General features: G+C 51.1%; 210 protein-coding genes, 2 tRNA genes, 1 other RNA gene, 2 pseudogenes and 1 other annotated feature (2 of these 216 only partly in view). Of the genes and pseudogenes, 152 read left to right on the forward strand and 63 right to left on the reverse strand.

The features are described from left to right. The 3 genes in view from htpG to BN3911_RS09975 are tightly spaced (at most 40 nt apart) and all read left to right on the forward strand, a layout consistent with a single transcriptional unit that may run on beyond the window. A protein-coding gene (htpG, locus tag BN3911_RS09965; protein WP_066864937.1) for a molecular chaperone HtpG crosses the window boundary here: on the forward strand, positions 1–811 show its final stretch. Its footprint begins 1,082 nt before the window's first position; 811 of the gene's 1,893 nt are visible here — the last part of the coding sequence; its start codon lies beyond the left edge, outside the window; its stop codon occupies positions 809–811. A gap of 27 nt (positions 812–838) precedes the next feature. Beyond that, positions 839–2,131: a CPBP family intramembrane glutamic endopeptidase gene (locus BN3911_RS09970; protein WP_066864940.1), complete on the forward strand. Its 1,293-nt coding sequence runs from the start codon at positions 839–841 to the stop codon at positions 2,129–2,131. A gap of 40 nt (positions 2,132–2,171) precedes the next feature. Then, a complete protein-coding gene (locus BN3911_RS09975; protein ID WP_242871108.1) occupies positions 2,172–2,600 on the forward strand; it encodes a nucleoside deaminase in 429 nt (142 codons plus the stop codon). A gap of 177 nt (positions 2,601–2,777) precedes the next feature. On the opposite strand, the gene gdhA is transcribed toward BN3911_RS09975, so the two are convergent. Continuing rightward, positions 2,778–4,109: an NADP-specific glutamate dehydrogenase gene (gene gdhA / locus BN3911_RS09980; protein ID WP_066864945.1), complete on the reverse strand. Its 1,332-nt coding sequence runs from the start codon at positions 4,107–4,109 to the stop codon at positions 2,778–2,780. Between the two features lie 398 nt (positions 4,110–4,507). Between gdhA and purC the strand changes: the two genes are divergently transcribed. The 5 genes from purC to glmS all read left to right on the forward strand — a co-directional run bounded on the left by purC (position 4,508) and on the right by glmS (position 10,172). Beyond that, the gene (gene purC, locus BN3911_RS09985; protein ID WP_066864947.1) at positions 4,508–5,218 is read left to right on the forward strand and encodes a phosphoribosylaminoimidazolesuccinocarboxamide synthase; all 711 of its coding nucleotides are present in this window, start codon (positions 4,508–4,510) and stop codon (positions 5,216–5,218) included. A gap of 106 nt (positions 5,219–5,324) precedes the next feature. Further along, positions 5,325–6,758: an adenylosuccinate lyase gene (gene purB / locus BN3911_RS09990; protein WP_066864950.1), complete on the forward strand. Its 1,434-nt coding sequence runs from the start codon at positions 5,325–5,327 to the stop codon at positions 6,756–6,758. Further along, the gene (locus tag BN3911_RS09995) at positions 6,751–6,966 is read left to right on the forward strand and encodes a hypothetical protein (RefSeq protein WP_066864952.1); all 216 of its coding nucleotides are present in this window, start codon (positions 6,751–6,753) and stop codon (positions 6,964–6,966) included. The genes purB and BN3911_RS09995 overlap by 8 nt, the downstream gene beginning before the upstream one ends. Continuing rightward, positions 6,960–8,243 (forward strand): adenylosuccinate synthase, encoded by a 1,284-nt coding sequence (locus tag BN3911_RS10000; protein ID WP_066864955.1) that lies wholly within the window; start codon positions 6,960–6,962, stop codon positions 8,241–8,243. Before BN3911_RS09995 ends, BN3911_RS10000 begins: the two co-directional genes overlap by 7 nt. Positions 8,244–8,342: 99 nt before the next feature. Then, a complete protein-coding gene (glmS, locus tag BN3911_RS10005; protein ID WP_066867742.1) occupies positions 8,343–10,172 on the forward strand; it encodes a glutamine--fructose-6-phosphate transaminase (isomerizing) in 1,830 nt (609 codons plus the stop codon). 178 nt (positions 10,173–10,350) lie between these two features. On the opposite strand, the gene BN3911_RS10010 is transcribed toward glmS, so the two are convergent. The 5 genes from BN3911_RS10010 to BN3911_RS10030 are packed head-to-tail and all read right to left on the reverse strand — an operon-like array spanning position 10,351 to position 13,800. Beyond that, complete coding sequence (locus BN3911_RS10010) at positions 10,351–10,914, reverse strand: TlpA family protein disulfide reductase (RefSeq protein WP_066864958.1); 564 nt, start codon at positions 10,912–10,914, stop codon at positions 10,351–10,353. A gap of 1 nt (position 10,915) precedes the next feature. Continuing rightward, a complete protein-coding gene (locus BN3911_RS10015; RefSeq protein ID WP_066864961.1) occupies positions 10,916–11,416 on the reverse strand; it encodes an FtsX-like permease family protein in 501 nt (166 codons plus the stop codon). 4 nt (positions 11,417–11,420) lie between these two features. Then, positions 11,421–12,608, reverse strand: a complete 1,188-nt coding sequence (locus tag BN3911_RS10020; protein WP_066864963.1) for an ABC transporter permease — start codon at positions 12,606–12,608, stop codon at positions 11,421–11,423. Between the two features lie 9 nt (positions 12,609–12,617). Beyond that, the gene (locus tag BN3911_RS10025; RefSeq protein ID WP_187127724.1) at positions 12,618–13,280 is read right to left on the reverse strand and encodes an ABC transporter ATP-binding protein; all 663 of its coding nucleotides are present in this window, start codon (positions 13,278–13,280) and stop codon (positions 12,618–12,620) included. A gap of 1 nt (position 13,281) precedes the next feature. Beyond that, positions 13,282–13,800, reverse strand: a complete 519-nt coding sequence (locus tag BN3911_RS10030; protein ID WP_066864968.1) for a PadR family transcriptional regulator — start codon at positions 13,798–13,800, stop codon at positions 13,282–13,284. Positions 13,801–14,129: 329 nt separating this feature from the next. Between BN3911_RS10030 and guaA the strand changes: the two genes are divergently transcribed. Next, positions 14,130–15,668 (forward strand): glutamine-hydrolyzing GMP synthase, encoded by a 1,539-nt coding sequence (guaA, locus tag BN3911_RS10035; protein WP_066864971.1) that lies wholly within the window; start codon positions 14,130–14,132, stop codon positions 15,666–15,668. An 82-nt stretch (positions 15,669–15,750) separates the two neighbouring features. Here the strand turns inward: guaA and BN3911_RS10040 are convergent, their stop codons facing one another. From BN3911_RS10040 to BN3911_RS10075, 8 genes are all read right to left on the reverse strand, one after another. Then, positions 15,751–16,800 carry a site-specific integrase gene (locus BN3911_RS10040; protein ID WP_066864974.1) on the reverse strand — a complete coding sequence of 350 codons (1,050 nt, stop codon included), beginning with the start codon at positions 16,798–16,800 and terminating at the stop codon, positions 15,751–15,753. 166 nt (positions 16,801–16,966) lie between these two features. Next, positions 16,967–17,482: a terminase small subunit gene (locus BN3911_RS10045; protein WP_066864977.1), complete on the reverse strand. Its 516-nt coding sequence runs from the start codon at positions 17,480–17,482 to the stop codon at positions 16,967–16,969. Next, entirely contained in the window at positions 17,479–17,796 is a 318-nt protein-coding gene (locus BN3911_RS10050; RefSeq protein WP_066864980.1) for a hypothetical protein, read from the reverse strand. The genes BN3911_RS10045 and BN3911_RS10050 overlap by 4 nt, the downstream gene beginning before the upstream one ends. A 32-nt stretch (positions 17,797–17,828) precedes the next feature. After that, entirely contained in the window at positions 17,829–18,437 is a 609-nt protein-coding gene (locus BN3911_RS10055) for a hypothetical protein (RefSeq protein ID WP_066864983.1), read from the reverse strand. Further along, positions 18,427–18,813, reverse strand: coding sequence for a hypothetical protein (locus tag BN3911_RS10060; protein ID WP_066864986.1), 387 nt, complete (start codon positions 18,811–18,813; stop codon positions 18,427–18,429). The genes BN3911_RS10055 and BN3911_RS10060 overlap by 11 nt, the downstream gene beginning before the upstream one ends. Next, positions 18,810–19,442 carry a helix-turn-helix domain-containing protein gene (locus tag BN3911_RS10065; RefSeq protein WP_066864988.1) on the reverse strand — a complete coding sequence of 211 codons (633 nt, stop codon included), beginning with the start codon at positions 19,440–19,442 and terminating at the stop codon, positions 18,810–18,812. The genes BN3911_RS10060 and BN3911_RS10065 overlap by 4 nt, the downstream gene beginning before the upstream one ends. A 185-nt stretch (positions 19,443–19,627) precedes the next feature. Beyond that, entirely contained in the window at positions 19,628–19,822 is a 195-nt protein-coding gene (locus BN3911_RS10070; RefSeq protein WP_066864991.1) for a helix-turn-helix domain-containing protein, read from the reverse strand. 4 nt (positions 19,823–19,826) lie between these two features. After that, positions 19,827–22,208 (reverse strand): virulence-associated E family protein, encoded by a 2,382-nt coding sequence (locus BN3911_RS10075; protein ID WP_066864993.1) that lies wholly within the window; start codon positions 22,206–22,208, stop codon positions 19,827–19,829. Positions 22,209–22,736: 528 nt separating this feature from the next. On the opposite strand from BN3911_RS10075, the gene BN3911_RS10080 reads away from it, so the two are divergent. Beyond that, positions 22,737–23,105: a hypothetical protein gene (locus tag BN3911_RS10080; protein ID WP_066864996.1), complete on the forward strand. Its 369-nt coding sequence runs from the start codon at positions 22,737–22,739 to the stop codon at positions 23,103–23,105. Positions 23,106–23,233: 128 nt separating this feature from the next. Here BN3911_RS10080 and BN3911_RS10085 read toward each other — a convergent pair whose 3' ends face one another. Then, positions 23,234–24,811 carry a right-handed parallel beta-helix repeat-containing protein gene (locus BN3911_RS10085; RefSeq protein WP_066864999.1) on the reverse strand — a complete coding sequence of 526 codons (1,578 nt, stop codon included), beginning with the start codon at positions 24,809–24,811 and terminating at the stop codon, positions 23,234–23,236. 55 nt (positions 24,812–24,866) lie between these two features. Beyond that, complete coding sequence (locus BN3911_RS10090) at positions 24,867–25,145, reverse strand: helix-turn-helix domain-containing protein (RefSeq protein WP_066865002.1); 279 nt, start codon at positions 25,143–25,145, stop codon at positions 24,867–24,869. Between the two features lie 156 nt (positions 25,146–25,301). On the opposite strand from BN3911_RS10090, the gene BN3911_RS10095 reads away from it, so the two are divergent. Together BN3911_RS10095 and BN3911_RS10100 are read left to right on the forward strand one after the other, a co-directional pair. Then, positions 25,302–25,781 carry an SHOCT domain-containing protein gene (locus tag BN3911_RS10095; protein WP_066865005.1) on the forward strand — a complete coding sequence of 160 codons (480 nt, stop codon included), beginning with the start codon at positions 25,302–25,304 and terminating at the stop codon, positions 25,779–25,781. Between the two features lie 28 nt (positions 25,782–25,809). After that, positions 25,810–26,553: an HNH endonuclease gene (locus BN3911_RS10100; protein ID WP_066865008.1), complete on the forward strand. Its 744-nt coding sequence runs from the start codon at positions 25,810–25,812 to the stop codon at positions 26,551–26,553. Here BN3911_RS10100 and BN3911_RS17695 read toward each other — a convergent pair. The 5 genes from BN3911_RS17695 to BN3911_RS10125 all read right to left on the reverse strand — a co-directional run bounded on the left by BN3911_RS17695 (position 26,550) and on the right by BN3911_RS10125 (position 32,016). Further along, a complete protein-coding gene (locus BN3911_RS17695) occupies positions 26,550–26,684 on the reverse strand; it encodes a hypothetical protein (protein ID WP_256366518.1) in 135 nt (44 codons plus the stop codon). The genes BN3911_RS10100 and BN3911_RS17695 overlap by 4 nt on opposite strands. A gap of 313 nt (positions 26,685–26,997) precedes the next feature. Further along, on the reverse strand, positions 26,998–27,501 hold the full coding sequence (locus BN3911_RS10105; RefSeq protein ID WP_066865010.1) for a hypothetical protein: 504 nt from the start codon (positions 27,499–27,501) through the stop codon (positions 26,998–27,000). Between the two features lie 348 nt (positions 27,502–27,849). Beyond that, positions 27,850–29,307 carry an MBOAT family O-acyltransferase gene (locus BN3911_RS10115; RefSeq protein WP_066865013.1) on the reverse strand — a complete coding sequence of 486 codons (1,458 nt, stop codon included), beginning with the start codon at positions 29,305–29,307 and terminating at the stop codon, positions 27,850–27,852. A gap of 37 nt (positions 29,308–29,344) precedes the next feature. Then, positions 29,345–30,352 (reverse strand): hypothetical protein, encoded by a 1,008-nt coding sequence (locus BN3911_RS10120; protein ID WP_066865016.1) that lies wholly within the window; start codon positions 30,350–30,352, stop codon positions 29,345–29,347. Between the two features lie 275 nt (positions 30,353–30,627). Beyond that, positions 30,628–32,016: an MATE family efflux transporter gene (locus BN3911_RS10125; RefSeq protein ID WP_242871109.1), complete on the reverse strand. Its 1,389-nt coding sequence runs from the start codon at positions 32,014–32,016 to the stop codon at positions 30,628–30,630. A 560-nt stretch (positions 32,017–32,576) separates the two neighbouring features. Between BN3911_RS10125 and glgB the strand changes: the two genes are divergently transcribed. From glgB to BN3911_RS10160, 6 genes are all read left to right on the forward strand, one after another. Then, positions 32,577–34,595 (forward strand): 1,4-alpha-glucan branching protein GlgB, encoded by a 2,019-nt coding sequence (gene glgB, locus BN3911_RS10130; RefSeq protein ID WP_066865018.1) that lies wholly within the window; start codon positions 32,577–32,579, stop codon positions 34,593–34,595. Between the two features lie 173 nt (positions 34,596–34,768). Next, positions 34,769–35,977 carry a glucose-1-phosphate adenylyltransferase gene (locus tag BN3911_RS10135; protein WP_066865021.1) on the forward strand — a complete coding sequence of 403 codons (1,209 nt, stop codon included), beginning with the start codon at positions 34,769–34,771 and terminating at the stop codon, positions 35,975–35,977. Continuing rightward, positions 35,974–37,095: a glucose-1-phosphate adenylyltransferase subunit GlgD gene (gene glgD, locus BN3911_RS10140; protein ID WP_242871110.1), complete on the forward strand. Its 1,122-nt coding sequence runs from the start codon at positions 35,974–35,976 to the stop codon at positions 37,093–37,095. The genes BN3911_RS10135 and glgD overlap by 4 nt, the downstream gene beginning before the upstream one ends. 82 nt (positions 37,096–37,177) lie before the next feature. Beyond that, positions 37,178–38,605: a glycogen synthase GlgA gene (gene glgA / locus BN3911_RS10145; protein WP_066865024.1), complete on the forward strand. Its 1,428-nt coding sequence runs from the start codon at positions 37,178–37,180 to the stop codon at positions 38,603–38,605. A gap of 427 nt (positions 38,606–39,032) precedes the next feature. Then, positions 39,033–40,541 (forward strand): O-antigen ligase family protein, encoded by a 1,509-nt coding sequence (locus BN3911_RS10155; RefSeq protein WP_066865030.1) that lies wholly within the window; start codon positions 39,033–39,035, stop codon positions 40,539–40,541. Between the two features lie 63 nt (positions 40,542–40,604). Beyond that, entirely contained in the window at positions 40,605–42,215 is a 1,611-nt protein-coding gene (locus tag BN3911_RS10160) for an O-antigen ligase family protein (protein WP_066865032.1), read from the forward strand. A 143-nt stretch (positions 42,216–42,358) separates the two neighbouring features. Here the strand turns inward: BN3911_RS10160 and BN3911_RS10165 are convergent, their stop codons facing one another. Further along, the gene (locus BN3911_RS10165) at positions 42,359–43,414 is read right to left on the reverse strand and encodes a LacI family DNA-binding transcriptional regulator (RefSeq protein ID WP_066865034.1); all 1,056 of its coding nucleotides are present in this window, start codon (positions 43,412–43,414) and stop codon (positions 42,359–42,361) included. Positions 43,415–43,897: 483 nt separating this feature from the next. Here BN3911_RS10165 and BN3911_RS10170 point away from each other — a divergent pair, with 483 nt between their 5' ends. The 3 genes and pseudogenes from BN3911_RS10170 to BN3911_RS17600 all read left to right on the forward strand — a co-directional run bounded on the left by BN3911_RS10170 (position 43,898) and on the right by BN3911_RS17600 (position 44,979). Next, positions 43,898–44,503 (forward strand): energy-coupled thiamine transporter ThiT, encoded by a 606-nt coding sequence (locus BN3911_RS10170; protein WP_066867751.1) that lies wholly within the window; start codon positions 43,898–43,900, stop codon positions 44,501–44,503. 146 nt (positions 44,504–44,649) lie between these two features. Further along, a pseudogene (locus tag BN3911_RS17845) lies at positions 44,650–44,763 on the forward strand (DUF1540 domain-containing protein); the annotation flags it as partial. Positions 44,764–44,793: 30 nt separating this feature from the next. Then, positions 44,794–44,979: a hypothetical protein gene (locus tag BN3911_RS17600; protein ID WP_242871111.1), complete on the forward strand. Its 186-nt coding sequence runs from the start codon at positions 44,794–44,796 to the stop codon at positions 44,977–44,979. Between the two features lie 60 nt (positions 44,980–45,039). Here the strand turns inward: BN3911_RS17600 and BN3911_RS10180 are convergent, their stop codons facing one another. After that, the gene (locus BN3911_RS10180) at positions 45,040–45,645 is read right to left on the reverse strand and encodes an ECF transporter S component (protein ID WP_187127725.1); all 606 of its coding nucleotides are present in this window, start codon (positions 45,643–45,645) and stop codon (positions 45,040–45,042) included. A 217-nt stretch (positions 45,646–45,862) separates the two neighbouring features. Between BN3911_RS10180 and BN3911_RS10185 the strand changes: the two genes are divergently transcribed. Continuing rightward, positions 45,863–46,693 (forward strand): HAD family hydrolase, encoded by an 831-nt coding sequence (locus tag BN3911_RS10185; RefSeq protein ID WP_187127726.1) that lies wholly within the window; start codon positions 45,863–45,865, stop codon positions 46,691–46,693. A 95-nt stretch (positions 46,694–46,788) separates the two neighbouring features. Here BN3911_RS10185 and gltA read toward each other — a convergent pair whose 3' ends face one another. The 6 genes from gltA to BN3911_RS17605 form a co-directional block, all read right to left on the reverse strand. Continuing rightward, a complete protein-coding gene (gene gltA, locus BN3911_RS10190; protein WP_066865047.1) occupies positions 46,789–48,183 on the reverse strand; it encodes an NADPH-dependent glutamate synthase in 1,395 nt (464 codons plus the stop codon). Between the two features lies 1 nt (position 48,184). Next, complete coding sequence (locus BN3911_RS10195) at positions 48,185–49,027, reverse strand: sulfide/dihydroorotate dehydrogenase-like FAD/NAD-binding protein (protein WP_066867754.1); 843 nt, start codon at positions 49,025–49,027, stop codon at positions 48,185–48,187. Positions 49,028–49,174: 147 nt separating this feature from the next. Next, complete coding sequence (locus BN3911_RS10200; protein ID WP_066865050.1) at positions 49,175–50,350, reverse strand: iron-containing alcohol dehydrogenase; 1,176 nt, start codon at positions 50,348–50,350, stop codon at positions 49,175–49,177. A gap of 167 nt (positions 50,351–50,517) precedes the next feature. Continuing rightward, positions 50,518–51,117, reverse strand: coding sequence for a manganese catalase family protein (locus BN3911_RS10205; RefSeq protein WP_066865054.1), 600 nt, complete (start codon positions 51,115–51,117; stop codon positions 50,518–50,520). A gap of 3 nt (positions 51,118–51,120) precedes the next feature. Then, complete coding sequence (locus BN3911_RS10210; protein ID WP_066865057.1) at positions 51,121–51,372, reverse strand: spore coat protein CotJB; 252 nt, start codon at positions 51,370–51,372, stop codon at positions 51,121–51,123. Beyond that, positions 51,369–51,572 (reverse strand): spore coat associated protein CotJA, encoded by a 204-nt coding sequence (locus tag BN3911_RS17605; protein WP_066865060.1) that lies wholly within the window; start codon positions 51,570–51,572, stop codon positions 51,369–51,371. The genes BN3911_RS10210 and BN3911_RS17605 overlap by 4 nt, the downstream gene beginning before the upstream one ends. 323 nt (positions 51,573–51,895) lie before the next feature. On the opposite strand from BN3911_RS17605, the gene BN3911_RS10220 reads away from it, so the two are divergent. The 20 genes from BN3911_RS10220 (at position 51,896) to BN3911_RS10330 (ending at position 82,835) form a co-directional block, all read left to right on the forward strand. Further along, a complete protein-coding gene (locus BN3911_RS10220; protein WP_074039133.1) occupies positions 51,896–59,158 on the forward strand; it encodes a type IV pilin protein in 7,263 nt (2,420 codons plus the stop codon). An 81-nt stretch (positions 59,159–59,239) separates the two neighbouring features. Continuing rightward, positions 59,240–62,515, forward strand: coding sequence for a type II secretion system F family protein (locus tag BN3911_RS10225; RefSeq protein WP_066865065.1), 3,276 nt, complete (start codon positions 59,240–59,242; stop codon positions 62,513–62,515). 82 nt (positions 62,516–62,597) lie between these two features. After that, positions 62,598–64,115: a type IV pilus biogenesis protein PilM gene (locus tag BN3911_RS10230; protein WP_187127727.1), complete on the forward strand. Its 1,518-nt coding sequence runs from the start codon at positions 62,598–62,600 to the stop codon at positions 64,113–64,115. Between the two features lie 16 nt (positions 64,116–64,131). Further along, on the forward strand, positions 64,132–64,758 hold the full coding sequence (locus BN3911_RS10235; RefSeq protein ID WP_066865071.1) for a hypothetical protein: 627 nt from the start codon (positions 64,132–64,134) through the stop codon (positions 64,756–64,758). A gap of 4 nt (positions 64,759–64,762) precedes the next feature. Then, positions 64,763–66,439: a GspE/PulE family protein gene (locus BN3911_RS10240; RefSeq protein ID WP_066865074.1), complete on the forward strand. Its 1,677-nt coding sequence runs from the start codon at positions 64,763–64,765 to the stop codon at positions 66,437–66,439. 451 nt (positions 66,440–66,890) lie between these two features. After that, positions 66,891–67,979: a type IV pilus twitching motility protein PilT gene (locus tag BN3911_RS10250; protein ID WP_341440970.1), complete on the forward strand. Its 1,089-nt coding sequence runs from the start codon at positions 66,891–66,893 to the stop codon at positions 67,977–67,979. Between the two features lie 232 nt (positions 67,980–68,211). After that, positions 68,212–68,574, forward strand: coding sequence for an ArsR/SmtB family transcription factor (locus tag BN3911_RS10255; protein ID WP_066865080.1), 363 nt, complete (start codon positions 68,212–68,214; stop codon positions 68,572–68,574). Positions 68,575–68,622: 48 nt separating this feature from the next. After that, positions 68,623–68,844, forward strand: a complete 222-nt coding sequence (locus BN3911_RS10260) for a cation transporter (RefSeq protein ID WP_066865083.1) — start codon at positions 68,623–68,625, stop codon at positions 68,842–68,844. Between the two features lie 82 nt (positions 68,845–68,926). Beyond that, a complete protein-coding gene (locus BN3911_RS10265) occupies positions 68,927–70,789 on the forward strand; it encodes a heavy metal translocating P-type ATPase (RefSeq protein ID WP_066865086.1) in 1,863 nt (620 codons plus the stop codon). A 19-nt stretch (positions 70,790–70,808) separates the two neighbouring features. Continuing rightward, on the forward strand, positions 70,809–71,537 hold the full coding sequence (locus BN3911_RS10270; RefSeq protein ID WP_066865088.1) for an ABC transporter ATP-binding protein: 729 nt from the start codon (positions 70,809–70,811) through the stop codon (positions 71,535–71,537). Position 71,538: 1 nt separating this feature from the next. After that, entirely contained in the window at positions 71,539–72,459 is a 921-nt protein-coding gene (locus tag BN3911_RS10275) for a SufB/SufD family protein (RefSeq protein ID WP_066865091.1), read from the forward strand. Between the two features lie 372 nt (positions 72,460–72,831). Then, positions 72,832–73,851 carry a heat-inducible transcriptional repressor HrcA gene (hrcA, locus tag BN3911_RS10285; RefSeq protein WP_242871112.1) on the forward strand — a complete coding sequence of 340 codons (1,020 nt, stop codon included), beginning with the start codon at positions 72,832–72,834 and terminating at the stop codon, positions 73,849–73,851. A gap of 124 nt (positions 73,852–73,975) precedes the next feature. Further along, on the forward strand, positions 73,976–74,554 hold the full coding sequence (gene grpE / locus BN3911_RS10290) for a nucleotide exchange factor GrpE (RefSeq protein ID WP_066865100.1): 579 nt from the start codon (positions 73,976–73,978) through the stop codon (positions 74,552–74,554). A 90-nt stretch (positions 74,555–74,644) separates the two neighbouring features. After that, complete coding sequence (gene dnaK, locus BN3911_RS10295; RefSeq protein ID WP_066865104.1) at positions 74,645–76,501, forward strand: molecular chaperone DnaK; 1,857 nt, start codon at positions 74,645–74,647, stop codon at positions 76,499–76,501. A gap of 159 nt (positions 76,502–76,660) precedes the next feature. Beyond that, positions 76,661–77,806, forward strand: a complete 1,146-nt coding sequence (gene dnaJ, locus BN3911_RS10300; protein WP_066865107.1) for a molecular chaperone DnaJ — start codon at positions 76,661–76,663, stop codon at positions 77,804–77,806. A gap of 231 nt (positions 77,807–78,037) precedes the next feature. Continuing rightward, on the forward strand, positions 78,038–79,156 hold the full coding sequence (locus tag BN3911_RS10305) for a DUF3048 domain-containing protein (RefSeq protein WP_066865110.1): 1,119 nt from the start codon (positions 78,038–78,040) through the stop codon (positions 79,154–79,156). Positions 79,157–79,278: 122 nt separating this feature from the next. Next, a complete protein-coding gene (locus BN3911_RS10310) occupies positions 79,279–80,631 on the forward strand; it encodes an MATE family efflux transporter (RefSeq protein ID WP_066865113.1) in 1,353 nt (450 codons plus the stop codon). Positions 80,632–80,663: 32 nt separating this feature from the next. Beyond that, positions 80,664–81,437, forward strand: a complete 774-nt coding sequence (locus BN3911_RS10315; RefSeq protein ID WP_066865116.1) for a methyltransferase domain-containing protein — start codon at positions 80,664–80,666, stop codon at positions 81,435–81,437. A gap of 172 nt (positions 81,438–81,609) precedes the next feature. Next, the gene (locus BN3911_RS10320; RefSeq protein ID WP_066865119.1) at positions 81,610–82,389 is read left to right on the forward strand and encodes an endonuclease/exonuclease/phosphatase family protein; all 780 of its coding nucleotides are present in this window, start codon (positions 81,610–81,612) and stop codon (positions 82,387–82,389) included. Between the two features lie 254 nt (positions 82,390–82,643). Then, positions 82,644–82,835: an alpha/beta-type small acid-soluble spore protein gene (locus BN3911_RS10330; protein ID WP_066867759.1), complete on the forward strand. Its 192-nt coding sequence runs from the start codon at positions 82,644–82,646 to the stop codon at positions 82,833–82,835. A 114-nt stretch (positions 82,836–82,949) separates the two neighbouring features. On the opposite strand, the gene BN3911_RS10335 is transcribed toward BN3911_RS10330, so the two are convergent. Further along, positions 82,950–84,842, reverse strand: a complete 1,893-nt coding sequence (locus BN3911_RS10335) for a glycerophosphodiester phosphodiesterase (protein ID WP_187127728.1) — start codon at positions 84,840–84,842, stop codon at positions 82,950–82,952. Positions 84,843–85,206: 364 nt separating this feature from the next. On the opposite strand from BN3911_RS10335, the gene BN3911_RS10340 reads away from it, so the two are divergent. The 5 genes from BN3911_RS10340 to BN3911_RS10360 all read left to right on the forward strand — a co-directional run bounded on the left by BN3911_RS10340 (position 85,207) and on the right by BN3911_RS10360 (position 88,302). Then, positions 85,207–85,899: a cell wall hydrolase gene (locus BN3911_RS10340; protein ID WP_066865127.1), complete on the forward strand. Its 693-nt coding sequence runs from the start codon at positions 85,207–85,209 to the stop codon at positions 85,897–85,899. Positions 85,900–85,997: 98 nt separating this feature from the next. Continuing rightward, on the forward strand, positions 85,998–86,900 hold the full coding sequence (locus BN3911_RS10345) for a helix-turn-helix transcriptional regulator (RefSeq protein ID WP_066865130.1): 903 nt from the start codon (positions 85,998–86,000) through the stop codon (positions 86,898–86,900). Positions 86,901–87,056: 156 nt separating this feature from the next. Beyond that, complete coding sequence (locus tag BN3911_RS10350; RefSeq protein ID WP_066865133.1) at positions 87,057–87,506, forward strand: GyrI-like domain-containing protein; 450 nt, start codon at positions 87,057–87,059, stop codon at positions 87,504–87,506. Between the two features lie 145 nt (positions 87,507–87,651). Further along, positions 87,652–88,098: a GNAT family N-acetyltransferase gene (locus tag BN3911_RS10355; RefSeq protein WP_066865136.1), complete on the forward strand. Its 447-nt coding sequence runs from the start codon at positions 87,652–87,654 to the stop codon at positions 88,096–88,098. Between the two features lie 120 nt (positions 88,099–88,218). Continuing rightward, positions 88,219–88,302, forward strand: a tRNA-Leu gene (locus BN3911_RS10360). Positions 88,303–88,664: 362 nt separating this feature from the next. Here BN3911_RS10360 and BN3911_RS10365 read toward each other — a convergent pair. Continuing rightward, the gene (locus tag BN3911_RS10365) at positions 88,665–89,318 is read right to left on the reverse strand and encodes a gamma-glutamyl-gamma-aminobutyrate hydrolase family protein (protein ID WP_066865138.1); all 654 of its coding nucleotides are present in this window, start codon (positions 89,316–89,318) and stop codon (positions 88,665–88,667) included. A gap of 151 nt (positions 89,319–89,469) precedes the next feature. Between BN3911_RS10365 and BN3911_RS10370 the strand changes: the two genes are divergently transcribed. The 24 genes and pseudogenes from BN3911_RS10370 to BN3911_RS10475 all read left to right on the forward strand — a co-directional run bounded on the left by BN3911_RS10370 (position 89,470) and on the right by BN3911_RS10475 (position 114,932). Then, positions 89,470–90,270, forward strand: a complete 801-nt coding sequence (locus BN3911_RS10370; RefSeq protein ID WP_066865141.1) for a M15 family metallopeptidase — start codon at positions 89,470–89,472, stop codon at positions 90,268–90,270. Between the two features lie 89 nt (positions 90,271–90,359). Further along, positions 90,360–91,805, forward strand: a complete 1,446-nt coding sequence (gene gltX / locus BN3911_RS10375) for a glutamate--tRNA ligase (RefSeq protein ID WP_066865144.1) — start codon at positions 90,360–90,362, stop codon at positions 91,803–91,805. 26 nt (positions 91,806–91,831) lie between these two features. Further along, positions 91,832–93,514, forward strand: coding sequence for a glutamine--tRNA ligase/YqeY domain fusion protein (locus BN3911_RS10380; protein ID WP_066865147.1), 1,683 nt, complete (start codon positions 91,832–91,834; stop codon positions 93,512–93,514). A 208-nt stretch (positions 93,515–93,722) separates the two neighbouring features. Beyond that, positions 93,723–94,427 (forward strand): UMP kinase, encoded by a 705-nt coding sequence (gene pyrH, locus BN3911_RS10385; protein ID WP_066865150.1) that lies wholly within the window; start codon positions 93,723–93,725, stop codon positions 94,425–94,427. Positions 94,428–94,508: 81 nt separating this feature from the next. Then, positions 94,509–95,063, forward strand: a complete 555-nt coding sequence (gene frr, locus BN3911_RS10390; RefSeq protein WP_066867762.1) for a ribosome recycling factor — start codon at positions 94,509–94,511, stop codon at positions 95,061–95,063. 26 nt (positions 95,064–95,089) lie between these two features. Continuing rightward, positions 95,090–95,821 carry an isoprenyl transferase gene (locus BN3911_RS10395; protein ID WP_256294299.1) on the forward strand — a complete coding sequence of 244 codons (732 nt, stop codon included), beginning with the start codon at positions 95,090–95,092 and terminating at the stop codon, positions 95,819–95,821. A 242-nt stretch (positions 95,822–96,063) separates the two neighbouring features. Further along, the gene (locus tag BN3911_RS10400) at positions 96,064–96,885 is read left to right on the forward strand and encodes a phosphatidate cytidylyltransferase (protein ID WP_066865152.1); all 822 of its coding nucleotides are present in this window, start codon (positions 96,064–96,066) and stop codon (positions 96,883–96,885) included. A gap of 147 nt (positions 96,886–97,032) precedes the next feature. Then, complete coding sequence (locus tag BN3911_RS10405; RefSeq protein ID WP_066865156.1) at positions 97,033–98,193, forward strand: 1-deoxy-D-xylulose-5-phosphate reductoisomerase; 1,161 nt, start codon at positions 97,033–97,035, stop codon at positions 98,191–98,193. Positions 98,194–98,233: 40 nt separating this feature from the next. Continuing rightward, positions 98,234–99,301 (forward strand): M50 family metallopeptidase, encoded by a 1,068-nt coding sequence (locus tag BN3911_RS10410; protein ID WP_066865159.1) that lies wholly within the window; start codon positions 98,234–98,236, stop codon positions 99,299–99,301. 69 nt (positions 99,302–99,370) lie between these two features. After that, positions 99,371–100,411 carry a flavodoxin-dependent (E)-4-hydroxy-3-methylbut-2-enyl-diphosphate synthase gene (gene ispG / locus BN3911_RS10415; protein ID WP_066867770.1) on the forward strand — a complete coding sequence of 347 codons (1,041 nt, stop codon included), beginning with the start codon at positions 99,371–99,373 and terminating at the stop codon, positions 100,409–100,411. Positions 100,412–100,508: 97 nt separating this feature from the next. After that, positions 100,509–104,858, forward strand: coding sequence for a PolC-type DNA polymerase III (locus BN3911_RS10420; RefSeq protein ID WP_242871113.1), 4,350 nt, complete (start codon positions 100,509–100,511; stop codon positions 104,856–104,858). 75 nt (positions 104,859–104,933) lie between these two features. Next, positions 104,934–106,121 (forward strand): ATP phosphoribosyltransferase regulatory subunit, encoded by a 1,188-nt coding sequence (hisZ, locus tag BN3911_RS10425; protein WP_066865162.1) that lies wholly within the window; start codon positions 104,934–104,936, stop codon positions 106,119–106,121. Continuing rightward, on the forward strand, positions 106,118–106,756 hold the full coding sequence (gene hisG, locus BN3911_RS10430) for an ATP phosphoribosyltransferase (RefSeq protein WP_066865165.1): 639 nt from the start codon (positions 106,118–106,120) through the stop codon (positions 106,754–106,756). The genes hisZ and hisG overlap by 4 nt, the downstream gene beginning before the upstream one ends. A 1-nt stretch (position 106,757) precedes the next feature. Next, a complete protein-coding gene (gene hisD, locus BN3911_RS10435) occupies positions 106,758–108,047 on the forward strand; it encodes a histidinol dehydrogenase (RefSeq protein ID WP_066865168.1) in 1,290 nt (429 codons plus the stop codon). A 258-nt stretch (positions 108,048–108,305) separates the two neighbouring features. After that, positions 108,306–109,367 (forward strand): pyridoxal phosphate-dependent aminotransferase, encoded by a 1,062-nt coding sequence (locus tag BN3911_RS10440; protein WP_066865171.1) that lies wholly within the window; start codon positions 108,306–108,308, stop codon positions 109,365–109,367. A gap of 2 nt (positions 109,368–109,369) precedes the next feature. Beyond that, complete coding sequence (hisB, locus tag BN3911_RS10445; protein WP_066865174.1) at positions 109,370–109,951, forward strand: imidazoleglycerol-phosphate dehydratase HisB; 582 nt, start codon at positions 109,370–109,372, stop codon at positions 109,949–109,951. Positions 109,952–109,992: 41 nt separating this feature from the next. Further along, positions 109,993–110,703, forward strand: a pseudogene (gene hisA, locus BN3911_RS10450) (1-(5-phosphoribosyl)-5-[(5-phosphoribosylamino)methylideneamino]imidazole-4-carboxamide isomerase); the annotation flags it as partial. Between the two features lie 36 nt (positions 110,704–110,739). Further along, positions 110,740–111,069, forward strand: coding sequence for a phosphoribosyl-AMP cyclohydrolase (gene hisI / locus BN3911_RS17610; RefSeq protein WP_242871158.1), 330 nt, complete (start codon positions 110,740–110,742; stop codon positions 111,067–111,069). Positions 111,070–111,139: 70 nt separating this feature from the next. Next, on the forward strand, positions 111,140–111,463 hold the full coding sequence (gene hisE / locus BN3911_RS10455) for a phosphoribosyl-ATP diphosphatase (protein ID WP_066865180.1): 324 nt from the start codon (positions 111,140–111,142) through the stop codon (positions 111,461–111,463). Beyond that, positions 111,460–112,260: a class I SAM-dependent methyltransferase gene (locus BN3911_RS10460; protein WP_066865183.1), complete on the forward strand. Its 801-nt coding sequence runs from the start codon at positions 111,460–111,462 to the stop codon at positions 112,258–112,260. The genes hisE and BN3911_RS10460 overlap by 4 nt, the downstream gene beginning before the upstream one ends. A gap of 1 nt (position 112,261) precedes the next feature. Beyond that, a complete protein-coding gene (locus BN3911_RS10465) occupies positions 112,262–112,960 on the forward strand; it encodes a 5'-methylthioadenosine/adenosylhomocysteine nucleosidase (RefSeq protein WP_066865186.1) in 699 nt (232 codons plus the stop codon). A 157-nt stretch (positions 112,961–113,117) separates the two neighbouring features. Then, positions 113,118–113,279, forward strand: coding sequence for a hypothetical protein (locus BN3911_RS17200; RefSeq protein WP_154669701.1), 162 nt, complete (start codon positions 113,118–113,120; stop codon positions 113,277–113,279). Between the two features lie 286 nt (positions 113,280–113,565). Then, a complete protein-coding gene (locus BN3911_RS10470; protein WP_066865189.1) occupies positions 113,566–114,693 on the forward strand; it encodes a sodium ion-translocating decarboxylase subunit beta in 1,128 nt (375 codons plus the stop codon). A 101-nt stretch (positions 114,694–114,794) separates the two neighbouring features. After that, positions 114,795–114,932: a sodium pump decarboxylase gamma subunit gene (locus BN3911_RS10475; RefSeq protein WP_066865192.1), complete on the forward strand. Its 138-nt coding sequence runs from the start codon at positions 114,795–114,797 to the stop codon at positions 114,930–114,932. A gap of 132 nt (positions 114,933–115,064) precedes the next feature. Here BN3911_RS10475 and ytaF read toward each other — a convergent pair whose 3' ends face one another. The 3 genes from ytaF to BN3911_RS10490 all read right to left on the reverse strand — a co-directional run bounded on the left by ytaF (position 115,065) and on the right by BN3911_RS10490 (position 118,014). Then, on the reverse strand, positions 115,065–115,706 hold the full coding sequence (gene ytaF / locus BN3911_RS10480; protein WP_082942236.1) for a sporulation membrane protein YtaF: 642 nt from the start codon (positions 115,704–115,706) through the stop codon (positions 115,065–115,067). A 156-nt stretch (positions 115,707–115,862) separates the two neighbouring features. Continuing rightward, the gene (locus BN3911_RS10485) at positions 115,863–117,041 is read right to left on the reverse strand and encodes an iron-containing alcohol dehydrogenase (RefSeq protein WP_066865195.1); all 1,179 of its coding nucleotides are present in this window, start codon (positions 117,039–117,041) and stop codon (positions 115,863–115,865) included. Continuing rightward, positions 117,034–118,014, reverse strand: coding sequence for a D-2-hydroxyacid dehydrogenase (locus BN3911_RS10490; RefSeq protein ID WP_066865198.1), 981 nt, complete (start codon positions 118,012–118,014; stop codon positions 117,034–117,036). Before BN3911_RS10490 ends, BN3911_RS10485 begins: the two co-directional genes overlap by 8 nt. Before the next feature lie 226 nt (positions 118,015–118,240). Between BN3911_RS10490 and BN3911_RS10495 the strand changes: the two genes are divergently transcribed. The 5 genes from BN3911_RS10495 to nagA all read left to right on the forward strand — a co-directional run bounded on the left by BN3911_RS10495 (position 118,241) and on the right by nagA (position 125,110). Continuing rightward, positions 118,241–120,019, forward strand: coding sequence for an ABC transporter ATP-binding protein (locus BN3911_RS10495; RefSeq protein WP_066865201.1), 1,779 nt, complete (start codon positions 118,241–118,243; stop codon positions 120,017–120,019). A gap of 72 nt (positions 120,020–120,091) precedes the next feature. Beyond that, positions 120,092–121,423, forward strand: coding sequence for a UDP-N-acetylmuramoyl-L-alanine--D-glutamate ligase (gene murD / locus BN3911_RS10500; RefSeq protein WP_308211526.1), 1,332 nt, complete (start codon positions 120,092–120,094; stop codon positions 121,421–121,423). 30 nt (positions 121,424–121,453) lie between these two features. Continuing rightward, complete coding sequence (gene rnr / locus BN3911_RS10505; protein WP_082942237.1) at positions 121,454–123,670, forward strand: ribonuclease R; 2,217 nt, start codon at positions 121,454–121,456, stop codon at positions 123,668–123,670. A 52-nt stretch (positions 123,671–123,722) separates the two neighbouring features. Beyond that, positions 123,723–123,896: a pro-sigmaK processing inhibitor BofA family protein gene (locus BN3911_RS16840; protein WP_242871115.1), complete on the forward strand. Its 174-nt coding sequence runs from the start codon at positions 123,723–123,725 to the stop codon at positions 123,894–123,896. 92 nt (positions 123,897–123,988) lie between these two features. Then, on the forward strand, positions 123,989–125,110 hold the full coding sequence (gene nagA, locus BN3911_RS10510) for an N-acetylglucosamine-6-phosphate deacetylase (protein ID WP_066865207.1): 1,122 nt from the start codon (positions 123,989–123,991) through the stop codon (positions 125,108–125,110). Between the two features lie 84 nt (positions 125,111–125,194). Here nagA and BN3911_RS10515 read toward each other — a convergent pair whose 3' ends face one another. Both BN3911_RS10515 and BN3911_RS10520 read right to left on the reverse strand, forming a co-directional pair. Then, entirely contained in the window at positions 125,195–125,989 is a 795-nt protein-coding gene (locus BN3911_RS10515; protein ID WP_066865210.1) for a phosphodiester glycosidase family protein, read from the reverse strand. A 15-nt stretch (positions 125,990–126,004) separates the two neighbouring features. Continuing rightward, the gene (locus BN3911_RS10520) at positions 126,005–126,406 is read right to left on the reverse strand and encodes an S-layer homology domain-containing protein (RefSeq protein ID WP_066865213.1); all 402 of its coding nucleotides are present in this window, start codon (positions 126,404–126,406) and stop codon (positions 126,005–126,007) included. A gap of 342 nt (positions 126,407–126,748) precedes the next feature. On the opposite strand from BN3911_RS10520, the gene BN3911_RS10525 reads away from it, so the two are divergent. Then, on the forward strand, positions 126,749–127,921 hold the full coding sequence (locus BN3911_RS10525; RefSeq protein WP_147578578.1) for a V-type ATP synthase subunit I domain-containing protein: 1,173 nt from the start codon (positions 126,749–126,751) through the stop codon (positions 127,919–127,921). Between the two features lie 144 nt (positions 127,922–128,065). Here BN3911_RS10525 and BN3911_RS10530 read toward each other — a convergent pair whose 3' ends face one another. Together BN3911_RS10530 and serC are read right to left on the reverse strand one after the other, a co-directional pair. Continuing rightward, complete coding sequence (locus BN3911_RS10530; protein ID WP_066865218.1) at positions 128,066–129,232, reverse strand: phosphoglycerate dehydrogenase; 1,167 nt, start codon at positions 129,230–129,232, stop codon at positions 128,066–128,068. Positions 129,233–129,299: 67 nt separating this feature from the next. Further along, on the reverse strand, positions 129,300–130,385 hold the full coding sequence (gene serC, locus BN3911_RS10535) for a 3-phosphoserine/phosphohydroxythreonine transaminase (RefSeq protein ID WP_066865221.1): 1,086 nt from the start codon (positions 130,383–130,385) through the stop codon (positions 129,300–129,302). Between the two features lie 292 nt (positions 130,386–130,677). Here serC and BN3911_RS10540 point away from each other — a divergent pair, with 292 nt between their 5' ends. From BN3911_RS10540 to BN3911_RS10595, 12 genes are all read left to right on the forward strand, one after another. After that, on the forward strand, positions 130,678–131,028 hold the full coding sequence (locus BN3911_RS10540; RefSeq protein WP_066865224.1) for a DRTGG domain-containing protein: 351 nt from the start codon (positions 130,678–130,680) through the stop codon (positions 131,026–131,028). After that, complete coding sequence (locus BN3911_RS10545) at positions 131,025–131,456, forward strand: ATP-binding protein (protein WP_066865227.1); 432 nt, start codon at positions 131,025–131,027, stop codon at positions 131,454–131,456. The genes BN3911_RS10540 and BN3911_RS10545 overlap by 4 nt, the downstream gene beginning before the upstream one ends. Positions 131,457–131,555: 99 nt before the next feature. Then, a complete protein-coding gene (locus BN3911_RS10550) occupies positions 131,556–132,863 on the forward strand; it encodes a [Fe-Fe] hydrogenase large subunit C-terminal domain-containing protein (protein ID WP_242871116.1) in 1,308 nt (435 codons plus the stop codon). Between the two features lie 17 nt (positions 132,864–132,880). Then, positions 132,881–133,216 (forward strand): DRTGG domain-containing protein, encoded by a 336-nt coding sequence (locus BN3911_RS10555; protein WP_066865230.1) that lies wholly within the window; start codon positions 132,881–132,883, stop codon positions 133,214–133,216. After that, positions 133,197–133,934, forward strand: a complete 738-nt coding sequence (locus BN3911_RS10560; protein ID WP_066865235.1) for a PHP domain-containing protein — start codon at positions 133,197–133,199, stop codon at positions 133,932–133,934. Before BN3911_RS10555 ends, BN3911_RS10560 begins: the two co-directional genes overlap by 20 nt. Positions 133,935–134,097: 163 nt before the next feature. Next, on the forward strand, positions 134,098–134,280 hold the full coding sequence (locus tag BN3911_RS10565) for a hypothetical protein (protein ID WP_066865238.1): 183 nt from the start codon (positions 134,098–134,100) through the stop codon (positions 134,278–134,280). A gap of 38 nt (positions 134,281–134,318) precedes the next feature. Further along, positions 134,319–134,816, forward strand: a complete 498-nt coding sequence (gene nuoE, locus BN3911_RS10570) for an NADH-quinone oxidoreductase subunit NuoE (RefSeq protein ID WP_066865241.1) — start codon at positions 134,319–134,321, stop codon at positions 134,814–134,816. A gap of 27 nt (positions 134,817–134,843) precedes the next feature. Further along, positions 134,844–135,392, forward strand: a complete 549-nt coding sequence (locus BN3911_RS10575) for an ATP-binding protein (RefSeq protein WP_242871117.1) — start codon at positions 134,844–134,846, stop codon at positions 135,390–135,392. A gap of 27 nt (positions 135,393–135,419) precedes the next feature. Then, positions 135,420–135,800: a (2Fe-2S) ferredoxin domain-containing protein gene (locus BN3911_RS10580; protein ID WP_066865248.1), complete on the forward strand. Its 381-nt coding sequence runs from the start codon at positions 135,420–135,422 to the stop codon at positions 135,798–135,800. Between the two features lie 15 nt (positions 135,801–135,815). Further along, positions 135,816–137,606, forward strand: coding sequence for an NADH-quinone oxidoreductase subunit NuoF (gene nuoF, locus BN3911_RS10585; protein ID WP_066865251.1), 1,791 nt, complete (start codon positions 135,816–135,818; stop codon positions 137,604–137,606). An 18-nt stretch (positions 137,607–137,624) separates the two neighbouring features. After that, a complete protein-coding gene (locus tag BN3911_RS10590) occupies positions 137,625–139,364 on the forward strand; it encodes an NADH-dependent [FeFe] hydrogenase, group A6 (protein WP_066865254.1) in 1,740 nt (579 codons plus the stop codon). A gap of 41 nt (positions 139,365–139,405) precedes the next feature. Then, on the forward strand, positions 139,406–140,353 hold the full coding sequence (locus BN3911_RS10595) for a DUF4349 domain-containing protein (RefSeq protein WP_066865257.1): 948 nt from the start codon (positions 139,406–139,408) through the stop codon (positions 140,351–140,353). 128 nt (positions 140,354–140,481) lie between these two features. Here the strand turns inward: BN3911_RS10595 and BN3911_RS10600 are convergent, their stop codons facing one another. After that, positions 140,482–142,236 (reverse strand): aminoglycoside phosphotransferase family protein, encoded by a 1,755-nt coding sequence (locus BN3911_RS10600; RefSeq protein ID WP_066865259.1) that lies wholly within the window; start codon positions 142,234–142,236, stop codon positions 140,482–140,484. A 168-nt stretch (positions 142,237–142,404) separates the two neighbouring features. On the opposite strand from BN3911_RS10600, the gene BN3911_RS10605 reads away from it, so the two are divergent. The 12 genes from BN3911_RS10605 to BN3911_RS10660 all read left to right on the forward strand — a co-directional run bounded on the left by BN3911_RS10605 (position 142,405) and on the right by BN3911_RS10660 (position 153,557). Beyond that, the gene (locus BN3911_RS10605; protein WP_082942241.1) at positions 142,405–143,175 is read left to right on the forward strand and encodes a YdcF family protein; all 771 of its coding nucleotides are present in this window, start codon (positions 142,405–142,407) and stop codon (positions 143,173–143,175) included. Positions 143,176–143,190: 15 nt separating this feature from the next. Then, the gene (locus BN3911_RS10610) at positions 143,191–144,471 is read left to right on the forward strand and encodes a dihydroorotase (RefSeq protein WP_242871118.1); all 1,281 of its coding nucleotides are present in this window, start codon (positions 143,191–143,193) and stop codon (positions 144,469–144,471) included. A gap of 61 nt (positions 144,472–144,532) precedes the next feature. Then, entirely contained in the window at positions 144,533–145,063 is a 531-nt protein-coding gene (locus BN3911_RS10615) for a GNAT family N-acetyltransferase (protein ID WP_066865267.1), read from the forward strand. Positions 145,064–145,079: 16 nt separating this feature from the next. Continuing rightward, entirely contained in the window at positions 145,080–146,018 is a 939-nt protein-coding gene (gene pyrF, locus BN3911_RS10620; RefSeq protein WP_066867784.1) for an orotidine-5'-phosphate decarboxylase, read from the forward strand. A gap of 24 nt (positions 146,019–146,042) precedes the next feature. Continuing rightward, positions 146,043–146,807 carry a dihydroorotate dehydrogenase electron transfer subunit gene (locus BN3911_RS10625; RefSeq protein ID WP_066865270.1) on the forward strand — a complete coding sequence of 255 codons (765 nt, stop codon included), beginning with the start codon at positions 146,043–146,045 and terminating at the stop codon, positions 146,805–146,807. A 14-nt stretch (positions 146,808–146,821) separates the two neighbouring features. Continuing rightward, entirely contained in the window at positions 146,822–147,733 is a 912-nt protein-coding gene (locus BN3911_RS10630; RefSeq protein ID WP_066865273.1) for a dihydroorotate dehydrogenase, read from the forward strand. Further along, a complete protein-coding gene (locus BN3911_RS10635; protein WP_082942242.1) occupies positions 147,727–148,392 on the forward strand; it encodes a histidine phosphatase family protein in 666 nt (221 codons plus the stop codon). Before BN3911_RS10630 ends, BN3911_RS10635 begins: the two co-directional genes overlap by 7 nt. After that, positions 148,389–148,814, forward strand: coding sequence for a Holliday junction resolvase RuvX (ruvX, locus tag BN3911_RS10640; protein WP_066865276.1), 426 nt, complete (start codon positions 148,389–148,391; stop codon positions 148,812–148,814). Before BN3911_RS10635 ends, ruvX begins: the two co-directional genes overlap by 4 nt. 73 nt (positions 148,815–148,887) lie before the next feature. Then, entirely contained in the window at positions 148,888–149,757 is an 870-nt protein-coding gene (locus BN3911_RS10645) for a DegV family protein (RefSeq protein ID WP_066865279.1), read from the forward strand. 82 nt (positions 149,758–149,839) lie between these two features. Then, complete coding sequence (locus BN3911_RS10650; RefSeq protein WP_066867790.1) at positions 149,840–150,703, forward strand: GNAT family N-acetyltransferase; 864 nt, start codon at positions 149,840–149,842, stop codon at positions 150,701–150,703. A 433-nt stretch (positions 150,704–151,136) separates the two neighbouring features. Then, on the forward strand, positions 151,137–152,471 hold the full coding sequence (mgtE, locus tag BN3911_RS10655; protein WP_066865283.1) for a magnesium transporter: 1,335 nt from the start codon (positions 151,137–151,139) through the stop codon (positions 152,469–152,471). A gap of 39 nt (positions 152,472–152,510) precedes the next feature. After that, the gene (locus BN3911_RS10660) at positions 152,511–153,557 is read left to right on the forward strand and encodes a Gfo/Idh/MocA family protein (RefSeq protein WP_066865286.1); all 1,047 of its coding nucleotides are present in this window, start codon (positions 152,511–152,513) and stop codon (positions 153,555–153,557) included. A 113-nt stretch (positions 153,558–153,670) separates the two neighbouring features. Here the strand turns inward: BN3911_RS10660 and ssrS are convergent. Then, positions 153,671–153,874, reverse strand: a non-coding RNA gene (gene ssrS / locus BN3911_RS10665) — 6S RNA. A 5-nt stretch (positions 153,875–153,879) separates the two neighbouring features. Continuing rightward, a complete protein-coding gene (locus BN3911_RS10670) occupies positions 153,880–154,179 on the reverse strand; it encodes a DUF1292 domain-containing protein (protein WP_066865288.1) in 300 nt (99 codons plus the stop codon). Between the two features lie 1,421 nt (positions 154,180–155,600). Between BN3911_RS10670 and BN3911_RS10680 the strand changes: the two genes are divergently transcribed. The 9 genes from BN3911_RS10680 to BN3911_RS10720 all read left to right on the forward strand — a co-directional run bounded on the left by BN3911_RS10680 (position 155,601) and on the right by BN3911_RS10720 (position 163,785). Beyond that, on the forward strand, positions 155,601–156,161 hold the full coding sequence (locus BN3911_RS10680) for an HD domain-containing protein (RefSeq protein WP_066865294.1): 561 nt from the start codon (positions 155,601–155,603) through the stop codon (positions 156,159–156,161). Positions 156,162–156,312: 151 nt separating this feature from the next. Continuing rightward, complete coding sequence (locus BN3911_RS10685) at positions 156,313–156,747, forward strand: GtrA family protein (RefSeq protein ID WP_066865297.1); 435 nt, start codon at positions 156,313–156,315, stop codon at positions 156,745–156,747. 48 nt (positions 156,748–156,795) lie between these two features. After that, the gene (locus BN3911_RS10690; RefSeq protein ID WP_066865300.1) at positions 156,796–157,992 is read left to right on the forward strand and encodes an LCP family protein; all 1,197 of its coding nucleotides are present in this window, start codon (positions 156,796–156,798) and stop codon (positions 157,990–157,992) included. Positions 157,993–158,072: 80 nt separating this feature from the next. After that, complete coding sequence (locus BN3911_RS10695) at positions 158,073–159,281, forward strand: LCP family protein (RefSeq protein WP_066865303.1); 1,209 nt, start codon at positions 158,073–158,075, stop codon at positions 159,279–159,281. A gap of 24 nt (positions 159,282–159,305) precedes the next feature. After that, positions 159,306–160,223, forward strand: coding sequence for a sugar phosphate nucleotidyltransferase (locus BN3911_RS10700; protein WP_066865306.1), 918 nt, complete (start codon positions 159,306–159,308; stop codon positions 160,221–160,223). A gap of 434 nt (positions 160,224–160,657) precedes the next feature. Continuing rightward, positions 160,658–160,744 (forward strand) — tRNA-Leu (locus tag BN3911_RS10705). Positions 160,745–161,124: 380 nt separating this feature from the next. Further along, the gene (locus BN3911_RS10710) at positions 161,125–162,084 is read left to right on the forward strand and encodes an ROK family protein (RefSeq protein WP_066865309.1); all 960 of its coding nucleotides are present in this window, start codon (positions 161,125–161,127) and stop codon (positions 162,082–162,084) included. Positions 162,085–162,088: 4 nt separating this feature from the next. Further along, entirely contained in the window at positions 162,089–163,135 is a 1,047-nt protein-coding gene (locus tag BN3911_RS10715; protein ID WP_066865312.1) for an aldose epimerase family protein, read from the forward strand. Positions 163,136–163,377: 242 nt separating this feature from the next. After that, complete coding sequence (locus BN3911_RS10720; RefSeq protein WP_066865315.1) at positions 163,378–163,785, forward strand: bis(5'-nucleosyl)-tetraphosphatase; 408 nt, start codon at positions 163,378–163,380, stop codon at positions 163,783–163,785. A 71-nt stretch (positions 163,786–163,856) separates the two neighbouring features. Here the strand turns inward: BN3911_RS10720 and BN3911_RS10725 are convergent, their stop codons facing one another. Continuing rightward, positions 163,857–165,452, reverse strand: coding sequence for a peptide chain release factor 3 (locus BN3911_RS10725; protein WP_066865318.1), 1,596 nt, complete (start codon positions 165,450–165,452; stop codon positions 163,857–163,859). A gap of 321 nt (positions 165,453–165,773) precedes the next feature. Here BN3911_RS10725 and BN3911_RS10730 point away from each other — a divergent pair, with 321 nt between their 5' ends. The 4 genes from BN3911_RS10730 to BN3911_RS17390 all read left to right on the forward strand — a co-directional run bounded on the left by BN3911_RS10730 (position 165,774) and on the right by BN3911_RS17390 (position 169,446). Continuing rightward, the gene (locus BN3911_RS10730; protein ID WP_066865321.1) at positions 165,774–167,840 is read left to right on the forward strand and encodes a vWA domain-containing protein; all 2,067 of its coding nucleotides are present in this window, start codon (positions 165,774–165,776) and stop codon (positions 167,838–167,840) included. After that, positions 167,806–168,339, forward strand: a complete 534-nt coding sequence (locus tag BN3911_RS10735; RefSeq protein WP_082942245.1) for a signal peptidase I — start codon at positions 167,806–167,808, stop codon at positions 168,337–168,339. The genes BN3911_RS10730 and BN3911_RS10735 overlap by 35 nt, the downstream gene beginning before the upstream one ends. 45 nt (positions 168,340–168,384) lie before the next feature. Then, positions 168,385–169,020 carry a hypothetical protein gene (locus BN3911_RS10740; protein WP_187127729.1) on the forward strand — a complete coding sequence of 212 codons (636 nt, stop codon included), beginning with the start codon at positions 168,385–168,387 and terminating at the stop codon, positions 169,018–169,020. Positions 169,021–169,293: 273 nt separating this feature from the next. Next, a complete protein-coding gene (locus tag BN3911_RS17390; protein WP_187127730.1) occupies positions 169,294–169,446 on the forward strand; it encodes a hypothetical protein in 153 nt (50 codons plus the stop codon). A 57-nt stretch (positions 169,447–169,503) separates the two neighbouring features. Here the strand turns inward: BN3911_RS17390 and BN3911_RS10750 are convergent, their stop codons facing one another. Continuing rightward, positions 169,504–169,977: a divergent PAP2 family protein gene (locus BN3911_RS10750; protein WP_066865333.1), complete on the reverse strand. Its 474-nt coding sequence runs from the start codon at positions 169,975–169,977 to the stop codon at positions 169,504–169,506. A gap of 245 nt (positions 169,978–170,222) precedes the next feature. Here BN3911_RS10750 and secG point away from each other — a divergent pair, with 245 nt between their 5' ends. From secG to BN3911_RS10765, 3 genes are all read left to right on the forward strand, one after another. Continuing rightward, positions 170,223–170,474, forward strand: coding sequence for a preprotein translocase subunit SecG (secG, locus tag BN3911_RS10755; protein WP_066865336.1), 252 nt, complete (start codon positions 170,223–170,225; stop codon positions 170,472–170,474). 101 nt (positions 170,475–170,575) lie between these two features. After that, on the forward strand, positions 170,576–171,310 hold the full coding sequence (locus BN3911_RS10760; protein WP_066865339.1) for a GNAT family N-acetyltransferase: 735 nt from the start codon (positions 170,576–170,578) through the stop codon (positions 171,308–171,310). Between the two features lie 26 nt (positions 171,311–171,336). Continuing rightward, a complete protein-coding gene (locus BN3911_RS10765; RefSeq protein ID WP_066865342.1) occupies positions 171,337–172,602 on the forward strand; it encodes a methionine gamma-lyase family protein in 1,266 nt (421 codons plus the stop codon). A gap of 86 nt (positions 172,603–172,688) precedes the next feature. Here the strand turns inward: BN3911_RS10765 and BN3911_RS10770 are convergent, their stop codons facing one another. Genes BN3911_RS10770 through BN3911_RS10780 form a run of 3 tightly spaced genes read right to left on the reverse strand, consistent with a single transcriptional unit; the run spans position 172,689 to position 175,231 of the window. Next, positions 172,689–172,895, reverse strand: a complete 207-nt coding sequence (locus BN3911_RS10770; protein WP_066865345.1) for a FeoB-associated Cys-rich membrane protein — start codon at positions 172,893–172,895, stop codon at positions 172,689–172,691. A 12-nt stretch (positions 172,896–172,907) separates the two neighbouring features. Next, on the reverse strand, positions 172,908–175,007 hold the full coding sequence (gene feoB, locus BN3911_RS10775; protein WP_066867793.1) for a ferrous iron transport protein B: 2,100 nt from the start codon (positions 175,005–175,007) through the stop codon (positions 172,908–172,910). Continuing rightward, complete coding sequence (locus BN3911_RS10780) at positions 175,007–175,231, reverse strand: FeoA family protein (RefSeq protein WP_066865348.1); 225 nt, start codon at positions 175,229–175,231, stop codon at positions 175,007–175,009. Before BN3911_RS10780 ends, feoB begins: the two co-directional genes overlap by 1 nt. A 170-nt stretch (positions 175,232–175,401) precedes the next feature. On the opposite strand from BN3911_RS10780, the gene add reads away from it, so the two are divergent. Together add and BN3911_RS10790 are read left to right on the forward strand one after the other, a co-directional pair. Next, on the forward strand, positions 175,402–176,388 hold the full coding sequence (add, locus tag BN3911_RS10785; RefSeq protein WP_066865351.1) for an adenosine deaminase: 987 nt from the start codon (positions 175,402–175,404) through the stop codon (positions 176,386–176,388). Between the two features lie 51 nt (positions 176,389–176,439). Beyond that, on the forward strand, positions 176,440–177,660 hold the full coding sequence (locus tag BN3911_RS10790; RefSeq protein ID WP_066865354.1) for a murein hydrolase activator EnvC family protein: 1,221 nt from the start codon (positions 176,440–176,442) through the stop codon (positions 177,658–177,660). 58 nt (positions 177,661–177,718) lie between these two features. On the opposite strand, the gene BN3911_RS10795 is transcribed toward BN3911_RS10790, so the two are convergent. Genes BN3911_RS10795 through BN3911_RS10810 form a run of 4 tightly spaced genes read right to left on the reverse strand, consistent with a single transcriptional unit; the run spans position 177,719 to position 181,389 of the window. Then, on the reverse strand, positions 177,719–178,630 hold the full coding sequence (locus BN3911_RS10795) for a sugar phosphate isomerase/epimerase family protein (protein ID WP_066865357.1): 912 nt from the start codon (positions 178,628–178,630) through the stop codon (positions 177,719–177,721). A gap of 17 nt (positions 178,631–178,647) precedes the next feature. Continuing rightward, positions 178,648–179,853 (reverse strand): amidohydrolase family protein, encoded by a 1,206-nt coding sequence (locus BN3911_RS10800; protein WP_066865360.1) that lies wholly within the window; start codon positions 179,851–179,853, stop codon positions 178,648–178,650. Beyond that, positions 179,850–180,341: a GNAT family N-acetyltransferase gene (locus BN3911_RS10805; protein ID WP_066865363.1), complete on the reverse strand. Its 492-nt coding sequence runs from the start codon at positions 180,339–180,341 to the stop codon at positions 179,850–179,852. Before BN3911_RS10805 ends, BN3911_RS10800 begins: the two co-directional genes overlap by 4 nt. Then, complete coding sequence (locus BN3911_RS10810) at positions 180,334–181,389, reverse strand: mannonate dehydratase (protein WP_066865365.1); 1,056 nt, start codon at positions 181,387–181,389, stop codon at positions 180,334–180,336. The genes BN3911_RS10805 and BN3911_RS10810 overlap by 8 nt, the downstream gene beginning before the upstream one ends. Positions 181,390–181,609: 220 nt before the next feature. Here BN3911_RS10810 and rd point away from each other — a divergent pair, with 220 nt between their 5' ends. Then, positions 181,610–181,768, forward strand: a complete 159-nt coding sequence (rd, locus tag BN3911_RS10815; RefSeq protein WP_066865368.1) for a rubredoxin — start codon at positions 181,610–181,612, stop codon at positions 181,766–181,768. A 36-nt stretch (positions 181,769–181,804) separates the two neighbouring features. Here the strand turns inward: rd and coaW are convergent, their stop codons facing one another. The 11 genes from coaW to BN3911_RS10875 all read right to left on the reverse strand — a co-directional run bounded on the left by coaW (position 181,805) and on the right by BN3911_RS10875 (position 193,109). Continuing rightward, positions 181,805–182,656, reverse strand: coding sequence for a type II pantothenate kinase (gene coaW, locus BN3911_RS10820; protein WP_066865370.1), 852 nt, complete (start codon positions 182,654–182,656; stop codon positions 181,805–181,807). A 56-nt stretch (positions 182,657–182,712) separates the two neighbouring features. Next, positions 182,713–184,077 (reverse strand): transglutaminase-like domain-containing protein, encoded by a 1,365-nt coding sequence (locus tag BN3911_RS10825; RefSeq protein WP_066865374.1) that lies wholly within the window; start codon positions 184,075–184,077, stop codon positions 182,713–182,715. 161 nt (positions 184,078–184,238) lie between these two features. Next, positions 184,239–184,907: a V-type ATP synthase subunit D gene (locus BN3911_RS10835; protein WP_256191480.1), complete on the reverse strand. Its 669-nt coding sequence runs from the start codon at positions 184,905–184,907 to the stop codon at positions 184,239–184,241. Between the two features lie 6 nt (positions 184,908–184,913). Further along, positions 184,914–186,287 carry a V-type ATP synthase subunit B gene (locus BN3911_RS10840; protein WP_066865380.1) on the reverse strand — a complete coding sequence of 458 codons (1,374 nt, stop codon included), beginning with the start codon at positions 186,285–186,287 and terminating at the stop codon, positions 184,914–184,916. After that, on the reverse strand, positions 186,287–188,059 hold the full coding sequence (locus BN3911_RS10845) for a V-type ATP synthase subunit A (RefSeq protein WP_066865383.1): 1,773 nt from the start codon (positions 188,057–188,059) through the stop codon (positions 186,287–186,289). The genes BN3911_RS10840 and BN3911_RS10845 overlap by 1 nt, the downstream gene beginning before the upstream one ends. Before the next feature lie 122 nt (positions 188,060–188,181). After that, positions 188,182–188,502 (reverse strand): V-type ATP synthase subunit F, encoded by a 321-nt coding sequence (locus tag BN3911_RS10850; RefSeq protein WP_066865386.1) that lies wholly within the window; start codon positions 188,500–188,502, stop codon positions 188,182–188,184. Further along, on the reverse strand, positions 188,495–189,460 hold the full coding sequence (locus tag BN3911_RS10855; protein ID WP_066865389.1) for a V-type ATPase subunit: 966 nt from the start codon (positions 189,458–189,460) through the stop codon (positions 188,495–188,497). The genes BN3911_RS10850 and BN3911_RS10855 overlap by 8 nt, the downstream gene beginning before the upstream one ends. 152 nt (positions 189,461–189,612) lie before the next feature. Beyond that, positions 189,613–190,206 carry a V-type ATP synthase subunit E gene (locus tag BN3911_RS10860; protein WP_066865392.1) on the reverse strand — a complete coding sequence of 198 codons (594 nt, stop codon included), beginning with the start codon at positions 190,204–190,206 and terminating at the stop codon, positions 189,613–189,615. Between the two features lie 40 nt (positions 190,207–190,246). Continuing rightward, positions 190,247–190,762 carry a V-type ATP synthase subunit K gene (locus tag BN3911_RS10865; RefSeq protein WP_066865395.1) on the reverse strand — a complete coding sequence of 172 codons (516 nt, stop codon included), beginning with the start codon at positions 190,760–190,762 and terminating at the stop codon, positions 190,247–190,249. Then, positions 190,763–192,778 (reverse strand): V-type ATP synthase subunit I, encoded by a 2,016-nt coding sequence (locus BN3911_RS10870; protein WP_066865399.1) that lies wholly within the window; start codon positions 192,776–192,778, stop codon positions 190,763–190,765. Between the two features lie 13 nt (positions 192,779–192,791). Next, the gene (locus BN3911_RS10875; RefSeq protein WP_147578581.1) at positions 192,792–193,109 is read right to left on the reverse strand and encodes an ATP synthase F0 subunit B; all 318 of its coding nucleotides are present in this window, start codon (positions 193,107–193,109) and stop codon (positions 192,792–192,794) included. A 476-nt stretch (positions 193,110–193,585) separates the two neighbouring features. Between BN3911_RS10875 and BN3911_RS10880 the strand changes: the two genes are divergently transcribed. From BN3911_RS10880 to BN3911_RS11030, 31 genes are all read left to right on the forward strand, one after another. Beyond that, entirely contained in the window at positions 193,586–195,262 is a 1,677-nt protein-coding gene (locus tag BN3911_RS10880; RefSeq protein WP_066865405.1) for a formate--tetrahydrofolate ligase, read from the forward strand. Then, entirely contained in the window at positions 195,262–195,699 is a 438-nt protein-coding gene (gene tsaE / locus BN3911_RS10885) for a tRNA (adenosine(37)-N6)-threonylcarbamoyltransferase complex ATPase subunit type 1 TsaE (RefSeq protein WP_066865408.1), read from the forward strand. The genes BN3911_RS10880 and tsaE overlap by 1 nt, the downstream gene beginning before the upstream one ends. Positions 195,700–195,703: 4 nt before the next feature. Continuing rightward, positions 195,704–196,414 carry a tRNA (adenosine(37)-N6)-threonylcarbamoyltransferase complex dimerization subunit type 1 TsaB gene (gene tsaB, locus BN3911_RS10890; protein ID WP_066865411.1) on the forward strand — a complete coding sequence of 237 codons (711 nt, stop codon included), beginning with the start codon at positions 195,704–195,706 and terminating at the stop codon, positions 196,412–196,414. After that, on the forward strand, positions 196,411–196,860 hold the full coding sequence (gene rpiB, locus BN3911_RS10895) for a ribose 5-phosphate isomerase B (RefSeq protein ID WP_066865414.1): 450 nt from the start codon (positions 196,411–196,413) through the stop codon (positions 196,858–196,860). The genes tsaB and rpiB overlap by 4 nt, the downstream gene beginning before the upstream one ends. A gap of 27 nt (positions 196,861–196,887) precedes the next feature. Further along, complete coding sequence (gene upp, locus BN3911_RS10900; RefSeq protein ID WP_066865417.1) at positions 196,888–197,526, forward strand: uracil phosphoribosyltransferase; 639 nt, start codon at positions 196,888–196,890, stop codon at positions 197,524–197,526. Positions 197,527–197,711: 185 nt separating this feature from the next. Continuing rightward, entirely contained in the window at positions 197,712–198,974 is a 1,263-nt protein-coding gene (gene yfmF / locus BN3911_RS10905; RefSeq protein WP_066865420.1) for an EF-P 5-aminopentanol modification-associated protein YfmF, read from the forward strand. After that, positions 198,974–200,251 (forward strand): EF-P 5-aminopentanol modification-associated protein YfmH, encoded by a 1,278-nt coding sequence (yfmH, locus tag BN3911_RS10910; protein WP_066865423.1) that lies wholly within the window; start codon positions 198,974–198,976, stop codon positions 200,249–200,251. The genes yfmF and yfmH overlap by 1 nt, the downstream gene beginning before the upstream one ends. Positions 200,252–200,288: 37 nt before the next feature. After that, entirely contained in the window at positions 200,289–201,311 is a 1,023-nt protein-coding gene (gene lgt / locus BN3911_RS10915; protein ID WP_066865427.1) for a prolipoprotein diacylglyceryl transferase, read from the forward strand. A 15-nt stretch (positions 201,312–201,326) separates the two neighbouring features. Beyond that, positions 201,327–202,181, forward strand: a complete 855-nt coding sequence (gene folD, locus BN3911_RS10920; RefSeq protein WP_066865430.1) for a bifunctional methylenetetrahydrofolate dehydrogenase/methenyltetrahydrofolate cyclohydrolase FolD — start codon at positions 201,327–201,329, stop codon at positions 202,179–202,181. Positions 202,182–202,197: 16 nt separating this feature from the next. Continuing rightward, on the forward strand, positions 202,198–204,087 hold the full coding sequence (gene dxs, locus BN3911_RS10925) for a 1-deoxy-D-xylulose-5-phosphate synthase (RefSeq protein ID WP_066865433.1): 1,890 nt from the start codon (positions 202,198–202,200) through the stop codon (positions 204,085–204,087). Beyond that, positions 204,071–204,880 (forward strand): TlyA family RNA methyltransferase, encoded by an 810-nt coding sequence (locus tag BN3911_RS10930; RefSeq protein WP_242871159.1) that lies wholly within the window; start codon positions 204,071–204,073, stop codon positions 204,878–204,880. The genes dxs and BN3911_RS10930 overlap by 17 nt, the downstream gene beginning before the upstream one ends. Before the next feature lie 25 nt (positions 204,881–204,905). After that, the gene (locus tag BN3911_RS10935; protein WP_066865436.1) at positions 204,906–205,745 is read left to right on the forward strand and encodes an NAD(+)/NADH kinase; all 840 of its coding nucleotides are present in this window, start codon (positions 204,906–204,908) and stop codon (positions 205,743–205,745) included. A 111-nt stretch (positions 205,746–205,856) separates the two neighbouring features. Then, positions 205,857–206,309, forward strand: coding sequence for an arginine repressor (locus BN3911_RS10940; RefSeq protein WP_066865439.1), 453 nt, complete (start codon positions 205,857–205,859; stop codon positions 206,307–206,309). A 6-nt stretch (positions 206,310–206,315) separates the two neighbouring features. Then, a complete protein-coding gene (gene recN / locus BN3911_RS10945; protein WP_066867802.1) occupies positions 206,316–207,974 on the forward strand; it encodes a DNA repair protein RecN in 1,659 nt (552 codons plus the stop codon). 30 nt (positions 207,975–208,004) lie between these two features. Further along, positions 208,005–208,252, forward strand: a binding site (T-box leader). A 62-nt stretch (positions 208,253–208,314) separates the two neighbouring features. Further along, entirely contained in the window at positions 208,315–208,734 is a 420-nt protein-coding gene (locus tag BN3911_RS10950; protein ID WP_242871119.1) for a GNAT family N-acetyltransferase, read from the forward strand. A 60-nt stretch (positions 208,735–208,794) separates the two neighbouring features. After that, on the forward strand, positions 208,795–210,018 hold the full coding sequence (tyrS, locus tag BN3911_RS10955; protein ID WP_066865442.1) for a tyrosine--tRNA ligase: 1,224 nt from the start codon (positions 208,795–208,797) through the stop codon (positions 210,016–210,018). A gap of 227 nt (positions 210,019–210,245) precedes the next feature. Further along, the gene (locus BN3911_RS10960; protein WP_066865444.1) at positions 210,246–210,572 is read left to right on the forward strand and encodes a tautomerase family protein; all 327 of its coding nucleotides are present in this window, start codon (positions 210,246–210,248) and stop codon (positions 210,570–210,572) included. Between the two features lie 184 nt (positions 210,573–210,756). Continuing rightward, entirely contained in the window at positions 210,757–211,257 is a 501-nt protein-coding gene (gene purE, locus BN3911_RS10965; RefSeq protein ID WP_066865447.1) for a 5-(carboxyamino)imidazole ribonucleotide mutase, read from the forward strand. 49 nt (positions 211,258–211,306) lie between these two features. Next, the gene (locus BN3911_RS10970) at positions 211,307–212,536 is read left to right on the forward strand and encodes an aminopeptidase (protein WP_066867805.1); all 1,230 of its coding nucleotides are present in this window, start codon (positions 211,307–211,309) and stop codon (positions 212,534–212,536) included. Between the two features lie 182 nt (positions 212,537–212,718). Then, positions 212,719–213,753, forward strand: coding sequence for a phosphoribosylformylglycinamidine cyclo-ligase (gene purM, locus BN3911_RS10975; RefSeq protein WP_066865449.1), 1,035 nt, complete (start codon positions 212,719–212,721; stop codon positions 213,751–213,753). After that, positions 213,747–214,385, forward strand: a complete 639-nt coding sequence (gene purN, locus BN3911_RS10980) for a phosphoribosylglycinamide formyltransferase (protein ID WP_066865452.1) — start codon at positions 213,747–213,749, stop codon at positions 214,383–214,385. Before purM ends, purN begins: the two co-directional genes overlap by 7 nt. A gap of 13 nt (positions 214,386–214,398) precedes the next feature. Next, the gene (locus BN3911_RS10985) at positions 214,399–215,109 is read left to right on the forward strand and encodes an IMP cyclohydrolase (RefSeq protein ID WP_066865455.1); all 711 of its coding nucleotides are present in this window, start codon (positions 214,399–214,401) and stop codon (positions 215,107–215,109) included. Between the two features lie 26 nt (positions 215,110–215,135). Next, positions 215,136–216,314, forward strand: coding sequence for a phosphoribosylaminoimidazolecarboxamide formyltransferase (locus BN3911_RS10990; protein WP_066867808.1), 1,179 nt, complete (start codon positions 215,136–215,138; stop codon positions 216,312–216,314). Beyond that, positions 216,314–216,991: an HAD family hydrolase gene (locus BN3911_RS10995; protein WP_066865459.1), complete on the forward strand. Its 678-nt coding sequence runs from the start codon at positions 216,314–216,316 to the stop codon at positions 216,989–216,991. Before BN3911_RS10990 ends, BN3911_RS10995 begins: the two co-directional genes overlap by 1 nt. Positions 216,992–217,093: 102 nt before the next feature. Continuing rightward, entirely contained in the window at positions 217,094–218,383 is a 1,290-nt protein-coding gene (purD, locus tag BN3911_RS11000) for a phosphoribosylamine--glycine ligase (RefSeq protein ID WP_066865462.1), read from the forward strand. A 25-nt stretch (positions 218,384–218,408) separates the two neighbouring features. Further along, positions 218,409–219,332 carry a CPBP family intramembrane glutamic endopeptidase gene (locus tag BN3911_RS11005; RefSeq protein ID WP_066865465.1) on the forward strand — a complete coding sequence of 308 codons (924 nt, stop codon included), beginning with the start codon at positions 218,409–218,411 and terminating at the stop codon, positions 219,330–219,332. A gap of 146 nt (positions 219,333–219,478) precedes the next feature. Beyond that, the gene (locus BN3911_RS11010) at positions 219,479–221,950 is read left to right on the forward strand and encodes an AMP-binding protein (RefSeq protein ID WP_306286821.1); all 2,472 of its coding nucleotides are present in this window, start codon (positions 219,479–219,481) and stop codon (positions 221,948–221,950) included. A gap of 36 nt (positions 221,951–221,986) precedes the next feature. Then, the gene (locus tag BN3911_RS11015) at positions 221,987–223,276 is read left to right on the forward strand and encodes a Gfo/Idh/MocA family protein (RefSeq protein ID WP_066865470.1); all 1,290 of its coding nucleotides are present in this window, start codon (positions 221,987–221,989) and stop codon (positions 223,274–223,276) included. Between the two features lie 365 nt (positions 223,277–223,641). Beyond that, positions 223,642–224,730 (forward strand): ligand-gated ion channel, encoded by a 1,089-nt coding sequence (locus BN3911_RS11020; RefSeq protein ID WP_066865473.1) that lies wholly within the window; start codon positions 223,642–223,644, stop codon positions 224,728–224,730. A 66-nt stretch (positions 224,731–224,796) separates the two neighbouring features. Next, a complete protein-coding gene (locus BN3911_RS11025; RefSeq protein ID WP_066865476.1) occupies positions 224,797–225,603 on the forward strand; it encodes an ion transporter in 807 nt (268 codons plus the stop codon). Next, the gene (locus tag BN3911_RS11030; RefSeq protein WP_066865479.1) at positions 225,596–226,168 is read left to right on the forward strand and encodes a hypothetical protein; all 573 of its coding nucleotides are present in this window, start codon (positions 225,596–225,598) and stop codon (positions 226,166–226,168) included. Before BN3911_RS11025 ends, BN3911_RS11030 begins: the two co-directional genes overlap by 8 nt. 27 nt (positions 226,169–226,195) lie before the next feature. On the opposite strand, the gene BN3911_RS11035 is transcribed toward BN3911_RS11030, so the two are convergent. Together BN3911_RS11035 and BN3911_RS11040 are read right to left on the reverse strand one after the other, a co-directional pair. Then, on the reverse strand, positions 226,196–227,560 hold the full coding sequence (locus BN3911_RS11035) for an MATE family efflux transporter (protein WP_066865482.1): 1,365 nt from the start codon (positions 227,558–227,560) through the stop codon (positions 226,196–226,198). Between the two features lie 7 nt (positions 227,561–227,567). Next, a complete protein-coding gene (locus BN3911_RS11040) occupies positions 227,568–228,575 on the reverse strand; it encodes an ROK family protein (protein ID WP_066865485.1) in 1,008 nt (335 codons plus the stop codon). 536 nt (positions 228,576–229,111) lie between these two features. Between BN3911_RS11040 and ileS the strand changes: the two genes are divergently transcribed. Next, positions 229,112–230,686, forward strand: the 5' portion of a protein-coding gene (gene ileS, locus BN3911_RS11045; RefSeq protein WP_066867811.1) for an isoleucine--tRNA ligase. It continues 1,539 nt past the right edge of the window; the window shows 1,575 of its 3,114 coding nt (coding positions 1–1,575); the start codon lies at positions 229,112–229,114; its stop codon lies off the right edge, out of view.

The following is a 230,686-nucleotide window of genomic DNA, read 5'->3' on the forward strand; positions in this document are numbered from 1 at the left end:
GCTGGAAAAGAAAATAGCCTCTGAATTGTCCGTCCTGCTGCAGAACGACAGGGAAAAGTATGAGGAATTTTTCAAGAGTTTTGGCCTGCAGCTCAAATATGGCATGTATGACAATTATGGGGCCAAAAAGGAAGAATTGAAGGACCTTGTATTGTTTTATTCTTCCACTGAGAAAAAGCCGGTTACTTTAAAGGAATATGTTTCCAGAATGAAGGAAGACCAGAAGTTCATCTACTACGGCTGTGGAGAGACCACAGAGCGAATCCTTCAGCTTCCTCAGGCGGACGCTATCGCGGAAAAAGGCTATGAGATGCTGTGCCTGACGGACAATGTGGATGAATTTGCCCTGAAAATTTTGGAGAAGTATGAGGATAAGGAATTCCGCAACATTTCTTCCGATGATTTGCAGCTTCAGAGTGAGGAAGAAAAGAAGGCCTCAGAGCAACTGGAGGAAGACAATAAAGAGCTGCTTACCTGCATGAAGGAATCGCTGGAGGGCAAGGTAAAGGACGTGAAGATCTCCGGCAGGCTGAAAAAGCATCCGGTCTGCATTTCCACGGACGGCATGATCTCCACAGAGATGGAAAAAGTGCTCAATGCTATGCCTGCCCAGGAAAAGGTGAAGGCCCAAAGAGTGCTGGAGCTTAACGCTGAACATCCTGTCTTTGAAAAACTCCGTTCCCTTTATCCTCATGATAAAGACAGGCTGAAAACTTATGCAGAGCTCCTTTATGACCAGGCACTGCTTATTGAGGGAATTGCCATTGAGGATCCGGTGGCCTTCTCCCAGAAGCTCTGCGAAATCATGTGACGGAAAACTCAGGAAAGAAGGAAACCGATGAATTACGGTACCCAGCCTCCCTATAGCGTGCCGGGACAGGTCCCACCTCCGCCTCAGGCCGCACCGCAGGCCTATCCGCCCATTGCCGGATATTCTGCGTCTGAAACGCCGCCGGCAGGATATTCATATCCGGTACCTCCGGCCGCTCCGCAAGCGGTTCCATACCCTGCTCAGCCTATGCAGCAGGCGCAGGGCAGCGTCCCGGTACAGCCTTATCTGGGATACTCTCAGGCTGCGCCGGTCATGCCCTTCTATCAGGCGGCGTCCGCACCCATGCCGGCTTCTTATGCTGTACCGCCTGCTTATCCGGCTCCTCTCTATGCTCCGGCTCCCAGCTATGCCATAAAGGCAGGAAGGGATCCGCGGTTGAAGGGGGCTACCAGAAGTCTGAACCGCCTAGGACTCGTTGTGCTGGGACAGACAGGCTTAGCCATGCTTTGGGGGGCTCTGTTTGGAGTACTGATGGTACTCTGCGGCGTCAACGCTTTGTTGGACAGTTCCGCTCAACTCTGGCTGTCAGCAGTAGCGGTACCGCTTTCCACTGCGCTGCCTTTTGTAATCTATCTGTTTGCCATTCATGCTGATCTCAGCGACTATCTGAAGTTTGAGAAGGTAGGTTTTGTCAGCAGCCTGCTATGTGTTTTGGCGGGGCTCTCCATCTGTTTCTTGGGAAATTATCCTGCGATGGCTGTACAGAGATTTTTTGGCATGTTTGGTTATGAAGCCGCCGGGTCCCTGACCAATGTGACCACTTGGCAGGAGTTTGCTTTGGAATTCTTTTCAACAGCAATTGTTGTGCCTGTTATGGAAGAGTTTGCTTTCCGGGGAGTTTTATTTTCCGGGCTGAAAAAACATGGAACGGCTTTTGCTGTGGTGGCCTCTGCACTCGTTTTCAGTTTTCTCCATTTGGATTTTTCCAATGTACTGTTTGCACTGATTGCAGGTCTGGTCTTTGGTTTTCTGTATGCCAAGACCAAGAATCTTTGGCTCACTATTCTCATCCATGCGCTGAATAACGGTTACGCAGTTTTTTCCAGTCACGCTGACTTCTTTGGAGACAGGGGAGGCATGGTGTTGGAAATCGTTTTCTGGGCATTGATTGTTCTGGGGCTGGTAGCTCTGGTTCTATTGCTGACTGTCAAGCGGAAGGAGCTTTTTTCCGGCAGTCAGGAAAGTTATTCCGTACAGCCCCTGCGGGTCGGAGAGTGTGTTTCCTGCATCGTGCGTTCCGCTATGTTCTGGGTGCTTTTCAGTATCATGGCAGTCTATACGGCGACATTGTTCTTTTAGCTCTATGGAAAAACTTGCTTTTTTACCAAAAAAGAAGTGGATGCTTCGTGCATTGGAGCTGGCGAGAGAAGCAGCTGCGGCGGGAGAGGTTCCTGTAGGCGCTGTTGTGGTGCGGGGGGAAGATTTGCTGGGTGAAGGCCGGAACTGCCGCGAGGCGGAGGCTGACGCCCTCTGTCATGCAGAGCTGCTGGCAATTTCCCAGGCTTGCCGGAAGCTTCATTCCTGGAGGCTTACTGGTTGCGAGCTGTATGTGACGCTGGAGCCGTGTCCTATGTGTACAGGCGCGTTGATCAATGCTCATATTGATACAGTGGTATATGGCGCGGAAGATGAACGTGCAGGCTGCTGTGGGACTGCAGCAGATCTATTTACTTTGCCATACAGTCATCGTCCCGAGGTTTACCGGGGATTTCTGGAGGAGGAAGCCAAGGCGTTGCTGCGGGAGTTTTTTAACGGTTTAAGGCATTGAATAAGCCTAACAAACAGAAAGACAGGCTTGCTTTTAGCAAGCCTGTCTTTCTGTTTGTTAGGCCCAACGGGTGGTTATAAAATGATGGAGAAGAACAGAGACGCTATTCAGTCCTTTTTGCAGTTGACGTGGGCCTCCGTTTTCTGTTGTTTCATATCTCCGCCTGGGAGATTAATATCAGATAACTCCCTGGGCGAGCATGGCGTCGGCTACCTTGACGAAGCCTGCTATATTGGCGCCTACAACATAGTTCTTTGCATGGCCATACTTTTCCGCTGCTTCGTCGGCATTTTTGAAGATGTTTTCCATGATACCCTTGAGTTTGGCATCCACTTCCTCGAAGGACCAGGAGAGGCGTTCGCTGTTTTGGCTCATCTCCAGCGCGGAAGTGGCCACGCCGCCCGCATTGGCAGCTTTGCCGGGGGCGAACAGCACACCGGCGTCCTGCAGGATTTTAGTCGCTTCAATGGTGGTGGGCATATTAGCGCCTTCTGCCACGGCTATGACGCCGTTTGCCACCAAAGCTTTTGCATCCTCCTCCAGCAATTCGTTCTGGGTGGCGCAGGGAAGGGCTACGTCGCACTTAATGCTCCATACGCCCCGGCCCTCATGATATTCCGAATTGGGACGGTATGCTTTGTAAGCGGTGAGACGGTCACGTTTGACTTCCTTGATTTCCTTGATAGCAGCAAGATCAATGCCGTCCGGATCGTACACCCAGCCGGTGGAATCGGACATAGTGACCACCTTTGCGCCCAACTCCATGGCCTTTTCTGCGGCGTAAATAGCCACGTTGCCTGCCCCGGAGATGACCACGGTCTTGCCCTTGAGTTCGATGCCATTCTTTCTAAGCATAGCGTTTGTAAAATACAGCAGGCCGTACCCTGTAGCCTGGGTGCGGGCCAGGGAGCCGCCGTAGGTGAGACCCTTGCCGGTGAGCACACCCTCGAAAGCGTTGCGAATGCGCTTATACTGGCCGAACATATAACCGATTTCCCGGGCGCCCGTACCGATATCACCTGCAGGCACATCGGTATCGGGACCGATATGGCGGTAGAGCTCCGTCATGAAGCTCTGACAGAAAGCCATGATTTCCCGGTCGGATTTGCCCTTGGGGTCGAAGTCGGAGCCGCCCTTGCCGCCGCCAATGGGTAACCCGGTGAGAGAATTTTTGAAAATCTGCTCAAAGCCCAGGAATTTGATAATGCCCAAATTAACAGAGGGATGCAGCCGCAAACCGCCCTTATAGGGTCCAATGGCAGAGTTGAACTGAACGCGATAGCCGCGGTTGACCTGTACTTTACCCTGGTCATCCACCCAGGAAACACGGAACATAATCTGGCGTTCCGGCTCTGTGATACGCTCCAGAATACCGTTCTCCTCATATTGGGGATTGGCCTGGATCACAGGCTCCAGGGAGGTGAGCACCTCAGTGGCGGCCTGGATGAATTCCGGTTCGTTGGGATTCTTTTTCTTCAGAAGCTCAAGCTGCGTGCTGACATAAGACATAATCGGTTCCCTCCAAGTTGCAAGTTGAATGTTTGAATCCTGCAAAATTACCTATATATTTTACCATGGGCGGCTGAAAATGACAAGAAAAATTTTCGAAAATTCGTTTTAACTGAAATACTAGCACTGTGCTTTTCTCTTTCTGGAACTATTGACAAAAAATCTGGTTCTATCGCCGGGGAAAATTCTTTCAAAGACAAAGATCGGGCAAAGAAAACGGGAACACTGGATTCTATGCACATAAACCCGCAGGCATCTTTTTTTTTGAAGTAATTGACAGCGGGCAGGGCAGTGTAATAGAATAAACGCGTGTTGGGCCTGGAGGTATGGATGGGCTCGCTGGAAAATGGAAGATATGGCACAAAGAGTTGCTTCGGTGAATGGAGGGTTCTCAAATCATGCAGAAGAAAGAGTTGCTTTATGAGGGAAAGGCCAAAAAGGTATACAGAACCGATGACCCAGGACTGTACATTGTGTCCTACAAAGATGATGCCACTGCCTTTAATGGTCTAAAGAAGGGCACTATTGTGGGAAAGGGCGTTGTAAACAATCAGATGTCCAACTATATGTTCCGTCTGCTGGAAAAACAGGGGATTCCCACCCATTATGTGGAAGAACTCAACGAACGGGAGACCGCCGTCAAAAGGGTATCCATTATTCCGCTGGAGGTTATCGTGCGCAATAAGGCAGCAGGCAGCCTGTCGAAGCGTCTGGGGCTGCCTGAAGGCACCGGGCTGAAGTCTCCGGTGCTGGAGTTCAGCTACAAAAATGATGAGCTGGGTGATCCTATGGTAAACGACTACCATATTTTGGCAGTTGAACTAGCTACCCGGGAGGAATTGGATCAAATTGCGGAAATGAGCCTCAACATTAACCGACTGATGGTGGATTTTTTTAAAACAGTCGATGTGGATCTGATTGATTTTAAGCTGGAATTCGGCAAGACCTCTGACGGCGAAATTATTTTGGCAGATGAAATTTCTCCGGATACCTGCCGCTTTTGGGATGGAACCACGGGAGAAAAGCTGGATAAGGACCGTTTCCGTCGAGATATGGGCGGTGTAGAAGAGGCTTATGCAGAGATGATGAGAAGGCTTGGTCTGAAATGAGCGGGGGAGGAAGGCGCCCGCTTCCTTCAGCAGCACCAATTGGGCGTACTGTGTGCGCCCAATTTCTGCTTTTTCCAAAATTTACAGGGAAAGGATCGTTAGCAACATGACAAGAAACATATACGACTCTCCGTTATCTGCCCGTTATGCAGGCAGCAAAATGAAATACTTGTTTTCTCCGGACATGAAATTCAAAACTTGGAGGAAATTATGGATCGCCCTGGCGGAAACGGAACTGGAGCTGGGGCTGCCCGTCACCCGGGAACAGGTAGAGGAACTGAAAGCTCATGCGGAGGACATCAACTACGAAGTGGCGGAGGAGCGGGAAAAGCAGGTCCGCCACGATGTGATGAGTCATGTGTATGCTTATGGACAACAGTGCCCGAAAGCTGCGGGAATCATCCATCTGGGCGCAACTTCCTGCTATGTAGGGGATAATACCGACATTATCGTGATGACGGAAGCCCTGCGGCTGGTGAGGGATAAGCTGGTTGCCGTTATCCGGGTATTGGCTAAATTTGCAGAGGACTATAAAGAATTGCCCACTTTGGCTTTCACTCATTTCCAGGCCGCTCAGCCCACTACGGTAGGAAAGCGTGCGACCTTGTGGATTCAGGATCTGCTCATGGATCTGGAAGATGTGGAATATCAGCTCTCGAAGGCAAAGCTGTTGGGGTGTAAAGGCACTACAGGCACGCAGGCAAGTTTTCTGGAGCTGTTTGAGGGTGATCAGGAAAAGTGCCGTGAGTTGGACCGAAAGATTGCGGAAAAGCTGGGCTACACGCAATGTTTTGCTGTTTCAGGGCAGACTTATTCCAGAAAGCTTGACAGTCAGATATTGTCTCTGCTTTCCGGTATTGCGCAGAGTGCGGCCAAGTTTTCCAACGATATCCGCCTGCTGCAGCACCTGAAAGAGGTGGAGGAGCCCTTTGAGAAAAACCAGATCGGATCCAGTGCCATGGCCTATAAGCGTAATCCGATGCGCAGCGAACGCATCGCTTCGCTGGCCCGTTATGTCATCGCCGATGCGGTTAATCCGGCTATGACGATGTCCTCCCAGTGGTTTGAGCGAACCCTTGACGATTCTGCCAACAAGCGCATCAGCATACCGGAGGCATTCCTTGCAGTGGACGGTATCCTAAACCTATATGCCAATGTGGCGGATGGGCTGGTGGTTTACCCGAAGGTGATTGGGCAACATCTACTTCGGGAATTACCCTTTATGGCAACAGAAAATATTATGATGGATGCAGCAAAACGCGGAGCCAACCGTCAGGAACTGCACGAACATATCCGCTTACACTCCATGGAAGCAGCCAGGGTGGTGAAGGAACAGGGCGGAGAAAATGACCTGCTGGCCAGGATCGCAGATGACCCCATTTTTGGCGTGACGTTGGAAGAATTAAACGAGATTGTAAAACCTGAAAAATATGTGGGACGGGCCCCTGTACAGACAGAGGATTTTCTGCGGGATTCAGTCGCACCGATACTGGAAAAATACAGCTTTGTCGGGGAGGAAAGCGCGGAGATCAATGTCTGAACAAGCAGCAGCCGGATCGAAAAATTCAGTGGCAGCTTCTTTACCCGCATTCCCATTCATATTTATTGACACAGGCCGGCGTGTACCGGCTGGAACTGGGCGGGAAATGAAAACGGAAAAATCAGGTTACATTCCTGAAAGGATAGAAATATCCGGCCATTTTTACGGTTATTGGGCGGACAAAAGAAAGGATAAATCATCATGGTGAAAGCAATTGTAGGCGCCTGCTGGGGCGACGAAGGAAAGGGAAAGATCACGGACGTGCTGGCGGAGAATTCTGACCTGGTGGTACGTTTTCAGGGAGGAAGCAATGCCGGGCATACTATTATCAATGAGTACGGAAAATTTGCCCTGCACCAGCTGCCCAGCGGTGTATTCCGTCAGAATATAATAAATGTGATTGGCAACGGCGTAGCCCTTTCGGTAGAGAATTTTACAAACGAACTCAGCACGCTCTTGGAGCGCGGCGTCCCCCGGCCGAGGCTTCTGGTTTCTGACCGCTGCCAGGTGGTCATGCCCTATCATAAGGAGCAGGACGGTTTGGAAGAAGCCCGGCTTGCGGCAAAATCCTTTGGTTCCACAAAGTCGGGGATAGCGCCCTTCTATTCGGACAAATATGCGAAAATCGGGTTTCAGGTCAGCGATCTGTTTGATGCCAAAGATGCTCTCATGGAGCGTATCGACCATGTAACCGGCCTGAAGAATGTGCTGTATACCGAGCTTTATCACAGAGAGCCGCTGGACCGGAATGAAATTTATGCCAAACTTATGGAGTATCGGGAGCAGCTTGCGCCCTATGTAACGGATACCGCCACACTTCTGTATGACGCGGTCAGGAAGGGAAAGACCATTCTGTTGGAGGGACAGCTGGGGTCTTTGAAGGATCCGGACCTGGGAATTTATCCGATGGTCACCTCTTCCTCTCCTCTTGCTGGCTACGGAGCAGTGGGAGCCGGCGGAATTCCGCCCTATGCCATCCAGCAGATCATCACGGTGGTGAAAGCCTATTCCAGCGCCGTGGGCGCGGGAGAATTTGTCTCTGAAATTTTTGGAGAGGAAGCGGAGGAGCTGCGCAAACGGGGCGGTGACGGCGGCGAGTACGGCGCTACTACAGGCCGGCCCAGAAGGATGGGCTGGTTGGACCTGGTGGCGGCGAGGTATGGCTGTATGGTACAGGGGGCTACAGATGTAGCTTTTACTGTGTTGGACGCTTTGGGATATCTGGATGAGATCCCGGTTTGCGTAGCCTATGAGTTGGATGGTAAACGGATCGATACCTTCCCGCCCACCGCCCAGCTTAAGCGCTGCAAGCCCATTTTGGAGGTCCTGCCCGGCTGGAAGTGCGATATCGGCGGTATCAAGAACTATGAGGAACTGCCGGCGGACGCGAAAAACTACGTGGAATTCGCGGAAAAGCATCTGGGAGTGCCGATTACCATAGTGTCGAACGGCCCCGCCCGGGAGGATATCATCTACCGGAAGTGATCGGCGGGAAGAGTTGTTGATTTGGGAAGGAAAGCGGAATATTGGCTGCCGGGACGGCGAGAGGTAGTGTTCCCGGAAAGAAAGGAGAGCGAAGTTGCTATGTGTGGAATTGTAGGATATATCGGAATGGAGGAGGCCGCCCCGTTTCTTCTTCACGGCTTGCAGAGGCTGGAGTACAGAGGGTATGATTCAGCCGGTGTGGCTGTGTATAACGAGACCGGCCTGCATGTGGTGAAGTCCAAGGGACGTCTCAGCGTTTTAGAAGGGATTTTGGAAGGCGGCGCTAAGCTGCCCGGCAGTGTGGGGATCGGTCATACCAGATGGGCCACTCACGGCGCTCCGTCAGACGTGAATTCCCATCCGCAGGTGAGCGACGGCGGAAAATTTGCTGTGGTTCATAACGGTATTATCGAAAATTACCTGGAGCTGAAGAATCATCTTCTGCGCCGGGGTGTGGAATTCGTTTCGGATACGGATACTGAAGTGGTAGCGCAGATGCTGGAATATTATTATCATGACGATGTGCTTGCCGCCATTCAAAAGGTGATAGACAGAGTGGAAGGCAGCTATGCTTTGGGCATCATCTGTGCAGATTGTCCGGAAAAGATTTTCGCTGTGCGCAAGGACAGCCCTTTAATTGTGGGCGTGGGCAGGGGAGAAAATTTTATAGCCTCCGATATTCCGGCTATTCTCTCTAAAACCAGAGATATTTACCGCCTGAAGGACCAGGAAATTGCCGTGCTGACCAGGAATTCTATCGAGTTTTGGAACTCGGACCGGGAAAGGATTGAGAAGCAGTCAGAGCACATTGAATGGGATATTTCTGCAGCGGAAAAGGGCGGCTACGAGCACTTTATGATGAAGGAAATCTGCGAACAGCCGGAGGCGCTGCGAAAGACGATCTCCCCCAGAATCCGGGACGGACATATCGTGCTGGACGATATTGAGCTGACGGCGGAGCAAATCCGGAATATTGATAAGGTGTTCATTGTAGCCTGCGGTACAGCCTATCATGTAGGAGTAGTGGCAAAATATGCCTTTGAGAAGCTGCTGAAAATCCCGATGGAGGTGGATGTGGCCTCTGAATTCCGCTATCGCAGCCCCATTATCAATGACAGAACGCTGGTGATTATCATCAGCCAGTCTGGCGAAACGGCGGATACCCTAGCGGCGCTGCGGGAGTCAAAAAAGCGGGGCGCCCGCGTGCTCTCCATCGTCAATGTGGTGGGCAGTACCATCGCCAATGAATCGGACGATGTGCTCTATACCTGGGCGGGGCCGGAAATTGCAGTGGCCTCCACAAAGGCATACAGCACGCAGCTTGCGGTGATCTATATGATAGTTCTTTACATGGCTGAGCAGCTGCACAACATTTCAGAACAGGAGCTTCAGGCGTATATTGAAGAGCTTCAGCGCCTGCCGGAGTTTGTGGCGGCATGTCTTACGGATAAGGAGACCATTCAGTATTTTGCATCCAAATATTTCAATGCCAAAGATATGTATTTTATCGGCAGGAATGTGGATTACGCGGCATCCCTGGAGGCCTCCCTGAAGCTCAAGGAAATTTCCTATATCCACTCTGAGGCCTATACGGCGGGAGAGCTCAAGCATGGTCCCATTTCATTAATTGAAGACGGGACATTGGTCATTGCCATCTGTACCTATGATAAACTCTTTGATAAGATGATGTCGAATGTAAAAGAGGTGAAGGCCAGAGGGGCGGTCGTGCTGGGAATCACCACTCAGCAGAAAAAGGAGGCAGTCTCTCAGGAGGCGGATTATTCCTTCTGCGTCCCGAAAATATCTGATTTTATGCTGCCGTCCCTGTCCATCATCCCCCTGCAGCTGTTCGCCTATTATGTGGCCTCTATGAAGGGCTGTGATATCGATAAGCCCAGGAATCTGGCAAAGTCGGTCACTGTAGAATAACGACCCGGGATTCGAAACCGTGAATCAAAACGGAAGCCCCCGCCCTGTTTGATTGGAAAACAGGGCGGGGGCTTTGCCGAATACAGACCTGGCCATCATGGTGCACTGGTTTACTCCCCGCTTAGCCGGAAACGCGATGATCCATGTGACAGTTTTGGTGACAGGAACAGGGACAGAACTAAGGATTCCTCATCTCGTCTTTTTCTCCGCCGTCCTCGACAGCTGTGACGCCGCCGAGATATCCCACTTCCTTTTGAACGATTTTTCCGCCTTTCAGGGTGAAGGTCGTGGGGTAGCTATCCGTTCGGAAGCTCCATTTCACAGAGTTTTTATGATCCAGCATGATATGAAGATTTTCATAGTTCCGGGTAAACTCCTCAAATTTTTCTTGGTCCTCTTTGCTGCCCACTCCAATATAAACGGCGTAAACATTTTCGACACCTTCTTTTGCGTTGAGGTCGGATAATGCCGCCTGGGCATAAGGGCAGCCAACGATTGCAAGAACCAGCGTGCTGGTTTCAGGCAGCTGGGAGCTTTCCAAAATTGCGCCGTCGGAATCCTCCATTGAGAATTCCGGCACTTCCGCTCCCACCGGCAGGGGCGGGCCCGCGGAGTTGCGCACGTCCGTCAGGTGAGCCTCGTAGGCGGCGGTGTTTTTCCCCAGGAAAACAAGCAGGACCAGCGCTGCGAAACCATACAGCAGATACGGACGGATTTTTAAGTGCCTATTCTGCAGCTTCATACTAGTCTCCTTTCAGCACTTCCACCGGTTGAATTCTTGCCGCCGCCGCTGCCGGATACAGTGCGCAGAGGACCAAAAAGATTAGGGCAGCCAGCGTACAGAGAATGGCATAGGAGGGACCGCACGGCAAGGGAAAGGGCAGACCAAGGAGCCGAAAGGCCCCGGAGAATATCAGCAGCTGGGAGCCGATGCTGCCCAGCAGTACGGGAAGGACGGCGTGCTTCAGAACGGCGTCGAAAAGCACCAGCCGGTAAATGTCCCCGGTGTCCGCGCCGACCGCCATATGCACGCCGATACTGCAGCGGTTGCGCTGCACGGCGGTCAGCAGATTTCCCAGCAGGCCCAGCGCGCAGACGATGATAACGCCTCCGCCGAACAGGTCTAACAGGAGCAGGACGGCTCCACCTGCCCAGCCCTGGGCCCCGCCGTTGATGGAGAGAGCCAGCCCCAACACCAGGGCGGTCAAAAAATAGTGCAGATAAGCTGTTTTACCGACTTTCATAAAATCACTCCTGTCGCAGCAGATAAGCAGGCTGCTGTTTCAAAATATAGCGGAAGGGGAAATAGGCGGCCGCAAAACAGGCGCAAAAGATCACTGCGGCCGCCAGGAAAATGGTGGTGCTGTTGAACAAGAAAAGAAAGCTGCCCATATAATTGTTGATGGAATAGACAAGCACGGCCGAGACCGCTGCGCCTAACAGCAGGCCTTTGGCGCAGATCAGAGTAAGCTCGCCCAGGAATTCCCGAAACACGGCGCTGTAGGAAGCGCCTACCGCAAGCTTCAGGCCAATTTTTTGTTTGCTCTCCAGAATTCCTGCGCTGGCAAGGCTCATCATGTTGACTCCGGCTAAAAACTCTCCCAGAAAGGCCAAAAGAAAAATTCCCGAAAAGATCATCGCGTCGCCGGAGGGAACGCGGCTACTCTCGTAGATATCTGCATCGGTCTCCGCGTGAAACACGGTGTCTGCGGTGGAAAATTGAGCGTTGAGCCGTTCCTGCAGCCGGGAAAGCCGGCTTTCAAAATCCTCTATAGAAAGCCCGTCGGGCTTTCTGATGTCGATATACGCGACATGGAGTTCCTGACGCTGCAAGGCCGGTTCATAGGGAAGGAGTAATAGCAGGGCTGTACTCTGCGGAGTCAGCAGGGAATCAAGAGGGCTTTCCAACGCCGCCGCTTCAAAAGCGGAGGTGATCCGCAGTCTGCGGCCGTCAACCTCCACCACGGGGGAAGCCTCCAGATGCAGCCCATAGGTTTCCAAAAAAGCGGTGCTGGCAGCGCAGGTATCGGGACCTGTTTCCCAGTCTCCCTCCGGCGGCTCCATCCCCTTCACCGCAAAGAAATCCGGGGTGGAGTAGAGTACGGAAACATCGGGGATCGTGGTGTGATTGGCGGTGACGGCAGGGGGCGTACCGGTGGATTCGGCTACCGGCGCAGACTGCCAGCCTTCAGGAATCAGTCCGTCCGCTGCCTCAAATTCCTTCGGCAGCATGGTGTGCAGAGCGAACAATGTGTTTTTTTTCACCTCTTTGGGGGAAAGATAAATTTTGGCGTTTTGCTCGTTTTTGCGCCGGATTTCCGCCGTTTCGGCGTTGTCCGCTATTTGGCGCTGCACGCTGCAGAGGAAGAAGATTCCGGCAACCACGCCCACCGCCATTCCGAGAACCAAAAAGGCACGATATGTTTTTTTCAGCATAGCTCCACCTCAAAGAATTTGTCCGTCGCGCATTTCTACGATGCGGTCGGCGTAGGAGGCGATCTTGACATCGTGTGTGACGAGAATCAAAGTTTTATGGAGCGTTTCACGTACCCTGGCCAGCAACTCGATCACAGCCTCGCTGTTTTCGTTATCCAGGTTTCCGGTAGGCTCGTCTGCCAAAAGGATTTTTGGATCATTTACGAGGCTGCGGGCTATAGCTACCCGCTGCTGTTCGCCGCCGGATAGCTCATGGGGCATACGTTTCTCCAGTTCAGCAATTCCCAGCCCTTCCAGCAATGGCATAACGATATCCCGATGCTGCTTTCTGGAAACCTTCCGATATTTCAGCGGCAGAGCTACATTTCGAAACACACTGCATTCCGGCAGCAGATAAAAGGCCTGAAAGATGAAACCGAATTTTTCCCGACGCAGAAGAGCCCGGCTTTTCCGGTTTAAAGCTTCAGCACTTTTACCTTCAATCCGGTATTCTCCACCGTCATAGGTATCCATGCAGCCGATCACGTTCAGGAGGGTGCTTTTTCCACAGCCTGATTTTCCCATGACCGCTATAAATTCTCCATCTTGAATCTTCAAAGAAATATCCCGGAGAGCCTCTACCTTGCCAAGATTACTTTGATAGGTCTTTTTTACTTGCTTTAATTCCAGCATATCAAGTCTCATCCCCTCTCTGCAGCAGCTCCAGGCATCGATCTGCCCAACGGATATCAGCCTCCAGCTTCAAAATACTGCGTTCCAACAGCAGGTACGGTCCCAACTGTTCCTTGGGCGTTTCCAGCTTTTTTTTGGTCAGCCTTTGCATTTGTGAGATCAGCAGCTTTTTGTATTCAGCAATCATCTGGAGAAAACCTTCCGAACTCAGTACCTGCATGGCCGCTAACTTAAAGGAGAGCTCGTCATAAAGAACCATACTTTCCTTTCCCGGTTCCATCAGCCAGTGGTACAGTTCCCGCCGTCCCAATTCCGTAATAGCATAGATCTTTTTGTCTGCACCCCCATTTTCCCTCAGGGAGATGAGGCGGTCTCTCTCCAATCTTAACAGGGTCGAATAAACTTGTCCAAAATTGAGCTGGGTTTCATGGAGCAGCAGCTGGTCATAATGCTGCTTAAGCTCGTATCCGTGGAGATCTCCCTCTGTGAGCAGAGCTAAAAAAATATGTTTGACACTCATTTTAAGAAACACCCTATCCCTTAATATATACTCAGTACATATATCGAGTATATATTAAGGGATAGGGTGTTGTCAAGCATATTTTCGTGCAGATTGGGGAAGCTTTTGCCAAGTATTGAAGAATCAGGCCATGTGTGGTAAGATAATTCTCATCTTACCAAGAGATAAAGACGAATTATGTATGTTTTCTTAAAGTAAGTGCCGAGCCGTTAGGCGTAATTAATTCAGCGGTTACTCCAAAGCAGAAATAGCAGGAGATAGAGGGCCCGCAGTCTCTGTGCGGGATACCGTATAACAGCGTGGACCGGAGAAAGGAAGATGGTAAAACAATGGAAAATGCCTCTCGCCATGAATCTGTAGTGGTTCTGGATTTCGGCGGGCAGTATGCCCAATTAATCGCTCGACGGATGCGGGATTTGAATGTTTACTGCGAGATTAAATCCTTCAGAACAGACCCGGAGCAGCTTCGGGAGTATAAGGGAATCCTTTTCACAGGCGGACCAAACAGCGCCTATGCGCCGGACGCTCCGCTGTGTTCAAAGTCTGTATTTGAATTGGGAATTCCCGTGTTGGGTATTTGCTACGGCGCGCAGGCTATGGCTCATCTGTTGGGCGGCAGGGTGGAAGCAAGCCCGGTTCATGAATTCGGCAAAACCCTCACCTCTTTTTCTGAGGATTCCCTGTTGTTCCGAGATGTGCCGGAAAGTGTCTGCTGGATGAGTCATAACGATTATATTTCCGGATTGCCGGAGGGCTTTTCTATTTGCGCACAGAGTGCTCATTGTCCTGTGGCGGCCATGGAATATCCTGGGAAAAAATTGTATGCAGTACAGTTTCATCCTGAGGTGGAGCACACGGAATATGGAAATCAGATATTCCGGAACTTTCTGTATGAGATATGCGGCTGTAGGGGCGATTGGAAAATGGCCTCCTTTGTGGAGGAAACCATCAGCGCTTTAAAGGAACGGATCGGGGGTAAAAAGGTGCTTTGCGGCTTATCCGGCGGCGTGGATTCCTCTGTGGCCGCCATGTTGGTGCACCGTGCGATCGGAAAAAATCTCACCTGTATTTTTGTGGATCACGGATTGCTGCGTAAAGGTGAGGGGAACCTGGTAGAGCAGGTATTCCGAAGGGAATTTGATATGAATATTATCCGGGTCGATGCCAGAGAACGCTTTCTTCAGAAATTGAAGGGGGCGGAGGAGCCGGAGGAGAAACGGAAGATTATCGGCGAAGAATTCATCCGGGTTTTTGAGGAGGAGTCCCAAAAGCTGGGGAAGGTGGAGCTCCTGTGTCAGGGAACCATCTATCCTGATGTGGTGGAAAGCGGCACAGGAGAGGCGGCTGTCATTAAAAGTCATCACAATGTGGGCGGCTTGCCGGAAGATATCGGCTTTGAAGGCCTGGTGGAGCCCTTGCGGGATCTGTTTAAGGATGAGGTACGGCGTGCGGGCATTGAGCTGGGGATTCCGGAAAATCTGGTATGGCGTCAGCCTTTCCCTGGGCCCGGTCTCGCTGTGCGCATCATGGGGGAGATCACAGAGGAAAAGCTGGACACATTGAAAGAGGCCGATGCCATCTTTCGGGAGGAGATTGTAAATGCAGGGCTGGAACGCAGCGTCGATCAGTATTTTGCGGTGCTTACAGCCAACCGCAGCGTAGGCGTGATGGGAGACGGACGCACCTATGGCGTGACTGTGGCGCTGCGCGCTGTGACCACTACGGATTTTATGACAGCGGATTGGGCCCGCCTGCCCTATGAGCTGCTGGGAAAAGCGTCGAACCGCATTATCAATGAAGTCCCCGGCGTCAACCGCATTGTCTACGATATCACGTCTAAGCCTCCCGCGACGATTGAGTGGGAATAAATGGAAGAAAGCCCGAAAGTCTTTGTTTGCAAGGCTTTCGGGCTCTTTTAATGATAGCCGCGATGCTGTTATGACGCTGAAATCAGGTTTTTAGCAGGGAGTCCAGCGTTTGAGCAAGTTCTCCTTGCTTGTGCGGGTATAGATGGGAGTAGGTATTGAGGGTCGTTTCTATGTTCTCATGGCCGAGTCGTTCGGCTATCAAGAGTGGCGAAAAGCCGAGTTCGATAAGTAATGAGGCGTGGCTATGTCTGAGGTCATGCACTCTAATCTTTTTAACTCCGCTCTGGCTGCTACCTCGAATCATTTCCCTGTATAGGGCATGCTTGGTTAATGGGAAAATGCGCCCATTATCATAGATGTGTGAGATATACTCTTTAAGTTCTTCGCAAAGAAAATTCGGCAAAGCGATAATCCGATTGCTTTTCGGAGTTTTGGGCTCCGTAATAATATCTTTCTTGCCAATTCGCTGATAGGATTTATTGATAGTTATGGTGTTTCCCTCAAAGTCAATATCATCTTTGGTCAAGGCTAAGAGTTCGCCTTCCCGTATGCCGCACCAGTAAAGGACTTGAAACGCTGAGTGCATTTGTGGTTTGTCCTCGATTGCTGCGGCAAATCTAATGTATTCGTCTTTTGTCCAAAACTGCATTTCCTTTGCGTTCTTGCGTCCTATGCTTCCCGCCTTATGACAAGGATTTTCTTTTAGACCATAATACTTAACGGCGTAGTTAAAAATCGCGCAAAGCTGATTATTGATTGCTTTTAGGTATGTTTCGGCGTACTCGTCACCCATGAGCTGATTTTGCCATTGTCGAACCGTTGTTGCTTTAATGTCGCTGATTTTCATTTTGCCGAAATAAGGCAAAATCTTTGTCCTTATTAGGTGCTCCTTGTTGTTCATGGTTGACACCCTGAGTCGGCTTGCCATATCTGTATTATACAGAGAAATTAGGCTTGCCATTGTCATTTGCGGATTTTCCTGCAATTTGTCAAGAAAAGCGCGTTCCCATTCTTTGGCGTCTTTCTGTTTAGTAAAACCTCTCTTTGTTTTACGCTGCTGTTCCCCTTGCCAATCGGTATAGTAGAAACAGCAATACCACGTTCCGCGGTCCTTGTCCTTATATACTGGCATAACATTTGCCTCCTGTTTTGCCTTTTTATCTATATTATCGCAAATAGTAAGATTCGCGAGCCCCTGAATTTGGAGTACCTACGGCGTCCTATATCAGCTCCGTTTTTACAGAGTAGGTTTATACTCCAAAAGAAAGAAAACTTGATGTGGGAGACCGTAGGCTTGTTTATGGTTGCCAATCTCCATTGAGTTCTGGAATATCATCAAAATTTGCGCTTTTACCACAAGCGTCAATCATTTCAAAAAGATTATTTTGCGTCTCTGTATTTGCTTTATGGTCTGTTAGCCCTGTATATTTGGCGAGGAATTCCAACGCTTTCAATTTATCGTGTAGCTTGACTTCCGTGCCGTTCTTTGTAATCTTGATACTGGAAACGGCACCTTGCTTTTCGGGTGGAAGTTCTTTTAGGCGAAGTTCCCCGTCTATGACTTCAACATAATCAAAAATGTTGGAAAATCCAAGTGCCGCCATTTCCCACAGTACTCGTTCGGCGGAAATTCGTAGTCCCGCAGAGATTTCCGCCTTGCGCCGCCTTACTTCTGCCTGAATCTCAGGAATAGAGAGCAGGTGAACCCCCTGCGAATTCGCACGTTTTGAGGAATACCCCGCAGCAATAGCCGCCCGTGTAGCGTTGAAGTCTATGATGTATTCGTCAATAAATCGTTCCTGTTTCTCGGTCATTTGTTCACCGCCTTTCTGAACTCTTGAATTGCCGTAGCTTGCAATCTCATTAACCAACGATAGGAGTAAAACATTATTTCTGCCGTTTTCTCAACGGTATGCCCCTCAATGAAACGCAAGTACAGGACAGTCCTATATGGCTCGGCAAGAGAATCAACCACCGCGTTGATGTTATCTCGCGCAGCAAGTAATTCTTTTGCTTGGCGGGCGAGTACCTCGCAATACTCGCCCGCCGCATTGTACTTTTTATAAAAACTGATTTTCTCATACCGCAGGTCTGCCCTCAAGGAGAGTAATTTGTAGCTATTGAGCATATTGCGGGCTTCTTTTTCTGTTATCATGGTATTTAATCAAATAGATTGACCGCATGGGAATCATAGTGAGGGTCACGCCAGCCCTCACCGAAAAACAAACGGTCAAAGGCATGCAGATTTCGCGGCGCGGTAAAATTACGCAAACCGCAAAGCCGCTCCGACAGGTAATTCTCTGTCCAGTTGAGTGCTGCCTGCAATGCTTCGTAATCGCATTTTTCAGGTAAGGCAAAATGCACACCATTTTTCTTGCTGATAGTCTGCAAGGCTTTTACCGCTTGGTAATTTGGCATGAATTGGTCGGCGAGGTTGCGTAATTCTCCCTCGCTAATATCCTCGCCCCTCACCTGAAGCGCAGTCAGCAAACTAAGCTGTTCACTCGTCGGTGGAGTAGAAAGCATTTTGTCAAGCCCATTTCGCTTTTCGGTAATCACTGAGGAAACGAGTTCTCTAAGTTCCTCTACGCGGGAAATTACATATTCCCTAAAAGCAGCGTCACGCTCACGTCGCTTTTCGTTGACATAGGATTCAACATAAAGTTCGGACAAACGAGCAATCGTTTTATCGTTTTTCCGCTCCTCGTCAGCCGCCAGAACTTCCTTATAAGCCTTCTGTGCCTCAGCCCTCAGTTCTTCAAATGTCATTTTCAATACCTGCCTTTCTTAAAACATTCTGTTGTGCTTTGACCTCTTGCGGAGAATCAAGACTTTTTGATACAAACCACCCGATACCCTCACAACAATCATAAATGCGCGCCTTCGGGTGGAGAAATACTCCTTCGGCAAACTGCGTGTCAATTCCCATATCAGCCAAAGACGCACGCAGTAATGTGTTCATTTCAGCGTTCATCTGTGCTTCATCTGCTGTAATGCGAGCCAGTTCGTCACGGAGTGCCGCAAAGATTGCGGTATCAGTACATTCGCCGCGCTGTGCTACAAGCTGCTCAATTACACGGCTACGTGCTCTATTGAATCCGACCGCCTTTTGATGGCGGAGTCTATATATTTCTCGAACGGTCATATCATCATTCTCCTTCTTTCTGCACGATTTTTCAGCTTTTGGCATACTTCCAGTAAACGCTCAGAATCCACGCACATACCGAATTGCCGCAATACCGGCCATGCAATATCAACCTCGCCGGATTCATATTTAGCAATCATGGGAGTGGAGATTCCGCTCATATCAGATAGCTGCTTGCGGGATTTTGATATAAACCGGCGTTCACATTGCAGCAGTGCGCCAATATTGCGGTACATAGTCGGTTCAATAAGCTGGCTGTCCTGCCGGTCTATCATGTAGTCGATTGCCTCGTCTTTGAGGTGGAAGGCATAACGCCGAAAAGCAAACCGCAAAGTATCAAGGGGAATATTATACACATCTGTAATCGCAAGCAGGGTTTCATAAGACGGAGTATTTTTGTCTGCTTCAATCGCTTTAACAGTATCACGGCTGATATGGAGAGCTGCCGCAAATGACGTTTGAGATACACCGCGCCGCTGCCGAAATCTTGTCATAAACTCCCCAAAGGTTTTGGGTTCCAGTTTTTCAAGGGAATCCTCTAACTTGCCGAGCGCAGTTAGCGTATCGTGTTCATTTCCAACCAAAACATATTGCTTTAGTGTACTGTCATAGTAGGTTACTCGCTGCATTTTCTCACTTCCTTTCCAACAGACACTTTTGCTCAAAGTAGGAGCGGGGAACACGACCGGCTACCGTGATATAGCCTTTTCGTTTTAACTCGTCATTGAGTGTCTTGATGATTTTATAGGCTTTCCCCATTGAACAGTCGAGGCGGGTCATTACCTCGTCCACACGAACAACATCGGACATTCCCTCACCTCGATTCAATTTCGCCTGCTGGAACGCCCAAGGCTGCGGCGATTGCCGCACCTGTTTTCGGTGTGCAGGACTTTCCTGCCTTAACTTGGCAGATTGTGGAGACCGAAAGTCGGCTCAACTCCGCCAAGCGGCCAATCGTCATATCACGCTCGGCCATTAGGACAATCAGTTTAATTCTGTCGATTCTCATGGTGTTACCTCTCTTTCCTTATAAATCCGCGCTGTCTGCCGTAAAGAGCGCCGCAATTTGTAGCTGTTGTCATACTCCATTCGGGGAGACTTTTCAGCAGTCCGGTAATCTCTCTTGCGTGCTGTGTGGTGTAGTTTTTCGGGTCGCCTTTGAAAAGCTCCTGCCAGATTTCAAGCGCACATACGCGGGTCCGACGCATTGTGCCTTTCTGCTCTGGACCAAATCCGCCGCTCCAGAACATAAGCCGCCTGTCAAGGTCCCAAGTATCCCAACCAGCAGGCAGTAGCGTTTCAATAAAGTTCTCAATCAGACCAAGTTTGCCGTTTGTCTCCGTATGCTCCGACTGAACCTTTCTGGCGATTTCTTCAACCTCGTTGTCGAGATACCATGTTTCCCCGTTGTCATAATAGGTAACGACCTCAGCCCAGATTTGGTCCACGATTTCGGGTGTCAGCTTGTCCCCATTAACGCAACCCGCTTTCGTAACGGTTACGGGCCAGAAACGACGGGCGCCTGTGGGGTCTCGTAAGAACTCATCGTCATTTGTTGTACCGAAGAACGCACATTGCCGAGGGTGTGATTGCGTCCGTCGAGCATAGGCCGCACGGTATGTATCTTCCTGTTTTGAAACGAACTGCTTAATTTGTTCAATTTCAGCTTTGCGGGTTGCCGCCATTTCCGCAAGCTCTATAATCCAGTTTCCTTGTAACTGCTCGTAAGCGTCCTTGCCGGTCATGGTATAGAGCGAATCAGAAAACCACTGTTTACCGAGTTTTGCCAAAGTGGTGGATTTACGGCACCCCTGCGGTCCAACAAGAACGAGCATGTGGTCATGCTTGCAGCCGGGGCGGAGGATTCGTGCCACAGCGCCAATAAGGGCCTTCCGTGTAACGGCGCGGGTATATCTGGAATCCTCTGCACCGAGGTAGTCAATGAACAGCATTTCCGCACGCGGTTGACCGTCCCACTCAAGGGAGCGTAGATAATCACGGACAGGGTGAATTTTATTGCTGTCAATGGCAAGGTCTACGGCATCTCGCACCTTCGGGGCGCTGTCGATTTTATAATCGCGTTCCAGTAACCATCGCAATCCTGCGTCATCGGTATCAAGCCATGAAGCAGATACCCTATGGGAAGAAGTGTCCCAAGGAAGGGCGCCGCACACAATAGGCCGAGCTCTGAACTCGTCATAGTAGTACCGGCCTTTTAAGCGTGGGTCGTGTGTCAGAATTAGGAACACATTATCTACAGTTGCCGCAGGCTTTCCGGTTCTCGGGTTGATTTCAAGCGCCTGCACCCATTCTGTATTCTCTGCGTCATCAAAAACTGCGACTACTGAGCTTAACTGCTCTGCCTTTAGTTCCTGCTGCACGGCGGGAACAGACAGAGCCTTATCGCACATACTTTTATAGGAAGGGAGCTTTGTTGCCGGGGTGTTGGGGGCTGTGTTTTCGTCCTCGTCACCGAATAGGTGAATGCGAACAAGGTCAAAAGCATTACAGAGCTTGCCGCAAGTCGGGTCTGTGCTGTGGTGGCTGAATGCGAATTTACCGTTATCGTAGACAACCAGACCGCCTGATGTAGAGCCGCCAAGGTAGGTATAGCGTCCGTCGCTGCATTTGCTGTACTTATCAGGTAAAAATTCGTCAATCGCATCGTCTATCGAAAACACTTTACAAAATGCTCCGACAATGCCGCCCTTTTCAGTAGGGTCGCTCTGCCTGTCAGCCAGTCGGCGGGGTTCGTTCGCCTTGCGGCTTGACACGGGCCATTGTGTGGGGTCGTGCCAATCGGCATAGCGAGAAAGCTGTTCGTCCGCGTCAAGCCAAGGAGCGTCCTCAACTTCATAGCGAAACTCCGCATCCGTTGCGGCACTGGCCCAATACATCAATCTGTGCGGCTGATAAGTCGTATCGTCGCACATATCAATCCCGATGTCCTCTGCAATTTTGCGGGCAATTGCCCCATATTCATCAGGCGATACAGGTCGAGACAACGGTAGCACAAGGCGCAGTCTAGGACTCCGCGGCGTATGACTGTGTGTGCTGTAAAGAACTGCAGCACAGCCGAGGGCAAGAGTAACAGTAGGCCAAGGGTCCGTATCTTGCGGAACATTGTCAAGGTCGAGTGTGATTAGTTGCCGCTCACATACGGAATCCGCTTTTCTGCGGTTTGTTCTTAAGCTACCGCCTACAAAGCCGCCGACATCTTTAATTCGGTCCCGCTCATCTTTCGGCATCCGCTCATACTCTGCTTGCGTTTCCTGTGTCCTCGTGACATTGGAGAGCTTAGCGGCAAGGTCGGACCACAGTATTCTTTTGTTTTTCCAATTCGTACACCGACGAGAGCTCCCTGTCGCTATCGTCAGTAGTCCGTCATACTGCATATGGTCAACCTCACTTTCAAATACACTATATATTGTGGTTATCTGTATTATATCGCGTATATATTGTACTGTAAATGTGAACTTTAGTGGCTTACAGGACATAAAGAAGCGGCGATTGGCAAGGTTTTACTCATAAAAGACAAAAGAGTGTCACCCGGCGGCAAAGATAGGTAGATAATGAGCAAATCTTTGCAAGAATTTATCAAAAAATGTATTTTCAAAAACGAACCCCCGCATAAAGCGGAGGCTGGGCGCAGCGGTTTCAGCGGATTTTCACATAGGTTAAACATTTTATAAAATAAGGAATATGATACCCAACTGGGGTATTATATTCTTTGATTTCTTGCGATTTATAAAACACTATAAAAAGCGCTGCAACCGCTGCAAATGCGTTGGAAGGCTTGATAACAAAGGCTTTTTCATGCAGCGGGTTGCAGCAGCAAAATGGGGAGAACCGCTGCTACTGCTGCAATCGCATTTACAAGTTAGCAGCGGTTCGATATAATAATTCCGGTAGGGGGTGAAAAGGTGAAAGTAAAATATATCGGTGTCAGCCTTGAAGATTTACCGATGGGGGCAGTTCGGGAAGTCCTTTCAATCGAGGGAGACTTTTATCGCATTATGACCGAGCCTGATGAAACCCACCTTTTCCCGCCAGAATTGTTTGATGTCATTGACGAAAGCAGCACCATGGATATGGCGAAGTATGTGGGGTTGCTTGATAGGCAGGTAACCGTAATATGTAAAGACGGTATCAAAGTAACCGGCGTATGGATTGACTGGACCAGTGAACAGGATAACGAGCCGGACCCGGAATCGATAACCCTAAGTTGCGCCGACAGCAGCTTAATTGAGATTTATGTCTGTGAAATCCGAGAAATCGGCGCAAGCCCATAATTGACCGTATCGGGTTTTATATAGTAGGCCCTTAGGTTTTACCCTCGGAGTTGGTTATTGTGTGATACGGGAGACCGTGGAGTCCCACAGCAAGAAAACCGGCCTGCATAGCAGACCGGTTTTCGCATTTATAGCATTTTTTCAATAATGTTAGCGGCAACCTTTACTGTAATATAGCTGTTTAGGTCAATCTCTGTTCCGTCAGCAATCCACCCGTTTGAAACGCAGATATTTACATAGTCCCTTGCCCAATGGTGCTCGATATTTTGGAATGAACTTGCCCCGCTTTTCAAATCGGAGAATCGGCTGAGTATGGCGCACAGTTCTCCACGTGTCAAGTATGCGTCAGGGCGGTAATGCTCGTCATACCCCAAAACGATTTTTGCCTTTGCTAATGCTGCAATCGCCGTATCGTCTTTGACATCAATAAATATGTTCTCGTTGCTGGCATAATGTTTCTGACTCTCCGCGCTCATAAGGTTATAGAGAATATGTGCGACCTGTCGGCGGGTAATATTCTCATTTGGAACGGCGTCGCAATAGCCACTCAAATATAAAGTTTTGGCCTTATCAAGAGTTGGCTTAATCGGCTTATTCACGGCAGTAGTATGATGACCGCCAGAGGACGAAGGGCGAACGGTCGGGCGCTCCGGTTCAGGTTCGGGCGTAGGAGTTGGCGTTGGGTCAACAGCGGGCGGGTCTGGTTCCTTGGCGGGCAAGTCCGACTCCATTAGAAACACAAGGCTTCCGACTCCCTCAAAGGAGGTATCAAAGAGTTTTTTACCTTTACGGCTATCGGAGCTGTCGCTATGCCAACCGCTCGTCGATTCAGGAAACGCATACTCCTCGTTATACGAAACAGTAATCGGATTTGACGCAAAAATATCTGCGGCCGCCTCAATAGAGGTGTTTTGATATATAAGGGTGTCGATTGTTCGCATAGTGCCGGTACTATATATTCCACCGCCGATATTTGCAGAATTATTTGTGAAAGTGCACTCTATAAGTTCGGAACTGCCAACATTATAAAGAGCACCGCCCTGTCCTGAAGTATTATCGGTAAAAGTGCATTTGTAGGCATACATTTGTCCTGCATTATATATGGCACCGCCGCATAGTTCAGAATCAACACTTGTACCGTTTTGGGCAAAGGTGCAGTTCTGTAATTGCAGAGTTTTTGTATTTCTAATGGCACCACCGTTGTCTTTCGACTGTCCATCAGAGAAACTGCATTTAGTAAAGACTGCTTCTGCGTCATTGGTAATATGAGTACCTGAATTGTCCTCAAAGGAGCAGTTTTCAAACATTGCCGTTCCGGTTGTTATTACAACGGCGCTATCAGTACAATTTGTGAATGCAGTATTTGAAATAAGGCAACTTCCGCTGATTATGGCTAATGGGCTTTCGGTATCTATGTCCGCACCACTGACTATTAAGTTCTTGATTTCCCCTTGCTCGATTTGAAGCAAAGCACCGTCCGCAAAGTCCGCTGACCGGGTCAATGTGATAGTAACATCATTGTTCCCCAGATTGCCGGTTACACTAATTGTACCCGTAATCTCGACAGTAGTAGCGCCATTTTCCATAGCGGCAACGAGTTCATCGAATGTCGCAGCGGTTGGAATGCCTTCCTCAGCGGCGGCAAATGTTGTAAGCCCCATCATTAGGACAAGGGCAAGTAGTATTGCTGTTAAACGCTTTTTCATAGGTTCCACCTCTTTCATAGAAATAGGAGAGCGCTACCACGACAGCAGCACTCTCCTAAACACTTCTCAGTCGGTCCGCAAGGTCTGTCAGCATTGCCACATCTTTTGCGGAAAGGTCCGAAACATTGATAGTATGTAGTGATTCGACGCCAAGCAGGAAGTCGGTGGAAACGGAAAATATTTTGGCAAGCTCAACCAGAAAGTGCGGGGACGGCATGGACAGTCCCTGCTCCCATGTATTAACGCCATTTCTTGAAATGTTCAGCCTTCTTGCTAATTCCGCCTGTGTCCAACCTCGTGCTTCACGCAGTTGCTTGATAGTTTCTGCTGTCATGTATGCTTCCTCCAATTAAAATTATAGTACGCATACATGGTATGTCATTATCAAGGAAGGCTGGAAATAGCTTGACACGGGTGGCTCTAATAATTGACACAAATCGCCCTACACGGTATAATTACAACATAGAATTTATAGAATCGAGGTGTAACGATGTATTACGCAAATCATGCCGCTTTTGATAAAAAGGCTCAAAAGATACTCAAAACTGCTATGCGTTATAAAGTCATCAAGAACGAAGATGAAGTAAATAGTATTCTCTGTTCTAACCTTTCTGCAGATACAAATAACTGTGCCCTGTGTACCAATGAGGCAGTTATCCTTGGCCGGCGTAAACTTGGTACGCTGTACTTCGCTGATGTCTATAACTACTCGTCTATTACGAGCGCTACCTATCTAAAAGGAGAGTTGTCTCTGGTTCTCGGTGGCGGTCAAACAGTTGACCTTAAAATTGCAGCTGAACCCGATGATTTTAGTGCATTTGTGAATTATATTCTCAGCAAAAACCATTCATCGATTTCAAGTGGCGTATCACCAGCGGATGAAATAAGAAAGTATAAAGAGTTGCTGGATATGGGAGCAATCACAGATTCCGAGTTTGATGCAAAAAAGAAAGAACTATTAGGTTTATAATGGCATTATAATTCGGAGACTTTGAACTATGGGCGAACGTGTAACATGGAGCCGAGAGGACATTATCGTTGCCTATGCGCTATACTGTATAACACCGCTGAACGATATGCGCCCCTCAAATAAGTTGATACAGCAGGTCGCTGATGGATTTTCCCACTCTGTCAGCTCTCTTGTTATGCGTATGAAAAACTTTGCGGCTATTGACCCTAATTCAAAGGTCAAGGGCGCAACTCATGCTGCGAAAGCGGACCGATTGATTTTCGACGAATTCAAAAATGATTGGGGCACGCTCAGCGTACAAGCCGAATCTTTAACCGGGCTCGCATTATTCGACGCAAACCCAATAAATGGCGCAAAGCCCCTATCCTCGCTAACAGATAAAAACAGAGTGAGCCGAGAGCGTCACTTCTTCCGAGCATCTGTTTTTGCGTCTTATGAAAACGCCTGCTGTATCTCCGGCATGACCTTGCCGGCCATGCTTGTTGCAAGTCATATCAAACCGTTCCGGAGTTGCCGCACGACCTCAGAGAGAACCGACCCCACAAATGGACTGCTGCTCAATACCTTTTATGATAAAGCGTTTGACGGTGGGCTAATTACGGTAACGCCAGATTATAAAATCCATGTGTCAACGCAGGTGCGAGAGCAGGAGGACAGCTTTACAAAGCGATGGCTCATTGACCTTGAAGGTGAGACAATTATTTTGCCTGAAAGGTTTTATCCCAATAAAGAGGCATTGGCATACCATAACGATGTGATATTTAGGGGTTAATCCTTTTTCTCCTGTGTTGCCTTTAGGATTTCATCTTTGTGCTTGTAAAAAGACTCTAACAGCCGGTCAATCATTACCTGTTCGCGAGCCTTCGCTGTGGAGTGCAGCATTTCTTCTCTGGATTCTGACATATTCTTCACCGCCTTTCTTTCGATGCGATGCTGAAACGACGCTTATACCACTTTACCACGAAAATAAAGCGTAAAATAGATACAGCATATAGAATAAAAATAATACAAAGCTGCTGAATACAGTATGGATAAGATTTCAGTAGCGGAGTGGGAATGATGAAGTGGTCTGAACAAACCCTGTAACCATGCGGGATTGAGAGGTTATCGCTCTGCTTGTGGCAACGTTTTGGCAACACTAATGTATTATCCATAAATAAAAGAGCTAACTGATTTAAGTGTCAGTTAGCTCTTTTTTGTTTTGTATGGCAGTTACTTATTTCTTTTTCCACTTGGGATGTTCGTACCAGGCTTCCCCGCTGTATTCGTCCCATTCAACAATAGAATTTGAAAAAGTAAAAGTTAAATAGTAGTTACCTGTTCCACCATCTATATTAAAACAAGTACGATATTCCTCGCCATCAACTTTATGTAGCTCTTCCATACCATTAACATAACAATAGCTGCTGGTTGATTCTATTAAAATTTCGATATATTCATCTGGCTTGGCTAAGGTGGCTTCAACTGATTCAATTAAATTCTGATTAGAATCGTACACCTTATATGCGCCAAACTGCAATTTCTCAATGTTTACATTATCAAAAGTCATTATAGCATGTTTAACGCACATATCTTTGGAGTTATTATTCTGAGAATTTGTAGTCATGGCGTTGATGCAAGAAACCGTCCAAATCATTTTGCCATCTATTAGTTTAATTTCTTTTATTTCAGCATCGTGAAACTGAAAGCAATCCAATTCATTTGTTGCAGTAAATGTCATGCATTCTACTCCTTTTCGTTTAGCGTGTCTACAAGGTAGTCGCTCAATTCTTGCGAAGGAACTTTCGCCCACCTTTGAGTTGTATCAAACTCAGGATATTTATAACGCCATTTGTCATATTCTTCTTTTGTGATTTCTCCAGCATCAAGTTTCGCAGCCTGTTCCAGCCAAGCGGAAAGCATCTCCAACGTTCCTACATATGTGAAAATTACAGCACAGTGGAGGGATTGTGATCCGATGGTTTTTGTCGCAGCTTCCCGTCCAAGAAAGGAGCATATAAGCAAAGGAGCAAAGAAGAAGGCTCCGGGAACTCAAGCGGAGGGGGAGTGGGGAGTGGGGAGTGGGAGGTCAGAACTGGAAATAGACAAAATCCTGAGGGTCGTAGCCGTCGCCGTAAGAGCCGAAAAGGAGCATGACGGCGATCAGGATGAAATAGACGGCGTAGCGCAGGACGAGGGTGTTGTTCAGTTTCTGAGGGAGTTTCCTGTTGTGGATAAACCAGTCGGCGGCAAGCAGGGCGAGAACGCATAAGAGCATGAGGACCAGGGTGGGGAAGGAAACGCCGAAAGCGGCCAGGCTGCCGTGAATGCCGGACAGAGGAATACGGAAGATGGCGCCGTAGATCTGCATGGCGTCAGACAGGGAATTGGCCCGGAACAATACCCAGGCAAGGCAGGTGAGACAGAAGGTGACAAGGATCCGGAACACTTTGTATCCCTTGTTCTCATCGGAAATGTGAAGCAGGGAGAGAAGCTTCTTCCTGGCCGGCTGAAGCAGGTCGGAAAGGACCTGGTAGAGTCCGTTGAGAAGGCCCCATGCCACAAAGGTGAGGGCGGCGCCGTGCCAAAGGCCGCTGACGGCGAACACAATCATAATATTGAGTCGGTGCCGCCATTTGGAACAGCGGCTGCCCCCAAGGGGAAAGTAAAGGTAATCCTTAAACCAGCTGGACAGGGAAATGTGCCAGCGCCGCCAGAAGTCCTTGATGGATACGGCAAAGTAGGGACAGTTGAAGTTCTGCATCAGGTCAAAGCCCAGCATTTTTGCGGAGCCCCGTGCAATGTCGGAATAGGCGGAGAAGTCACAGTAAATCTGAAAGGCAAAGGCGGCAGTGGCAACCAGGAACTCCGCCCCAGTGTGCTCTTTGGGCGAGTTGTAAACCTGGTTGACGATGACGGCCAGGTTGTCGGCGACCACGACCTTTTTGAAAAGCCCCCACAGAGCGGGAAGAATCCCCTCTTTGATGTTGTCGAAACGGAAGGGGTGGTATTCCTTGAGCTGGTGCAGGATATTCCCGGAACGCTCAATGGGTCCGGCGACAAGCTGGGGGAAAAAGGAGACAAACAGCGCGTAATCAATAAAGCTTTTTTCAGCTTCAATATCTTTCCGGTACACGTCGATGGTATAGCCGAGCGCCTGGAAGGTATAGAAGGAGATGCCTACCGGAAGAAGCACATCCAGGAAGGGGATGTCCATCTGGAGTCCGGCGAAGGAAAGGGCCCGGGTGACCACGTTGGAAGCGAAATTGTAGTATTTAAAGAAAAATAGGATGGCAAGGTTCAGCAGGAGGCTGAGAACCAGCCAGAACCGCCGTTTGCCCCACACGGAGCGTTGCACAAACAGGCTGCAAAAATAGGTGACGGCGGTAGAAAACAGCATGAGTAGAGCGTATTTGGGATTCCAGCACATGTAGAAATAATAGCTTGCTGCAAGCAGCTGGAGATTCCGGAATCTGCCGGGAAGCAAATAATAGACGATAATATTCAGCACCAGGAAGATGAGGTAGGAAAGCGAATTGAAATTCAAACAAAACCGCCCTTTCGTGTAATCTGCGTGAACCGGCTCACGATGGGGTATCCGCCGCGCCGCTGAGCTTGACGGGGCCGCTGTCCGCCTTGTCCTTCAGGGCGGAAAAATGACGGATGCGCTCCTGCCAGAGCGCCGCGTCAGCGTCTGCAGAAGGAGTGAGGCCGAATTCTTTCAGTTCGGAAGCCAAATATGCGGAGAACTTGCAGGCTCCTCTGTAATTGAAATGCAAAGTATCAAAAAAATCGGTGGAAAGATCGAGGTTCAGGGAATCGAAAGCATCGTTATAATTCCTAAACTCCACACCCAGACCTTCAAAATCAGTTCTGAGCTTCGCGGTGAGTTCGGCGCTTGGCCGGGAAGTGTTGGGAGTCAGATAGAAAATGGGAAGAATGTCCCGTTCTTTGCAAAAAGCGGCTATTTTTTCAGCGTATTTCAAATTGCGGGAATAGAGATCTTCCTGGAGTTCAAAAGGCCTGTCCTTTATGGTTTCGATGGGTTTGGCAGCATCCAGAAAGGTATATCCCGCCAAAGGGTCGGGATCGTAGCCCAGGATGCCCCTGGAAAAATCGTCCCAGGTCATTCTGTCCCAGCGGTCGTGGTAAGCATACAGGGGAAATAACAGGCCGGCCCGTTCGTCTTCACTTGCTTCGGTAAAAGTAGGGGCCAACCGGTTGATGCTCCACGGCATATAGGTGAGGTTGATTTTGACAGATTTGGAATGGCTGGAAAAGAACATGCCGGTGGCCTCGATAAATACCACTTTTGGAGACTGTGTGGAACAGGCCTGCCGCAAATACCAGTAAGTCAGTGGAATGGTCTGTTCCGGGCCGGCCATTACATAGGAGGTGAGCCCGGTATCCTCATAGATTACAGAGGGGATGATATCGCAATAAGCCAGAGAAGACCCGAAAAACATGAAATCAACCGAATGCTTCTTTTCCTTTTCATACATTCCCCAGGTAGCGCCGTAATCGAGACGTTCGGGGAGCAGCACAGAAGAAAACCCGGCACAGAAAAGAATCAGTGCCGTCAACAAACACAAAAGTGCAGTGAGTTCTTTTTTGATAGATGAAATGAGAATCCTTCCTTTCCAACCGTTTGTGCCTGCAAAATTCAGTTCATTCTATCATTATTCCCCTTTGACGTCAATGAAAGAGGCTGGAACACTATGGGTTTAATATCCAGTTAGATCCCTCTCTTCTTCCCTCTCTCTTCCCTCTCTTCCCTCTCTTCTCCTGCGGCTCTTCGAGGGGGATGCCGGGAAAAAAGACCGGCCGGCCATCCATGTAAAATGGCCGGCCGGTCCTATAGCAAAAGTTATTTGTTTCCATTCGGCCAGACTGTATCAGCCTTTGGAGGAGGGAGCGTCTTTTTCCAGCGCCCACCGAAAAAATAGCCCAGGCCCAGGATAGCGGGAAGGATGGGGGAGACGGCTTCCGCCAGACAGATGCCTGGATAGCCCCAGCCCAGTACATTCCCCAGCAAGACGCTGAGCCCGAGACGCAGGACAACGGATTGGAATAAGGCGTTGAGCATGGCGAATCTGGAATCCCCAGTGCCGGTGGCGAAAGAATCCAGCAGGTACATGACGGTGTAGGGCAGAAAATTCAGCCCGCAGCAGAGATGAAGATAGTAGGCGCCCTCCCGGATTACGGCAGGGTCAGCATTAAATAATCCGATCAGTTGGGGGGCAAAAATCTGAATGATCAGTACCAGCGGAGCCGTGACGGCCACGCTCATCCAAACGCCTGTTTTGGCGGTGGAGGCGGCGCGCCGTATGTTCCCGGCTCCTAGGTTCTGGCCGGTCATGGTGGTAACCGCCTGCCCCACAGCCCAGCAGGGCATGGCGGCGAAGGTATTGAGGTTCAGCCCCACGCCCGCCGCAGCAGCCACAGCGACGCCGCAGCCATTGAGCATCCCTGTGACAAGCAGGTAGGAAAGGTTCAGTACGGACATCTGCACAGCGCTGGGCAGCCCGATCCGCAGAAGAGGGATAGATACCCGCTTCTGCAGACACAGATCTGTCCGTTTCAGTCCCTTCAGCATCCCTCTCTGCCATAAATAAATGACGGCGACAGCACAGGAGGCGGCTTGAGAGAACACTGTCGCCAGCGCCGCTCCCTGCATGCCGAAGCCGCAGACGCCGGTCAGCAGCAAATCCAACAGGATATTCAGCACAGAGGAAAACGCCACAAACTTCAGCGGACCAGAAGAGTCCCCCAAGCCTCTGAGAATGGCGCAGCATGCGTTATAACCAAAGACAAATACAGTGCCGAAACAGAGGATATGCATGTATGAGGAGGCTAAAGGCATAATTTCACTGGGGACAGACATAAACTGAAACACAGAAGGATAGACAAGCAGGGTGAAAATGGTAATAGCAAGGGCGGTCAGCAGGGAGCCTGTGAACAGGTTTCCTGCTGCTGGCCAGATTTGATCCCGTCTTCCGCCGCCTCTGCTGTGAGCAATCAGCACGGTGCCTCCCATGGTCAGGCCGCTGCCCAGAGATGTGATCAGGAACAGGAGTTTTGATGCGCTGGCAGCCGCGGCTAGACCGCCGCTGCCTACGAAGTTTCCCACAACAGCCATGTCGGCCATGCTGTAGCAGGATTGTAGGATATTGGCTAGGAACAGAGGCAGGGCAAAACGAAACAGCCGTTTTGGCACGCTGCCTGAGGTGAGATCGAACATTGTATTCTGTTTCAAAAAAATCTTCCTTTCAGAAATGCTGCCGGCTTTTTAAGCGGATCTCTCCGCGCCGGAAAAATGAAAAGGGCCGCGGACGAAACATCGTCCACGGCCCACAGCATCCCTGATCCCCAGCGGCAGCACCATAAGACAGGCAGCGTTAAGCATGCCTGTCTTGCGATTCTGTTATCCGCCGGTGAAGGATTCCATCAGCCCCGTGCAATGTTTCACCGCTGCCAGCCGCACGGAGCAGATTTTGATGCAGAATTTCATAGTAAAAAAACTCCCTTCAGAGTGGGTTCATCATATCATGGGCTTTCCTGCTTGTCAAAGGGAAAAAAGTAATATCCGGGAAATTTGACAGAATTCCCATGGAGTATGTGTTAGGGTGTTCTGGTACAGCAAAAGTGGCGTTACACAGAAAAACACATAGATATTTGTAAGATTATAACAAATATTCAAAAATTTATTCCGCAAGTTTAAATTAAATCACTAAAAACCACTTGAAATTTTTCCCGTATATGGTATGATAACAGCAAAGACAAGCGGAATATCCGGGAAAAGGAGAGTTTCGACTTATGGAAAATAAAAAGGACGTGGGGAAAGAGCTGCCTGAAGCCAAGCAGGAAAACCTCCCCCTTTACCTGTTCCGCGGCGGCAAGAGCAGGAGGGCCTATGAATATTTGGGCCTTCACAAAACCAGCCGAAACGGCAGGGAGTGCATGGTGGCAAGGGTTTGGGCCCCAAAAGCGAAAGAGGTTTCGCTGGTGGGCAATTTCTGCAACTGGGATAAGGCCAAGTATCCTTTGAAAAAGATAGACGATGAGGTTTGGGAGGGATTTACGGATTTTGTATTTCAACCCTTCGAACTGTATAAATTTTATGTGAAGACAGCTCAAGGCGAGGACACCTATAAAGCGGATCCCTATGCTTTGCACACGGAGACCAGACCCGGAACAGCCTCCCGCTATTACGACCTGGAAGGGTACCACTGGCAGGATGCAGAATGGCGGAACCAGAAGAAAAAGAACCCCCATTATTCCCAGCCGGTGAACATCTATGAGATGCATGCGGGCTCCTGGCGGAAATATGCGGACGGAAGCGTTTTTTCCTATGAAAAGCTGGGGGACGAGTTGATTCCCTATGTGAAGGATATGGGATTTACCCATATTGAATTTATGCCCCTGACGGAATATCCCTTTGACGGGTCCTGGGGGTACCAGGTTATGGGATATTTTGCCCCCACCTCCCGGTATGGACAGCCCAAGGATTTTATGCGTTTTGTAGACCGCTGCCATCAGGCGGGTATCGGGGTGATTATGGACTGGGTTCCCGCCCATTTTCCCAAGGATGCAGCGGGTCTTGCAAGGTTTGACGGCACGCCCTGCTATGAATATGCAGACCCCCGCAAGGGCGAACACAAGGATTGGGGTACGCTGGTGTTCGACTATGCGCGCAACGAGGTGGTAAGCTTTTTGGTTTCCAGCGCTGTGTTCTGGCTCCGGGAATACCATATCGACGGGCTGAGGGTGGATGCGGTGGCTTCCATGCTGTATTTGGATTACAGCCGCAACGACGGCGAATGGGTGCCCAATAAGGACGGAGGAAAGGAAAACCTGGAGGCCGTAGAATTCCTGAAAACCCTCAACGAGGCGGCCTTCGCGGAGGAGCCTGAGGTGATGATGATCGCGGAAGAATCCACCTCCTGGCCCATGGTGACAAAGCCAACCTATATGGGGGGGCTTGGGTTCAACTACAAATGGAATATGGGCTGGATGAACGACATGCTGCGTTATATGTCGCTGGATCCGCTGTTTCGAAGCGGCAATCACAGTTCCCTTACCTTTTCCTTTTTCTACGCGTTCTCCGAGAATTATATCCTTCCCATCTCTCATGACGAGGTGGTGTACGGAAAGGGATCTCTTGTCAATAAAATGCCGGGAGATGAAGCGCAAAAGCAGGCTGGCATGCGCTGTTTTGTCACGTATATGATGGCCCATCCCGGCAAGAAGCTGCAGTTTATGGGCACGGAATTTGCTCAGAAAAACGAGTGGAATTTTGAAAAAGAGCTGGAATGGGGCCTGCTTCAACACCAGGAACACCGGGACGCCCAGAACTTTTTCCGGGCGGTGAACAGGTTTTATCTCAGCCGGCCGGAGCTCTGGGAGCAGGATTTCGACTGGTCTGGGTTCGAATGGATCAGCAATGATGACTACAAACAGAGCGTCATTGCCTTCCGGCGGAAATCGAAGGATGGAAGAGAACTTGTTGCCGTGTGCAATTTTGTACCGGTGGAGCGCCATAACTACCGTATCGGCCTGCCGGTGCGCGGTACTTGGGCAGAGGTGTTTTCTTCTGATGACAAGGCTTTCGGAGGCGGAGGCGTAACCAACGGCAGCTCTGTGAAAACAGAAGATATCCCCATGCACGGCTGCGAGCAGAGCGCGGCTCTGACGTTGCCGGCCAACACCGTTTTCTTCTTGGAATGCATGCGCAGAAATCCGAAGCGGGCAGTGAAGCCGCCGCAGAGTAAGCTGAGCGGCGCAAAAGAAAAGCTTAGCGTACAGAGACGTTCGGTCAAGGCAAAAAAAGCGTGAGCCGGCTTTTTCTCCGGGGAAGCCCGGAGGGTCCGGAAACCGCCATTGGGTGGCAATGGTTTCTGTGGGTCGGAGAAGGGGACAGGCGTTTCATTCTGTATAACAGGTTGAAGCGTGCAGGGAGCTTTCGCTTTTGCAATATTTGAAATTTTTAGAAATAGGAGGACGCTAAAATGTTACCCAAACAAGAGGTTGTAGCCATGCTGCTTGCGGGTGGACAGGGCAGCCGGCTGGGCGTATTGACAAGAAATCTTGCCAAGCCTGCGGTACCGTTCGGCGGCAAGTACAGGATCATCGATTTTCCACTTTCCAACTGCGTAAACTCCGGCATTGAAACTGTGGGTGTGCTGACCCAGTATCAGCCGTTGGAACTCAACGAGTATATAGGAAACGGCCAGCCGTGGGACTTGGACAGCACCAATGCCGGCGTACATGTGTTGCCGCCCTACCAGAAAAACAAAAAATCAGACTGGTATAAGGGGACGGCCAACGCTATCTTCCAGAATATTCCGTTTATTGAACGGTATGACCCGGAATACGTAGTGGTACTTTCCGGAGACCATATCTACAAGATGGATTACTCGAAGATGATCAATTACCACAAGGAGAAGGACGCCGCCTGCACCATTGCCGTGTATGAGGTGCCGTTGGAAGAGGCCTCCCGCTTTGGCATTCTGAATACCAATGCAGACGGCTCCATCTATGAGTTTGATGAGAAGCCGAAGGTGCCTAAGAGCAATCAGGCGTCTATGGGTATCTACGTGTTCAGCTGGAGCAAATTGAAGAAATACCTGGAGGAAGACGACGAGAATCCCAAATCTCAGAACGATTTTGGCAAAAACGTGCTGCCGGCCATGCTGAACGCAGGGGAACGGATGTTCGCCTACCGGTTTGAAGGCTATTGGAAGGACGTGGGTACCATTGAGAGTCTTTGGGAATCCAACATGGATCTGCTGAATCCCAATATCTCTCTGGACCTGAGCGACGACGAGTGGAAGATTTATTCCCGTAACCCGGTGATGCCGCCACACTATGTGGCCAAGGGCGCCCATGTGCAGAACTCCCTGGTAGCGGAAGGCTGCAATGTTTACGGAGAAATTGATTTTGCCGTGCTGTTTGCCGGTGTTTATGTGGCGCCGGGCGCGGTGGTAAAGGATTCCATCGTCATGCCGGGAGCCCGTATAGAAGAGGGCGCACGGGTACAGTATGCGATCGTATCGGAAAATTCCGTGATCGGCGCCAACGCGGTGGTTGGCGAGCGGCCTGAGGAAATGGAGAACAAGGACGATTGGGGCGTGGCTGTGATCGGACCCGGCTGTACGATTCCGCCGGGCACTGTGGTTGAGCCGAAAGCCATGATCGATGCTGAGGAGGTGAAATGATGATGATGCGCGGCAACAATGTTATGGGAATTCTTTTTGCCTATGTGCATGAGGAACGGGTGAGAGAACTCACTCAAAACAGGGTGATGGCTTCGGTGCCTTTTGGCGGCCGGTATCGTCTGGTGGATTTTCCGCTTTCCAATATGGTAAACTCGGGAATCAACAAGGTGGGCGTCATCACCGAACAGAATTACCAGTCGCTGATGGATCACCTGGGTTCCGGCAAGGCTTGGGACCTTTCGAGAAAACGAGAGGGCCTCTATCTGCTGCCCCCCTTTGGAGCCGAGACCATCCGTACGGACGGAAAGATTGAGACGCTTGCCTCTGTTATGCGGTTTCTGAAAAATTCTCACGAGGAATACGTACTGCTTTCCGACTGTGATACCGTAGCCAACATAGATTATCGTGACGTGTTTAAGTTCCACAGTGAGAAGGAGGCGGATATCACTGTAGTGTACCGCCATGGAATGTCGCCGGATTCCGATAAGAACTGCCTGTATACGGTGGACCCGGAAGGTGTGATCCGGGACATGCTGGTCAAACGCGGCAGCGATGCCGACTGCAATTACGGCATTGGTATGTCGATCATCGGCAGGGAAAAGCTGATGGAACTGGTGGAAGACTGCATGGCCAGAAACCTTTATGATTTTGACCGCGATCTCCTGCAGCGTTGTCTGCCGGATATGCGGGTGTGCGGCTATGAGTTCACCGGCGCCGCTTACCAGGTGACCTCTTTCGGCAGCTATTTCAACGCCAATATGGCTTTGATGGATCCGAAGGTGCGCACACAGCTGTTCCAGCCCTCCAGGCCGATTTATACCAAAGTGCGCGACGATATGCCGGCCAAATATGGGCTGGGTTCTCAAATATCCAACTCTATTGTGGCGGACGGCTGCATCATCGACGGCGAGGTGGAGAACTGTGTGCTGTTCCGCGGCGTCAAAGTGAAAAAGGGCGCGAAGCTGAAAAACTGTGTGATTATGCAGGACACCGTAGTGGGGGAGAATACCCGCCTCGACTATGTGGTGGCGGATAAGAATGTGGTGTTTGAAAATGACCGGACACTGATGGGCTATCAGACCTATCCCGTGTACGTATCCAAGGGAAGCAAGGTCTGAGAGCTGCGGGATAGGGGAGAAGCGGCGGATCCCTCCGCCGCAGGCTCCCTGAGTTTCATCCAGGAAAGGATAAGGTAACACGATGAAAGTTTTATTCTGTGCAAGCGAAGCGCTGCCCTTTTCCGCCACCGGAGGACTGGCGGACGTCGCCGGTTCCCTGCCCCAGGCACTGCGAACCCGGTTGATCGGCTGCCGTGTGGTATTGCCCCTGTATGACGGCGTTCCCCAGGAGCTGCGGGATCAGATGCGTTTTGTCACCAGCATCAGCGTACCCGTGGCCTGGCGCAGGCAGTATTGCGGCATTTTTGAAGCTAAGATCAACAATGTAATCTATTACCTGATCGACAATCAGTATTATTTCAAAAGAAACGGGCTTTACGGACATTTTGACGATGCGGAGCGCTTTGCCTTTTTTTCCCGCGCTATTCTGGAAATGCTGCCCTATATTGATTTCAAGCCAGACATCATCCATACCAACGACTGGCAGACCGCCCTGGTGCCGGTCTATTACCGGCTCTTCTATGCCAATAATGAGTGGTATGCCGGTATTAAGACGTTGTTTACCATCCATAACATCCAGTATCAAGGCCAGTATGGCAAGGAAATTCTGGAGGATGTGTTCGGCATCCCCAATTATGAAAGCCAGCTGCTGGAATATGACAAGTGTGTGAATCTGATGAAGGGAGCCATAGAGTGTGCCAACTGGGTTTCTACAGTGAGTCCGACCTATGCCCAGGAAATCCTGGATCCCTGGTATGCGCATAAGCTGGACCCCATTCTGAGGGAGCGTTCCTGGAAGCTTTCTGGTATTCTCAACGGCATCGACGTGGTAAATTACGACCCGGAACACGACCCGAATCTCTACGCCAATTATACCTGCGAGGATCGTGCAGGCAAGGCTGTAAACAAGGCAAAGCTGCAGGAGCGGGTCTGCGTTGAGGTGAACCCGGATCTGCCGCTGATCGGAATGGTGACACGGCTTGTCTCCCACAAGGGCCTGGATCTGGTGAAGGAAGCTGTGGACAATGTGATGCAGTATTCCAACGCCCAATTTGTGATTTTGGGCAGCGGGGATTTGGAGTATGAAAATTATTTCAAGTGGATGCAGGAGAAATATCCCGGCCGGTTTGTGCTCTGCCTGGGATTTGTTCCGGAACTCTCCAGGAAAATCTACGCTGGTTCTGATATCTTCCTGATGCCCAGCAAGAGCGAACCCTGCGGCCTTTCCCAAATGATCGCCTTACGGTACGGCTCCATTCCTGTAGTGCGGGAGACGGGCGGCCTGAAGGATTCCATCACCGACAGCGGGGATGGTCAAGGCAACGGCTTTACGTTCCAGAGCTACAACACCGGGGATATGCTGCACTCGCTCCATCGTGCTATTTATGCCTACAATTCCGACCAGGAAGGCTGGGGCATTCTTGTGGACCGTGCAATGAGATGTGACAACAGCTGGGGAAAATCGGCTAACGATTATATCAAGCTCTACAAACAGCTTTTAAAAGACTGAAGAGCGGTTTGAACAAGGAGGGCCGGTCTCCAATAGCCCTAAAAAACAAAAAAACAGAAAGCGCGGAGCAGGGAAACACAGCTTTCCTTGCCCCGCGTTCTCTTATCACCGGGAATGATCTGAAAAGTCTCTCAAACAGTGGTTCCCATTCCGGAAGGCATGAGCCCAGGACAGATAAATCAGACAGCTTGTTTCAGGCGGGCGGGGCTGAACCATCTGCAGCTGTCGTACGGATGCAGGATGCGGAGGTCAAAAACAGCCGGCCGGTTTTTGGCGAACTTTCAGGAGCGGCGGGAATTTCTTTCTGAATTCTGAAACCGGAGGCTGTTCGGGCTGATTCACTTGTATGGGGCGGAGGTTTGTGGTATAGTTAACAGGTCATACGGCAGCCTTGCCGAATTTTGAAGAGCAGATAAGGAATTGCTTTATGAAAGATACAACGTTCAAGGGCAGGATGATTTCCCATACGGGGGAATTTATGGCGGCGCTGCTTCTGCTGCAGCCGATGCTGGACGTGCTTTCCTATTTCATGCAGAATGTAGGAGGGACCGTTTTCACCACGGCTCTGCGAATGGCCCTTCTCATAACAGTAAGCCTGTACGGTTTTGTCATTTCGGACAGAAAAAGGGTTTATGGCGTCTTTTACGGTTTGATAGCAGGCTTTTGGCTGCTGCACATGCTCAACTGCCTGCGTACCGGCTATATGGATCCGGTGGGGGATGCGGCAGAATACCTTAAGTTGGTGCAGTTCCCTTTATGGACGCTCTCGTTTGTCACATTTTTCCGCCGGCGCGATTCCTTGGATTATTCGGTAGTCGGGATTTTGGCGGCGAATTTTGGCATCATACTTCTTGTAGTGCTGCTTTCCTTTTTGACAGGCCATCCTGTCTATACCTACGATTATCCGGAAAGGGGCATGCAGATTGGAATATTGGGCTGGTTCGGCGTTCCCAATGCTCAAAGCGCAGTGCTGGCCATGTTGGTTCCTCCGCTTCTGCTGTGGGCGCTTCGCAAGGAAAAATTCTGGCTCCTCTGCGTGACGGCTTTTCTGGGATTCGGGCTGCTTTATGCCACCGGTACCAGGTTGACTTATTTTTCAGCCGTGTTAACAGCGGCAGGAATACTGGTGCTGCTGCTGTGGAACAGGAAACCGCTCAGGTTCTGTCTTCCTCTGCTGCTGGCACTGGTGCTGCTGCTGGGCCTGAAGGGCTTCTCGCCGATGGAACAGCGTCAAATGCGTTCGTTGGATTCCAATGAGCTTTACCGGGAAAAGACAGAGGCTGTGATGGGCAGCGATATGGGATACGCCTACCGGAAAGGGGAAGAAATTCCCGCCGAAGTGAAAGAAAAGCTGGAACGGCTCTATACAGAGGTTTACGGTGTGCCCGGTCCCTATAAGCTGCCCTTGCTGGGGGATATGATTGAGAAGTTTGGGCTGGAAGCCGTGATGGAGGCTTACGGTTATACCGATGCGCCGGAACAGCTTTATAACGCCCGGCTGAAAAAGCTGAAATGTTTGGAACTCAACTGGCAGCAGAAGGATTTTCTCACAAAGATGCTGGGCTTTGAGTATGCAGAGGCTACTGTCAACGGGAATATTTATGACCCGGAAAATGATTTTCCCGCTTTGCTCTATTACTATGGTTATCTGGGGGCGGGGCTTTATCTGCTGTTTGCCGCCTATTTTGTCTTTTCCGCATTGCGGGCTCTGTTCCGGCGGGGCCCCGGATTTGTGACGTTGGAATTGGGCGCTGCGGCGCTGATGTTCTGCTATGCCTTGGGGGCGGCCCAGTTTTCCGGACAGACGCTCAGAAAGCCTAATGTGTGCGTGTATTTTTCTTTGGCCGCGGCGATGCTCTGGCAGCAGTCCCATCCAGTGGTCCGGAACAGACCTCAGGTTGACAGAAAATCGGTTGTGTTTCTCAAGAAAATATGATAAGATAACCGCAGCCGCCAATTTCTGGGCGAAATCAAACTGTGAAAATAACGGAGTTGTTCCATGAAGATACAGGAATTTCGATCCAAATTAGAAGAAAAACTCTCTGTTCTGGTACTCGTTTTACTGGTGATTCAGCCGGTGCTGGACGTGTTTTCTTATTTTCTGGGCCAGACTGGCAGCAATGCTCTTTCTACCTTGGCACGGTTTGCCATGCTGGCGTTTGTGGCCTTGCTGGGATTTTTTATCAGCAGGAAGAAAAAAATATATTTTTTCTTTTATGGTGCGATAGGCCTGTTTTGGATCGCCCATATGGTCAATTGCTTCCGGGTGGGCTATCAATCCCCTGTGGCGGATACCACCAATTTTCTGCGTATCATGAATTTCCCTATATTTACCCTATCCTTCCTCACTTTTTACGAGCAGGGGAAGGACGTGCGCAAAAGCATTTACTGGGGCTTCGGTATCAATTTTATGGAGGTTGTGCTGTTTACTCTGCTTCCCTGGGCGCTGGGGCATCCGGTCTACACTTATGAAACCTTAGGCGTGGGAGTTTTGGGATGGTTTGCCGTTCCCAGTGCGCAGAGCGCGGTAATTGTGCTGCTGGCTCCTCTTGCTGTCCTTTGGGCTTACAAGACGGGAAAATATCCGATATATCTGCTGATGTCAGCGGCCTGTATCGGGCTGATGTATGCCACCGGGACAAAGCTTACCTTCTATTCTATCTTCATATTGGCGGGAGCCTATCTGTTCCTGTTTGCGTTGAATTTGAAAAAGAAATGCTGGCTCTACGTGCTGCCGCTTGTGGTACTTGCGGGGCTTGCTTTCGGGTTTCGGGCACAGTCTCCCATGCAGGACCGGGAGAACCAGTCAAACTATGCCTTGGGCATCTACAACAAGCTGGTAAATGAGAGCATGGAGAACAGCGGCGCGGATGCGGAAACTATTCAGGATATTAAAAATGGATTTGATTCTGAGCAAAGTTCTGAGGACAAGCTGGAAAAGGTGCGCCGCAGCCTAATCGGCGTGTACACTGACAAAGAGGTGTACGGTCCCTTTCTGAAAAATCTGCATGACCGATTTGGCGTTTACAATGTAATGGAGGCCTATAATTATACCACGGAGCCCACAATCCTATCCGACTCGCGGGTGCGGAAAAAAGTTTTTGCAAAGTTGGTGTGGCAGGAAAAGGATTTTGCTACCAAGATGCTGGGATTTGAATACAGCGATATGCTCACCCCCAATGCCATTTATGATTTGGAAAATGATTTTCCTGCGGTTTTCTATTTCTGCGGCTATTTTGGCTTTGCCCTGTATCTGCTGTTCTTTGCCTATTTTATCTGGATAATCCTCCGCGGTTTTGCCCTGGAGGTGCGCCGGACAAGCGTGGAAGAACGCAGAAAGAATCAAGAAGGACGTTCCAGCGAAAAATCAGTTAAGAGATATCTCGGCAGTCTGCTTGCAGGTATTAAGGCGTTGGGAAGAGGGGTACAGAGCTTTTTGACGGTGGAGATGGGGGCTGTGGGTATGGCATTCCTGCTGGCCTTGATTGCTGCCCAGATTTCCGGTAATGTGCTTCGAAGGCCCAATGTGACAGTTTATTTTGCCGTAACGGCCGCCACGCTCGTCCATCTGACCAGGCGGCGAAGAGCGGAGAAAGAGTCTGAAGACTAAGATACCCGTTTCCGGTGATTCCGGAGCGGAAGGACGGATATAGAAAGCCCCTGGAAGGACTCCTTCCGGGGGCTTCGATTTGCTGGGATACTGTGGAGATTGCGGCTGTTGTTCCAAAGCGCTGCCCTGCAGTACAGAACAGATTAAGTGGTTTTGGTCAGATCCCGAACGCTGTCTCTTTCAATAAGTTGTGTGGAAATCTGATAATTCAGACAGGCGTCATAGATTCCGAGCCTGCGCAGACGGCACAGGTTTTGCAGCAGAGAGATGCATTCCCTGCCCATCAGACGGCGGGAATTTTTCATACTGGTCAGGCGCGGAGTAATCATGGTACAGAGAGAACGGTTGTCAAACCCGATGACGGAAACGTCCTCAGGCACCCGGAGTCCGGCCTGTTCCAATGCTTTGATTGCTTGCCAGGCCAGATGGTCATTCTCCGCCAGCAGTGCAGTGGGAAACGGTTTTACCTTTTGAAAACGGAGGCTTAACTCGTCTGCGCTGCTGCCAAAATGCAGGTCTGCGCAGGAAAAATAAAATTCCTTCCGGTCTTCCAGACCGTATTCCCACAGAGCTTGGTGAAAACAGCGGCGGCGATCCACTTGGCTGTCGTTTTCCTGACCGCTGTACACATATCCCAAGTCTCGGTGGCCCTTTTCCTTCAGATATCTAACCGCAGTGAATACCCCCTGTTCGTTGTTGACGCAAACGCTGTTTATCTGCCGGTTGGGCAGGTATGCGTCCACGAATACGGCAGGAAGCCTTAGGCTGCGGACGTCTTCCAGGATACCGGCGCTGATATGGCCTGCCTGAATGATGACGCCGGCCGTGTCTCCCACATCTTCCAGCAGGCTTTGGAGCTGTGGATTACCCTGCCGGCTCAAGTGCATCACCACCAGATGAAAGCCGTTTTCTCTGGCTTCCATTTCGGCGCCCTCCAGTACGGCAGGGTAAAAGGCAAACCGATCGTCCGTTTCATCACAGCTGGTGTAAATGAGATAGGCAATGACAGGGTGTGGCCTTTGAGAAGCATAATTTCCAGAATCCTGGGCGGCGCCTATCATGTCCCCACAGCCCAGCTCCCGTATTTTTTTCAAAAGAGAACGGCGCAGCGAATCGCTGATACCGGGTTTATTGTTCAGCACCAGGGAGATGGTCGCAGGGGAAACTCCGAGCTGTCTGGCCAGATCCTTCGCTTTCATACCAATAGATACCCCATTTGCATTTCTTTAAATAAACTTGAATTTATAAATTTATAAATAATTATAAAGGTTATGCAAAAGAAAAGCAAGTGGTCGATCGTATAATTTGTAAAAAAACAATTCAGATAAGGGAGAAATTTTAAGGATAATTTTTTATTTGACAAATGACGGTCCAGAGGCTAAAATAAAAGACGAAAAATGAAAGAAGGGGAGCTTGCTGAAAGGCGGCTGAGAGGAGCTTCGAGCTTAAACCCTTTGCCCGTAAAGGGCAGGAACCTGATGCGGATAATACCGACGTAGGAAACATTTCATTATAGCAGGCAGGCGCATTTGTCGGAATCGGCAAATGAGTGTTGGCTTTGTGCCGTCTTCGAAGCTGCGGGATATGGACGGTATCGAAATGTGTTTCTGTGTCATTTGGAATTTTATCCAAATGGCATTTTTCATTTTTCAAAAGAATATTTGGAAGAAGGAAGAATGAAAATGAACACAAGACTTTCCAAACGTACGATGAATTTAGTTCTGGCGGGCGTGATGATTGCCCTCGGTACAGTTCTGAATTTCATCAAATTTCTGGACATGCCTTACGGCGGCTCCATCACACTGTGCTCTATGCTTCCGATCATGATCTATGCCTATAAATGCGGCACTAAGTGGGGCCTGGGTGCGGGACTCACTTTCAGCGTACTGCAGCTGCTCTTTGGGCTAGATGCGCTCAAAGGGATATCCGGCGGGGTGGTCGTGGGTTCTATTCTGCTGGATTACATTTTGGCTTTTACGGTTCTGGGCCTGGCCGGTATCTTTCGTGGGAGGATCCAAAACGACACGGCTGCTTTTGCGCTGGGCGCTTTTGTTTCCGGGATGCTCCGCTATTTGTGCTCCTTCCTCTCCGGCTGGATTCTGTGGGGGGAATATGCGGATGTGGCAAAATTTCCGATGCTTGCGGGAATGACGGGAAATGAACTTGCCTGCCTGTATTCTCTGCTCTATAATGGCAGCTACATGATTCCCGAGGTTTTGCTTACCTGCGTTGTGGGGGCTGTAATCATGCGCCTGACTGGCAAGCGCATTCTGGGACAGCAGGCCTGACGCCGAAGCGGCGGAGAACGAAAAAGCGGCAATTTTAAATATCAGAAAAAAATGACAGAGGCGCCGCTGGAATAAAAACAGCAGAGGCAGCAAAGAATAAATCTCGTAAAACGGAGTTTTACAAATTTATGTTTACGAGGTGCCTTATGAACAGACTTGAATGTCAGGTGACGTCCTGTCAGCATTACTGCAACAATCAGTGCTGTCTTCCGGGTATCAAGGTCGACGGACCTTCGGCCTGCGAGAGCAGTCAGACTTGCTGTTCCTCCTTTGAAGAGAGGCACAGAAGCATGGGTGAGAACGTTTCGGCCTGTGGACGGACTCCCTCTGTGGAGACCTCTATCGACTGTAAAGCCGAAAAGTGCGCGTACAATGAAAATTGCAAGTGCACGGCCGAGTGTGTTTGCGTGGGCTGCTGCTGCGGTGATGTGACCACGAAGAGCGGCACCGAGTGCTGCACTTTCCGCAACAACTGAGTTTCACATGCGAAAAAACAGCTCCTTGCCTCAAACGCAAGGAGCTGTTTTTTTAAATACTCACACACGGATAGAATTCAGTTTTATTACGGCCTTCGAGACTGCAGTGCCGGCGATACCACACACAAGCAGCTCTATCGGCGCGTTGATGCCGGTAGCCAGAAGGATCACTGTCTGCAGGGCGGAATCTACGCCGCCCAAAGCCTGAGCCTGTTCAGGATTGAAGCTGAAATTCCAAAAGAGAAGTGCCAGGAGGCCCAGGAACAGGGCAGTATTGAGCAAGGAGCCCAGCAGATTGGAAACCAATAGGGGAACCGTGCCGCTTTTTTTTCGGAACAGTCTGTAAACCACGCCGCAGAGCAGTCCGGCAAGCGTGCGGGACACAACACAGACCACAAAAGTAAAAAAGATGTTTTTCGCCGCCAAAATGCTTCCCAGGACATCGCCCATAAAACACTGGGCGAAGCTTGTAAGTCCAAACAGGCAGCCAAGGCCAGCACCGGCCAGCGGGCCCATCACGACAGCGCCTACAGAGACGGGAATCATCAGTAATGTCAGGGATAAAGCGCCGATTCTTAAATAACCGATAGGGGTAAAGGCCATAATGAGAATTAAGGCGGCCAGTATGGCAATTTCGGCCATGAAAACGGTCTTCTTTTGTTTCACGAAATCTTCCTCCATTCTTGTTTGAGATTGCAGAGGATTTGCTGTGCGTTTATTTTAGCATGATTTCTTTGGTACTGCAATGAAAAACGTATTGTGGAGACAGAGTTTTATGATAGAATAGATAGGACTGTTACGGGAAGAAATCCAGTGGGCAAAGCTGAGAGACACGAATGCAATTCGCGATAGAAACCACACGAAATAGATGGAGGAATGGAACATGAAGCTTTTAGCTTTTGATTTGGACGGTACTACGCTGACAGGGCATCAGCATCTTTCCACCCGAAATCGAAAAGCGTTGGAAAGAGCGGGGCAGATGGGGATACTGCTGGTTCCGGCCAGCGGAAGAATGAGGACATTTCTGCCGGAAGAGATTACCAGCCTGCCCGGCGTGCGCTGGGCTATCACCTCCAACGGCGCAGGCGTTTATGACCTGAAATCAGGGGAATGCATTTGGGACTGCCTGATTCCCAATGCTAAGGCGCTGGAGGTGCAGCAGCTGTTAAAAAGTTATGATGTCTATGTGGAATATTATCGAGAAGGAAGAGCGATTACGCTGCAGGGAGCGCCTGAAAAAGCAAAAACCTATTTTGGCTTTCCAAAGACAAAATGGCATTTCCTGACGAAAGATTTTGTTTATACGGAAGATTTTGAAGTTTTGCTGCGGGAAACGGGGCTTTGCCCGGAAAAAATCAATCTGCCTTATTTGCCAACGCCGGAGCTTCGCGAAGAGCTTTGGAATAAGCTGTTGGCTTTAGGCGGGCTGCGCCTCACTTCATCGATTCCAGACAATCTGGAAATCAATGCTTCCGGAGCGCACAAAGGGGCGGGGCTGAAAGCGCTGTGCAGGCATCTGAAGATTTCCACCAGCCAGGTAATGGCTATTGGGGATAATGGAAACGATGTGACCATGCTGCAATGCGCAGGGGTTTCTGTAGCAGTAGCGGATGCCTTGCCGGAAGCTCTGGCAGCCGCAAAGTACAGAACGTCTGCACATGATGAGGATGGACTGGCGGAAGCAGTGGAACGATTTCTCATCCAGCAGGAGTGAAGAATGCGTTTGATTGTTTATCCATACAAAAATCACGCAAACCACAGCTTCATTCTGCGGTTTGCGTGATTTTTAATTGCTCTTGCTCAACGGGTTTATTTTTCTTTTTTCTGCAGGTACTCATGAATGGCGGAAGCGGCAGTCTTGCCTGCGCCCATAGCGAGGATGACAGTAGCGGCGCCGGTGACGGCGTCGCCGCCCGCATAGACGGCGGGCCGGGAGGTGAGGCCGGTCTCTTCTTCTACAATAATGCCGCCCCATTTCTGGGTTTCCAGTCCCTCAGTGGTGGTTTTAATCAGCGGGTTGGGGGACGTCCCTATGGCCATGATCACACAGTCCGCTTCCAGAATGGATTCGGAGCCTGCTTTTTCTACCGGACGCCGCCGCCCGGAGGCATCCGGTTCGCCCAACTCCATCTCCACGCACTCCATGCCGGAAACAAAGCCTTCCTCGTTGCCCAGAATTTTAGTGGGGTTGTGCAGAAGCCGGAAGACGATGCCCTCCTCCTTCGCATGCTCCACCTCCTCTGCACGGGCGGGCAGTTCTTTCTCTGAACGCCGGTACACGATGGAAACTTCCTCCGCGCCCAGCCTTTTGGCGCAGCGGGCCGCGTCCATGGCCACGTTGCCGCCTCCCACCACCGCAACCTTTTTTGCATGCTGGATGGGTGTGTCGCTGTTGTCCCGATAGGATTTCATCAGGTTGACGCGGGTGAGGAATTCATTGGCGGAATACACGCCCTTCAGGTTTTCCCCAGGTATGTTCATGAAGCGGGGAAGGCCTGCGCCGGAGCCGATAAATACGGCTTCGAACCCGTCCTCCAGCAGTTCGTCCACAGAGAGCACTCTGCCGATGACCATATTGGTTTCCACCTTGACGCCCAGCTCCTTGAGCGTATCGATCTCCTTCTGAACAATGGCCTTGGGCAGCCGGAATTCCGGAATACCGTACACCAGCACTCCGCCGGCAGTGTGCAGCGCTTCAAACACGGTGACGTCGTAGCCCAGCTTGGCCAAATCTCCTGCACAGGTCAGCCCGGAGGGGCCGGATCCCACTATAGCCACCCTGCGGCCAAGGGGAGCAGGCCGTTTGGGGGCTTCCTTGCTGTGATCGTTGTGCCAGTCGGCCACAAAGCGCTCCAGCCGGCCGATTGCCACAGGCTCTCCCTTAATGCCCCGTACGCATTTTGCCTCGCACTGGGATTCCTGAGGGCAGACGCGGCCGCAGACGGCGGGCAAGGAACTGGATTTGGCAATGATCTGGTAGGCCTCCTCGAAATTTCCCTTCTGCACTTCCTGAATGAAGTCGGGAATGGCAATATTTACAGGGCAGCCGCCCACACATGGTCTGTTTTTGCAATTGAGGCAGCGGTTCGCCTCGTCGACGGCCTGCTCCGCCGTATAGCCCAGGGCCACCTCGCTGAAGTTTTTGTTGCGGACATTGGGTTCCTGAGAGGGCATTTCGTTTTTCTTCAAAGACATGTTGGGCATCTCAGCGGACCTCCTTTTCAAACAGATGACAGGCTTCTTCGTAGGCATGGCGCTCAAAAGGTTTGTATATGCTGGAGCGGGCCATGGCCTCGTCAAAGTCCACCTCGAAGCCGTCGAAATCGGGACCGTCCACACAGGCGAATTTGGTCTTGCCGCCCACGGTCAGACGGCAGCCGCCGCACATACCTGTGCCGTCGATCATGATGGGGTTCATGCTGACCACGGTTTTGATGTTGTATTGTTTTGTGAGCCGCACAACGAATTTCATCATGATCAGCGGCCCGATGGCGATAACTTCGTCATACTGCTCCCCAGCATCGATAAGCTTCTGCAGGGCATTTGTGACCAGGCCTTTTTCTCCACAGCTTCCGTCGTCGGTCATGAGGACAAACCTGTCGCTGACTTCCCTGAACTGTTCTTCCAGGATGACCAGCTCTTCATTGCGGAAGCCTACGATCGAGTGAACCTCCGCCCCAAGCTGATGGAGTTTCTTGGCGATAGGGTAGGCGATGGCGCAGCCCACACCGCCGCCAACCACGGCCACCTTGCGAAGCCCCTCCACGTGTGAAGGAGTTCCTAACGGTCCCACAAAGTCCTGAAGGCAGTCTCCCTCCTCCAGGTGATTCAGCTTCTCGGTGGTGGCGCCCACAATCTGGAAGATGATGGTCACGGTTCCGCGCTCCCTGTCAAAGTCCGCAACGGTCAGGGGAATCCGTTCTCCTTCTTCGTTCACCCGCAGGATAATAAACTGCCCCGGTTCCGCTTTCTTTGCGATCAGCGGCGCTTCTATTTCCATCAACGTTACGGTAGCATTTAATTTTTGTTTTTTTGCAATGCGGTACATAATTTCATTCACTTCCATCTCTCTGTTTATCTCTGCTATTATAGCAATCAGGGAGACAGAAAGCAATGAAAAATCTTTGGAAAAGCATGATTGCCGGAGGTATCTCTGCATTTTTTGCTGAACGCAGCAATGCAGCGGCGCTGCCGGTCAGAATTCCACTGGTTCCCCTGAATAAATACAGTCAAAAAGTTTCATCATGGCGGTCGTGTCGATCTCTCTGGGATTCGAAAGCGTGCAGGCATCCGCTACGGCGTTTTCAGCGATCAGAGGCAGCTTTTCGCGGAATTCTTCCTCCGGGACACCTGCTTCCTGCAGACTGCACGGGATTCCGAACTGGCGGTTCAGGCTTGTCAGCTTTTGGCAGAGCTTGTCCGTCAGCTCCATTTCGTTCTCTCCGGTGAGGCCGCAAGCGTAGGCCACGTCCGCGTAGCGGCCTGCACAAACTTTGGCGTTGTAGCGCACCACATACGGAAGATACAGAGCGTTCAGGCAGCCGTGGGGGATGTGACCACCGGCGAAGGCAGCGCCGGTCTTGTGGGCCATGGAGTGTACGATACCCAGCAGGGCGTTGGAGAAAGCCATACCGGCCAGACACTGGGCATAGTGCATTTGCTCCCTGGCGTACTTGTCGCCGCCGTAGGATCTTGGCAGGTGTTCCACCACCATGGAGACAGCCTTCAAGGCCAGCGGATCGGTAAAGGGAGAATGAAGCGTAGAAACGTAGGCCTCAACTGCGTGAGTAAGGGCATCCATGCCCGTGTTAGCTGTAAGAGCCTGCGGCATCGTCTGGGCCAGATCGGGATCCAGAATGGCGATATCCGGAGTGATGTTGAAATCCGCCAGCGGATACTTGATCCCCTTAGCGTAATCCGTCACAACGGAAAAGGCTGTGACTTCAGTGGCGGTGCCGGAGGTGGAGGGAATTGCGACAAACCTTGCCTTGGTGCGAAGCTCCGGGAAGGAAAAGGGCGTAATCAGGGATTCAAAGGTGGTTTGCGGATGCTCATAGAAAACCCACATGGCTTTGGCTGCGTCAATGGGTGAGCCGCCGCCCATGGAGAGGATCAAATCCGGGCAGAGCTCCCTCATGCGCTGTGCGCCCCGGAGCACTGTCTCCACGGAGGGATCCTGCTCCACCCCTTCAATCAGGGTTGTGTCGATGCCTGCCTCTTTCAGATAGGAGAGGGCGCGGTCCACAAAGCCATAGCGTTTCATCGAGCCGCCGCCCAATACCAGAACGGCTTTGCTGCCGTGGAGTTCCCGCAATTGGGAGAGAGAGCCGGGACCATAATAGAGGTCTCTGGGAAGTGTAAATCTTGCCATAGTTATTTTTGTTCCTTTCTGTCGCTGTTCTTTTCCATCCTATTCTTCCCAGATAGGAACGGCAATATCCTTTTTACCGTTATGCCGGAAATGTGGCTTGAGAGATATAAAGAAAGCCAGAGCGTACCGGAAACGGTGCGCTCTGGCTGTTTCTGTTATCTAAACGGTTACGGTTTATCGAAGGACGGGTTAAAGGCGTAGAAGTTTTTAGAATCCAGTTTGTCGGTCAGGATGCGCAGACCCTCGCCAAAACGCTGGAAATGGACGATTTCCCTCTCGCGCAGGAATTTGATGGGATCCCGCACGTCGGGGTCGTCGGCAAAACGGAGAATATTGTCGTAGGTCAATCTGGCTTTTTGCTCGGCGCTCAAATCTTCATTCAGGTCGGCAATGGTATCTCCGGTTACGGCGAACATGTCGGCATTGAAAGGAGCGCCTGAGGCTGCTACGGGATAAGCTCCGGTCGTATGATCCACAAAGTACGTGTCAAAGCCCGCTTCTTTAATCTGCTGAGGAGTCAGGTTCCTTGTCAGCTGATAGACAATAGTACCTACCATTTCCAGATGGCTGAGCTCTTCGGTACCGATATCGGTCAAAATTGCTTTCAGTTCGGGGTAGGGCATAGAGTAGCGCTGGCTCAAATAGCGCAGCGATGCGCCCAGCTCTCCGTGGGGGCCGCCGTACTGGCTGATGATGATCTTTGCCAGCGCAGGGTTGGAATTCTGAATCTTAATCGGATACTGGAGTCTTTTTTCATACACAAACATGAGTTAATTTCCCTCCTTTTCCCAGGGCCAGGGGTCGCTGATCCAAGCCCAGCGGCTGGTATTCTGAGGAGTCTCGTTGATAGGGCCAAATTTCTCTTCAAATTCTTTAACAAGTTTCTCTGTCCTCATCTTGTAATCGTCCAGCTTTTTTGCCGCGTCACAATTATTGGGATGCGTGTCCAGAAACAGGTGCAGCTCCCACATGGCAAACTGCATGGCTGCTATCCTTCTGCGCATGGCCTGCTCTTCACTCATCTGGGTTCACCTCTTCTGCCGTAAAACGGCTTATCCAATACGGGAAACAGAGTTCCCGCGTCCAACGCCCTCTCCGCGCTGTGGAGGGAACTGCTCCACTGCTGGTAGGGGACATACGCCATTGCGGGCACAGGGTCCTTGGGCAGAGCTGTGGGATCGTCATAAAGACCACAGGCTTGGCCGTTGATTTCTTCTGCCAAAATTGTTACCCCTTTCTGTATAGGATCAACCGGATTGCTCCGGCGTTTTTTCGGGAGGGTCCGGGGCGTCCCCGGGCCTTGTCCCTCTGTACAGAATATGTCAGGAAAACAAATCTGTGCGGCTGGACGACAATTATTTTTAACGGGCCAGCAGGAATTGCTTTATACCTGATAAAATAAAGGCGTAAAAAGAAAGCGGTAGCAACGGCACAGATTTAATCGTTGTACTTTTTTAGGTACCGTGATATACTTGTATTACTTATAATAGTACTAAGATATGATTGCAATATTATGTAAACCTTGCAGCTGAGGGATTTATAATTATGACAAGCAAAAAGCTTTACAACAAAAAAGGTTTCACCATGGTGGAACTCTTAGTTACCCTGGCGATCATGGTTGTGCTCGCCGGGGTAGCGTCTATGAGTTTGCTTGCCTATAACGATTACGCCACCTTCAAACGACAGAACGAATATGCCCAGTCCCTGTTTGTAGCGGCTCAGAACGCCCTGACCCGCTACAGCGAAAACGGAGAGCTGGAGGGAATAGAGCGGCAGATAGAAAAATACGGTTTGCCGTTGGAAAAGGAAATGCTGCGGGACGGCGCCGCCGGTCAATTCAACTATGAGGACCGGCTTTATACCATCGTCCTCAATAAGGACGGCACTGCCCTGAACAGCAACGGTTCTGAGGAGCCGAATCCAATCCTGCAAAGCATTTTTGAGCAGATTTTCGGGCCCTATGTCTATGATAAGTCCATCCTGAGCGACGCATCCGTCGCCATCGAATTCGATCCCCGCAGCGGCGTGGTTTATTCGGTGCTGTACAGCGACGTGAAGCAAGGCTTCGTCTATGGGGAGGACGAGGGCAGAGACGATGGGCATGTTTCCATCAGCTACCGGGAGGAGGAAGCCCGGCGTGGCAGAAAAGTGGGCTATTACGGCATTGTGGAGCTTTCAGACGAGACCAGCCGCACCAAGGAAAAACCGGTGATTGACTGGGTGCGCCTGGTAAATGGGGATTCTCTGTCTCTGGAGTTCAGGCTCACAGACAAATATGCAGAAAAAGCCACAGGAGCCCTGGATTACGAACTGACGGTCTATCACAGCGAAACGCAGAAGCCCATGCTTTCCTTGACGATCCGGCGGATTCCCTCTGTAACGGGAGAAGCCGGGGTACTGCTGGACTATGACAGCCTGAAGCTGAAAGCCGAGGTCACGGCCTACGACATGGCAGGAGAAAAAGCAGGCGATCCTGTGGAATACCAGTTTGCAGCCTATGTGGATGAGAATAAGGTAATCCATCTGCTGCTGGACAGCGTGGACCTTTCAGCCGAGACAGGGAAAACGCCTGCCGCGCTGAAGGATACTTATTCCTTCCGCAGGTTTGGTCTTGAGAAGAACTGGGATGACAATATTACCAGGGATATCTTTGTAAAGGTGCGTGCCAAAGGCAGCAAGTATAAAACCTCGGCCTGGAAAAGCAGCAATACGGAAAATGCCTATTTTGCTTCGGAAAAGCATGGAACGGCTAATGACACTGTTCTGTCGGCAGAGTACGGTGTCGCCAACGCCAGGCATCTGTACAACATCCGGTTTGAGGAAGAACGGAATATAACTGGAAAGCAATACGGCTTTACATATAATCTGACGGATTCCTTCGCCTGGAGCGGTGAGGGCGGTATCTTTCGGGGACTGTTGGGTTCGGAAATATTTCGCAGCGGTGCGGTGGTTCCCGAGAGCGCCGGCGAAGGAGAGAATCTGGTTTATACCGCGTTCCCCTCTATTGAGAAGCTGAAACTGGGCCATAGCTTTACATCTCCCTCACAAACCAAGACGATTTCAGGGCTTGTTCTGCAGGGCGGAACAGGCCTGGGCCTGTTTGGAACCAACGAGGGCTCAATTACAAAGGTTACGCTGGAAAACGCGCAGGTTTCCGGCAAGAATTCTGTGGGCTCTTTCTGCGGCGTCAACAAGGGCAAGGTGGAAGAGCTGACCACCATAGGGGGCAGCGTTTCCGGAAACCAGGACGTGGGCGGTATTGTGGGCAAGGATGAAACCACGGCGCAGAAGGATAACGAGGAAATTCCGCAGCGGATCTATCAGAACCTGCATAACGGCAGCGACGTTTCCGGCCACCGGTATGTGGGCGGCATCGTGGGCAGGCTGGCTGCGCCGGACGAAGGTAGAGCCTCCCTTCTGGACTGTACCAACACCGGGCTGATTTTGGCGAAAATCGGCGCGGACACGGATTTGACGCAGGCGATTAATGATCGAATTACTGATGCCGTGCAAGAAGCTGTTGATGCGGGCAAGAAGATTTCGATAACAAGTTATGATGTGAATACAAATGAATACAATATGTATTCTATGTTTCAAACTGTTAATAGGGATTTTACGGACCTCAGTCCAGATGGATATCCTCTTTTTAATTCATATGATGAAGCGGTCTTGACGCAATTACTTGCTGACACAGGTCTCTCAATTAATGGTTATTCTAGTGTGGAAGAATATTGTACGGCACACAAATGGGTACCGTGTGCTGTTAAGGATCCAAATGGAATTTTTATAAGTAATGATGCGGCAGGAAATGTGCATAACTATTCAGTTATATTGGTTTCTAGAAAAATAAGCAGTAGTGCCACAAGTGCTCAGCGAAGTGAATTTGCTTATTACAATGGAAAGTATTATTATCATACGAACACTCGAAATACTGGCGTAAAAATTGAAGAGGATTCACTTACAAACCGGGAAACCTCAATTGATTGGTATACTGATCCCACAAAAAATTGGTTTGAATATACCCCCGAAATCAGCACAGGGCAATTAAACCCTGTGGAGGGTACCACAACCTTTAAAAATGAGCCCTCCTATCTGGGCGGTATTGTGGGCTTTGCGGACGGGAAAGGGGTTTCCGGTACTGGGAAGGGCTTTACCATTGAGAATTGTGTCTCCACACCCAGTGCGGACGCGGAACAAATTCGGACATTGCTGGAGGAAGACGCGGCCTATGAGCAGGAAACGGAGCACGCAGGGGATCACCTACCTCTGCTGGGCGTATATGCGGGCGGCATCGCCGGTTATGCGGATAAAGCGGTAATCACCGGCTGTTCCACAGAGGGCGGTTATGTGGTAGGCTCCCACTATGTAGGCGGCATCCTGGGCTTTGGAGAAGAAACAGAGCTCAAGGGCGGCAGCTCAAACGCGGCCAATGCGGTGGGACGGTATTTTGTGGGCGGCGTAGTGGGCGCGAACTGCCTGCCGCAGCGGGATACAACTAAAAATGTTCTGGATGCAAACGGATTTGTGCGTGTGAGCACAAACGCCTCTACGGATACAGTGTTGGACAACTGGACCAACCGGGGCGTGGTGGTGGCCACCAAGACCTACGGCGGCGGCTTGACCGGTTACAACGCCGGCGTTGTTAAGGACTGCGGCAGCGATGTGGAGCCTTCGGGCTTTATGCAGGAGGTCTCTCAAACCTACGGCGGCAGCCAGCTGGGCGGCCTTGTGGGCTATAACTGCGGCAGCCTGACCTCGGAAAGTCTTTCCGGAATCACCGCCTATGTGGCGGGCAAGGATTATATCGGCGGCCTGATCGGCTATAACGATGCTTTGGAAAACACAGCTTTTTACGGCTATTCCTTTGCGGGCGGCTCAGTGATCGGCAGGGATTTCGTAGGCGGTATTGCGGGAGTGAACCTGAGCCCCAATCTGTACCGGCACGAGGAAGCTGCTGGTGAGAAGCCGGGTTGGGAAATGCATACGCTTTATTCGAATCCCAATCTGGTGCAGGGCCGGTATTGCGTGGGCGGTGCTGTGGGCGGAAACCTGCTGTATCAGGCGGTAGCCAACGCGAACGACCCTGTTGACGCCAGCTTCGACGCGGACAATTTCCTGGGAAAAGTGGAGGCGGACGCGTTTGCAGGCGGTTTTATCGGCCTGAATATGATGGTGAAGGCTCCAGATGACGCCAGATCGGTGACGAAGCTGATAACCGATTGCAGCTCCGCCGCTGCGGACGCTTCTGCGGAAGAAAGGCAGAAGGCGCTGGAAGAAGCTGTCGGAGAGCTGGCCTCTGTCGGTTCGAAGGAGGCGGGGAGCAGTGGAATAGAATCCTCCGGCACAGTGATGAAGATTACCGGCCAGAAGGATGGAAACAGAAGCCATCTGGGGGGAATCACCGCAAAGGTATATGTGGGCGGCATCCTGGGCTACAACGTGCAGGACACCTCTCTGGAAATTTCTTCCCTGATTAACGGGACCCCGGTCACCGCCACAGGATTTCTCATTGCGGAGGAACTTACCGGAACGGACAATCTGGATCTCTATGCGGACAATGCAAAGAAGACCTACTCCTATGCGGGCGGCATTGTGGGCAAATGCTCGGAGAGCATGAAGATAACAAACTGCTCGGCAGACGATACGGGCCGGGTCATCAGTTCAGGCACCTACACCGGGGGACTGGTGGAGGTCAACGAAGGAAGCATCAATTTGTGCAAGGCGGCGAACCTGGGCCAGCAGACGCAGAATTATGTAGGCGGCATCGTGGGCCTGAATAAGCCCCAAGGCAGCATTGTAAAGCCGGAACTGAACGGAAAGACCGTTACCGGGAAAAACATGGTTGGGGGCATTGCGGCCGACAACTATGGCACTGTAACAGGCGTTTCTGAGGATTCTGAGGGGAAAATCGAACTTCGGGGCACGGTTTACGGTTACGGAGAGAATGTGGGCGGTATTGCAGGGTATTCTCACAATCCCACCCCGGATGAGGGCACTGAGCTGAAACCGGAAGACAAAAAAGCATCGGTATCGGAGTTCGTGCTGGCGGTAAACCTTTACGGCACCGGAGTAAACGCAGGCGGCGGTATTGGCAACAATGAAGGCGAGATGAGCGATATCTCTTATGTGGAGAGCGCCGGCAACTCCTACCAAATTCAGGGCGATACCAATGTGGGCGGCATCGTGGGCCGTTACAGCTACACCATTTCCTCCGGCGGCACAGGCGAGCAGGAAGCGAAGCTCACCGGGCTGTACAATATCGCCAGGGTTACCGCCAATTACGGCTATGCCGGAGGGATTGCCGGAGTGATCGAGGGGAAAGCCCGAGTGGAAAATTGCAGCAGTACGGGTACTGTCAGCGTGCTGGGTAAAAAGAGTGCGCATATCACCGCGGCGGGCGGCATTACCGGGCATCTGCGGGAAGGCAGCATTTCCCATTGTACAGATACCGGCAGCGTGGAAGCGCTGAAGGGCGCGGCAGGCGGCATTGTTGGAATCAACAATGGAACGGTTGCGGACTGTACTGTGAAGGATTCCGGAACTCCAGGCAGCCTGAACGCGGTAACGCTGACTGTAAACGGAGGTACCCACGCAGGCGGCATTGCCGGCCAAAATACCGGCAAGATTAACGGCTGCAAAGTCGACGGCCTGAAGCTCACCACTCCCGGGGACAGAAACGGGGGATATCTGGGCGGCATTGCAGGAGAAAACGCGAAGGCGGCGCCGGATAAGGGAGCCGCAGAGTCAGAGGCGGAGGCTCCGGAAATTACCAGATTCTCCGTGCGCCTGCTCAAGGTGACTACCGGCTCTTCCAGCGTGGCCGCAGGCGGCGTGGCGGGCCTGAACGGGGAAGGGGCGAAGGTTACCGGAGCGGCGGGAACAGTCAATGTGGATACCGTGGAGCTGGGCTTCACTGCACAGGACCTGAACCATTTCGGGTACCTGGGCGGAGCTGTGGGCAAAAACCTGGGCGAGGCTGTAAATTGCAGCCTGAAGACCGTCACGGTTTTGGGTACGGCCAACGACCCTGCAAACCCGCCGAAATTCAGCCTGAGCTATGACTATGAGACTGAGGGGGCCGAAATTTACGGCTATGGCGGTCTTGTGGGCGTGAATGGAACCGCAGACAGCAGGAACCCGGTGGGCGCGGTGGTTTCGAATTGCGTGCTCAATGGGGTGAAAGTATCCGTCATCGGCGCTTCCGGCAACATTGCCTGCGCGGGCGGCGCGGCGGGCGTCAACGGCAAGACGGCGAAAATAAAGAATGTTACCCTGGCGGACGCGAGCACAGATAAAAACGCGGCGTGCTCTGTCACCGCTTCAGATATCGCCCATACCGGCGGTATGGTGGGGTACAATTACGGCCTCCTGGAGCGTATCGGAAAATCGCGGGAAGCCAAGTTCGGCGATGGCTCCACGACAGAGAGCGAGGCAGCCCGCCGGGCTTCCGGCGACGATGCGACCGTAATGACAGTAGAAACTAGCAAGGGGCATACCGGCGGGATTGTGGGCTACAACAAGTCCACGGGCCAGCTGATTGACTGTGCCACGGGGAAGAAGTGGAGCGTGAAGGCCAATAATCACAGCCAGGACAGCGGCGCGGGCGGCATCATCGGCTACAACTCCTCCTCTGCTGAAATTCTGCGTTGTGATAATTGGGCTGCTGTGACAAAAAATGTTATCGGTGACAGCGCAGCCGGTATCGCGGGCAGGAACGAGGTCGCAAACGGAAATTGGTACATGGAGGACTGCAACAACTTTGGCGCCATAGACGGAAGGAGAACCGGCGGTATCATCGGCTGTCTGAAATACAACGGCGGAACACTGTACAACTGCTCCAATTACGGTGCGGTGAAGGGCTCCTCTGACCCGAGCGGCGGTATTCTCGGTATGGTGTACAGCAATACAGCAAACGAGGTGCTGACAATTACCTCCTGCAAAAATTACGGCAGCCTGGCGGACGGCAGCAGCAGCCATGTCGGAGGCATTGTAGGACTAATCCACAGCAGATGCGTAAATTTCACGGCGGAAATTTCAGACTGTGTGAACACAGGTGTAGTGAAGGTGGGCGGAACTGCTTCTGCCGGTATTGTTGCGGGCGGAGAAAGTAAAACGCCGGCAAAGGGGTACGAAAAGACCCTGGTTATCAAAAATTGCAAAAATTATGGAATTCCTACAGGACATTCGATGACTGATCAATTCAGCGGAATTCTTTACGAAGCCGATAAAGTTAGTACCAACAATGTTCTGCTTGTGGATTGCTTCGGCGCAGCAGGTTTGACGTATCGAAACGGGGAACTGAACAGCTTGATTCAATATCCCATAGCCCCTGACGGTCTGATAGAAAAAGACACAACAAATGAATGGAACAATTATTGGTTTACCAATGCGGAACGCACGAAAAGCAGCATTCCTGGAATTACAGTTGAAAGTGGTATCTATAATAAACAAGATCTTATAAATATAGTGGATGGGGATAAGAATTCCTCCTGCGTATTCCAGGCGTCTAGCGGATCAGGCAATGAAGTGAAGATCACTCTGAACTTTGAGAAACCGATTACATTCAGCACAGCCGAGTTCTATTTAACAGGTGATCTGAGTACAAGCGAAAAAAATACACTGTTCTATGTGGTAAATCCCGGAGATACGCCTGTGGAATTTGGTGAATTTGTTGAAATTGAAGGGTCAGACGGGGAGTTTTATCGGGCAAAAGGTGCAGAAGTAACCGCATCGCAGGTGATTTTTTCCATAAAAGCGAAAAATCCTAATATGCCTTTGACCTTGTTCGAATTGGGCTTTGATGGATAGGTAGGGGAGAATGCCTTTATCAGCGGAGTTTCCGGTGACGAGGATATATCGTTCCGATACGGGGTGGGAGAAGCGCTCTATTTGGAGGAGTCCGGCAGCGGAAACACATATGATGCTTTTCGTTTCAATGGCGCAGACCCGGTGATTCAGGACCTGACCTTTGGCGGACAGGATTTTTACGGCTTTACCCATAAAGACTATGGCTTAACTTTGATTCATGACCTGTATGTGCTGGGGAAAGACAGCAACAATCCCAGGCAGAAAACTTACCTCGAAATCGACGGAAAGCTGTATGTGGGCGAAGACGATGTTCCTCAGACCCCTGAAAAACTTGCGTTATCAGATTTGGGCGGAAAGTTAGAGCTTACTTGGGACTGTGACAATCCTGCCGGTTATAAATATGAGATAGTTGTTACAAAATCTGATGAAGATGGAAAACGGCTTGACGCTGAGGCGAGAAGTTATTTTGTGTTCGATAAGCGGTTCCAGTATTCCACAGTTGGATTGGAAGGCAGGACGCTCTGGTTTAAGGTAAAGGCATATTCCCGTTCCGGAAAGCCCAGTGCCCCGGAGTTTTCAGAGGAGTTAAAGTATGAGGTTCCAGCTCAGACGCTTCCGGTGCCAGAGGTTCATTTCCTTCTGACCGGGCTTGGAGACAAGGATCAATACCGGATGGAAGTAGTGAACGCCGCTGCTTACCAGTACTGCGGAAAGGTGACAATTACTGCAAGCATCAGGCCGACGGATGGCGGCGGTACCAAAACGTATGAATTAAAGCTGGAAGACGGAAAGATGTTAGATCCGACATATGTGGCCTGTGGTTCCGGCAAAGACAATTACATGATAACCGTCCAGGCCGTTCAGGACCCGATACCGGAGGACCCCGAAAAGCAATACGGGAATTCTCCCAATTCCACAAGAGAAAGCATGATGCCCAAGATTGAAAATTACGTCAATAGCGCAAAGAATGCCTATATGGCGGCAATCAGAAACACCAATTTGGCCGGGGGGGAAGAAACGCTTGGTTTTCGGGGCGCTTCCCCGGAGGAATTGGCCTATCGTCTGGAAATGGTACAAAGTGGTAAGTATGCCACCTACTATCGCTCGGAATTTTTGGCTACAGATAACAGTTCAGATGGATTGGGCGTACCGGTAGCGTATGCTTTCAGCGACTTATCGGTTCCGGGTACAGTCGACACTTATGCCCCGGCTGTTTTGAACAACCTGCCTGCGGATCTCATGACGCAGCTGGAGAACGGCGAACAGAAGTATCAGAACGCCATGGTACGAAGCTACCCCATCTCCATGGCCAACCAGATCGTCTATACCGGCTTTGACCTAGGGAAAGAGTTTACAGTGGAAAATCTGAAGGCTCTGAAGGTCAGCAACGATGGAAAAATCGATGAAAACGGCTCCCCTCTCATTTCGGTGGCGGAGGACGGTACAAAGACCCTTGCTCCCGGCTATATCATCTTCAAGACCGGAGAGGACAGCTACACCTTGAGTTTCAACGTGTTAGTGAAGGATGCGGGAACCCAAGAGAAGAACCAGGTCCGTATTTTCCAGGAAGACCTGTCTCAGAAAAAAGCATATGCCCCGCCGGATATCACAGAACTGACATACGATCCGCAGACTGAGACCCTTTCCGCCTCCTGGACCTCCAAGCTGCAGGGAACGCAGACCACTCTGGAGACGGGCACGGCGTCCTACCGGTATACCCTGACAGGGGAGACGAAGGACGGCGCGCTGGTGGAGATCGAGTCTGGCACGCTTACAGCTCCCATTCTCTCGAATGGCGGCGCACCCTGTTCGAAGACCTGGAACAGCACAGAGACCGCCAGCTGGAACTATACCCATGTCACCCTGCGGGTGGACCGCCTGGGAACAGTAAACGGCAGCGGCGTCACACAGACCTTCGGCAGCACGGCGTCGAAGACAACCGAAACCCGTCTGCGGCTTTCCACCATCACGGCGCCTTCCGCCCAGCTGTTGGATAAGGACGGCATTCAGTATCGGGTCAGCTGGAACGGCCTGAATGATGCGGAAGAGCTGGAAGCCCTTTCCCACTATGAGCTGACGGTGAAGGCCACGATAGAAGCGGAAGACGGCACGGAGCATGCGGTGACGGCTCTTTATCGGACGAATGTAGCAGACGGCCTCAACGAGGCCGGGCCGAAAGAGCCGGTACGGGTGATCGATTTGAACAGCATTACCGGGACGGACAGCGGCGGCAGCGCTTATACCGGCTCTGTCGTGCCTCTGAGTACGGTGACCCTTTCCGTGCGGGCTATCGCCCTTGATGATGAGGATCACAAGACCTACGGCAGCGGCCTGCCGGGCGTGGAATACAGTTTTGTCCTGCCCCAGCGGCTGACTGTGCCGAATCTGAGCAAGCTCACCCTGACGCCGGACGGCTCGGAGATACTCTCTGTGTTCGACTTTGACACTGTGGGCTTCACCTTTAATTTTGATGGTACGGAGAGCCCGGATAAGGATGCCTACGGCAAATACCAAATGGCTGTTACAGCGGTTACCCATGATAATGTGGAGACGGTTCTCTTTACAACGGATTCTCCGCTGGTGATGAAGGGCAGCTATCTCAACTCCGCCAGCTGTACTCTTTCCAAATCTCAGGATCTGACGGCACAGTTTGCCGGCGGCTCTCTGAAGGTAAAGCTCCGCGCTGTGTCTGACCGGAACGTCAGCTCCCTGTGGTCGGAGGAAAAAGAGTTTAAGCTGCCTCAGGTACAGGTGGACGCTGTGGATATGGCGGCGGCTATCGGCACGAAAGAAACTGACGTTACTGCCTTTGAAGATAAGGAAGAATCCACCGTGAAAGTCAAGGTGAAGCGGGATGTCTTCACTTGGGAACAAGCGGAGTACACCGGCGGCTACAGCTTCGAACTGAACCGGATTACCGGAGACGAAGCAGCAAAAACGGATAAGGCTGAATTGACCTTAGATGAAAACAATGTGCCCTCCTTGACCTTTACCGACGCGGACGGGGTGCTTCAGCCGGACGGCAGCACCAAAGCGGAACCGAAGGAGATTATCCCAATCAAAGCGATTTCGGGGAATACGGACACCTATACCTTTACCATGAACACCAGACGGGCGGGCCTGCTGGACAGCAGCAGCCATTCGACACGCTTTGCACTGAAGCTGGATGAGATGCTGGACGTGACGGCCGACAGCTACGACTATGCTTCCGAACAGGCTATGAACCGGCTGGTCACCCTGCTGGAACCCTGTATGCTGATTCTTATGGGTTTTATGGTGGGCTTTATCATGCTGGCAATTCTGCTGCCCATCTTCGGCTCCTACAATGCCATCGAGCAGTCCGCAACCTATTATTGAGTAAAAGGTTTCCCGCCCTTTACCGGCGGCGGAATTTCTTTGCAGCCAAGGCGCAAAACACTGTGCCGGCATAGAAAGGAAAGTGAGCGTAAGTTCTATGAAAACAGTGGTGGCCTTTACGGGCAATAAGGTCAGCGTCCTGTGCGGCGACGCACGGGGCGGAAAAATCCGGGTGGAGAAGCTGATCCGGGTTTCCTTTCCCATCGGCTGCGTGATGAACGGAGTCGTCACCGATACCGAGGCCTTCTGCGAGGGCATCCGGGCGGCGTGGAAGGAAAACAGGCTGCCGAAGTCGGGGGTAATCCTCTCGGTTGACGGCAACCATGTAACGGTAAAAAAGACCCAGCTTCCCCGAGCGAACCGGAAGAGGACCGGGGAGATGCTGGCCTATGATTTTCAGGATACCAACGCAGGCGGCCCCGATTGGGTGTACGGCAGCATGGATCTGGGCCCTGCCGCCCCACAGGGAACGGCTCTCCCTTCGGCGGCGGGGGAAAAGGATAAGGCTCCGGGGGAAGAGAGGGAGCTTCTGGCTGCCACAGCGGAAAAAGCTTATGTGACGGAGCTTGCCGAGGCTTTTGCCCAGGCGGGGGTGAAGCTGGGCTCTGTGGTGGCTTCCCGGTTTTCCATGATTCGTCTGCTGCCCTATCTGGAGGAAATCAAGAGCGGAAGCTGTATTTTGGAATCCCTGGACGGGGAGGTGCTCTCCACAGTGTTGGTGGAGAACGGAAAGTATCTGAATTTCACCTCTTCCCGGGTATTCAGCGACCACGGCACACCCTCTTTCGGCGGCGAAGTGGCCCGCACGGTCAGCCAGCTGCTCCAGTTCCAGAGCATGCTCAAAAGCGAAAACCGGGCGACTGACGTGTACTGCCTTGGGTTTTCCAAGGAGGATTTCGACGTTTCCGCCGAACAGATCGGCCTGTTGGGCCTCAACACTTCCGTGCTGGGCGAAAGCCCCTCTGTGGTCATTCACGGCGGCAGTATACGGGAATGCTTTGACCATGTAGGCGCTCTGGCCCTTGGGAAGGATGAGGGCAACCTGTACCGGGAGATTGCCTCCAGTGATGAGCGCAATAAAAAGCGGGATGCCTTTCTGCTGAAGCTGCTGCCCCTGCTGTTGTTGGTTGCGGTATTTACGGTGATCAGCAGCTCGATGATCGCCGGAAACACCGCCAAGGAACGGAAGGTGGAGGAGCTGAACGCCTATCTCACCAACGCAGACAACGTGGCGAAGGAGCAGGCCTATAATGATTATCTGGCGGGTTCGGCCAAGTTCAACGCCATGCTGGCCGCCGCCACTCAGATGAAGGAGGCCATAGATTCCTATCCCCGGGCAGTCAGCGCGTTGGACAGCATCATCATCAACGCGGGCGTGGGGATTGTGGACGTATCGATCCAAAGCTTTGACGCCGCCTCGGGACAGCTCAGCTTTACTGCCACCGGCCAGGGGGCCGAGCGGCTCAACGAATTTGTGGAAGCCTTGCAGAACACCGGCATTTTCCTCAATGTGACCTATTCCGGGTACAACCTGATAGAGAGTACAGGTATCTATAATGTAAATGTGTCCTGCGTGCTGAGCGCCGCAGCAGGCCGTTAAAGGAGGGAGCAGAAGTATGTCGGTTAAGCTGACGAAGAGAGATAAAATACTGCTCTATATCATGGCCTTCGTGCTGGTGATTTTTGGTTTCCTTTGGCTGGCGGTTTTTCCTCAGATGAATAAAAGCGCGGAACTGGACGCCAGCATCAGCGATTTGGAAACCCAGAAAGCTCCCATGGAAGCTGCAATTCTGGGATTGAACGGTATGCAAGCCGCCTATGAGGAGGCAGGGCGCCAATACTGGAATTCGGTTTCTTCTTTTCATGCCTATACGGAAAATTATGAGATCGACAGGATGTTCACCAACCTGATCGTCGGCCAATATGGCCTGCGGGTGGTAAGCCTCACCATGGGAACGCCCGCTGGAGTGGCGGTGGAGCCTTATTGGAATGGGACGGACGAAAAAGAGGAAAGCACTGCAATCGACCCGGAGAATATCTCCGTGCTGACGGTGCGGGTGTCCGTTACCGCCACAGGCAGCCGGGATTTGTGCCAGCAGCTGATTGACGATCTGTACCTCAACTACCCCTCCCTGCGCATTACGGGGTATTCCTTTGTGGGGGAAGGGGAAGATAACACCATGAATCTGAATTTGGATTATTACATGAAGGCTGTGGGGGATTTCCCACAGGCGGGAGAGTGATCACATGAAAAACGTCCCCATTGGGCAGGGGCTGAAGGAATACGGCTACATCACTGACGCCCAGATTCAGCAGGCCCTGGCCTACCAGCGAGAAAACCGCGACAAGCGCCTGCGCATGGGTGAAATCTTCATCGAGCTGGGGTTCATCACCGAGCGGCAGATGCTGGAGGCTCTGGGCCAGCGGCTGTCCCTGCCGCTGGTCGACGTTGGCACCTGCAATTTCGACATTGCCGCCGTGGAGAGGATTCCAAGGCAAATGGCTGTAAACAATTCGATTACCGCCTTTGCCGTCACGGACAACAGCCTGAAGGTCATCACCAGCGACCCTATGAACCTGTACGGCATCGAAGAGGTGCGGCAGGTGGTGGGCATGAGTCTGGACATCTGTCTGGCGGAAAAGGCGCCTCTGCTGGGGGCTATCAATTACTACTATTCCGAAGTCAGCGCCAGGATGGCTGCCAGGACAGCCAACAGCACAGCAGAGGAGCAGGTTATTGAGGAGCTGAATGTGGAGGAGGGAGACGGCGACGCTCCGGTGATCAAGCTGGTGCAGAGCCTGATCATCCGTGGCTACAACACCGGCGCCAGCGATATCCACATTGAACCCTTTGAGGATAAGACGGTGGTTCGCATGCGTGTGGACGGCGCTATCGTGGACTATGTGACGCTGCAGTCCTCCATCCATCAGTCGGTGATCGCCCGTATCAAGATTATGTCCAATTTGGATATCGCGGAGAAGCGCGTCCCGCAGGACGGCCATTTCCGCACGAAAATCGATGGGGAAAATGTGAACGTCCGTGTATCGGTGATCCCCACCGTGTTCGGGGAAAAGGCGGTTATGCGTCTGCTGGCGGTGAAAAGCGTTATAGACCATCCGGATCATTTTGGCATGGACGACGACGCCTACCGGCGCTTTATGCCCATGCTGGATTCTCCCAACGGCATCATCTACATCACGGGTCCCACGGGCAGCGGCAAATCCACCACCCTGTATCTGGTGCTGGAGGCCCTGTCGGGCAGAAGTGTAAATATTTCCACCATCGAGGATCCTGTGGAAAAAAATGTGGCGAGGGTCAACCAGATGCAGGTGAACAATCAGGCGGGGGTTACCTTTGACGTGGGGCTGCGCGCCCTGCTGCGGCAGGATCCGGATATCATCATGGTGGGCGAGACCCGGGATTCGGAGACGGCGTCTATTTCGGTGCGCGCCGCCATCACAGGACACCTGGTGCTCTCCACTCTGCATACCAACGACGCGGTTTCAGCGGTGATCCGCCTGCGGGATATGGGAGTGGAACCCTATCTGCTGGCGAGTTCCCTGGTGGGGCTTGTGGCCCAGCGGCTGATGCGCAAGGTCTGTCCCCATTGCGGGCAGGCAGTAGAGCCCTCTGCGGAGGAACGGCGGTTTCTTGGGGGCGAGGTAGGGCAGATCATGGTACCCCGCGGCTGTCCGGCCTGCAACAACACGGGCTATTCGGGCCGGATTGCCATTCATGAGATTGCAGTGGTGGACCGCGGCATGCGTGACTTGATCTCCCGCGGCGCCTCTCTCAGTGAACTGACCGAATACGTGGTGCAGGGCCAGCACATGAAAACCCTGAAGGAAAGCGGCGCCGAGCTGGTGCGCGCTGGATTGACCACCATGGAGGAACTGGTGAAGGTGGCATACCACACGATATAAGGAATCAAAAGAAGCCCTGCGCCGCGAAGTGGCGCTCTTTTCCTACGGAAAAGCACCGGGCTTCTTTCGGTCTCAATGAAATTTTGCATTTTGAAACGAGTTGGCGCGCCGGTTCAGGAATCAAAAGAAGCCCTGCGCCGCGAAGTGGCGCTCTTTTCCTACGGAAAAGCACCGGGCTTCTTTCGGTCTCAATGAAATTTTGCATTTTGAAACGAGTTGGCGCGCCGGTTTAGGAATCAAAAGAAGCCCTGCGCCGCGAGGCGTCGCTCTTTTCCTGTGGAAAAGCACCGGGCTTCTTTCGGTCTCAATGAAATTTTGCATTTTGAAACGAGTTGGCGCGCCGGTTCAGGAATCAAAAGAAGCCCTGCGCCGCGAAGCGTCGCTCTTTTCCTGCGGAAAAGCACCGGGCTTCTTTTGCTCTGAGTGAAAGTTTACGGGAAGCTTCCATGGGATGGGCTGGAAGCTGCTGATACAGGGGGAAAGCTTTATGGCTGAAATGGAAAAATTGATCTTTACTGCACGGGCGATGGGTGCTTCTGATATCCATATTTCCCAGGGGCTGCCGCTGATTATGCGGGTGAACGGCATCTTGACGAAGCCGCCGATGCAATTCTCCGAAGCGGAGACTGAGCAGCTGATTCTCAGCTGTGTGCCTGCTCAGCAGCGGGAGCGGCTCTCTCAGGGTCTGGATGCGGATTTTGCCATTCAGACCAGCGACGGCAACCGGCAGAGGGTGAACGTTTTTTCCCAGCAGGGGAAACTGGCCGCCACGATCCGGCTGCTGAACAATACGATTCCCTCTCTGGAGGAACTGAAGCTTCCCGCGGTGCTTCGGAGCCTGGCCATGGAACCCCGGGGACTGATCCTAGTCACCGGCCCCACAGGCAGCGGCAAGTCCACCACCCTGGCGGCAGTGATCGATTTCATCAATTCCAACCGGGCGGAACATATCATTACGGTGGAGGATCCCATTGAATATGTGTACGAGAGGAAGCTTTCCCTGATCCACCAGCGGGAGGTGGGGGTAGACGTGGTTTCTTTTGCCTCTGCACTGCGTTCCGCCCTCCGTGAGGATCCGGATGTGATTCTGGTGGGCGAGATGCGGGATTACGACACGATCTCCGCAGCGGTGACGGCTGCTGAAACCGGCCATCTGGTGCTTTCCACCTTGCACACCACCGGCGCTGCCCAGACCATCGACCGAATTATCGACGTTTGCCCTCCGGAGAGCCAGGGGCAGATTCGCACCCAATTGGCGGGCATGCTGCGGGGCGTCATCACCCAGTGTCTGATTCCCACGTTGGATGGCATGGGCCGCGTAGCGGCCACCGAAGTGCTGATCGGTTCCGACGCGGCGCTGAACCTGATTCGGGAGAATAAGTGCTACCAGATGAATACGGTAATGCAGTCCGGCGCGGCTCTGGGAATGCACACCCTAAACGCGGATTTGACCCGTCTGGTGAACCAGAGAGTGATTTCCCGGGAAAATGCAGTCAAGTATTCCAATGATAAGCGGGAGCTGCAAAACTTCTTTATGTGAGACGATCGGAAATACGAGGAATCCTGCCGAAGGGCCTGCTGAAGGCCATCGGCAGGGTTCTTTTTTTGTGACGCTTAAGGAATGATAAACAAAGCCCAGCGCTTACTTGACTGGATAGACGGACACAGGACGCGGGAATTAAAAAAAATAATTGCCGGAAGATACTTGACAAAAGAGAAAAGAATGCCTATTATATAAATGAACAAATGCTCATATGAAAGGATGTTTGAAAATGCCGGAGCCAAAGAATGCGCCTGAATGTGAGTTTCTGTATGTCCATGAGGAAATCGTGCAGCAGGTCAATCAGGTGATGCCTCAGGAAGAAACGCTGTTCGACCTGGCGGAACTCTTCAAGGTGTTTGGGGATTCTACACGCATCAAAATTCTTTACGTGCTTTTTGAAGCGGAAATGTGTGTGTGCGATATCGCTCAGCTGTTGGGAATGACCCAGTCGGCCATTTCTCACCAATTGCAGGTGCTCAAAAAGAGTAAGCTGGTGAAATACCGCAGGGACGGCAAGACCGTATTTTATTCTCTGGCCGACGACCATGTCAGATCCATTCTTGACCAGGGGATGGAGCATGTTGCGGAATAAGAGGTTTCTATCCGCTGTCCGTGCAATATATATTAAGGAGGATTTACAATGAAGAAGAGTTACAAATTAATTGATCTGGACTGTGCCAACTGTGCCGCCAAAATGGAGAATGCCATCAAGAAGATTGATGGCGTCAACGACGCTTCGGTAAGCTTTATGAGCCAGCGTCTCACTGTGGATGCGGACGACGGCCGCTTTGAAGAGATCATGAAGCAGGTCGTAAAGACCTGTAAGAAGGTGGAGCCGGACTGTACCGTCCAGCTTTCATAAACAGAGTTTTGTGATGGATGCTGCTGAGGCTGATTTCGTTTTTAGAGAATAAAATCTTTGCACAGAAAAGGATTGAGAACTCATGACCAGAAAACAAAAGAAAATGCTCGTCCGGATTTTTGCCAGCGCTGTTCTGCTGATTGCGGCAGTGCTGATCCCTTATGAAGGGGCTCTGCGGTTTCTTCTGTTTTTGCCCGCCTATTTCGTCATCGGCTGGGATGTGCTGTGGCGTGCGGCGAAAAATATCATTCACGGCCAAGTGTTCGACGAAAATTTTCTGATGGCGCTGGCTACGGTAGGAGCCTTCTGTACCGGCTTTTTCGGCAAGGGGGAATATCCCGAAGCCGTATTCGTCATGCTGTTCTACCAGGTGGGAGAGCTGTTTCAGAGCTATGCGGTGGGAAAATCCCGGAAATCCATCTCTGCTTTGATGGATATCCGTCCGGATTATGCCAATGTGGAAAGGGACGGCAGCCTTTGCCGGGTAGACCCGGAAGAGGTGCAGGTGGGCGATGTTATTGTGATCAAGCCCGGGGAAAAGGCACCGCTGGACGGCGTGGTGCTGGAGGGCAGATCCTCGCTCAATACCTCGGCGCTTACCGGCGAATCTCTGCCGCGTGAGGTGGAACCCGGCGACGATGTGATCAGCGGTTGTATCAATCTGAATGGTTTGATCCGGGTACAGGTGACAAAGGTCTTCGGAGAATCCACGGTGGCGAAAATTTTGGACCTGGTGGAAAATTCCAGCAGCAAAAAAGCAAAAGCGGAGAATTTTATCACCAAATTTGCGCGGTATTATACGCCCATCGTGGTGGTCAGCGCGGTACTGCTGGCTGTGGCGCCTCCGCTGTTCACTGGCGGAAATTGGGCTGAATGGATCGAACGTGCGTTGATTTTTCTGGTGGTATCCTGCCCATGCGCATTGGTTATCTCCGTGCCGCTCAGCTTCTTTGGAGGCATCGGTGGGGCCTCCCGGGACGGAATTCTGGTTAAGGGCGGAAATTTCCTGGAAATCCTTTCCGATACGGAAATTGTGGTGTTCGATAAAACCGGCACTCTCACCAAGGGCGTATTCAATGTGACTGCCATCCATCCAGACCGATATTCCGAGGGGGAATTGCTGGAACTGGCGGCGCTGGCGGAAAGCTATTCCGACCATCCCATCTCCCGTTCTCTGAAGGACGCCTACGGCATGGAGATCGACGCAGCCCGGGTATCCGATGTGGAGGAACTCTCCGGAAGGGGTGTCAAAGCGCAGGTAGACGGCAGGCTGGTGTGTGCCGGTAATGATAAGCTGATGGAGGAAATCGGCGTGATCTGGCACCCCTGCCACAGGGTGGGCACAACGGTGCATGTGGCTGTAAACGGCGAGTACGCCGGACATATCGTCATCTCCGACGAGCTGAAGCCGGATGCGGCGGAAGCTGTTGCCTCCCTGAAGCGGGCAGGCGTGCGGAAAACCGTGATGCTGACAGGCGACGCCAAAGCCGTGGGAGAGAGCGTGGCAAAGGAGCTGGGCATTGACGAGGTACATGCGGGACTATTGCCTGGGGATAAGGTGGACCGGGTCGAAGCGCTGCTCCGGGAGAAATCCGAGAGAGGCAAGCTGGCCTTTGTGGGCGACGGCATCAACGACGCCCCAGTGCTCTCCCGGGCGGATATCGGCATCGCCATGGGCGCGCTGGGCTCCGACGCGGCTATAGAGGCGGCGGATATCGTGCTGATGGACGACAAACCCTCTAAATTGGCCGAGGCTATGAAGATTTCCAAGCGAACCCTGCGCATTGTGCGGCAGAATATTGTGTTCGCTTTGGCGGTTAAGGCGGCAGTTCTGGTTTTGAGTGCTTTCGGTTTGTCCAACATGTGGGAGGCGGTGTTTGCCGACGTGGGCGTTTCCGTGCTCGCCATTCTAAATGCTTCCAGGGCACTGAAAAAGGGAAAGTGAGAAAGAGAGGGGAATGGGTATGCTTTGCTTAGAGCATATCAGTTGGAATACGCCGGAGGGGACTCCGGTACTGCGGGATGTTTCATTGGAAATTCCTGACGGAAAGCTGGTGGTTATTACCGGCCCCAATGGGGGCGGTAAGACCACCCTTGCCAAGATCGTGGCGGGGATCGAGACGCCCCTTACAGGAAGAATTCTATTGGACGGAGAAGAGATCACGGCGCTGGATGTGACACAGCGGGCCAGAAAAGGCCTGAGCTTTGCCTTTCAGCAGCCGGTGCGGTTTAAGGGAATGACGGTGCGCCAGCTGGTAGAACTGGCCGCAGGGGAACGAGGGCTTACAGAAGCAAAGCTCTGTGATATTCTCAGCCGCGTTGGATTATGCGCCAGGGAATACGTGGACCGTGAGGTCAACTCCACGCTTTCCGGCGGGGAGATCAAGCGCATAGAAATCGCCACAGTGCTTGCCCGGCATACGCGGCTTTCTGTTTTTGACGAGCCGGAGGCGGGCATTGACCTGTGGAGCTTTGCCAGTCTCATCGATGTTTTTCAGAAGTTGCGGGGGACGCTGAGCGGTTCTCTGGTGATCATCTCCCATCAGGAACGCATCCTGCAGATTGCTGATGAGATAGTGTTGGTGTCTAACGGAGGGGTGACGGAAAAGGGACCTGCGCCGGAGCTGCTGCCGAGACTTTTGCAAAATCAGGTCCTATGCGAAGCCTGTCCGAATCAGAAGGAGGCGGATTGAGATGAAAAGCGTGACAGAGCAGCTTTTGAAACTGATGTCAAACTGGATGGGTTCTTTTTCCGGTGCTTATAATGTCCGGGAGGACGGTGCGTGCGTTGGGCGGCAGTCTACCGACAATATCAAAATCGAGTCAAAGCTGGACGGGAAGCCCGGCCTTGATATTCATATTCTGTCCGGCGCTAAAGGAGAGACGGTTTCCATCCCCGCCTGCGTCACCCATGGGGATGTAGATGATCTGGTATACAATGATTTTTATGTGGGAGAAGGAGCGGAAGTCACTATTGTGGCCGGATGCGGCGTACACACAGAGAATGGCGAGCCTGCCCGGCACAACGGAATCCACCGGTTTTTCCTTTCCAAAAACGCCAAGGTAAAATATGTGGAGAAGCACGTGGGGACCGGCAGCGGCCAGGGGATCCGCTCCATCGATCCGGTCACTGAGGCCGTCCTGGACGAGGGGGCTGTACTGGAAATGGATACCTCCCAGATCGGCGGGGTGGACCGCACTGACAGACGTACCAGGGCAAAACTTGCCGCAGGGGCCAAGCTGCTGATCCGGGAGCGTCTGCTCACGGAAAAGGAGCAACAGGCAAAAACTGAGTTTGAAGTGGAGATGAATGGGGAGGGGGCGGCCACAGACCTGGTCTCGCGTTCCGTTGCGAGGGGAAACTCCCATCAGGCCTACCGTTCCCGGATCGTCGGAAACGCACCCTGTTCCGGCCATTCAGAATGTGACGCGCTGATCGCCGACCATGGCGCTGTGGACGCGGCTCCCGAGCTTACAGCCAACCACGGGGATGCCGCGCTGATTCACGAAGCTGCTATCGGTAAAATCGCCGGGGAGCAGATCCTGAAGCTGCGGACGCTGGGGCTCACCGAGGAAGAAGCGGAAGCGAAGATCGTGGAAGGGTTTTTGAGCTGATGGAATTTATGCGCTTTGTGGGCATGCAGTTTGCAAGGCCCTCTGGGGCGGCCGGGGAGCCGGCCGCTTTTCTGATGTCTGTGAGGAACCGCAGGCAGTACAGTAGTGTGGAGCGGGCATTTTCAGGAAATTGTAGTGGAAACCTGGTCAGGCCCGGTTCCCGCCCCTGCGACTGTGAGTTCTCGCTGCGGGAGACTTTTCAGCGGAAAACCGGCAGTTCCGGCTTCATCAGCCGGGATTGCCGGTTTTCCATTCACAAACAATTTACAAATATATCATTGACTTTTGCTGACCAAGGTGATAAATTAATAACATGATTTAGCACTCTAAGCCACAGAGTGCTAAAGAGTAAAAGAGGTGAAAGGGATGGAGATGACGCCGCGTAAAGAAAAGATCTTATCCTCTGTGGTTACAGGATATGTGAAGAGCGGGGAGCCCGTAGGCTCTAAGGCAATTGCAGACGAAATCGGCGTCTCTTCCGCGACGGTGCGCAATGAAATGGCGGATCTGATCGAACTGGGTCTTTTGGAACAGCCCCACACCTCAGCAGGCAGAATTCCCTCCCGGAAGGGATACCGGGAATACGTGGATCATTTGATGAAGGTACCCCAGCTGCGGGAAGAAGAAAAACGGTATCTCGATTCCTTGCTTCTGGGCAGCGCATACGATCCGGAACGGCTTTTGGCCTGTGTCTCTCAAGTGCTAGCCTCGGTGACAAAGTTCGCGGCGGCCGCTACTTCGCCCAGCGGGCGTACGGCCCAGGTAAAGGCGGTGCAGTTTGTGCAGACCAGCAGACGCACGGCTATGCTTATCCTGATGAGCTCTGCGGGTACCATGAAGAATCGGGTGTTTCACTGTGACTTTGATTTGACCAGCGAAATTCTCCGGGTGTTCTTCCGGGTGTTCAACGAAAAGGTGACGGGGAGAGATGTGGCGGATATTACTCCCGCATTCCTGCAGTCCATGGGCGCCTCCCTGGGAGAGCTCTCCATATTGGTGGGATCGCCTTTGATGGCGCTGCTGGAGGTTGCCCGGGATACCATGCAGACCGAGGTGTACCAGAGCGGCCAGATGAATCTGTTGTTCTATCCGGAGCTGGAACAGGGCGGAGTTCGCAGAATCATGAATTTTTTGGAGCAGAAAAGGGATTTGGTGGAGCTGTTGACCCAAAGGCCGGGCCGGGTGACGGTGCTCATCGGTGAAGAGAGCGGACAGCCGGAACTGCGCAGTTCCTCGGTGGTGGTTTCCCGCTACGGTATTGGAACGCAGGATGCCGGCGCTTTGGCCGTACTGGGGCCCATCCGGATGGATTACGGGAAAATAGTGGCGGTGCTCCGATATCTGACCCAGCAGGTGGAACAGATGCTCACTGTGCTGATGCGGGAGGAATAAAACGCCGTCTGCTGAAAGAAACTGGGAACTAAAGAGCCGGGCGTTAAAAGCCCGGATTGCTTTCCGAACAGGATAAAAATCCAAAATTTCGCGAGATCGCGGGAGAAAGGAATGACCAGGGAACATGGAGAACGAACAGGAAAAGAAGCAGCCGGAAACGCAGGCTTCTGAGATGGAGGCTGGGGAGCAGGAAACTGTGCAGCCCCAGGAAAACACAGGGAAAGAAAAGAAGAAAAAGAAGGAAAAAGCCTCTGAAGAAAAGGAGGCGCTCAGCCGGCTCCAGTTGGAGTTCGAAGAGCACAAGCAGCAGCATCTGCGGGTACTCGCTGAGTATGATAATTTCCGTAAACGGACCCAGAATGAAAAAAGCGCTATCTACCACAATGCTGTGTCCGATACGGTGCAGGCGCTCCTTCCAATTGCAGATAATATCGAACGGGCTTTGGAGCAGGAAAATGCTTCGGCGGAGGATATGCGCAAGGGCGTGGAGATGATTGAAAACCAGATTCAAGCTGCTTTTGAAAAACTGGGCATCCGGTCGATCGGCGCCATAGGCGATCCCTTTGATCCGGAGGTGCACAATGCAGTGGCCCACGTTGAGGATGAAAGTCTGGGGGAAAATGTTATTTCCGCCGTTTACCAGAAAGGGTATCTGCTGGGGGACCGGGTGGTCCGCCACGCTATGGTTCAGGTAGCCAACTGACCGGCCGGCTGATTGCCGGAGGCAGGTTTTCTATAGATAGAGCAAGTTTTAAAAAATTCCAAACACTCAGATAAAGGAAGGTAGTTTATCATGTCAAAGACTATTGGTATCGATTTGGGCACAACCAATTCCTGTGTTGCAGTCATTGAGGGCGGTGAACCCGTCGTCATCGCCAATGCCGAGGGCGCCCGCACCACGCCTTCTGTGGTGGCTTTTTCCAAAACCGGCGAACGCATGGTGGGGCAAGTGGCAAAGCGTCAGGCCATCACCAACCCCGACCGTACGGTTGCTTCTATTAAGAGAGAAATGGGCTCCAATTACAAGGTGACCATTGACGATAAAAGTTATACTCCTCAGGAGATTTCCGCGATGATACTGCAGAAGCTGAAGGCGGACGCGGAAGCATATCTGGGCGAGACTGTTACCAGCGCGGTGATCACCGTACCTGCTTACTTTACGGATGCACAGCGTCAGGCAACCAAGGATGCCGGTAAAATTGCCGGTCTGGATGTGAAGCGTATCATCAACGAGCCTACCGCTGCGGCCCTTTCCTATGGTGTAGATAAGGACAACGATCAGAAGGTCATGGTGTATGACCTGGGCGGCGGTACTTTTGACGTGTCCATCATTGAGATGGGTGACGGCGTACAGGAAGTTCTGGCTACGGCGGGCAACAACCGTCTGGGTGGCGATGATTTTGACCAGCGCGTCATCGATTGGATCGTACAGAGCTTCAGGGTGGAGAGCGGTATTGACCTTTCCGGCGACAAGATGGCGATGCAGCGTATCAAGGAAGCTGCGGAGAAAGCAAAAATCGAGCTTTCCGGCATGACCAGCGCGGCCATTAATCTTCCGTTTATCACGGCGGATGCCACCGGTCCGAAGCATTTGGACATGACGCTCAGCCGCGCCAAATTCAATGAACTGACCGCGGACCTGGTGGAAAAGACGATGGGCCCTGTGCGTCAGGCGCTGCAGGACTCCGGCCTGTCTATCAATGAAATCAGCAAGGTTCTGCTGGTGGGCGGCTCTTCCAGGATTCCCGCTGTTCAGGATGCTGTCAAGAACTTCATCGGTAAGGATCCCTTCAAGGGCATCAACCCTGACGAATGCGTGGCCATCGGCGCAGCCATTCAGGCCGGCGTTCTGGGCGGCGAAGTACAGGGCCTGCTGTTGCTGGATGTCACGCCCCTTTCCCTGGGTGTGGAAACTATGGGCGGTGTTATGACCAAGATCATCGAACGCAACACCACTATTCCTACCAAGAAGAGCCAGGTTTTCTCAACTGCAGCCGACGGACAGACGCAGGTTGAGGTCAACGTCCTGCAGGGTGAACGTGAATTTGCCCGGGACAACAAGCAGCTTGGCCTCTTTAAGCTGGATGGAATCGCTCCCGCTCCCCGCGGTATCCCTCAGATTGAGGTGACCTTTGATATCGATGCCAATGGTATTGTAAATGTATCCGCCAAGGATCTGGGCACCGGCAGAGAGCAGCATATCACCATCTCTTCCAGCTCCAATATGAGCAAAGAAGATATTGATCAGGCTGTGAAAGCGGCTGAGCAGTATGCCGAAGAGGATAAAAAGCGCCGCGAGGAAGTGGACACCAAGAATAATGCTGAAAATCTCTGCTATACCGCAGAGAAACTCATCAAAGACAGCGGCGATAAGCTGCAGGAGGCCGACAAGAACGAGATCAACACCAAGGTGGCCGCTTTGAGGGAGACCATGCAAAACGGCTCTGTGGAGGCTATTAAGACAGGGACAGAAGAGCTGCAGAAGGCGGTGTACGCTGTCAGCGAGAAGCTTTATCAGGCCGCCAATCCCAACGACGGCAATCCCGGCGGTCCTCAGCCTCCCTATGACGGCGGCGCGAACCCGGGCAATCCCGGTGCTCCTGGCACCGATGGGAATGTCTATGATGCCGACTACAAGGACGTGGAGTAAGCCTAAAACCTGAAATTTAGAATAAGGTTAGATGCAGGGGCACATTGCTGCCCCTGCGTTTTGGGTAAAAAGAAAGAACCTGCGCAGTCCGGCGAATAGGAGTCTGGCCTGCCGGTTTGACATTGGATACAGCGTCTCGCTGTTTGGGAGTGATTGAGTTTGGCGGATAAAAGGGATTATTATGAGGTGTTGGGGGTTTCGAAAGGGGCGTCCGACGATGAAATCAAAAAGGCCTACAGGAAGCTGGCAAAGCAGTACCACCCGGACTTGAACCCTGGAAACCAGGAAGCGGAGGCCAAGTTTAAAGAGGTTAACGAGGCCTACGAGGTGCTTTCCGACAGCGATAAGCGGGCTCGTTACGACCAGTTTGGTCATGCGGGTGTGGACCCGAACTTTGGCGGCGGCGCCGGAGGAGGGAATCCGTTCCAGGGTGCGGGTTTTGACTTTACAGATATTTTCGACAGCTTTTTCGGGGGATTTGGAGGCGGTTCACGCCGGGCGAATCCCAATGCGCCCCGCAGGGGCAGCGACACTCAGGCAAATCTGGTAATCTCTTTTGAAGAGGCTGCCAAGGGCTGCCAAAAGAGCGTTACCTATCACCAGATTGAAACTTGCGCGGATTGTCACGGAACCGGAGCGGCGGCGGGTACTTCTCCGAAAAGCTGCCCCAATTGCGGCGGCACGGGCCAGGTGCGCATCAGCCAGCGCACCCCCTTTGGCGTGGTGCAGTCCACCCAGACCTGCGACCGGTGCAACGGCTCCGGCAAGCTCATTGAGACGCCCTGCAAGACCTGTGACGGCAAGGGCAGGGTACGCCGTCAGAAGACCGTGGAGGTGACGGTGCCTGCAGGTATCGATGACGAGCAGATTCTCAATGTAGGCGGTAAGGGCAACGCCGGTGCGAACGGCGGGCCTAACGGCGATCTTCACATCTATGTTTCGGTAAGGCCCCATCCCATATTTGAGCGCAGGGGCAACGACGTCTGGTGCGAGATGCCCATCACCTTTACACAGGCCGCCTTGGGCGCAGATGTGGTGGTTCCCACGTTGGACGGCAAGGTGAGCTATCATGTGCACGAAGGGACCCAACCCGGCGATGTCTTCAAACTCAAGGGCAAGGGCATTCAGAGCCTGCACGGCAGAAGCAGGGGAGACCAGTTTGTCCAGGTGACGGTTGAGGTTCCCAAAAACCTGAATAAGCGGCAAAAAGAGCTGCTTTCCGAATTGGATTCCGCCAGTGATGACAAAAACTATCAAAAGCGCAAAAGCTTCTTTTCCAAATTGAAGGATTTGTTTGAAGACTGATCGGCAGAATGTACAGAGCGGCTGCCGGGAGAATGACCTCCCGACAGCCGCTCTGTTTTGATACAGGGATGTCTGCCTGGGGGACAGAACCAGGGCTGAAAATGATAATGGACAGGATACGGGAGTTATGGCGTCAAAAGACGCAGTTGCCGGAATGATGAGACTGCGCTATAATAGCTGACAGAAGAGAAAAGTTTTCGCATACTAGGCTGGCGGAAGGAGGAGAGGAATGTGAAACGAAAATGGGCGGTGCTGGCATTGCTGTATCTGATTCTGCTTCTCTGTTCCGGCTGCGGCATTGTCTATCAGGAACCCGAAGAAAGCTCCTCTGCACCGGCGCCGGCTGTCACGCCCAGACCGGTTTTGCCGATAAAGCCAAGGCCGGCTTATACGCCGCGCCCCACCCCTACTGCAAAGCCGAAAAACCTCAACCTGCTGACAGGAGAGCCCACACTGCGCCAGGAAGCGATTGGCATGCGGCCTGTGGCAGTTGTGGTGGGCAACAGCCAGGCCTCCCTTCCCCAGTATGGCATCAGCGAGGCCGACCTGGTATTTGAGCTGCCGGTGGAAGGCGGCGTAACCAGATTCCTGACGTTATATGGAGATTACACCGCCGTTCCGGAAATATGTTCTATACGAAGCTGCCGGTATTATTTCCCTGTTTTGGCCGCAGGCTTTGACGCCTATTTTGTCCATTGGGGCCAGGATGAAACTCTTACGGCTGATGTGCTGTCTTATCTGGAACTCGACCGGCTGGACGGTGCTTCAGACCGAAGCGGTCTTTTCTCCCGGGATAAAACCCGCCTGAATCAGGGGTATTCTTGGGAACATACAGGTGTGTTTAATGGGGTGAAGCTGCCGGAAGTATTGCAGCAAAGCGGCTTTCGACTGGAACTGCAGGTGCACAAATCAGACCCGATTTTCGATTTTAATCCGGTTACGAAGCTGCCCGAAGGTCAAGCCTGTACTGGACTTACGCTATCCCTCGGCTCGGAAGCTGTCAGCACCTTTCAATATAATGAGGGTTCTCAGCTTTACTACAAAACCTTTGGCAGTCAAGATCAGCGGGATGGCAGAACGGGAAAAGCACTGGCCTTTACCAATGTGTTTCTTCTGGAGACGGAGTTCTCCGTGCGGGACCGTGAGGGCCGTTTGGACCTGAATTGGCAGGGCGGAGAGGGATACCGTGGTTATTACATTTCGGCGGGGGCGGCACAGCGGATTTGCTGGGAAAAGGAGGATGAATATTCCAGCCTGCGTTTTACTTCCGAGGACGGTATGCCCCTGCATGTCAATACGGGAAAAAGTTACATTGCTTTCGCTGCACCGGGGGCCGCTGTCCTGGAATGAAGAAAGGACTGCTGCCGGTTGCAAAGAGGCGGCAGCAGTGATATAATGGTTGCATTGTCAACTATTGAGGAATTGGGTGAGGAAAGTTGCATTTTGTAAATCCTGAAAAGATTTGCCGGGGCATGGAACTGGGGGAGGTACCGCCGGAACGGCAGATCGTCAAGGATGCCCTGAGCGTGGCCTGGCCGTCTGTGCTGGAGTCATTTTTTGTAAACCTAGCCGGGGTGGTGGATACCATCATGGTGGGATCGCTGGGCTCCTACGCCATTGCGGCGGTGGGCTTGACCACACAGCCAAAGTTTTTGGGCCTGGCTGTGTTTATATCACTGAATGTGGCTGTTTCTGCTATTGTGGCCCGCAGAAAAGGGGCGGGGGATCGGGAGAGCGCTAACCGGGTCGTGCGTATGCTGCTGCTGTTCACCCTGATTCTCACTGCATTGATCAGCGTTGTTTTTGTCATCTTTGCAGGACCCATTGTGTCACTGGTGGGGTCTCAGCCCGATACCCATGAGTATGCGGTGGAATACCTGCGCATCATTATGGGCGGCTCCGTTTTTTCTACGGTTTCCCTGGTACTGAACGCGGCACAGCGGGGAGCGGGCAACACCCGTATCGCCATGGTTACGAATGTGATCTCCAATCTGGTAAATGTGATTTTTAACTATCTGCTGATAGGCGGAAATTTCGGATTTCCGGCCCTTGGAGTACGGGGGGCGGCTATTGCCACCGTCATCGGTACCGTTTGCGCCTGCACGCTGAGCATTGTTTCTGTTCTTCATAAGGACGGTTTTATTTATCTCAGGGCGGTAAAAGGATGGATTGCGGACAAGCTCAGCATAAAATCCATTTTGAATGTGGGTTCCAGCGCGTTCGTGGAACAAATTTGCCTGCGCATCGGTTTTCTGTTATTTTCCATGACGGTGGCTCGCCTTGGTACCACCCAACTGGCAGCACATCAGATCGGCATGAACATGATGAGCATGTCTTTCTCCTTTGGCGATGGCTTCTCCGTGGCGGCCGTCACGCTGATCGGACAGAGTCTGGGCAGAAAAAGGCCGGACATGGCGAAAATATATGGCAATGTCTGTCAAAAGACGGGACTGATCTGTGCGTTTGTCATATCCTCATTCTATTTCTTGTTTGGAAAGGATATTTTTGCCCTGTTTTCACAGGAGCAGATCATCTTGGATTACGGAGAGATGATCATGCGGATACTGAGTGTGATCCTCTTTGTGCAGATCGAGCAAGTGGTGCTCTTTGGTTGTCTGCGCGGCGCCGGGGATACTAAATTTACCGCTTTTGTCTCCTTGATCAGCGTTACCTGTATTCGTCCCGGTATGAGCTGGCTGTTGTGTTATCCAGTAGGCCTGGGCCTTATGGGCGCTTGGCTGGGTACGGCCTGCGATCAGGTTGTGCGGTTTGTTATGACTTTCGTCCGTTTCCGCAAAGGTAATTGGACCAAACTGAAGCTGTAAGATTTTGTAATCTTGAGAAAGGTATGGTGCAAATGGGCAGTTGGAATGCCGGGGATTATTTGAAGTTCGGAACCGAACGCACACAGCCCGCGGTGGATTTGGCTGGCCGGATCGGACTTTTAAGTCCGGCCTCGGTTTTGGATGTGGGCTGCGGCCCGGGCAACAGCACTCAGGTGCTGCAGGCCCGGTTTCCTGAAGCTGAAATTATAGGGATTGATTCTTCGGAAGAGATGCTTCAGGCTGCCCGGGAAAACCTTCCCGGCTTGGAATTCCTGCGCTGCGATGTGAGCTGCGAGCTTTCTGCGCTGAACCGCCGCTTTGACGTGGTGTTCTCCAATGCCTGTATTCAATGGGTTCCGGACCATCCTGCTCTGCTTAAGAATTTGATGGGGCTTCTGAATCCCGGAGGTGTGCTGGCAGTGCAAACCCCTATGAATTACGAGGAACCTATCCATCAGATCATCGGACGGACGGCGCAAAGCGAACGGTGGAGAGAAAAAATTAAGGAGCCCAGGATCTTTTACAACCTGCGTCAGGAAGAATATTTTGATCTGCTGTCTGAGCTTTCTTCCCGGTTCGATCTGTGGCAGACTACCTATTTTCATCGTATGCAGTCTCACGAGGCGATTTTGGATTGGTACCGGTCCACTGGCCTGCGGCCCTATTTGGAGGCGTTGCAGGGGGAGGACAGAACCGAGTTTGAAAAGGAAATCTTTCAACAGGTGAAGGCGGCCTATCCCATTCAAAAAAATGGGGAAATTATTTTCCGGTTTCCCAGATTTTTCTTTATGGCTTTTAAGGAATAGGAAGGTCTTGATACGGTCTGGGAGCCGAAGGAAGCAGAAGATTTGGAAAGACTCGGAAGCTTCCGGAATGGAAGCAAGGGCTTTATTACACCGTTTCCCAGCGGTAACAAGGAAAAGAGTCGAAGAACACTCTGTTGTAAGAGTTGTTTCAAAAAGAAAGAAGGTTAAACAAGTGAGGGAAACATGGAAGCTGGTCAGTTATAATCTGCGCTGCACCTGGGATAACGACGGGATCAACTCCTTTGTACACAGGGCCGGCCAGCTGCTGGATAAGCTGGATGCGGAGCAGCCAGAGGTGGTATGCTTTCAGGAGGCGACGGAGCGGATTGTTCCGTTTTTAAAGAGGCATCTTCCGGATTATGAACTGCATTTCCGCGGCCGTAACCGGGAGTTGGACGGAGAGGGACTGTGTACGGCTCTGAGGAAAGACTTCACAGAGCTGCTGGACACGGAGACCTTCTGGCTGTCTCCTACGCCGTATTTGCCGGGATCCCGTTTTGAACAGCAAAGCGAATTTCCGAGAGTCTGTCAAAGCCTGACGCTCCGCCTGCAAAATGGAAAACCCTTCCGGGTTTACAACACCCATTTGGACCATATTAACGACGAGGCCCGCATCTTGGGTATCCGTCAGGTCATGAATAAAGTGCTGGAGGACCGGGAAAGGTCGGAATTGCCTGTATTTGTGCTGGGCGATTTCAACGCGCTGCCCGGAAGCGAAACGGTGAATTTCTGCGATACTTTTGGGGAGTTTCCCTTAAAGGACTTAACCCGGGAAACCGGCGGCACTTTTCATGATTTCGGACGCCAGGATCCGCCGGAAAAAATCGATTACATCTATACGGATGAAGCTACCGCCCGGAAACAGCATTCGGTCGTTCTTTGGAAGGATCAGCATGCTGGAATTTATTTGTCAGACCACTATCCGGTTTGTTTGGAATTGGAAACTCTATAAGTTGAAATTGTTCTGAACCGATAAGATAAGGAAAACAATCTTTTCAAAAATGGAGCATAATTGGTATTGTGCTTTTCTTAGCGGAAGGGAATCGCAAGGCTTAAACTTCTTTAAATCTTTAAAAGAGAAAAGCGTTTTGCACGATTTTAGGAACTTTCGGCATGAAAAAATTGTCATTCATAAAGATAGTCCTTTCAGTCAAACTACTTAATGCAAACGCAAAAAAAGAAAATCTTTTGAAGGAGAAAAAAACAATGAGAAACAATTCTGTCATGGTTCCCGAAGCCAAAGAAGCTATGGAGCGTTTTAAGATGGAGTCTGCTTCCGAAGTGGGCGTTAACCTGAAGCAGGGCTACAACGGAGACCTCACCTCCCGTCAGGCTGGTTCTGTCGGCGGCCAGATGGTCAAGAAAATGATCGAGAGCTATGAAAAGGGCATGAAGTAAAAAACTTCATCAGAGAAGCCCCGGCCGGTTATCCGGCCGGGGCTTCTTATTTTTGACAGGTTATAAAGCCGCCACATTTTCTGTCTTGGGCAAATGTGCATGTAGGCTGGAAGGTCAATACTCGATCCATTCCTTCTGCCATCGGTAATAGTCGGAGGCTGTATCTCCCCAATAATCTTGAACAGCCAGCTTCGCGACATCAGGATAATCTGAAATAAGGCCGGAGACATTCTCCTTCAAGTAGAGGTTCATATTATCATAGTCGTCCACTGTCCACACGTAGACAGGCAGGCCTGCATGCAGACAACGGTTGACGAGCCGGGGAGAAACCATATTCTCTTCGATGGTGAGAAAATCGACGCCGTTTTGTAACAGGGAACTGGTATCCACATCTGTAATGCTGCCGTAGACGCAATATCCAATGGTAAATCCAGGGCGTAATTCCCGAAGAGCTTCTACCAGGTTGTAATCCAGGGACATAAACATGCAGAAACTTTCAGCGTCAGAGTCCTCTACAGCCTCGGCAACCTGCAGGGCGATGTCAACTGTTTCATGACCGTGTGTTTTCAACTCAATCAGGAGATTGATTTTTCCTCTGCAGTAGGCAAGCATTTCCTGGAGAGTTGAAATTTGGCCCTTTCTGCCATTTTGTGAGAGGGTTAATTCTTTCAGTTCAGCAGCAGTCAGCTCATAAACATTTCGGGAATCACCTGTAAGGCGGGAGAGATTTGTATCATGAATCACCATGGGTATGCTGTCTTTTGAGAGAAGAATGTCAATTTCTGCATAGTCAGCTCCGGCATCGATGGCGCCCTGTACGGATTCCAGTGTGTTTTCTACCCCCTCTAAACTGCCCCGATGGCCGATGGCAATGGGGGCATGGAGCACAGGAGGCGCAGCAAAGACCCCTGCAATAAACGAAATACCTAAAAAAACAGCAGCAGCAGTCAGCAGCTTCTTGTGCTTTTGGAAGAAGGGGCGTTTGCTGAAGGTTTTCCAAACACCCTTGAACCAGTTGGTCACCTTATGCCATACGCTGCCCACGGCGTGCCGGGTGCGGTCCAGCTTTTCTGAAATCGCCGGCAGAGCGCTGGTATTTAAGGTACATGAGCCGCCCAGCTGGTGGTAGAGTACGGTGAGCAGAGAAATCAGAAAAAGGGAAAGCACGATTCGCAACAGTTCAGAGAGCAGAAAAGCCGGAAGGGAGGAAAGCAGCTTGCCGTCAAGCAGATTAGTGATCAGCTCCGGCAAGCCAGCCCCGGTGATACCTACGAAGCGGGACGGGATTACGCCCGGCCAGTGGAATAGAAAGCTCCATAGAAAAAAGTAAGCGGCACATAGACCTTTTGCCTTCCATCCGGACTTCTTCAGGTCTGACCAGCTGTGCCGGAATGCCCGGCTGAAGCGCTCGGCGCCAAGGCACATATGGGGAAGTGTGAAAAGCAGAAACAGAAAAAGAAAAACGGCAATTGTATAAAACACGGCGACAGCAGCCTGTCCCGGCACCGTCTTGGACAGTTCACCTGTAATGAAGTTAGGTATGCGGAGGGAAGGCAGCAGGGCGGAGGAAAGCCCCAGGTCCACTAACGGTAATAGTCCCAGTGCATAGATGGCGAAACCGGCAGAACTCCAACTTTTCAAGCTTCGCAGTGTGGGAACCGCCAATTTCAGGATGGTGGGCAGGGAAGGCCCTTGTTCGTTGTCTAAGGCGCAAGACGCTTTGAGAAAGAGAACCGAAAACTCGTAATAAATGGATAGCATAGCGAGTACACCCAGCAGAATACCACCCAAAAGCCCCAGGGGAGAGGCAAAGGCTCCCACAATGCGTTCATTAAAAGCAAGTTCTATACCGCTGTTTCCCAATGTATAATCAGCAAGCAGGGAAAAGACTGGTTGAAACACAAAGGCGGAGAGTAGCCGATAACAGATTTCAAAGAGAAGCAGAGCCGGCACCACTCTTTTCCATACGAGCAAAGTACGGCACAGAACAGACTTATTAACAGGCATAGAAAACCTCCGAATCCAGAATGATCGGTTTGAAACCATGGTTGTCAGAATATCACGCCTGCAGCAGACAAGCTGCATAGTTTAGCTGCCACTATTTTCCAACCTGTCTCCAGTGTTGCTGGTTTCGGTAGTTATCATACCACAAAATGGGGATAAATGCACTCGTCTACAGGAGACAGCAGGAAGACGGCAGAGATATATAAAATAGTAAATTAACATAAGATTTAAAATTATCGCGACAGATTGCGGCAGAAAGCAAGAATAAGGTGACATAAAATAGATAACGCTTCTGAAAAATAGAGAGCATAAATCGGAGATACGTTTCATAGAAATGAAAAAACAAAACAAAGGAGAACTCGAACACATGAAGAGATGTATTTCAGTCCTGCTGACACTGCTGATTTTACTGACAAGCCTGATTGCCGGCGGCGCTATTTCCGCTTCTGCGGCAGGAATCACAGATCATATCGTCATCAACGGTTATGATCCGAAAATCGATTATCTGGCTGCGATGAAGCGTACCTTGAAGGACGGCAGCTCCTATGCGCTGCAGGTAGGCGCTATCTATGAGAAGCAAAGAAATTATAAGATTGACATGTTGGGTCTTGCGTTTGAAAAAACCTCATACTTTACCACATATTCCAGTGCTAAGGAAATTCTGGCGGCAATGGAAGCGGACAGCAAACCCAAATATACACAGGAAGATTTAGATTTGTTGGCCCGTATCATCTATGCGGAAGCCGGCTGCACCTGGATCCCCAACTGGGTACAGCAGCTTGTGGGCAGCGTGGTGCTCAACCGGGTGGCCAGTCCCTATTACCCCGACACTATCCGGGAAGTGATTTACCAGCCGGGTCAATATTCCCCCACCTGGGACGGCTCTATCAATAAAAAACCGGATGCCCGTACCATCGCAAACGCAAAGTATCTTTTGGAGCACGGCAGTATGTGCCCGGAAACTGTTATCGGACAGAATTCCATTGTTACCGGCAGCGGTATCTACAAATCTTATTACGACTCTGTACTGGGAACCACCATCTATTTCTGCTATATGTAAAGTGAGGAGGAGAAGCGGAAGCTTCTCCTTTTCTTCTATATATGTTACAATTCTGGTAATCTGGGAATTCGGAATATACTAAGAAGCGGGGAATTTACATGCAGATCAGCAGGTTGTTTGAAATAGTCTATCTACTTTTGGAACGAAGGTCTGTGACGGCCCGGGAATTGGCAGAGCGGTTCGAGGTGTCGCCCCGCACCATATACCGTGATGTGGACGCCTTGGCGCAGGCCGGGATTCCTGTATATGCCGACCGGGGACAGGGCGGCGGAATCCGACTGATGGAGCAGTTTGTGCTAAACAAATCTTTGCTTTCGGTAAAGGAGCGCAGAGAGCTGCTGGCCTCTGTTCAGGGAATGCAGGCGGTGAGGGAAGAGGAGGTGCAGCCGCTGCTGGAAAAGTTGTCTTCCCTGTTTGGAGCGGAACGGGAAGATTGGATTGAAGTGGATTTTTCTCCCTGGACCTCTTCCGGCGAACTGGGAAAGTATTTTCAACTTTTGAAAGAGGCCATATTAAACCGGCAGGTGGTCTGTTTTTCCTATAGTGCAGCAAACGGCAGTACGGTGGAGCGTACGGCAGAACCGCACCGTCTCTTCTTTCGTGGATATGATTGGTATCTGCTGGCCTGGTGCCGTATCCGCAGTGACTTCCGGTATTTCAAACTCACCCGGATGAGGGGGTTGGCAACGCTCCCTGAGCATTTTGAAAAAAGGAACATCCCCGAAAGGGAGAGCGCCTACGAGCAGCCGGACAGCCAAATTGAATTGACCGTGCGGGCATCGCCTCGCATGGCATACCGGGTATACGATGAGTTTCCACCGGATTTTTGGGAAAAAGAGGAGAACGGAAGTTTTTTGATTCGCTTTGCCATGCCGCAGAATGAATGGCTGTATTCCTATCTGTTGGGCTACGGTCCGGAGCTGGAGGTAATAGCGCCGCCCCAGGTAAGAGAAGAACTGCTGGAGCGGGCAGAAAAAATTCTGAAAAATTATAAAAGCTGACGGGGTATTTTTTGATAGGGTTTCTCACAGTTTCGGAAGAGCTGGGACAACTTTCAGGCAGTTCGGAAACTGCAGAATGGCCTGCTACAAATATGACATGCTGTAGTCAAGTTTGTTTTGATATACTGTGCCTACCAACGAAAAGGAGTGTGGAATGTGACAGAGTATCAGATTGTGGAACTGCCGGAGAAGAGAATCATCGGGTTGTGTGCGCAGACTGGAAATAATGACCCGAAAATGCAGGAAATCATTGGAGGATTGTGGAAACAACTGTTTGAGCCGGAACTTTTTATGGGGTTTGAAAAGAAAACGGATGGGAAATCCATAGGATTGTATTCCGATTATTGTGAGGACCGGTACGACATCACTGTGGGTTTTGAAGTTGCTTCCGGTGAACCGGGCAAGGGATTGACGGAGAAGCGCATCCCCGGCGGAAAGTATGCTGAGTTTGTGGTTCCCGGGGGCGGTATAGAGCAAGTGGGAAAGCTGTGGTCAGAAATATGGCAGCTTCCCTTGGAGCGTACCTATACTGGGGATTTTGAGGAATATATGCAAGTTTCTGAAGGGAAATTCGGTGAAATCCGTATTTATGTCGCGATAAAATAGAGAAATTCGGTGAAGCCTGTACGTTTGTTTTTGGGGCTTGACTATAGGGTTACCCCATGGTCTATACTGACTTTTGAACGAGAAGCGGCGGGAATTGGAGATTGGGATAACCTGTCGCAGCAGAGAAAGGAAGATAGACGCCACGATGAACATTCAATTTGAAACAGTAAATGATATTAACCGGAAAGCGGTGCAGGGGCTGAAAGTAGCTAAGGGTCAGGAAGGATATATTGAGCCTGTTACGGAGTGTCTTGAGGAAGCCGGTCAATTTTCTTGCTGGAGGCCGGTTGCCGTATATGATGGAGAAAAGCTGATCGGTTTCGCCATGTATTGCCGCTGGAAGGATAGCCCCCACGAAAGGGTCTGGCTGGACCGTCTGCTGATTGATGCCCGCTACCAGGGAAAAGGATATGGAAAGGCATGCCTGTCAAAACTGCTCGAAAGGCTGAAGGCTGAGTATGGGTGCGGAGAAATCTATCTCAGTGTATTCCCAGAGAACAAGGTGGCGATTCGGCTCTACGAGGAATTTGGTTTTCGATTCAATGGCGAAAAGGATATTCACAATGAGGATGTGATGGTGCTGGTCTGCTGAAAAGCCGGCGGACCAGATGGGCCTTGCCGATGTCACTGCTTTGGAATTTTTTTGATTTAGGGTTGTATTTTCATATTGACAACTGCTGGGACCGATGGTATAATTGCAAACGTTGGTTATGCGCGAGTGCTGGAACTGGCAGACAGGCACGTTTGAGGTGCGTGTGTCTTCGACGTACGGGTTCAAGTCCCGTCTCGCGCACCAATTGGGAAGACCGTCGACTTTCGTCGGCGGTCTTTTTCTATCTCTATTTTGCGGAGTTGTAGGACATTGCAGACAGTAAAGCCCTAAATTATTTTCTCAATTGGCGTTTGAAACATCTGAAACCTGATGTTTCGGGAATGAAATCAGAATCGTACAAAAGGGAGGCGGTATTTCTTTTATACCGCCTCCCTTCGCTTGCCCGGGATATGCTGTGTTGGCACATCCTTTATTGCCCTTTCTTTTCTAAAACGCCTATTTTTTAACCCGTCCGCTGTTCCGGCAAGCTTCGACGGAAGACGTGGGTTACGGGCTGATCTCGGATCGTGCGCTGATTGTCTTTGCTGCTCGGTTGCAGGAGAGGCTCAGCCGCAGAGGTTCAGGAAAAATTCGAAGAGATAGCGTCCATCCACTGTATCCGTACGGCTTTTGTGGTAGCTCATACGTTCCGGATGCCATTGTACGGTATAGATCTGTTTCTCCGGCGCTTCCAGCGCTTCCACGACGCCGTCGCCTGCTTCGGCAGAGAGAGTAAGGCCGGCGGCGATCTTTCCCACTCCCTGGTGATGGGCGCTGTTGACAAAAAAGCGTTCCCCGTAAAGAGCGGACAGGAAGCTGCCGGGATGTGCGGTGATCTCATGGATCTGGTCCCCTGTCTGACCGTCCCAACGGTGCGCTTTTGACGTGTCGAGGTGTTGGATCAGATCTCCGCCGAAGGCGACGTTGAGAATTTGAATTCCTTTGCAAATGCCCAAAATCGGACGGTGGGTGACGCTGAAAGCGCGGATCAGCTCCAACTCTTTCTCATCTCTTTCCCTGTCTATGTTATAACTTTCCCCGGTATTCTCCTGACCATATAGCGCCGGGTCGATATCTCCGCCTCCGGGAAGCAGCAGGCCGCTGCAGTCGTGGGCATATTCGGTATTCTGGGCGAAAATTGCCCGGGCACCGCAGAACTCCAGCGCGTCCGCATAGTTGCGGAGGAGCCCCCGGTCGCCGTAAATGAAAATTTTCCTCATCAATCCCAAACCCTTTCCGGGAGAACAGGGGCTTTTTCCCAAGGCCCGCCCTGATTCTCCAAAAAATATATTTTCTTTTGCCTATCATTTATATGAAGCTTTGGAGAAAAATAATCGAAAAGCTTTTTTGGCAGGAAAGGGTGTCAGGAGATTGAAACGGACGGAATCTTTTAGAAAAAATAGAAGCGTCACAGAACCGCTGGCCGCTGGAATTGTGATAGGGGCGGTGCTGCTATGCATTGTGCTGAGCTATTTCGGGTATCTTCACAACCGGGAGGCTGTCCGCAAGGCGGCGTCTACAGCTGCTCAAGCAGCGGCGCAAGTGCAGAATAGGCCGGAATCACAGCTGGAACAAGAGCTGGATGATCCCTTTGAGAATTATATACAGCTTTCCGACCCGCTGTTGGTTTTGGTGAACGACAGGGTTCCATTGCCGGAAAACTGGCAGGTAATACCCAGAATGATTGATGACGAGCAGGTGGACCTGAAAATGTATGGCGATCTGACCGCCATGTTTGAGGCAGCTGGTAAGGAAGAAGTCTGGTTTTGGGTGGCCTCCGGCTACCGGAGCGTAGAAGAACAAACGGTGATTCTGGACCGGGCGGTGCAAGAAAATCTGGATGCGGGCATGGAGGAAAAGTCGGCCAGGGAAGAGGCTCTGAAAACGATAGCGCGTCCCGGCTACAGCGAACATCACACAGGCCTTGCGGTGGACCTGAACGATGTCAGCGACAATTTTGAAGAGACGGCAGCTTATCGCTGGCTTTCTGAACACGCGGCAGAATACGGTTTTGTGCAGAGGTATGAAAAGGATAAGGTGGAAATCACCGGAATTGACAATGAAAGCTGGCATTACAGGTATGTGGGAAAAAAGCACGCCGGAGAAATGAAGCGGCTTGACATGTGCCTTGAAGAATATGTGCTCTATTTAAAAAAGAAGGGCATAAAATAAAGGGCAGATTTTTGTTGCCAAACGGTACCATTTTGTTATAATAGGAGGGAAAGAATTTCTCGCACAGTTGAAGTAAGGAGATAGAGAACATGGCAATGGTTCGGACAAGGTATGCCCCAAGTCCTACAGGCTTTATGCATGTAGGAAATCTGCGCACGGCTCTTTACGAATATCTTGTGGCAAAATCGCAAGGCGGCGTATTTGTGCTGCGTATAGAAGATACGGATCGGGAACGGCTGGTAGAGGGCGCGGAGGACGTGATCTATAAAACTCTCCAAAAGGTGGGAATGAAACACGACGAAGGACCGGACATGGGAGGGGACTACGGTCCCTATGTACAGAGCCAGAGAAAAGAGCTCTACCGGCCTTATGCGGAACAGTTAGTCCGTGAGGGCAAGGCTTATTACTGCTTCTGCACCAAAGAACGGTTGGACTCTCTGCATCAGGAAGAGGGGTTCGGCGGATATGACCGGCATTGCAGGGATCTGCCTCAGGAGGAAGTACAGCGCCTGCTGGACGCAGGAACGCCCTATGTCATCCGGCAGAAGGTTCCGCTGACCGGAGCCACAACTTTTGAGGATTCCGTATTCGGCGCCATCACCATTGAAAATAAGGAAATCGAGGACCAGGTTCTTTTGAAGGCGGACGGATATCCCACCTACAATTTTGCCAATGTCATCGACGACCATCTCATGAATATCACGCATGTGGTGCGGGGCTGTGAATATTTGACCTCTACCCCAAAGTATAATCTGCTCTATGAGGCGTTCGGCTGGGAGATTCCCACCTATGTCCATCTACCGCTCATCATGGGAAAAAATGAGGACGGCAGCGTGTCAAAGCTTTCGAAGCGTCATGGCTCTACAAGCTTTGAGGGCCTGCTGGAGGAAGGATATCTTGCTCCGGTCATTACAAACTATATCGCGCTGTTGGGCTGGTGCCCGAAGGACAATCGGGAAATATTTACGCTGGAAGAATTGGTAGAAAACTTTACCATTGACCGCATCAGTAAATCTCCGGCCGTATTTGACTATGATAAGCTCAGCTGGTTTAACGGCGAGTACATCAGGGCAATGGAAGAAAGCGAGTTTCTGGAGCACGCCATGCCTTATTACCGGGAAGTGTTCGGTGAGGAGGAAAAGCCTTGGGAGGTGCTCAATTCCATTTTAAAAGCCCGTATCACCAAATTCAATGAAATTCCGGCGCTTCTCTCTTTCTTCCGGGAGCAGCCTGATTATCCAGTGGATTTCTTTGTGAATAAGAAAAGCAAAACTACGCTGGAAAATTCTCCCAAGATGTTGGAAGCATCGCTGGAAGTGCTGGAACAGCTCCCCCAGTGGGAGCTTAATGTGATTCACGACTGCCTGATCGAGCTGGCGGCAAAGCTCGAAGTGAAAAATGGAACCTTGCTCTGGCCTGTCCGCATTGCGGCGGCAGGAACGCTGGTTACTCCCGGCGGCGCCATGGAAATTTTGACGCTGCTTGGAAGGGAGGAAGCCCTCCGGCGGCTCAGAGCGGGTCTTGCAAAATTTTAAACAAAGTGAAAAGAGGATAGACGCGTATGAGCGAGGAAAATAATTTAGACGGCATTGTGTCAACGAATTTTATCGATGAATTCGTTAAGGAGGACATTGGTCCCGGCGGAAGATGTGAAGGCATGCGGGTGCACACCCGTTTCCCACCCGAGCCGAACGGCTACCTGCATATTGGCCATGCCAAAGCCATATATATCGATTTTGGCACGGCAGAACGCTTCGGCGGGGTTTGCAATCTGAGAATGGACGATACCAACCCTGCAAAAGAAGACGTGGAGTATGTGGATGCCATCAAGGAAGATATCCGTTGGTTGGGCTATGATTGGGAGGATAGGTTTTATTTTGCCTCCGATTATTTTGAAGCTATGTATCAGGGGGCGCTGGAGCTGATTGAGAAAGGGCTCGCCTATGTCTGCGAATTGACGCCCGAACAGATGAAAGCCATGCGGGGAGATTTGACGACGCCTGCCACATGTCCCTACCGCGACCGGCCCAAAGAAGAAAGCTTGGACCTGTTCAAACGTATGCGGGCTGGAGAATTTGAGGATGGAAGGATGACCTTGCGCGCAAGGATCGACCTGGCTTCCGGCAATTTCAATATGCGTGATCCGGTCATATACAGGATCAACCATGCGGAGCATCACAGGACGGGAAGCGAATGGTGCATTTATCCCATGTATGACTACGCGCATCCCTTTGAGGACGCTATGGAATGCATCACGCATTCTCTCTGCTCTCTGGAATTTGAAGATCACCGCCCATTTTATGATTGGGTGATCCAGAACGTGACGCTGCCCTCCAAACCCAGACAGATCGAATTTGCCCGGCTTGGAATCAACAACACGGTGATGAGCAAGCGGAAGCTGCGCTCCCTGGTGGAGGGCGGTTATGTGGCCGGGTGGGATGATCCCCGGATGCCCACACTCTGCGGCCTGCGCCGCCGCGGATATACGCCTGCCGCCATTCGCAATTTCAGCGAACGCAACGGGGTTTCTAAGGTGAATTCCACTGTGGAATACGCCTTTTTGGAGCATTGCCTGCGGGAAGACCTGAACTGGAATGCCCGGCGGGTCATGGCGGTACTGGATCCTGTTAAGCTTATCATCACAAATTATCCGGAGGGGAAAACCGAAACTTTCGAAGTGGAGAATAACCCCAACAAACCGGAGGATGGCACCCGGGAGGTGGTCTTCAGCCGTGAGCTCTGGATTGAGCGGGAAGATTTTATGGAAGAGCCTGTAAAAGGGTATTTCCGTCTTTTCCCAGGAAATGAGGTAAGGCTGAAAACTGCTTACATTGTCAAATGCACCGGCTGTAAAAAGGATGAGGCAGGAAATGTGATCGAGGTAACCTGCGAGTATGACAAGGACTCCCGAGGGGGCAACGCCGCTGACGGGAGAAAGATCAAAAGTACCATCCACTGGGTGGATGCCTCTGACGCCATTGACGCCGAGGTGCGTATTTACGATAATCTCTTTACGGTGGAAAATCCCGAAGAGGGGAATTTCCTCGATTACCTTAACCGGGATTCTCTGGAGATCCTGTATAATTGCAAACTGGAAAGCACGCTGAAGACGGCGAAACCGGGAGAGAGCTTCCAGTTTATGCGTCAGGGGTATTTCTGCGTGGACAACAGGGACAGCAGCCCGGAAGCCTTGGTGTTCAACCGATCTGTAAAGCTGAAGGACAGCTTTAAGCCTGGAAAATAGCGGTGTTGTCGAAGAAAGAGGCGGTCACGTCTCTTTCTTTTTGCGGGTAAATTATTTTCTGGTTTTTGCATCGTTGTATTTGGAATAACCTGCATTGGAGAATGCAAATAATAGTTCAGCTCAGTGGTGCAAGATACTTTTTTCTTTACAAAGGATAGGATATCATGTACAATAAAAACGAATATAATTTGTGGAACGGGGAGATAGCATGGCACTGAAATACAAGCGTATCCTGCTCAAACTCAGCGGAGAATCTCTTGCGGGAGACATTGGACATGGCATTGATTTTGACACGGTGTTGAAAATTTGCGAGCCCGTAAAGAAATGCGTGGATATGGGCGCGGAAGTGGCGATTGTAGTTGGCGGCGGCAATTTCTGGCGGGGCCGAAGCAGCGGGAAAATGGACCGTACCAGAGCCGATCATATGGGTATGCTGGCAACGGTGATCAACGCTCTGGGTGTGGCGGACGGCCTGGAACAGCTGGGCCTGGATGTGCGGGTTCAGACAGCAATCGCCATGCAGGAGGTGGCTGAGCCTTATATCCGCAACCGGGCAGTCAGGCATTTGGAGAAGGGGAGGGTGGTAGTATTCGGCTGCGGCACAGGGAATCCCTTTTTCTCCACAGATACCGGCGCCGCACTGCGGGCTGCGGAAATTGAGGCGGACGTGATCCTCAAGGCAACCATGGTGGACGGGGTATATGACAGCGATCCCAAAAGTAACCCAGATGCAGTGAAGTTTGATAAGCTCACCTATAGCGATGTGCTCAACAAAAACCTAGGGGTTATGGATATGACCGCGGCATCCTTCTGCAGAGACCGCAATATTCCTTTCCTGGTGTTCAGCATTGAAGACCCGGAAAACATCGTCCGCGCTGTAACGGGCGAAAAAGTAGGCACCCTTGTAGAATAAGCGCTTCTGCGGCAGGGATTGTCTGCCGCCCAAAATATAAAACAGGTAGAAGTCAGAAAGGAAGTCAAGAACATGGCAGAGATGAAAGACGTATTCGAAAAAGCAGAACATAAGATGAACAAAACCATCGACCATCTGGAAGAGGATTACGCCGCAGTCCGGGCCGGCCGGGCCAATCCCGCTGTGCTCGACAGGATTACAGTCAATTATTATGATACGCCTACTCCCATCAATCAGCTGGCTGCAGTTGCGGTTTCCGAAGCCCGCGTGCTCACGATCCAGCCTTGGGACGCCTCAGTGCTGCGGGGGATCGAAAAAGCGATTCAAACCTCTGATCTGGGGGTAAATCCTCAGAATGACGGTCGAGTCATCCGTCTGGTGTTCCCGCCGCTCAATGAGGAACGCCGGCATGAGCTGGTCAAGGAGACTAGTAAAATGGCGGAGGAGGCCAAAATTGCCCTTCGTTCTATCCGCCGGGATGCCATCGAAAAATTGAAGGAAATGAAAAAGGCCGGTGAAATTACAGAAGATGATTTGAAGCATGCTGAAAAGAAGACCCAGGAGTTAACCGACAAATATGTAAAAAATGCGCAAGCCTGCTTTGAACGCAAGGAAAAGGAAATCATGGAGATCTGATCTGTGACCGGAAAGAAGGAAATGTATTGCTTTTTGGAAAGAAAGCTGTGCTGCAGCATCAGGAAATCCCTGCGCATATCGGGATTATTATGGATGGAAACGGCAGGTGGGCGAAAAAGCGCCGCCTGCCTCGTTCCGCCGGGCATAAGGCTGGCGCTTCGAATTTCCGCACAATCACGCGTTATGCTTCCAAAATCGGTGTAAAATACCTGACGATGTACGCGTTCTCCACGGAAAACTGGTCGCGGCCAGATGACGAGGTGGGGGCTTTGTTACTACTGTTCAAACAGTATTTGGAAGAGGCCTTGCGTGATTTTATGGATGAAAATATCCGCGTGAAGTTTATTGGCGATGTCACTAAATTTCCGCCGGATTTGCAGAAGCTCATCCATGAAGTGGAAGAGGCTTCCGCTCCAAAAACCGGGATGGTTCTGAATCTTGCCATGAATTACGGGGGCAGGGCGGAAATTACTGCGGCAGTGAAGCGGATTGCCGAAGAGGTGCGCTGCGGAGCGCTCACTCCCGACCAGATTGAGGAAAAAACTGTCTCTGCCCGTCTTTATACGGCAGGACAGCCGGACCCTGATCTTATTGTCCGTCCCAGCGGAGAACAGAGAATTTCCAATTTTCTACTTTGGCAGAGCGCCTATTCTGAATTTGTTTATTTTGACATTCTGTGGCCGGATTTCAGGCCGCGGGATTTGGACGAAGCCATCGCGATATATAATTCCCGGCAGCGCCGTTTCGGCGGAGTGTAAGCATGTCTGCCTTCCAGTAATCGCTGAATCCATTACGCCTCATGGCTTGGCGTACATTCTGCGGACAGATTTCAGACATTTCTGTGTCAAGAAATTTCGAAATGCTTTTGGCATTCTGAATGCGGCAGTATTTCTTCTGCTATTTGCTGAGACTGTCTTAAATGCTGACTCGCAAGCTGCCCGCCGAATGGAATCAATGGTTACTCCAAGGGAAGAATTTGACAATACAAAGGAATGTTTTTATGAAACAGCGCATTTTATCTGGTGCCGTGCTTGTGGCTTTTTTTGCTGCCATCATTGTTTTCAACCAGTCGTTTCCGCTGGCTCTCAATATTGCGGTAGCCCTTATTTCTGCGGCCTCTATATTTGAACTGACAAAAGCGTTGGGGCTTGCACGAAAGTGGTTCCTGGTGGTTCCGTCTTTGGCTGCGGCTGCAGCAGTTCCATTCTGCGGCGGGAATGAAATGCAGTTTTTGGTATACTGTCTGTACACCTTGATGCTGTTTACCGCGATGATCCTTTACCATCATGAAACCTCTTTTAAAGAGGTGGCCGTGCTTTATAGTATGGTGGTGCTGATTCCGTGTGCCCTGCAGACCTTGGTGACGCTGCGGTCTCTAAGCGTTCATCACGGTATGTTCTATGTCCTAATTGCGGTTTTAGCCGCCTGGGTTGCGGATGTAGGCGCTTTTTTTGCGGGGACCTTTTTTGGAAAGCATAAGCTTTGCCCGGAAATCAGCCCCAAGAAAACGGTGGAAGGCGCAATCGGCGGGTTGGTGGTCAATGTGGCTTTTGTCATGTTGTGCGGTCTTTTTTTCTCCCAAGTATTTTACGGCGGGGAGAAGCAGGTAAATTATCTTTCGCTGTTTCTCATCGGGTTTTTCGGCACGTTTGTTTCCATGCTGGGAGATCTGAGTTTTTCCCTGATTAAGCGCAGCTGCCATATTAAAGATTTTGGTCAGGTAATCCCGGGACATGGCGGAATTCTGGACCGTTTCGACAGTGTGATTTTTACGGCGCCTTTTGTCTATCTTCTGGTAGAATATCTGCCGATTGTCGTGTGATGCTTGCCGTTGTGCATATCGTGGATCAAATTTGCGGGCTTACCGCCTTTGGGCGTTTGTGGCGTTCAAAGGCGGATCATAATTTTAGGCACCCAACGGAAGGGTGCCTTTCATGGAATTGTTTACGGAAGGTGGGGAAAGGCGTTTATGAAGAAACTCTCTCTGCTCGGTTCGACAGGTTCCATCGGAACGCAGGCGCTGGATGTCGTACGCGGATTGTCCCGCGGCGGTTTTCCCGTTCAGGTAGAAGTTTTGGCGGCACGGTCCAATATTCGTTTGTTGGAGGAACAAATCCGGGAATTCCGTCCAGCCGCCGCCGTTGTATATGACCCTGTTGCCGCCCAGGAACTGCGGGTCCGCATCCGGGACCTGCAGGTTCCGGTACTGGAAGGTATAGAAGGTCTCTGTGAAGCGGCGGCTTGGGATACTGCTGATATGACGCTGAATGCTGTTGTGGGGATGGTAGGGCTGAGACCTACCCTTGCGGCCATTCGCGCCAAGAAAACAGTGGCGCTGGCCAATAAGGAGACGTTGGTAGCGGGCGGACGTATTGTCATGGGGGAGGCAGAGCAGAATAAGGTAAGTATCCTTCCCGTAGACAGCGAGCACTCCGCTATCTTTCAATGCCTGCAGGGCTGCCCGGAAGAGAAAGCTCTGAAAAAGCTGATCCTTACGGCTTCCGGAGGTCCTTTTTGGGGCTGGACAAAGGAAGAACTGAAGAACATTACTCCCGCGCAGGCGCTCAAGCATCCCAACTGGAGTATGGGCGCAAAGATCACGGTGGATTCTGCCACATTGATGAACAAGGGGTTGGAGGTGATCGAGGCCTCATGGTTGTTCGGCGTTGCTCCGGAGTCAATTGAAGTGGTGGTGCATCGGGAAAGCATCGTGCATTCTCTGATCGAATACCGGGACCATTCCGTGATAGCGCAGCTTGGTTTGCCCGATATGCGCATCCCCATTCAATACGCTTTGACTTTTCCCCAGCGGCTGCACTCTCAGGTGGAGGAGCTGAGGCTGTGGGAATATGGAACGCTTACATTTTCAGAGCCGGACCGGGAAACTTTCCGGTGTCTGCCGCTTTGCATCCAGGCAATGGAACGGGGCGGACTTGTACCCGCGGCTGTTAACGGCGCCAATGAGAAAGCGGTGGAATTGTTTTTGGCAGGGAAAATTGGCTTTCTGGATATTCCGGATTTGGTGCAGGCGGCAATGGAACATCAGCCGGATACGGATCGGATGGACCTGGAGGCTGTACTGCAGGCAGACCGGGAGGCCCGGTGTTTTGTGGAAGAAACGGCAGGCTGAATGGCTTTTGGCTGCTATATTATGAGACGGAGATGATTTTTTGCAGGTACTGACGGTAATCCTCTTAATTCTTATCGGCGTGTTGCTGTTCGGGTTTGTAATCTTTTTTCATGAGCTGGGACATTTCCTTTTGGCGAAGGCTTCGGGCATCCGGGTCAATGAATTTGCATTAGGGATGGGACCGAAGCTTTTTAGCTTTCAAAAGGGAGAAACCCAGTATGCGCTGCGGCTGTTCCCAATTGGCGGCTATTGTGCCATGGAAGGTGAAGATGGGGAAAGTGAAGACGAACGGGCCTTTGGGAAAAAACCGGTTTGGAAAAGGATTTTGGTGGTAATCGCCGGCGGTATTTTTAACATCATTTTAGGTTTTGTTTTGATGCTGATTCTGTATGGGCAGCAGGATGTGTTTGCTACCACTCAGATTGCAGGTTTTACAGAAAACTCCAGTTTGGAAGCGGCAGGGGCTCAAGTGGGTGATTATATTGTCGAGGTGGATCATTATGCAGTATTTACCGGCCGTGATCTCTCTTTTGCGTTAGCTCTTGCCGACCCGAATGCGGTTCATTTTGTGGTGAAGCGCGATGGGCAGAAGGTGGACCTTGGAGAGACCCAGATGCGGTCGGAGAGTACGGAGGATGGCAAAACGGTGCTGGCAATGGATTTCAAGGTGCTGGGTGTCAAAAATTCTTTTTGGAATCTGATCAAGAACGCAGCAGCCGATACCATATCGATGGCCCGCATGGTTATCGAAAGCCTGAAAGGAATGTTGACGGGGCGGTTTGGCCTCAATGATATTGCGGGGCCTGTCGGAACGGCGCAGGTAATTGCTCAGGCGGCGGGCCAGGGTCTCAAGGAAGGGTTCGGAACGGCGGTTTCCAACATTGTCATGATGATTATCATGATTACGGTGAATCTCGGTATTGTGAATTTGCTGCCGCTGCCGGCGCTGGACGGCGGACGCCTTTTGTTTTTGATTTGGGAGGGAGTGTCGCGGAAGCCTGTTCCCGCTAAATATGAGGGCTATATCCACGCGGCAGGCTTTGTATTGCTGCTGGGACTGATGGTGCTTATCGCTTTCAATGATGTACTGCGGTTGATACGGGGATGAACAGAAGCAGGCGGGGAAAACAGCCTGCCTGCTTCCGGATTTTAAAATAGTTTTTTGGTGGGTTGTTTTATGAGAAATTCCAAACAGGTACGGGTGGGAAACGTGCTGTTGGGCGGCGGTGCGCCGGTAACGGTGCAGTCTATGTTGAGCGTGCCTTCGACAGATGTGGCTGGCAGTGTGCGCCAGGCGTTGGAACTGGAGCGGGCCGGCTGCGAAATTTTGCGCGCTGCCATTCCCAATAAGGAGGCAGTTGCGCTGATCCCTGCAATCAAGGAGAAAGTTTCGATCCCTTTGGTGGCAGATATTCATTTTGATTACCGGCTGGCACTGGAGGCAGCGGCTGCGGGAATCGATAAAATCCGGATCAATCCAGGCAATATTGGAGAGGAGAGCCGGGTGAAAGCGGTGGCGGATACCTGCCGTCAGAAGCGTATTCCCATCCGGGTAGGAGTGAACTCCGGTTCTCTGGAAAAGCACATCCTGGCAAAGTATGGCGGTCCCACGCCGGAGGCGTTGTGTGAAAGTGCTCTCTACCATGTCTCTCTGCTGGAAAAATACGATTTTGACGATATTGTGATCTCCTTGAAGGCATCTTCTGTGGATCTGACCATACGGGCCTATGAACAGATTGCTGAGAAATGCGAATATCCCCTGCATCTGGGGGTGACTGAGGCCGGAACCGCCCGTATGGGACTGATCAAATCCGCTATCGGCATCGGCAGTTTGCTGCAGCGGGGGATTGGAGATACGATTCGGGTATCCCTCACAGCGGATCCCGTGGAGGAAATCAAAGCTGCAAACGATATACTGCGTGCGCTGGACTTGAAAAAGGGCGTGCGGTTTGTTTCATGCCCGACCTGCGGAAGAACCAGGATCAATCTGATTGCCCTGGCAAATCAGGTGGAGGAACGCCTGAAAGACTGCCGGAAGCCGATCACTGTGGCGGTGATGGGCTGCGCTGTGAACGGTCCTGGCGAAGCGCGGGAGGCGGATATCGGCGTTGCCGGAGGAGAAGGGGAAGGCCTGATTTTTAAGAAGGGGAAGATCGTCAGGAAAGTGCCGGAATCCAGACTCCTGGAAGAGCTGTTTCATGAGATCGAAAAGCTATAAAGGCGGCTGCCCTTTACTTACGGAGGGCAGCCGTTTCAAAGCGGCATACAGGGCGGGGAATCTTTCCCACTAGAAAGAAAGAGGAGTACATATCACATTGAATACACTGGGCAGTTTTTTTAGAAAAGAATTGAACGGCCAAACATTTCCGGAAGAGCTTCTTTCCGGAGGAATTCTCAATTTTTCCGTCAGCCGGCAAGACCGTTCGGTGAAAATACATGTGGATTTCCCTTCCTTTGTGGAGTACAGTGAAATCAAGCGTCTGGAAAAAGCGTTGGAGGGTCCTGCATTTGGTCTGAGCACAGTAAGGGTTCTGCCGCATTTCCATCGGGAGTGCTTTTCCGCAGCTTGTGTTTCCTCTCTGGTACAGGCGCTGAAGGAACGGGACGCCATGTTAAACGGCACTTTCAAGAATGCAGAAGCCAAGCTGGAGAAGGGAAAGCTTTCCATCCGCCTGGCACACGGCGGTTATGATTTGCTGGCGGCGCGGAACACGGACCTGAAGCTCAAGCAGCTGGTGAGAGAATGGTTTCAGGTGGAGTGCTCGGTGGAATTTGTGGGGAAGCTCTCTCTGGAGGACGGTGAGGAGTCTTTCATAGAGAAAATCCGGATCCAGGAAGAAAAAAAGAAGAGAGAGACCGTTGTGGAGGAACAGGAGCGGTATGAAGAATCCATGAAGGAAAAGGCCGGCCGCCGCAAGCTCAGCATTCGGGATGAGAGCACAATGCTGCCTTCCGTTATTTTGGAGACGGCCCGGGAGGTGATGGGAAATGTGCCGAAGGCAAAACCCATACCAATCAAGGAAGCTACGATCGAAAGCGGCAGCCTGACAGTATGGGGCGAAATCTTTTCCATAGAGACAAAGGAAACGCGGGATAAAGCCAGGAAAATCTACAGTATCGATATCACGGATTATACCGGTTCTATCACGCTGAAGGTGATTCAGGAAATCAATCAGTGTAAGGCTCTGGATACCCTGAAAACCGGGATGTCCATATTGGTGCGCGGTGAAATTTCCTATGACAAGTATGACCGCGAGAATGTGATGCGCCCCCGTTCTATTGCAAAGGTAGAACAGGTGCAGGTCGTGGACGACGCCCTGGAAAAGCGGGTGGAGCTTCACCTGCATACCAATATGTCCGATATGGACGGTATGTCGCCGGCAGCGGATTTAATCAGGCAGGCGCACAAATGGGGGCAGAAAGCTGTCGCCATTACGGACCATGGGGTGGCCCAAGCATTCCCGGAAGCTATGAATACGGTGGAGGCTATCCATAAGGAGGATCCGGATTTTAAGGTCATCTATGGTATGGAAGCCTATTTCGTCAATGATTTGGTGCCTGCTGTAAGCGGAGAGAGTAGCCGTTCTCTCGATGATGAATTTATCTGTTTTGACCTGGAAACCACAGGTCTCTCGGCCAGAAAAGACAGAATTACGGAAATCGGCGCCGTGCGGATTCGCGGCGGAGAGGTGACAGAGCATTTTGACACTTTTGTCAATCCGGAAATGCCGATTCCCCAGAAGATTACAGAACTTACCGGGATTACGGACGCCATGGTGCAGGATGCGCCTTCTGAGGCGGAGGCGCTGGCGCGGTTTTATGAATTCTGCGGAAATCGAAATATGGTTCTCGTGGCGCACAACGCGGGCTTTGACACCGGCTTTCTCAGAGCGGCGGCAGAGCGCTGTGGAATGGGCTTCGAGTATCCCTATATCGACTCTGTCCCGGTCTGCCGTTCCCTGCTGAAGGATATTAAGAACTGCAAGCTGGATACGGTAGCCTCTTACCTAAAGCTCAAGCCGTTCAACCACCACCGTGCGGATGACGATGCCGCCGTGTTGGGAGAGATCTTCCTGAATTTGATCGCCCGGCTTAAGGATGACCGGGGCGCAAAGACAGTGGCGGATATCAACTCCGCCCTGGCGGGAGGAGACCCGAAAAAGCTGCCCGCCTATCATCAGATCATCCTGGTAAAGAACCAAACCGGTCTCAAAAACCTGTACCGCATCATTTCCGAAGGCCATCTGCACTACTTCTACCGTACGCCAAGGACCCCTAAGAGCGTGCTCAGTCAATACCGTGAAGGCCTGCTGATCGGCAGCGCCTGTGAGGCAGGCGAGCTGTTCCGTGCTATGACGCGGGGCGAGTCCTTTGATAACCTGTGTAAAATTGCGGATTTCTATGATTATTTGGAAATACAGCCGCTGGGAAACAATATGTTCATGGTACGAAACGGCGATACGGATATCGAAGGACTGCGGGAATACAACAGGACCATCGTGAAGATTGGCGAAAAGCTGCATAAACCGGTGGTGGCTACCTGTGACGTGCATTTTAAAGACCCTAAGGATGCGGATTTCCGGCGCATTATTATGGCGGGCAAGGGCTTTTCTGATGCGGATGAGCAGGCCCCGCTCTATATGCGCACCACTCCGGAAATGCTGGAGGAGTTTTCCTATCTGGGGAAGGAAAAGGCCTTCGAGGTAGTGGTGACCAATCCCAACAAAATTGCAGACATGATCGAACATGTGCGGCCTGTACCTCAAGGTAACTTTCCGCCTTTTATCGACGGTGCGGAGGAGCAGCTCAACTCTATTACCTGGGAGAGGGCCAAGGAAAGGTACGGTGATCCGCTGCCCGATATCGTCCAGAAACGTCTGGAAAAGGAACTGGGTTCCATCAACAAGCACGGCTTCTCCGTGTTGTATATGACGGCGCAGAAACTGGTGGCAGATTCTGAGGAGCACGGCTATCTGGTGGGTTCCAGAGGATCTGTGGGTTCTTCTTTTGTGGCCAGTATGTCTGGTATTTCCGAGGTTAACCCTTTGGAGCCCCATTATATCTGTCCCAATTGCAAGCACAGTGAGTTTATCACCGACGGCAGTATCGATTCCGGTTTTGACCTGCCGGCTAAGAATTGTCCGGACTGCGGCGCCCTCATGGACCGGGACGGTCATACAATCCCCTTTGAGACCTTCCTTGGCTTCGACGGAGACAAGGTTCCCGATATCGACCTGAATTTTTCAGGGGAGTATCAATCGGGAGCCCACCGGTATACAGAGGTGCTGTTCGGAAGGGACAACGTGTTCAAGGCCGGTACCATCGCCACAGTGGCGGATAAGACCGCTGTGGGCTACGTGCGCAAGTATGCGGAGGAACATGGAAAAACCTTCCACAGGGCTGAAGAAAAAAGGCTGGCAATCGGCTGTACCGGTATTAAGCGCACCACAGGCCAGCATCCAGGCGGCATGATCGTTGTACCCAGGGGAATGGAAGTCTATGATTTTTGCCCGGTTCAGCATCCGGCAAACGACCAGAAGTCGGACAACATCACCACCCACTTCGATTTCCATTCCATTCATGACAATGTGTGTAAGCTGGACGAGCTGGGGCACGATGTGCCCACCATTTACCGGTATTTGGAGGATTACACAGGGATCCCCGTGATGAAAGTTTCCATGAGCGATCCGGAGGTGATGAGCCTTTTCAATTCTCCGCAAGCCCTGGGCGTGACGGCAGAGGAGCTGGGCGGCGTGAAAACTGGAACGTTATCCCTGCCCGAATTGGGCACCAATTTTGTGCGGGGAATGCTGGAAGAATCCAAACCCACGAAGTTTTCCGACCTGCTTCAAGTTTCCGGCCTGTCCCATGGTACAGACGTCTGGCTGGGAAACGCGGAGGAATTGATCAAAAACGGTACCTGTACCATTTCTGAAGTGATCGGTACCCGAGACAGCATTATGACCTATCTGCTGAATAAGGGACTGCAACCCAAAATGGCGTTCAAAATCATGGAGATCACCCGGAAAGGCAAGGCTTCAAAGCTTTTGACTGAGGAGCATATCAACGCGATGAAGGAACACGATGTGCCTCAGTGGTATATCGACTCCTGCTTTAAGATCAAATACATGTTCCCCAAGGCCCATGCCGCTGCCTATATGATTGCCGCCCTGCGTTTGGGCTGGTATAAGGTGCACCGGCCCACTGAATTCTATGCCGCTTACTTCACCGTGCGCAGCGATGATTTTGACGGCGTTACGGCCATTCAGGGCAAAGACGCCGTCTACCGCAAGATGAAAGACCTGGATACCAAAATCAAGAACCGTGAGGCCTCTGCCAAGGAAGAATCAGAATTCGGCACACTGCAGATCATCAATGAGATGCTGGCGCGAAAAATCGAATTGCTGCCGGTTGACCTCTATCAATCCCACGCCACAAAGTTCCTGGTGGAAGACGGCCGGATCCGCCTGCCGTTTTCCTCTCTGGGCGGCGTTGGCGGCGCGGCTGCCATCAGCCTGATGGAAGCCCGCGGCACTGGCGGAGAGTACATTTCCATCGACGACCTGCAGGCCAGAGCCAAGATTTCCAGCGCTGTAATCGACACCCTAAGACTGGTAGGCGCACTCAGCGGCCTGCCGGAAAGCAGCCAAACCTCTCTGTTCTGAGTGGAAAAATATTCTTGACAAGATCCCTTTTATACATTATCATAGTAGCACACTAAAGCGAAGAGAGAGAAAGCGATGAAACCATACAGCAAAGTGACGCCGGAAGGAACCAGGGACATTCTGTTTGAGGAATGCCGTGCGCAGCGCAGAGCGCAGGAACGCCTGACCCGGGTCTTCACCGCCAGGGGTTATCATGAGGTGATCACACCTGGCTTGGAATATTTTGATGTTTTTGATCTGCCGGGAGCTGCTATTCCCCAGCAGGAGATGTATAAGACGACGGATAACCATGGAAGACTGCTGGTTTTCCGGCCGGATTCGACGCTTCCCATTGCCAGAATGGCAGCCTCCCGGCTTCAGAACCAGCAGCGGCCCCTGCGGCTTTATTATAATCAGAGCGTCTACCGGAATTCCCCTGATCTCTCGGGCCGCAGCGACGAATCGGCACAGATGGGGATTGAGCTGTTGGGCGCTTCCGGACTGAGAGCGGATTTGGAGGCGATTTCTACAGCTGTGGCCGCAGTTTCCGCCTGCGTGTCTGACTTTCGCCTGGAGATCGGCCACGCCCGGCTTTTCGGCGCCTTGATGGACCGCCTTCCCGTAACGTCGGAGCGGCGGGAGGCAATCCGCGCTACGATTGAAGCGAAAAATTATGCCGCTCTCAGCGAACTGCTGGATCCATTGGGGAATTCGGAAGCTGTGGAGGCAATCCGGAATCTGCCCCGGCTTTTCGGGGGTGAGGAGGCTCTGGAAGCGGCGGAGGCTTATTGCAGGGATGAGGAAACGGCTGGAGTGCTCCGCTATCTGCGGAAGCTGTATGCCTCACTTTCCCGTCTGGGCCTGGGAGAAAAGCTGATGGTGGACTTGGGTCTGGTGCAGCGGAACGATTACTATACCGGCGTGGTGTTCAGCTCCTACGTGCAGGAGCACGGAGAAGCGGTGCTTCTAGGCGGGCGGTATGACAGCCTCTGTGAGAAGTTCGATTCTCCTATGCCTGCTGTGGGATTTGCGGCGGATGTGGAGGCTTTGGCAGTTTTGATGTCTCCGGAGGAGAGGGAAGCGTTACCCGTCACGGTAATCCATGGAGAGGACGGCTATGAAATGGAGGCGCAAAAGCTTCTTTCCCAGTTGACTGCAGAGGGGAAAAATTGTGAGAGCTCGGTGTTCGAGACGAGAGAAGAGGCCAGAGCCTATGCTGCGGCGATCGGTGCGGCAGCGCTGATTTCTGTAGGAAAAGAAACAAAGGAGGTGACGCTTCCGTGAAGCCTTTGCGAATCGCGCTGACAAAAGGCAGGCTGGAAAAATCCACGGTGGAGTTGTTCGAGCAGATTGGACTGGATTGCAGCTGTCTGAGAGACAAGGGCAGGAAGCTGATCTTGCCTGTAGGCGATGGCGAGCTGGAGGCGGTTTTGGCCAAGGCCCCGGATGTGATCACCTATGTGGAACATGGTGTGTGCGATTTGGGTGTGGTAGGAAAAGACACCATCATGGAGCACGGCAGCCATTTTTTTGAAATACTGGACCTGGGATTTGGAAGATGCGGTTTTGCTCTGGCAGCGCCCCGCGGCGTGGATTTTTACAGCGGCTATCGGGAAAAGACAGTGGCGTCCAAATATCCCAATGTGGCCAGACGTTTTTTTGAGAGCAAGAAAATGGACGTGCGTATCATCAGGATTGAGGGCTCCGTGGAGTTGGCTCCGCTTTTGGGTTTGTCTGATGGAATTGTGGATATTGTGGAAACGGGCGTAACCCTGCGGGAGAATGGACTGGAAGTAGTGGAACGCATTGCGGAGGTATCTGCCCGGCTTATTGTAAATTCTGCAAGTCTCAAGCTGCGGAAACGAGAGATCGAAGCCTTAGCTGCACGGCTGGAGGCCGCAATCAAAGGGGGAAATTGAGATGATCAGAGTTGTTAAGGGAGACAGAGATACTTGCCTGAGCTTTATCGAAGAGCTGAAGACCCGGGTGGGAGAGACAGAAAAAAGTGTGGAGGAGACGGTTTCCGACATTTTGAAGAAGGTCAAATCGGGAGGCGACGAAGCTGTGAAAGCGTATTCCAGGAAGTTTGACGGTTGGACTCCGGAAACGCTGGAACTCTCCAGAACGGAGATGAAGGAGCTTTCTAAAGATTGCGACCCCTCTTTTTTGGAATCCCTGCGCCGCGCCGCCGCGAATATCAGGGAGTTTCATGCCAGGCAGAAACAGCAGAGCCGCATCGACCCTATGGGAAACGGTGTCATCACAGGCCAGAGGGTCAGGGGCCTGCACAGGGTAGGCGTTTATGTGCCCGGCGGCACGGCGGGATATCCCTCCTCTGTTCTAATGAATGTGATTCCCGCTCAGGTTGCGGAAGTGGGAGAAATTATCATGGTCACCCCGCCCGGACGGACAGGAAAGCCGGATCCCAACATCCTCGCCGCCGCCCTTGTGGCAGGCGTGGATCGGGTGTTTCTGATGGGCGGAGCGCAAGCGGTTGCAGCTTTAGCCTACGGTACAGAGAGTGTGCCCAAGGTGGATAAAATTGTGGGGCCTGGAAATATTTTTGTGGCCACAGCAAAAAAGCAGTTGTATGGCGTTGTGGACATCGATATGATTGCGGGCCCCAGTGAGATCCTGATTGTGGCGGACGATTCCGCCAATCCGGAATACCTGGCCGCCGATCTGATGAGCCAAGCGGAACATGACAGGCTGGCTTCCGCGATATTAATCACCAATTCTGAACAGCTGGCGGCGGAGACGGTAAAGGCTCTGTACCGGCAAGTGGAGACGCTCTCCCGAAAGGAAATCATCGAGGCGTCGCTGGACCGTTTCGGGGCGGTAATTGTCTGTGAATCCATGGAACAGGCCGTTGAATTTGCCAACGACCTGGCGCCCGAGCACCTGGAGGTCTGCTGCCAAGACCCCTTCGAGTATTTGGGCAGGCTGGACAATGCCGGCTCGGTATTTTTGGGCCACTATTCTCCGGAACCCCTGGGCGATTATTTTGCCGGAGCGAATCATGTGCTGCCTACCGGTGGGACGGCCAGGTTTTTCTCGCCGCTTTCCGTAGATGATTTTATCAAGAAGTCCAGTTTCATCTACTATCCGAAGGAAGAACTCCTGAAGGCTGCGGACGACATCATTCGTCTGGCGGAAACCGAAGAACTGACAGCCCATGCAAACTCTATCCGGGTGCGCAAAGAGCTGTGAGTTCCATAAGATTCTCCGTTTCCGGAAATCTTGTGAAGCCGAGCATGCGCTGAATCCATCCGGTGCTCAGCACACGGGGCGGGTTTTGTGTTGGTTCCAGAAAAACCCGGAAAAATTCTGCCGTATTCAAAGGACCAAGGGTATTCCGGGTTTTTGGGCGCAGAGATGTCGGATTTCACCCTCACTACGGGGACTGACCCGTCTGGCACGATTTGTTCAGCGGTTGTCTGAAATACTATTTTGGAAGCAGGTGTTCTCTTGTATCGTCTAAACGATAAAATAAAGGATCTGAAGCCCTATGACCCCGTGGGGGAGCGGTACCGGATTCATCTGGATGCCAACGAGTCTTTTCTTCCAATTCCTGCCGAGGTGCTGGAGGAGGTTAAGGCTGATTTGGACAAGCTGGAGTTTAACCGATATCCGGATCCTCTGGCAAAAGAGGCCTGCGAGGCTTTTTCCGGCTATTACGGGGTCCCCGTCAGAAATGTGGTGGCGGGTAATGGTTCAGATGAGCTGATTACCGTGATTTTCACAGCCTTTCTGCAGAAAGGCGATGCATTTGCCACGCTTGAGCCGGATTTTTCCATGTATGCCTTCAACGGATTCCTTCAGGAAATGCGCCATGTTGTCATCGGAAAAAAAGAGGATTTTACGCTGGATATTGACAGAGTGATCGAAACCTGCAACAATGAAGGAGTAAAGCTGCTGATTTTCAGCAATCCCTGCAACCCGACCTCTGTGGTGCAGAGCCGGGAGGAAATGCGGAAGCTGATCCGCGGTGTGGACGCCCTGGTAATCCTGGATGAGGCCTATATGGATTTCGGCGCTGAAAGTCTGCTGAAAGAATTTATGGACTATGACAACCTCATTCTCCTGCGTACTTGCTCCAAAGCTTTTGGCATGGCGGCGCTGCGCCTGGGTTTTGCCGTGGCGAACGATATGCTTGCCGGCGCGCTGCGGGCGGTAAAGTCGCCCTATAACGTCAATTCTGTCACCCAGAAGATTGGGGCAGCCGTGCTGCGCCGCAAAGAAGAACTGCAAAAAGCGCTGGCGGAAATTTTGAACTCCAGAAATTTTTTGTTGGAGCAGATAAAGCAGATTGGAGGGGAATTTCCCAATTGCTTTACCGTTTTTGGAGGCAGTACCAATTTTGTAACGCTGGTACTGGAAGAGCCGGAGAGGCTCTATCAGTATTTGGGAGAACAGGGGATTTCTGTCCGGTTCACTTCAGGGTTGATCCGTGTTACCTGCGGAACTGAGGAGGAAAACAGGGAATTCCTTCAGGTTCTGCTGAACTATCTGAAAGAAAAGGGGGAATAGGGATGGAGCGCTACGCCGCGTTGAGCAGAAAAACCAAAGAGACAGAGGTTTCTCTGGAGTTTTCCTTCGATGGAGGCGAGATCGAAGTCTCCACGGGAGTCGGATTTTTTGATCATATGCTCACTGCCTTTGCAGTCCACGGAGGCTTTGGCCTCAAACTGAAAACGGTAGGGGACTGGCATGTGGACTGCCACCATACGATTGAGGATACCGGCATCGTTCTGGGTAAGGCGTTTGCGGAGGCGCTGGGTTCCAAACGGGGTATCAACCGGTTTGGGCATGCTTACATCCCTATGGACGAAACATTGGGATTTGCGGCGGCTGATATCAGCGGGCGTCCGTTTCTGGTGTTCCAAGCTGAGTTTCCCCAGGAACGTACCGGTGATTTCGATTCCTGCATGACGGAGGAATTTTTCAGGGCCTTTGCTATGAACGCGGGAATTACTTTACATTTGCGCTGCGAGTATGGCAAAAATACGCACCATATGATTGAGTCTCTTTTTAAAGCGGCCGCCCATGCGCTGCGGAAGGCCGCCATACTGAACAACGATGATGTCATACTTTCCTCCAAGGGAATGCTGTGAGAACGCCTGTTTGAAAACATCAGGAGAAAGGCTGAAATTCTATGATCATTTTGCCTGCCATTGACCTACAAAACGGAAAGTGCGTCCGACTTTTTCAAGGAGATTATGCCACGGCCAAGGTGGTGGCGGAAAGCCCGGTGGAGACGGCAAAGCAGTTTGAAAGCCAAGGCGCATGTTGGATGCATATGGTGGATTTGGATGGCGCCAAAGACGGAAAGCCCAGAAATTCTGAAGCAATTTTCCAGGTGCTGGACAATGTGGATCTGCATATAGAGGTTGGCGGCGGAATTCGCGACATGGAGACCGTAGAGCATTATCTGAGCAGGGGCGTCAGCCGGGTGATTCTGGGTTCAGCAGCTTTACGGGATCCCGCTTTTGTGAGAGAAGCCGTCAAGAAATACGGAAAAAAGATAGCTGTGGGCATTGACGCCCTGGACGGAAAGGTGGCTGCCGACGGCTGGACTGAGCAGAGCCAGGTGGATTATATCGAGCTGGCGAAGCGAATGGAGGAGATCGGCGTCCATTATATTATCTGTACGGATATCTATAAGGACGGCACTATGAATGGTCCCAACCTGGTGATGCTGGATAAGCTGAACCGCTCCGTCAGCTGCAATATTATTGCCAGCGGCGGCGTGAGCAGCCTTTTGGATATTGTAAACCTGTATGATTTGGGCCTGTATGGGGCCATTGCGGGCAAGTCCATCTACCAGGGAGCGTTGGATCTGCGTGCGGCAATCATTGCCTGCCAAAAAATATCCAGTAAGGCATCGAAAAACAGGACGGCAGTGGACGATGAACTGGAGCGGTATTTCAGAAAATCCGACCTGATTCCCGCCATCATTCAGGAGGAAAGCACTGGGGAAGTGCTGATGCTGGCCTATATGAACCGGGAGTCCCTGGTGAAATCCATGCAGACCGGGTACACCTGGTTTTACAGCCGCAGCAGGAATACCTTATGGAACAAAGGGGAGACCTCTGGAAATACGCAGAAGATCGTGAGCATTCATGCTGATTGTGATGACGATACCCTGTTGGTCAAGGTGCATCAGAAGGGTCCTGCATGCCATACGGGCAGCAGAAGCTGTTTCTTTAAAAAAATAATACATAACGGGTAAATTAATAAATCATCCTCTGCACAGACGGCGGATTGCCGCTGTTTAAGAGGGCTGGAAAGGAAAATCGACGATGGATGTTTTGCAGGAACTGTATGAAACAGTGCTTTCCCGGAAAGAGGCTCAGGTAGAAGGCTCTTATACCTGTTATTTGTTCGAAAAAGGTACGGATAAGATATTGAAAAAATGCGGGGAAGAGTGCAGCGAGGTCATTATTGCCGCTAAAAATAAGAAGAATCCGGAGACCGTTGGGGAGATCAGCGACCTGCTTTACCACTTGATGGTACTTATGGTCAATGAGGGGATTCCCTTTAATGAGGTTGAGGCGGAACTGGCCCGCCGCAGTGAAAAAACCGGAAATCTGAAACAATTTCACCAGGTGGACCGCGATTCATGAATCAGGCGGAAAGAAAAGAATTGTGGAAGCATGAGGAGTCCTGCGCCTTGTCCGGCCGGGATTTTTCTCATTTGCAGGGCAGATATCTGAAGGGGAAGGCGCCTTGGGACTATCGCCTGAAGGTGTTGGATTTCCTGCGTCCCGGGATTAAAATCCTGGATATGGGGACGGGCAGCGGCGAGTTTCTCCTCTCTCTTTCCCACCCCAGACAGCTTCTGACTGCCACGGAGGGAGACCCAGCAAATTACAGGCTCTGTTTGCGCCGGCTCACGTCCCTGGGTGTCACAGTGGTGGACTGTACCTGCGGAGAGGGAAAGGAAATGCCATTCCCAGATAACAGTTTTGATCTGGTGCTCAACCGCCATGAAGGGTATGATGTGGGAGAAGTCCGGCGCGTACTGCGGGACGGCGGCTTTTTTCTCACAGAGCAAGCGGGAGGTCAGAACAGCAGGCTGCTTGCCCAAAGGCTTTTGCCGGAACGGGAACGACCTGGACTGGCTTTCAATTTGGAAAACGAGGCCCCGAAATTTAGGAAAGCCGGATTTCGGCTGGTGTGCCAAAACCAGGCGTATCCTATGGCGAAAATTATGGATGTGGGAGCCCTTTGCTTCTATGCGAAACTGAGGGAAAGAGAATTTCCGGGTTTCTCCGTAGACAACTGCCTTGACCGCTTGCTGCTGCTGCAGCGGGAGGTAGAAGAGCGCGGGTGCCTTTTGAACCAGGAGCATAGGTTTCTGCTGATAGCCAAAAACAGAAAAGGGGCAGCGGGACTGCCTTCTGGAAGGAGGAACGATTGAAATGAAAAAAATAGGGATCCTCTGTGCCGGAGATAGCGAGTTGGAACCTTTTCTGTCCCATATCCATTCCTGTACGGTTGTGGAAAAGGCAATGCTGAAGGTACATGAAGGGGAGCTGGAGGGCATACCTGTGGCGGCTGTGTACAGCGGCGTATGCAAAGTAAATGCCGCCATTGCCGCGCAGGTATTGATCGACTGCTTTCAGGTGGAAGCTGTTATCAATGCAGGAACTGCCGGCGGAATGGAAGAATCACTGCAGATTTTTGACACCGTTGTTTCTACTCAGGCGCTTTACCACGATGTGGAAGAGCATATCCTGACCGAATTTCATCCCTGGATGCAGACCGCTTGGTTTCCGGCAGATCAGGAGCTGTTGGAAGCTGCTAAAAGGGCTGCCTTACAAGAGCGCAATGTGTTTTTTGGCAGGATGGCTACTGGAGAACAATTTATTACGGAAGAACACCGTTTAGAAATCAATCGGAAATATGCGCCGCTGTCGGTAGATATGGAAACGGGAAGTATCGCACATGTATGTTATGTAAACCGAATTCCGTTTTTATCGGTGCGCACACTTACAGATACGGCAGTACATTCCGGAACTGAGAATTTTGAACGGAACTGTTCCCAGGCTTCTGCAATTTCCAAGGACTTTGTATTGAGCCTCCTGCGGGAGCTGTATAAGCAGCCAAAGCCGGTCTGAGGAGTTTTTTTTGCTCAGACTGCCGCTCCATATCCATAATATTTTGTAAAATGACGGACGACGGGAAATTGATTATATGGAAAGGGCCGGGAGAACCGGTTGATTTATATGACGGGCCCGGCTGAGAGGATTGCTGCTTCCGGGAAGGGGGTTTCTCATGGCGGCAAATCCGGAGAGGGAAAATCCTGTTGCCGGTTATTCCGGCATTTTCCTGTCAGAAGAACAGGCCTCCATACTGTCTGGAGGCCAGGATATAGATAAGCTACTGGCCTCAATAACGCTTGGAAGTTTTCAGAAATACTACAGTAGTCTGTTCTAAAAAGAACCAGTTGACATCACTTCCAAAAAGTGCTAGACTTTATTTTGCTATGGGGGAGTAGTCGGCGTGGAATTCTGCGCAGCTAGATCAACAATCATGGGCGGTCACCCGCTCTGGTTTAGCTTGAAACGACCAGACCTGTGCCTATCTTTTCGAGGGCTCAGGTCTGTTTTTTTATCTCAAACGGAATTTTCCTGCAGGTTCCTGCGGGATCTGAGAAGGAGAAACACTCTCATTTATTTTTGTTAATTGGGAAGACTATTCAAAAAAGGAAGGATGTAGAAACATGGAATTCTTGTGGGAAGGGCTGCTGTCGGTCACCTGGCAGCAGCTGGTGATGTACGCTGTGGGCGCAGTGCTCATCTGGCTTGCGATCAAAAAAGATTATGAGCCTGCGCTGCTGCTGCCGATGGGATTTGGAGCTATCCTGGTAAACCTGCCCTTGTCCGGTGTTCTGAATCAGACAATGCAGGGCGTGGGGGAAACGCATGGCATAATCCAGTGGCTCTTTGAGATTGGGATTGAGGCGTCGGAGGCATTCCCGCTGCTGCTGTTCATCGGCATCGGTGCGATGATTGACTTTGGCCCGCTGCTCTCCAACCCCAAGATGTTCCTTTTCGGTGCGGCGGCACAATTCGGTATTTTTCTCACAATTTTCCTGGCCGCTGTTTTGGGCTTTCCCATCCGAGATGCGGCGTCAATCGGCATTATCGGCGCCGCGGACGGCCCCACCTCCATTCTGGTATCTCAAGTGCTGAAATCCAATTATGTGGGGCCGATTGCAGTAGCCGCCTACTCCTATATGGCGCTGGTGCCCATCATCCAGCCGGTTGCCATCAAGGCTGTCACTACCAAGAAGGAGCGGGCGATCCGTATGGAGTACCGTCCTGCTGCAGTGAGCAAAACCACCAGGATTTTGTTTCCCATCCTGGTGACGGTGATCGCGGGCCTGGTGGCTCCCGCCTCCGTCTCTCTGGTGGGCTTCCTGATGTTTGGCAACCTGATCCGCGAGTGCGGTGTGTTGAACAGGCTTTCTGAGACCGCCCAGAACGATTTGGCCAATTTGGTCACATTGCTGCTGGGGATTACCATCTCTTTCTCCATGCGTGCGGATAAATTTGTCACACTGCAGACCCTGATGATTATGGCCTTGGGCCTGTTTGCCTTTGTGTTTGATACCATAGGCGGCGTGTTCTTTGCAAAGCTTCTCAACCTGTTTTCAAAGAACAAGATCAATCCCATGGTGGGAGCTGCCGGAATCTCTGCATTCCCCATGTCGGCGCGTGTTGTGGAAAAAATGGGAATTGCGGAGAATAACCAGAATCACCTGCTGATGCATGCCGTAGGAGCCAATGTTTCCGGACAGATCGCTTCTGCCGTGGCCGGTGGAATTGTGCTGGGATTTTTCCTGTAAGTTCAGGTGGACTAGAGAGACGAAGGATCGGATAGAAAATAGCTGGAAATGACGAATAGCACACGCCCTGTACAGCAGGCGTAGGGAAAGGAAGAGAGTAGATGAGTCCTGAAACCGTGCAGAATATAATGGAAGCTCTGGGAATCATGGGTAAGGGTATGTTGGGTATTTTTGTTGTGATCGGCGTGATTGCCCTGATAGTCTATGCCCTTACAAAGCTGAGCTCCAGTAAAAATTGACGAAGAGATCTTGATAGAGTTCCAAAAGATAATGGGAAGGGTCCGCCATAAAATGCAGTTTAAGCATTTTCAGCGGGCCCTTCCCACATCATGTAAAATTTTGTGTCCTATTTACTATGTGGGGGCCGGCTGCTAAAAGAGCTTCAGAAAGGCCATACCCAAAAGCAGCGCTCCACTGAGCCAGGAGATGTTGAAGGGCAGCTTTTTAGCCAGACGATTCCCCAATTTGCTGCCCAGCAGTACCGCCAGGGTTTCAGTGATCAGGGAACAGAGGAATACTGCCAGGATGTTTAAGTTTCCCAACGCCGCGCCGAACCCTACGGCCATACCGTCCAGGGAAAGTGCGACGGCCAGAGAGGCGGCTTCTCCCGGCGAAATTGTTTTAGAATGGTCACGGTCTGCTTTCTCAGGATCCGCATAAAGGCTCAGCACAAAACGAAAGTTTAGCAGGCTGAAATGGATTTGCTTTTCCAGATTGTTGTGCTTTCGAATGATTGATTTGGTCAGGCTGTCGAGTAGTTTGACAAGCCCCAGAATAAAAAGCAGCACGAAACAGATGGCGGTGGTGAGGCTTTGTGGAATCAGTCCGCGTATCAGGGAACCGGCCAACATGGAGACCCCCACTACGCTGCTGCAGATCACATTGATGATTTGGGCGGACAGGAGAGGGATACGGATTTTATTGCTGCCGTAGGCAAAGCTTGCCACAAATGCATCCATGGAGAGGGCCGCCGCCAGAACGGCCGCCTCCAGCAGGGAAAAAAGAAAATTCACTGGCCAGCCCTCGCTTTGGTAAAATTTGTCTTCTCAGTATCCTATGAAAAGGAGGGGGTTGACGTGACAAGGATTTTATGGAGCGGCGCGGGCGGCGAGAAATGAAACAGGCGTACGGAAACCCGGTTCCCGTACGCCTGAATTACTTTTAAAACATCAGCCTCTGGCATTTCGGTAGATTGCTGCCATGTCCTCCTGGTTAAGCGTCTTGAAAGCGCCGATCGTACGGCCGCCGAAAGCGCATTTTGCTGCCAGCTCTTCAATCTGCTCCTCTGTGAGTGCAACACCCAACTCCCGGATGGTGGTGGGCATATCGATGGAGCGATAGAATTCTTCCATGGCTTCAATGCCCAAGAGAGCGGTCTCTCTGGCGTTTCCATGGCATTCAATATCGAAAATGCGGCTGGCAAACTGGGCAAAACGTTCCGGTTTGTCATGAAAGACATAGCGGGCCCAACTGCCCCATACAGCTGCCAGGCCGGCGCCGTGCGCCACATCGAACATGCCGCCCAACTCATGCTCCAGTTGGTGGGAGGCCCAATCCCCATTGGGGCCGCCGCAATTCATCAGGCTGTTGTGCGCCAAGCTTCCCGCCCACATGATTTCGGCCCTGGCCTTGTAATTCTGTGGCTCTCCCTTTAAAATCAGAGCATTGTGCATGACGGTGCGGATCAGTGCCTCCGCCATGCCGTCGGTGAGCTCCAGCGTGTCGTCGGGAACAAAATAGCGCTCCATGGTATGCATCATGATGTCCACAGCCCCGCAGGCCGTCTGATAGGCGGGCAACGTATAGGTGAGCTCAGGGTTCATCACGGCAAATCTGCAGCGGCACAGAGGACTGTTATACCCGCGTTTAATGCCGCCCTCTTCTTTGGTGATGACGCTGGAATCGCTCATTTCACTGCCCGCTGCGGCGATTGTCAGCACACAGCCGATGGGCAGGCAGGCTTTTGCCGTGTTTTTCCGGTCATAGAGATCCCACACGTCGAAATCGTTAGCCATACCGTAGCCGATCGCCTTGGCAGAATCGATGACGCTGCCCCCGCCGACGGCTAAAATAAAATCTACATGTTCCTTCCGGCAGAGTTCAATTCCTTCATAGACCAGGGAAAGCCGGGGATTGGGTACAACGCCGCCAAGAGATGTGTATGCAATGCCGGCCTCCTGCAGAGAGGTGAATACCCGGTCCAACAGGCCGCTTTTCCTGGCGCTCTGCCCACCGTAGTGAACCAGAACCTTTCTGCAGCCCTGTTCCTTTACCAGGCTGCCTACTTCCGACTCTGTGTTTTTTCCGAATATAACTTTAGTGGGGGTGTGAAAGACAAAATTATTCATACTGTTTTTCTCCTTTATCTCTTTTTTGCTTTACTACATTTTGAGGTACGCCGGCCAGAAAACAGCGTAAGTTTTCCGCTACAATACCAATCAGCCTTTGCCGCGCCTCCCGGGAGGACCAGGCTACATGCGGTGTGATAATACAGTTTTTAGCGGAAAGCAGCGGATGTTCCGGGGCGGGCGGCTCCTGAGAAAGGACGTCCATTCCTGCGCCGGCCAGCCGTCCTGTATTCAAGGCTTCGGCCAGATCCGCTTCTGCCACAACGGCGCCGCGGGAAGTGTTGAGCAGAAAGGCGGAAGGCTTCATCAGAGAAAGCAGGGAGCTGTTGATAAGGCCTCTTGTTTCTTCTGTTAACGGGCAGTGGATGGAGACTACGTCGCTTTTCTGAAACAGCTCCCTGAGAGAGACCCAGCTGCAGCCTGCGGGGGCTTCCTTCCGGGTACGGCTGCAGAGCAGCACCTTCATGCCGAAGGCTAATCCCAATCTGGCCACAGCGCTGCCTATGGCGCCGAACCCGAATATTCCCAATGTCTTTCCGCTGAGCTCGAACATGGGGGAAAAGGCGCTTTCTTCCTCGGCGCGCTTCCATCCGCCGTCACGCACGGTTTCACTGTAATACTCCGCCCTGTTGCACAGAGCCAGAAGCAGGGAGAAAGCGTGCTGTGCCACCGTTTCTGCACAGTAGAGGGGCACATTGCATACCGTAATACCCAGCTCCTCCGCAGCGGCGATATCTATGGTGTTGTAACCGGTAGCGAGAGCACCCAGAAACCGGAGACACGGCAGCTCTTTCAGAATAGCCCGGTCCATGATGGTACGGTTCATGATGACGGCTTCGGCGGCGCCGGCCCTCTCTCTGATGAGTTCATAGGGTGTGTCATCGTAAACGGTGAGCTTGCCCAACTCCTTTAGAGGTTCCCAGGAGATATCTCCCGGATTTGTTGTTCTGCCATCCAACACCACAATCTGCATCGGCATTCTTCCTTTCTAAAAAGCTGGACTTTCGCGCCGGACCGATCCGGCGATAGTCTGATTATAAAGCTTGTGGACGTTCATTGCAAGCTGTCCAGGCCGGGAAATTAGACCGATAACTTCTGGTTTCGGCACAAATTGTTAGAGGATTGGCCTATTGATTCTCTTTGCACTTTGTGGCATAATTTTCTTAAGTGTTGTGTTTTGGAAAGGTGCGGTCAAAAATATGAAGGAAACGAAGAAACAGAAAAAGAAGGGCCTGATCGGCAGGTTCGTCCCCTATTTCAAAAAGTACAAATGGATATTGGTTTTTGATCTGTTCTGCGCGGCGCTCACCACCGTGTGTGAACTGGTGCTGCCGATGCTGGTGCGTTTTGTCACCAATGCGGGAATCAACGACCTGGCGTCGCTGACATTGGAAATCATTCTGAAGATTGGTGTGCTCTACCTGTTCCTGCGGCTGGTGGACGCGGCAGCCAATTTTTTTATGGCCTCTATCGGCCACATTATGGGCACGAAAATTGAGACCGATATGCGTTCAGACCTGTTCCGGCATTTACAGAAGCTTTCTTTCACCTATTTCGACAATACAAAGATTGGGCAGATTATGTCCCGCATTACCTCGGACCTGTTTGATGTGACGGAATTTGCCCATCACTGCCCGGAAGAAATTTTTATTTCCGCTATAAAAATTGTTGGATCCTTTACCATTCTTTGCGGTGTGAACGTCTGGCTGACGCTCATCGTGTTTTCCGTGGTACCCTTTATGCTGCTGGTGGCTGCTTTCTTCAACCTGAAGATGCGGGAGCAGTTCCGCCGCCAACGCGTACAGATCGGCGAGATCAACGCCCAGGTGGAAGACAGTCTTCTGGGGGTCCGGGTAGTCAAATCCTTTGCCAACGAGGATTTGGAGACGGAAAAGTTCGAGCGCGGCAATGAAACCTTTTTCGACATCAAAAAGAAGAGTTATCTCTATATGGGCGGCTTTGACGCCTCTAACCGGATGTTCGACGGCTTGATGAATATATTGGTGCTGGTTGTGGGCGCCGTATTTATGATAAACGGGCAGATTCAGCCGGCGGATCTGGTGGCTTACATGATGTATGTGGGCACTTTGATCAGCTCTGTGCGGCAACTGGTGCAGTTTGCAGAGCAGTTTCAGCGCGGTATGACCGGCATCGAGCGTTTCTTCCAGGTTATGGATGCAGACGTGGATATCTTTGATGAGCCGGACGCCAGAGAGCTGAAGGTGAACCGTGGGGATATCAACTTCGAAAACGTAGGGTTCAGTTACTCCGACGATGGGAAGCAAGTGCTTTCCGAAATCAATCTCTCTGTGAAAGCAGGAGAGAATGTGGCGCTTGTAGGTCCCTCCGGAGGAGGAAAAACCACGCTGTGCAATCTGATTCCCCGGTTCTACGATGTCACGGAAGGCCGTATTCTGATCGATGGTCAGGATATCCGCAATGTCACCCTCAATTCACTTCGTTCTCAGATCGGTTTTGTGCAGCAGGATGTGTACCTGTTCTCCGGTACCGTGTTCCAGAATATTGAATACGGCAGGCCCGGCGCCAGCAGGGAAGAGGTGGTAGAGGCCGCGAAACAGGCGGGCGCCCATGAATTTATTATGGGGCTGCTCAATGGGTATGATACTTATGTGGGAGAACGCGGCGTAAAGCTTTCAGGTGGCCAGAAACAGCGCATCAGTATTGCCCGTGCATTTTTGAAGAATCCGCCTATTATGATTCTGGATGAGGCAACATCTGCGTTGGACAACGAAAGTGAAAAGATCGTGCAGGCGTCTTTGGAAAAACTTTCCAAAGGGCGCACTACCTTTACCATCGCCCACCGTCTCACTACCATAAAGAACGCCACAGTTATTTTGGTGCTGACGCACAGGGGAATTGAAGAAAAAGGAACTCATCAGGAACTGATGGCCAAAAAGGGAATTTATTACCATCTTTATAACAGCTATGCAGACGACAGGGTTGTTGACAATGCCTGACGATTTTCTCATGGACAGGAGTGCTTAGAGTTGAATAAAGATCATTTTTTTCAGTATCTTTCCGGGAAAACGGTGACCTTCTGCGGCATAGGAAGAAGCCACATGCCACTCATGGAGCTGTTTCAAAAAAAAGGAGCGCTGGTATCCGCCAGGGATAAGCGCAGTTTTGAGGAGCTGGGGGAAAACGGGGAGAAGCTGAAAGCGCTTGGGATCAAGCTGATTCTGGGGGAAGGTTATCTGGATCATTTGGAGGAGAATCTCATTTTTCGGACGCCGGGTATGCGGTACACTCTGCCGGAACTTGCCGAAGCGCGCAAGCGCGGCAGCGCGGTGACCAGTGAGATGGAGGTGTTTTTTGAGCTTTGTCCCTGCAAAATATATGGGGTGACGGGCAGTGATGGAAAGACCACCACCACCACCATAATAGCAGAGTTTTTGAAAGCCCAGGGGAAACAAGTGCATTTGGGAGGAAATATCGGGAAGCCTCTTCTGCCGGAAATAGAATCGATTCAGGAGACGGACTGCGCCGTAGTGGAGCTTTCCAGCTTTCAGCTTATTTCCATGAGGGAAAGCCCCAATGTGGCGGTTGTAACCAATCTCACCCCCAATCACCTGGATATGCATAAGGATATGCAGGAATATATCGACGCCAAGAAAAATATTTTTCTGCATCAAAATGCTTTTTCCCGTACTGTGCTCAATGCAGACAATGCGATTACAGCAGATTTTGCGCCGGAAACCCGCGGAGATACGTGGCTCTTCAGCAGACGGGAAAATTTGCGGCGCGGCGTCTGGTGTGACGGAGAGAAAATTTATGTAAACGGGGAAGAGGCGCTTGCCGTCAGGGACATTAAGCTTCCCGGCTGGCATATCGTGGAGGATTATATGGCCGCCATCGGTGCGGTGTGGGGTGAGGTGTCTCCTGAGAATATCCGGAAAGTAGCCGCTGAGTTCGGCGGTGTGGAGCATCGGACGGAGTTGGTTCGTGAGTTTGAGGGTGTGAAATATTATAACGATTCTATTGCCAGTTCCCCCACACGTACGATTTCAGGCACGCTTTCTCTCTTTGACAAAAAAATAATCCTCATCTGCGGGGGTTATGATAAACAGATTCCTTATGATCCCCTTGGCCCGGTGATATGCGACAGGGTTAAAACTCTGGTCGTTATGGGTAGCACCGGCCCGAAGATTGAAGAAGCGGTGCGCAATGCGCCGGGATATCAGGAGGGAAGTCCCAAAATTCTTAGAGTGAAGAATATGGAAGAGGCGGTTGACGCCGCCCGCAGCGAGGCACAGGCTGGAGATGTGGTATCCCTGTCGCCGGCTTCTGCGGCCTTTGATTTGTACCCGAATTTCGAGGTGCGGGGAAGACATTTTAAGGAGCTCGTAAACGAACTCCGGTAACACGGGGGATTCCCCGGGAAAGCAGAGAGAATGGAACGAAAAAAACAAGGAAATTACAGAGAAAACAAAAATACCGGCCATAAAGGGGCCCGCCCGGCAGCAGGGGGCGTCAGACAGCGTCCTGCTGCAAGAGATGTTCATACACCGGAGCAGAAGTTGATTCTGACTGCGCTGCGGCGCTGCGGTGGTGGGGACGGCGTTCCCTCCCGCGCCTTGATGCGCGAGGCGGGGGTTATGAACAAAAATGCTTTTTATGAGGCGCTTAGATCGCTGAAAGAGGCCGGAGAGGTGAAGGTGGACAAGGACCATTGGGTTACTTTGGTTCCGGACAGCGGCGATATAGAGGCACAGCTTGTTTCTCTTTCGGAAAAGTTTGGTTTTGCCCGCCCGAAAAACGGCACTGGAGATATCTTTATTCCCGGTAGTGCCTTGAAGGGCGCTTTTGTGGGAGATGAGCTGGTGCTGTCAGATATCCAGCAGCGGGAAAAGGGCCCCAGCGGCCGGGTTAAGCGGATTGTTGCCCGCGCATCCGGTTCTGTGACTGGAACTGTTCATCTGGATCCAGGCGGAGCCAGAGTCACTCCTGACGGCCCGGTACGCTATGATCTGAAGGTACGGCCGGCTGATCTCAATGGAGCCAGGGATGGAGACAAGGTGCTGATCCGGCCCCAGGCGGACGGCAGAGGCGATTGGGTCTTCGCTGAAGTAAAATCCGTATTCGGCAGCGGCAGCAGTGCCAGAGTGTGTTCTGACGCCATCATCGAGCGCTGCGGGATTCCCAAGGAATTTCCACCGGAGGTGATGGCGGAGGCAGAGCAGGTATCCCGTGCTGCGATTACGGAAGCGGATTTTCGGGAACGGCTGGATCTGCGTGAGGAACCGGTGTTCACCATCGACAGCGCCGACGCAAAGGATCTCGATGATGCCATTTCCGTCCGTAAGACTCGGGCAGGCTACAAGCTGGGCGTGCATATTGCAGACGTATCCCACTATGTGAAGGCGGGCGGTGCCATTGACCGGGAGGCGTTTCGCAGAGGCACCTCCGTATACTTTGCAGACCGCGTGATTCCCATGCTGCCGGAGGCTCTTTCCAACGGGGTATGCTCCCTGAACGCAGGAACTGAGAAGCTGGCGTTCTCCGCTCTTCTTTCCTTTGACCGGGAAGGCAATATGACCGGATATGAGTTTCATAAGTCAGTGATCAACTCAAAAGTGCGGGGCGTCTACCGGGAGGTCAATGAAATATTGGCAGGCACTGCTTCCAAGGACTTGCTGAAAAAATATGCACCGGTGAAAACCAGTTTGAAAAATGCCAAGGAGCTGGCGGACCTTTTGAAGAAAAAGGCTGTGGAGCGGGGCGAGATGGAACTGGAAAGCGGCGAGACCAAATTTGTGCTGGACGAAAAGGGAGTCTGTATCGATATTCTTCCCAGAACAACGGGGGAATCAGAGGCCCTGATCGAGCAGATGATGATTGCGGCCAATATCGCAGCGGCTAAGGTGGCCCAAGAGGCGGAAATTCCGTTTTTATACCGCACTCATGAAAAGCCCCAGCCAGACCGGGTAATTGAGCTGTGCGATTTGCTGGACCGCCTGGGAGTTCCCTGCGGCGAACTGAAAAAAGGAAATCCCACTGCAAAGGACTTTGCAGCGGTGCTCAACCGGGCAAAAGGAACGCCAAAAGAGGCGCTGGTTTCCCAGCGTATCCTGCGTACTATGGAGAAGGCGCGTTATTCTGACCGGGAAGTAGGACATTTTGGACTGGCTCTTCCCGATTACAGCCACTACACTTCTCCTATCCGCCGATATCCCGATACCTCGATCCACCGGATCCTGACCGATCTGGTCAGCGGTTCGGACCCTGCGGAGATAGCGCACCGTTATGCGGCGTTTGCTGCGGAGTCTGCAGAGGAATCCTCCAAGAACGAGGTGCGGGCAGTCACAGGGGAACGGGCGGCTGAGGATTGTTACATGGCGGAATATATGTGCGCTCACTTAGGGGAGCGCCATGTGGGGATTATCAGCGGCGCAACACCCCGCGGCATCTTTGTAAAACTCCCCAATAACGCTGAGGGCTTTGTCAGCCTCAATGATTTTCCGGATTGTGATTTTGAGTTTGATGGAGAAATCACACACATGGACCGGCGCTCAGGTCTGACCCTGACCGTAGGAGAAGAGCTTGGGATCATTGTAGCCGCTGCAGATGTGGCTACCGGCCGCATCGATTTCGTACCTCAGGAGGCATAGAGTTCGTCCCCTTTTCATAGGTATGATCAAAAGGAGAAGGGGACGTGACTTCATGAAAGGCTTTTTATTCTCTGCAGTTCTGGGCTTTGTGGCAATGGCGCTGGTCAATCTCTGCGGCCCGTATACAGGTGTGTTTCTGCCGGTGAGCCGGCTGAGTGTGCTGGTTTCCGGGGTATTGGGAATTCCCGGCGTCACTCTGATGCTCCTGCTCAATGCTATTTTATAAAGTTAACTTTGACAGAATGGTGCGAAAGCGGCCAGGTGGAGTGCCGGTAGACAAGGAAAAGGACGTACAGCTCTGAAAAGGGGATGTCTAACATGTTGTTGGTTCGTGCGAATTATCTTGATGGGAATTTTCAATGGAAGACGGGAGATATCGAAATCGAAGACGGGCGGCTTCTGCGGGTGGGGGAGAATCTCTCTTTCCCGGAAGATGAACTGGCTGTTGACTGTTCCGGATATACCATTATACCCGGCTTTGTGGATATCCATATCCACGGCTGTGCGGGTACCGATACCTGTGATGGAACTCGGGAAGATATTGACAATATGGCCAGATTTTTGCTGCAGAAGGGGGTTACTTCTTTCTGTCCTACCACGATGACCACAGGCCGGGCTACAGTAGAACGGGCTTTGCTTGCCGCTAAAGCCTGCGCAGAGCAGCCGGTGGAGGATGGCGCCCGGATAGTCGGAATCCACATGGAGGGACCTTTTATTGCCAAAGAGAAAAAGGGAGCTCAGCTGGAAGAGGCTATTCTGCCGCCGGACTACAGCTGGTTCCGTGAGCTTTATGAGCTGAGCGGCGGCCTTGTAAAGCTGGTGGTGGTGGCGCCTGAACAGCCTGGAGGATATGAATTTGCTGAACAGGCTAAAGCGCAGTGCACGGTTTCCATCGCGCACACTACGGCGAGTTACGAGGAGGCAAAACACGCCTTTGACTGCGGCGTAACCCATGCCACCCATCTGTTCAATGCAATGCCCGGCCTTTCTCACCGTGCCCCCGGGGTGGTGGGCGCCGTGTTTGATGATGAAAGGGTAACGGCGGAGCTGATCTGTGATGGATTTCATCTGCATCCTGCAGTGCTGCGGACAGCCTTCCGCGTTCTTGGAGACAGGGCTGTGGTGGTCAGTGATTCCATGCGGGGAAATGGCATGGCAGATGGGGAAAGCTTTGATCTGGGCGGCCAGTTGGTCACCGTAAAGGACGGCAAGGCCACCCTTTCTGACGGAACGATTGCGGGTTCTGTGACCAACCTCCATGAAGAGGTCAAAAATCTGGTCAGCTTCGGCATTCCTCTGGAGCACGCTGTAAAAGCAGCCACTCTGACTCCGGCCAAGGTAATTGGAATGGATGGGGAGATTGGCAGTATCGAACCTGGGAAGCGTGCCGATCTGCTGGTGTTGGATGAGAATCTGGATATTGTGGCTGTCTATCATTAATCTATTTGGGATAGATACTGTGGATACAAAAAAGGAACGGAAATGCAGCTAGCTGCACTTTCGTTCCTTTTTTTCTGTTGCTTCTTATTGAAAGACAATCATATTATTCAACTTGCGGGACTGTGGGCCGCATAGCCATTGTCCGCCCACATAAAGGGTGGCGGATCCGCCGCCGTCCAAATTGATTCCATCCGAGCAGCCCAGTTTCACTAGAATGGAGGAAAGCTCCTGCAGTGTGCAGGTAGCGGTGGCAATAAGCAGGTTCCCGTCCGGTTTGATGCCGATACACATGCGCAGTGCAGTATAGGTGGTGATGTTCGGGTCTGAGAAGCCCTCGGAAATGTAGGTGTTCAGGCCGCCGTATACCTGACCGTTTTTCACAAGCCTAGGGCCGGCTGCAACAGACAGCATAATATCTTGCGTGGAAGAACCGTCGTAGTTTAAATCCAGAGAAATGCGATCGCCTACCTGGCAGGAATCAAAGAAATCTCCTTCATACTGGCGGCGGGAACGCTGGGCCAGCACGTACCCCTCATCTAGGGAGGGAATTGCGACGTCTTTGTCTGCTGCGACAGAGGTGATAAATCCTTCGCTGTCCACCGTTACGGCGTCTTTTGCGTCGAAGCACAGCGTATGCCCCCAGTCCCTGGTGAAGACCAGGCGGGCGGCGTCGGTGCTGCTGCTGGGCCATTTGTTTGCGGAGACCTTCTGGATAACGCTTTCAAAACCGTCTTCATAGCCGTTGATGATACCGCAGCGCTGGCAGAGGGATACGCTGGCTTTGGCAAAATTGGAAATTTTAGCCTTATCTGTGAAATTTATTTCCGTGGTATCGGGGGTCATCTGTCGTCCGGTAGCCCTGGCAAAGTTTGTGACCATTCTCGCAAGTTCTTCTCAGGTCACATACTGTTCCGGCCGAAAGGTTTTGTCCTCATAGCCGTTGACTACGCCCGCTTCCGAAGCCCAATTGACATAAGGATTATACCATTGGGAGGGAAATACATCCCGGAAGCTCCCTTTGAATCGGTATTGGTCGACTTCGCTCTTTGTGAGCACAGTTTTCGCCAACATTGTGACAAATTCTGCGCGGGTCAGTTTGTCATAGGGCTTGAAAGTGGTAGGGGTTTTACCGTTGACAATACCCTGGTCCACCAAATCGTATACGCTTTCTGAAAACCATTCTCCATATGGAACGTCCGAAAACTGAGCGGCTGAAGCTGGGAGCGTTATTCCGCATACCAGCAGTACACAGCAAAGAAATCCGGCCAGAAACCGGAAGCCCTGTTTCTTCTTCATTTGCCATTCCTCCTCTTACGACAAGACTTTATCTTACGACAGAACTTTACATAATATACCACGGTTTCCACTTTCTGTCCATAGAAAAAACTGAATGGAAGAATTTTTCGAGGGAGTTCCCTTCCAGAAACGAGGTGGTCATTCGGAAAAAATGGACAGGAAAGTTTCCCGGAAGACAGGCTTCGTTTACCTTATGTTTTTCCGTGCGTGAAAAGGAAGAAAAACATCAAAAAAAACTTGGGCGGCAGTGAGAATAGTTTGCATTTTTTCTGGGTTTCGTGTAATATGTATGCAAGGCAGATTCAAAAATTTGGAATGCTTGTAGCTTGGAGGTATGAAGGTATGATTTGTCCCAACTGCGGCAGGACTGTGCCGGACGGCACACAGTGTCCCTGCATGGGCAGCACGCCGCTGCTCTCGTCCAATCCGGCGGTCAATGTCATTAAGACGGTCGGTTCGTCTACCCAGTTTCTGGTGCTTGCAATTTTGTATTCTGTGTCCGTACTGTTCAGCGTCGTCACAGCGATCACTGCAGACAGCACTCTGGAAAACCTGATCTATTCTGCCTATGATTACGGTATTGACCCCAGTTTGCTATACCCTTTTGCAAATCAGAATGCCCTTAGTGCGGTTTTGGGGGCAATTTTTTCATCAGTGCCTGGAATTTTGATTGCAACGGCTCTGTGGCTGCACTTCTCTTCTTCCCGCGGCACGGCAACCGGAGGTGTCTCGACAGCGGGAATGACCATCTGGAAGGTGATGGCCGTCATTTCCTTGGTGGGGTGCTGTCTTGGCATTTTAGCTGCGCTTTTTTTCGTAGTCTTGTTTATTGCCGTGCTGGCAAATATGGGTTCTTCCAACGCCGGATCCTACCATTTTTACAGTTATGGTTATGGGGATCCTGAGGTTTTGCTTGCCGGGGCAAGCGTACTGTTGGGCATCCTGGCTGTCGTTGTGATTATGGCGTTGGTGCTCTACTTGATCTATGATATCTGTGTTCTTAAGACGGTCAACCGTATGAAGAATGTGGTACATACCGGTATGCCGGATAACCGAATCCCACGGTATTTGATCGTGATGAACTATGTATTCGGCATTATTGCCGGTATCGGCGGTCTGTTCTCCCTGTTTTCCTCTCCGATTGCCGGCGTGGGATCCTTGGTTGGCGCTGCGGGGATGATCTTGACTGCCCGTCTGCTCAGCGAATGCAGGAACAGAATGACCATGCTGTTGTATCCTCCGGTGCAGCCGGTCTATGCGCAGCCTCCACAGAACGCCTACCAGCCCTATGGATATGGTCAGGCTCCTGTGCAGCAGTTCTATCCGTCGGCCCCTGAAAGCGCGTCTTCGGTCCCGCCTCAGCAGCCGGCCTACCAGCAGCCGTTGCAGTCGCCATCCGTTCTGTCGGAGCCCGAGAATACTCCTCTTGTCCCGGGAGTTCCAGAAGCTCCGACGGGGGCAGAGTCTTCCGCTGCGGAACAGGAAGAGAATCCCGAAAATAAGCCGGAAGAATAAGTGCGGAATTTTTCCGGTTTTTACTCCAGAAAGGCCCCTGCAGGTTTATTTAAGCCGGCAGGGGCCTTTTATGCTGTGGAGAGTAAGGCAAAAAAAGACCGGCTGGAGATGCCAGCCGGTCTTGGTGTTTTTTGTAAACAAAGCTCAGACAATGGTACGTACTCGGATAATAGCCTCCAGGTTTTCCAATGCGGAGACTGCATCTGCAGTGACCTCACCGGAAACATCCAGAATGGTATAGGCATATTCCCCGCGGGATTTGCTCTGCATATTTTCAATGTTAATGCCCGCATCACCACAGGTAGAGGTAAACAGGCCAATGGTGTTAGGTACGTTCTTGTGAATGATACAGATTCGCTTGGTACCCGGTTCTCTCGCCATGGAGATGGCGGGCATATTTACAGAATTGCGGATGTTTCCGTCTTCCAAATATTCTTTCAGCTCATCAACAGCCATTTCCGCGCAGTTATCCTCGCTCTCCGGCGTAGAAGCTCCCAGATGAGGAATCGCAATCACATTTTCCGCACAGAGAAGCTTGTCGTCAGGAAAATCGGTGGCATAGGCGGAAACCTTGCCTTTTTGCAGCGCCTCCAGCATCGCATCGGAATCCACCAAATCTCCACGGGCGAAATTCAGGATACGGACGCCGTCCTTCATCTTTTGCAGGGAGGCGGTGCCTACCAGATTCTTGGTTTCCGGGGTAAGAGGAACATGGAGCGTAATGTAATCGCAGGTTGCAAATATTTCATCCAGAGACTGAGCGTGGTTGACGGAACGGGAGAGGTTCCAGGCAGAATCCACAGAGAGGAAGGGGTCGTAGCCATACACAGTCATTCCCAGGGATTTGGCCGCGTTGGCAACCAGAATGCCGATAGCGCCCAGACCAATGACACCCAGGGTTTTTCCCTGGATTTCGGGACCCGTGAAAGCGGATTTTCCCTTCTCTACCAGCTTGCTCACTTCATCTCCCTTGCCCTTCAGGGTTTTTGCCCAGTCAATGGAGGAAACTATTTTCCGGGAGGTGAGGAACAGCGAGCAGAGTACCAGCTCTTTTACGGCGTTGGCATTGGCGCCGGGGGTGTTGAATACCACCACGCCGTTCTCGATGCATTGGTTCACAGGGATGTTGTTTACACCCGCGCCTGCTCGGGCAATAGCCAGCAGGTTTTCACCCAGTTCCATGTCGTGCATGGAGGCGGAACGGACCAGGATGCCGTCCGGTTCCTGCACTTCAGGAGAAAAGGTGTACTTCTCACCGAAACGTTTGGTTCCCACAGGGCTGATTTTATTGAGGCAGAGGATCTTATACATAAAACATCATCCTTTCCAAATATTCAGATGCAGCGGCTTCCGCCGGGATTAAGTACAGTAAAGCTGCCTATGCGTTTTCCGCTTCAAATTTCCTCATGAAGTCCACCAGACTGGCAACGCCCTCGGGTGGCATGGCGTTATAGATGGAAGCCCGCATGCCTCCCACACTGCGGTGGCCCTTCAGATTGACAAATCCGGCCGCGGTGCTTTCCTTGACGAACTTTGCGTCTAAGTCAGGATCTCCAGTGACGAAGGTCGCATTCATGATGGAACGGCTGTCCGGCGCTGCGCAGCCCTTGAACAGTTTGGAAGAATCCAGAAAATCATAGAGCACCTGGGCTTTGCGTACGTTGCGTTCTTCCATTTTCTCAAGCCCGCCAATTTCATCACGGATCCATTCCAAAACAAGTTTGCAGATGTAGATGGGCCAGCAGGGGGGAGTGTTGTACATGGATTCGTTTTCCGCCATGACCTTATAGTTGAACATGGTAGGGGTGCCTTCCTGTGGTTCACCCAGCAAATCCTCCCGGACAATTACAATGGTGAGGCCGGCAGGGGCTACATTTTTCTGGGCGCCGGCATAGAGCAGGCCGAACTTTGAAACGTTGATGGGACGGCTGAGGATGCAGGAGGAGATATCCGCCACCAACGGCACTTCCCCGGTATCCGGCAATTCGTTCCAGACCGTGCCGTAAATTGTATTGTTCAGGCAGATGTGGAAATAATCGGCATCGGGGCGGAACTCATTTTGATCCAGCGAAGGGATGTGAGAGAAATTATCTTCTTTGGAAGAAGCGACCGCCTTGCAGTCTCCATACCGGCTGCCCTCTTTGTAGGCTTTTGTGGAAAACTGGCCGGAGAGCACATAATCCGCCTTGTGGGATTTAGTCATCAGGTTCATAGGGACTGCAGCGAACTGAGAGGAGGCGCCGCCCTGCAGGAATAATACCTTATAATTATCCGGAATGCCCATCACTTGGCGCAGCGTACTTTCAGCGCCTTTGATGATAGCGTCGTACACCTTGGAACGGTGCGACATCTCCATGACGGACTGGCCGCTGCCTTCATAATCCAGCATCTCGGCAGAGGCTTTTTTCAGGACGGATTCGGGCAACATAGACGGCCCGGCGGAAAAATTGTACACGCGTGACATGTTCATAACCTCCCGGTAATTTTGGTATTTTATTAGTGTAAATGGATAAAGCAATTTTACTTATTATATCTGGTAGTACACCGAAAAGCAAGCAAAAAACTGAGAATGCAGCAAAAAAGTGGAAAGCTTTGGCGAACAACTGTTTCGAGATAGAGAACTTTGCGCAGGATATCTGAAATTATTTGCTTTTAAAAACTGGATTGTGGTATAATCAACTAGAATGGAATGATAAGCACTATGGGTTGTTTTTTTAGATTCCATAAATCCCATCAAACTGGCAGGAGGAACTTCTATGAAGGTTAACGAAATCATTGGCATTCTGAAGGCTCAGGTACTCAATGAGGGCAATTTGGAAGAGGAGGTCAAAACAGCTTGCGGCAGCGATATGATGAGCGATGTGCTGGCTTTTGTCAAGGACCAGTCGGTGCTGCTGACCGGCCTGATGAATCCTCAGGTGGTACGTACGGCTGAAATGATGGATATGCACTGCATTATTTTTGTACGGGGCAAGACCATCGACCCCGCTGTGGTAGAACTGGCGAGGCAGAAGGATATTACTGTGCTGGCCACGCCCTATCGGATGTTTACAGCCTGCGGGCTGCTGTATTCAAACGGCTTGCGGGGAGGTTGTGATATCTCATGAGTATGCTTCACCTGAATTATCAGGTTCCAGGAGATGATTTTACCCGGGCAGGCGAGGCGTCAGGAGATGTCAAGCACAAATTGAAAAAGCTGGGATATGAGCCGGACGCCACGCGCCGGGTGGCAATTGCCATGTACGAGGGAGAGATTAACATGGTGATTCATGCGGGTGGCGGCGAGGCTGTCGTGGATATTGACCCGGACCGGGTGGAAATTGTGCTTGCCGACCACGGTCCCGGCATCGAGGATGTGGATCAGGCCATGCAAGCGGGGTGGTCTACAGCGCCTGATAATGTACGGGCGCTGGGCTTCGGGGCCGGGATGGGGCTGCCTAATATGAAAAAATACACGGATGAGATGGTGGTCGAATCCGTTGTAGGGGAAGGCACCACAGTTCGCATGACGGTGGTTCCCGGCAGGAAGCAGTGAGGCTTCTGCTGCATTCCCGGGCCTTCGGAAAGAAAGGCTGCAGGGGTTAGCGCCTGGTAGGGCGCGGTGATCAGTGATGGAAGGAAGAGGTACATAGCTGTGACTGAATTTTACCATTCGGTGACGCTGGATGAAACAAAATGCGTGGGGTGCACCAACTGCATCAAACGCTGCCCTACGGAGGCGATCCGGGTGCGGGGCGGCAAAGCGGTGATCGCCTCTGAACGATGCATCGACTGCGGAGAATGCATCCGCATCTGTCCGCATCATGCCAAACGGGCGCGCTTTACGCATCTTTCGAAACTCAGCGAATTTGAATACAATATTGCGTTGCCCGCACCGTCCCTGTACGGGCAGTTCAACAATCTGGATGATATTGATTATGTTCTGACCGGACTGAAAGAAATGGGGTTTGACGACATCTTTGAGGTTTCCCGCGCCGCCGAGCTTGTGAGCGAAGCCACCAGGAAACTGATGGAAGAAGGGGAACTGAAGCGGCCGGTGATCAGCTCGGCCTGCCCGGCGGTAGTACGTTTGATCCGGGTGCGTTTCCCGGATTTGTGCGAGCATGTGCTGCCGCTGAAATCCCCGATGGAGACAGCCGCCGCTATCGCCAAAAAGGAAGCGGCGGAAAAGACGGGACTTCCTGCAGACAAAATAGGCTGCTTTTTTCTGACTCCCTGCCCTGCAAAGGTGACGGATATCAAGATGCCCCTGGGCATCGAAAAATCCATGGTGGACGGAGCCATTGCCATCAGCGAGGTGTTTCCAGAACTCTCTCATGTCATGGACCACCTGGAGAGCATAGAGCCCATCGCCAATTCCGGCATCATTGGAGTGGGATGGTCGACCAGCGGCGGGGAATCTGCAGCGCTTCTCAACGAGAAATACCTGGCGGCGGACGGCATTGAAAACGTGATTCGCGTACTGGAGGAGATTGAGGACGAGCGCATCGGGGAATTGGATTTCATCGAACTAAACGCCTGTGCGGGCGGCTGTGTGGGCGGAGTGCTTTGTGTGGAAAATCCCTATGTGGCAAAAGCCAGGATTCAGCGGCTGCGCAAGTATCTCCCCGTCTCTCAGAACCATCTCCGGGGTGGACCCGTCCCGGAAGTGATGGAGTGGAATACGAATCTGGAATTTTCCGATGTGCTCACCCTTTCCAGCGATCTGAAGGAAGCCATGCAAATGATGGCCAGGATCGATGAGATTGAAAAGGAGTTTCCCGGGTTGGACTGCGGCGCCTGTGGGGCTCCTACCTGCCGGGCTTTTGCCGAGGACGTGGTGAAGGGCATGAGCCGGAAGGCGGAGTGCATTTTTGTCTACCGCAAGCAGATGCAGCAGGTGGCGAACACCCTCTCCGAACTGGAGTGCGGCGTTCCGCTGCTGCCGAAGGATAAGGATTGAAAAGGGGGGCATTTGAAATGCAGATCGGCGAGATGGCCCAGACCTGCGGGTGGAAGCTGCTTGCAGGGGAGAAGGGTACAGGAAATGAGGTGGACGGCTGTTACGTCGGGGATTTGCTGAGCTGGGTGATGGCACGGGCCCAAGCGGGAAATGTATGGCTGACTGTGATGGGGAATGTAAATGCGGTTGCAGTGGCCACCCTGACGGAAGTTTCAGCAATTGTCCTGACGGAGAGTGCTGCTTTGGACGCCGAGGCGGCGGTCAAAGCAGAACAGCAGGGGATCCCCGTCTATACCTGCGCCGAGAATACATATGAAACTGCGGTGCAGGTTTATGAAAAGCTCGGGCAATAGAGAGTACCGCTGTGATTTTCATATCCATTCCTGCCTGTCTCCCTGCGGCAGCGACGATATGACGCCGAACAATTTGGTAAATATGGCGGCTCTTTCAGGCTGCGAGATTATCGCCCTGACAGACCATAATACCTGCCGGAATACCCCTGCCGCAGTCAGAGCGGGGGAGGAGGCCGGTATACTGGTGATTCCCGGAATGGAGCTGTGCACTGCAGAGGAGGCTCATGTGGTATGCCTGTTTGAAACAATTTCCGGCGCGCTGGAATTTGGGGATTACATCATGGCGCATATGCCCCACGTAAAGAACAAGCCGGAAATTTTTGGGGAGCAGCGTATCCTGGATGAAGAGGATCAACTGCTGGGGCTGGAAGAAAACCTGCTGCTGGTCTCCTCCTTTGTGGGGATAAACGAGGTTCTGAATCTGACAGAACAGTACGGCGGAACAGCTTTTCCCGCTCATGTGGACCGGGATTCCTACAGCGTTATCGCTTCTTTGGGGGCAATCCCTCCGGAGGCTGGCTTTACCGCGGCAGAGGTGACCCGGGGCTGTGATATGGAAGCCTACCGGCAGGAACATCCTGAGCTTTCCGGACTGCTGATCCTTCGGGATTCCGACTCTCACTATCTGGAGACTCTTGCAGATGAGCCCGGCTTTCTGCAGTTGGAAGACAGGAGTACGGCGGCTGTTCTGAAAAAGCTGCGGAGCCGGCTGGGATGAAAGTAAGGGCAGACGCCGCACGCCAGCAGAGGAACTGCTCTGAAGCTGGTTGGGGTATTTGGTATTTACGATATCGATATCATGATAATTATTTACAGAAACGGTACTTTTTTCTGATAAAAAATTGTCATTCTTTCGCGTATAATTCCAAAATAGAACTATAATGCTGCGTGATTTTGCTATATTTAAAGCAATGCCCAAAAACCTCATGCTGCTCCTCAATGCAGGGATTCCGGGCAAACTTAATGAAATCAAACCGGGGAGAAGTTTGAAAGAAGCCTTTCAAACAGCATTTTATTCCAGGCGGCAGCAGGAGTGGGTTTTCCTGGACTCTGCTCCGGAATAAGAAAGCGGCCCTAAAAAGAGAAAGGAATGGTCAGCACAATGCAAAAGCGTATCAGTAATTTGCCGTTTCATGATACTCCTGAGCAGGCAAAGCAGCTCGAAGAAGTTATTGAGAAGCTGAAAGGCCAGCAGGGCGCTGTGATGCCCGCCCTGCATCAGGCACAGGAGATTTACGGCTATCTGCCAATGGAGGTCCAGAAGAAGATTGCGGACGGTCTGGATGTCTCTTTGGAAGAGGTATACGGCGTCTCCACTTTCTATTCTCAGTTCTCCCTGACGCCAAAGGGAAAAAACCACATCTCTGTCTGTTTGGGGACTGCCTGCTATGTCAAGGGTGCGGATAAGATCCTCGAAAAGATCACCCAGCGTCTGGGAATTCAGCCGGAGGAGTGCACCGAGGACGGAGCCTTTTCGCTCACTGCCTGCCGCTGTATCGGCGCCTGCGGCCTTGCCCCTGTTATGACAATCAATGAGGATGTATACGGCCGTCTGGTTCCTGAGGATATTGACCAGATTCTGGCAAAATACACGGCATAACGGATGCGGGAGCTCTCTCTCAACGTCATGGACATTGCACAGAATTCTATTTCCGCCGGCGCTTCGCTCATTGAAATTGAGGTGGCTGAGGACATAGGGGAGGACGTGCTGAAGATCCGTGTGACGGATAATGGCTGCGGTATGACGCCGGAGCAGGTACAGCATGTGATCGATCCGTTTTATACAACAAGAACCACACGGAGCGTGGGGCTGGGTGTTCCGCTGTTCAAAATGGAGGCGGAGATGACGGGCGGCAGCTTTGAAATCTCTTCCGAAAAGGGAAAGGGTACGTCCCTTTGCGCCCTTTTTAAGCTTTCCAGTGTGGATATGATTCCCTTGGGGGATATCGGCGGCACGGTACAGTTGCTAATTACATGTAATCCGAAGCTGGATTTCCTGTTTACACGCAGTTATCGGGGCGCCGGAGAGGATAGACGGGAGTTTACCTTGGATACCAGGGAGCTGCGGCAGGTGCTGGGTGAGGATGTTCCTCTCGATGCGCCGGATGTGGTGCTCTGGATACGGGATTACTTAGCGGAACAGACAGAAGAGCTTTTGAACACGAATCATGACTGAATTGAATGGAAAGGAACGGTTTACGATATGAAATCTTTAGCGGAACTTCAGGCAATCCGGGATAAGGCCCGCGCCTCGGTCAACATTCGCGAAAGCGCGGAGGCTGAAACAAGAGTGCTTGTGGGCATGGCGACCTGTGGAATTGCTGCTGGAGCAAAACCTGTGCTGAACGCCTTTGTGGAAGAAGTTGCAAAGCGCGATCTCAAGGGCGTGATGGTCACTCAGACCGGCTGCATCGGAATTTGCCAGTATGAGCCTGTGGTCGAGGTGGTAACCCCCGGTCAGGAAAAAGTCACGTATGTCAAGATGACTGCTGAAAAGGCGCTGCGGGTGGTCAATGACCATCTGGTCAACGGCAATGTGGTGACGGAGTACACCATTGGCGCCAACGCTATCGGCGCCAAATAAGGAGGAGGGAAAACAATGTATCGTTCAAACGTTCTGGTTTGCGGAGGTACAGGCTGCACGTCCTCCAACAGCGAGCAGATCATCGAAAAGCTGAATGAAGAAATCAGGGCCCAAGGCCTTGAGAAAGAAGTAAACGTCATCCGTACAGGCTGCTTCGGTCTGTGCGCGCTGGGTCCCATTATGGTGGTCTATCCCGAAGGCGCGTTCTATAGCCGCGTCACCCCTGAGGATGTGCCGGAGATCGTCTCCGAGCATCTGCTCAAGGGCCGTATTGTCAAGCGTCTGCTGTATCAGGAGACCGTGGTGGACGACAACACCACAAAATCGCTCAATGAAACCACTTTCTACGCCAAACAGATGCGTATAGCGCTGCGCAACTGCGGCGTCATCAACCCTGAGAAAATCGATGAATACATAGCTCTGGACGGCTACGCTGCTCTGGGCAAAGTGCTCACCGAGATGACTCCTCAGGAAGTTATCGATCTGATGCTGGCTTCCGGCCTCCGCGGCCGCGGAGGCGCAGGCTTCCCCACGGGATTAAAATGGAAATTTGCCGCGGCTAACGATGCCGATCAGAAATATGCCTGCTGCAACGCGGATGAGGGCGACCCCGGCGCGTTCATGGACCGCTCGGTTTTGGAGGGCGATCCTCACAGTGTGCTGGAAGCCATGGCCATTGCAGGTTATGCCATTGGCGCCACCCAGGGATATATCTATATCCGTGCGGAATATCCCATCGCTGTCAAGCGTTTGCAGATTGCGATTGACCAGGCCAGGGAATATGGTCTTCTGGGCAAGAACATTTTCGATTCCGGTTTTGATTTCGATATAGACATCCGCCTCGGCGCCGGCGCATTTGTGTGCGGTGAAGAGACGGCTTTGATGACCTCCATCGAGGGTAAGCGCGGCGAGCCCAGAGTGCGTCCTCCGTTCCCGGCGGCCAAGGGCCTGTTTGGAAAGCCCACAGTGCTCAACAATGTGGAAACCTATGCCAATATTCCCCAGATCATCCTGAATGGTCCGGAATGGTTCCGTTCCATCGGCACGGAAAAATCTCCCGGCACCAAGGTATTCGCTTTGGGTGGAAAAATCACCAACACCGGTCTGGTGGAGGTTCCCATGGGGACTACCCTGCGCGAGGTTGTGGAAGAGATCGGCGGAGGCGTGCCTGGTGGGCATCATTTCAAAGCTGCCCAGACCGGCGGACCTTCCGGCGGCTGTATCCCTGCGAAGCTGATAGATACCCCTATCGACTACGATAATCTGATCGCAATCGGCTCCATGATGGGCTCCGGCGGCCTGATCGTCATGGACGAGACCACCTGCATGGTGGATATCGCCAAGTTCTTCCTGGAGTTTACCGTGGATGAATCCTGCGGCAAATGTACCCCCTGCCGTGTGGGTACCAAGCGCCTGCTGGAAATCCTGAACAAGATCACCTCCGGCAACGGCACGATGGAGGACCTGGACAGGATGGAAGAGCTGTGCTACTACATCAAGGAGAACTCTTTGTGCGGTTTGGGGCAGACGGCTCCCAACCCCGTTCTCTCCACACTGAAGTATTACCGCGACGAATATGAGGCCCACGTGAAGGAGCACCGCTGCCCGGCGGGCGCCTGCAAGGCCCTCACCAACTTTACAATCGATCCCGACAAGTGCAAGGGATGCACGCTCTGCGCCCGTAACTGCCCGGTGGGCGCGATCACCGGCGCCGTTAAGGAAGCGCATGTCATCGATACCAATAAGTGCATCAAATGCGGCGTCTGCATGGAGAAGTGCAAATTCGGCGCAGTCGTCAAGAAATAAGAGAGGAGCGTGCAAACAATGGATATGGTCAATATTAAAATTAACGGCGTTCCCTGCGAGGTTCCCGCAAATGCCACGATCCTCGAGGCTGCAAGGGAAGCCGGAATTGATATCCCTACCCTTTGCTTTCTGAAGGATATCAACCAGATCGGCGCCTGCCGTATGTGCATGGTGGAGGTCAAGGGCGCCAGATCCTTGGTGGCGGCCTGTGTCTATCCGGTCAACGAGGGAATGGAAGTTTTCACCAATACTCCCAAGGTACAGCAGTCCCGCAAGATGACTCTGGAACTGTTGCTTTCGGTTCATGAAAAGAAATGCCTGACCTGCGAACGCAGCGGAAACTGTGAACTGCAGAAGCTCTGCAACGATATGGGAATTGAGGAAGAGGGCCGTTTCGACGGCGCGATGCCTGCGGGGAACAAAGATGTTTCCACCCTGTATCTGGAGCGCAACAATGCAAAATGCATTCTGTGCCGGCGTTGTGTGGCGGCCTGCCAGAACCAGCATGTATCTGTTATCGGCGCCAACAGCCGCGGTTTTGATACCGAGATCGGCTGCGCGTTTGAGCAGCCTTTGAGTTACGTTTCCTGTGTGGCCTGCGGCCAGTGCATTGTCAGCTGTCCTACCGGCGCGCTGACAGAGAAGGACAATACTCAGGAAGTGATTGACGCCATCAATGATCCCGAAAAAGTGGTTATTGTACAGACGGCTCCTGCGGTCCGTGCGGCGTTGGGCGAAGAGTTCGGTATGCCCATCGGCACCAATGTGGAGGGTAAGATGGCTGCAGCATTGCGCCGTTTGGGCTTTGACAAGGTGTTCGATACGGATTTCGGCGCGGATATGACTATTATGGAAGAGGCCAACGAGTTCATCTCCCGTGTGAAAAACGGCGGCACCCTGCCTATGATCACCTCCTGCTCTCCCGGATGGGTCAAGTTCTGTGAACATTATTATCCCGACCTGATTGACAACCTCTCTACCTGCAAGTCTCCCCAGAACATGACCGGAGCTCTGATTAAAACCTGGTATGCCCAGAAAGAGGGTATTGATCCCAAGAACATCGTCTCCGTCTCTGTGATGCCCTGTACAGCAAAGAAGTTCGAGATCATGAGAAACGACGAGAACGCGGCGGGCCTGCCCGACGTTGATATCAGCCTTACCACTCGTGAGCTTGCCCGGATGATCAAGAAAGCGCAGCTCAATTTCGACCGTTTGCCCGATGAGAAGTTCGACGACGCCATGGGTGTTTCCACCGGCGCGGCCGTGATCTTCGGCGCTACCGGCGGCGTGATGGAGGCCGCTTTGAGAACTGCGGCCGACCTGCTTGAAGGCAAGGATCTGGAGTCCATCGAATACAAGGAAATCCGCGGTACCGAGGGCTTCAAGGAAGCCGTTTACAAGGTGGCTGGGATGGATGTGAAGGTGGCGGTTGTCAGCGGGCTTTCCAATGCCGACGCGCTGCTGAAGAAGGTGAGAGCCGGCGAAGCCGATTACCACTTCATCGAGGTCATGTGCTGCCCCGGCGGCTGTGTCAACGGCGGCGGCCAGCCCATCCAGCCCTCCAGTGTGCGCAGCTTTACGGATATCAAGGCTCTGCGTGCCAAGGCTCTGTATGATCAGGACAAGGCCATGCCTCTGCGCAAGAGCCATCAGAGCCCTGTGGTACAGAAGTGCTATTCCGAGTTCCTCACCGAGGGTCCCGGCGGCCATAAGGCCCATGAAATCCTGCATACCTCTTACATCAAGAGGAGTAAGTGAGCTTTCGAAGACTGTTTGACAGGAAAGGATGTGAACGCGGGTTGAAAAAACTGCTTTGTCTGTTCTTCGCCGTTTTCCTGGCGGCTTCCTTAGCCGCGTGCGGCAACAGTAAATCCAGCAGTTCTGCGGCGGCCGCATCCACCGGTGGTTACGATTCCGAAGGTGTCCCCGAAGCGGGGGCAAATTCCGCTGCTCTGTCAAAGGTGGACGAAATCGAGCGGAAGCTGGTTTATCGTGCCGACGTTTCCGCTGAGACCAAAGATTTCGAACGTGCCAAGGCCGATCTTGACAGCTTGGTTGCCGAGGTGCAGGGTTATGTGGAGAGTTCGGACCTTACCGGCAGCAGTTACGGCGGGGGAGGAAACCGCCGTCTCAGCTATACAGTCAGGGTCCCGGCGGACTCCTTGCAGGGGTTTCTGGCCAAGCTGGAGGAATTGGTGAACGTGGTGTCTAACTCTACGTATATGGAGGATATCACCGGTTCGTACTTCGATACCCAAGCGCGGCTCAACGCCCTGGAGCAGGAGGAAAAACGGCTTCTGGAGCTTCTGGAAAAGGCGGAAACGCTGGATGAAATCATCCAGCTGGAGGACCGGATTTCCAATGTGAGATATGAGATCGAAAGCCTCACTTCCCAAATGAAGATCTACGATAAAGAGGTCGCCTATTCCACTGTCTCCATCTTTTTAGAGGATGTGACAGAGTACAGCGCCAAGTCCTCCTTTGGCTCCCGTACTTGGGAGGCGTTCACAGGCGGCTGGAATAGCTTTGTAAGTACTGTACAGAGTGTGATAGTGGCTCTAATTTGGTTCCTGCCGTTTTTGGTGGTGGGCGGTGCAGTAGTTATAATCGTTGTTGTCTGTGTGAAGCGCTCAGGCAGAAAGAAAAGGGCCAAGTTCTTGGCTGACACCGAAAATATTGCGCCGGAATATGTGCCCACTGCCGGGCAAAATTCAAACAATCAGCCCGAACCTCCAAAGAAGTCATAAAAAAAGTCCCTGCGGAATCAATCCGCAGGGACTTTTTGGCTGTCTGTGGACTTTTGGAAGCATGGGAAAAGAGACTTTGTGCAAGGTGAAAAACACCAGTATTTAACCGCAGGGGAGAAATCCTGCCGCTATCCATTTTTCCCCGATTCTGCAGACGGGCTCTCTCCACGCAGTCCGATAAAAAATTCCTCCCGCAGCTGCCGGATCGTCTGCTGACGCTGACGGCGGTCCGGATTTACCGCTTTTTGTACTGCTTGAAAAGCTTTTTTCGTAAGCGGCCAATCCTCCTGTTTTCGGCTGCAGTCTGCGAACAGGGCAAAAGCCGCTGCGCCCATGGCGTACACATTGGTCACCTCGTCCAATGGAGAGCCAAGCTCGAATTCCTCCGGAGACATGAACCGGGAGCTTCCCCACATGCGCCCCATATCGTTCACAGCTGGAGCGCGCCGGTAGAAGTCGATATCACAGAGCATGGTTTTTTTCTGATTGAAGTCGTAGAGAATGCTGCTGTCATAAAAATCCACAGCAACATAACCTTTTTGTATCACATGTTCGTGAAAAACCAGAATATCCCGATAAACTTGGAGCTTGATTTCTTCCGGCATAGCGAGGAATTTCTGCCGGGACAGGGGATACATGCGTCCCAGGCATTCCCCGTTCGTCCAATCGAACACTGCCAAAAATCCGCCGCCTATCTCTTTAGCTTCCACCAGCCGGATCAGGGAAGGGTGAGCCAGGTCTCGGTACACTTTAACAGAGGCCTCCAGCCGTTTTACAGCCTCTGTTAAAGAACCTTCGTAGCATGCGGTGGGAGCGCCGGCAAATTTGAGGAAGTACTGTTTGCAATGGTTTCCTTCTGCTCCGAAGCAGATGTTTCCGGAATCCTGGAGATCGAATATTTGAAATACTTTTCCGTAATCCGTCAGAAAACTGAAATCGAAGGGGGCTTTCAACTGGTACGGCACCCCGTCTGCATACTGCAGGCAGAGCTCGCCCATGTACCAGGATGGAATCGTTTTTGTCATGCCGTCGTACCAGCTGAGTACTTCCGCCATCTGCCGCATCATCACATCTATCTCCTTTTCCCCAAAGGGAAGGGCCCAGGGGATGGAGGAAAGGGTGTTGCTGGCAATGTAGAGGGCCAGCAGCTTCCAAAACAAAGCAGGCGGTGCCCCGTTAAAGTAGCCGTTTACCATGCCGGAGGCAAACAGGGGGCTTTCCTGGGCGCACCAGACAATTCGATTAAATTCTTCCCAGGGATCGCCGAAATCGCTTCGATCAAAATCAATAAGGACAAGCTCTGTACCGGCGAGCATCATGTTGCCGACATGATAGTCTCCATGCTGAAAGCTTTGGGGCCTTCCCGATAGCAGCCCTCGGTTCTTTTCAAGATAATCTATCAGCCGGTCCGCTCCTTCCGCTTTGATGGGACACTCTGCATAGAGCAGCAGGTTTCGGTCTATCTTACGGTTAAACCGTTCTTCCCATGGTTCCAGCGATTCCGGCGCCGGAATGGAGTGAAGCTTCTGCAGGATGCTTCCAGCCCTAAGCCCCAGCACATATTGCTGCGTCTCAGGTAAAAGATGGAGAAGACCCTCCAAGTCTTTTCCGTGAATCCAGCTTTGCAGGGAATAAACCATCTGGCTGCCGTCTGTCAGTTCGCAGGCAGAGCAGACGCCGAACTCTTCAGGCATGCACATGGGCAGATTCAGCGCTGCGGCTTTCTGCATACGTGCAAACTCTTCCTTTCTGCGTTCAAACAGAGCCGGAGGGGAGAGGCGCAATAAATGCTCGGTACCATCCGCCTCAGTCACATGGTATTTACGGTCTCCGGACCAGCCTTTCTCAATGAGCTCTGCTGAAGAAAAAGATAGCGATTTCAAGGTTCTTCCACTCTTTCCTGTTGGATGGCTTCTATTCATTATAAAGCATGTGGACAGAAAGGGGAAGCCTGCAGTTTTCCTGTCCTTTTTTCGGAAAAGGGTGTACCGGGTGGAGCAAATGTTGTATAATAACGGAAAACAGATCGCAAATGCGGGGAAAGGAGCTCTATGAAACGTCTCCGAAGTATTTTAAAGGGGATTGGAATGGGCCTTTGTGTCCTGGGATTTCTGTGGTTCTTAATGCCGTTGCTAAAAGGCGGAACCGGTATTGGCATGATGCTCGGTGTAGCCGTTTGTGTGCTGGGCTTCTTGTTGTTGCTTGGTTACCGGTTGCTGAGCCGGAAGGGCAGCTGGCAGCGGATAGCGGTTCGTGTGGTATCGGTCTGCTATGTGCTTGGACTTTGTTGGTGTGGCTATCTCACTATATTGATGAGTTCGGCGCAGAGCCGGGTACCTCCGCCCGGTACGAATGTAATGGTCCTGGGGTCACAGGTGTATGGCATCGAAAAGATGGGCGTCAGTCTTACCAAAAGAGTGGAACGTGCCAGGGAATACCTGGCGCAGAATCCAGTGGCAAACTGTATTGTCACCGGCGGGCAGGGCAGCAACGAACCCTGTGCGGAGGCGGAGGCAGAGCGCCACGCGCTGATTCAGATGGGTGTTTCCGAAGCACGCATTTTTGTGGAAGACAGGTCCAGCAATACCCGGGAAAATATGGTTTTTTCCAGGATTGTTGCGGAAGAAAATGGTCTTGGAACAGAAATTGTCATCGTCACGCAAAGCTTCCACATGTATCGGGCGCTGATGCTGGCAGAAAATGCCGGGTTCAATCCTTACGCCTTGGTGGCGGATACCGATCCTGTGCTGTTCCCCCTGTATTACGGCAGGGAGCTGTTATCCCTTACAAAATGGAACTTGGAACAATTGTTTTTGGAATAGAAAGGAGCGCTGTCTTTGCGTAGTTTGATCAAACGAGCCCGAATTGTTGACCCCGCCTCGGAAAAGGACTTTCTAGGGGACCTCTATTTTTCAGAGGGAAAGCTTACGGCTATAGGGGAGGATCTGTTTCACATGGCAGCACAGGCGGATGAAATATTCGACGCCAATGGTTTGATTGCGGCCCCAGGCCTGGTGGACATGCATGTACATCTGCGTGATCCGGGCTTTACTCAAAAGGAGGACGTCTTTACCGGCTGCCGCGCCGCCGCCGCCGGAGGAGTGACCAGCCTGCTTGCCATGCCCAACACCAGGCCTGCTATGGATACGCCGGAAACCGTGCGATATCTTCTGGAAAAGTCGGAAGGGGCAGATGCCCATGTGTACACGGCTGCCTGTATCACCAAAAATTTGGAAGGAACAGAGCTGACAGAGCTTGAAGCTCTGCGGGAGGCGGGGGCTATCGCCTTCAGCGACGACGGCAGGCCTGTTGTGGATACCCGCTGCCTGCTGGAGGCATTGAAACGCGCTCCGGAATTGGGAATGACTGTTACCGCTCACTGTGAAGACCTGTATCTGGCAGCTGGAGGCCTAATGAACGAAGGAATACTATCCCAGAAACTGGGGATACCTGGAATTCCTTCCGCTGCAGAGGATTGCGGGACAGCCCGGGAGATCGCGGCCGCCGCTTCTGTGGGGGCGCCTGTTCACATTTGCCACGTGAGCACCAAAGGCTCTGTAGCCTTGATCCGGGATGCCAAACGCAGAGGCGTCAAGGTAACGGCGGAAACCTGTCCGCATTACCTGTTGCTGACGGAGGAAAGCCTGGCGAAGCAGGATGCGGATTACCGCATGAATCCTCCCCTGCGGACAGAGGCGGACCGCCAGGCCCTTCTGGAGGGCTTGAAGGACGGCACCATAGATGCGATTTCCACTGACCATGCCCCCCACACGCCGGAGGAGAAAGCTGACTTTGGAAAAGCGCCTAATGGTTCTATTGGGATGGAGACCTCTCTGGCAGCTTCGCTGACTGCTTTAGATGGAATTTTGACGCTCAGCCAGATTGTGGAGAAAATGAGTTGGAATCCAGCTAAGATACTGGGGATTCCTGCGGGCACGCTGAAGTTGGGTGCGGACGCGGACGTTGTGCTGTTCGATCCAACGCTGGAATGGGTGGTCAACGAGAATGCCCTGCACGGGAAGAGCAGGAACACCCCCTTCAAAGGGATGCATCTGAAGGGGAAGGTAATAGCCACGTTTTTACAGGGGCGTAAGGTCTTTGACGCCCGCCGGCAGTAAGGTTGCAGAACGGACTGTATCTTGATAGAAGCGGCCAAAGGAAAGGAGACGAATTCTCCAGGTGAAATTTGTATTTCCAGGCGCGGCCTACGAGGAAAAGGCAAAAGAGTTTTTTCAGGAATTCCGGACTTCTGGTTCTTCACTTCACGGTGTGGGCGGTCTGGACCGTTTTCTGGAGACAGGCACTTATGGGCAGTGGCTGCAGAAGGTTTACCAGGATATGGATCTTGCTAATATCCCGGAGGGGAGAGTACCGGCTTATACCTGTTTTTATGTCCGTGAGAGGGATGGATGTCTGGTCGGAATGATCAGCATCCGGCTGGCGCTCAATGATTTCCTGCGAAAAGAGGGCGGGCACATTGGCTATTGTATCAGGCCTTCTGAGCGTGGGAAAGGGTATGGCACCCAGATGCTTCGAGAGGCTCTGAAATTCTGCAGGCCTATCGGTTTGAACAGGCTTCTTCTGGTTTGCGACAAATCAAACCTAGCTTCGGCAAAGGTCATACAAAGCTGTGGCGGAATTCTGGAAACGGAATGCCGCAGTGAACTCTGCCAAGAGATATTACAGAGATATTGGATTGACAATAAATAGAAGGGAATGGAACATGATGTCAATGGATCGGTTATTGGAAGGAATTGCGGCAAAACAGAACCCTACGGTGGCAGGACTGGACCCAAAGCTTGCCTATATCCCGGAGTATATCCTGAAGGAGAGTTTTGAGAAGTACGGAGAGACGTTGGAAGGGGCGGCAGACGCACTTCTGGTTTATAATAAGGGTCTGATCGATGCTCTGTGCGATATTGTACCCGCAGTGAAGCCCCAGGCCGCCTATTATGAAATGTACGGCTGGCAGGGTGTGAAGGCTCTTGCGGAAACCATCGCCTATGCCCGGGCAAAGGGGATGTATGTGATCACGGACGGGAAGCGGAATGATATTGGCGCTACCATGCAGGCCTATGCATCTGCCCATTTGGGAGTTACTGAGGTGTGCGGGAAGAATCTTTCCGCCTTTGATGCGGACGCGCTGACGGTAAACGGGTATCTGGGCTCTGACGGCATCGAACCGCTGCTCTCCGTCTGTGCGAAGGGGGACAAAGGGATTTTTGTGCTGGTAAAAACCAGCAATCCCTCCTCCGGTGAGCTGCAGGACAGGCAATTGGCTACGGGAGAAACTGTGTATCAGCTGATGGGTGGTAACTGTGAAACTTGGGGAGAAAAGCTGCCCGGTAAATACGGCTACAGCGGTGTGGGCGCCGTGGTAGGGGCTACCTATCCCGCTCAATTGGATGAGCTGCGCAAGACTCTGCCCCACACCTTCTTCCTGGTACCTGGATATGGCGCTCAAGGAGGCGGTGCAGACGATGTTGCGCCTGCTTTCGATGACAACGGTTTGGGCGCTGTCGTCAATTCCTCCCGCGGTATTCTCTGTGCCTGGCAAAAGGAAAAATGCGACGGCGGCGAATATGCCGCGGCGGCGCGGCGGGAGGCCATCAGGATGAGGGATGAGATCGTAGCCCGCATCGGAGAGATTAAGCTTCCAAACTGAAGGAATTGATTGGAGAGTGGGGACATGGGAAGATACGATTCTAAAATCTGCAAATTGAAAAAGACCGAAAAAATTGCATCGGGCATTTTTGATTTTCTGTTTGAAGCGCCGGATTTCGCCCGGCAGGCGCAGCCTGGTCAGTTCGCCAATATTCGCCTTCCGGGCAGGACGCTGCGCCGTCCCATCTCGATCTGCGGAATTGACAGGGAAGGCGGGACCCTTCGCTTTGTTTTCCAGATTCGGGGGGAGGGTACGGCGGAATTGGCAGAGTACAAGGCGGGAGACTGCCTGGAACTGTTGGCGCCCCTGGGAAAAGGCTTTCCCATGGAGCAAAACCGAAAAACGCTTTTGATTGGCGGCGGCATCGGCGTTCCCCCATTGCTGGGTGCTGCGGCTGAGCTTGGGACTGCGGCGGTGGCTGTATTGGGCTTCCGAAATCGGGAGGCTGTCATTTTGGAAGAGGATTTCAAAAAACTCGGCGCCAAAACTTTGGTGGCGACAGATGACGGTTCTTACGGCTTCCACGGGCTGGTTACGGAACTTGCTGCCAAAGAAGAATTCGAAGCGGTCTTTGCCTGTGGGCCTGCGCCCATGTTGAAGGCGGTGCGGGCCTTGGCGGAGGAACGGCATGTTCCCTGCTTCCTCTCGCTGGAAGAGCGTATGGCCTGTGGGATCGGCGCTTGTCTGGGCTGCGCCACGCCGCTATTGGATGAAGAGGGAAACCGGTACTACGGCCATGTCTGCAAAGATGGACCGGTGTTTGATGCGTACAGAGTGATTTTGGAATGAAGGGGGAAAACTGCATGGCCAATTTGAAAGTGACTGTAGCGGGAGTGGAATTTGAGAACCCTTTGATTGCCGCTTCCGGAACCTTCGGGTTCGGAAAGGAATACAGTGAATTTTATCCGCTTTCTGCTCTGGGCGGTGTGTCCTGCAAGGGAATCACCATAAAAGAGCGCCCGGGAAATCCGCCGCCAAGAGTGACGGAGGCCCCAGGCGGAATGCTCAACGCCGTAGGGCTGCAGAATCCTGGGGTAGATCACTTTATCGAATATGATCTGCTGTGGCTTTCCCGGCAGGGGACGAAAATTATCGCCAACGTGGCGGGCAATGCGCCGGAGGACTACTGTGCCACGGTAGAGAAGCTGAATGACACATGTGTGGATATGGTTGAATTGAATATCTCTTGTCCCAATGTCAAACAGGGTGGGGTACAGTTCGGTACCACTTGCGAGGGCGTATTCGGGATCACAAGCGAGGTGAGAAAGCACTGTGAAAAGCCTCTGATGGTGAAGCTTTCCCCTAACGTGACGGATATTTCTGAAATGGCGGTGGCAGCGGAAAGCGCCGGAGCAGATGCTGTTTCCATGATCAATACCCTCACGGGCATGCGCATTGATATTCATACGAAAAGGCCGATCCTCCACAACAATACGGGTGGATTTTCCGGTCCGGCGCTTCTGCCCATTGCCTTGCGTATGGTGTGGCAGACCGCGGGTAAAATTAAGATACCCATTGTGGGGCTGGGCGGCATTTCTACCTGGCAGGACGCGGTGGAAATGCTTTTGGCAGGGGCGTCTGCACTGCAGATCGGTACGGTGCTCTTTACCGACCCCTATGCCCCCATCAAAATTTGTGAGGGTCTCAGCGAGTATATGGATAAGAATGGTGTCGAAAGCCTGAAAGAGCTGACAGGGGGAATGCGGCCGTGGTGACCACAGTGATCATCGTACGGCATTGCCAGTCTATGGGAAATACCGAGGGCAGGTTTCAGGGCAGGTTTGACGCGGATGTCACTCCGGTAGGGGAACAGCAAATGGAGCTGCTCTCCCTGCGGTTTCGCAATGAGAAGCTGGATGCCCTCTACACCAGTCCCCTTCTGCGGGCCCGCAGGACTGCAGAGGCAGTGAACCGGTATCATCAGCTGCAGCTTCAGATCTGCGAGGGACTCTCTGAACTGGACGTGGGAAAGCTGGAAAACAGGAAGCTTTCGGAGATCGGAGAGCTTTTCCCGGAAACGGCAAAAAATTGGGATCAATCCCCGGATTTATGCGAGTTTCCGGGAGGAGAGACTATGAAGCAGGCATACCGCAGAGTCAATCAGGCGCTGGATTGGATTTTGGAAGAAAACCGGGGAAAAACTGTTATGGCGGTTACTCACGGCGGGGTGATCCGGAATCTCTATGCCAGGGTATGTGCAGACTGCCCGGAGGGAATTCGCCAAAGTGCGGTTTTCGGCAATACAGGGGTGAGTGTTCTGGAAGCAGATGAGGCGGGCCGACTCTCCTGGACGCTTTTGAACGACCTTTCGCATCTCCCGGAGGAGCTGCGCCGCTCGCCGATAAAATATTCTTTTCACGGGGAGGCCGTATGATTATTCTGGGAGTGGACTTGGGAAAGGTGCGCACTGGACTGGCTGTTTGTGACCGGGGAGAGATGCTGGCATCGCCGGCTGGCGTCATTGCGGAATGCAGCCGTGAACGGCTGGCCGACAAGATATCTGCTGTTGCAAAGGAGCGCGGCGCGGAGCTGTTGGTGCTTGGGCTGCCGCGAAACATGGATGGGAGCGAAGGAAAAAGCGCTCAAAACGCTCGTGAGATGGGAAAGATTCTGGCTGAACGCTCCGGCCTTCCTGTAGAGTTCTGCGATGAGCGGGGTACCACAATAACGGCCCACGGCTTCCTGAATGAGACGAATACCCGGGGGAAAAAGAGAAAGGACGTTGTTGACACGGTGGCAGCTACGGTGATCTTGCAAAATTATCTTGAGTATCGTCGCAACATTTCTCACAAATGAGGTTTACACTTGGATTGTGAAATAGTATAATTAATACAAATGGCCGTTTCAGGCTGTAAGGAGGAAGCTGAATATGGGAAACTACAGGATCGTAACCGATTCCACAACGGATCTGACCAGGGAAATGACGGAAGAATTGGAATTGAAGGTCATTCCCCTATGTTATATTATGGATGGCAAAACCTACCGCAATAGCCCTGACAGTGGTATGAAGGAACCGGCCTTTTACGGTAAGCTTAGGAATGGGATCATGTCCACTACCACTCAGGTGAATTCTGAGGAGTTCATTGCGGAATTTGCCCCTATCCTGGAACAGGGAGAGGATATCCTTTATATTGCATTTTCATCTGGACTCAGCGGCACCTGCCAGAGTGCATTTGTGGCAAAGCAGGAATTGGAGGAGCGGTTTCCGGGGCGCAGGGTAGAGGTGTTCGATTCTCTATGCGCTTCTATGGGTGAAGGCCTTCTCGTCCACTATGCGGCCACAATGAAAAAGTCGGGAGCATCCATCGATGAGGTGCTGAAATGGCTTCAGGAAAATGTGCTGAAGCTTTGCCACTGGTTTACTGTGGATGATCTGAATCATTTGAAGCGGGGCGGCCGTGTATCTACTGCTACTGCGTTTTTAGGTACAATGCTGGGGATCAAGCCGGTTCTTCATGTAGACAATGAGGGCCACCTGATTCCTGTATCCAAGGTGAGGGGCAGAAAACAATCGTTGGATGCGCTGGTGAAAAAAATGGAGGAAAGTGCCATCGAGCCTGCCGGGCAGACCGTGTTTATCAGCCATGGGGATTGCCTGGAGGATGCCGAGTATGTGGCGGAGCAGGTTAAGGCAAAGTTGGGGGTTAAAAAGATTTCCATCAATTTTATTGGCCCGGTGATTGGAGCGCATTCCGGTCCGGGAACGGTAGCACTTTTCTTCCTCGGAAAGGTCAGATAGAAATATTGTATAGTATCTGGTGACAGTAGCGCAGCCGGCCGTGTTCAACGGCCGGCTGCTTAATTTGAAAGGGAAAAAAGTTATGGCTCTTACACTGCAAAAGAAAATCAGAGAGGATACGATGCTGCGGACGGGTTTTTTCTCGTTGGCAGAGTCTGTTTTTGGGATTTCTTTCCGCGATTGGTACGCTGAAGGAAATTGGACAGACAGATATATTCCCTATGCTCTTGCTGAGAACGGCAGGGTGGTCTCCAATGTCTCTGTAAACCTGATGGATTTTTCTTTTCAGGGGATGCACAGGCGCTATGTACAGCTGGGCACTGTGATGACGGATCCTGGATACAGAGGTAGGGGGCTGAGCAGAATTCTGATGGAGGAAGCTATACGGGACTATCGGGAAAAGTGCGATGCGCTCTATCTCTTTGCCAATGAGACGGTTCTCGGCTTCTATCCGAAATTCGGTTTCCGACAGGCAGAAGAATGCAGGCTTTCGGTACCGGTGACTCCGGAAAAAGCAAAGCGCAGGAGGTTGGATCTGTCAAAGGAGGCAGATCGTACGCTGTTTCTTTCCTGTTACCAGAGGTCAAATCCCTATTCTGATTTTGCGATGATTGAAAATCCGGGCTTGCTGCTGTTTCATTGCAGCTTCCTTCAAGACTGCGTCTTCTATTTTGACGATTGGGATGTGGCCGTTGTGACACAACAGGAGGGGGAAACTCTCACATGCTATGACATCTATGGGAGGGGAGAGCTTCCGCTGCAAAGGCTTCTGGCTATGTCTGCAGTGCCTGGCGTCCAGAGGGCGGTTCTGGGTTTTACACCGATAGAAACAGAAAATATGACACAAATGCCACCGACCGAGGATGATAATCTTTTCCTGCTTGATGGAAAGGAAAATTTATTTTTGGAAAACCGGATGATGTTCCCGCTGCTGTCTCATGCATAGAAAGGTTGGAAGAACGGTCTAATACTGGGAAAGGAACAGTCTAAATCCATAAAATTTGCCAGGAAGTTTTTATGACTTTACAGTTTCTTTTTCTTGACAAATGGTGGAGAAAAGGGTACTCTAGATAAGGCGGCTGGGGTGATAATCCAGCTGAAAACCAGAAAAAAAGAGGTGGGCAAAGTGAGCATACCGCGAAGTAGCGACGGCATAAAACCCGGAGGGCGATGCACGGCCGGGAGAAGGTTATGCCTTTCGCATAACAGGCAGTTTGTGCCGCTTTACGCACTGTTCGGTTCCAAAATCGGGTAAGCTTCCGGTTACGGACGGGATAGGCGTGCGGTCTGCTGCGCTTGTTCTGGCCGTGCGAAAGCCGGTTTTGTGCTGTACTACTCCAATCCTTACATAGGACACATAGTGATGGGAGGTACACACAATGAACGAGAAAATATTGGAACTTCTGGAAGCTAAAAAATATTCTGAAATCGGAGCGCTACTGAAAGATATGAACCCCGCGGATGCGGCGGTAATGCTGGAGGAGCTTCCGGAACAGAAAATGCCGATTGTGTTCCGTCTGCTCTCAAAGGAACTTGCGGCCGATACCTTTGCTTATATGGATGGTGACGCCCAGGAAATTTTGGTGCGAGGCTTCAGCGATAAAGAGCTCGACGAAGTGATGGAGCAGCTGTTCCTGGACGATACCGTGGACATGTTGGAGGAAATGCCGGCCAATGTAGTCAAACGTGTGCTGCGCCATGTGGATGCGGATACCCGGAAAATGATCAATCAGGTGCTTAATTATCCCAAAGACAGCGCCGGTAGCATCATGACCATGGAGTATGTGGATCTGAAGCGCAGCATGACTGTGGAGCAGGCCTTCGAGCGGATCCGGGCCACAGGCGTGGAAAAAGAGACAATTTATACCTGTTATGTCACTGACAGCCGCAGAAAGCTGGAAGGCATTGTCACGGTAAAGGATTTGCTCCTTTCTCCCAAATCGGAAGTTATTCGGAATATTATGGAAACGAACGTGAAGTTCGTCAGCACCCATACGGATCAGGAATTGGTGGCCAGAGAGCTGAGTAAATATGACTTTTTGGCGATTCCGGTGGTGGATGCCGAGGAACGTCTCGTTGGCATTGTCACTGTGGATGACGCCCTTGACGTCATTCAGGAAGAGGCGACGGAAGACATTGAAAAAATGGCTGCCATTACACCTACAGACAGACCCTATATGAAAACCAGCGTATTTGAAACCTGGAAAAAAAGGATTCCCTGGCTGTTGTTTCTGATGATTTCAGCCACTTTTACCAGCGGCATCATTTCCAGCTTTGAAGATGCCCTTGCTGCCAGCGTCATTTTGACCAGTTTTATTCCCATGCTGATGGATACGGGCGGAAATGCGGGCAGCCAGTCTTCTACAACTGTGATTCGCGGCCTGTCCCTGGGAGAAATCCGCTACGGGGATGTGTTGAAAATTGTTACGAAGGAGTCGTTTGTATCCCTGATGTGCGGAGCTACTCTTGCAGTGGCTAATTTTGCCAAACTGATGCTGATTGACAGGGTAAGCCTTCTGGTCGCTGCGGTGGTATGTCTGACCTTGGTTGTTGTTGTCTTGGTTTCCAATATTGTCGGATGTACGCTGCCCGTACTTGCCAAGCGGGTTGGGTTTGATCCGGCAGTGATGGCTAGTCCGCTGATCACCACAATCGTGGATGCAGTGGCGCTGATTATCTATTTTAATATTGCTAAGCTGTTGCTAGGCATCTAGCTTACAGATAAATTAAATTTAATTTGGAGGAGCATACAAATGGGAAAGATCGTTAATGTAGCCGTAGTTGGTTACGGCGGAATGGGCGGCTGGCATACTCGCCTGCTGCAGGAAATTCCGGAAGTAAGGCTGGCTGGTGTCTATGACATTCTGCCTGAACGGAACAAGGCCGCCGAAGAGAAGGGAATTAAGGCCTATGAGAGCCTGGAAGCCCTGCTGGCAGATCCGGAAATTGATGTGGTCACCGTAGCCATTCCCAACGATGCGCATAAAGAAGTGTGCATCAAGGTGATGGAGGCTGGAAAGGCTGCCATCAGTGAGAAGCCTGTCACCATGTCTTCTGAGGTTTTGGAAGAGATGATTGAAGCTTCCAACCGTACTGGCCAGTTGTTTACTGTACACCAGAATCGCCGTTGGGACGAGGACTTCCGTGTGGCCGATCAGATTGTAAAATCCGGCGATTTGGGGAGAGTTTTCTCCATCCAGTCCAGAGTTCACGGTTCCAGAGGCATTCCCGGTGACTGGAGAAATACCAAAGAGCACGGCGGCGGCATGGTTCTCGACTGGGGCGTTCATCTGCTGGACCAGATGAATATGATGATGGGTAAAATGCCCAAGACGGTTTATGCCACTCTTTCCAATGTGACCAACGAAGAGGTGGACGATGGCTTTACTGCTATGTTTACCTTTGACGGAGGGGTTGTGTTTACTGTAGAGGTAGGAACCAGCAACTTTATCAATCTGCCCAGATGGTACATACAGGGCCTGAACGGCACTGCAGAGATTACCGATTGGGATCTCAGCGGCAAGATCGTAATCGCCACTGCGGATGAAGAGCACGATGCTGTGCCGATTGTAACAGCCGCCGGCCTCACCAAGACCATGGCTCCCAGAACTCCTGAGACGATCAAAGAACTGCCGATTCCGCGTATTGATACCGATATTAAGGATTATTACCGTAATATTGCTAAGGTGGTCAATGGGGAAGAGAAGCAGATTGTCACACATGACCAGCAGCGTGAGCTGATGCATCTGATGGAGGCTATTTTTGAATCCGCAGAAGGCAATAAGGTCGTTACCCTGTAAAGCTTAACGGAAAGACCGGAGAATGGCGGAAAGCCTTCTCCGGTCTTTTGATGTCTGAGAGAGAGATAAAAGAAAACGGACTGCGGAAAAACCGCAGTCCGTTTGTTTGCATAAGAGTGCCCGCACGACCGTAATGTGCTTCTCAATAACCTGCTACATAGTAAGCAGGTGGGTGCCCTCCCTCATACTTCTCGCTCCCTTCATCCAACCACGGTCAAAGCCGGGCCGGGAGGTCTGCAGTCTGCAGGAGGAGTGAGGCTCCCGATTATTTGAGTGTAGGGTTATTTGTGCACAGTCCGCGCATCGCGCAGGCAAAAATTACTTATTCCTCTGGCTCATCGTAATAAGCTTCGTTGAAACGGTTCTCAAAAATTTCGGCAAGCTTATCGAGAAGAGCATCATCCTCCACCTCTTGAAGCTGTTCCTCGCCGTCCTCTTCAATCACTTCAAAAATATAATAGGTTTCCGCATCAGAAGCCACTTCATCTGCGTCCTGCTGCGTGGGAACCAGGGCCATAAAATGGCCGTCATCATTTTCCAGCTCATCTATGATCTCAAATTCATGCTCCTGTCCTTCGTCATCAACAAGGGTCAGAAGGTCGGCCTCATATTCATTATCCATCACTGCAACCCCTTTCTGAAGACACTGAGCCGTGTCCTCTTGCAAGGATATTGTACCTAAAATATGTGAGGAAGTCAAGAGCAGGAAGAGTTGGCCCAAACAGAAACTTGGAACCGTTTTTTCATTATATCCGAAGAGTGTTATTTTATCCTGAAACGCCGTATGACATTGGGTATCCATAAAATAGAAGGAGAAATTCGGCAGTACCAAAATTGGATTTCTATGGAATTGGGTTGTTTCGGAAGACAAAAGAAAACTATGCTGGGGGTTTGTAAAAAATACCTATTAAATTTAAAAAAAGTTAAAAAAACCTATTGACAAACAATGGTCTGGCCGCTATAATAAAGACGAAGATAAGAGATGGAAGAAATCTTCAAAGGGTTCCCGCTAAAACCGGAAGTAAGGAAGAAGAGCCGTGGCAGAATTGAAAGACATTTTTGACGAGAAAGAAGATGTCTGAATGTGGAAGGTTCTTTTTGACAGAAAACGGTGAGGTGCTTTTTTGGAAGCTGCAGAAAGGGTGCTTTCAGTAAGTCAAAACGGAAGATTTTGATTGAATGGTCAATGTTTTTGGGTTTGTCTGATGAAAGGGTCCGGAGAGCAGAAACAGTAGTTGCTGGTAGTGACGAAAGCTTTTCTGGCGGCTTGCAGCTGTGGAGAATGTAAGAGCGGGAAACAAAAAATTAGGTGTAGAAAGGCGGGTGAGTCCAATGGGCCAAGAACAACCTCAGCACTTTGCATCTGTGGGCTCACAAGCTCACAGATAAAAGGATAGTTTTTTGAGTATCTAAAAGGAGGACGTAGTGCCAACAAACAGATACAAAGAAAATTCGGTACGAGACTGTAGTAAAACCGCAATTTCTTGTAGCTTTTAAAAAGCTGGTTTCTATTGAACGAATAGAAAAGTGAAAGCGGAATATGACATACGGTAATAAGTATCGGAAAGATAGGTAAATTCCAATGTACTAAGTTGTTTCGTCTTGATTTTTTCTCCCTTCTGAAAGAAAAAACAGCATGAACTATGTTGTTACAAACAGATTGGGAACGAATATAGGGCTATGACTTTTATCGGTTATGTCAAGAAGAGGCAAGGAAGTGTCAAAGTATAAAACCCTTACAAAATAATTCGTTGACATAGATTTTGCAATTCCTGATGATCGGTTCGAGTTGGAAACCATACCTATAAAAATTGGGGACTTCTGAAAGTGATTTCAGAAGTCCTTTTCTTTTTTCAAATCTATTTGTTTCATGGGAATGAATTGATCTAACAAAACATTGTCACTGTAATTTTTCTATAATCTGTCAATGAAAAAAAGATTATAATTCTTTCACTAACCTTGTTTTCCATATGTTCAAATGATATACTAAACAAACAGCAGATATCTAGGTTGAGAAACAGTGATTTAGGAGCAGATTCATTTATGAGAAAAAGCCGGAGGCAGCAGCTTTACAGGATAGACCGTTTCAGGGAATATTATAAAGAACTTTTTTCGCATTCTGGTCTTGGTCAAATCGCGAAATTTACGCAGCATGGTACAACTTCGCGCTTGCTGCATAGTGTGGCGGTAGCCTATTACAGCTATAGGCTTGCACTGTTTACTCGTCTTCAGTTTCACTTGGATGATTTAGTGCGGGGGGCATTACTCCATGATTATTTTCTCTACGATGCTGAAGATGGAGATCCTGCGCATAAGGGTCATTGGACCCGGCATCCGTCGATTGCTGCAGAAAATGCAGGCAGTGAAGTGCAACTGACCAGGATTGAAGAGGACATTATCAGGAAGCATATGTTCCCTTTGACGCTCCAGCCTCCCCGTTACCGGGAGGGGGTAGTGGTTTCAATGATTGATAAGGCATGCTCCGTGTATGAGTTTTTTAAGCGTCGGGAACCATACGGCCAGATTCGCCGGGAAGTCCTGCGGGAGGAACTGGAAGGCAGTCTAAAAGCCTTTTATCTTAAACTGCCGGCAGGGGAGTCTTGATTTTATTTTGGTGTGATTCGGCCCTGGTTTTCAGGGCCTTTTTCTTTTTTTCTTGAACTCTAGCCGTTTCTGGGGTATACTTAAATGTCTGGAAAATTCAGGCGGCAGGTTTGGACAAGCGCCTGCTACCCTGGAGGAGGTTATTTATTGTATGGGAGTAAAATTACGGGCCTTGTTTTTTAAATATAAGGAGATTATCTTATATGTTTTTTTCGGCGGACTTACAACATTGGTGAATTGGGGCCTGTATTTTGTTTTGGCCGACATGATGGGAGCTCCTTATCTTTGGGCCACTGCAGCAGCACAGATCGCCGCCATTTTATTTGCCTATATCACAAACCGCATTTGGGTATTTAAAAGCAAAGTTCGTGGCTTTTCCGGAATTATGATGGAAATGCTCCGTTTTTTCGGCTGCAGGGCAGTTTCTTTTTTTATGGATCTGGGCTGTATGTATGTCGGTGTGGATTTGCTGCATATTGATGATGTTTTGATGAAACTTCTTTCTAATGTCATCGTGGTCATTGTAAATTATATCTTTAGTAAAGTATTTATTTTTCGGGAACCTGCAAAAGGGACAGAAAAATAAGCAGGGAAAAGAACTAAAAAAAGTTTTAGGAATCAAGGAGGCCGGCATATGGCTCGCAGAATGAAGGAAGAAGAACGGCAGTTTGAGGATGTCTCCAGTTATTCTTCTTCAAAGGAGTATAAAAAGCGCAGAAAGAACCGTCAGGGAAGGACAGTGCTGAAAAGTATAGCAGGGTTTTTTTGCGTGCTGTTTATCGCTTTTGGCGGGATGCTGATATATGTGTCTACAGATTTGATAGCTGACTTGACCACCAATACGATCACAAAAGACCCGGCAGCACTTGGAATAGATATCTCCAATATTGTTATGGACGACAGCATTAAAAATATTGCTCTATTCGGAGTGGATGCTCGGGACAATGAGTTTACAGGTCAGTCAGATGCAATTATGATACTGACAGTGGACAACAAGCACCATAAACTAAAGCTCACTTCTGTACTGCGCGATTCCAAGGTACCGATTGAAGGCGTCACATTGAGCGGTCAAGAAATCAACTGGGACACTAAGATCAATGCCGCTTATGCTGAAGGTGGCCCCGAGCTTGCTATCCGTACACTCAACCAGAATTTCGGGCTTGACATTACAGATTATGTGACGATCAATTTTGCTAATATGGCCGCAGTCGTAGATGCTTTTGGGGGAACTCAGATTACGATTACCACGGAAGAGGCGGAACAGATCAATAGGAACCTCTGGGCGCTGAATGAAGAGGTTAAAGACCAAATGGAAGCGGATCAAGAGGCAGGCACCTATTCTGAACATAGTTACCCGCAGATCAAGCATGAGGATTTTTTTCAGGATCCACAGGGCGGAACATATGTCTTGAACGGGAACCAAGCGGTGGCCTATGGACGCATCCGTTATATTGACAGTGACAATGAAAGGGCTAAGCGCCAACAAAAGGTGCTCAGGGGATTGATTTCCAGGGTGACAGAAATCAAATACAGCGAGTATCCCAATCTAATCAAAGAAATGATGCCGTTGTGCGAAACCTCTTTGGATTTGGGAGACATCGTTGGTCTGGCGCCGATTCTAACCAGCAGCTTTACTGTGGAGTCCATCAATGTTCCTGATTTGGAATATGAAGCTCCCTGGGAAGGAACTGCGGAAGATGGCGTCTGGTATTACATTTATGATGTGGGAATTGCGGCGGAACGGATCAGCAGCTTTATTTATGAGGAGGATTCTCCTTATTGGAGTGAGTACGGCGATACTTCTGTCAGCCGAACATCTAGCGGCAGTTAAGAATAATGTTTGTCAGGTTTCAGCGGCAGGAAGAAAGGCAAAATTCGTAACGGAAAAGTGAAGAATATTGGGAGGCTGAAATGAGTCAAAAAGAAAAACGTGCGTCACATGGCAGGCCGTCCCAGGACCAGGGGCGGCCCAGGCGGGAACCACTGCACGATAATTATTACTATGAGGAACCTCCGCGCAGAGGCCGCGACCCTTCGGGATATGGAAGGGATTTTGAAGATATTTCCAGTACCTCGTCCAGCAGCAGGCGGCATAGTCCGCCGTCCCAACGGACCGGGAAAAGAAAGAAAAAAGGAAGACGAACCGGACTGGCGGTGTTTTGTGTTTTTCTGGTATTGGTTGGTTTTGGTGCGTGGTACATATTCGGTTATCTTTTGAACGGCTTGACTATCAAGGGAATTGACAAGGATAAACTGGGAATTTCGGGAGATGTCCTCTCCGACGGCAGCATTAAAAATATAGCGCTGTTTGGTTTGGATGCCCGCGAAAATACAGATGAGGGCCGTTCCGATGCGCTGATGATTCTTACGGTGGACAACAAACATAAAAAACTGAAGCTCACCTCCATTCTGCGAGATTCCGAGGTTTCTATTGAAGGATATGGGCAGGATAAGATTACCCATGCCTATGCGTATGGAGGCGCGGAACTCGCAATCAGGACCATCAATCAGAATTTTCATCTGGATATCGAAGATTATGTAACTGTCAACTTTATTCAAATGGCAGAGATCGTAGACGCATTCGGCGGCACCCGGGTGAATATCAGTTATGATGAGGCCATGGAGATCAATAAGAACCTGGATATGTTGGCACAGGAATCCGCAGACGCCAATATCCAGGAAAGTGATTTTATCTATGACGAGGGGGATGTTCTCCTCAACGGCAATCAAGCCGTAGCCTATGCAAGGATCCGGTATCTGGATGGAGATGATGTGAGGGCTTCGCGGCAGCAGAATGTGTTGAAGGGATTGATCACCCAATTGAAGCAGCTCAATAAGCTGCAGTATCCGGAACTGATCCGTAAGGTGGTGCCTATGTGTGAAACCTCTTTAGATTTTGGGGATATCATGGGGCTTGCTCCCGTCATGCTCAGTGATTTTACCACGGAAACCCTTTCCATCCCCAGCGGCGAAGAAGCCCCTGAGGATGGATATACCGATGAGGGCGCTTGGGTCTATGTGTATGATCTTGAGGCAGCCTCTCAGCATATCAGCCGTTTCCTCTATGAGGAGGATTCCCCATATTATAGACAGCCAGAGGATTCCATTGGAGAAGAATAAGAAAGCAAGGAAGTGCGTTGGTTTATGAAGGACCCCGTATTAGTAATTATGGCGGCAGGTATGGGAAGCCGTTATGGCGGCCTGAAACAAATTGATCCTGTTGGATTACATGGGGAGAAGATCATTGATTTTTCCCTCTATGATGCCAGACTGGCTGGGTTTCGCAAAGCGGTCTTTATTATCAAGGAGGAACTTCTTTTTGAGTTCCAGGAACATGTGTTCCGGCAGGCAGAAAAATATATGGATATTGAGTATGTTTTTCAGAAAAGGGAAGATATTCCTGAAGGGTTTTCTGTGCCGGAAGGGCGGGAAAAGCCCTGGGGCACGGGACATGCGGCTCTTTGTGCCGCACGCAGCATCGATGCGCCATATGCGGTGATCAATGCCGATGATTTTTATGGACGAGAGGCGTTTCAGAAAATTTATCAATTCCTCAGCAATGTTGGTAACGAAGAGAAAATGAGCTTCGCAATGGTAGGCTATTCTCTCAAAAATACAGTCACGGAAAACGGTTCTGTCTCCCGCGGTGTTTGTAAAACAGCGCAGGGGATGCTGAAGGGGATTGATGAACGCACCCAAATCGAAAAGAGAAAATCGGGAATTGCCTACACGGAGGACAGCGGTGAAACCTGGATACAGCTCCCCGAGGATACGGTGGTTTCCATGAATTTTTGGGGATTTACTCCCCCGTTTACAAAGGAATTAGAGCGGGATTTCGTTCGATTTTTTCGAGAGGATGTTCCCCAAAATCCATTGAAAGCAGAGTTCTTTCTTCCTTTTGTAGTGAACGATTTGCTTCGTGATGGCAGGGCGGAGGTAACGGTGCTTTCTTCAGCCGACAAATGGTACGGTGTAACCTATCAGGAAGATAAGGACACCGTTGTAGAGGCAATCCGTGCAATGACGGAGCGTGGAGAATATCCCTCGCCGCTGTGGCCTTAACCGGAACGGTCTGATTTTTCAGAAATGATTTTTTTTACCAGGCTGCATAATAGGGGATAGAACGGACAAAATAGATAGTAAGCAGCACGGTAAGCGTTTGCGTGCCTGAATCGAGAGATACCGTCCAACAGGACTGGAGCCCGCAAGGCCTTCAAAAGTATCTGTTCGAATTGGGCTCCAGTGTTGCTCGCCCTTTGGCAGCTTCGGTCTTTTGACCTGGTTTATGCCAAAGGGCCAATTTTTTTATCAGGCTTTTTAGAAAAGTTACATGCATGATAGGCTTTTTTCATGCTTTCCTGACTTTTTCTACAGTGTGGCATTGTCAGTGTTCAGATTGCGAAACAATACTCTTCTGGTTTTCTAGGAAAGAAACGTTTTTTAAAGCTGTCGGCTTGATTTTATTTGCCTATTATGTTAATATGAATAACATATTGGCCGCTATGGCGGAACTGGCAGACGCAAGGGACTTAAAATCCCTCGGTGGCAACACCGTACCGGTTCGACCCCGGTTAGCGGCACCAGAGCTGCGGTGCGTAAATTACGCACCGCAGCTCTTTTTGGTTTTGAAGCTTTTTGCCCGGGATCCTGGCAGAAGCTTTTACCGGGGTTATGAATCGAAAAGGCCGGAACCAATCATTTAGTTTTGCTCTTTTCTTGTTCTGTAAGTACTACGTGAGAGTGCATTTTAAAGAAATACTCTGGGAAGATTGAAAATTTTTTGAGGTTTAAAATAATTCTGTTGCCAGCCAGCCCGTGCTTTCTGACAATGAAATATTGGAATGGCACGGAAAAAAATAGGCAAAAATTCGTTGCAGGCGTTTACTTTTACCGTCAGGATATAGTATACTTAAACTGATTGGGGACACCCAGAAATCTATTTGTATCGAAGGAGTTATCGCTTATGTATTATCTTGGTATCGACCTTGGCGGCACTAACATTGCTGTTGGCGTCGTCGATGAGAACAACAAGATCATTGCCCGTGCGTCCACAAAGACAAAGATTGAGACGGCGGACCAGGTGGCAGACGGCATGGCCGAAACGGCCTATGCTGCTTTGAAAAACGCAAATCTTACCCTGGATGATGTGCCGTGGGTCGGTATCGGTTCTCCTGGAGCAGCCAACCGCGAGACCGGAGTGATTGAATTTGCAAATAACTTGCCCTTCAAAAACACGCCTCTTCAAAAGATGCTTTCAGATCGTATGGAAGGAAAGAAAGTCCTGTTGGAGAATGACGCCAATGCCGCCGCTTATGGGGAATACATGGCAGGCGCTTTGAAGGGGGCGGACAATGCAATTGCCATCACGTTGGGCACGGGCCTGGGTGGCGGAATCATCATCAATCATAAGATCTATTCCGGCAGTAATTTCTCCGGAGGCGAGTTGGGACATACGGTTATTGTAGTGGACGGCCGTCCCTGCACCTGCGGACGCAGCGGCTGCTGGGAAACCTATGCTTCCGCCACAGGGCTTATCAAGACTACAAAGCTTCATATGGAGAAAGCCCCGAAGGATTCCCCGTTGTGGCAGCTGGTTGGAGGGGATATCAACCGTGTCAGCGGACGCACCGCGTTTGACGCCATGCGTCAGGGCGACCCCGTCGGCAAAGAAATTGTGGATGAGTACATCAAATATCTGAGCGTAGGCATTGTGGATATGATTAACATCTTCCAGCCAGATATTTTCTGCATCGGCGGCGGTATCTGCAATGAGGGAGAAACCCTGCTTAAGCCGGTTCGCGAGTTTGTTGAGAAAGAACAGTATGCGATGAACTCTTCGAAGAAGACGGTGATCTGCCGTGCTGAGCTGGGTAATGACGCCGGCATCATCGGCGCTGCGCTTCTTGGAAAGCAGGAGGAGTAATACGATGTCCATTGAGAAAAAAAGTTTTGGAACTCTTTCCGACGGCAGGGAAGTGACACTCTATACGCTGGAAAACAAAAACGGGCTGACTTTGGAAACCATCCCCTATGGCTGCCGGATTGTCAGGCTGCTGACCAAGGACCGCAACGGCGTGAAGGGTGACGTGGTTTTGGGTCACAATACTTTGGAAGAGTATTTAGGTGGCAATTTCCAGGGAACTTTTGTCGGCCGTTATGCCAATCGTATTGGAAAAGCGACATTCACACTCAACGGGAAGTCTTATCAGCTTGCTAAAAATGATGGAGAGAATACGCTGCATGGCGGTCCCGGCGGTTACCACCAGGTGCTTTGGAATGTGGATCAGGTGCAGGATGGGGACGAGCCCTCTATTGTTTTCTCTTATGTGAGCCCAGATGGTGACGAAGGGTATCCGGGAAAGCTTGAAATGACCGTTACTTATACCCTGACGGCGGACGATGGCCTTGCTATGGAATACCGGGCGGTTTCCGATCAGGAGACGCCCTTCAACCCCACCAATCATTCCTTCTTTAATCTTTCCGGCGATCCGCAGAAGGATGTACTGGATACCTCTCTGACCATTCACGCATCGCATGTGACTGAGGTGACGGATGACCTGATTCCCACGGGAAAGCTACTCCCGGTTGCAGGCGGACCTTTGGATTTTACTTCGGGTAAAAAATTGGGCGCCGATATGTTTTCAGAGGATCATTTGATTGCGCTGTGCGGCGGCTTTGACCACAATTTTTGTGTGGATGGCACGGGCTTCCGCAAGTTTGCCGAAGCTTGGGAACCGGAGAGCGGACGCGTAATGGAAGTGTTTTCCGATCTCCCCGGCGTGCAGCTCTATACGTTTAACCGTGCAGGCGGCCTGATGGGGAAAGACGGAAATCCGATGCGGCCGCATACTTCGTTCTGTCTGGAAACACAATTTTATCCTGACTCGGTCAATCATAAGGAATTTCCTTTCGCATTTTTAAAGCCTGGGGAGCAGTTTGTCTCAAAGACAGTGTATCGTTTCTCAGCAAAATAAGGTTTCGTGGGGGACTGCCCTATGCAGTCCCCCATGTTAATTCCATAGTGAGGGACTGCGGGTTCTCACGGTCTGTAAGAAAGCGAAGGAGGAAAGAGAACATCAGAATTCCTCCTTTGCATTTGTTCTAAAACCGTGGCTAGTCCGTCATCAGACTGATTTGGAATGTGCTGTTTGATAAGCTGGGGGACTGCCCTGTGCGGTCCCTTTTTTCATAGAGAAATAAGAGAGAAGGATCTGGCGTGAAAAAGGAAAAATCCTGTGGTGCAGTGGTCTATCGTGAGACCGGAGAACAGATAGAAATTTTGCTGATACGGCATAAAAACGGCGGGCATTGGGCGTTTCCGAAAGGACATGTAGAAAAAAAGGAAACAGAGGAAGATACGGCTTTACGGGAAATTCGAGAGGAAACCGGGCTGGAAGTTTTGCTGGATACAGGTTTTCGCAGGGTGGTTACTTATTTGCCGAAGCCCAATGTGAAGAAGGATGTAGTCTATTTTGCGGCACGCTTTCAGTCAGGCAGCCCCGAAGCCCAGCCTGAAGAAGTGATGGATATCGTATGGGCTTCTCCAGATAAGGCCCTTCAGCTGGTCACTTACCAAAACGATGTGGAAACGCTGGAAGCGTTTTTGGATTACGAGAAAAACTAGTTTGATCAAGAAAATTCAACAAAAAAGTCCTTCTGCAGAGACTCTCTGCAGAAGGACTTTTTTGTTGAAGATTATGACCGGCTGAATTCAGAGAGCAGCAAGCCCTCATTGTGCTCCAATGCCCAGTTGATACTCCATTGGTTGGAAAAGAGCAAAAGATATCTGCCTTTCGTATCCTGTACCTTTTTGGTATCGGAAGTCAAATTGAGTTTTTTTAACTCTATTTCCTCGTTGTCGATCCAGCGGATGAACTGGAAAGGAAGAGTCTGCATATAAATATCCACGTTATATTCGTTTTCCATGCGGTACTGGAATACGTCAAACTGCAGGGACCCCACTACGCCTACGATAATTTCCTCCATGCCGGAGTCGATCTCCTGGAAAATCTGAATTGCTCCTTCCTGAGCGATCTGTGTAGCGCCTTTGACGAATTGTTTTCGCTTCATGGTGTCCTTTTGGCGTACCAGACTGAACAGTTCCGGGGCAAAGGTTGGAATGCCCTCAAAACGGATCTTTTTTCCGGGAGAACATAGTGTGTCGCCTATTGAAAAGACTCCCGGGTCAAATACACCGATGATATCTCCGGCATAGGCCTCTTCAATGATTTCACGACTTTGAGCCATCAGCTGCTGGGGCTGGGAGAGCTTCATTTTGCGTCCGCCCTGCACATGCTCCACTTCCATGCCCTTTTCGAATTTGCCGCTGCAGATTCGGAGGAAAGCAATTCTGTCCCGATGGGCTTTGTTCATATTGGCTTGAATTTTGAACACAAAAGCGGAAAAGGCATCATCCTGGGGATCCACCACGCCATGAGAAGTTTCCCGGGATAAAGGGGGAGTGGTAAGCTTCAGGAAACTTTCCAGAAACGGTTCCACACCGAAATTTGTCAGTGCTGAGCCGAAAAAGACCGGGGAGAGCTTGCCGTGACGTACTTTTTCCAAATCAAACTCATAACCAGCCCCGTCAAGAAGTTCAACATCATCGGCGAGCGTCGTGTATAGGGAATCGCCTATGGCTTGCTTAAGAGCGGCATCCTCCACGGAAAAATCCTGTTCTTTTACCTCTTTCCGTCCCGCGTTTTCCCCTTCCGGTTCAAACATCAGCACCTCGCCTTTTTCCCGATCATATACGCCTTTAAAATCCACCCCCGAACCGATAGGCCAATTCATGGGATAAGTGCCAATACCAAGTTCTTTTTCGATATCGTCTAACAGATCGTAAGGGCTTAGAGAATCCCGGTCCATTTTATTGATAAAGGTGAAAATTGGAATATCCCGCATCACGCACACTTTGAAAAGCTTTCTTGTCTGAGCCTCCACGCCCTTGGAAGCATCAATAACCATTACAGCGGAGTCGGCGGCCATCAAAGTGCGGTAGGTATCCTCAGAGAAATCCTGATGTCCGGGGGTGTCCAAAATATTGATGCAGTAGCCGTCGTATTGAAACTGCATCACAGAGGAGGTCACAGAAATACCTCGCTGCTTTTCAATTTCCATCCAGTCCGAAACGGCATGGCGGGAATTTCGCTTTCCTTTAACCATTCCGGCCAGAGTGATAGCACCGCCGTAGAGCAGAAATTTTTCGGTCAGTGTTGTCTTACCGGCATCCGGGTGCGAAATGATCGCAAAGGTCCGCCGGCGTTCAATTTCTTTTTTGGTATCAGGCAATGGTAGCCTTCCTTTCTAAAAATCCAATTTATAGTTGAACTCAAAATGACATCGTCCGGTTACATGGGACTCTTCCTTTCTTTGGGGAGACCAGCAGTTGTAAGCAAAGCAGGGTAAGTTTGATAGGAAAGATGGGTCATTAAAACCAATTTTGCGGTTTGCCCTCTGTCCATGTCCCTACCGTGCTTATCCCCCATAAGAGACAATAAATTATAGCATATGGCCTGGAGAAATTCAAGAATCTCAGCCAGGCTTTGACAGATTTCTAAAGCCTTTCATGATAGGTTGGATGACATAGAAAATGAAAGGATGTGTATTGTAGTGAAGCAAACAGGAGGCAAACGGCGCCGCTGGAGAAAAGCTTGGTATGTGACAGTTTTAACCTTGGTTTTCCTGGTGTTCTCCTGTCAAAGCAATGTACAGGCTGTTGAGCTGGGGACTGTACAGTGCAGCAGAGAAGTAAAAAAAGTGGACAGTAAAGAACGACGCTATCATATGGAACTGAAGGTTTGGACAGAAATGTCTGACTACAAAAGCCATCAGCCACAGGATATTATCCTTCTTCTGGAAAACTCCTATTCCATGTCCTGTCTGGCCCAAGCGCCGGATGAAGACGATACAGTTTACCAGAAAGGAATCCCAACCCTCCATAAGATATCCGCCTCTCAGACTTTGTATACCGAGGTGGAAGGAGAATATTTACCTGTGGTTCTTAATGGAAACCAATGGCAGCTTCTCACTGGTAAGGCAAATGATGGAACGGTTTATGGAGAAGTGGTTGGAACCAGAGATCCCTTGCAAGGCGATATATTTACCCAGGATGTATTTGAAAAGTCAGAGTGTCCTACCAGGATGGAGCAGGCTAAAGAAGCGGCGAAACAGTTGATTCGTCAGACAGCGGAGTTTCTGCCTGGATCCAGGATAGGGCTGTTGTTTTTCGGGAAGTCTCTGTACTCAGCAAACAGCAGGGAACTCACAGAATCAGGCGTACAGTCCCTTTTGAAAGAAATAAGTGACTTTGGGAATGAATTTGGAGAAGGGTACTGTTACGCGGAGGCTCTTTCCAAGGTACAGGAGATGATAGAGGAACTTCAGATTACTGGGCAGAATCCCTGCAGTCTGATTACAATCACTGCTGGAGAGGCAGGATCTGAAAAGAAGGAAGATCCTTCAGGAGTTACAGCGGCGGCAGCATCTATGCAAGTTCTGAGAGAACAGGGAGTAAAGAGTCATGTTCTTTTGATGGGCAGCGGCAAGAGCGCCGAAAGCGATTGGTCAGCCCTGTGTTCGGCGCCGTTGGAAAACCATTACCGGGAGTGCTTTCAGGGGCAGCTTTTGGAAGAGATGGATCGTCTGTTTCGTCATATTGCAGACAGTACGACGGTCAGCGTAGTACAGGCGCTGGATACCCGGTTTCAGCTGACAGAAAAAGAATATGCCCGCCTGAGTCAGGAAGAAGTGTCCGTTATAGAAAAAGAGAACGGAGAAACCCTGATTGCCTGGGAGGCAGAACTTCCTTACAACAGTGAAAATCCTTGGAAAACAGAGCTGGAGTTTGAAGCAAAGAAAGATTTTCCCGGAGGCAACGATGTGGGGATGGATGGAGAAGAAAGCGGGATATATTGGGGAGAAAAACAAATTTCAAAATGTCCGGACATGGAAATAAACGTACCAATAAGAATCTCCCTGAAAGATATTGAGGACGATATCTTTCTAGGAGAAAAAGTAAAAACTACTCTGTTAAGACAAAATGTGGAAGAGAAGTTATTGGGGAATCTGATACCAAATTGGTATGGGAAAGGGGAGACTGGAACGATTTCTTATTCCTGGAAGAGAACGGATGGCAGTACGGTTGGTTCTCTCAAACAACTGGCTGAAATTCGTCCTGTCCGAGACCAGGAATTCTTGTTTGCAGTAACCTATACCCCCAAAAGCCAGGGAAACAATGCTGTCGGAGTTCCGGTACAGCAGACTTATAGCACGGGTAATTACACGGTTCACGTTGTTTCAGGTACAGTTTCGCTGGAAGTGCTGACGGACAGGCTTTCAGAAGAAGGCGGAATGCCTGTGTTTTCTCTGGAAAAGGATGATACTACGTTTTATCGTACAGCCCGTTTGAGCAGTCAAGAAAAGGAGGAATCCACGCTTTTCGTGGATTTTGCAGGATTGCCCTATGGAAAATACAGGTTGAAACAGATCAATCCCTTCTACAACAAAATCGATCAGGAATGCTGGCTGGGGATTTGCTCGAAAGACGACACACTGGATTTGGGGCGAAATGTGTGTGATATGGAAATTAAACTGACTGCGACGCCGTCTGAGGCAGGTGAACTGAATTACAGTGTGGATACATATGGTGAAGTGTTTCGGGTGGAATCCGGGAGGTGAAGAGAAGATAACCCATAAATTGGTTTCTACTTGCATGACAATACTGACAATACTGACAGTATTGATTATAGGTGTGTTTTCAACACCCTATCTTTTTGGTTTTCGGGTTTTTGCCGTTGTCAGCGGGAGTATGGAGCCTGTATACCACGTTGGGGCTCTGATTTTTACAGAGCAGGTGACGCCGGAGGAAATCCATACTGGAGACTGTATCACCTATACCTATGGCTCCAATACGGTTACGCACCGTGTGATACGTGTCGACAGGAAGCATGGGGATTTTATAACCCAGGGGGATGCCAACAGTACAGTTGACGATCCGGTTTCCTTCAGCAGACTGGTTGGTAAAACCATGGATTTTTCCATTCCTCTGCTGGGATATCTTGTCATATGGCTGAAACGGACAAATGATAAGCTAATTTTTTTCTTAGCTATGGTTGTAATCCTGTTGATTATAGTCAATGGGGTGTTATTTCATAAAAAGGAGAATCACAAAGAATAAAATGGCTGCTTCTGTCTTATTCCGCCGGTACGAAATTGATTTGATATGTGGAAAGGTGATGAGAAAAGTATGAATTCAAAAATCAGGCTGCTTCTTTGCGTACTGCTTGCAGCGCTGCTTGTCTCACTGACCGGGCTGACGTTCTCTTCTGTACAGGAAAATTCTCTGTATGAAGCCGGCAAATTGGAAGCGTCAATAAGATGTAAGAAGATGGACGGAGATTCAGGGATTCCGGTCTTGGAGGCAAATTCGGTTTTAAAGCGGGAAACCTGGATAGAAAATACGGGGGGAAATCCATGTTACATTCGGATAAAGGTTTGTATTCCACAGGCCGAAGGTGTTGACATCTTGGAACTTGGTACTCTTGTCAATGATTTCTTTCTTCCCCTGGATTTTTCGGAAAATACCGGACGGAACAAAACAGGGGAATATTGGACAAAAGAGGGTGAATACCTATACTACAGAAACCGCAGCACGCAGAATATCCTAATGCCCCAAAAAGAAACGCCTCCGGTCTATTCGGCCATTCGGCTGAATCCGGATTTGACATCAGAATTTTTAGCGCAATGGACAGATTGTGAAATTCCGATTTTCATACAGGCCATACAAACCGGCGTCTTTGAAACTGAAGATAGAGCTTGGGAAGCTTTTGATCACTTAGAGGGAAAAAACGACGCTTAAGCCTGGGCGGAAGCCGGATTTTGGCCTTATGAAAGCTCAGTGAGCCTGCACACATCCGGTGAAAGGAAGAGGATGCATGTATCTTGCCTATATCGCGGTCTATGTTGTACTCGCAGTGGCGGGCTGTTGGTTGTTTGTCGTTGTCAAAAAGCGGATAGGCAAATAGGAATAGGGAACACTAGAGTTATGATTTGGTTGTAATCGAGGTGAGTAAGGATGCGGGAACAAAAGACACAGCAAGATCATAATTTTTCCGAAGGCCCTGAGATTCCCATGGGATTAGGCATGGCATTGGCGCAGAATTTGAATGCTATGAACAGATTTGCCTCTTTGCCAGAGGAGAAGCGGCGGGAGATTATCGCACATACCCATGAAATACAATCTAAAAAAGAGATGCGGGCTTATGTGGATTCCCTGTTCTCTTAATACGTTGAAGAAGGAGCGGAACCACATAGGTTCCGCTCCTTCTTCAACATGAATCCTCTATCTTAAAAAATGTGCGATCACAGCTATGGCAAAACCCAGCAGCGCACCACAGATTACCTCGATAACGCGGTGGCCCAGGGATTCATTCAGCCGGGGAATAAGCTCCTGCAGGGTTTGTTTCCCTTTCTCTTCATCGTCTTTTTCCAAATACTCCACAATCTGGTTGATGGCCTTGGCATGAAGACCTGCAGCCCAGCGAACGCCGGTGGCGTCGTACATAACAATAAGGGCAAATACAAAAGATAAGGCAAAAATAGGAGAATTGAAACCATAGAGATAATAGGAGGTCAGCAAAACAGAACAGGTTACAGCAGAATGGGAACTGGGCATTCCTCCCGCGCCAGCCAGACGATGTCTGTCGAACTGCTTATGCTTAATGAAATCCAGAAGTGTTTTGATCAGCTGTGCGCTGATCCATGCAATTACACTTACATTGATAAGATCATTGGAGAGGAGAAAGGAAAAATCCATAGATGTTCCGCCTTACCGAAAAGAATATGTTCTTTATTAGATTCTAGCTGTTCTGCATTCCTGTGTCAACTAAAATCGATGAAGCTTTGGATATAAGGGTTATTCTTTCTGTTTTGGCGGTATACAATGCAAAAACGGCAAAAAATTAATTCTCTCTCTTGCCAAATAGCCTATTTTATGGTATGATGATACTCGCTGTTTAAGTGAGTTTTGAGAAGATTTGGTTCAGGAAGGAATGGAATAAAATGAACGTTGTGGAGATCGTATTTGGAATTGTGTTGCTGCTGTTTGCCGTAGCCATCATCTTGGTAGTTCTGCTGCAAGAGGGAAGCCAGAAGAATGTGGGTGTCATCACCGGTGGTGCAGATACTTTCCTTTCGAAGAATAAGGCCCGTTCTGTAGATGCGTTTTTGGCCCGCTGGACCAAGTTCATTGCAGTTGGTTTTTTTGTCTTCGTCATCATTATGAACGCAATTATGTACTTCACTGGAAAGTAATCGGATAGAAAACCGTGTGCCTCGCGAAGTGCGAGGCATTTTTTTCTCTGTCTTGAAAATTGGCTGGAATTCATCTTGCCCTTTGCAGAAAGGAAGTTGCTATGATTGCGATGATCGAAGAGGAAAAACAGAAACAGCGCCTTTTGCAGGCTTGCGGCAAAACAGCGTTTGGCTGCAAAATAGCAGCGATTGCTTTGGCCTATGGTCTGGATAAGAGTTTTGCTTGTTTTTGGATGGATACGGAGACAGATGTAGTCTACTGTATGGTAGACGGTTTGATGATACTCTCCGGCACAGTGTTGAAGGAAAAAGAAAGCAGGGAATTTCTGCGGGCCGTTGGAGCACAGGCGGTTATGTGCGCAGTGCGGAATGCTGAAGCTCTCTCGCTTTCTGTCGGAAACTCTGGCGATGTTCTGAAGAAGGTCATCTCTTCAGAGGGGAAAGCAGCAGTTCTGAGTACGGAAGTCAATATTAGAGACATTTACGGTCTTTTGGAAGAAACCGGAATGGCTGATGAATTTGAACCCTTCTATCTGGATCTCTCCCATAAGCTCAGGCATGAGGCGGCATTGGCAGCGACGGAATACCGAAACGGCGAGCTTTGCGGCTGCGCCCTGGTTTCGTCCATCGACGGCCATGCGGCAATTCTGTCCTCTGTGGCGGTAAAGGAAGCGTACCGGCGGCAGGGAATCGGCTCTGAACTTGTCAAAAGGGTGGAATCTTACTTTCCGGGAAAGGTCATTTATGCCCTAAGGGAGAAGGATAAGAACAGGGAATTTTATCGCTCTCTGGACTATGCCAAGACGGATACCTGGGTATACGCAAAACTGCATTGATAGGATAAGCTGTTGGAGGTAGCAAGATGTTTCCCTATTTTAATATAGATACAAAACTGCTGGAGGCTTCAGAGAAAGCAGAGACCAGAGCGCAGCCTTATTTTCAGAAAATCGAGGAAGTGCAGCGCTATAACCAGCAGAAAATGCTGGCGGCTTTTACACGGGCAGGCGTCAGCGAAAGTCATTTTGTAGGCAGTACAGGCTATGGCTACGGAGACCGTGGCCGGGACGTCTTAGATCAAGTGTATGCCTATGCATTTGAAGCTGAAGACGCTCTGGTGCGCCACAATTTTGTCAGCGGCACCCATACGCTTACTGTGGCCTTATTCGGAATGCTCCGCCCCGGCGACAAAATGCTCTGTGTTACAGGAACTCCTTATGACACCATTCAGGGAGTTATCGGCCTTCCAGGAAGGGAAGAGAGCGGTTCTTTAAAAGAATTTGGAATTTCCTATGAGCAAATTGATCTGCTGCCGGATGGAACCCCTGATTATGAAGAGATGGAACGCCGCATTTCGCCGGAATTCCGTATGATATATATCCAGCGTTCGCGGGGTTATAGCCTAAGGCCGTCTCTCTTTGTGCGAGAGATTGAACGGATCGCCGAAATTGCAAAGCGGAAGGCGCCGGAGTGCATTGTCATGGTGGACAACTGCTACGGAGAATTTGTGGAGCGGGACGAGCCCCTGACTCACGGCGCAGATATTATGGCTGGATCACTGATCAAGAATCCGGGCGGAGGGATTGCCCCCACAGGCGGATATATAGCCGGAAGAAAAGATTTGGTGGAACTGTGCTCTTACCGCCTGACCACTCCGGGAACCGGCCGTGAGATCGGCTGCACACTGGGAAACAACAGGGAATTATTCCTGGGCGCGTTCCATGCTCCACATGTGACTGGAGAAGCGCTCAAAACGGCGGTGTTTGCTTCCGCGCTGTTTTCTGAACTGGGTTTTGATGTCACACCTCGTTTTGACGAGCCCCGGGCAGATATCATTCAGGTTGTGATGCTGCGGGAAAAGGCCGCTTTGGTTGCATTTTGCAAAGGTGTACAGAAAGGCGCTCCTGTAGACTCCTTCGTTGTTCCGGAGCCAAGTCCTATGCCTGGATACGACAGTGATGTCATCATGGCTGCGGGGGCGTTTACCTTAGGGGCGTCCATCGAACTTTCTGCAGACGCACCCTTGCGGGAGCCTTATGCCGCCTGGATGCAGGGAGGACTGAATTATCACAGCGGTCAGCTGGGCATGCTGCTTGCTGCTCAGGAGATGTTGGAGGAAAAGCTGGTTTGATAGTTAAAAGACCTCTGTCCGGCGGGAGAGAAACCCGCGGGCAGAGACCTTTTTTTGCTGTCATCACCGTTAAATCAGGATAGATATCAAGCCTGTCGAATGTTTTTATCTTGATTTTTATTCATTTGAGTATGACTATTTTTACTGTAGGCAGAGCAGCCCGAACAGCAAGAGCAGCTTCCTCCACAGCAGGATTTTCCGCTTTTTTTGTCCTTCCAAAGCTTGCGGACAGAGAAAAAAAGTGCGGCGGCCAGTAAAATACAGAGTAAAACGGTAGAAAAGACCTGCGGCATAATTGCCTCCTTTCAGACGATAAGCAGACCGATATGGTAGACAAGAAACGTGACAACCCAAGCCACGGCAATCTGGAACAGGGCTGTCAGTCCAGTCCAACCCCAGCTGCCGGTTTCTTTCTTGATGGTGGCCAGTGTGGCGGCACAGGGAATGTAGAGCAGGGAAAAGGTCATCAGGGCATAGGCGTTTAGTGCGCCGAAGCCAATGGAACTCAAGGTTCCCATAAACGCAGACATGCCTGCGTTGGAAGTGATGTTGGAGATGCCGAAGAGCACCGCACAGCTGGAGACCACCACTTCCTTGGCGGAGATACCGGCGATCAAAGCCACTACTATCTGCCAATATCCCAGACCAATAGGAGCAAAGAAGGGAACAATCCATTTTCCGAGCAGAGAACCGTAAGTCTGTGACATATCCGCGGAATAGCCGGAGGGACCGAAATTCAACAGGAACCACATGAGTATGGAAGCGATAAAGATGACAGTGCCAGCTTTGGTCAGATAATCTTTTACCTTTTCCCAAACATAAATGGCGATAGTCCTCGCGCTGGGAGCCTTGTATTCCGGCAGCTCTATCAGCAGGGAATTTTCACGGGTTTTCTTCCGATCGAGCAGATGCATAAAAAAGGCAGAAAGCACTGCCACTACCAGTCCCAGCAAATACATTGAGTATGCAACCAGCAGGGCTTTCTCCGGGAAGAACATTTCCGAAAAGAGAACGTAAATGGGAAGCCGGGCGCTGCAGGACATAAAAGGTGTAATCAGCATGGTCTTGTAGCGGTCCCGCTTATTTTCCAGTGCCCTGGATGCCATAATAGCGGGTACGCTGCAGCCAAAACCTAAGATCATGGGGATGAAAGAACGGCCGGATAATCCCAGTTTCCCCATGATTCCGTCCATTACATAGGCTACCCGGGACATATAGCCGCTGTCCTCCAGAAAGGCCAAAGCCAGAAACAGAATAAAAATATTGGGCAGAAAGGTGAGAATTCCCCCTACACCGGTGATAATGCCGTCTACAATCAATGAAATAAGCATAGGGGCGGTATTGATTGCCTGAAGGGAGGAGAGTACGGCGCCGGAAAACAAATCCAGTCCCATTTCGAAGAAGCCCTTGAGCCAATCTCCCACCGTAAAGGTAAGGAAAAAGACCAGTGCCATGATACCAAGAAATATGGGAAGGCCCAGCCAGGTATTGGTCAGGACGTTGTCGATTTTATCAGTAAAGACTTCTTTCTTTTCTTTATTTACCAGCACTTCCTGGATGATCTCATCGATAAAATCGTATTTCTGATTGATAATCTCCTGTTCATAGCTACGGTCCAGAATATCCGGACGGTCAATAGGACATTGTTTCAGAACTTCCTTGTCGGATTCCAGCAATTTGATGGCGTACCAACGGGGATTCCTGAGCGAGGGATACTTATCGCGGAGTACTTCGAGAAGCTGGTCGATCTTATTCTCGATTTCATCGCTGTACACCATTGTGTATTCCTGATGGTGATGATGGTGATGGTGATGATGGGAATGCCGGGTTTGTGCAGTTTGCGAGCGCCCGCGCTCCGGGATACCCGCAGACGAATGATGATGGTGAATCAGGGGCATATCCTCCCGGTGGTCCTTATGGTGCGAAGCTGCATGCATCAGAATATCAAGACCTGTTTTACGGCGCGCCGAAACTGGGATGACAGGAATGCCCAGCATCTCAGGCAGACGATGCGTGTCGATCTCCATGCCCCGTTTTTCTACAATATCCATCATATTTAAAGCCAAAATAACTGGCTTCCCCAATTCGATGAGCTGAAGGGTGAGGTAAAGATTTCGTTCCAGCGCGGAAGCGTCTGCCACATCGATGATGACGTCCACATCGTCGCTGAGTATGTACTGCCTGGAAACCTGCTCTTCCATGGTATAAGAGGTGAGACTGTAAGTGCCGGGCAGGTCGACCAATTTGTATTCATGGTCGTGATATTGAAAACGGCCTTCTTTCTTTTCAACGGTAACGCCGGGCCAGTTGGCAACCTTCAGGTTGGCTCCGGTATAGGCATTAAAAAGCGTTGTCTTTCCGCAGTTTGGATTTCCCACGAATCCGATGGAAAGTTCATGCGCCATCATACATCACCCCTGACTTCGATATGGGATGAAATGCCGCTTCCGAGGGCGAAACGTGTGCCCCGAACTTTGATGATCATCGCGCCCTTCCGTTTTTTCCTCATGACAGAAACCTTGCTGCCGGTGATCAGCCCCAGAGCTTCCAGCCTGCGCTCCAGTTCGACCGGCAGTTCTGTTTTTTCCACAAGATATTGGGATCCTGAGGTCCCTTCCTGCAATGTCATAGACGCCCCTCGCAATCAGATATTTCGAAAAAATATGATACTAAAAAGTTAGCACAAACTAACCATCTTGTCAATGGTTTTTGCATTTTTTCTCATTTTTCATGCTTTTCTAATATTTTATGTTATAATAGATGTGATTTTTCAATGAAATAGGAAATGGAGAGCTGTTCATGGTAGAATTACATCTGCATCTGGATGGTTCGCTGTCGCCCCGGGTGGTTTGGAAGCTGGCCGAGCTTCAGGGGATTAGCCTTCCGGCAAACAATCTGCAGGAGTTGGCAAAAGCGTTGATTGCCCCGCCGGACTGCAGAAGCCTGAATGAGTATCTCCTCTGTTTCGAGCTGCCTAAATTGGTTCTGCAAAGCGCGGAAGCCCTACAGCTGGCTGTTGAGGAATTGATAGGTTCACTGGCGAGAGAAGGTATTCTCTATGCGGAGATCCGCTTTGCTCCGCAGTTGCATACTGTTCGGGGGCTGACCCAGGAGGATGCGGTGAGAGCAGCCTTGTGCGGACAGGAAGCCGGATTGAAGAAAAATGCAAAAATATCTTCACAGCTCATCTTATGCTGTATGCGGGGCGGGGGAGACGAAGAAAATGAGGAGACTCTGCGTATAACAGAAAAATATCTGGGGCATGGCGTCTGCGCGGCGGACCTGGCAGGGGCGGAGGCCCTGTATCCTACGGTGAGATATCGAAAGCTTTTTGCCGGGGCCGCTGCCCAAGGAATCCCCTTTACTATCCATGCGGGCGAGGCCGGAGGGCCTCAGGAAATCCTGGAAGCGGTGTCCATCGGGGCAAAACGTATTGGCCATGGGGTGAGGGCAGCGGAAGATCCGGCAGTGATAGAACTGCTATTAGAACGAAAAATCCCTTTGGAACTCTGCTATAGCAGCAATCTGCAGACAAAGGCAGTCAGAACTCCTTCCGATTTCCCGCTGCGCGGGTATTTGCAGAAGGGGTTGTGCGTGACGGTGAATTCGGATAATAGAACGGTTTCCGGAACCACGCTCAACCGTGAATACTCTCTGCTGAGAGAGTTGGGGCTGACAGCATCCGAAGAAAATCATCTTCTATTTTATGCGGCAGAGGCAGCTTTTCTGCCGGAACGGGAAAAAGCTGAGCTGATGCGAAGGATCCGGGAAAAATGTTTATCCTGAGAGAGTGTGCCGGAGCATTCGGATTTCAGAGAGATGAGAGGAGAATTTAGCATGCAACGAAAGAGAAAACGGTTTTTCCGGGTCATGACGGCGCTGCTGGCTTTATGGCTGGTCCTGCCCTCCGGAGCGATTGCGAAGACTATTGAGGAAGTGGAGGCAGCGCAAGAAAAGCTGCGGCAGGAAAAGGAAGAACTGGAAGAAAAAATTGAGATTCTGAAATCAGATGAGGAAAAGCTTTTGGAATATCAAGAAGCTTTGGAAGAAAAAATTTCTTTAACTGAGCAGAAAATCGATACTTCTCGGGAATCCATTCAACTGATGGACTCCCGCATTGGAGAGCTGGAGCAGCGCCTTGCGGAATCTAAAAAAGAGTATGAGGCCACACTGGCCTTGTTCGCGGAGCGGATTAAGGCGCTCTATATGACCGGAGATGCCGGTACGCTGGAAATTTTGCTGAATTCCACCAGTATTGCCGATTTCTCCATGAAAATGGAAATGACTGCTGCAGTTGCCCGGCACGATCAGGCTCTTTTAGACAAAATAGAGGAGTATTTGGAGAAGACCCGCCAAGACAGAGAGGACCTGGCAAAGATGCGGGAGTCGGAAACCAATGCAAAGCGGGAGCTGGAGGCTGCACAAAAAGAGCTGACGTCCCTTCATGAGGAAAATAATGTGGTAATTGCGGATTTGGAATCTCAACAGCTTGCAGCACAGGATGTCATTGCACAGAATGAGGAGGAGGACGCTGCGCTGGAAGAGGAGCTGCAGGCGCTCATTGAACAGCGCAATGAAGAGGAGCGCAAACGCAGAGAGGAAGCAGAGAAAAACACAGCGAATGGAGGCGGAGGAGATGTACCTCCGGTCACTCCGGGCATGAGTGATTCCTTTCAGCCTATCTGGCCGCTGCCCGGCATCAGCTACGGCAATATCACAGGCCATTTCGGTGATATGTACGATAATGGACCCCACAATGGTTTGGATATTGGCGCCGACTATGGAACTCCAATTGTGGCTGCGCAGGCGGGGCAGGTGATCAGCGCGGAATATCATTGGTCCTGGGGCAATAATGTGCTTATCTGGCATAATCAGGATTACTCTACACGGTACGCTCACTGCAGTTCATTAGCGGTAACACCGGGCCAGTATGTTGAGCAGGGACAGACGATCGGATATGTGGGGAATACAGGCTATTCATTTGGCTATCATCTCCATTTTGAGGTGTATTACGGCGGAAGCCGGGTGAATCCGGATCCTTATTTGGGAATTTATTGAGATGAAAAGAGACGTGCCGCAGAATTCAGCTTCTGCGGCACGTCTCTTTTGCGGTTTATCAATCGAGAATCATCAATTCACGGATGTACTTAATGGTGTAGCGAAGGCCTTTGTCTCCTTTTTCCCCCTGCCAGGTCTGGGAATGCGGTTCAATGGCCAGATAACCGTCATATCCGTATTTATACAAAATGGCAAAAAAGGCTCTCCAATTGATCACATCAATACCCGCGGGCGGATTGTCATACCAGTTGTTTTTTTGGTGCATCATCTGCGCCAGAAATTCTTCTTTCAGTTCAGGATGCCTCTCCATGAAACTGTAATTTTTCCACATATCAGGTTCCTGTGATTCGCCTCTCTGAATTACGCCTTTGATATGGCAATATTTGAAATGATCGCCCCACTCCAGGCCCTCTTCCAGATAGGCTCCCTTCTGGCCGCCGTGGACAAAGCTGTGAGAGGGATCATATTTGATTCCCAGCCCAGGTACCTCGCTGAGTACAAGCTTCCATTGCTCTGGGGTACGGATGTAATTTCCTCCCATCATACAGTTGACAATGGCACATTCCATGCCCTTCTCTTTTGCATAGGCCACAATTTGATTGAGAACTTTAATGGCGGCGGTAATGTTCTGGTAATAGGAGAGTTCTTCCACATAGGCTACGCTGCAGAGATAATACTTGGCGCCAAGGTAAGCGCCGAAATCAATGACGCGCTTTACCGCTGTCCATTCTTCCTGAATTACGGCTCCTGTCCTGTCCAGAATACGGCTGGCCCAGCGCCCTACGGCGCCTACCTCCACACCGGTCCGCCTGCTTTCCTCCTTCAGCGTTTCCCTGCTGTTCCAAAGCTCTTCTACAGGCCGTCCAAAATATTCGACGGGATTGCAGTCGAATTCCACAAAGTCGAGCCCCAACTCCTTGGCGCGCTCAAAGCATCCGCTTTCCGGCTGCATGATAATGCCCAGTTTCACGAAAATTCCTCCTTTAGTTATTCCTTATTTTTATGATAGAGCCGTTCAGCATTGACGGTGAGAATCCTCTCACAGAGTTCTTTGGCACGTTCCAAAGAGAGAAGGCCGGTTTCAATCCGCTGTGAGAGCACCTCTGCCAGCACTTTGCGTACGGCCAGTAAAGCACCCAGACTGTCCTCGGACATCCAGGTGTCGCAGCCCCAGGAAATCCGATCGGCACCGCAGATATCCAAAACCTCTGAAAGCAGACGTTCCGCTGCTGCGGTAGAGATGATAGGAAGCCAGCAGAGATCAACATAGACGTTTCGGAAGGAAAAGGCCAGTCCGCACAGATCATCCAGCCAGGGATAGCTGCCATGGAACAGGACAAATTTTGTGTGCGGATTCCTGCGTATGGCTTCGGTCAGATACCGGCAGTTGCTCTTCTGCATCTTTCCCAAACCGGTGTGAACCTGCAAGGGTATGTCGAGCCCGGCGCAGATTCTGCAGATTTCCTGGAAGATATAGTTCTGGAAATGGAAGATATCCTGTTCTGTGGGATCGGCAGACGCAAAAGCTTTTTGAGCATCCTCTTTGGACGCAGCTTCAAAGTCCAGACCGCGGTCATAAGCGGAAGCGCATTTGAAGGCGACACAGCCGCTTTCTGCGGCCTCTTCCATTTTTCTCTGCACCTGTTCCACATAGCGATCAAAGTCTCCAAAAAATTTCCAGCCGTAATTTTGATAAGGATTGTTTCCATTGTGATCTGCGGCAGTGAGATTGTAGCCGTACAGGAATTGGTTGATGCGGTAGGTGCGCTCAAAAACAGGTGAGTCGGTGCGTTTTTCGCCGGGGTTCCAATAGGCGTCCACAATCACATGTTGGTAACCGCAGTTCTGCTCCAGAATTCTGGTATGGTGCGACGGATCCTGATAAGCAGCCCGGACAGCCTGATCTGTTTTCTCCCAATTTTCGGGGCTCAGAGGGTCGGGAATTCCGTAGATTTCCGTGAGCGCCCGACTTATCCAGAGATAGAAGGAACGGTCACGGAAACGCCGGTAAAAGTCCTCTTTGCCGGGGACACCGCAGTCCTCCCATTCTTCATTCAGGTAGGAGTGGGCTAGCAGATAGTCAAGCCCTACGTCAGTCAGCTGTTCTGCGGGCAGGTGGTGGGAATGGGTGTTATAGACAGGAATCCCTTTGAGATACTCTTCCAGGATTTGAAAAGTTTCTTCCTTTTTCATGTTGTTTCTCCTTCCAGCTTCATGTCCATCACGAAAGACCGCAGGGTCATTCCGCATTTTTCGTAAAATTTCCGGGCACTTTCATTAAAAGCCCACACCATCAGCTCCAGATGCTCTGCACCGAAACGCTTTGCCCTGCAAAGAGCTTCCTCGTACAAGGCTGTTCCCACACCTTTCCGGCGGAATTCTCCCAAGACAAGGATGTCATCGACGTGTGCGCTCTTTTGGGGCAGCAGTATGGGGTTTGGGGAGGACTCACACAGCAGCAGGTCACACATACCCGCAGGTTTTCCCTTCCATTCTGCAAGGAACAGCTCCCGGTGGGAATCTTGTATCATCTGGGAGAACTCTGCTCTGGAACAGGGATGGGCAAGTTCGGCAAAGAGATCGGGCCGGGCCTGCTGGTGCATCCGGTGCAGGGCGCTCTCCATTACGTCGAACAGCGGGTAATCCTGAACTGTCATGGTTCTGATTGAGATTTCACACATGGTTTATTTCCTTCTTTGCGGCTTCAAACAAACCGTTGAGGTAGGCGGCTCCCAGAGCGCGGTCATAGAGGCCGTAGCCTGCCCGGCCAGTTTCGCCCCAAATCATTCTGCCATGGTCTGGGCGGACAAATCCATCGAATCCATTTTCACACAGAGCCTTCACAATAGCATACATGTCAAGAGAGCCGCAGCTGCTAAGATGAGCGCGCTCCTCGAAGCCGTTTTCAAGGATCTGTACGTTTCGCAGATGGACAAAGTGGATCCTGCCCATTCCAGCATACTTGGCCGCCAGCTTCGGCACATCGTTTTTGGGAGAGCAGCCCAGGGAGCCACAGCACAGGGTAAGCCCGTTGTGAGGATCATCTACCAGCTTCAGGAACCGGTCCAGGTTTTGCTCTCCTGTCAAAATGCGGGGCAGGCCAAAGATGCTCCAGCAGGGATCATCCTGATGCACGGCCATATTGATATTTGCTTCTGCGGCCACAGGGATTACCCGCTCCAGAAAATAACGGAGATTCTCCCAAAGATCCTCCTCGGTTATTTCCTGATATTGGGAGACAATTGCCCGTAACTCTTCTCGCGTATAGCTGGCGTCCCATCCCGGCAAAGTCAGATCGCTGTCGCTTTTCAGCGGATTCACCTGATCCACCTGTTCCGCATAATAGACCAGAGATGTGGATCCATCGGGAAGCATATGATCCAGCTGCGTTCTGGTCCAGTCGAAGACAGGCATGAAGTTATAACAAACACATTGTACACCAGCTTCTCCTAAACGCCGAATATTTTCACAGTAATTTTCAATAAACCAGTCTCTTGAGGGCTTTCCGAGCTTGATATCCTCATGGACAGGCACGCTTTCAATGACATCGAAGGAAAGCCCGGCCTCTTCGGTCAGAGTTTTCAGCCGGGCAATACTGTCCCTGCTCCAGACCTCGCCTACTGGCACATCGTACACAGCGGTGACGATGGACTGCATGCCCGGGATTTGTCGAATATTTCTCAGGGTTACCGGATCGTCTTCTCCATACCAGCGGAAAGATAATTTCATTGTTTCAACGCTCCCCTAACAAAATTTATAGCCAAATTTATCATACCATAGAATCAAGATTCCCGCAATGAGGCTGGATCAAAAGAGTTTATGGGGAGAAAATAGGTAGTGAAAAAAATAATTAAATATTTCTAATGAAGAATAAAAAAAGTAAAAATGTGGAATATTATCTACTGCAAGGGATATCCCTGACATTATCAAAAGAAGGAGGACGTTGACAATGGATGTTTATGTCTGTGACATCTGCGGTTACCGCTATGACCCTGAGGTGGGGGATCCGGATAACGGAATTGCTCCCGGCACCAGATTTGAAGATATTCCAGAGGACTGGGTTTGCCCGATCTGCGGTGTGGCAAAGGATCAGTTCTCCAAGGAATAAAGTTTTTTTAAAGAATGAAGAAAGTGCATTCCCGTTTTAGGAATGCACTTTTTTTCCGTCATCTTTTTCATGGAAAAATTGTATGACAGCACCAATCGCTGTGGCGTATTCGGCGTTTTCGGGTATCAGGAATGTCGTTCCGTGCAGGGATCCCACTTCTTCCAGAATCCGTTTTGCGGAAGGGAGTGTGGCGAGGGTTCCCACAGCGGCGATGGTTTTATTCTCCCAGTCGAGACAGGAAAAACAAGCCAGAACGCCGATCGTCTGGAAGACCAGATTGACCAATCCCGCTGCCAGATCAGCCTTTGCGGCATGGGAATGCAGTTTTCCAAAGTTTGCCGCAGTGACTTCGGGGGAGAGGCTGGCGACGGAACCGGCGCTGATGTCACCCACCAGCAGATCCACCTGGCTTAAATTTCCCCTTTCTGCCAGTTCAGCGGCAGCAGATACCTGGGTCTCATTCAATAGCTGGCGGGAAAGCCCTGCAAGAGTCCCACCGCCGACGCCGCTTCCGCCCAAATGCCGGTAGCCGCTGCGTTCTGCCCGGACAAAAGCAGTACCAGTTCCCATACTGACTACAGTGGCTTCTTTGAGACCACAGAGCGTAAGGCCTCCGCATCCAATAGCAGAGAACTCATCCACCTTATAGGTGGGAATGCCGTAGATATCTTCCCGGATATGGGTAGAGCCTACTCCTGTGAGTACAATCTCTGAAATCTGTTCCAAGGGCAGGCTGTTTTCGTAGAGCAGTTTACCCACAGCACCATATAACGAAGTGATCTGATCCGGTGTTTCGACCTGAAGGGAAGCAAGCAGCTGCTTCCTGTCCAGAAGAGCTGCAATTTTTGTTGTAGAACCGCCGATGTCGATGCCCAGTGTTACCTCCATGTTTGACGGTCATCCTTTCTTTACAGCAATATGATACATTTGAAAGCGGAGTAAAGTCAGGGATTGCGCCGCATCTCCAGCAGCTCCCAACTGGCCTCCAGTTCGTTCCAGAGCAAACCGTGGCCGTCATATTCCGCCTCGCCCTTCTGATTATCGTATGGATCGGAGCGAAGCTGCATTTTGGGAGGATCAAAAGCTTTTTGAAATTCAGAGTTGGCCACCATGCGGAAGGGATCCAGATTGCCGAAATAGTGCTCCTGTTTTTCGAAGTTCCCTGACCGGTAACCGCTGCCGCCAAAGGAGGGGTCGGCAAAGAGCCAGCCGTAGGGCGCAATATAGAATTGGGCCCAGTCATGACAGCCCTGGGAATAGGGTGTAACAAAGAGTCCGGACTGCCAGCGTGCCGGGATTCCTGCGCAGCGGCAGAGTGTGATAAACAACAGCGCTTGTACGCCGCAGTCCCCTTTTTGATTCAGCGCGGCATATTCAGGAATCTGAAGGATGGTAAAGTATTCCCTCATATAGGAGTAGGTGACGGCCTCTGTGCAATATTTGTAGAACTGCCGGGCCAAAAGAAGGGGATTGGTCTCTCCGCCGCTGAGTTCTGTACAAAGTTTCCGGATGGTGGGCGTAAAAACGATGTGCGGGGATTGTTCTTCCGTACAGAAATTCGGCTGGGCTGAGGAGACCTGCGCAGCATCCGGCATGGTGTAAGTCACACAGGCGTCATATTCGTATTCCACAGTGAAGGGGATATTTTTATCTGGAGTGCATTCAAAATAGGCAGTGCGCTGCGGCGCATCAGGAGCGGAAATATGAAACGCTTCGGGAGAGCATGCCAGAAGCTTCACGTTTCGCATATTTTCAGCTTCTTTTGGAAGCGGCAGATGGACCTTCAGCAACTCACCGGGCCGAAAGGCTTGGTCGTCGATCGCAAGAGAGGCCTTCAGGCGAATGTGCCAGGAATCAGAACCTTTTTCTTTCATCCATGCAAGCGTGTTTGACAACAGCTGCTTTTCAGAAACTGTATCCGCTTCCTTTATACCTGCCCTTCGGGAAATATCGGGATGGACTTTCAGCAGGGTCTCGTAAAATCTGCGGGATAGGTATGGTTTGCCTTCGCGGTAGATCCAATCCACAGCGCCGCTGTCCTCCAGGGAAAGGAGCTCATCTTCGGTGAAGTCAGGAATGTCTTTCCGGATCAGGCGCAAAGCCTCCGGTTCGCTGTAACAGTAATCCAGCGGCAGGCGCAGCAGGATTTCCTGCTCCAAAGCAAGCCGCTCTCTCAGAAAAGCCGGGGTCTTGGGATTCTGCAGGCGTTGGGCTATCAGCCGCCCGGCCCTTGCAAAATCGCCGCACCATTTTGCCTTTTCAATATCTTCGGGCAGCTGCGTTTCCAGGCAGCAGATATCATCAAGCATTGTAAATTCCCTCCTTAATGTCTTTGCGTTTCATTATAGCCGGATAAGCCCGGAAAAGCAAGAAAAAGGGTGCTCTGCTGCATCTTGCAGCAGAGCACCCGGATCCGTAAAACACGGAGAGGCTCTCCGTGCTCAGCCGGAACTTGTCGAAATAACTTTGCCTATCCGTTGAGATAATCCTCATATCCATGCGCTTCCTTGAGCATCATATCCTTTACTTTCATCAGGCGGATCTGAGTGGAACGCTCGTTTTCATCCAGCTTCATGGTGATATATTTGATGTTTTCTTGCAGCTCCGGGATCATCACATGCTCCAGGGCATTGACCCTGCGGCGTGTCTTTTCGATCTCCGCGGCCATCAGCTGGCAGGCTTTTTCACATTCCGCAAGTTTAAGCATGTCGGGGAATATATCGGACAGAGATTTCACAGCTCCGTCCAGATCACTGGAAGTAAAAGCAAAGCCATAGGAATAGATATCATTTTCGTCAGGAGTACGTGTTTTAAAGGTGAACTTCGGGATATCCACGCTCATGACGTTTTCTGTTTCGCTTTCCAGCGTGACTTTCTGTTTCGGAGCAAGCAGCGCAGTATTGAGCACTTCGTCCTGCATGCCGGCCCTGGCCAGCAGAAAGTTCTTGTTGGCTGCCTGGATCCCGTTTTCCACACGTTCACGAAGGCGTTTGTTCTCTCTCACCTTATCCAGAAACTGCCGCATAAGCTCGTCGCGTTTATCTTTCAGGAGCTTATGACCCCGGGTTGCGGTGACAAGCTTTTTTTTCAGCCTCGTCAGCTCCATCCGGGTGGGATTTACCTGTGTGCGTCCGGCCAAGGGTCATCACACCTTTCCGTAGTACTGGTCGAGGAACTTATCATTGATCCGCTTCAGTTCGCTTCTGGGCAGAATTGAAAGAAGCTTCCAACCCAGATCCAACGTTTCCTCGATATCCCGGTTTGTGCTGTATCCCTGGGAGACGTATTCACTTTCAAAGGCGTCGGCAAATTTAGCGTACAGCTTGTCGATTTCCGTCAGTGCGGCTTCTCCCAATACCACCATCAATTCCTTTGCTTCTTTGCCTCGCGCATAGGCGGCAAACAGCTGGTTCATAGTGCTGGCATGGTCTGCCCGGGTTTTGCCGTCTCCTATTCCTTTATCCTTCAAACGGGACAGAGAGGGGAGAACGTCGATGGGCGGAGAGACATTTTTACGGTAAAGCTCACGGCTCAGAATAATCTGACCTTCGGTGATATAGCCGGTCAGGTCGGGAATGGGGTGGGTTTTGTCATCCTCCGGCATGGAGAGGATGGGTATCAAAGTAATGGAACCGTTTTTCCCTTTCTGCCGTCCGGCCCGTTCGTACAGGGAAGCCAGGTCTGTATACATATATCCGGGATATCCGCGCCGTCCGGGAACTTCCTTCCGTGCTGCGGAAACCTCACGCAGGGCGTCGGCATAGTTGGTAATGTCGGTGAGAATAACCAGTACATGCATATTTTTTTCAAAGGCAAGATACTCCGCTGCGGTCAGAGCCATACGTGGAGTGGCAATACGTTCCACAGCAGGGTCGTTCGCAAGGTTTACAAACATCACCGTTCGGTCGATGGCCCCTGTTTCCTTGAAGCTCTGAATAAAATAGTCGGATTCCTCAAAGGTGATACCCATAGCGGCAAAGACAACGACAAAGGGATCGTTGGTACCGCGCACCTTGGCCTGGCGCGCAATCTGTGCGGCCAGCTGGGCATGGGGCAAACCGCTGGCGGAGAAGATAGGAAGCTTCTGTCCGCGCACCAGAGTGTTCAGGCCGTCAATGGCGGAGACGCCGGTCTGAATGAATTCCTGAGGATAATTCCGGGCGGCGGGGTTCATGGGCAGGCCATTGATATCTGCGCGGCGGTCGGGCAGGATATCCGGGCCGCCGTCAATCGGGCGGCCCAGACCGTCAAAGACTCTTCCCAGCATATCTTCACTGACGCCCAGTTCCATACTGCGGCCTAAAAAACGAACCTTGCTGTTGGAAAGGTTGATACCGGTTGAATTTTCAAACAACTGTACCAGGGCGTTGCCCTCGTTGATTTCCAACACCTTGCAGCGGCGTTTTTCCCCACTGAAAAGCTCGATTTCAGCCAGCTCGTCATAGGTGACGCCTTCCACGTTCCGCACCAGCATCAGAGGACCGGCTACCTCCTGAATGGTTCTGTATTCCTTTGGCATCAGAAGTCCTCCTTTTTCTGCGAAGCGTCATAAATTTCCTGATCGATCTGGCTGGATACCTGCTCGAAGGTTTCCCGTACCTGATCGGGGTCAGTATATTTGAAGCGTCCGATCTGCTCCCGTACCGGCAGGGAAATCAGAGTCTCAATATCCATTCCGCCGGAGAGAGCGGCCTGCGCCTTCTCATAGTACTGGACGATCAAAAGCATCATGTCATGCTGTTTTTCCAGAGAGGTGTAGGTGTCCACCTCGTCAAAGGCATTCTGATGCAGAAAGTCTTCACGGATGGAGCGCGCCGCTTCCAGCTTCAGCCGGTCGGGCGAAGAAAGGGCATCCATACCTACGAGCTGTACAATTTCTTCCAGTTCTGCCTCATCCTGCAGCAGGCGCATAAGCTTTGTACGCAGCTCTACCCAGTCCGGGGCCACATTGGCATCGAACCATTTTTCCATGGTGTCGAGATAAAGGGAATAGCTGGTGAGCCAGTTGATGGCCGGAAAATGCCGCTTGTAGGCCAATGAGGAATCCAGGCTCCAGAATACCTTGACAATGCGAAGCGTGGCCTGAGAGACAGGCTCGGAAATATCGCCGCCAGGAGGGGAGACGGCCCCAATTACAGAGAGTGCGCCTTCTCTTTCTCCGCTGCTCAGCGTGATGACCCGTCCTGCCCGCTCGTAGAATTGGGCCAGGCGGCTACCCAGATAGGCAGGGTACCCCTCTTCACCGGGCATCTCTTCCAGACGACCGGACATTTCACGGAGCGCTTCGGCCCAACGGGAGGTTGAGTCAGCCATCAGAGCGACAGAATACCCCATGTCCCGGAAATATTCCGCAATGGTAATTCCCGTGTAAATGGAGGCTTCACGGGCAGCCACGGGCATATCGGAGGTGTTGGCAATCAGCACGGTGCGTTTCATCAGAGAATACCCGGTTTTAGGGTCTACCAGTTCCGGGAATTCGTTTAGAACGTCCGTCATCTCATTGCCGCGCTCCCCGCAGCCGATGTAGACGACGATGTCTGCTTCCGCCCATTTGGCCAGCTGGTGCTGCACCACGGTTTTGCCGCTGCCGAAGGGACCGGGCACGGCTGCCACACCGCCTTTGGCAATGGGGAAGAGGGTATCGATGACCCTCTGGCCTGTGATCAGAGGCATATCGGGGGAAAGCTTACGAAGGTAAGGCCGTCCTCTGCGCACCGGCCATTTCTGCATCAGGCCAATTTCCCTTTCTCCGCCGTCTGGCGTTTCCACGACGGCGACAGTTTCCGTGACGGTAAAATTACCGCCGCGGATTTCCTTTATGGTGCCGAGTACCCCTGGCGGAATCATGATTTTGTGAGAGACGATCTCCGTCTCCTGAACCGTACCGATGATATCTCCGGCGCTGACTGAATCTCCGACTTTTACAGCGGGCACAAAATCCCAGGCCACATCCCGCTTCAGGGAAGGAACTTCCACGCCCCGCTGCAGGTTGTTTCCTGAAATTTTCATGATTGCGTCCAAAGGACGCTGAATTCCATCATAAATACTGCTGATCAGGCCGGGCCCCAATTCCACGCTCATGGGTTCTCCCGTGGACTCCACAGGAGTGCCCGGTCCCAGTCCGGAGGTCTCCTCATAGACCTGAATGGAGGCCTCGTCGCCATGAATTTCTATGATTTCGCCGATCAACCGTCTGTCGCTGACACGCACAACGTCGAACATATTGGCGTCACGCATGCCTTTGGCGATGACCAGAGGACCGGCCACTTTTTTGATGGTGCCTTTGCTCATGTTTGTGACCATCTTCCTTTCTCCGGGCTGCGGCAGGTAAAACTCTGTCCCAATGGGCCGCCCGTTTCTTTCTGTTTTCCATTGAAACAGCAGCTGGCTTTCCCAATTTGGGAAACGCTGCCCTATTTTTCATTAAAGATGATATCGGAACCTACTGCCTGTTCTACGGATTTTTTAACCATCTGAATCCCCATGCCCGTGTTTCCGCGTACTCCCGGAATCAAAATGACGGCGGGCAAAAGGGTTTCCCGGTATCGCTCCAGTTCCTCTTCCAGCTCTGAAGCCAGGGTTTCAGTCAGGTAAATGACGGCATAATCCTGGTCTGCCAGCAGACGAAGCCGCTTTGCGGCCTCCTCACTGCTTTCTGCGGGAAAGGTTTCCAAACCCAGGGCGGCAAAGCCGTAGATACTGTCCCGGTCGCCCACAACAGCTATTCTATACATACAATTCCCTCAGTCTTTCCCGAACCACGCTGTCCGGCAGTTCATTGAGCTTTCCGGAGAGGATGATACGTACCATGTTGATTTCGTTCTGCCGGGCGATGATGTAGGCAAGGAGAGGACCGATTGTAAAGGGATTGGACTTTTGTTCTTTGATCAGGCCCATTACCCTGTCATCGCACCATTTTTCGAAGGCAGAGTTGGATTCCTTCAATCTGTTTGCAGCCTCCGCATATTCTGTGGCGGACAAATAGACAAATACCTCTTCTAGTTCCCTGCAGGCCGCGGCAGCCAGAGAATCCACGTCAAGAGTGCTGCAGGGAGCCAGGGCAGCGTCGAGAAAAGCCCTGCTCTTTTTGGTTTTGCAGGCCCGTACCGCAATTTTGATATCTGTAGTGGCGGTTATCAGCTCAGCATACCCGGCCAGAAGCTCACTCCCGCTCTCCCGTCCGCAGCGCAGAATACCCAGCAGGCAAGCCTTATCCAGGATGACGTCGCAGAGCTGCCCATCCCCCGTCTGGAGCAGAGTGTGGTAAGCGCTTTCCGCCGCCTGCGCCATGTCTTCCGGAAGAACGGAGAAATCATTTTCTCTCACCGCTTTTTGCAGAAGATCCGGATCCACAGTGCCGCCCTTCAGAAATACCTGGTGGGGGGCGGCTCCCGTTACCACAGTTTTGACTGCCGCCTTTATATTATTGTAATCGATGGGGTAGAGGAGCACATCAAAGGGAGTCAGATCATCCGTCAGCTCACGAATGAAAGCCCAGGTCTTTTCCTCTTCTTCGGCCAGCAGCTGCTCCGCTGAAACTGAGACGCCATGCCCCCAGCCCTTATCCTGAAGTACCCTCAGGCACTCTTCAAAGCTTTTACAGGCCATGAGCTGATCGAGGTCCGGCCGGCTCAGGAGTGTAAGCTCTCTGGAACGAACGCGGGCCACCGCATAGATATAATCTTCACTCATGTATAGGACCAACTTCCTTTCTCCGGGACACGATTTTTTCCTTTTGTAATGCACAGCTCCGGCAGCAATTTGCCGCCGGAAAACCAGCACGCTGCTAGAAAGTTATAGCCATTTTATGGATGGGGGAGAGCCGCAGGTTTACACTGCCGGTCTCAGGCATTCTGAAACAGAATGGTTCCCACCGCATCCCGCAGCTCATCGGCGGCATCCTCAAATATAGCTTGGAAAGTACAGTTAATATCAATTCCGCCGTATACCAGAAGACAGCCGCTTTCAATACTGCTGGGCTCCCCGGAAAGAGTGAGTTTGGATTCCGGCGCCGCCTGACTGAGCTGGGCGGTAAAGTCAGCAGGAAGACGGGCAAGATCTCGTCCATTCAAACGAAGTTCTCCCTCTCCCGGAAGGGCAAATTTTGAAATCAGCTTTAATAGAATCTGAAAATATTCCAGCTCCGGCGCATTTTCCAGTTTACTGCGGGTTTCATCAATCGCTTCCTGAATCAGCTGCTGTTTAAAGTTGAGCATCCGGTTGCGCCGGTCCAGCTGTGCAGCGGATTTTGCGCGTTCCCGGATTTCCTGAGCTTCCGATTCGCCTTCCTGGAGGATGATCTGAGCTTTTTTCGCACCTTCAGCCTTGGCCTCTGTCAGAATTGTGTCGGCCTTTTGGCGGGCCTGCTCCAGTTCCTCGGCGGCTGCGGTTTCAGCATCGCTGGTAATTGCATGGAGTATGGTTTCTAAACCGGTCATCAGCGCTCCTCCTTACCTGTGGTTACTTGTGCGGCGATCATCATACGCTCAGGCCGCCGATGCTGAAGATGGAAAGGATGGAGATGAGCAGTGCCAACACTGCGTAGGTTTCCACCATGGCAGGGAAGATCATTGCCTTGCCGAATTGATCGGGCTTTTTCGCAACCAGGGAAATGCTGGAAACAGAAGCACGAGCCTGCCATTTTGCAGAAACCAAGCCTACAATGGCCATGGGGAGACATGCGGCCAGGTACAGCAGGCCTTTTGCCAGGCTGATATCAGAATTGCCGCCGAGAATACCGATCTGGGTCAGGGTGATAAAGCCGATAAGCAGGCCGTAGATGCCCTGGGTACCGGGAAGAAGCTGAAGCACAAGCACCTTGCCGAACTTTCCGGGGTCCTCCGTGACGACGCCGGCAGCTGCCTGTCCGGTCATGCCAACACCGATGGCGGAACCAATTCCGCCGAGCAGAGCGGCCAGGACTGCGCCCAGCAGAGCGAATACGATTCCCAAGGTGTCCCAATCAAAAATGAGGTCCAAAGCACTGATGTTCATTTATTTTTCCTCCGTAACTTTAAAATATTTTGTTTTCGCAGCAAAAGGCTCAAACTTGCGTCCTCCGCCCTCGTAAAACTTGCCGAAGAATTCCACATACTGCAGGCGGTTGGTATGCACGTAAGCGCCCAACAGGTTGATGGCCAGATTCATGGCGTGACCGATGATAAATACCAGGGTGAAGAAAACGGCGCCTACAACTCCTCCGCCCAACATACTGCCCATTTGGTTGAAGACGGTAGCGATTACGCCTGTGGCCAGCCCCAGAGCCAACAATCGGGAATAGGAGAGGATATCGCTGAGATATCCTGAAACATTGTAGAGCCCATAAAGGCCTTTCAGCAGCCGCTTGACCGGACTTCTGGATTCTCTTCCCGAGGTGGCGATGATGCCGACAGCCCCGACCCCCGCAAACACCGCGGCAATGGTGCCCACAATGGAGGGGAATTGGAAGGATAGGCTCATCATGTTATGGAACATGTCTGTGGAGAGCAGGAAGATGATCAGCCCGCCCACCAGAAAATACCAGAAGACTACGTCATAGAGGGCGTCGGCAAATTTTCTTCTTTTGACGAGCTGGTAGAACTGTACGCCCAAACCGGTAAACAGATGGACAATTCCCAGCAGGAAGGAGAAGAGAAGCAGCTTCATAGGATTGTCCAAAGGCGTGAACCAAAGGGCGGGAATAGTGATTTCTGTGTTGAAGAAGGTTCGGGCGATCACCGGTATGGCATCGCCGAAATAGCTTCCAAACATCACACCCCAAAACATAGTGGAAATACCGCAGTACATGAACATGGTGAGGGATTTTCGCAGGCTCTCCTCAATATTCCGGAATTTGAGCAGAACCACGCCGCAGATTAGGAAGATTAGGAAACCGTAAGCCGCGTCGGAAAGCATCATGCCGAAAAGCACATAGTAGAAAATTGCCATTACAGAGGAAGGATCCACCTCATGCTTCGCCGGCAGGCTGTATCCCTCTACCACAGGTTCAACCGGAGCGGAAAACCTGTTGTTTTTTAGTTTGACTGGCACATCCTCGTCGGTCTCAGGGGTTTCCAGCTCCACAAAAGCCTGATAACGTTCTTCTAACTCCCGCTGAAGCGCCAGGCTGTCGGGTTCCGGCACATAACCTGTTACAACGAAGGTATGGGGACTTTGCCATAATTCGCCCAGTACCCTGTACTTATCTGCCCGCATAGCGTAGTAATCCGCCGTGTAAAGCAGAGCTTCCCGACTGTCCTTTAATTCAGCGATCTCTGCTTCTGCCCTTGCGCTGTTTTCTTTCGCTTTGGCAATTCTCTGCCTGAGTTCCTCTGCGCGCTCTGCGGGAGGACGTTTGGAGGGTGCTGCCGGATAGGTAAAGCCCATGGAGCGCAGAAGACTTTCTACCTGCATGCCGAATTTAGAATGACATACAAGGAAGACGCAGGTCTGCTGGGACTGGCTGCTGATGATCTCCAATTCGATTCCGTCCGCTTCAGGCAGAGAAGAGGCGAGCTTGTTCTTGAGATCAGCCTCCGTCAATTCCTCCGGAAAAGAACCGATGAAAACATTGGTACTGCCGGTCCCGAGAGTCCGCATGGAGATATCCAGCGAAAGCCAGGGGGTCAGTGCGTCCAGTTGGCTTTCCAACCGTAGAATTTCGGCGGTTTCGTCGGAAATCCTTTTGTCCAAGGCCAAAATCCGTGAGGCGGTTTTGGCGTGAACCGGCGCTGCCTCTGCAGTCTTTTCATATTGCTCCAATGTGACTGGAGTGCGGCCAAGCAGCATTTTCGGAAGCCCCTTCTCAGGAGGAGAGACCCCGTCTAGAATGGAGACCGCGTTTACTGCCTGCTGCGCATTCTTTTCAAATGTGAGCCTTGCAGAGGCGGTATCTGTTTTGGAAAACACGTCGTCCGCCTCTTTCGGAGAATCGATTTCCACGGCGCCCCTTCGCTGCAAGAGCTCGAGAATTTTTTTGCGGTTGCTTTTGAGCGCATAGATACTGATGCGCTTCATGGCAAGTACCGCCATGGTATGACCTCCTTCAGGGTTGCCCCAGCACAATTTTCAAGATCGCCTGCGATGCTTCCAAGCGGCGGCTGTCAGCCCGCTCCCGGAGTGCGGCGGTCTCTTTTTCCGTATCTGCAACAGCTGCGGCGCGCAGTTTTTCCGCGTCAGCCCGTGCCACGCCCCGAAGAACATCCGCACGTTTTCGCGCTTCTTTTACCGCGTCTGCAATAAGCCGGCTGCTTTGTGAGGCAGCCTCTGAAATAATCTGCTCGCCGTTTTCCTTTGCAGTCCTCACAAGCTGCTGCGCCTGCTTTTCAGTTTCGCTGACAGCCTGCATGGTCTCTTTTGCCAAAATACTTTCACCTCCAGATCTTTCCCTGCTATTTTGCCCCAAAAAAGCAATGGCAAGAAAAAATCGCATGGTATGGAAAAACAAAGCGGGAAACACAATTTTTTCCAAGCCTGCAATATTTTTTATTATAATCGCAGGAGCAGCAAATGTCAAAACCAAAACGTGTGTTTTGATGGTTTTTGTTTAAATTTCACGAGATTTTAATATAAGAGATAGTGAAAGAGCATGGGCCTCCTTCAAAGCCGTGTATAAAAAGTTAAGAAGACCCTTTTATTTTATTTTATTTTTTAAAAAACAAAGCAGTGTCCAGAAAAGTAAAAATTTCCTCTTGAAGGAAGATGGTGTTTTAGGATCGGCTCATCTGAATTTTGCAGATTTCTCGCTTTACTATTCCGACAAGATATAATATAATTCATGAGGAAAGAAAACTTTTATTTGGCCGTGCCCCAGCATGGCCGGAAAGGCGTGAAAATCCTATGCTGACTGATATTGAGATTGCCCAGAGCACTAAACTCAGGCCAATTGCCGATGTTGCAGGGGACTTGGGTATTCAGGAAGACGAATTGGAATTTTACGGGAAATATAAGGCCAAACTGAATGAATCCGTCTTTGCCCGTTTGAAAGAGAGGCCGGACGGAAAGCTGATACTTGTGACAGCGATCAACCCTACACCTGCAGGAGAAGGGAAGACAACCACGACGGCAGGTTTGGGACAGGCTATGGCCAAAATAGGAAAAAATGCCATTATAGCCCTGCGTGAGCCCTCCTTGGGTCCGGTATTTGGGATCAAGGGCGGCGCTGCGGGCGGCGGTTATGCACAGGTTCTGCCGATGGAAGATATCAATTTGCATTTCACCGGCGATATGCATGCCATCACTTCGGCTAACAATCTCTGCTGCGCTATGCTGGATAACCATATGCAGCAGGGAAATGCTCTGGGAATTGACCAGCGTAGGATTCTCATCAAACGCTGCCTGGATATGAACGACAGGGCCCTGCGCAACATTTTGGTGGGGCTGGGAGGCAAGGTAAACGGCGTGCCCAGAGAGGACGGCTTCATCATCACGGTGGCTTCCGAAGTGATGGCTATCCTTTGCCTGGCTGCCGACATGCAGGATTTGAAAGCCAGACTGGGGAATATCCTGATTGCCTATACCTATGACGGCAGGCCGGTCTACGCCAGGGATATCAAGGCGGAAGGAGCTATGGCCGCTCTGCTGAAGGATGCCATCAATCCCAATCTGGTACAGACTGTGGAGGGAACGCCCGCTGTCATGCACGGCGGACCGTTTGCGAACATTGCTCATGGCTGCAATTCGGTTCGCGCAACGCGTTTGGCGCTGAAGCTGGCAGATTACTGCATTACGGAGGCGGGCTTCGGTTCAGATCTGGGCGCAGAAAAATTCTTGGACATCAAGTGCCGTATGGCGGGCCTCGCCCCATCCTGCGTAGCGGTGGTGGCGACGGTGCGCGCCTTAAAATATAACGGGGGCGTTCCTAAGGCGGAGCTGGCGGAGGAAAATGTAGAGGCGCTGAAAAAGGGAATTGTGAATTTAGAGGCCCATGTGGAAAATATGCGTAAGTATGGCGTGCCTGTTGTGGTGGCCATCAACCGGTTTCATACCGACACCGCGGCTGAGCTGCAGGTAATAGATGACTGCTGCCGGAAGCTTGGGGTAGACTACGCTCTGTCCGAGGTATTCGCAAAAGGCGGCGAAGGCGGGATGGAACTGGCCAAAACGATTTGCAGTGTCATTGACCGGGAAAAAGAAAATACCCATTTTGCGCCGATCTATCCGATCGATGCAGCGATCGAAGATAAGCTGAAGGCGATTGCAGGGGATATCTATGGTGCGGACGGCGTTGTGTTCACAAACCAGGCGTTGAAGTCCTTGAAGGAAATCAAGGCGCTGGGCGGCGATTCCCTGCCGGTCTGCATTGCGAAAACCCAGTATTCCCTTTCTGACGATCCCAAGCTTCTGGGCAGGCCCGCCGGATTCCGGATCACCATACGTGATCTCAAGCTTTCCAGCGGGGCTGGTTTTGTAGTGGCCTATGCAGGTGACATTATGACGATGCCGGGCCTGCCTAAAGTGCCTTCGGCAGAGAAGATTGATGTGGATGAGAACAACGTCATCCACGGGTTGTTCTGATGGAACCTCAGGTATATTTTTCCCATTCGGCGGAAGAGACGGCCAGGCTTGCGGCCCGGCTGGCGGAAACCCTGCGCGGGGGTGAAGTGATCGCCTTTTTTGGAGGTATGGGTATGGGAAAGACCACCTTTACCCGAGGGCTTGTCAAAGCCCTGGGCGCAGGCGATGTGGTTTCCAGCCCGACCTTTGCTCTGGTTAACGAGTATGTGGGGCGTCTGACCGTCGAACATTTTGATATGTACCGCGTCGGCAGTTGGGATGATCTCTATTCTACCGGTTTTTTTGATTATCTGGATACAGACAGTGTTCTTGTCATCGAATGGAGCGAAAATATAGAAAATGCCCTGCCTGAAAATGTGATCCGTGTGGAATTCCAGAACGGTGGGCAGGATTGTGAACGAAAGATAGTGATTTCAGGATGGAAAGGGCGGCTTTGAGCAGATGCTGATATTGGCGCTGGAATCTTCGGCGGTTGCCGCTTCGGCGGCGGTTATGGAGGACGGAAGGCTTTTGGGAGAGTCGTATGTCAACACCAGGCTTACGCATAGTAGAACCTTGATGCCCATGGTGAAAAATCTGCTTCTCTCTTTGGAAAAGACTGTAGAGGATTTCGGGCTGATGGCGATTTCTGCAGGACCCGGCTCTTTTACCGGAGTACGCATCGGCGTTTCCTGTGTAAAAGGTCTGGCGTTTCCCAATAATACGCCCTGCTGCGGCGTTTCCACTTTGGAAGCAATTGCCTGGGGGGCGGCTGCCTTGGAGGGCGCTAAGGTTTGCGCGGTGATGGATGCACGGTGCGGACAGGTCTATCAGGCGATGTTTTCTATAGAAGACGGCAGGCCGCGCCGGCTGTATGAGGACAGGGCGCTCTCCATAGAGGAATTGGCCACGGAATGTGAGCCTATTGGCCCCTCTTTGGTCCTGATGGGGGATGGAGCGCAGCTTTGCCAGGAGACTTTTCGGCGGTTTGGCGCCCGTCTGGCTCCGGAAGCTTTGCGATTCCAGCGTGCTTCTTCCGTTGCTCTTGCGGCTTTTGAGTTGGAGAAGCAGGGAAAGACCTGTACGCCTGACGCATTGTTGCCCAGTTATTTGCGGCTGCCGCAGGCGGAACGGGAATTGAAGAAAAAAGAAGAAAGGAAGAGGGAGCCTTGAAAATAGCGTTGGGCTGTGACCATGGTGGGTTTGAACTGAAGGAGGCTGTTCGGAAATACCTGGAAGACAGAGAAATTTCTTACGAGGATTTCGGCGCTTACAGCACCGATTCGGTAGATTATGCGCCCATTGCGGCAAAGGCTGCAGGCTGCGTGGCAAAAGGGGAAGCTGACTTTGGGATTTTGATTTGCTCCACTGGGATCGGTATTTCCATTGCGGCGAACAAAGTGAAGGGAATCAGAGCGGCGTTGTGTACCAATGAATTCTGTGCGGAAATGACCCGTCGGCACAACAATGCCAATGTGCTGTGTATGGGCGGAAAAGTAGTAGACCGGGAGACTGGCTTGAAGCTGGTGAAAATTTTCCTGGAAACCGAATTTGAAGGCGGACGCCATCAGCGCCGGATCGATCAGATTGCTCAGATTGAAAATGAAACGCTGCAGTGAGTAAAACAAATTGGGAGGAATGGACAAATGCAGAGTTATAAGAACGTCTTCGTGATGGATCATCCGCTGATTCAGCATAAGCTGACATTTCTGCGGGATGCGTCTACGGGAACCAAGAATTTCAGGGAGCTTGTTAGCGAGATAGCCACCTTGATGTGCTATGAGGCCACTAGGGACCTCCCATTAATGGACGTGGAGACAGTCACTCCGATGCAGAAGACAACAACGAAGGTGATTGCTGGAAGAAAGTTGGCATTTGTACCGATTCTTCGGGCTGGCCTCGGGATGGTGGATGGTATGCTCAATTTGGTCCCTTCCGCCAAGGTGGGGCACATCGGACTATATCGCGACCATGAAACTCTGAAGCCGGTGGAATACTACAATAAGCTGCCCCAGGATATTGAGGAGCGGGATGTGATTGTGCTGGATCCCATGCTGGCGACCGGCGGTTCCGCCATCGATGCCATTACCATTGTGAAGCGCAGCCATCCGAAGAGCATCAAATTCCTTTGCGTCATTGCCGCGCCGGAGGGGCTGGAGGCACTGACTGCAGTACATCCGGACGTGCAGGTTTACTGTGCCGCTGTGGATGAAAAGCTCAATGAGAACGGCTACATCCTGCCCGGCCTCGGAGATGCCGGGGATCGCATTTTCGGTACGATTTGAGAATCCGACCAGTGAGAAGAACCGCGTATTGCCGTCTGCAGTGCGCGGTTTTCTTCTGAAATGTGAACGTATTTTAAAAAACAGACGATTTTCTTTCAAAACAGTTCCAAATGTGGTATACTAGTTATTCATAAGAATATTTATTCATTTTGCTGTATATCACATCGAAGAAGGTAGTATATTTTATGAGCCAAATTAAAACTGTATCCATCACGGATGCTGTCAGATTAAGATGTTTTACGGATCCTCATTTTAAGACCATGAAAATCTCTGTGGATATGCTTATTCCCATGTCGGCGCTGAAAGCGGCCCAATATGGTATTTTGCCTTCCTTGGTGAGCCGTGCTACCAGGGAATATCCCGACTATGCTTCGCTGAGCGGAAGGCTCTCGGAGCTTTACGGCGCCTCTCTTGATTCCAGCGTCAGAAAGTTGGGCGAATATCAGGTGTTGACTCTTTCTGCAGCCGGAATTTCCAGCCGGTATGCCCTGGAGGGGGAGGATATGTTCCAGGAGCTCTGCGGATTGCTGTTCAGCGTTTTGTTTGATCCTCTGCGGGATAAGGACGGTCTTTTTCCCCAGGAGGGCTTTGAACAGGAGAAGAGGCAGCTTCTGGAGTTGAAGGACGCAGAGTTCAATGATAAGATTGTCTATGCTCATCAGCGCTGCGAAGAAATCCTTTTTGAGGGGCAGCCGGCGGGGGTGAATCGTCACGGCTCCCGAGAGGAGATTGCGTCCCTGAACCGCGAGGAACTTTCCGGCGCTTGGCAGGAACTGCTTCAAAATTCCAGATTTGAGGTGTTCGTTTTGGGCGACTGCGAACCGAACCCGGAATTATTCCGGGAACATTTTTCGTCACTGGGGAAACCATTCCAGATTGACTATCTGCCATTTGAGGCGCCTTCTGCCGTCAAGAGGGCGGCTGAAGAGATGCCGTTGGCACAATCCAAGCTGTCTATGGCATTCCGTGCGGATTTCCGGCCAGAGGAACGGCTTCTGTTTCAGCTGATGAGCGCTGTGTTTGGCGGTACGCCCAGTTCCAAGCTGTTCCAGAATGTCAGGGAAAAACAGAGCTTGTGTTATTACTGTTCTGCTTCGTTGGATTCCGGCAGCCGCACGCTCTATGTGGAGAGCGGCGTGGAGACGGAGAATCTCAGAAGAACTGAGGAGGAAATCATGCGTCAGTGGGAGCTCCTCTGCTCCGGAGAGCTGACGGAGGACGAGCTGGAAGCTGCAAAGCTTGCACTGTGCAATTCCATGCGTTCCGTGGGAGATTCCCTGCAGGCAGTGGAAAACTGGTGTGTTTCCAGAGTCTTTGAGGAATCCTTGGAGACGCCGGAAGAGGCGGCTGAGCGCCTGATGCAGTATAGCAGGGAAGAGGTCGTGGCTGCTGCGAAACGGCTGGTACCCGCGGCAGTATTCTCTCTTGTAGGAAAGGGGCAACAGTGATGCAGATAGAAAAAGTTACTGGAGAACGCGCCAGAGACAGTTATTATAAGATTCAGCATCCCTCCGGGCTGTCAATCTATCTGTATCCGAAGGAAAGCTGCAGCACCGCCTATGCTGTATTTGGCGCTAAATACGGCTCTATCGATACTTGCTTCCAGCGAAGCGACGAAACAAAACCGGAGACCGTGCCGGAGGGGATCGCCCATTATTTGGAGCATAAACTCTTTGAAAGCGAGGATGGGGACGCATTCGAGCGGTTTGCAAAAACGGGAGCAAGCGCCAATGCCTTTACGTCCTTTGAGTCAACCTGCTATCTTTTTTCCTGTACCGACCAGCTTTATGAATCGCTGGAAATTCTTTTGGATTTTGTACAGTCTCCACATTTTACCGAAGAGAGTGTGGCCAAGGAACAGGGGATTATCGGGCAGGAGATTAAAATGTATGACGACGACCCGCAGTGGAGGGTGATGTTCAACTATCTGCGGGCCATGTACCATACGCATCCGATCCGGCAGGATATTGCCGGAACCGTAGAGAGCATCGCTGAAATCACGCCGGAATATCTCTATCGCTGCTATCGCACCTTTTATAATCTTGGCAATATGGCCCTTTGTATAGCGGGGCGTCTGGATGTGGAAAGAGTGTTGGAGGTGTGTGCCCGTAATCTGAAGACTTCAAAACCGGTCCAGGTGAAGCGGGTATTCGCACCGGAGCCGGAGACCGTTGTGACCGCAAAGGTGGAGCAGAGGCTGTCGGTATCTCTTCCGCTGTTTCAATTTGGCTTTAAGGAAGCTGTATCCGGAGAATGCCGTACGGAACGTGAAATTGCGGCTATGGAGATCCTTTTGGAAACTATGGCCTCTGACTCCTCTCCTCTTTTTCAGGATCTGCTGAACCGAGGCCTGATCAATGAGACGTCCTTCAGTTATGAATATTTTGAGGGATCCGGCTACGCCACGGTGATGTTTGGCGGCGAATCCAGAGATCCCCAAGCTGTAGCGGAGGCTATTGTTGCAGAAACGGAACGCCTGAAGAGAACCGGAATTGATCCAGCGGCTTTTACCCGGGCTAAAAAAGCTATTTATGGAGAGAATATTGCGGCTTTGAACAGCACTTCCAATATAGCCAATGCACTTGCAAGCTTCACCTTCAAAGGCAGGGAACTTTTTGCCTATTTGGATGCGTTGGCGGAGCTGCAGCTATCTGATATCCAGCAGATACTGGAGCGGGTTTTCGATGAAAGCAAGACGGTGCTGTCTGTAATTCTGCCTCTTTGACAGCGCTGATTTTATAGAGAGAAGGAAGGACTGTGCAATGACACACCAAGTGGAATTTCCAAAGTTGGGGCTTTCGTTTACCGTCAATGAGACGGCGTTTTCTATCGGCAGTTTTGAAGTGAAGTGGTACGGCATCATTATTGCCGTGGGTTTTTTGCTGGCGCTGATCTATGCGGCGCGCAGCTCTAAAAAGATGAATATCGACTTCGATAAGCTTTTCGACGCCGTCATTGTGGGGCTGATTGGCAGTGTTATCTGTGCGCGCCTGTTTTATGTGGTTTTCTATCCGGGGGACAAATACTGGAAGAATCCCCTGGAAATCCTTAATATTCATTCCGGCGGGCTGGCTATCTACGGCGGCATTATAGGCGCGTTGGTTTTCGGGGGCATCGTGGCGAAGATCAGAAAGCTGAATGTTCCAGCTGTGCTGGATCTGGCCTCCCTGGGATTTCTCATTGGCCAGGGAATCGGCAGATGGGGGAATTTTGTCAACCAGGAGGCCTTTGGCACTGCTACGGATCTTCCCTGGGGCATGTACAGCGATAACACCGCCTTGGAGGTGGTGGGAAATGTGCACCCCTGCTTCCTTTATGAATCTATTTTATGTCTGTTGGGTTTTGTTTTGCTGCATTTCTTTACCAGAAAATACCGCCGCTATGATGGGCAGACCTTCCTGCTCTACATAGTGTGGTATGGTGTCTGCCGGTATTTCATCGAAGGTCTGCGTACAGACAGTCTTTTGATGCACTCAGCGGATTTCCGCATCTCTCAGGTTCTCGCTGCGCTCAGTGCGGCTGTTGCAGTGATTTTGCTGATTGTTTTCCGCCGGAGGACAAGTCTCAGCGGCTGTGGGAGCAGGAAGGTTATGGAAGCAGTGGGGCTTGTTCAGCCGGAACCTGCGGAGGAAGACGACGGCGTCAGTACCATCTTTGGAGATCTGCCGCCGGAAGAGGAGCAGGCAGAGCAGGAGCAAGAAGAGGAAGAATCAGCCGGAAAACGGGAAGAAAATCCCGGCAGTGATAACGGCGGCGTTGAAAAAGAGAAGGAAGAAACCGAATAAGAGGGGGCGTTTTGCATGGCTAAACTGATCGATGGAAAAGCGGTGTCAGCCAAGGTAAAAGCGGAGGCTGCTGAAGAAGTGAAAGTGCTCAAAGCGGGAGGGATCACGCCGGGTCTCGCCGTAATCATTGTTGGCGACGACCCCGCTTCCCATATTTACGTGAACAACAAGAAGAAGGCGTGTGCAGCTACTGGGATTCATTCCGAGGAGTATGCCCTGCCTGCGGATACCACGCAGGAAGAACTTCTCGCGCTGGTAAAGGAATTGAATGAAAAGGAAGATATCCATGGGATCCTGGTGCAGTCTCCATTGCCCGATGGACTGGATGAGTCTGCCGTTGTGGAAGCAATTGACCCCTTAAAGGATGTGGATGCTTTTCATGCCTATAATGTAGGACGCATTATGATCGGGAATTATCGGTTTCTGCCCTGCACGCCTGCAGGGGTGATAGAGCTGATCCGTTCTACCGGTGTGGAGATTGCAGGGAAGAATTGTGTGGTGATCGGCCGGAGCAATATCGTGGGAAAACCCATGGCGATGCTTCTGCTTCACAACAATGGCACTGTGACTATTTGCCACAGCAGGACTAAAAATTTGAAGGAAATCTGCCGCAGTGCCGATATCCTGGTTTCTGCCGTAGGAAAGGCCCATTTTGTTACCGCTGATATGGTCAAGGAAGGCGCTGTTGTCATAGACGTAGGGATGAACCGGGACGAAAACGGAAAATTGTGCGGCGATGTGGATTTTGACGCCGTAGAATCACTAGCTTCCCACATCACGCCTGTTCCTGGCGGAGTGGGGCCGATGACTATTGCCATGTTGATGAAAAATACAGTGACTGCCGCGAAGCTTCAAAACGGGATCGCTTGAGTAAACAGAGGTCTTTATGGGAAATTTATTGGGGCAAATTCACACTCCCCAGGATGTCAGAAAACTAAACGATGCGGAGCTTAACGCTCTCTGCGAAGAGATTCGAAAAGCCGTAATCGAAACTGTTTCCGGCAATGGAGGTCATTTGGCATCCAACTTGGGCGTGGTGGAATTAACGGTGGCGCTGATGCTGGCCTTTGATCCGCCCAAGGACAGTATTGTCTGGGACGTCGGCCATCAGAGCTATCCCTATAAGCTTTTGACCGGAAGGTTCAACCGGTTTTCTACGATGCGGCAGGTGGGAGGGCTGGCAGGGTTTCCCTGCCGTGAGGAAAGCCCTTACGATGTGTTTACCAGCGGTCACAGCAGCACTTCTATTTCAGCTGCCCTGGGGCTTTCTGAGGCGAACAATCTTCAGGGAAAAGAAGGGTATGTCATCGCTGTGATCGGCGACGGCGCATTGTCCGGCGGACTTGCGTATGAAGGCCTCAACAATGCCGGTCGGCTGCATCGGAATTTAATTGTCATTCTGAATGATAACAATATGTCGATCTCACGAAACGTGGGTTCCATGGCGAGGTACCTTACCTATATCAGAACAAAGCCTGGCTATCTGAAAATCAAGAACAATCTGGAAAGCTCCTTACAGAAACTGCCTGTGGTGGGTAAGGGAATTTCTTCTGCGCTGCGCAGGATGAAGCGGGCGGTCAAAAAGGTCTTTTATAATTCTACGATCTTTGAAGATTTTGGTTTCGCTTATTACGGACCCTTTGACGGTCATGACATCAGAGAGCTCAAAGAGACCTTTGAAAGTGCGAAACTGATCAACAAGCCGGTGTTGCTGCATGTGCGCACCAACAAGGGAAAGGGCTACCAGTATGCGGAACAGGACCCCAGCATCTATCATGGCCTTTCCGGTTTTGATGTGACTACCGGGGACACGGGAGAAAGATCTCAGAGTTTTTCTGACGTGTTTGGCAAGGAAATCTGTGACCTGGCTGAAGAGAACGGGAACATATGTGCCATTACGGCTGCCATGCAGGGCGGGACGGGCCTGACGGCTTTTCGGGAAAAGTATCGGAACCGTTTTTTTGACGTGGGAATTTCAGAGGAGCATGCCGTAACCTTTGCCGGCGGCCTGGCTGTCGGCGGGATGCTTCCCGTATTTGCCGTGTATTCCACTTTTTTGCAGCGCTCTTATGACGAACTGATTCATGACGTCTCCCTTCAGAACGTCAAGGTGATTCTCGCTGTCGACCGTGCCGGTGTGGTGGGAGAGGACGGCAAAACCCATCAGGGTGTATTTGACGCTGCTTACCTGCAGACGATACCCAATACTACGGTGTATTCTCCCGCTTATTTTCAAGAGCTGCGGGAACAGCTGGCTTTTTTGGTCAGAGAGGGAAAAGGCCTCTGCGCAATTCGGTATCCGCGGGGGAAGGAACTGTATAAGCCGTCTTATTTTGAGAGCAGTCTGCTTCCCTTCACGGTCTATGGGCCGCAAACCGGCGAAATTGCTGTGGTGACTTACGGCAGGATATTTTCCTTTGCCGCGGAGACTGCGGAACTGCTGGGAAATCTGGGTTATCCGGTCAAGCTGGTTAAGCTCAACCGCATCATCCCGATGGATCAGGGAGCAGTACAGGCGGTGCTCGGTTGTAAATGGGTTTTCTTTTTTGAAGAAGGAGTGGAGCAAGGGGGGATAGGTGAGCACTATGCCAGCCTGCTTCAGAATAGCGGATTCTCCGGAAGGTTTTTTCTTCGGGGAATCAGGGATCCCTTTATCAAGCATGCTCCTATGTATCATTCTCTGGAGGAGCTCGGCCTCAATGCAGACGGAATGAAGGATTGTATTTTGCAGTCGGTCTGTGAGAAAGGATTTGATTACTCTGAAAAAACGGATTGATATCTTGGTCTGTGAAAAGGGCTTGGCTGAGAGCCGTGAAAAAGCAAAAGCGCTGATTATGGCAGGGCTCGTCTATGTGAACAATCAAAAATTTGATAAGCCGGGCGATACGGTCAATGAAGAGTCGGAAATTGAGGTTCGGGGCAAAGGCCTGCGTTACGTGAGCAGGGGTGGGCTGAAGCTGGAAAAGGCTGTGGAAAGCTTTCATCTTGTATTGCAGGATTTAATCTGTATGGATGTGGGCGCTTCCACCGGCGGTTTTACCGATTGCATGCTACAGAACGGGGCGGCTAAGGTCTATTCGGTGGATGTGGGGTATGGACAGTTGGCCTGGAACCTCAGAACGGACGAACGCGTGATAAATCTGGAACGGACGAATGCCAGATATCTCACACAGGACCAGGTGCCGGACTCCATCGGTTTTTGTTCTGTGGATGTCTCTTTTATCTCTCTTTCTCTGATCTTGCCTAGTATCCGCCCTTTGATGGGAGAAAATGGATGTGCTGTTTGTCTGATCAAACCTCAATTTGAAGCAGGCCGGGAAAAAGTTGGAAAAAAAGGTGTGGTGCGGGATCATAAGGTGCATGAAGAGGTGATCGAAAAAATACAGGATTTTGCTTTGAACAATGGCTTTTCCGTGCTCGGACTCACCTTTTCTCCGGTGAAGGGCCCGGAAGGAAATATAGAATACCTAATCTATCTGCAGAAATCCGACATGCCGGAACGTGTCGAAACGGTGCCGGCTGCCGCCGCTATTGTGGAAGAGTCCCACCTGCAGCTGGATAAAAGCTGAATCCAGAGAAAGGCACAAGGATACCATGAAAATTGCAGTAGTGCCAAATCTGAAAAAAGAGAAGGCTAAGGCTTGTACGGACGAGGTGCTGTCTATTTTGGCAAGCTGCGGCTGTGAGTTCTTTTTGAAGACTGACCTTTTTAATGAAGATGGCGTATACACGGAAGCAGTAGAGCCTGAACTCTGTGACTGCGATATGTTTATTGCAGTGGGGGGAGACGGCACCATCATTCATGCGGCCAAAACCGCCGCTCGCTGTGGGAAGCCTATCTTGGGGGTAAACGCCGGAAAGCTGGGATTTACAGCGGGTGTGGAGAGAAACGATCTGTTCTTGCTTTCCAATCTGCCGAATGGCCGGTATACCACGGAAAGCCGTGCGATGCTGTCAGTGGAAATCTATTCCGGAAAGCAGAGAAAAATATGTCTGGCGCTGAATGACGCAGTGGTCTCCGGCGAGCTTTCCAAAATACTCGATTACAGGATGGCTCTGGGTGAACAACGCTGGTACCGCTATCGGGCGGATGGCTTTATTGTGGCTACGCCTACGGGGTCAACCGCCTATTCTCTGTCAGCAGGCGGGCCTGTGATTGAACCCGCAATGAATTGTATCGTCTATACGCCGATCTGCCCTCATTCTCTGTTTGACCGAAGCATCATTTTTTCCGAGAGGACAAAGCTCCAGGTAGAGCTGCCGGAGAATCCCGGAAGGCTGCTCCTTACAGTGGACGGGGAGGAACCGGTTTCTCTGAGACCGGGTGACCGGCTGGTGTTTTCTCTGGCAGAGCGGACGGCACAATTTATCAAGCTGGGCCAAACCAGCTTCTATGATATTCTGAACCAGAAGATGGTAGAAAACGGTCAATAAGAGTAAGCTGCTGGCGGGAAAATTTCCGGCAGACAGCGGATATCTGCTAGGCGCAATGTTTGTCTGCACCGCTGCGTTTCATAACTGAAAGAAAGGAAGGTGGTCGTAAGCATGAAAACACGACGTCATGCGAAAATTCTGGAGCTTATTAAAGAGTTTGATATCGATACGCAGGATGAGCTTCTCCGTTATCTTCGGGAAAACGGCTTTGATGTGACACAGGCGACAGTATCCAGGGATATTAAAGAATTGCGGCTTGTCAAAACGCTTTCCCGAACCGGAAAATATAAATATTCCACCGGGACGGACAATGCCAACGACATGTCCTCAAAATTCTATTCTCTGTTTTCAGACTCCGTACTTTCTGTAGAGGCTGCTCAAAATTTGATTGTCGTCAAGTGTATGACAGGGATGGCGCAGGCGGTATGCGCTTCTATGGATGCAATGTACTGGCAGGGATTTGTGGGTACCCTGGCGGGAGAGGATACTATTTTTATCGTTTGCCGCAATGATGCTGCGGCGCTGGAGACACAGGAAGAATTCAGAAAACTGATCAGCAGGTGATTGGATTTGTTGGCTCAATTGTTTATCAATAATATTGCGGTCATAGAACGGGCTTCCATCGACCTTGAAAAGGGCTTCACTGTGCTGACAGGAGAGACTGGCGCGGGCAAGTCGATTATTATTGACGCCATCCATGCTGTTTTGGGGGAACGGACCTCGAAAGAGTTGGTGCGTACCGGAGCAAAAAACGCTTCTGTTTCTGCACTTTTTACCTCGGTCAGCGAGGAGGTCATGGCTGATTTGGATGAGCTTTCTATTCCAAGAGAGGAAGACGGTTCGCTTTTGGTTCAGCGTCAGATCCGAAGCGAAGGAAAGTCGGTCTGCAAGCTTAATGGGCTGCCGGCAACGGTATCCATGCTCAAAAAGCTGGGCCCAAAGCTGGTAAGTATCCATGGGCAGCACGAAAGCTATGAGCTTCTTTCTCCGGAAGTGCATATGACTTATCTGGACAGCTTCGGAGAATTGGAACAGCTGTTGAGAGAATACCAGGAAGCCTACCGGAGTCTGCGAAAAATCCAGACGAAACTGGACACGTTCCGTACAGACGAAGGGGAAAAGGCGAGGAAAATCGATCTGCTGCGCTACCAGATCGATGAAATAGAAGCTGCCGGCGTGCAGCCCGGCGAACAGGAAATGCTCACACGGGAGCGGGACGCCATACGGAACAGTGAAAAGATATCGGCTTCGATAGAAATGGTAAAAGGACTGCTTTCCGGCGACGAAAACAGCCAGGGACTGCTGCCGGAGCTGATGCAGGCTTCGGCTGAGCTCGAAAAGCATGCCCCTTATCTTCCGGAACTGGGGGATGCGGCGCAGAAGCTGCAGGAGGCCGGTTATATGCTGGAGGATGCCGATGGAATCCTTAGGGATATCTCGGTGGATTTTGATCCGGAGCGGTTGGAGAAGATGGAAGAGCGGCTGGATTTGCTCTATAAGCTTACTCTTAAATACGGAGACACAGAGGAGAAGATCCTGGAGTTTTTGGAAGACTGCAGAGAGCAGCTGCATGCCATTGAGTTTTCCGATGAAGAGCGGGAGGCGCTGGAGGCTGCATTTGAACAGGAAAAAAAGCGTGCGATTTCTTTGGCAAAGGAACTTTCCAGCAAGCGCAAAAATTGTTCTGAAGAATTTTGCAGGCGGGTGAAGCAGGAACTTGCTTTTTTAAATATGCCTGGAATTGAATTTGTTGTGGAATTGGAGCGGGTGCCTCTCTATTCCATGGGCTGTGACCGCATGCAGTTTTTGGTCTCTGCAAACAGGGGGGAACCGGCGAAGCCTATGTCTAAGATTGCGTCCGGCGGCGAGCTTTCCCGCATTATGCTGGCTATCAAAACCGTGCTTTCAGGGAAGGACGGAGTGGAAACTCTGATTTTTGACGAGGTGGATACGGGAATCAGCGGTGAAGCGGCCAATAAGGTGGGAATGAAACTAAAGCAAGTTGCCGGAAACCGTCAGGTGCTCTGTATCACTCATTTGGCGCAGATTGCCGCCTTGGCGGATCACCATCTGCACATCAGCAAACACGTTGAGCAGGACCGTACTTTTACCCAGGTAGAGCCGCTTGGTTTTGAAGGGAGAAAGCAAGAGCTTGCCCGGATTATCGGGGGAGAGGCCGTGACACAGCTGCAGCTGGAAATGGCAGAAGAAATGCTCAAGAAAGCTTGACTTTTGAAAACGACGGCTTTATAATAGCACTCAACAGCTATGACGGAACGAAGTAAGCGCTGCCTGATATGGCACAGAGAGCCTGCGGTTGGTGGAAGCAGGAGCATGACAGCGGCTGAACATACTTTCCCGAGCTGCCGCTTTGAAAGTTTTTACAGCAAGTAGAGGCGGCCGTATGGCAGGCGTTATTCTGCAAGGGCATGAAAGTGCCTGGTAAGGCCGCAGACTGTAAGGCTGTGGTAAATTGAGGTGGTACCGCGGTTTTAATCGCCCTCTGGAAACGCATCCGTGCGTGTACAGGGGGCGTTTTGTTTGTCTTATAAAAAGGAAGATTGTAGAAATGATTCTAAAGAAGGCAAGTCTGGAAGACGCAGAGCAGCTGCATGAAATGCAGCGCCGTTCTTTTTCTCAGCTGCTGCAAAAATATCAGGACTACGAAACGAATCCTGCGGCGGAGAGCTTGGAAAAAACAATAGAACGCCTTCAAAGGGCGGGCTCCGACTATTATTACATTATGGTAAACGGTGAAAAGGCCGGAGCGATCCGAGTCCAGCGCCAAGAGGCAGAATGCTACCGCATAGGCCTTTATGTTTTGCCGGAATATCAGGGGAATAGGTATGCGCAGCAGGCTCTATCGGCGATAGAAGAGCTGTATCCTTTTGCAAAAAGCTGGAATCTCGATACGATCAAACAGGAGCCGAAGCTCTGTCATCTTTATGAGAAATGGGATATCGCAGGACCGGAAAAGAAAACACGATAAAAGAGGGTATGACCCTTGTCTTTTATGAAAAATTAAAGAAACACGGAAAGGATGGAAAAAATGGGAGTTTATGAGGAATTACAGGCCAGAGGTCTGATCGCCCAGGTCACCAACGAAGAAGAGATCAAGAGTATGGTCAATGCGGGGAAAGCAGTGTTCTATATCGGCTTTGACTGCACCGCAGACAGTTTGACAGCGGGACATTTTATGGCGCTGACGCTGATGAAGCGCCTGCAGATGGCAGGGAACAAACCGATTGCCCTCATCGGCGGGGGTACTACTATGATCGGAGATCCTTCCGGCCGTACAGATATGCGGAAGATGCTGACCAAGGAAGATATCGACTACAATGCCGCCTGTTTCAAGCGGCAAATGGAAAACTTCATTGAGTTCGGTGAGGACAAAGCAATGATGGTGAACAATGCCGATTGGCTTTTGAGCCTCAACTATGTGGAGCTGCTCCGCGAAGTGGGAGCCTGCTTCTCCGTGAACAATATGCTGCGGGCCGACTGCTATAAGCAGCGCATGGAAAAAGGTCTGTCCTTCCTGGAATTTAACTATATGATCATGCAGAGCTACGATTTTTATATGCTGTTCCAGAAATATGGATGTAATATGCAGTTCGGCGGAGATGATCAATGGAGCAACATGCTGGGCGGTACGGAACTGATCCGCCGCAAACTTGGTGAAGACGCCCATGCCATGACCATCACCCTGCTCACGGATTCCCAGGGAAATAAGATGGGAAAAACCGCAGGCAACGCTGTCTGGCTGGATCCCAATAAGACGTCTCCTTTTGATTTCTATCAGTATTGGAGGAATGTGGATGACGCTGATGTGCTCAAGTGTCTGCGGATGCTCACTTTCCTGCCTTTGGAACAGATTGAGGAAATGGCGCATTGGGAGGGCAGCCAGCTGAACCGGGCCAAGGAAATTTTGGCCTTTGAACTGACGAAGCTGGTCCATGGCGAAGAGGAGGCTGCGAAAGCGCAGGAAGGCGCCAAAGCGCTTTTCGGCGCCAGGGGCAATACTACAAATATGCCTACTACCGCGCTTTCTGCGGAGGATTTTGCGGACGGGAAAATTTCCATTCTCGATCTTTTGGTAAAAACGGGACTTGCCGCTTCCAAGGGGGAGGCCCGCAGGCTGGTACAGCAGGGCGGCGTGTCAGCTGTGGAGGAAAAGGTGACAGACATTGGAAAAACGTTCTCGGAAACTGATTTTTCTGAGGGACAGCTGATCCTCAAAAAAGGGAAGAAAGTTTTTCACAAAGTTACCTTGTAAATCATTTACGTTCAGCACACAGTACAGATGAGGACCCGGAGCTCTGACAAGAGGCCGGGCCTCCTCATTTTCAGAGAAAAATCTGATTGGAAAGCTGTTTTGGAAAGTCATTGAAAAAAATCTTCGTGTTTTCTCGAATGGGGATTTAAAAAAACACCGGAACTTGATATTTTTGGGAATTCAGTGTATACTTCATCCTGTAGGAAAAGCACGAAGGGAGAGAAACTATGCCTTTTATTGATGTGAAATTGAGCTGCAGCCTTACCAAAGTGCAGGAGACTGCCCTGAAAGCAGAACTTGGTCGTGCAATTTCTTTGATACCCGGAAAATCGGAGTCGAGCCTGATGATTCAGTTTTCCGATTGCTGCAGGCTTTGGTTCGGCGGGGAGAATGAGGGGCCCTTTGCTTTTGTAAACGTTATGGTGTTGGGCTCTGCTGACAGAAAATTCTATTCTGATTTTACTGACCAGGTTATCGCCGTGTTTAAAAAAGAACTTCAGATCAAGCGAATCTATGTAAAATTTGAAGAGGTCCCAAATTGGTTTTGGGACTGATCGTCCGTGCGCGCATACTGCTGATGCAATGCGCGTTTTTCTTTGCCAGCCGGTAAAGACGTAAAAGAAAGTTGAAAAGAAACCTGAAATTCGGTCTTGTGTTCTTCACACCTTAAAACAATTCGAAAATTTGGCTGCGTCATAACCGCTTCAAAAGCGGCCCGGCGTGAGAAAGGGGATCAATATGAGTAAAAAAGTGGCAGTTATTATGGGTAGCGACAGTGATTTTCCAGTGCTGGTACCAGCCATCAAACGGCTGAAAGGGATGGGGATTGAAACAGAGGTCAGGGTGATGTCGGCGCACAGAACGCCTGCCGCCGCTGCTGCATTTTCGGAAAGCGCCAGAGAAAACGGCTTCGGCGTTATTATTGCAGCTGCAGGAAAAGCGGCACATTTGGCTGGAGTGCTGGCAGCACATACCACTCTGCCGGTGATCGGTATTCCGGTAAAATCCTCCACATTGGATGGTTTGGACGCCCTTCTCGCTACGGTGCAGATGCCTTCAGGCATCCCTGTGGCTACCGTGGCCATCGACGGAGCGGACAATGCGGCCATCCTGGCAGCTCAGATGCTTGCGCTCTCCGATGACTGCCTTGCCCAGAAATTGAACGGCATGAAGAGAGAGATGGAAGAGGGCGTCGCCAAAAAGAATGAAGCCCTTCAGGAGAAGGTAGCCCAGCTGTAAAGTGGGGAGAAGAAATTTTTGGAATGAAAGAAAGGAATATTTTACAACAATGAAAAAGACTATTTTGAAAAAATATGCTCAGCTGGCCGTAAAGTCGGGCGTCAATCTGAAGAAGGGCCAGGGCTGTGTGATTTTTTCCGAGGTGGAACAGCATGAATTTGCGGAGATGGTAGCGGAAGAGGCCTATCGTGCCGGCGCCAAATGGGTGAGTATGAATTGGCAGGATCAAGCGGTCAGTAAGCTTCAGTACCGCCATGAAACACTGACACAGCTTTCCCGTGTGGAGGAGTGGGAAAAGGCGCGTCAGCAGTATCTTGTGGATACGCTGCCGGCCCTCATCCATATCTCTTCAGCGGATCCCGACGGTCTCAAAGGCGTCAATGTGGATAAAATGCAGAAAGCCGGCGCTGTTCGCGGGAAGGTTCTGAAGGCATACAGGGAAGCAATGGACAACAAAAATCAGTGGACCATTATCGCGGTTCCCTCCAAGAAATGGGCGAAAAAGGTGTTTCCCAATGAGCGGACCAGCACAGCAGTGGAAAAGCTTTGGGAAGCCATCCTCATGACGGTGCGGGTTTCTGAAGACAACGACCCCAAGGAGGCATGGGATCGGCACAATGAGGAGCTTAAGGCGAAATGTGAAAAGCTCAACAGCTGCCAGCTTGAGTATCTCCATTATGAGAGCAGCAATGGCACAGATTTTAAATGCTGGCTGATTCCGGAAGCGGAGTGGCATGGGGGAGGAGATACCCTGCAGGACGGCACTTTCTACAATCCCAATATGCCGACGGAAGAGGTGTTCACTTCTCCTATGAAGGGAAAATGTGAGGGAACACTGGTTTCGACGATGCCGCTTTCTTATCAGGGCAATTTGATCGACAAGTTTTCCGTCACCTTTGAAAACGGTAAGGTGGTTTCCTGTCAGGCTGAGCAGGGACAGGAGCTGCTGGAAAAAATGATCGGTATGGACGAGGGGGCCTGTATGCTGGGTGAATTGGCTCTGGTGCCTGACGATTCCCCCATCTCCAATTCTGGAATCCTGTTTTACAATACCCTGTTTGATGAGAATGCAGCTTGTCACGTGGCGCTGGGCCGCGGCTTCAATGAGACGATCCGGGGCTACGAGAATATGAGCAATGAAGAAATCAAGGAGCTGGGTGTAAATGATTCCATTATCCATGTGGATTTCATGGTCGGCTCCAAGGAACTGAATGTGACCGGCTATACCAAGGACGGCCAAAAGGTAGAAATCTTCCGCAACGGCAACTGGGCGCTTTGATTAAACGGAACGCTTCTCTGATTTGACAGTGCTCCTGTGACAGGAGAGCGACAGACCGCCGCAGGTATTGTAGATAAATGCATGAACCGGCGGCGATAAAGCTCTTTACACGGATTGGCGAAATGCCGGGGCACTCATTTGGGACGTCTCCGCGTACAAAAAACTTGGGAGTGGAATAATAAATGAAAAGCTTTAGCGATAGCTATAAATCTGCCGGAGTGGATGTGACGGCGGGCTATGAGTCTGTGGAATTGATGAAAAACCATGTGAAACGTACGATGATTCCCGGCGTGGTCTCGGGGTTGGGCGGTTTTGGCGGATTATTCCAGCCGGATCTTTCCGGGATGGAAGAACCCATTCTTGTTTCGGGTACCGACGGCGTAGGCACAAAACTGAAAATTGCCATGCTGCTTCAGAAGCACGACACCATTGGCATTGACGCGGTGGCTATGTGCGTCAACGACGTGATATGCTGCGGCGCGAAACCCCTATTCTTCCTGGATTATATCGCCTGCGGACGGAACTTTCCAGAGAAAGTAGCCGCTATCGTGGCAGGCGTGGCGGAGGGTTGTGTGCAGGCCGGCTGTGCTTTGATTGGCGGAGAGACGGCTGAACATCCCGGCATGATGGAGGAGGAGGATTACGATTTGGCCGGCTTTACCGTGGGTGTGGTAGACCGGAAAAAAGTGATCGACGGTTCCAGGCTGCAGGCGGGTGATGTGCTGCTGGGCGTGCTATCCTCCGGCGTTCATTCCAACGGCTTCTCTCTGGTACGCAAGGTTTTCGGCGTCAATGAGGAGAATGTCAATCAATATTACAGCGAACTGGGCAGCACTCTGGGTGAAACCCTGTTGACGCCTACCCGCATCTATGTCAAGCCGGTTCTGGCTGCTGTGGAAGCTGCGGATGTCAAAGCGATTTCTCATATCACCGGCGGCGGATTTTACGAGAATATCCCCCGTATGATGAGGGAAGGGCTCACCGCCAGAGTGGAGAAGGCTTCTGTTCCGGTGCCTCCCATCTTTTCTCTTCTGCAGAAGACAGGAAATATTCCTGAGAGGGATATGTACAACACCTTTAATATGGGTGTGGGATTGTGCATGGCTGTTTCTCCGGAAACTGCGCAGAGCGCTCTTGACGCCCTAAACGCTGCAGGAGAAAAGGCAGTGGTCCTGGGCGAGGTTGTGGAAGGAAACGAGGGGGTTGTGCTGTGCTGAACATCGGTGTGCTGGTGTCCGGCGGCGGCACAAATCTGCAGAAACTCATTGACGCTCAGAATGCAGGAGAGATCAAAAACGGATGCCTTCGGGTTGTCATATCCAGCAGGGCGGATGCTTTTGCATTGGAACGGGCCCAAAAGGCCGGGATCGAGACGGTTGTCCTGTGCAGGAAGGATTTTCCTGATGTGGATGCTTACAGCCAGGCGCTTATTGACGCACTGCGTGAACGGAATGTGGAGCTGGTGGTGCTTGCGGGCTTTCTCACCATTACAGGAAATAATTTTGTGGAAGCGTTTCCAAACCGTATTCTCAATGTGCATCCGGCGCTCCTGCCTTCCTTTGGTGGAAAAGGATATTATGGGCTGCATGTGCATGAGGCTGTTTTGGCCCGGGGCGTTAAAGTGACGGGGGCGACGGTACACTTTGTCAACGAGGTGTGCGACGGAGGGCCTATCATCCTGCAGAAGGCTGTGGAAGTAAGGCAAGGGGATACGCCGGAGCTCCTCCAAAAGCGGGTGATGGAAGAAGCCGAGTGGAGTCTTCTTCCAAAGGCGGTATCTCTGTTCTGTGAAGGCCGTCTTTCCGTAAAGGACGGAATTGTAGAGTTGAAAGAAACTGAGGAAGATTGATGGGGGATTACTTATGAAACCAGTTGATATCAAACAGGAATTGAGTTCCAACACCTATCCGGGAAGAGGCATCATCATTGGGAAAAGCGAGGATCGCCGGCATGCCGTAATCGCCTATTTTATTATGGGGCGCAGTGTGAACAGCCGTAACCGCGTGTTTGAGACAGAAGGAGAAGGAATCCGTACCAAGGCGTTTGATCCGGCGAAGCTTGTGGACCCATCCTTGGTCATCTATTTCCCGGTGCGTGTCCATGAAGGGGATGTGATCGTCACCAACGGGGATCAGACAGATACGATTTATGAGTTTCTTTGTGACGGCGGCACCTTTGAAGAAGCCCTGCGCACCCGTACCTTTGAGCCGGACGGTCCAAATTTTACGCCCAGAATTTCGGGAATTGTCGGGCTGCGGGACAGAGGCTTCACCTACAAGCTTTCCATTTTGAAGAGCACGGACGGCGATCCCAGCGCGGTGCAGAGATTCTTTTACGAGTATGAGCCTGTGGACGGTTTAGGGCACTTTATCCATACCTACAAGTGTGATGGAGACCCCATCCCGTCCTATGAAGGGGATCCCACCCCTGTAAAGCTGGAGGGGACAATCGACGAGCTGACAGAGTCCCTATGGGGCAGTTTGAATGAAGAGAATAAGGTTTCCCTGTTCGTCAGGTATATTGATCTGGAAACCGGCGAAGCAGAAACGCGCATTGTGAACAAAAATAAATGATTTCAGGAAAGCGAGGATGATTGAAGATGGCAAATGAACTGCTTTTGAAATACGGCTGCAATCCTAACCAGAAACCTTCCCGTATTTTTATGAAAGACGGCGGCGAGCTGCCTGTAACCGTGCTCAACGGAAAACCTGGCTATATCAATTTTCTGGATGCCTTCAACAGCTGGCAGCTGGTTCGGGAACTGAAAGCGGCTACGGGACTTCCGGCTGCTGCCTCTTTTAAGCATGTGAGCCCGGCAGGCGCGGCTGTCTATGTGCCTCTATCCGATACCTTAAAGAAAATTTATTTCGTGGATGACCTGGAGCTTTCTCCCATTGCTTCTGCCTATGCGGCAGCCCGCGGTGCGGACCGGATGTCTTCCTACGGCGATTGGGCGGCTTTGTCCGATGTGTGCGACAAGGAAACGGCCAGACTTCTGGCGCGTGAGGTTTCTGACGGTGTTATTGCTCCCGGTTATACGGAAGAGGCTCTGGAAATTCTCAAAAAGAAGCGCAAGGGGAATTATAATGTAGTACAGATCGACCCGGATTACATGCCTGCTCCTGTGGAGCATAAGGACGTTTTCGGCGTTACCTTTGAGCAGGGCAGAAATGAGCTGAAGATCGATGCGGAGCTTCTCAAGGAGCTGCCCACTGAAAATAAGGAGCTCACGGAAGAGGCGAAACGCGACCTGATCGTCTCTCTGATCACCCTGAAGTATACCCAGTCCAATTCAGTGTGCTATGTCAAAAATGGCCAGGCGATCGGTGTGGGCGCCGGTCAGCAAAGCCGTGTGCATTGTACCCGTTTGGCCGGCAACAAGGCGGATAACTGGTATCTTCGGCAGTGTCCAAAGGTGCTGAACCTGCCCTTCCGGACCGATATCCGCCGGCCTGACAGGGATAATACCATCGACGTGTACATTTCTGACGATTATATGGATGTTTTGGCAGACGGCCAGTGGGAAAACTTCTTTACAGAGAAGCCGGAAGTGTTCACTCGCGAGGAGCGCCGTGCCTGGCTGGATGGAATGACGGGTGTTGCTCTGGGAAGCGACGCTTTCTTCCCCTTCGGCGACAATATTGAGAGAGCTCACAAGAGCGGTGTGGCTTATATTGCTCAGCCGGGAGGGTCAATTCGTGACGATCATGTGATTGAGACTTGCAATAAGTACGGCATCGCCATGGCGTTTACAGGGATCCGCCTGTTCCACCATTGATGCGCAAGGCAATCTTCTGGGATTTTGACGGCACGCTAACTGTACCGCATCATATGTGGTCTGTCTCGCTTTTAAAAGCTCTGGGACCTCTTGCGGAGGAGTATGGGATCACCTGGGAAAAAATCAGGCCGTTTACCCATTCCGGGTTTCCGTGGGATGAGGACGGCGCCGGACATTTGACCGGACAGGCCTGGTGGGACTGCATGCTGGAAAAATTTTCGCATGCCTATCTGCATTTCGGGATTCCAAAAGCAAAGGCCGGGGAAGCGGCCTGCAGGGTAAAGGAACTGATTCTTTCCAGAGACAGCTACCGGGTCTATCCCGATGCTGCGGCAGTGCTGGCGGTCTGTCTCTATAAGGGCTATAAGAATTACCTGCTTTCCAATAATTATCCAGAACTGGAAGAGGTGCTGGCGCGGCTTCAGCTTCGTCAGTTCTTTTCTGGATGTATCGTCTCCGGCAAGGTTGGCGTAAACAAACCTCACCCAGAGATCTTTCGGCTGGGGGAGGAAGTGGCCAATTTCCCGTCCCAGATCTGGATGGTGGGGGATAATCCGGTTGCGGATATCGCCGGCGCCAAGGGCGCCGGATGGAAAACCGCCTTGGTTCATGGTCCGGAGGGAAGCGGCGCTGATGTGACCGCTGAGACCCTCACGGATCTGCTCAAGTATCTGTAACGGAAGAAAAAATATGCCGCACGCACTGCCCAGTCAAGACAGTATGTGCGGCATAGACTCGTTTTTTAGTGTTGAAAACTGTATGAAGGAGTGGCTATAGCCGTGAAACTGTTAGTAATTGGAAGCGGAGGCAGAGAGCATGCCATCGTGCGCAAGCTGAAAGAAAGCTCCAAGGTGGAAAAACTTTACTGCGCACCGGGCAACGGCGGTATTGCCTGTGATGCGGAATGTGTTCCTATCGACGCTATGGATCAGGAGGGAATGCTTGCCTTTGCGAAAGAAAAAAGTGTTGATTTCGTAGTTGTTGCCCCGGATGACCCGCTGGGGGCGGGAATGGTGGATACGCTGGAGGTAGCAGGGTTCCCCTGTTTCGGTCCCAATGCCAAAGCAGCTGAAATTGAGAGCAGCAAGGTGTTTTCCAAAGGCCTGATGAAAAAGTATGGTATTCCCACGGCCGAATATGAGGTATTTACCGATGCTGGAGACGCCCTCGGATACATAAGGAAACAAGGAAAATATCCCGCGGTGATCAAGGCGGACGGTCTGGCTTTGGGCAAGGGCGTTGTCATTGCCCAAAATGAACAGGAAGCTGCGGCGGCGCTGCATTCCATCATGGAGGATAAGATTTTCGGCGCGTCAGGAAACCAGGTGGTAGTAGAGGAATTTCTCACTGGACCGGAGGTCTCTGTGCTGGCCTTTACCGACGGGACGGCGATGGAGCCCATGGTTTCATCCAAGGACCACAAACGGGCCTATGACGGGGATAAAGGCCCTAATACCGGGGGCATGGGAACCATCAGCCCCAATCCCTATTATACGGAAGAGATAGCCCGGGAGTGTGTAGAAAAAATATTCCTGCCCACCATGAGAGCCATGAATGCGGAGGGCCGGAAATTCAAAGGCTGCCTGTATTTTGGTTTGATGCTGACCTCGGACGGCCCGAAGGTAATCGAGTACAACTGCCGGTTTGGCGATCCGGAGACCCAGGTAGTACTGCCCAGGCTGAAGACTGATTTTGTGGATATTATTACAGCGGTGGCGGAAGAGCGTCTTTCCCAGCTTTCCATTGAGTGGTCGGAAGAGGCCTGCGCCTGTGTGGTAATGGCCAGCGGAGGTTATCCGGGAAGCTATCCAAAAGGGATTGAAATTCACGGATTGGATGAGAACGGTCAGGTGGAGGGCGCTGTGGTCTATCACGCTGGCACCAGATTGGATCATGCAGGCAATTCGGGAAAACGCAGTTTTTTGACAAACGGTGGAAGAGTGCTGGGAGTAACTGCCCAAGGGAAAACATTGCCTGAGGCGCTGAAAAATGCCTATGCTGCAGTGGAAAAGATTTCTTTTGACGGGGCTATGTACCGAAAAGATATCGGTTCTGTGTCGAATTCATAACGCAAAGGTTGAGGAGTCTGCATTCATGAGAGAAACCAAAAAACGGATATGGCTTTTTCTGGGCATGGGCTTTGGCATAACTTGGGTAGGGTTGATTATCGCCTATCTTTGCGGTGTGCGCTACGGGGATTTCCTTTCAAATACTCTGCTGACCACGATGTTGTTTCTGCCCAGTCTGGTAGTTTTACTGTCCCACTTGATCACCGGAGAGGAATTTGACCCTGCTGGTCTGGGAATTCTGCCCCATATCAAAGGAAATATTCCCCGCTATCTGCTGGCCTATTTTTTCCCAGCCGTCTTTACGGCTGTGTCTGCTCTGTTGTTCTTTGCCTCTCATCCAGTGAATCTGGATCCGATGGGAGAAACCATGATGAAAGCGTTGACAGAGAGCGGACAGGACGAGGCGTATGCCAGCGAATTTCTCTATACGCAAGTGCTTTTGAGCGCACTTGCAGGTCCATTGCTGGGGATCGTCACCGCCTTTACGGAAGAATTGGGTTTCCGTGGATATCTTCTTTCCAAATTGAAAACATTGTTTGGCCAGGGAAGAAGAGCAGCCGTAATCGGAAGCTTACTTTGGTCGGTGTGGTATTTGCCGCTGTATTTTGGCGGATATCACTATGGCACAGATTATGCCGGTTTCCCTTTTTACGGTCTGCTGTTGGGTTTTGCCTTCAATTTCTGTTTTTCTATGTTTCTCTCTTATCTTCGCTGGAAAACAGGAAGTGTTTTCCCTTGCGCTTTGGCCAGAAGCGGCGTTGATGCTATGGCTGCGGTTCCGCTGTATTTTACAAAGGGCAGCACCAGCTTGCTGATAGGTCCCAGTACCTTCGGCCTTTTGGGTTGTTTGGTTATGCTGGCAGCAGCAGTGGTTTCCTTCCTATGGATGGGGCGGCAGGAGAAACAGGGACGGCTGTATTACCAGGATTATGAAAGTCTTGGAAAATAAAATTGCAAACAACCCCTTGCCCATAGGCAAGGGGTTGTTGTATAATGATTTCTATTACAGATTTAAGGGAAACGAGGTAGAGAATTGTGAAAATTAGTTTTTCAACACTTGCCTGCCCGGATTTTTCATGGGCGGACATTTATTCCATGGCAAAAGACCTGGGTTTTCATGGCATTGAGGTTCGGGGTCTGGGTGACGACATATTTGCGGTCAACGCCCGTCCGTTTACGGATGCACAACTGCCGAAGACCGTTGAGAAGCTGAATTCCCTGGGGCTGGAAATCCCATGCCTTGCATCTGGCTGCGGACTGAAATTCAAAGAGGATTACGACAGGAATATTTCTGAAATCACTCAGTACATTGTGTTGGCGAAAAAGCTGGGAACGCCTTATATTCGTGTCTTGGGAGACCTGCACCCCCAGCCGGAAGGAGAGGTCGATGACGAATTTGTAGTCTCCACGCTGAAGCTGCTGGGAACCATTGCTCAGGGTTTTGGCGTCTGTCTGCTGGTGGAGACAAACGGCGTTTATGCTGACACCAAGCGTCTGCGGGCGCTGCTCGATAAAGTGGGAATGCCTTCTGTAGCGGCCCTGTGGGATATGCACCATCCCTACCGGTACGCAGGGGAGTCTGCACGGCAGACAGTTGAAAACCTTGGCTCCTACATCAAATATGTCCATGTGAAGGACAGCATCGTAAAGGACGGAAAATGCGAATACCGAATGATGGGAGAAGGCGACCTGCCTATTCTGGAAATGTTAGATGCGCTGGTTGGCATCGGCTATGACGGTTATATCTCTCTGGAATGGGTAAAGCGCTGGGCAAATGAGCTCTCTGACGCCGGCATTGTATTTCCACAGTTCTCTCACTACATGCAGAATTATATGGAGTCTCTCTCCAGACACGAGGGGGAGCTTCAGGACAATAATGCCCATACAGGAAAATATGTATGGCCGAAGGAAACGCTGATTAACGAGACCTTCCCCGATGTGCTGGACCGGATGGTGAAGGAGTTTCCGGATCAGTACTGCTTCCGTTATACGGAGCTGGATTACACCCGTACCTATTCCGAATTCCGGGATGATGTGGATCGGTTTGCCCGGGCGTTGATTGCCATGGGCGTGAAGAAGGGGGATCATGTGGCAATTTGGGCCACCAATGTCCCGCAGTGGTACATTACCTTTTGGGCTGCAACAAAGATCGGTGCGGTGCTGGTCACGGTAAATACCGCATATAAAATCCATGAAGCAGAGTACCTGCTGCGACAGTCCGACACCCACACACTGGTGATGATCGACGGGTTTAAGGATTCCGATTACGTAGGCATCATTAAAGAACTCTGTCCGGAACTGAAAGAGAGCGAGCCCGGGAACCTGCACAGTAAGAGGCTGCCTGTACTGCGCAACATTATTACGGTCGACAGCAAGCAGCCTGGGTGCTATACCTGGGAGGAGGCACAGGTTCTGGCGGACTCTGTGCCGCAGAGCGAAGTGGAGGCGCGCCGGCGCAGTATTGACAAGCATGATGTCTGCAACATGCAGTATACCAGCGGCACCACCGGGTTTCCCAAGGGCGTCATGCTTACCCATTACAATGTGGTGAACAATGGAAAAGCCATTGGAGACTGCATGGACCTTTCCACTGCTGACCGAATGATGATTCAGGTTCCCATGTTTCATTGTTTCGGTATGGTGCTGGCGATGACGGCCTCTATGACCCACGGCACCACCATGTGCCCTATCACCGCATTTTCTCCGCGGAAGGGTCTGCACTGCATCAATCAGGAAAGGATCACTGCTTTCCATGGTGTTCCTACCATGTTTATCGCCATGCTGGAGCATCCGGATTTTGAAAAGACAGATTTCTCTTATATGCGAACCGGCATCATGGCCGGTTCTCCCTGTCCGGTTAAGGTGATGCAGGATGTGGTGGAAAAAATGCATATGCCTGAAATCTGCATTACCTATGGCCAGACAGAGGCTTCTCCCGGCTGTACAATGTCGAAGACTACCGATTCTCTGGACGTCCGTGTCAACACGGTAGGCGGAGAGATGTTCGGCGTCTCCTGCAAAATCGTTGATCCGGAGACAGGGGAAGATTTGCCGGACGACATGGATGGAGAATTTGTGGCTAAGGGCTATAATATCATGAAGGGGTATTATAAAATGCCGGAAGCCACCGCGGCAGCTATCGATAAAGATGGGTGGCTGCATACCGGCGATCTGGCACGGCGTACGCCGGAGGGGAATTATAAAATTACGGGCCGCATTAAGGACATGATTATCCGCGGCGGTGAAAATATCTATCCCAAGGAGATTGAGGACTTCATCTATACCCATCCCAAGGTCAAAGACGTACAAGTGATCGGCGTGCCGGATGAACAATACGGCGAAGAAATCATGGCCTGCGTGATCCTGAAGGAAGGGGAGACCTCGTCGGAAGAGGAAATCAAAGAATTTGTCCTTTCTCATATGGCTAAGCATAAGGTGCCGCGTTATGTAGGCTTTGTAAAGGAATTCCCCATGAATGCCGCAGGGAAAATTCTAAAGTACAAAATGCGGGAAGAAGCCGTGGAACTGCTGAAGCTGCAGAAAGCCAATTCTATCGAAACTGCCTGAGCAGGTGCGATGAAAGCAGGAAAGGAAGGAAAGTGGATGAAAGCACCCATCACATTTGCCATCTGTGGCTTTGGCGACCGGGGCAGCACTTATGCCTCTATGGAAAAGCTGTTTCCGGAGAAAATGAAAGTTGTGGCTGTAGCTGACCTGAACCCGGATAAGGTGAATAAGGCAAAAGAATTATACCAGATTCCGGAAGAGAACTGTTATCTGAGCGGAGAAGAGATGCTGGCACAGGAAAAGCTTGCCGACGTTATGGTGGTATCCACCATGGATCGTCAGCATGTGGATCATGCCATTCCCGCACTGAAAAAAGGATATCATATTCTTCTGGAAAAACCCATCTCTCCGGAGCTTAGCAAGTGCAAAGAAATTTTGGAAGTGGCGGAACAGTGTCCTGGTAAAATCATCGTCTGCCATGTGTTGCGCTACACGGCTTTTTATAATAAGCTCAAAGAATTGGTTTCCAGTGGCCGCATCGGCGATGTGGTCACTGTCTGCTCCAACGAAAATGTGGGTTACTGGCATCAGGCCCATTCCTTTGTGCGTGGCAACTGGCGCAATTCAGAAGAGACAAGTCCGATGATTCTGCAGAAATCCTGTCACGATATGGATATTCTCACTTGGATTATCGGAAAAAAATGCAAGTCTGTTTCTTCCGTGGGCGGTATACAGTTATTTAAAAGGGAATGTGCGCCGGAGGGGGCTACCGCCTATTGCCTGGGCGGCTGCAAGGCCAAGGACAACTGTGTTTTTGACGCGGAGAAGATCTATATCACCAGCCCTAAAACTGGTTGTGCCAGGGGAAACAGCTGGATTTCTTCCATCCTCAGTGTGGAGAACACAGTAGAAAGCACCTATGAGGCGTTGAAAAGCGGCCCCTATGGCCGCTGTGTCTATCAATGTGATAATAATGTTGTAGACCATCAGCAAACAAATCTCCTGATGGAGGATGGTTCCACCATCAGCTTTACAATGTGCGCCTTTACGGAAAATTGCTACCGCTACTTTAAGGCTATGGGTACGAAAGGGGAAATTGAGGCGGACATGCGGTCGAACCTCATCCGTGTGAGGGAATTCGGCAAGGAAGAGGAAGTCATCGACATCGGTACTTTGTCCACCGATCTGAAGGGACACGGAGGTGGCGACAGCGGCATTGTTTCGGATTTCTTGGATATGCTTTTGAATGATACGGAAGCTACAGAGCGAACCACGACCCTGCCTCATTCTATGGAAAGCCACTTTATTGCACTGGCAGCGGAGGAATCCCGTCTGCATGGCGGAAAGTCGGTCGACCTGGAGAAATTTAAGCAGAGTTATCGATAGGTGGCAGAAAAGCCGGGGTTCGGATTCTGTACAAAAAAGAAAGGAGACTTTTGCCCCCCTTTTCTCATAAGAAAGAGTGAGGGAACGAAGGCATCCCTTAATCAAATTATACGGCATAGTCTGATAAGCTATGCCGTTTTTCTTTTTCACTATGTCTCTGTCCAACTGTCATAATAATTCTTTTAAACGCCGAAGGGACGCTTCACATAAGGAAGCGTCCCTTACCGTTTCTTCTTTACACAGAATTGGCAGAGGCCTTCACATGAAAGAAATTGTAGACAAATGGCAAAAACGGTATAATGCTTTTTAGCATCTTGGCTCGTACTGAGAGCGTTTTAGTTGAAGGAAAATGAGGATGAGGTAAAATGAATTTTAAAGGAATGCAGTCCTGGCAGAAGCGTCGTTTGTTTATCACATTGATCTTGGTTTTGGGGATTGGGCTGACATTTTTAATCTCCACCTGTACGGCGTTGTATCGGGATAGGACATCGGAAAAGAATTATTGGGATGCAGCTCTGACACCCTCGGAAACGGCAATAGAGCATCTGGCGCAGATCGATGAAAACGCTATACAGGTGTCGGTAGGCACCTATCTTGAAACCTTTAAAGAACTTTCCTTGAAAGGCTCCTCGTATCGGATGGAGTTCCTGCTCTGGTTTCGCTGGAATGGGAATGAAGAATTAGATATGGCGAATAACTTCCGAATTTATAAGGGAACGATCAATAAATTGCAGGTGGTAAAAGACTATCACGAGAACGGTGAAAATTACCAACTATTGCGAGTGGATGCTTCTGTATTCAAAAATTACTGGACCATTCGCTTCCCGTTGGAATCTCATCAGCTTCGTATGTATATTGAGTCTAATTATACAGCGGATCGTGTGGTGTTTGTCAATGATAAGGAAAACTGTGGCATAAACGGTAACCTAGATATTCCTGGCTATAATCTAGTTCGTCACGATACAGGAATCTTTACCGTGGAAGCGGACAGTAACAATGGTGATCCCGAGCTTCCCGGCTCTGCAATCAATTCAGAGTTTGTCACAGCATTGGAGGTCAACCGAGGTAGCTGGGGGTTATATCTCAAATGTTTCATTGCTCTTTTTGGTACTACTACATGGGTACTCATCACGCTCTTTATTAATACTTACCACCATGTGGATCCCCTTTCTATGATTCCTGCCGCCCTGTTCGGTACGGTTTCCAACATCATGGTGGGTGCGAACTTGCTGCCTGACGTACTGCAGATGGGATTGCTGGAGTTTGTAAATCTGTGGGGTGTGATGACCATATTGTCAGTGGCCGTAGTCATCATAAATATCAACCGTATCCGAAACAAGTACGAAGATAAGGAATTTGCATCCTTCTATGGGAGAATTATGTTCTATACAATCCTGATCTTGGTTGTTGCGGGGCACATTGCCCTCCCGCTATCCGCGCTGCTTATCGTCTGAACAAAATGAAATGTCCCACCGCTCAGGCGGAGGGACGAGACCTGTGAAAGAAAGGGGAGGTGCCCCGTGCGTGAAAGAATCTCTCAAATTGTGGAAAAGGCGGAGGACGGCGATCGAATCAGCCATGGCTATGATATCCTCATTAGTCTGACCGCTATAGTCAGCATGCTGCCGCTGATGTTCAAGCAGCAGGCTGGACTTCTGGAAATGGTTGATACCATCACAGTATATATTCTGTTTCTCGACTACATTCTGCGGTGGATGTCCTATGATTATATCAGCAAATGGTTCCATGGGCGCAGATCGGCCATGGTGATTTATCCTGTTACGCCGCTTGCCCTCATCGACCTGCTGTCTCTGCTGCCTTCCCTGGGCCTGCTAGGACATGCGTTTCGGTTTTTAAGAATGTTTCGTATCTTTAAACTGTTCCATTATTCCCAGAGTTTTTCCCGTATTCTGCGGGCTTTCGACAAAGAGAAGAAAGTTTTGGGCTCTGTGCTGATGATTGCTATAGCCTATATCTTTATTTCGGCGTTGGCCATGTTCGCTTATGAACCGGATACCTTCGATTCCTTCTTCCATGCTTTATATTGGGCCACCACCGCCCTGACCACAGTAGGTTACGGCGACGTGTATCCGGTGACAGATGTGGGAAAGCTCATCAGCATGGTGTCATCTCTGTTCGGCATTGCAGTCATTGCCATGCCTGCCGGTATTATCACATCCAGCTTTATGGAGGAGATTAGCCGGGATAAAGAGGCCGCTGCTGCCCGGGGCGAACAACATACCTCCCTTGCGGTTCGTATTCTCGAGATACGTGAACGCCGTATGGCAAGTGCCGGGAAGGCAGAGGAGGATGAGGACGATGAGTAAAACAAAGCGATATCTGATCGTCATGCTTCTCAGCGTGTTGATGAACCAAGGTTTCTATATCCTGGCTTCAGACAATGGATTGGATCTGCCCTTTTGGCTGGACTTTACCGGCACTGCCTTTGCCGCTATTGTCCTGGAGCCCGCTGCCGGTTTGCTGGTGGGCTTTGTCAATAATTTTTATCTGGCCGTTACTTTGGGAAACACCGGAAACATCATCTATTTTGCAGTGAGCGCGGCGATTGCGGTGATCTGCGGCGTATGCATGCGAAAAGGGGGAAGGCTGTTCGCTAAGAGGATTCTGCCTACTATGGGATTGCTGATCGCAGTTACAGCAGTTATTTCCACCTTGCTCACCATTTGGCGTACCGGCGGTAGGTGCGATTCTAAATGGGAACTGTTCTATTACAATATTGCGATGGGATGGAACTGGGGAAAATATGTATCCTGCTTTTTTGGTACCTTGGTTATTAAGATTTACGATATCCTGGCAACCTCTGTCCTCGTGGCGCTATTCTGGTTTATCCTGCCGAAAAGTCTTACTCTGCGGGGCGAAAAAACGGCTTGAATCAGCTTACGGTTTTCCCATGAGCTGTTATACTGAAACAAGGGGAGAGTTTTGTTTTCTTCGGAACCACAGGATCAGGTAGGCCAAAGAGGGAATCAGCCCCAATACCCAACCGATGGGAGCTGCCATCCAAATACCTGCATAGCCGATTGCCATGGGCAGCAACACCGAAATACCAATTTTGGAAACCAGCTCTATAATGCTGGAGATCAAAGTGATTTTCACCTTTCCCATGCCGCGCAGAGCCGAATTCACCGTCCAAATAGCCCCTAATGCTACAAAGAGAAGCGCCTCGGTGCGGATCATGGAGACTGCACCTTCCAATACCAGTGTGGTCTGATTGGTATCCAGAAACAGTTTTGCAAAAAAGTCAGCAAACATCCACATAACTACTGTGGACAAGAGTGCGAGTGAACTGATAATGGCAATTCCCTTTTTCAGGCCTTCAGCTATCCGTTCATATTTTCTGGCGCCAAAATTTTGGCCTGCATAGACCGAGAAGGAAAAGGCCATATTGGAGAAGGTAATGGTTGCCAGTTGCTCCACTTTGCTGCCGATGGTATAAGCGGCCACAATGTCAGAACCATAGGAGTTGATCACCGCTGTAATCACGAACATACCGATACACAGCAGCAGGCTCTGCAGACACATTGGGAGCCCGATTCGCAGGTAATCGCCCATCAGTTTCCCGTCAAACCGGAAAGACGCTCTGTCCGGGCGGAGCCTTGGATATTTTTTCAGCATATAGATCAGACACAAGACTGCTGACAATCCCTGAGAAATCACAGTGGCGTAGGCAACTCCGGCGACGCCGCCGTGAAAGGCCAGAACAAAGAGAAGGTCCAGCAGAACGTTCAAAATGGAACAAAAAATCAAAAAATAAAGTGGGGTTCTGGAATCTCCAATAGCGCGCAAAATGGCGGATACCCCGTTGTAGGCCAGCAGGGCTAAAGTAAGGCCACCGGTAATCTGAAGATAAATCACCGATTGATCGATGATGTTTTCTGGGGTTCCCAGCAGCATCATCAGCGGACGGGCGCCCCAGAAAGAGAGCGCTCCCAGAAAGATACCGCCGCCCGCTATGAGGTATACAGAATGCGCCACCGCCTTGCGCAGCGATTCTTCCTGCTTTGCCCCTTCGGCCTGTGCCAGGACAACGGACACGGCGTTGGTCAGACCGCTGCCAACCTGCAGCAGGAAGGCGGTTGCAGAACTGGTGGCGCCAATGGCGGCTAAAGCCTCCACACTGACAAAGCGGCCTACTACAATGGTGTCCACCATGTTGTACATCATCTGAAACACACTGCCTATCAGCATGGGCAGTGCGAACAGAAGCAGCAGTTTTGCGGGTTCGCCTTGCGTCATATCCAAATTTTTATTTTTCTTCAACATTTCTCCGTCACCATTCCACTTCCACTTTAATCTGTTCCAGTAAAGTCTGCCGGACGCCGTTCTCATAGTCGCTGGTGAAGTCCTCTGTCAGTTCAAATTCCGGACAGCAGTATTGCCCCAACATAGCGGCAAGCCTTTCCCGGACATATTGCAGATGTGCAGAGGTGATATAGTTGCTGGCTATGACTATGCGGTGCGGAGCCAGTATACTGACATAAAACGGAATCAGCTTCAGCAGGGCAGTGCAGATTTCTTCGTCATCTTCCGTATTGAGTATGGTCCAGTCGACACCGTACAGGTCATTGGGAACCTCGCCTGCGAAACGCTCTTTTCCCTGATGTATTTTTCCGTTGGCATAGATGGCGGAACCGGCATGGCGGCCTTTCATGAGGAAAAAATAGGCCATGGTTTTTTCCGTGGGGAACCCCTGTTTCTGTTGATATCCCAGCGCGGCCAAATTGATGTCGTTCTCCAGCAGGATAGGTATCCCGATTTCATGTTCCAGTTCCCGAAGTGCCTCCAAGGAGAGATATTGACAGTCTGCCTCCTCACGGAAATAGCGCTGAAAGCCTATGCCGGGCAGACCGATAACCACCGAACCAATGGGATGATATGGCTTTAAAAGCTCCAAAAGGCAGCTGCGTGTCCCTTGGTAATCCAAATGGAGGAAGGGGCGCTTCTCTTCAAAATATACCTTGCCGTAACGGTTGAGAATTTTCACATAGAGATAGATATCGGGAATCTCCTGTTGAATTCTTAAAGAGAGTCCGAAGCGGTAATCGCCGTTATAACAGTAAACGTGAAAGGGCCTTCCTGTGCCGGAAGACTCCGTATCCGCTTCATAGGCTTCTCCGGATTGAATCAAATCTGTCAACAGAGCGCCCAGGGTAACTGTACTGATGCCGGTCTGCTCACTGAGCTGCTGGCGTGTGGCCCGGCGGGACAAAAAAAGCGCCCTCCGCAGAATTTCTAAATTATGTTCCCGCACCAGCTCTGGCCGGTTGATGCTTTGCATGCAGTTTCCCTCCTTGTTATTCAAGTATCTTAATTAAGTTTCTTTATTATAGCAGATGAATTTGAAAATAGCCAGAGTTTTCTATAAAAAACAATCTCAAAAATGCCTTTCTGCTTGACAGTTCTGCATTTTGTGGTAGAATAAATATCAAATATATAGAAGAAAGACCGTGACGGAGACAGTAGAAACAGCTCAAAGGTACAGAGAGCCGGCGTTTGGTGCGAGCCGGTCCCAGTAGGTTGTTTGGAACATCCCTCCCAAGTTGCAAGCTGAAAGGCAGTTCTGCCCAGTAGGGGAAGCCGGTATCCCGCCGTTATCGGGACGCGTATTCATGTGATATGCCGGAATGGGTGGTATAGCGAAGCTTAGTCTTCGTCCCGTTTTCGCGGGGCGGGGGCTTTTTTATTTTGGAAATGGCTCGGTGTTTTGTACAACAGCTGGAGGATACGGCGAGGGAATTTCATGGTTTTTCAGGAAATGTTGCAGCCGTTTTTGTTCCGGCGAGGAAAGCAGAGAAAGGAAGAGACAGCATGAGCATGTACAAGGAGGTTTCCACAAATCTGAATTTTGTGGAACGGGAAAAAGAGACGGAAAAGTTCTGGGAAGAGCACCATGTATTTGAGGAGAGTGTCGAAGAGCGCAAGGACGATCCCTCCTATACCTTTTACGACGGTCCGCCCACAGCAAATGGCAAGCCGCATATCGGCCATTTGGAAACCAGGGCGTTCAAAGACTTGTTTCCCCGCTACCAGACCATGAAGGGTAAAATGGTCCCCCGTAAGGCTGGCTGGGATACCCATGGCCTGCCTGTGGAGCTGGAGGTAGAAAAACTCCTGAAGATCAACGGGAAAGAACAGATTGAAGAGTATGGAATTGCTCCCTTTATTGAAAAGTGCAAGGAGAGCGTATGGAAGTATAAGGGGATGTGGGAGGATTTCTCCAAAACCGTGGGTTTCTGGGCGGATATGGAGCACCCTTATGTCACGTATGATAACAATTTTATTGAGTCAGAGTGGTGGGCACTGAAGCAGATATGGGACAAAGGCCTGCTCTATAAGGGCTTCAAAATCGTGCCTTACTGTCCCCGCTGCGGGACGCCTCTTTCTTCCCATGAGGTGGCCCAGGGGTATAAGGATGTAAAAGAACGTTCCGCCATTGCAAAATTTCGTTGTAAGGGCGAAGAAGCTTTCATCCTGGCGTGGACAACCACCCCATGGACGCTGCCCTCCAACGTAGCGCTGTGCGTCAATGCCAATGAAGATTACGTGAAGGTGGAAAGCAAGGGCGAGACTTATTATCTTGCCCAGGCCCTTTGCGACACTGTGCTGGGGGAGGGAGAGTACACTGTTTTAGAGCAGTATAAGGGTGCCGACCTGGAGTATAAGGAATACGAGCCCCTGTTCGATTTTGTGCAGCCCAAGGAGAAATGCTGGTATGTCGTCTGTGACGATTACGTAACCCTTACTGACGGTACTGGCGTGGTGCACATCGCCCCTGCATTTGGTGAAGATGATGCTAAGGTCGGCCGCAAATATAATCTGCCTCTGGTGCAGCTGGTGGACGCCAAGGGCCAGATGACCGCAGAAACCAAGTGGGCTGGCTTATTCTGCAAGGATGCGGACAAGGAAATCCTGATGGATCTGGAAGCCCACAACCAGCTGTTTTCCGCCCCTAAATTTGAGCATAGCTACCCGTTTTGCTGGCGCTGTGACACTCCGCTGATCTACTATGCCAGGGAATCCTGGTATATTAAAATGACGGATGTAAAGGAGGACTTGATCCGCAATAATAATACAGTGAACTGGCTTCCGGAAAGCATTGGCAAAGGCAGGTTCGGGGATTGGCTGGAAAATGTGCAGGATTGGGCTGTCAGCCGCAACCGTTATTGGGGAACGCCTCTCAACATCTGGGAATGTGAATGCGGTCATCGCCATGCCGTGGGCAGCATTGCCGAGCTGAGAGAGCTTTCTCCCAACTGTCCGGAGCATATCGAGCTGCACCGTCCCTATGTGGATGAGGTGACCATCACCTGTCCTCATTGCGGCAAGCAGATGAAGCGTGTGCCGGAAGTGATTGACTGCTGGTTCGATTCTGGATCCATGCCCTTTGCC

It is taken from the genome of Neglectibacter timonensis, from assembly GCF_900048895.1.
Classification (GTDB): domain Bacteria; phylum Bacillota; class Clostridia; order Oscillospirales; family Acutalibacteraceae; genus Acutalibacter; species Acutalibacter timonensis.

Coding starts and splice junctions, on each gene's coding strand:
- BN3911_RS10560 (WP_066865235.1), top strand. CDS start 133,197: ATGAAAAGCTCGGGCAATAGAGAGTACCGCTGTGATTTTCATATCCAT.
- gltX (WP_066865144.1), top strand. CDS start 90,360: ATGGCAATGGTTCGGACAAGGTATGCCCCAAGTCCTACAGGCTTTATG.
- nagA (WP_066865207.1), top strand. CDS start 123,989: ATGTTGTTGGTTCGTGCGAATTATCTTGATGGGAATTTTCAATGGAAG.
- BN3911_RS10710 (WP_066865309.1), top strand. CDS start 161,125: ATGTATTATCTTGGTATCGACCTTGGCGGCACTAACATTGCTGTTGGC.
- BN3911_RS10135 (WP_066865021.1), top strand. CDS start 34,769: ATGTTACCCAAACAAGAGGTTGTAGCCATGCTGCTTGCGGGTGGACAG.
- BN3911_RS11015 (WP_066865470.1), top strand. CDS start 221,987: ATGAAAGCACCCATCACATTTGCCATCTGTGGCTTTGGCGACCGGGGC.
- BN3911_RS10160 (WP_066865032.1), top strand. CDS start 40,605: ATGAAGATACAGGAATTTCGATCCAAATTAGAAGAAAAACTCTCTGTT.
- BN3911_RS10845 (WP_066865383.1), bottom strand. CDS start 188,059: ATGAGCAAAGGCACCATCAAAAAAGTGGCCGGTCCTCTGGTCATCGCC.
- glmS (WP_066867742.1), top strand. CDS start 8,343: ATGTGTGGAATTGTAGGATATATCGGAATGGAGGAGGCCGCCCCGTTT.
- BN3911_RS10330 (WP_066867759.1), top strand. CDS start 82,644: ATGAGAAACAATTCTGTCATGGTTCCCGAAGCCAAAGAAGCTATGGAG.
- BN3911_RS10740 (WP_187127729.1), top strand. CDS start 168,385: ATGTGGAAAGGTGATGAGAAAAGTATGAATTCAAAAATCAGGCTGCTT.
- BN3911_RS10985 (WP_066865455.1), top strand. CDS start 214,399: ATGAAACCAGTTGATATCAAACAGGAATTGAGTTCCAACACCTATCCG.
- BN3911_RS10995 (WP_066865459.1), top strand. CDS start 216,314: ATGCGCAAGGCAATCTTCTGGGATTTTGACGGCACGCTAACTGTACCG.
- purE (WP_066865447.1), top strand. CDS start 210,757: ATGAGTAAAAAAGTGGCAGTTATTATGGGTAGCGACAGTGATTTTCCA.
- BN3911_RS10405 (WP_066865156.1), top strand. CDS start 97,033: ATGAAGAAACTCTCTCTGCTCGGTTCGACAGGTTCCATCGGAACGCAG.
- BN3911_RS10460 (WP_066865183.1), top strand. CDS start 111,460: ATGAATCAGGCGGAAAGAAAAGAATTGTGGAAGCATGAGGAGTCCTGC.
- frr (WP_066867762.1), top strand. CDS start 94,509: ATGAAAGACGTATTCGAAAAAGCAGAACATAAGATGAACAAAACCATC.
- purB (WP_066864950.1), top strand. CDS start 5,325: ATGACAAGAAACATATACGACTCTCCGTTATCTGCCCGTTATGCAGGC.
- BN3911_RS10000 (WP_066864955.1), top strand. CDS start 6,960: ATGGTGAAAGCAATTGTAGGCGCCTGCTGGGGCGACGAAGGAAAGGGA.
- gdhA (WP_066864945.1), bottom strand. CDS start 4,109: ATGTCTTATGTCAGCACGCAGCTTGAGCTTCTGAAGAAAAAGAATCCC.
- BN3911_RS10345 (WP_066865130.1), top strand. CDS start 85,998: ATGCAGATCAGCAGGTTGTTTGAAATAGTCTATCTACTTTTGGAACGA.
- BN3911_RS10790 (WP_066865354.1), top strand. CDS start 176,440: ATGCAACGAAAGAGAAAACGGTTTTTCCGGGTCATGACGGCGCTGCTG.
- BN3911_RS10065 (WP_066864988.1), bottom strand. CDS start 19,442: ATGCAGCGAGTAACCTACTATGACAGTACACTAAAGCAATATGTTTTG.
- BN3911_RS10240 (WP_066865074.1), top strand. CDS start 64,763: ATGAAAAACGTCCCCATTGGGCAGGGGCTGAAGGAATACGGCTACATC.
- BN3911_RS10465 (WP_066865186.1), top strand. CDS start 112,262: ATGAAAAAAATAGGGATCCTCTGTGCCGGAGATAGCGAGTTGGAACCT.
- ruvX (WP_066865276.1), top strand. CDS start 148,389: ATGATTATTCTGGGAGTGGACTTGGGAAAGGTGCGCACTGGACTGGCT.
- BN3911_RS10200 (WP_066865050.1), bottom strand. CDS start 50,350: ATGGCAAGATTTACACTTCCCAGAGACCTCTATTATGGTCCCGGCTCT.
- BN3911_RS09995 (WP_066864952.1), top strand. CDS start 6,751: ATGTCTGAACAAGCAGCAGCCGGATCGAAAAATTCAGTGGCAGCTTCT.
- nuoF (WP_066865251.1), top strand. CDS start 135,816: ATGTATCGTTCAAACGTTCTGGTTTGCGGAGGTACAGGCTGCACGTCC.
- BN3911_RS10235 (WP_066865071.1), top strand. CDS start 64,132: ATGTCGGTTAAGCTGACGAAGAGAGATAAAATACTGCTCTATATCATG.
- BN3911_RS10810 (WP_066865365.1), bottom strand. CDS start 181,389: ATGAAATTATCTTTCCGCTGGTATGGAGAAGACGATCCGGTAACCCTG.
- BN3911_RS11005 (WP_066865465.1), top strand. CDS start 218,409: ATGAGAGAAACCAAAAAACGGATATGGCTTTTTCTGGGCATGGGCTTT.
- BN3911_RS10760 (WP_066865339.1), top strand. CDS start 170,576: ATGATTGCGATGATCGAAGAGGAAAAACAGAAACAGCGCCTTTTGCAG.
- BN3911_RS17600 (WP_242871111.1), top strand. CDS start 44,794: ATGGGTGAGAACGTTTCGGCCTGTGGACGGACTCCCTCTGTGGAGACC.
- BN3911_RS10680 (WP_066865294.1), top strand. CDS start 155,601: ATGAGAAAAAGCCGGAGGCAGCAGCTTTACAGGATAGACCGTTTCAGG.
- BN3911_RS11035 (WP_066865482.1), bottom strand. CDS start 227,560: ATGTTGAAGAAAAATAAAAATTTGGATATGACGCAAGGCGAACCCGCA.
- BN3911_RS10310 (WP_066865113.1), top strand. CDS start 79,279: ATGGAACTGGGGGAGGTACCGCCGGAACGGCAGATCGTCAAGGATGCC.
- BN3911_RS10075 (WP_066864993.1), bottom strand. CDS start 22,208: ATGCAGTATGACGGACTACTGACGATAGCGACAGGGAGCTCTCGTCGG.
- BN3911_RS10095 (WP_066865005.1), top strand. CDS start 25,302: ATGTATTACGCAAATCATGCCGCTTTTGATAAAAAGGCTCAAAAGATA.
- BN3911_RS10575 (WP_242871117.1), top strand. CDS start 134,844: ATGGACATTGCACAGAATTCTATTTCCGCCGGCGCTTCGCTCATTGAA.
- BN3911_RS10625 (WP_066865270.1), top strand. CDS start 146,043: ATGGGAAGATACGATTCTAAAATCTGCAAATTGAAAAAGACCGAAAAA.
- BN3911_RS09970 (WP_066864940.1), top strand. CDS start 839: ATGAATTACGGTACCCAGCCTCCCTATAGCGTGCCGGGACAGGTCCCA.
- BN3911_RS10015 (WP_066864961.1), bottom strand. CDS start 11,416: ATGAAAGTCGGTAAAACAGCTTATCTGCACTATTTTTTGACCGCCCTG.
- BN3911_RS10210 (WP_066865057.1), bottom strand. CDS start 51,372: ATGAGTGAAGAGCAGGCCATGCGCAGAAGGATAGCAGCCATGCAGTTT.
- BN3911_RS10850 (WP_066865386.1), bottom strand. CDS start 188,502: ATGTATAGAATAGCTGTTGTGGGCGACCGGGACAGTATCTACGGCTTT.
- BN3911_RS10335 (WP_187127728.1), bottom strand. CDS start 84,842: ATGCCTGTTAATAAGTCTGTTCTGTGCCGTACTTTGCTCGTATGGAAA.
- BN3911_RS10060 (WP_066864986.1), bottom strand. CDS start 18,813: ATGACCGTTCGAGAAATATATAGACTCCGCCATCAAAAGGCGGTCGGA.
- glgA (WP_066865024.1), top strand. CDS start 37,178: ATGAAAGTTTTATTCTGTGCAAGCGAAGCGCTGCCCTTTTCCGCCACC.
- dxs (WP_066865433.1), top strand. CDS start 202,198: ATGGGAAATTTATTGGGGCAAATTCACACTCCCCAGGATGTCAGAAAA.
- BN3911_RS10485 (WP_066865195.1), bottom strand. CDS start 117,041: ATGAATAATTTTGTCTTTCACACCCCCACTAAAGTTATATTCGGAAAA.
- BN3911_RS10085 (WP_066864999.1), bottom strand. CDS start 24,811: ATGAAAAAGCGTTTAACAGCAATACTACTTGCCCTTGTCCTAATGATG.
- lgt (WP_066865427.1), top strand. CDS start 200,289: ATGACACACCAAGTGGAATTTCCAAAGTTGGGGCTTTCGTTTACCGTC.
- pyrH (WP_066865150.1), top strand. CDS start 93,723: ATGGCACTGAAATACAAGCGTATCCTGCTCAAACTCAGCGGAGAATCT.
- BN3911_RS10105 (WP_066865010.1), bottom strand. CDS start 27,501: ATGACATTTACTGCAACAAATGAATTGGATTGCTTTCAGTTTCACGAT.
- BN3911_RS10155 (WP_066865030.1), top strand. CDS start 39,033: ATGAAAGATACAACGTTCAAGGGCAGGATGATTTCCCATACGGGGGAA.
- BN3911_RS10860 (WP_066865392.1), bottom strand. CDS start 190,206: ATGACCGGTTTAGAAACCATACTCCATGCAATTACCAGCGATGCTGAA.
- BN3911_RS10940 (WP_066865439.1), top strand. CDS start 205,857: ATGAAAACACGACGTCATGCGAAAATTCTGGAGCTTATTAAAGAGTTT.
- glgB (WP_066865018.1), top strand. CDS start 32,577: ATGGAAAATAAAAAGGACGTGGGGAAAGAGCTGCCTGAAGCCAAGCAG.
- BN3911_RS10590 (WP_066865254.1), top strand. CDS start 137,625: ATGGATATGGTCAATATTAAAATTAACGGCGTTCCCTGCGAGGTTCCC.
- mgtE (WP_066865283.1), top strand. CDS start 151,137: ATGAACGAGAAAATATTGGAACTTCTGGAAGCTAAAAAATATTCTGAA.
- BN3911_RS10765 (WP_066865342.1), top strand. CDS start 171,337: ATGTTTCCCTATTTTAATATAGATACAAAACTGCTGGAGGCTTCAGAG.
- BN3911_RS10315 (WP_066865116.1), top strand. CDS start 80,664: ATGGGCAGTTGGAATGCCGGGGATTATTTGAAGTTCGGAACCGAACGC.
- add (WP_066865351.1), top strand. CDS start 175,402: ATGGTAGAATTACATCTGCATCTGGATGGTTCGCTGTCGCCCCGGGTG.
- hisB (WP_066865174.1), top strand. CDS start 109,370: ATGGAGCGCTACGCCGCGTTGAGCAGAAAAACCAAAGAGACAGAGGTT.
- BN3911_RS10780 (WP_066865348.1), bottom strand. CDS start 175,231: ATGACATTGCAGGAAGGGACCTCAGGATCCCAATATCTTGTGGAAAAA.
- ispG (WP_066867770.1), top strand. CDS start 99,371: ATGAGAAATTCCAAACAGGTACGGGTGGGAAACGTGCTGTTGGGCGGC.
- BN3911_RS10275 (WP_066865091.1), top strand. CDS start 71,539: ATGAAAAGCGTGACAGAGCAGCTTTTGAAACTGATGTCAAACTGGATG.
- grpE (WP_066865100.1), top strand. CDS start 73,976: ATGGAGAACGAACAGGAAAAGAAGCAGCCGGAAACGCAGGCTTCTGAG.
- hisD (WP_066865168.1), top strand. CDS start 106,758: ATGATCAGAGTTGTTAAGGGAGACAGAGATACTTGCCTGAGCTTTATC.
- BN3911_RS10880 (WP_066865405.1), top strand. CDS start 193,586: ATGCTGACTGATATTGAGATTGCCCAGAGCACTAAACTCAGGCCAATT.
- hrcA (WP_242871112.1), top strand. CDS start 72,832: ATGACGCCGCGTAAAGAAAAGATCTTATCCTCTGTGGTTACAGGATAT.
- tyrS (WP_066865442.1), top strand. CDS start 208,795: ATGGGAGTTTATGAGGAATTACAGGCCAGAGGTCTGATCGCCCAGGTC.
- BN3911_RS10045 (WP_066864977.1), bottom strand. CDS start 17,482: ATGACCGAGAAACAGGAACGATTTATTGACGAATACATCATAGACTTC.
- tsaB (WP_066865411.1), top strand. CDS start 195,704: ATGCTGATATTGGCGCTGGAATCTTCGGCGGTTGCCGCTTCGGCGGCG.
- BN3911_RS16840 (WP_242871115.1), top strand. CDS start 123,723: ATGAAAGGCTTTTTATTCTCTGCAGTTCTGGGCTTTGTGGCAATGGCG.
- upp (WP_066865417.1), top strand. CDS start 196,888: ATGCAGAGTTATAAGAACGTCTTCGTGATGGATCATCCGCTGATTCAG.
- BN3911_RS11030 (WP_066865479.1), top strand. CDS start 225,596: ATGAGTAAAACAAAGCGATATCTGATCGTCATGCTTCTCAGCGTGTTG.
- BN3911_RS10525 (WP_147578578.1), top strand. CDS start 126,749: ATGATTTGTCCCAACTGCGGCAGGACTGTGCCGGACGGCACACAGTGT.
- BN3911_RS10670 (WP_066865288.1), bottom strand. CDS start 154,179: ATGGATAATGAATATGAGGCCGACCTTCTGACCCTTGTTGATGACGAA.
- BN3911_RS10040 (WP_066864974.1), bottom strand. CDS start 16,800: ATGCCAGTATATAAGGACAAGGACCGCGGAACGTGGTATTGCTGTTTC.
- BN3911_RS10970 (WP_066867805.1), top strand. CDS start 211,307: ATGAAAAAGACTATTTTGAAAAAATATGCTCAGCTGGCCGTAAAGTCG.
- BN3911_RS10255 (WP_066865080.1), top strand. CDS start 68,212: ATGCCGGAGCCAAAGAATGCGCCTGAATGTGAGTTTCTGTATGTCCAT.
- BN3911_RS10365 (WP_066865138.1), bottom strand. CDS start 89,318: ATGAGGAAAATTTTCATTTACGGCGACCGGGGGCTCCTCCGCAACTAT.
- BN3911_RS10935 (WP_066865436.1), top strand. CDS start 204,906: ATGAAAATTGCAGTAGTGCCAAATCTGAAAAAAGAGAAGGCTAAGGCT.
- BN3911_RS10805 (WP_066865363.1), bottom strand. CDS start 180,341: ATGTGTGAAATCTCAATCAGAACCATGACAGTTCAGGATTACCCGCTG.
- BN3911_RS10855 (WP_066865389.1), bottom strand. CDS start 189,460: ATGAGTGAAGATTATATCTATGCGGTGGCCCGCGTTCGTTCCAGAGAG.
- BN3911_RS10545 (WP_066865227.1), top strand. CDS start 131,025: ATGAGTATGCTTCACCTGAATTATCAGGTTCCAGGAGATGATTTTACC.
- BN3911_RS10355 (WP_066865136.1), top strand. CDS start 87,652: ATGAACATTCAATTTGAAACAGTAAATGATATTAACCGGAAAGCGGTG.
- BN3911_RS10025 (WP_187127724.1), bottom strand. CDS start 13,280: ATGCTGGAATTAAAGCAAGTAAAAAAGACCTATCAAAGTAATCTTGGC.
- BN3911_RS10650 (WP_066867790.1), top strand. CDS start 149,840: ATGGCTCTTACACTGCAAAAGAAAATCAGAGAGGATACGATGCTGCGG.
- BN3911_RS10990 (WP_066867808.1), top strand. CDS start 215,136: ATGGCAAATGAACTGCTTTTGAAATACGGCTGCAATCCTAACCAGAAA.
- BN3911_RS10690 (WP_066865300.1), top strand. CDS start 156,796: ATGGCTCGCAGAATGAAGGAAGAAGAACGGCAGTTTGAGGATGTCTCC.
- hisE (WP_066865180.1), top strand. CDS start 111,140: ATGGATGTTTTGCAGGAACTGTATGAAACAGTGCTTTCCCGGAAAGAG.
- BN3911_RS10250 (WP_341440970.1), top strand. CDS start 66,891: ATGGGCTGGAAGCTGCTGATACAGGGGGAAAGCTTTATGGCTGAAATG.
- BN3911_RS10870 (WP_066865399.1), bottom strand. CDS start 192,778: ATGGCGGTACTTGCCATGAAGCGCATCAGTATCTATGCGCTCAAAAGC.
- BN3911_RS10100 (WP_066865008.1), top strand. CDS start 25,810: ATGGGCGAACGTGTAACATGGAGCCGAGAGGACATTATCGTTGCCTAT.
- BN3911_RS10170 (WP_066867751.1), top strand. CDS start 43,898: ATGAACACAAGACTTTCCAAACGTACGATGAATTTAGTTCTGGCGGGC.
- serC (WP_066865221.1), bottom strand. CDS start 130,385: ATGTCACGCGTGTACAATTTTTCCGCCGGGCCGTCTATGTTGCCCGAA.
- yfmH (WP_066865423.1), top strand. CDS start 198,974: ATGCAGATAGAAAAAGTTACTGGAGAACGCGCCAGAGACAGTTATTAT.
- BN3911_RS10070 (WP_066864991.1), bottom strand. CDS start 19,822: ATGAGAATCGACAGAATTAAACTGATTGTCCTAATGGCCGAGCGTGAT.
- BN3911_RS10580 (WP_066865248.1), top strand. CDS start 135,420: ATGAAATCTTTAGCGGAACTTCAGGCAATCCGGGATAAGGCCCGCGCC.
- purM (WP_066865449.1), top strand. CDS start 212,719: ATGAAAAGCTTTAGCGATAGCTATAAATCTGCCGGAGTGGATGTGACG.
- BN3911_RS10185 (WP_187127726.1), top strand. CDS start 45,863: ATGAAGCTTTTAGCTTTTGATTTGGACGGTACTACGCTGACAGGGCAT.
- BN3911_RS10050 (WP_066864980.1), bottom strand. CDS start 17,796: ATGCTCAATAGCTACAAATTACTCTCCTTGAGGGCAGACCTGCGGTAT.
- BN3911_RS17200 (WP_154669701.1), top strand. CDS start 113,118: ATGGCGGCAAATCCGGAGAGGGAAAATCCTGTTGCCGGTTATTCCGGC.
- BN3911_RS10660 (WP_066865286.1), top strand. CDS start 152,511: ATGGGAAAGATCGTTAATGTAGCCGTAGTTGGTTACGGCGGAATGGGC.
- BN3911_RS10735 (WP_082942245.1), top strand. CDS start 167,806: ATGGTGAAGTGTTTCGGGTGGAATCCGGGAGGTGAAGAGAAGATAACC.
- pyrF (WP_066867784.1), top strand. CDS start 145,080: ATGTCAATGGATCGGTTATTGGAAGGAATTGCGGCAAAACAGAACCCT.
- BN3911_RS10265 (WP_066865086.1), top strand. CDS start 68,927: ATGACCAGAAAACAAAAGAAAATGCTCGTCCGGATTTTTGCCAGCGCT.
- nuoE (WP_066865241.1), top strand. CDS start 134,319: ATGCAAAAGCGTATCAGTAATTTGCCGTTTCATGATACTCCTGAGCAG.
- BN3911_RS10020 (WP_066864963.1), bottom strand. CDS start 12,608: ATGCTGAAAAAAACATATCGTGCCTTTTTGGTTCTCGGAATGGCGGTG.
- BN3911_RS09975 (WP_242871108.1), top strand. CDS start 2,172: ATGCTTCGTGCATTGGAGCTGGCGAGAGAAGCAGCTGCGGCGGGAGAG.
- BN3911_RS10960 (WP_066865444.1), top strand. CDS start 210,246: ATGCCTTTTATTGATGTGAAATTGAGCTGCAGCCTTACCAAAGTGCAG.
- BN3911_RS10010 (WP_066864958.1), bottom strand. CDS start 10,914: ATGAAGCTGCAGAATAGGCACTTAAAAATCCGTCCGTATCTGCTGTAT.
- rnr (WP_082942237.1), top strand. CDS start 121,454: ATGGAACGAAAAAAACAAGGAAATTACAGAGAAAACAAAAATACCGGC.
- BN3911_RS10340 (WP_066865127.1), top strand. CDS start 85,207: ATGAAGAGATGTATTTCAGTCCTGCTGACACTGCTGATTTTACTGACA.
- BN3911_RS10750 (WP_066865333.1), bottom strand. CDS start 169,977: ATGGATTTTTCCTTTCTCCTCTCCAATGATCTTATCAATGTAAGTGTA.
- BN3911_RS11040 (WP_066865485.1), bottom strand. CDS start 228,575: ATGCAAAGCATCAACCGGCCAGAGCTGGTGCGGGAACATAATTTAGAA.
- BN3911_RS10220 (WP_074039133.1), top strand. CDS start 51,896: ATGACAAGCAAAAAGCTTTACAACAAAAAAGGTTTCACCATGGTGGAA.
- folD (WP_066865430.1), top strand. CDS start 201,327: ATGGCTAAACTGATCGATGGAAAAGCGGTGTCAGCCAAGGTAAAAGCG.
- BN3911_RS10515 (WP_066865210.1), bottom strand. CDS start 125,989: ATGGTCACAAACTTTGCCAGGGCTACCGGACGACAGATGACCCCCGAT.
- BN3911_RS10565 (WP_066865238.1), top strand. CDS start 134,098: ATGCTGCGTGATTTTGCTATATTTAAAGCAATGCCCAAAAACCTCATG.
- BN3911_RS10700 (WP_066865306.1), top strand. CDS start 159,306: ATGAAGGACCCCGTATTAGTAATTATGGCGGCAGGTATGGGAAGCCGT.
- BN3911_RS11020 (WP_066865473.1), top strand. CDS start 223,642: ATGAATTTTAAAGGAATGCAGTCCTGGCAGAAGCGTCGTTTGTTTATC.
- BN3911_RS10530 (WP_066865218.1), bottom strand. CDS start 129,232: ATGTATAAGATCCTCTGCCTCAATAAAATCAGCCCTGTGGGAACCAAA.
- BN3911_RS10195 (WP_066867754.1), bottom strand. CDS start 49,027: ATGTACCGCATTGCAAAAAAACAAAAATTAAATGCTACCGTAACGTTG.
- BN3911_RS10555 (WP_066865230.1), top strand. CDS start 132,881: ATGCAGATCGGCGAGATGGCCCAGACCTGCGGGTGGAAGCTGCTTGCA.
- BN3911_RS10520 (WP_066865213.1), bottom strand. CDS start 126,406: ATGAAGAAGAAACAGGGCTTCCGGTTTCTGGCCGGATTTCTTTGCTGT.
- BN3911_RS11010 (WP_306286821.1), top strand. CDS start 219,479: ATGGCAAAAGACCTGGGTTTTCATGGCATTGAGGTTCGGGGTCTGGGT.
- BN3911_RS10270 (WP_066865088.1), top strand. CDS start 70,809: ATGCTTTGCTTAGAGCATATCAGTTGGAATACGCCGGAGGGGACTCCG.
- BN3911_RS17390 (WP_187127730.1), top strand. CDS start 169,294: ATGGGATTAGGCATGGCATTGGCGCAGAATTTGAATGCTATGAACAGA.
- BN3911_RS10490 (WP_066865198.1), bottom strand. CDS start 118,014: ATGCAGATTGTGGTGTTGGATGGCAGAACAACAAATCCGGGAGATATC.
- BN3911_RS10825 (WP_066865374.1), bottom strand. CDS start 184,077: ATGCTTGATGATATCTGCTGCCTGGAAACGCAGCTGCCCGAAGATATT.
- BN3911_RS10260 (WP_066865083.1), top strand. CDS start 68,623: ATGAAGAAGAGTTACAAATTAATTGATCTGGACTGTGCCAACTGTGCC.
- tsaE (WP_066865408.1), top strand. CDS start 195,262: ATGGAACCTCAGGTATATTTTTCCCATTCGGCGGAAGAGACGGCCAGG.
- guaA (WP_066864971.1), top strand. CDS start 14,130: ATGGAAAATGCCTCTCGCCATGAATCTGTAGTGGTTCTGGATTTCGGC.
- secG (WP_066865336.1), top strand. CDS start 170,223: ATGAACGTTGTGGAGATCGTATTTGGAATTGTGTTGCTGCTGTTTGCC.
- BN3911_RS10380 (WP_066865147.1), top strand. CDS start 91,832: ATGAGCGAGGAAAATAATTTAGACGGCATTGTGTCAACGAATTTTATC.
- BN3911_RS10495 (WP_066865201.1), top strand. CDS start 118,241: ATGAAGGAAACGAAGAAACAGAAAAAGAAGGGCCTGATCGGCAGGTTC.
- BN3911_RS10205 (WP_066865054.1), bottom strand. CDS start 51,117: ATGTTTGTGTATGAAAAAAGACTCCAGTATCCGATTAAGATTCAGAAT.
- purC (WP_066864947.1), top strand. CDS start 4,508: ATGCAGAAGAAAGAGTTGCTTTATGAGGGAAAGGCCAAAAAGGTATAC.
- BN3911_RS10715 (WP_066865312.1), top strand. CDS start 162,089: ATGTCCATTGAGAAAAAAAGTTTTGGAACTCTTTCCGACGGCAGGGAA.
- BN3911_RS10090 (WP_066865002.1), bottom strand. CDS start 25,145: ATGACAGCAGAAACTATCAAGCAACTGCGTGAAGCACGAGGTTGGACA.
- BN3911_RS10645 (WP_066865279.1), top strand. CDS start 148,888: ATGGGAAACTACAGGATCGTAACCGATTCCACAACGGATCTGACCAGG.
- BN3911_RS10630 (WP_066865273.1), top strand. CDS start 146,822: ATGGCCAATTTGAAAGTGACTGTAGCGGGAGTGGAATTTGAGAACCCT.
- BN3911_RS10540 (WP_066865224.1), top strand. CDS start 130,678: ATGAAGGTTAACGAAATCATTGGCATTCTGAAGGCTCAGGTACTCAAT.
- BN3911_RS10865 (WP_066865395.1), bottom strand. CDS start 190,762: ATGAACATCAGTGCTTTGGACCTCATTTTTGATTGGGACACCTTGGGA.
- rd (WP_066865368.1), top strand. CDS start 181,610: ATGGATGTTTATGTCTGTGACATCTGCGGTTACCGCTATGACCCTGAG.
- BN3911_RS10055 (WP_066864983.1), bottom strand. CDS start 18,437: ATGACATTTGAAGAACTGAGGGCTGAGGCACAGAAGGCTTATAAGGAA.
- BN3911_RS10685 (WP_066865297.1), top strand. CDS start 156,313: ATGGGAGTAAAATTACGGGCCTTGTTTTTTAAATATAAGGAGATTATC.
- BN3911_RS10165 (WP_066865034.1), bottom strand. CDS start 43,414: ATGAAAGCGAAGGATCTGGCCAGACAGCTCGGAGTTTCCCCTGCGACC.
- dnaK (WP_066865104.1), top strand. CDS start 74,645: ATGTCAAAGACTATTGGTATCGATTTGGGCACAACCAATTCCTGTGTT.
- BN3911_RS10470 (WP_066865189.1), top strand. CDS start 113,566: ATGGAATTCTTGTGGGAAGGGCTGCTGTCGGTCACCTGGCAGCAGCTG.
- gltA (WP_066865047.1), bottom strand. CDS start 48,183: ATGCCCAACATGTCTTTGAAGAAAAACGAAATGCCCTCTCAGGAACCC.
- BN3911_RS10605 (WP_082942241.1), top strand. CDS start 142,405: ATGAAACGTCTCCGAAGTATTTTAAAGGGGATTGGAATGGGCCTTTGT.
- BN3911_RS17695 (WP_256366518.1), bottom strand. CDS start 26,684: ATGTCAGAATCCAGAGAAGAAATGCTGCACTCCACAGCGAAGGCTCGC.
- BN3911_RS10030 (WP_066864968.1), bottom strand. CDS start 13,800: ATGAGTGTCAAACATATTTTTTTAGCTCTGCTCACAGAGGGAGATCTC.
- BN3911_RS10475 (WP_066865192.1), top strand. CDS start 114,795: ATGAGTCCTGAAACCGTGCAGAATATAATGGAAGCTCTGGGAATCATG.
- feoB (WP_066867793.1), bottom strand. CDS start 175,007: ATGGCGCATGAACTTTCCATCGGATTCGTGGGAAATCCAAACTGCGGA.
- BN3911_RS10800 (WP_066865360.1), bottom strand. CDS start 179,853: ATGAAAAAGGAAGAAACTTTTCAAATCCTGGAAGAGTATCTCAAAGGG.
- BN3911_RS10950 (WP_242871119.1), top strand. CDS start 208,315: ATGATTCTAAAGAAGGCAAGTCTGGAAGACGCAGAGCAGCTGCATGAA.
- yfmF (WP_066865420.1), top strand. CDS start 197,712: ATGAGCCAAATTAAAACTGTATCCATCACGGATGCTGTCAGATTAAGA.
- BN3911_RS10695 (WP_066865303.1), top strand. CDS start 158,073: ATGAGTCAAAAAGAAAAACGTGCGTCACATGGCAGGCCGTCCCAGGAC.
- hisZ (WP_066865162.1), top strand. CDS start 104,934: ATGAAACCATACAGCAAAGTGACGCCGGAAGGAACCAGGGACATTCTG.
- BN3911_RS10840 (WP_066865380.1), bottom strand. CDS start 186,287: ATGCCAAAGGAATACAGAACCATTCAGGAGGTAGCCGGTCCTCTGATG.
- coaW (WP_066865370.1), bottom strand. CDS start 182,656: ATGGAGGTAACACTGGGCATCGACATCGGCGGTTCTACAACAAAAATT.
- glgD (WP_242871110.1), top strand. CDS start 35,974: ATGATGATGATGCGCGGCAACAATGTTATGGGAATTCTTTTTGCCTAT.
- BN3911_RS10770 (WP_066865345.1), bottom strand. CDS start 172,895: ATGCCGCAGGTCTTTTCTACCGTTTTACTCTGTATTTTACTGGCCGCC.
- BN3911_RS10400 (WP_066865152.1), top strand. CDS start 96,064: ATGAAACAGCGCATTTTATCTGGTGCCGTGCTTGTGGCTTTTTTTGCT.